General features: G+C 64.6%; 196 protein-coding genes, 1 tRNA gene, 3 pseudogenes and 1 riboswitch (2 of these 201 running past the window's edge). Of the genes and pseudogenes, 75 read left to right on the forward strand and 125 right to left on the reverse strand.

Translation table 11 applies throughout. The annotated features are described in order from the left end of the window. From PSO31014_RS07570 to ureG, 12 genes and pseudogenes are all read left to right on the forward strand, one after another. Positions 1–661, forward strand: the 3' portion of a protein-coding gene (locus PSO31014_RS07570; RefSeq protein ID WP_150551040.1) for an urease accessory protein UreD. It extends 191 nt beyond the left edge of the window; only the last 661 of its 852 coding nucleotides appear in the window; the start codon falls outside the window, past its left edge; it ends in the stop codon at positions 659–661. A gap of 413 nt (positions 662–1,074) precedes the next feature. Next, positions 1,075–1,845: a transporter substrate-binding domain-containing protein gene (locus PSO31014_RS07575; RefSeq protein ID WP_150551231.1), complete on the forward strand. Its 771-nt coding sequence runs from the start codon at positions 1,075–1,077 to the stop codon at positions 1,843–1,845. A gap of 40 nt (positions 1,846–1,885) precedes the next feature. Further along, entirely contained in the window at positions 1,886–2,572 is a 687-nt protein-coding gene (locus tag PSO31014_RS07580; protein ID WP_150551041.1) for an amino acid ABC transporter permease, read from the forward strand. Continuing rightward, positions 2,569–3,219, forward strand: coding sequence for an amino acid ABC transporter permease (locus tag PSO31014_RS07585; protein ID WP_150551042.1), 651 nt, complete (start codon positions 2,569–2,571; stop codon positions 3,217–3,219). Before PSO31014_RS07580 ends, PSO31014_RS07585 begins: the two co-directional genes overlap by 4 nt. Next, positions 3,206–3,928 (forward strand): amino acid ABC transporter ATP-binding protein, encoded by a 723-nt coding sequence (locus PSO31014_RS07590; RefSeq protein WP_150551043.1) that lies wholly within the window; start codon positions 3,206–3,208, stop codon positions 3,926–3,928. Before PSO31014_RS07585 ends, PSO31014_RS07590 begins: the two co-directional genes overlap by 14 nt. Before the next feature lie 162 nt (positions 3,929–4,090). Beyond that, positions 4,091–4,393, forward strand: a complete 303-nt coding sequence (locus PSO31014_RS07595) for an urease subunit gamma (RefSeq protein WP_150551044.1) — start codon at positions 4,091–4,093, stop codon at positions 4,391–4,393. A 233-nt stretch (positions 4,394–4,626) separates the two neighbouring features. Then, the gene (locus PSO31014_RS07600; RefSeq protein ID WP_150551045.1) at positions 4,627–5,202 is read left to right on the forward strand and encodes a HupE/UreJ family protein; all 576 of its coding nucleotides are present in this window, start codon (positions 4,627–4,629) and stop codon (positions 5,200–5,202) included. 45 nt (positions 5,203–5,247) lie between these two features. Continuing rightward, positions 5,248–5,553: an urease subunit beta gene (locus PSO31014_RS07605; RefSeq protein ID WP_150551046.1), complete on the forward strand. Its 306-nt coding sequence runs from the start codon at positions 5,248–5,250 to the stop codon at positions 5,551–5,553. Beyond that, positions 5,550–7,250, forward strand: coding sequence for an urease subunit alpha (gene ureC / locus PSO31014_RS07610; protein ID WP_017234020.1), 1,701 nt, complete (start codon positions 5,550–5,552; stop codon positions 7,248–7,250). The genes PSO31014_RS07605 and ureC overlap by 4 nt, the downstream gene beginning before the upstream one ends. A gap of 60 nt (positions 7,251–7,310) precedes the next feature. Beyond that, positions 7,311–7,949: pseudogene (ureE, locus tag PSO31014_RS07615) on the forward strand (urease accessory protein UreE); the annotation flags it as partial. 142 nt (positions 7,950–8,091) lie between these two features. Continuing rightward, positions 8,092–8,817, forward strand: coding sequence for an urease accessory protein UreF (locus PSO31014_RS07620; RefSeq protein WP_150551048.1), 726 nt, complete (start codon positions 8,092–8,094; stop codon positions 8,815–8,817). 81 nt (positions 8,818–8,898) lie between these two features. Beyond that, the gene (gene ureG, locus PSO31014_RS07625) at positions 8,899–9,537 is read left to right on the forward strand and encodes an urease accessory protein UreG (RefSeq protein WP_017234017.1); all 639 of its coding nucleotides are present in this window, start codon (positions 8,899–8,901) and stop codon (positions 9,535–9,537) included. A gap of 32 nt (positions 9,538–9,569) precedes the next feature. Here ureG and PSO31014_RS07630 read toward each other — a convergent pair whose 3' ends face one another. The 14 genes from PSO31014_RS07630 to PSO31014_RS07695 all read right to left on the reverse strand — a co-directional run bounded on the left by PSO31014_RS07630 (position 9,570) and on the right by PSO31014_RS07695 (position 22,658). Then, positions 9,570–9,872: a type II toxin-antitoxin system RelE/ParE family toxin gene (locus PSO31014_RS07630; protein ID WP_165385220.1), complete on the reverse strand. Its 303-nt coding sequence runs from the start codon at positions 9,870–9,872 to the stop codon at positions 9,570–9,572. Beyond that, the gene (locus PSO31014_RS07635; RefSeq protein ID WP_150551050.1) at positions 9,869–10,288 is read right to left on the reverse strand and encodes a hypothetical protein; all 420 of its coding nucleotides are present in this window, start codon (positions 10,286–10,288) and stop codon (positions 9,869–9,871) included. The genes PSO31014_RS07630 and PSO31014_RS07635 overlap by 4 nt, the downstream gene beginning before the upstream one ends. A gap of 147 nt (positions 10,289–10,435) precedes the next feature. After that, positions 10,436–11,401 (reverse strand): TraB/GumN family protein, encoded by a 966-nt coding sequence (locus PSO31014_RS07640; protein WP_150551051.1) that lies wholly within the window; start codon positions 11,399–11,401, stop codon positions 10,436–10,438. A gap of 32 nt (positions 11,402–11,433) precedes the next feature. Next, a complete protein-coding gene (locus PSO31014_RS07645; RefSeq protein ID WP_246176479.1) occupies positions 11,434–12,480 on the reverse strand; it encodes a peptide ABC transporter ATP-binding protein in 1,047 nt (348 codons plus the stop codon). Continuing rightward, a complete protein-coding gene (locus PSO31014_RS07650) occupies positions 12,477–13,481 on the reverse strand; it encodes an ABC transporter ATP-binding protein (protein ID WP_150551052.1) in 1,005 nt (334 codons plus the stop codon). Before PSO31014_RS07650 ends, PSO31014_RS07645 begins: the two co-directional genes overlap by 4 nt. Then, complete coding sequence (locus PSO31014_RS07655) at positions 13,478–14,398, reverse strand: ABC transporter permease subunit (RefSeq protein ID WP_150551053.1); 921 nt, start codon at positions 14,396–14,398, stop codon at positions 13,478–13,480. Before PSO31014_RS07655 ends, PSO31014_RS07650 begins: the two co-directional genes overlap by 4 nt. A 12-nt stretch (positions 14,399–14,410) precedes the next feature. After that, positions 14,411–15,415, reverse strand: coding sequence for an ABC transporter permease subunit (locus tag PSO31014_RS07660; protein WP_150551054.1), 1,005 nt, complete (start codon positions 15,413–15,415; stop codon positions 14,411–14,413). 229 nt (positions 15,416–15,644) lie between these two features. Further along, positions 15,645–17,285, reverse strand: coding sequence for an ABC transporter substrate-binding protein (locus PSO31014_RS07665; protein WP_150551055.1), 1,641 nt, complete (start codon positions 17,283–17,285; stop codon positions 15,645–15,647). A gap of 204 nt (positions 17,286–17,489) precedes the next feature. Beyond that, positions 17,490–18,320 (reverse strand): methylenetetrahydrofolate reductase [NAD(P)H], encoded by an 831-nt coding sequence (metF, locus tag PSO31014_RS07670; RefSeq protein WP_017234009.1) that lies wholly within the window; start codon positions 18,318–18,320, stop codon positions 17,490–17,492. A 26-nt stretch (positions 18,321–18,346) separates the two neighbouring features. Then, positions 18,347–19,186 carry a TlyA family RNA methyltransferase gene (locus PSO31014_RS07675; protein WP_150551056.1) on the reverse strand — a complete coding sequence of 280 codons (840 nt, stop codon included), beginning with the start codon at positions 19,184–19,186 and terminating at the stop codon, positions 18,347–18,349. Positions 19,187–19,233: 47 nt separating this feature from the next. Continuing rightward, positions 19,234–19,593 (reverse strand): phage holin family protein, encoded by a 360-nt coding sequence (locus PSO31014_RS07680; RefSeq protein ID WP_150551057.1) that lies wholly within the window; start codon positions 19,591–19,593, stop codon positions 19,234–19,236. A gap of 176 nt (positions 19,594–19,769) precedes the next feature. Then, positions 19,770–21,185 (reverse strand): adenosylhomocysteinase, encoded by a 1,416-nt coding sequence (ahcY, locus tag PSO31014_RS07685; protein WP_150551058.1) that lies wholly within the window; start codon positions 21,183–21,185, stop codon positions 19,770–19,772. Positions 21,186–21,217: 32 nt separating this feature from the next. Continuing rightward, a riboswitch (S-adenosyl-L-homocysteine riboswitch) is annotated at positions 21,218–21,343 on the reverse strand. A 117-nt stretch (positions 21,344–21,460) separates the two neighbouring features. Continuing rightward, complete coding sequence (locus PSO31014_RS07690) at positions 21,461–22,144, reverse strand: LrgB family protein (RefSeq protein WP_150551059.1); 684 nt, start codon at positions 22,142–22,144, stop codon at positions 21,461–21,463. 70 nt (positions 22,145–22,214) lie between these two features. Next, a complete protein-coding gene (locus tag PSO31014_RS07695) occupies positions 22,215–22,658 on the reverse strand; it encodes a CidA/LrgA family protein (protein WP_150551060.1) in 444 nt (147 codons plus the stop codon). Between the two features lie 196 nt (positions 22,659–22,854). On the opposite strand from PSO31014_RS07695, the gene PSO31014_RS07700 reads away from it, so the two are divergent. Both PSO31014_RS07700 and PSO31014_RS07705 read left to right on the forward strand, forming a co-directional pair. Continuing rightward, a complete protein-coding gene (locus PSO31014_RS07700) occupies positions 22,855–23,799 on the forward strand; it encodes a LysR family transcriptional regulator (protein ID WP_150551061.1) in 945 nt (314 codons plus the stop codon). A gap of 93 nt (positions 23,800–23,892) precedes the next feature. Further along, positions 23,893–24,666 carry an exodeoxyribonuclease III gene (locus tag PSO31014_RS07705; protein WP_150551062.1) on the forward strand — a complete coding sequence of 258 codons (774 nt, stop codon included), beginning with the start codon at positions 23,893–23,895 and terminating at the stop codon, positions 24,664–24,666. Between the two features lie 88 nt (positions 24,667–24,754). Here PSO31014_RS07705 and PSO31014_RS07710 read toward each other — a convergent pair whose 3' ends face one another. The 19 genes from PSO31014_RS07710 to PSO31014_RS07800 form a co-directional block, all read right to left on the reverse strand. Beyond that, the gene (locus tag PSO31014_RS07710) at positions 24,755–26,050 is read right to left on the reverse strand and encodes an AmpG family muropeptide MFS transporter (RefSeq protein WP_150551063.1); all 1,296 of its coding nucleotides are present in this window, start codon (positions 26,048–26,050) and stop codon (positions 24,755–24,757) included. 106 nt (positions 26,051–26,156) lie between these two features. Beyond that, positions 26,157–26,819 carry a methionine biosynthesis protein MetW gene (gene metW / locus PSO31014_RS07715; protein WP_246176481.1) on the reverse strand — a complete coding sequence of 221 codons (663 nt, stop codon included), beginning with the start codon at positions 26,817–26,819 and terminating at the stop codon, positions 26,157–26,159. After that, complete coding sequence (gene metX / locus PSO31014_RS07720) at positions 26,816–28,012, reverse strand: homoserine O-succinyltransferase MetX (protein ID WP_150551064.1); 1,197 nt, start codon at positions 28,010–28,012, stop codon at positions 26,816–26,818. Before metX ends, metW begins: the two co-directional genes overlap by 4 nt. 311 nt (positions 28,013–28,323) lie before the next feature. Continuing rightward, a complete protein-coding gene (slmA, locus tag PSO31014_RS07725) occupies positions 28,324–28,980 on the reverse strand; it encodes a nucleoid occlusion factor SlmA (protein ID WP_150551065.1) in 657 nt (218 codons plus the stop codon). Between the two features lie 28 nt (positions 28,981–29,008). Further along, a complete protein-coding gene (locus PSO31014_RS07730) occupies positions 29,009–29,794 on the reverse strand; it encodes an HAD-IA family hydrolase (protein WP_150551066.1) in 786 nt (261 codons plus the stop codon). Positions 29,795–30,099: 305 nt separating this feature from the next. Continuing rightward, a complete protein-coding gene (locus PSO31014_RS07735) occupies positions 30,100–31,179 on the reverse strand; it encodes a porin (RefSeq protein WP_425494857.1) in 1,080 nt (359 codons plus the stop codon). 196 nt (positions 31,180–31,375) lie between these two features. Then, entirely contained in the window at positions 31,376–31,858 is a 483-nt protein-coding gene (locus tag PSO31014_RS07740) for a nuclear transport factor 2 family protein (protein WP_150551068.1), read from the reverse strand. Further along, positions 31,855–32,610 carry an alpha/beta fold hydrolase gene (locus tag PSO31014_RS07745; RefSeq protein WP_150551069.1) on the reverse strand — a complete coding sequence of 252 codons (756 nt, stop codon included), beginning with the start codon at positions 32,608–32,610 and terminating at the stop codon, positions 31,855–31,857. Before PSO31014_RS07745 ends, PSO31014_RS07740 begins: the two co-directional genes overlap by 4 nt. Further along, on the reverse strand, positions 32,607–33,725 hold the full coding sequence (locus PSO31014_RS07750) for a 4-oxalomesaconate tautomerase (protein ID WP_150551070.1): 1,119 nt from the start codon (positions 33,723–33,725) through the stop codon (positions 32,607–32,609). Before PSO31014_RS07750 ends, PSO31014_RS07745 begins: the two co-directional genes overlap by 4 nt. 10 nt (positions 33,726–33,735) lie before the next feature. Then, positions 33,736–34,440 carry a 4-carboxy-4-hydroxy-2-oxoadipate aldolase/oxaloacetate decarboxylase gene (locus tag PSO31014_RS07755; protein ID WP_174976440.1) on the reverse strand — a complete coding sequence of 235 codons (705 nt, stop codon included), beginning with the start codon at positions 34,438–34,440 and terminating at the stop codon, positions 33,736–33,738. Then, positions 34,437–35,192 (reverse strand): PIG-L deacetylase family protein, encoded by a 756-nt coding sequence (locus tag PSO31014_RS07760; RefSeq protein ID WP_150551071.1) that lies wholly within the window; start codon positions 35,190–35,192, stop codon positions 34,437–34,439. Before PSO31014_RS07760 ends, PSO31014_RS07755 begins: the two co-directional genes overlap by 4 nt. Positions 35,193–35,227: 35 nt before the next feature. Beyond that, a complete protein-coding gene (locus PSO31014_RS07765) occupies positions 35,228–35,947 on the reverse strand; it encodes an ABC transporter ATP-binding protein (RefSeq protein WP_150551072.1) in 720 nt (239 codons plus the stop codon). Then, the gene (locus PSO31014_RS07770) at positions 35,940–36,692 is read right to left on the reverse strand and encodes an ABC transporter ATP-binding protein (protein ID WP_150551073.1); all 753 of its coding nucleotides are present in this window, start codon (positions 36,690–36,692) and stop codon (positions 35,940–35,942) included. Before PSO31014_RS07770 ends, PSO31014_RS07765 begins: the two co-directional genes overlap by 8 nt. Then, on the reverse strand, positions 36,689–37,777 hold the full coding sequence (locus PSO31014_RS07775; protein ID WP_150551074.1) for a branched-chain amino acid ABC transporter permease: 1,089 nt from the start codon (positions 37,775–37,777) through the stop codon (positions 36,689–36,691). The genes PSO31014_RS07770 and PSO31014_RS07775 overlap by 4 nt, the downstream gene beginning before the upstream one ends. A gap of 10 nt (positions 37,778–37,787) precedes the next feature. Beyond that, positions 37,788–38,660, reverse strand: coding sequence for a branched-chain amino acid ABC transporter permease (locus PSO31014_RS07780; RefSeq protein WP_150551075.1), 873 nt, complete (start codon positions 38,658–38,660; stop codon positions 37,788–37,790). Positions 38,661–38,697: 37 nt separating this feature from the next. Continuing rightward, positions 38,698–39,894, reverse strand: a complete 1,197-nt coding sequence (locus PSO31014_RS07785) for an ABC transporter substrate-binding protein (RefSeq protein WP_150551076.1) — start codon at positions 39,892–39,894, stop codon at positions 38,698–38,700. Positions 39,895–40,286: 392 nt separating this feature from the next. Then, entirely contained in the window at positions 40,287–41,627 is a 1,341-nt protein-coding gene (locus PSO31014_RS07790) for a LysR family transcriptional regulator (protein ID WP_150551077.1), read from the reverse strand. Between the two features lie 19 nt (positions 41,628–41,646). Continuing rightward, positions 41,647–42,006 (reverse strand): protocatechuate 3,4-dioxygenase, encoded by a 360-nt coding sequence (locus PSO31014_RS07795; RefSeq protein WP_150551078.1) that lies wholly within the window; start codon positions 42,004–42,006, stop codon positions 41,647–41,649. Next, on the reverse strand, positions 42,003–42,845 hold the full coding sequence (locus PSO31014_RS07800; protein ID WP_017233984.1) for a gallate dioxygenase: 843 nt from the start codon (positions 42,843–42,845) through the stop codon (positions 42,003–42,005). The genes PSO31014_RS07795 and PSO31014_RS07800 overlap by 4 nt, the downstream gene beginning before the upstream one ends. Before the next feature lie 211 nt (positions 42,846–43,056). Here PSO31014_RS07800 and PSO31014_RS07805 point away from each other — a divergent pair, with 211 nt between their 5' ends. The 3 genes from PSO31014_RS07805 to PSO31014_RS07815 all read left to right on the forward strand — a co-directional run bounded on the left by PSO31014_RS07805 (position 43,057) and on the right by PSO31014_RS07815 (position 45,824). Then, a complete protein-coding gene (locus tag PSO31014_RS07805) occupies positions 43,057–43,725 on the forward strand; it encodes a GntR family transcriptional regulator (protein ID WP_017233983.1) in 669 nt (222 codons plus the stop codon). Positions 43,726–43,809: 84 nt separating this feature from the next. After that, positions 43,810–44,883: an aromatic ring-hydroxylating oxygenase subunit alpha gene (locus PSO31014_RS07810; protein ID WP_150551079.1), complete on the forward strand. Its 1,074-nt coding sequence runs from the start codon at positions 43,810–43,812 to the stop codon at positions 44,881–44,883. Continuing rightward, a complete protein-coding gene (locus tag PSO31014_RS07815; RefSeq protein WP_150551080.1) occupies positions 44,880–45,824 on the forward strand; it encodes a PDR/VanB family oxidoreductase in 945 nt (314 codons plus the stop codon). The genes PSO31014_RS07810 and PSO31014_RS07815 overlap by 4 nt, the downstream gene beginning before the upstream one ends. A 115-nt stretch (positions 45,825–45,939) precedes the next feature. Here the strand turns inward: PSO31014_RS07815 and PSO31014_RS07820 are convergent, their stop codons facing one another. From PSO31014_RS07820 to mdlC, 3 genes are all read right to left on the reverse strand, one after another. Beyond that, entirely contained in the window at positions 45,940–47,307 is a 1,368-nt protein-coding gene (locus PSO31014_RS07820) for an MFS transporter (protein WP_150551081.1), read from the reverse strand. A gap of 94 nt (positions 47,308–47,401) precedes the next feature. Beyond that, positions 47,402–48,871 carry an aldehyde dehydrogenase gene (locus PSO31014_RS07825; RefSeq protein ID WP_150551082.1) on the reverse strand — a complete coding sequence of 490 codons (1,470 nt, stop codon included), beginning with the start codon at positions 48,869–48,871 and terminating at the stop codon, positions 47,402–47,404. 53 nt (positions 48,872–48,924) lie between these two features. Continuing rightward, complete coding sequence (gene mdlC / locus PSO31014_RS07830; protein ID WP_150551083.1) at positions 48,925–50,553, reverse strand: benzoylformate decarboxylase; 1,629 nt, start codon at positions 50,551–50,553, stop codon at positions 48,925–48,927. Between the two features lie 251 nt (positions 50,554–50,804). On the opposite strand from mdlC, the gene PSO31014_RS07835 reads away from it, so the two are divergent. Then, positions 50,805–51,710 carry a LysR family transcriptional regulator gene (locus PSO31014_RS07835; RefSeq protein ID WP_150551084.1) on the forward strand — a complete coding sequence of 302 codons (906 nt, stop codon included), beginning with the start codon at positions 50,805–50,807 and terminating at the stop codon, positions 51,708–51,710. A 15-nt stretch (positions 51,711–51,725) separates the two neighbouring features. Here the strand turns inward: PSO31014_RS07835 and PSO31014_RS07840 are convergent, their stop codons facing one another. Both PSO31014_RS07840 and argB read right to left on the reverse strand, forming a co-directional pair. Further along, entirely contained in the window at positions 51,726–52,424 is a 699-nt protein-coding gene (locus tag PSO31014_RS07840; RefSeq protein WP_150551085.1) for a Dph6-related ATP pyrophosphatase, read from the reverse strand. A 114-nt stretch (positions 52,425–52,538) separates the two neighbouring features. Beyond that, positions 52,539–53,444 (reverse strand): acetylglutamate kinase, encoded by a 906-nt coding sequence (gene argB / locus PSO31014_RS07845; RefSeq protein ID WP_150551086.1) that lies wholly within the window; start codon positions 53,442–53,444, stop codon positions 52,539–52,541. Between the two features lie 432 nt (positions 53,445–53,876). Between argB and PSO31014_RS22630 the strand changes: the two genes are divergently transcribed. Next, positions 53,877–54,215 carry a cysteine-rich CWC family protein gene (locus PSO31014_RS22630; protein ID WP_246176483.1) on the forward strand — a complete coding sequence of 113 codons (339 nt, stop codon included), beginning with the start codon at positions 53,877–53,879 and terminating at the stop codon, positions 54,213–54,215. A 173-nt stretch (positions 54,216–54,388) separates the two neighbouring features. Here PSO31014_RS22630 and PSO31014_RS07855 read toward each other — a convergent pair whose 3' ends face one another. Further along, entirely contained in the window at positions 54,389–54,913 is a 525-nt protein-coding gene (locus PSO31014_RS07855) for a copper chaperone PCu(A)C (protein ID WP_150551087.1), read from the reverse strand. A 264-nt stretch (positions 54,914–55,177) separates the two neighbouring features. Here PSO31014_RS07855 and PSO31014_RS07860 point away from each other — a divergent pair, with 264 nt between their 5' ends. Together PSO31014_RS07860 and PSO31014_RS07865 are read left to right on the forward strand one after the other, a co-directional pair. Next, on the forward strand, positions 55,178–56,446 hold the full coding sequence (locus tag PSO31014_RS07860) for an ATP-binding protein (protein ID WP_150551088.1): 1,269 nt from the start codon (positions 55,178–55,180) through the stop codon (positions 56,444–56,446). Next, positions 56,443–56,985, forward strand: a complete 543-nt coding sequence (locus PSO31014_RS07865; RefSeq protein ID WP_150551089.1) for a response regulator transcription factor — start codon at positions 56,443–56,445, stop codon at positions 56,983–56,985. The genes PSO31014_RS07860 and PSO31014_RS07865 overlap by 4 nt, the downstream gene beginning before the upstream one ends. Positions 56,986–57,059: 74 nt before the next feature. On the opposite strand, the gene hslU is transcribed toward PSO31014_RS07865, so the two are convergent. The 5 genes from hslU to PSO31014_RS07890 all read right to left on the reverse strand — a co-directional run bounded on the left by hslU (position 57,060) and on the right by PSO31014_RS07890 (position 62,156). Beyond that, on the reverse strand, positions 57,060–58,418 hold the full coding sequence (gene hslU, locus PSO31014_RS07870; RefSeq protein ID WP_150551090.1) for an ATP-dependent protease ATPase subunit HslU: 1,359 nt from the start codon (positions 58,416–58,418) through the stop codon (positions 57,060–57,062). Positions 58,419–58,525: 107 nt separating this feature from the next. Next, the gene (gene hslV / locus PSO31014_RS07875) at positions 58,526–59,077 is read right to left on the reverse strand and encodes an ATP-dependent protease subunit HslV (protein WP_150551091.1); all 552 of its coding nucleotides are present in this window, start codon (positions 59,075–59,077) and stop codon (positions 58,526–58,528) included. A 621-nt stretch (positions 59,078–59,698) separates the two neighbouring features. After that, complete coding sequence (dksA, locus tag PSO31014_RS07880) at positions 59,699–60,118, reverse strand: RNA polymerase-binding protein DksA (protein WP_130027651.1); 420 nt, start codon at positions 60,116–60,118, stop codon at positions 59,699–59,701. A 390-nt stretch (positions 60,119–60,508) separates the two neighbouring features. Further along, complete coding sequence (locus PSO31014_RS07885) at positions 60,509–61,570, reverse strand: CobW family GTP-binding protein (protein ID WP_150551092.1); 1,062 nt, start codon at positions 61,568–61,570, stop codon at positions 60,509–60,511. A 91-nt stretch (positions 61,571–61,661) separates the two neighbouring features. After that, entirely contained in the window at positions 61,662–62,156 is a 495-nt protein-coding gene (locus tag PSO31014_RS07890) for a Fur family transcriptional regulator (RefSeq protein WP_150551093.1), read from the reverse strand. Between the two features lie 148 nt (positions 62,157–62,304). On the opposite strand from PSO31014_RS07890, the gene PSO31014_RS07895 reads away from it, so the two are divergent. Next, positions 62,305–63,180, forward strand: coding sequence for a DMT family transporter (locus tag PSO31014_RS07895; RefSeq protein WP_150551094.1), 876 nt, complete (start codon positions 62,305–62,307; stop codon positions 63,178–63,180). 19 nt (positions 63,181–63,199) lie between these two features. Here PSO31014_RS07895 and PSO31014_RS07900 read toward each other — a convergent pair whose 3' ends face one another. The 5 genes from PSO31014_RS07900 to PSO31014_RS07920 form a co-directional block, all read right to left on the reverse strand. Continuing rightward, positions 63,200–64,414 (reverse strand): class I SAM-dependent rRNA methyltransferase, encoded by a 1,215-nt coding sequence (locus PSO31014_RS07900; protein ID WP_150551095.1) that lies wholly within the window; start codon positions 64,412–64,414, stop codon positions 63,200–63,202. 120 nt (positions 64,415–64,534) lie between these two features. Then, positions 64,535–65,581: a tyrosine recombinase XerC gene (xerC, locus tag PSO31014_RS07905; protein WP_150551096.1), complete on the reverse strand. Its 1,047-nt coding sequence runs from the start codon at positions 65,579–65,581 to the stop codon at positions 64,535–64,537. Positions 65,582–65,639: 58 nt separating this feature from the next. After that, complete coding sequence (locus PSO31014_RS07910; protein ID WP_150551097.1) at positions 65,640–66,308, reverse strand: DUF484 family protein; 669 nt, start codon at positions 66,306–66,308, stop codon at positions 65,640–65,642. A gap of 161 nt (positions 66,309–66,469) precedes the next feature. Continuing rightward, positions 66,470–67,321: a diaminopimelate epimerase gene (gene dapF, locus PSO31014_RS07915; protein WP_150551098.1), complete on the reverse strand. Its 852-nt coding sequence runs from the start codon at positions 67,319–67,321 to the stop codon at positions 66,470–66,472. Between the two features lie 43 nt (positions 67,322–67,364). Next, entirely contained in the window at positions 67,365–68,261 is an 897-nt protein-coding gene (locus PSO31014_RS07920) for a lipid A biosynthesis lauroyl acyltransferase (protein WP_150551099.1), read from the reverse strand. Positions 68,262–68,449: 188 nt separating this feature from the next. Here PSO31014_RS07920 and metK point away from each other — a divergent pair, with 188 nt between their 5' ends. Further along, positions 68,450–69,628: a methionine adenosyltransferase gene (metK, locus tag PSO31014_RS07925; RefSeq protein WP_017235129.1), complete on the forward strand. Its 1,179-nt coding sequence runs from the start codon at positions 68,450–68,452 to the stop codon at positions 69,626–69,628. Positions 69,629–69,756: 128 nt separating this feature from the next. On the opposite strand, the gene PSO31014_RS07930 is transcribed toward metK, so the two are convergent. Both PSO31014_RS07930 and PSO31014_RS07935 read right to left on the reverse strand, forming a co-directional pair. After that, on the reverse strand, positions 69,757–71,121 hold the full coding sequence (locus PSO31014_RS07930) for a coniferyl aldehyde dehydrogenase (protein WP_425494862.1): 1,365 nt from the start codon (positions 71,119–71,121) through the stop codon (positions 69,757–69,759). Between the two features lie 183 nt (positions 71,122–71,304). Then, complete coding sequence (locus PSO31014_RS07935) at positions 71,305–72,969, reverse strand: isovaleryl-CoA dehydrogenase (protein WP_150551101.1); 1,665 nt, start codon at positions 72,967–72,969, stop codon at positions 71,305–71,307. 289 nt (positions 72,970–73,258) lie between these two features. On the opposite strand from PSO31014_RS07935, the gene PSO31014_RS07940 reads away from it, so the two are divergent. Continuing rightward, positions 73,259–74,938, forward strand: coding sequence for a GMC family oxidoreductase (locus PSO31014_RS07940; RefSeq protein ID WP_150551102.1), 1,680 nt, complete (start codon positions 73,259–73,261; stop codon positions 74,936–74,938). On the opposite strand, the gene PSO31014_RS07945 is transcribed toward PSO31014_RS07940, so the two are convergent. The 13 genes from PSO31014_RS07945 to gatC form a co-directional block, all read right to left on the reverse strand. Beyond that, positions 74,909–75,799: a prepilin peptidase gene (locus PSO31014_RS07945; RefSeq protein WP_150551103.1), complete on the reverse strand. Its 891-nt coding sequence runs from the start codon at positions 75,797–75,799 to the stop codon at positions 74,909–74,911. The two genes, PSO31014_RS07940 and PSO31014_RS07945, sit on opposite strands and share 30 nt — an antisense overlap. A 2-nt stretch (positions 75,800–75,801) precedes the next feature. Continuing rightward, positions 75,802–76,899 (reverse strand): type II secretion system F family protein, encoded by a 1,098-nt coding sequence (locus PSO31014_RS07950; protein WP_150551104.1) that lies wholly within the window; start codon positions 76,897–76,899, stop codon positions 75,802–75,804. Positions 76,900–76,935: 36 nt separating this feature from the next. Continuing rightward, positions 76,936–78,654 carry a GspE/PulE family protein gene (locus tag PSO31014_RS07955; protein ID WP_174976441.1) on the reverse strand — a complete coding sequence of 573 codons (1,719 nt, stop codon included), beginning with the start codon at positions 78,652–78,654 and terminating at the stop codon, positions 76,936–76,938. Then, entirely contained in the window at positions 78,638–79,099 is a 462-nt protein-coding gene (locus PSO31014_RS07960; protein ID WP_150551106.1) for a hypothetical protein, read from the reverse strand. Before PSO31014_RS07960 ends, PSO31014_RS07955 begins: the two co-directional genes overlap by 17 nt. Next, on the reverse strand, positions 79,089–80,444 hold the full coding sequence (gene pilO2, locus PSO31014_RS07965) for a type 4b pilus protein PilO2 (RefSeq protein WP_150551107.1): 1,356 nt from the start codon (positions 80,442–80,444) through the stop codon (positions 79,089–79,091). The genes PSO31014_RS07960 and pilO2 overlap by 11 nt, the downstream gene beginning before the upstream one ends. Position 80,445: 1 nt before the next feature. Beyond that, the gene (locus PSO31014_RS07970) at positions 80,446–82,218 is read right to left on the reverse strand and encodes a secretin N-terminal domain-containing protein (RefSeq protein WP_150551108.1); all 1,773 of its coding nucleotides are present in this window, start codon (positions 82,216–82,218) and stop codon (positions 80,446–80,448) included. 50 nt (positions 82,219–82,268) lie between these two features. Continuing rightward, positions 82,269–82,847, reverse strand: coding sequence for a toxin co-regulated pilus biosynthesis Q family protein (locus PSO31014_RS07975; protein ID WP_150551109.1), 579 nt, complete (start codon positions 82,845–82,847; stop codon positions 82,269–82,271). A 55-nt stretch (positions 82,848–82,902) separates the two neighbouring features. Further along, positions 82,903–83,550 (reverse strand): type 4 pilus major pilin, encoded by a 648-nt coding sequence (locus PSO31014_RS07980; protein ID WP_174976442.1) that lies wholly within the window; start codon positions 83,548–83,550, stop codon positions 82,903–82,905. A gap of 490 nt (positions 83,551–84,040) precedes the next feature. Next, positions 84,041–84,847 (reverse strand): polyphosphate kinase 2 family protein, encoded by an 807-nt coding sequence (locus PSO31014_RS07985; RefSeq protein ID WP_150551111.1) that lies wholly within the window; start codon positions 84,845–84,847, stop codon positions 84,041–84,043. A gap of 127 nt (positions 84,848–84,974) precedes the next feature. Further along, positions 84,975–86,447 (reverse strand): Asp-tRNA(Asn)/Glu-tRNA(Gln) amidotransferase subunit GatB, encoded by a 1,473-nt coding sequence (gatB, locus tag PSO31014_RS07990; RefSeq protein WP_150551234.1) that lies wholly within the window; start codon positions 86,445–86,447, stop codon positions 84,975–84,977. 127 nt (positions 86,448–86,574) lie between these two features. Further along, positions 86,575–87,063, reverse strand: a complete 489-nt coding sequence (locus PSO31014_RS07995; RefSeq protein ID WP_425494858.1) for a hypothetical protein — start codon at positions 87,061–87,063, stop codon at positions 86,575–86,577. 17 nt (positions 87,064–87,080) lie between these two features. After that, entirely contained in the window at positions 87,081–88,571 is a 1,491-nt protein-coding gene (gatA, locus tag PSO31014_RS08000) for an Asp-tRNA(Asn)/Glu-tRNA(Gln) amidotransferase subunit GatA (protein WP_150551113.1), read from the reverse strand. Positions 88,572–88,693: 122 nt separating this feature from the next. Further along, complete coding sequence (gatC, locus tag PSO31014_RS08005) at positions 88,694–88,993, reverse strand: Asp-tRNA(Asn)/Glu-tRNA(Gln) amidotransferase subunit GatC (RefSeq protein WP_150551114.1); 300 nt, start codon at positions 88,991–88,993, stop codon at positions 88,694–88,696. A gap of 550 nt (positions 88,994–89,543) precedes the next feature. Here gatC and PSO31014_RS08010 point away from each other — a divergent pair. The 5 genes from PSO31014_RS08010 to rodA all read left to right on the forward strand — a co-directional run bounded on the left by PSO31014_RS08010 (position 89,544) and on the right by rodA (position 95,670). Beyond that, entirely contained in the window at positions 89,544–90,587 is a 1,044-nt protein-coding gene (locus tag PSO31014_RS08010) for a rod shape-determining protein (protein WP_010805637.1), read from the forward strand. Between the two features lie 184 nt (positions 90,588–90,771). Beyond that, a complete protein-coding gene (gene mreC, locus PSO31014_RS08015; protein ID WP_150551115.1) occupies positions 90,772–91,740 on the forward strand; it encodes a rod shape-determining protein MreC in 969 nt (322 codons plus the stop codon). 9 nt (positions 91,741–91,749) lie between these two features. Beyond that, complete coding sequence (gene mreD / locus PSO31014_RS08020; protein WP_150551116.1) at positions 91,750–92,262, forward strand: rod shape-determining protein MreD; 513 nt, start codon at positions 91,750–91,752, stop codon at positions 92,260–92,262. A 43-nt stretch (positions 92,263–92,305) separates the two neighbouring features. After that, positions 92,306–94,522, forward strand: coding sequence for a penicillin-binding protein 2 (mrdA, locus tag PSO31014_RS08025; protein ID WP_150551117.1), 2,217 nt, complete (start codon positions 92,306–92,308; stop codon positions 94,520–94,522). Then, positions 94,522–95,670 (forward strand): rod shape-determining protein RodA, encoded by a 1,149-nt coding sequence (gene rodA / locus PSO31014_RS08030; RefSeq protein WP_150551235.1) that lies wholly within the window; start codon positions 94,522–94,524, stop codon positions 95,668–95,670. Before mrdA ends, rodA begins: the two co-directional genes overlap by 1 nt. A gap of 45 nt (positions 95,671–95,715) precedes the next feature. Here rodA and PSO31014_RS08035 read toward each other — a convergent pair whose 3' ends face one another. The 15 genes and pseudogenes from PSO31014_RS08035 to def all read right to left on the reverse strand — a co-directional run bounded on the left by PSO31014_RS08035 (position 95,716) and on the right by def (position 109,670). Beyond that, positions 95,716–96,429, reverse strand: coding sequence for a tetratricopeptide repeat protein (locus tag PSO31014_RS08035; protein WP_246176487.1), 714 nt, complete (start codon positions 96,427–96,429; stop codon positions 95,716–95,718). Positions 96,430–96,599: 170 nt separating this feature from the next. Beyond that, the gene (locus PSO31014_RS08040; RefSeq protein WP_150551119.1) at positions 96,600–97,022 is read right to left on the reverse strand and encodes a DsrE family protein; all 423 of its coding nucleotides are present in this window, start codon (positions 97,020–97,022) and stop codon (positions 96,600–96,602) included. Between the two features lie 38 nt (positions 97,023–97,060). Then, on the reverse strand, positions 97,061–97,447 hold the full coding sequence (locus tag PSO31014_RS08045; RefSeq protein ID WP_150551120.1) for a hypothetical protein: 387 nt from the start codon (positions 97,445–97,447) through the stop codon (positions 97,061–97,063). A gap of 179 nt (positions 97,448–97,626) precedes the next feature. Beyond that, on the reverse strand, positions 97,627–98,067 hold the full coding sequence (gene queD / locus PSO31014_RS08050) for a 6-carboxytetrahydropterin synthase QueD (protein ID WP_425494863.1): 441 nt from the start codon (positions 98,065–98,067) through the stop codon (positions 97,627–97,629). 12 nt (positions 98,068–98,079) lie between these two features. Next, the gene (queE, locus tag PSO31014_RS08055) at positions 98,080–98,715 is read right to left on the reverse strand and encodes a 7-carboxy-7-deazaguanine synthase (protein WP_150551121.1); all 636 of its coding nucleotides are present in this window, start codon (positions 98,713–98,715) and stop codon (positions 98,080–98,082) included. Between the two features lie 22 nt (positions 98,716–98,737). After that, positions 98,738–99,469: a 7-cyano-7-deazaguanine synthase QueC gene (queC, locus tag PSO31014_RS08060; RefSeq protein WP_150551122.1), complete on the reverse strand. Its 732-nt coding sequence runs from the start codon at positions 99,467–99,469 to the stop codon at positions 98,738–98,740. Positions 99,470–99,685: 216 nt separating this feature from the next. Next, a tRNA-Phe gene (locus PSO31014_RS08065) sits at positions 99,686–99,761 on the reverse strand. A 105-nt stretch (positions 99,762–99,866) separates the two neighbouring features. Then, positions 99,867–100,607 carry a response regulator gene (locus PSO31014_RS08070; protein ID WP_150551123.1) on the reverse strand — a complete coding sequence of 247 codons (741 nt, stop codon included), beginning with the start codon at positions 100,605–100,607 and terminating at the stop codon, positions 99,867–99,869. Next, the gene (locus PSO31014_RS08075; RefSeq protein ID WP_281349081.1) at positions 100,608–102,899 is read right to left on the reverse strand and encodes a sensor histidine kinase; all 2,292 of its coding nucleotides are present in this window, start codon (positions 102,897–102,899) and stop codon (positions 100,608–100,610) included. 211 nt (positions 102,900–103,110) lie between these two features. Then, a pseudogene (locus tag PSO31014_RS08080) lies at positions 103,111–103,704 on the reverse strand (DUF4390 domain-containing protein); the annotation flags it as partial. Further along, on the reverse strand, positions 103,701–105,014 hold the full coding sequence (gene rsmB, locus PSO31014_RS08085; RefSeq protein ID WP_150551126.1) for a 16S rRNA (cytosine(967)-C(5))-methyltransferase RsmB: 1,314 nt from the start codon (positions 105,012–105,014) through the stop codon (positions 103,701–103,703). The gene rsmB and the pseudogene PSO31014_RS08080, both read right to left, overlap by 4 nt. Positions 105,015–105,188: 174 nt before the next feature. Next, a complete protein-coding gene (htpX, locus tag PSO31014_RS08090; RefSeq protein ID WP_150551127.1) occupies positions 105,189–106,049 on the reverse strand; it encodes a zinc metalloprotease HtpX in 861 nt (286 codons plus the stop codon). A gap of 211 nt (positions 106,050–106,260) precedes the next feature. Continuing rightward, positions 106,261–107,244, reverse strand: a complete 984-nt coding sequence (fmt, locus tag PSO31014_RS08095; protein ID WP_150551128.1) for a methionyl-tRNA formyltransferase — start codon at positions 107,242–107,244, stop codon at positions 106,261–106,263. Between the two features lie 30 nt (positions 107,245–107,274). Continuing rightward, positions 107,275–109,020: an ArnT family glycosyltransferase gene (locus PSO31014_RS08100; protein ID WP_150551129.1), complete on the reverse strand. Its 1,746-nt coding sequence runs from the start codon at positions 109,018–109,020 to the stop codon at positions 107,275–107,277. 146 nt (positions 109,021–109,166) lie between these two features. After that, a complete protein-coding gene (gene def, locus PSO31014_RS08105; protein ID WP_150551130.1) occupies positions 109,167–109,670 on the reverse strand; it encodes a peptide deformylase in 504 nt (167 codons plus the stop codon). A gap of 237 nt (positions 109,671–109,907) precedes the next feature. On the opposite strand from def, the gene dprA reads away from it, so the two are divergent. The 3 genes from dprA to PSO31014_RS08120 all read left to right on the forward strand — a co-directional run bounded on the left by dprA (position 109,908) and on the right by PSO31014_RS08120 (position 114,651). Beyond that, positions 109,908–111,257, forward strand: coding sequence for a DNA-processing protein DprA (dprA, locus tag PSO31014_RS08110; RefSeq protein ID WP_150551131.1), 1,350 nt, complete (start codon positions 109,908–109,910; stop codon positions 111,255–111,257). A gap of 91 nt (positions 111,258–111,348) precedes the next feature. Continuing rightward, complete coding sequence (locus tag PSO31014_RS08115; RefSeq protein ID WP_150551132.1) at positions 111,349–111,738, forward strand: thioredoxin family protein; 390 nt, start codon at positions 111,349–111,351, stop codon at positions 111,736–111,738. Positions 111,739–111,963: 225 nt separating this feature from the next. Further along, positions 111,964–114,651: a DNA topoisomerase III gene (locus tag PSO31014_RS08120; RefSeq protein ID WP_150551133.1), complete on the forward strand. Its 2,688-nt coding sequence runs from the start codon at positions 111,964–111,966 to the stop codon at positions 114,649–114,651. Positions 114,652–114,749: 98 nt separating this feature from the next. Here PSO31014_RS08120 and PSO31014_RS08125 read toward each other — a convergent pair whose 3' ends face one another. Continuing rightward, complete coding sequence (locus PSO31014_RS08125) at positions 114,750–115,718, reverse strand: LysR family transcriptional regulator (protein WP_150551134.1); 969 nt, start codon at positions 115,716–115,718, stop codon at positions 114,750–114,752. Between the two features lie 386 nt (positions 115,719–116,104). Between PSO31014_RS08125 and hemN the strand changes: the two genes are divergently transcribed. Beyond that, positions 116,105–117,646 carry an oxygen-independent coproporphyrinogen III oxidase gene (hemN, locus tag PSO31014_RS08130; protein ID WP_246176492.1) on the forward strand — a complete coding sequence of 514 codons (1,542 nt, stop codon included), beginning with the start codon at positions 116,105–116,107 and terminating at the stop codon, positions 117,644–117,646. Between the two features lie 97 nt (positions 117,647–117,743). Here hemN and PSO31014_RS08135 read toward each other — a convergent pair whose 3' ends face one another. Continuing rightward, positions 117,744–117,941: a YbdD/YjiX family protein gene (locus PSO31014_RS08135; RefSeq protein WP_150551135.1), complete on the reverse strand. Its 198-nt coding sequence runs from the start codon at positions 117,939–117,941 to the stop codon at positions 117,744–117,746. Between the two features lie 16 nt (positions 117,942–117,957). Continuing rightward, a complete protein-coding gene (locus PSO31014_RS08140) occupies positions 117,958–120,024 on the reverse strand; it encodes a carbon starvation CstA family protein (RefSeq protein ID WP_150551136.1) in 2,067 nt (688 codons plus the stop codon). A 364-nt stretch (positions 120,025–120,388) separates the two neighbouring features. Here PSO31014_RS08140 and PSO31014_RS08145 point away from each other — a divergent pair, with 364 nt between their 5' ends. Beyond that, positions 120,389–121,774, forward strand: coding sequence for a cache domain-containing protein (locus PSO31014_RS08145; protein ID WP_150551137.1), 1,386 nt, complete (start codon positions 120,389–120,391; stop codon positions 121,772–121,774). Then, a complete protein-coding gene (locus PSO31014_RS08150) occupies positions 121,771–122,403 on the forward strand; it encodes a response regulator transcription factor (RefSeq protein WP_150551138.1) in 633 nt (210 codons plus the stop codon). Before PSO31014_RS08145 ends, PSO31014_RS08150 begins: the two co-directional genes overlap by 4 nt. 75 nt (positions 122,404–122,478) lie before the next feature. Here the strand turns inward: PSO31014_RS08150 and PSO31014_RS08155 are convergent, their stop codons facing one another. Both PSO31014_RS08155 and PSO31014_RS08160 read right to left on the reverse strand, forming a co-directional pair. Beyond that, positions 122,479–122,898, reverse strand: a complete 420-nt coding sequence (locus tag PSO31014_RS08155) for a type II toxin-antitoxin system VapC family toxin (RefSeq protein ID WP_150551139.1) — start codon at positions 122,896–122,898, stop codon at positions 122,479–122,481. A gap of 18 nt (positions 122,899–122,916) precedes the next feature. After that, complete coding sequence (locus PSO31014_RS08160; RefSeq protein ID WP_150551140.1) at positions 122,917–123,084, reverse strand: DNA-binding protein; 168 nt, start codon at positions 123,082–123,084, stop codon at positions 122,917–122,919. On the opposite strand from PSO31014_RS08160, the gene PSO31014_RS08165 reads away from it, so the two are divergent. Beyond that, positions 123,083–123,355, forward strand: coding sequence for a hypothetical protein (locus PSO31014_RS08165; protein WP_150551141.1), 273 nt, complete (start codon positions 123,083–123,085; stop codon positions 123,353–123,355). The genes PSO31014_RS08160 and PSO31014_RS08165 overlap by 2 nt on opposite strands. 12 nt (positions 123,356–123,367) lie before the next feature. On the opposite strand, the gene PSO31014_RS08170 is transcribed toward PSO31014_RS08165, so the two are convergent. Further along, entirely contained in the window at positions 123,368–125,254 is a 1,887-nt protein-coding gene (locus PSO31014_RS08170) for a phosphoenolpyruvate carboxykinase (GTP) (RefSeq protein ID WP_246176497.1), read from the reverse strand. Positions 125,255–125,816: 562 nt separating this feature from the next. On the opposite strand from PSO31014_RS08170, the gene PSO31014_RS08175 reads away from it, so the two are divergent. Continuing rightward, positions 125,817–126,827 carry a D-2-hydroxyacid dehydrogenase family protein gene (locus tag PSO31014_RS08175; RefSeq protein ID WP_150551142.1) on the forward strand — a complete coding sequence of 337 codons (1,011 nt, stop codon included), beginning with the start codon at positions 125,817–125,819 and terminating at the stop codon, positions 126,825–126,827. 23 nt (positions 126,828–126,850) lie between these two features. Here the strand turns inward: PSO31014_RS08175 and PSO31014_RS08180 are convergent, their stop codons facing one another. The 3 genes from PSO31014_RS08180 to PSO31014_RS08190 all read right to left on the reverse strand — a co-directional run bounded on the left by PSO31014_RS08180 (position 126,851) and on the right by PSO31014_RS08190 (position 128,881). Further along, positions 126,851–127,699 carry a patatin-like phospholipase family protein gene (locus tag PSO31014_RS08180; protein ID WP_150551143.1) on the reverse strand — a complete coding sequence of 283 codons (849 nt, stop codon included), beginning with the start codon at positions 127,697–127,699 and terminating at the stop codon, positions 126,851–126,853. A 55-nt stretch (positions 127,700–127,754) separates the two neighbouring features. Further along, a complete protein-coding gene (locus PSO31014_RS08185) occupies positions 127,755–128,156 on the reverse strand; it encodes a PaaI family thioesterase (protein WP_130024504.1) in 402 nt (133 codons plus the stop codon). 137 nt (positions 128,157–128,293) lie between these two features. After that, positions 128,294–128,881: a hypothetical protein gene (locus tag PSO31014_RS08190; RefSeq protein WP_246176499.1), complete on the reverse strand. Its 588-nt coding sequence runs from the start codon at positions 128,879–128,881 to the stop codon at positions 128,294–128,296. A 383-nt stretch (positions 128,882–129,264) separates the two neighbouring features. Between PSO31014_RS08190 and PSO31014_RS08195 the strand changes: the two genes are divergently transcribed. After that, entirely contained in the window at positions 129,265–129,672 is a 408-nt protein-coding gene (locus PSO31014_RS08195; protein ID WP_150551145.1) for a DoxX family protein, read from the forward strand. A gap of 223 nt (positions 129,673–129,895) precedes the next feature. After that, positions 129,896–130,465 carry a Spy/CpxP family protein refolding chaperone gene (locus tag PSO31014_RS08200; RefSeq protein WP_150551146.1) on the forward strand — a complete coding sequence of 190 codons (570 nt, stop codon included), beginning with the start codon at positions 129,896–129,898 and terminating at the stop codon, positions 130,463–130,465. 57 nt (positions 130,466–130,522) lie between these two features. On the opposite strand, the gene PSO31014_RS08205 is transcribed toward PSO31014_RS08200, so the two are convergent. Together PSO31014_RS08205 and PSO31014_RS08210 are read right to left on the reverse strand one after the other, a co-directional pair. Then, positions 130,523–131,209: a Fe2+-dependent dioxygenase gene (locus PSO31014_RS08205; RefSeq protein WP_150551147.1), complete on the reverse strand. Its 687-nt coding sequence runs from the start codon at positions 131,207–131,209 to the stop codon at positions 130,523–130,525. A 15-nt stretch (positions 131,210–131,224) separates the two neighbouring features. Further along, positions 131,225–133,447: a TonB-dependent receptor gene (locus tag PSO31014_RS08210; protein ID WP_425494859.1), complete on the reverse strand. Its 2,223-nt coding sequence runs from the start codon at positions 133,445–133,447 to the stop codon at positions 131,225–131,227. Positions 133,448–133,988: 541 nt separating this feature from the next. On the opposite strand from PSO31014_RS08210, the gene PSO31014_RS08215 reads away from it, so the two are divergent. The 3 genes from PSO31014_RS08215 (at position 133,989) to PSO31014_RS08225 (ending at position 139,612) form a co-directional block, all read left to right on the forward strand. Then, positions 133,989–137,747, forward strand: coding sequence for an AfsR/SARP family transcriptional regulator (locus PSO31014_RS08215; RefSeq protein WP_150551148.1), 3,759 nt, complete (start codon positions 133,989–133,991; stop codon positions 137,745–137,747). Between the two features lie 143 nt (positions 137,748–137,890). Further along, positions 137,891–138,478, forward strand: a complete 588-nt coding sequence (locus tag PSO31014_RS08220; protein ID WP_174976443.1) for a molybdopterin-dependent oxidoreductase — start codon at positions 137,891–137,893, stop codon at positions 138,476–138,478. A gap of 63 nt (positions 138,479–138,541) precedes the next feature. After that, positions 138,542–139,612, forward strand: coding sequence for an agmatine deiminase family protein (locus PSO31014_RS08225; protein WP_150551150.1), 1,071 nt, complete (start codon positions 138,542–138,544; stop codon positions 139,610–139,612). Between the two features lie 244 nt (positions 139,613–139,856). Here PSO31014_RS08225 and PSO31014_RS08230 read toward each other — a convergent pair. Then, positions 139,857–140,699: pseudogene (locus PSO31014_RS08230) on the reverse strand (FadR/GntR family transcriptional regulator); the annotation flags it as partial. A 293-nt stretch (positions 140,700–140,992) separates the two neighbouring features. Between PSO31014_RS08230 and PSO31014_RS08235 the strand changes: the two are divergent. The 7 genes from PSO31014_RS08235 to PSO31014_RS08265 all read left to right on the forward strand — a co-directional run bounded on the left by PSO31014_RS08235 (position 140,993) and on the right by PSO31014_RS08265 (position 148,544). Then, on the forward strand, positions 140,993–142,198 hold the full coding sequence (locus tag PSO31014_RS08235) for an ABC transporter substrate-binding protein (protein WP_150551152.1): 1,206 nt from the start codon (positions 140,993–140,995) through the stop codon (positions 142,196–142,198). A gap of 152 nt (positions 142,199–142,350) precedes the next feature. After that, complete coding sequence (locus PSO31014_RS08240) at positions 142,351–143,208, forward strand: branched-chain amino acid ABC transporter permease (protein WP_150551153.1); 858 nt, start codon at positions 142,351–142,353, stop codon at positions 143,206–143,208. Continuing rightward, entirely contained in the window at positions 143,208–144,197 is a 990-nt protein-coding gene (locus PSO31014_RS08245) for a branched-chain amino acid ABC transporter permease (protein ID WP_150551239.1), read from the forward strand. Before PSO31014_RS08240 ends, PSO31014_RS08245 begins: the two co-directional genes overlap by 1 nt. Beyond that, positions 144,194–144,961, forward strand: a complete 768-nt coding sequence (locus PSO31014_RS08250) for an ABC transporter ATP-binding protein (RefSeq protein ID WP_150551154.1) — start codon at positions 144,194–144,196, stop codon at positions 144,959–144,961. The genes PSO31014_RS08245 and PSO31014_RS08250 overlap by 4 nt, the downstream gene beginning before the upstream one ends. Continuing rightward, positions 144,958–145,659, forward strand: coding sequence for an ABC transporter ATP-binding protein (locus PSO31014_RS08255; RefSeq protein ID WP_150551155.1), 702 nt, complete (start codon positions 144,958–144,960; stop codon positions 145,657–145,659). Before PSO31014_RS08250 ends, PSO31014_RS08255 begins: the two co-directional genes overlap by 4 nt. Positions 145,660–145,785: 126 nt before the next feature. Continuing rightward, positions 145,786–147,048, forward strand: coding sequence for a Zn-dependent hydrolase (locus PSO31014_RS08260; protein ID WP_150551156.1), 1,263 nt, complete (start codon positions 145,786–145,788; stop codon positions 147,046–147,048). After that, positions 147,045–148,544: a M81 family metallopeptidase gene (locus tag PSO31014_RS08265; protein WP_150551157.1), complete on the forward strand. Its 1,500-nt coding sequence runs from the start codon at positions 147,045–147,047 to the stop codon at positions 148,542–148,544. Before PSO31014_RS08260 ends, PSO31014_RS08265 begins: the two co-directional genes overlap by 4 nt. Before the next feature lie 35 nt (positions 148,545–148,579). On the opposite strand, the gene PSO31014_RS08270 is transcribed toward PSO31014_RS08265, so the two are convergent. From PSO31014_RS08270 to urtA, 8 genes are all read right to left on the reverse strand, one after another. Then, the gene (locus PSO31014_RS08270) at positions 148,580–149,608 is read right to left on the reverse strand and encodes an aliphatic amidase (protein ID WP_150551158.1); all 1,029 of its coding nucleotides are present in this window, start codon (positions 149,606–149,608) and stop codon (positions 148,580–148,582) included. A gap of 79 nt (positions 149,609–149,687) precedes the next feature. Further along, positions 149,688–150,041, reverse strand: a complete 354-nt coding sequence (locus tag PSO31014_RS08275; protein ID WP_150551159.1) for an FmdB family zinc ribbon protein — start codon at positions 150,039–150,041, stop codon at positions 149,688–149,690. A 52-nt stretch (positions 150,042–150,093) separates the two neighbouring features. After that, positions 150,094–151,332 carry a formamidase gene (gene fmdA / locus PSO31014_RS08280; protein WP_150551160.1) on the reverse strand — a complete coding sequence of 413 codons (1,239 nt, stop codon included), beginning with the start codon at positions 151,330–151,332 and terminating at the stop codon, positions 150,094–150,096. A 68-nt stretch (positions 151,333–151,400) separates the two neighbouring features. After that, positions 151,401–152,090 carry an urea ABC transporter ATP-binding subunit UrtE gene (gene urtE / locus PSO31014_RS08285; protein WP_150551161.1) on the reverse strand — a complete coding sequence of 230 codons (690 nt, stop codon included), beginning with the start codon at positions 152,088–152,090 and terminating at the stop codon, positions 151,401–151,403. 14 nt (positions 152,091–152,104) lie between these two features. Beyond that, positions 152,105–152,848, reverse strand: coding sequence for an urea ABC transporter ATP-binding protein UrtD (gene urtD, locus PSO31014_RS08290; RefSeq protein WP_150551162.1), 744 nt, complete (start codon positions 152,846–152,848; stop codon positions 152,105–152,107). Beyond that, positions 152,845–154,029, reverse strand: a complete 1,185-nt coding sequence (urtC, locus tag PSO31014_RS08295) for an urea ABC transporter permease subunit UrtC (protein WP_150551163.1) — start codon at positions 154,027–154,029, stop codon at positions 152,845–152,847. Before urtC ends, urtD begins: the two co-directional genes overlap by 4 nt. Positions 154,030–154,087: 58 nt before the next feature. Further along, positions 154,088–155,005, reverse strand: a complete 918-nt coding sequence (urtB, locus tag PSO31014_RS08300; RefSeq protein ID WP_150551164.1) for an urea ABC transporter permease subunit UrtB — start codon at positions 155,003–155,005, stop codon at positions 154,088–154,090. Between the two features lie 55 nt (positions 155,006–155,060). After that, positions 155,061–156,335 (reverse strand): urea ABC transporter substrate-binding protein, encoded by a 1,275-nt coding sequence (gene urtA, locus PSO31014_RS08305; protein ID WP_150551165.1) that lies wholly within the window; start codon positions 156,333–156,335, stop codon positions 155,061–155,063. Positions 156,336–156,532: 197 nt separating this feature from the next. Between urtA and PSO31014_RS08310 the strand changes: the two genes are divergently transcribed. Together PSO31014_RS08310 and PSO31014_RS08315 are read left to right on the forward strand one after the other, a co-directional pair. Further along, positions 156,533–159,967, forward strand: a complete 3,435-nt coding sequence (locus PSO31014_RS08310) for an ATP-binding protein (RefSeq protein ID WP_150551166.1) — start codon at positions 156,533–156,535, stop codon at positions 159,965–159,967. A gap of 49 nt (positions 159,968–160,016) precedes the next feature. Continuing rightward, a complete protein-coding gene (locus PSO31014_RS08315; protein ID WP_150551240.1) occupies positions 160,017–160,916 on the forward strand; it encodes a response regulator in 900 nt (299 codons plus the stop codon). 64 nt (positions 160,917–160,980) lie between these two features. On the opposite strand, the gene PSO31014_RS08320 is transcribed toward PSO31014_RS08315, so the two are convergent. Together PSO31014_RS08320 and PSO31014_RS08325 are read right to left on the reverse strand one after the other, a co-directional pair. Continuing rightward, positions 160,981–162,291 (reverse strand): MFS transporter, encoded by a 1,311-nt coding sequence (locus PSO31014_RS08320; protein WP_150551167.1) that lies wholly within the window; start codon positions 162,289–162,291, stop codon positions 160,981–160,983. Beyond that, positions 162,288–163,478 (reverse strand): M20 aminoacylase family protein, encoded by a 1,191-nt coding sequence (locus PSO31014_RS08325; RefSeq protein ID WP_150551168.1) that lies wholly within the window; start codon positions 163,476–163,478, stop codon positions 162,288–162,290. The genes PSO31014_RS08320 and PSO31014_RS08325 overlap by 4 nt, the downstream gene beginning before the upstream one ends. 267 nt (positions 163,479–163,745) lie before the next feature. On the opposite strand from PSO31014_RS08325, the gene PSO31014_RS08330 reads away from it, so the two are divergent. The 5 genes from PSO31014_RS08330 to PSO31014_RS08350 all read left to right on the forward strand — a co-directional run bounded on the left by PSO31014_RS08330 (position 163,746) and on the right by PSO31014_RS08350 (position 168,223). Beyond that, positions 163,746–164,666 carry a LysR family transcriptional regulator gene (locus PSO31014_RS08330; protein WP_150551169.1) on the forward strand — a complete coding sequence of 307 codons (921 nt, stop codon included), beginning with the start codon at positions 163,746–163,748 and terminating at the stop codon, positions 164,664–164,666. An 86-nt stretch (positions 164,667–164,752) separates the two neighbouring features. Continuing rightward, positions 164,753–166,138 (forward strand): TAXI family TRAP transporter solute-binding subunit, encoded by a 1,386-nt coding sequence (locus tag PSO31014_RS08335; RefSeq protein WP_150551170.1) that lies wholly within the window; start codon positions 164,753–164,755, stop codon positions 166,136–166,138. Between the two features lie 387 nt (positions 166,139–166,525). Further along, complete coding sequence (locus PSO31014_RS08340) at positions 166,526–166,975, forward strand: mobile mystery protein A (RefSeq protein WP_246176515.1); 450 nt, start codon at positions 166,526–166,528, stop codon at positions 166,973–166,975. Continuing rightward, complete coding sequence (locus PSO31014_RS08345) at positions 166,966–167,562, forward strand: mobile mystery protein B (protein ID WP_150551172.1); 597 nt, start codon at positions 166,966–166,968, stop codon at positions 167,560–167,562. The genes PSO31014_RS08340 and PSO31014_RS08345 overlap by 10 nt, the downstream gene beginning before the upstream one ends. 67 nt (positions 167,563–167,629) lie before the next feature. Then, on the forward strand, positions 167,630–168,223 hold the full coding sequence (locus PSO31014_RS08350) for a GNAT family N-acetyltransferase (RefSeq protein ID WP_150551173.1): 594 nt from the start codon (positions 167,630–167,632) through the stop codon (positions 168,221–168,223). Positions 168,224–168,236: 13 nt separating this feature from the next. Here the strand turns inward: PSO31014_RS08350 and PSO31014_RS08355 are convergent, their stop codons facing one another. From PSO31014_RS08355 to PSO31014_RS08400, 10 genes are all read right to left on the reverse strand, one after another. Further along, entirely contained in the window at positions 168,237–168,974 is a 738-nt protein-coding gene (locus tag PSO31014_RS08355) for a glutathione S-transferase (RefSeq protein ID WP_150551174.1), read from the reverse strand. A 15-nt stretch (positions 168,975–168,989) separates the two neighbouring features. Continuing rightward, on the reverse strand, positions 168,990–169,955 hold the full coding sequence (locus PSO31014_RS08360) for a diguanylate cyclase (protein ID WP_150551241.1): 966 nt from the start codon (positions 169,953–169,955) through the stop codon (positions 168,990–168,992). A 91-nt stretch (positions 169,956–170,046) separates the two neighbouring features. After that, positions 170,047–171,054, reverse strand: a complete 1,008-nt coding sequence (cheB, locus tag PSO31014_RS08365) for a chemotaxis-specific protein-glutamate methyltransferase CheB (protein WP_150551175.1) — start codon at positions 171,052–171,054, stop codon at positions 170,047–170,049. Next, positions 171,051–173,474, reverse strand: a complete 2,424-nt coding sequence (locus PSO31014_RS08370; protein ID WP_150551176.1) for a hybrid sensor histidine kinase/response regulator — start codon at positions 173,472–173,474, stop codon at positions 171,051–171,053. The genes cheB and PSO31014_RS08370 overlap by 4 nt, the downstream gene beginning before the upstream one ends. Continuing rightward, complete coding sequence (locus tag PSO31014_RS08375) at positions 173,471–174,133, reverse strand: chemotaxis protein CheW (protein ID WP_150551177.1); 663 nt, start codon at positions 174,131–174,133, stop codon at positions 173,471–173,473. The genes PSO31014_RS08370 and PSO31014_RS08375 overlap by 4 nt, the downstream gene beginning before the upstream one ends. Beyond that, positions 174,130–175,587, reverse strand: coding sequence for a CheR family methyltransferase (locus PSO31014_RS08380; protein WP_150551178.1), 1,458 nt, complete (start codon positions 175,585–175,587; stop codon positions 174,130–174,132). Before PSO31014_RS08380 ends, PSO31014_RS08375 begins: the two co-directional genes overlap by 4 nt. Then, positions 175,584–176,072 carry a chemotaxis protein CheW gene (locus PSO31014_RS08385; protein ID WP_150551179.1) on the reverse strand — a complete coding sequence of 163 codons (489 nt, stop codon included), beginning with the start codon at positions 176,070–176,072 and terminating at the stop codon, positions 175,584–175,586. The genes PSO31014_RS08380 and PSO31014_RS08385 overlap by 4 nt, the downstream gene beginning before the upstream one ends. Before the next feature lie 35 nt (positions 176,073–176,107). Continuing rightward, a complete protein-coding gene (locus PSO31014_RS08390; protein ID WP_281349080.1) occupies positions 176,108–177,781 on the reverse strand; it encodes a methyl-accepting chemotaxis protein in 1,674 nt (557 codons plus the stop codon). A gap of 155 nt (positions 177,782–177,936) precedes the next feature. Continuing rightward, on the reverse strand, positions 177,937–178,788 hold the full coding sequence (locus PSO31014_RS08395) for a beta-keto acid cleavage family enzyme (RefSeq protein ID WP_150551243.1): 852 nt from the start codon (positions 178,786–178,788) through the stop codon (positions 177,937–177,939). Next, positions 178,788–180,128, reverse strand: a complete 1,341-nt coding sequence (locus tag PSO31014_RS08400; RefSeq protein WP_150551180.1) for an aspartate aminotransferase family protein — start codon at positions 180,126–180,128, stop codon at positions 178,788–178,790. The genes PSO31014_RS08395 and PSO31014_RS08400 overlap by 1 nt, the downstream gene beginning before the upstream one ends. Before the next feature lie 265 nt (positions 180,129–180,393). Here PSO31014_RS08400 and PSO31014_RS08405 point away from each other — a divergent pair, with 265 nt between their 5' ends. Both PSO31014_RS08405 and PSO31014_RS08410 read left to right on the forward strand, forming a co-directional pair. Further along, complete coding sequence (locus PSO31014_RS08405) at positions 180,394–181,326, forward strand: MurR/RpiR family transcriptional regulator (RefSeq protein ID WP_150551244.1); 933 nt, start codon at positions 180,394–180,396, stop codon at positions 181,324–181,326. Positions 181,327–181,495: 169 nt separating this feature from the next. Further along, a complete protein-coding gene (locus PSO31014_RS08410) occupies positions 181,496–181,909 on the forward strand; it encodes an RT0821/Lpp0805 family surface protein (RefSeq protein ID WP_150551181.1) in 414 nt (137 codons plus the stop codon). A 114-nt stretch (positions 181,910–182,023) separates the two neighbouring features. Here PSO31014_RS08410 and PSO31014_RS08415 read toward each other — a convergent pair whose 3' ends face one another. Beyond that, a complete protein-coding gene (locus tag PSO31014_RS08415; protein WP_150551182.1) occupies positions 182,024–183,259 on the reverse strand; it encodes an MFS transporter in 1,236 nt (411 codons plus the stop codon). 411 nt (positions 183,260–183,670) lie between these two features. Between PSO31014_RS08415 and PSO31014_RS08420 the strand changes: the two genes are divergently transcribed. Continuing rightward, a complete protein-coding gene (locus PSO31014_RS08420; protein ID WP_150551183.1) occupies positions 183,671–185,275 on the forward strand; it encodes an EAL domain-containing protein in 1,605 nt (534 codons plus the stop codon). Between the two features lie 82 nt (positions 185,276–185,357). Here the strand turns inward: PSO31014_RS08420 and PSO31014_RS08425 are convergent, their stop codons facing one another. After that, positions 185,358–185,630 carry a hypothetical protein gene (locus PSO31014_RS08425; RefSeq protein WP_150551184.1) on the reverse strand — a complete coding sequence of 91 codons (273 nt, stop codon included), beginning with the start codon at positions 185,628–185,630 and terminating at the stop codon, positions 185,358–185,360. Positions 185,631–185,884: 254 nt separating this feature from the next. Between PSO31014_RS08425 and PSO31014_RS08430 the strand changes: the two genes are divergently transcribed. Next, positions 185,885–186,736 (forward strand): TOBE domain-containing protein, encoded by an 852-nt coding sequence (locus PSO31014_RS08430; RefSeq protein WP_150551185.1) that lies wholly within the window; start codon positions 185,885–185,887, stop codon positions 186,734–186,736. A gap of 27 nt (positions 186,737–186,763) precedes the next feature. On the opposite strand, the gene PSO31014_RS08435 is transcribed toward PSO31014_RS08430, so the two are convergent. Beyond that, a complete protein-coding gene (locus PSO31014_RS08435; protein WP_150551186.1) occupies positions 186,764–187,957 on the reverse strand; it encodes an MFS transporter in 1,194 nt (397 codons plus the stop codon). A 180-nt stretch (positions 187,958–188,137) separates the two neighbouring features. On the opposite strand from PSO31014_RS08435, the gene PSO31014_RS08440 reads away from it, so the two are divergent. Continuing rightward, complete coding sequence (locus tag PSO31014_RS08440) at positions 188,138–189,046, forward strand: LysR family transcriptional regulator (protein ID WP_150551187.1); 909 nt, start codon at positions 188,138–188,140, stop codon at positions 189,044–189,046. Positions 189,047–189,145: 99 nt separating this feature from the next. On the opposite strand, the gene PSO31014_RS08445 is transcribed toward PSO31014_RS08440, so the two are convergent. Further along, entirely contained in the window at positions 189,146–190,450 is a 1,305-nt protein-coding gene (locus PSO31014_RS08445; RefSeq protein ID WP_150551245.1) for an MFS transporter, read from the reverse strand. 279 nt (positions 190,451–190,729) lie between these two features. Between PSO31014_RS08445 and PSO31014_RS08450 the strand changes: the two genes are divergently transcribed. Continuing rightward, positions 190,730–191,623, forward strand: coding sequence for a LysR family transcriptional regulator (locus tag PSO31014_RS08450; protein WP_150551188.1), 894 nt, complete (start codon positions 190,730–190,732; stop codon positions 191,621–191,623). A gap of 49 nt (positions 191,624–191,672) precedes the next feature. Beyond that, the gene (locus tag PSO31014_RS08455; RefSeq protein ID WP_150551189.1) at positions 191,673–192,047 is read left to right on the forward strand and encodes a hypothetical protein; all 375 of its coding nucleotides are present in this window, start codon (positions 191,673–191,675) and stop codon (positions 192,045–192,047) included. A gap of 57 nt (positions 192,048–192,104) precedes the next feature. Here the strand turns inward: PSO31014_RS08455 and PSO31014_RS08460 are convergent, their stop codons facing one another. Further along, entirely contained in the window at positions 192,105–192,458 is a 354-nt protein-coding gene (locus PSO31014_RS08460) for a DUF2288 domain-containing protein (protein ID WP_150551190.1), read from the reverse strand. Between the two features lie 191 nt (positions 192,459–192,649). On the opposite strand from PSO31014_RS08460, the gene PSO31014_RS08465 reads away from it, so the two are divergent. Next, positions 192,650–193,072 carry a hypothetical protein gene (locus PSO31014_RS08465; protein WP_130024461.1) on the forward strand — a complete coding sequence of 141 codons (423 nt, stop codon included), beginning with the start codon at positions 192,650–192,652 and terminating at the stop codon, positions 193,070–193,072. A 133-nt stretch (positions 193,073–193,205) separates the two neighbouring features. Here the strand turns inward: PSO31014_RS08465 and PSO31014_RS08470 are convergent, their stop codons facing one another. The 3 genes from PSO31014_RS08470 to pepE all read right to left on the reverse strand — a co-directional run bounded on the left by PSO31014_RS08470 (position 193,206) and on the right by pepE (position 196,069). Beyond that, positions 193,206–194,120, reverse strand: coding sequence for a DMT family transporter (locus PSO31014_RS08470; RefSeq protein ID WP_150551191.1), 915 nt, complete (start codon positions 194,118–194,120; stop codon positions 193,206–193,208). A 41-nt stretch (positions 194,121–194,161) separates the two neighbouring features. Then, on the reverse strand, positions 194,162–195,124 hold the full coding sequence (locus PSO31014_RS08475) for a fatty acid desaturase family protein (protein WP_150551192.1): 963 nt from the start codon (positions 195,122–195,124) through the stop codon (positions 194,162–194,164). Positions 195,125–195,355: 231 nt separating this feature from the next. Beyond that, positions 195,356–196,069, reverse strand: coding sequence for a dipeptidase PepE (pepE, locus tag PSO31014_RS08480; protein ID WP_150551193.1), 714 nt, complete (start codon positions 196,067–196,069; stop codon positions 195,356–195,358). 462 nt (positions 196,070–196,531) lie between these two features. On the opposite strand from pepE, the gene PSO31014_RS08485 reads away from it, so the two are divergent. The 3 genes from PSO31014_RS08485 to PSO31014_RS08495 all read left to right on the forward strand — a co-directional run bounded on the left by PSO31014_RS08485 (position 196,532) and on the right by PSO31014_RS08495 (position 201,081). Then, entirely contained in the window at positions 196,532–198,712 is a 2,181-nt protein-coding gene (locus PSO31014_RS08485) for a malate synthase G (protein ID WP_150551194.1), read from the forward strand. Positions 198,713–198,807: 95 nt separating this feature from the next. After that, entirely contained in the window at positions 198,808–200,085 is a 1,278-nt protein-coding gene (locus PSO31014_RS08490) for a DUF445 domain-containing protein (RefSeq protein ID WP_150551195.1), read from the forward strand. Between the two features lie 750 nt (positions 200,086–200,835). After that, positions 200,836–201,081 carry a DUF4148 domain-containing protein gene (locus PSO31014_RS08495; protein ID WP_174976445.1) on the forward strand — a complete coding sequence of 82 codons (246 nt, stop codon included), beginning with the start codon at positions 200,836–200,838 and terminating at the stop codon, positions 201,079–201,081. Positions 201,082–201,180: 99 nt separating this feature from the next. On the opposite strand, the gene PSO31014_RS08500 is transcribed toward PSO31014_RS08495, so the two are convergent. Both PSO31014_RS08500 and psrA read right to left on the reverse strand, forming a co-directional pair. Then, on the reverse strand, positions 201,181–202,488 hold the full coding sequence (locus PSO31014_RS08500) for an MFS transporter (protein ID WP_150551197.1): 1,308 nt from the start codon (positions 202,486–202,488) through the stop codon (positions 201,181–201,183). Positions 202,489–202,688: 200 nt separating this feature from the next. Beyond that, the gene (gene psrA, locus PSO31014_RS08505) at positions 202,689–203,786 is read right to left on the reverse strand and encodes an iron-containing alcohol dehydrogenase PsrA (RefSeq protein ID WP_150551198.1); all 1,098 of its coding nucleotides are present in this window, start codon (positions 203,784–203,786) and stop codon (positions 202,689–202,691) included. 148 nt (positions 203,787–203,934) lie between these two features. Here psrA and PSO31014_RS08510 point away from each other — a divergent pair, with 148 nt between their 5' ends. Next, a complete protein-coding gene (locus PSO31014_RS08510) occupies positions 203,935–204,798 on the forward strand; it encodes a LysR substrate-binding domain-containing protein (RefSeq protein WP_150551199.1) in 864 nt (287 codons plus the stop codon). A gap of 64 nt (positions 204,799–204,862) precedes the next feature. Here the strand turns inward: PSO31014_RS08510 and PSO31014_RS08515 are convergent, their stop codons facing one another. From PSO31014_RS08515 to uvrA, 3 genes are all read right to left on the reverse strand, one after another. Then, entirely contained in the window at positions 204,863–205,714 is an 852-nt protein-coding gene (locus tag PSO31014_RS08515) for an undecaprenyl-diphosphate phosphatase (protein WP_150551200.1), read from the reverse strand. Positions 205,715–206,129: 415 nt separating this feature from the next. Further along, entirely contained in the window at positions 206,130–206,432 is a 303-nt protein-coding gene (locus PSO31014_RS08520) for a DUF4148 domain-containing protein (protein ID WP_150551201.1), read from the reverse strand. Positions 206,433–206,728: 296 nt separating this feature from the next. Further along, complete coding sequence (gene uvrA, locus PSO31014_RS08525; RefSeq protein ID WP_150551202.1) at positions 206,729–212,605, reverse strand: excinuclease ABC subunit UvrA; 5,877 nt, start codon at positions 212,603–212,605, stop codon at positions 206,729–206,731. Positions 212,606–212,877: 272 nt separating this feature from the next. Here uvrA and PSO31014_RS08530 point away from each other — a divergent pair, with 272 nt between their 5' ends. Further along, complete coding sequence (locus tag PSO31014_RS08530; RefSeq protein ID WP_246176517.1) at positions 212,878–214,545, forward strand: SH3 domain-containing C40 family peptidase; 1,668 nt, start codon at positions 212,878–212,880, stop codon at positions 214,543–214,545. Positions 214,546–214,606: 61 nt separating this feature from the next. Here PSO31014_RS08530 and PSO31014_RS08535 read toward each other — a convergent pair whose 3' ends face one another. After that, a complete protein-coding gene (locus PSO31014_RS08535) occupies positions 214,607–215,266 on the reverse strand; it encodes a TetR/AcrR family transcriptional regulator (protein ID WP_150551203.1) in 660 nt (219 codons plus the stop codon). 155 nt (positions 215,267–215,421) lie between these two features. On the opposite strand from PSO31014_RS08535, the gene PSO31014_RS08540 reads away from it, so the two are divergent. The 6 genes from PSO31014_RS08540 to PSO31014_RS08565 all read left to right on the forward strand — a co-directional run. Then, on the forward strand, positions 215,422–216,714 hold the full coding sequence (locus PSO31014_RS08540; protein WP_150551204.1) for an NAD(P)/FAD-dependent oxidoreductase: 1,293 nt from the start codon (positions 215,422–215,424) through the stop codon (positions 216,712–216,714). A gap of 134 nt (positions 216,715–216,848) precedes the next feature. Continuing rightward, positions 216,849–217,202, forward strand: coding sequence for a DUF3331 domain-containing protein (locus tag PSO31014_RS08545; protein WP_174976446.1), 354 nt, complete (start codon positions 216,849–216,851; stop codon positions 217,200–217,202). 603 nt (positions 217,203–217,805) lie between these two features. Continuing rightward, positions 217,806–219,572, forward strand: a complete 1,767-nt coding sequence (locus PSO31014_RS08550) for a ShlB/FhaC/HecB family hemolysin secretion/activation protein (protein WP_150551206.1) — start codon at positions 217,806–217,808, stop codon at positions 219,570–219,572. A gap of 114 nt (positions 219,573–219,686) precedes the next feature. Then, on the forward strand, positions 219,687–229,232 hold the full coding sequence (locus PSO31014_RS08555) for a hemagglutinin repeat-containing protein (protein ID WP_174976447.1): 9,546 nt from the start codon (positions 219,687–219,689) through the stop codon (positions 229,230–229,232). After that, the gene (locus PSO31014_RS08560) at positions 229,232–229,510 is read left to right on the forward strand and encodes a hypothetical protein (protein WP_150551208.1); all 279 of its coding nucleotides are present in this window, start codon (positions 229,232–229,234) and stop codon (positions 229,508–229,510) included. Before PSO31014_RS08555 ends, PSO31014_RS08560 begins: the two co-directional genes overlap by 1 nt. An 85-nt stretch (positions 229,511–229,595) precedes the next feature. Further along, positions 229,596–230,686, forward strand: partial view of a hemagglutinin repeat-containing protein gene (locus PSO31014_RS08565; protein ID WP_150551209.1) — the beginning only. 1,534 nt of this gene lie beyond the right edge of the window; 1,091 of the gene's 2,625 nt are visible here — the first part of the coding sequence; the start codon lies at positions 229,596–229,598; the stop codon falls past the right edge of the window.

Here is a 230,686-nt window from a genome sequence, read left to right on the forward strand (position 1 = left end):
CGGCGACACGCTGTCCATCGACGTCGATGTCGGTGACAACGCGCACGCGGTATTGACCACACCCGGGGCGACCAAATGGTACAAGTCGCAAGGCCGATTCGGGACGCAGGACATCAGCCTCACCGTGCGCGACGGCGCGAAGCTCGACTGGCTGCCGCTCGAGAACATCGTGTTCGAGCATGCGGATGCGCGCCAATGCATCACCGTGAAGCTTGGCGAGAACGCGTCCGTCATCGGCTGGGACGCCACGCTGCTCGGCCGTCAGGCGGCGGGTGAGCAGTGGACGCATGGTCAATGGCGCGCGCGCTTCGAACTGCGCGATGCGACGGATCGTCTGCTGTGGGCGGAACAGGCCGTGCTCGACGCCGACGATGCGCAACGCACCGGCACCACTGCGCTCGCGGGCTTCCCCGTCTTCGCCACGCTGTGGGCTGTCGGTGCCGCGTGTACGCGCGAGCTGGCCGAGTCGCTGGCGGCGGACCTGCCGTTCGACGACACGCTGCGCGCGGGAATCACGTGCCTGCCGGGCAACGTGCTCGTGCTGCGCGTGCTTGGTCACGACATGGAGACGGTACGGCGGTTGCTGGTCTCGCATTGGCTGAAGCTGCGGCCGCTCGTTCACGGCGTGCCCGCCGAGCCGCTGCGTCTCTGGGCGACGTGAGTCGGCCCCCGTCCCCTCACACCCACCACACGCACCACAACGGTGACGCGCGCGATGCCGCGTCATCCTCTCCGGCCCGATTTCGCACCAATACTGGGCTTCCCTCCTCCGCTTGCGCCGTTTCCCGTTGTCGTCGCCGTTGCCGTCGCCACGGCCCGTTGCGCGTGCGCGCGTCCCATCCCGTCAGTCTCATGCCCCGAAGCATTGCCGGGCACGATTCCTGCTAGATCACTGTATCGACCGGTCAGACCAGATGTGCCGGCCGCCGGAACACTCCTGTTACCGGAATGCTTCGCCCCCCGATCCCCGAGGTTGCCTCTATGCTGCCGTTCATTCGTAGTGCCTTCTCTCACGACACCATTGCCACCACGCTCGGCGCACGCGCACGGGCCCGTCGCGCTTTCGCCACGCTGATGCTGGCCGTGAGCGCCATCACCGTCTTCGCCGTGGCAGTGCCGCGCAGCGCGCATGCCGACGGACTCGACGACATCATCAAGCGTGGCACCCTGCGCGTGGCCGTGCCGCAAGACTTCCCGCCGTTCGGCTCGATCGGTGCCGACATGAAGCCGGTCGGCTACGACATCGACGCTGCCGCCTTGCTCGCCAAGGGCATGGGCGTGAAGCTGGAGCTGGTGCCGGTGACGAGCGCCAACCGCATTCCCTACCTCACGACGAACAAGGCCGACCTGGTGATCTCCAGCCTCGGCAAGAACGCCGAGCGCGAGAAGGTCATCGATTTCTCGCAAGCGTATGCGCCGTTCTACAACGGCGTGTTCGGGCCGAAGGATCTCGCGGTGTCCAAGCCTGCCGATCTGTCGGGCAAAACGGTCGGCGTGACGCGCGGTGCCGTCGAAGACCTCGAACTCTCGAAGATCGCCCCGGCCGACGTCACGATCAAGCGCTTCGAAGACAACAACGGCACGATCTCGGCGTTCCTCTCCGGGCAGGTGCAACTGGTCGCCACGGGCAACGTCGTGGCAGCGGCCATTCTCGCCAAGCACCCGCCCAAGCTGCCTGAGCCGAAGTTTCTCATCAAGAACTCGCCGTGCTTCGTCGGCCTGAACAAGAACGAGCCGCGGTTGCTCGCCAAGGTCAACGACATTCTCGCCGCCGCGAAGAAAGATGGCGCGCTGAGCAACATCTCGCAGAAGTGGCTCGGCATGCCGCTGCCGACGAATCTCTGATCTCGACGTCCCGCCCCTCGCGACTCCTCACCGGCTTCACATGCATTACGTTCTCGATTTTGCCGATCTGCGGCAATACCTGATGCTCTTCGTTCGCGGCGCCGCGCTGACGGTTGCGCTCACGGCCGTATCCACGGTCGCGGGCGTGGCCGTCGGCGCGCTGTGCGCCGTCGCCCGCGAGGAAGGCGCGGTGTGGCTCAAAGCCCTCACCGGGCTGTACGTCGAGCTGATCCGCAACACGCCGTTCATCGTGCAGCTCTTCTTCATCTTCTTCGGACTGCCGAGTCTTGGCATTCATATCGACGAGACGACCGCCGCCGTCCTCGCCATGAGTGTGAACCTCGGCGCGTACGCCACCGAGATCATTCGCGCCGGCATGCGCGCGGTGCCGCGCGGTCTTTCCGAAGCCGGACTGTCGCTCGCCATGACGCGCGGCCAGATCCTGCGTCATGTGATCTTGCCGCAGGCGTTTGCCAAGGTGTTCCCGGCGCTCGCCAGCCAGATCGTGATCGTGATGCTGGGGTCGGCCGTCGTCTCGCAGATCTCCGTGCCCGATCTGTCGTACGCCGCCAACTTCGTGCAGTCGCGCACGTTCCGGGCGTTCGAGAGCTATCTGATCGTCACCGCGGTGTACCTTGTGCTCGCGATTGCACTGCGTCGTGTGCTGATGCGCTGCGCACGGCGCCTCTTTCGCGGCACGGTCAAAGTCAAGGCAGGTGCCCGATGATCGAGTTCTCGACGTGGGACATGCTGCGTGGACTGCTGCTCGCCGCCCGCTGGACACTCGCGCTGTCGGCCATCGCCTTCGTCTGCGGCGGCGGTGTCGCCCTGATGTTGCTTGTCGTGCGCGTTGGACGCGTTGCCTGGGCAGCACGCGCCGTGGCGCTGTATATCGAAGTGTTCCAGGGCACGCCACTGCTCATGCAGTTGTTCCTGGTGTTCTTCGGCTTGCCGCTGCTCGGTCTCGACGTCTCGCCCTGGGTCGCGGCGGCCGCGTGCCTCACGCTCTACACGAGCGCCTATCTCACGGAAATCTGGCGCGGCTGCGTCGACGCGGTTCCGCACGGCCAATGGGAAGCCTCGTCGAGTCTCGCCATGCGTTACGGCGAACAACTGCGCCACGTGATCTTGCCGCAAGCGCTGCGCATTGCCATCGCGCCCACGGTCGGCTTCTCGGTGCAGGTGGTCAAGAGCACGGCGCTGGCGTCGATCATCGGTTTCGACGAACTCACCAAGACTGGCACCATGCTCACCAACGCGACGTTCCAGCCGTTCACCGTGTACGGCCTCGTCGCGCTGCTCTACTTTGCTGCCTGCTATCCGCTGTCGCTGTGGGCGCGCCATCTCGAAAGGAAACTCCATGTCGCTCATTGAAGTCAGGGGCATGCAAAAGCGCTTCGGCGAGACCCCGGTGCTCAAGGGCATCGACCTCGACGTCGAGCGCGGTCAGGTCGTGTCGATCATCGGCAAAAGCGGCTCGGGAAAGAGCACCTTGCTGCGCACGCTCAACGGCCTGGAGCGTTTCGACGCGGGCAGTGTCGCCGTCGAGGGCGTGCACGTCGGCGCGCGCGACACCGATCTGCGCGCCCTGCGTCTGAAAGTCGGCATGGTGTTCCAGCAGTACAACCTGTTTCCGCATCTGTCGGCCGGCGAAAACGTGATGCTCGCGCAGAAGGTGGTGAAGAAAACGCCTGGCGCCGAAGCGCGCGACGTTGCCCGCGTCATGCTCGATAAGGTAGGACTGGCCGACAAGTTCGACAGCTATCCATCGCAGCTCTCGGGCGGTCAACAGCAGCGTGTGGCGATTGCCCGCTCGCTCGCCATGCGTCCGGCCGTGATGCTGTGCGACGAGATCACCTCGGCGCTGGATCCCGAGTTGGTCGCCGAAGTGCTGGGGGTGCTCGAAAACCTCGCCGCCGAAGGCATGACGCTGATTCTCGTCACGCACGAGATGCGCTTCGCCCGTCACGTGTCGGACCGCGTGGTGTTCATGCATCAGGGCAAGATCTGGGAGTCCGGTGCGCCGGAAACCCTCTTCACGCAACCGTCGACCCCGGAATTGCAGCGCTTTCTCTGCCAATGACGACGCCGATGACCGACACCTGCCGCCGCGTCGTTTCGCACAGTTTTGGTGCGTGCCGCGCAGGCGGCAAAACCCAGTGGCGCGGACAAGAACGTGCGCCTATGATGTGCGGCAACGGCGACCGCCCCCGACCCTTTCGCATTGACGTTCCCCCCGTTCACGATGAAGCTCACTCCGCGCGAAAAAGACAAGTTGCTCATTTTCACCGCCGCCCTGCTCGCCGAACGTCGGCGTGCGCGCGGGCTGAAACTGAATTACCCGGAGGCCGTAGCCTTCATCAGCGCCGCCCTCATGGAAGGCGCGCGCGACGGACGCACCGTGGCCGACCTGATGCATTACGGCACCACGCTGCTTTCGCGCGACGATGTGATGGACGGCGTGCCCGAAATGATCCCGGACATTCAGGTCGAAGCCACGTTTCCGGACGGCACGAAGCTCGTCACCGTGCACCACCCGATTCCCTGAAGGGTGCACGCGCGCAATGCCGAGCGTGCGGTGATGGCCGTCATCGCCGCTCGCACTCGTTCTCCGTTGTCCTTCGCTTCGCATTCGATTCTCTGTCGTCGACAACCCCATCTTAAGGACGTCTCATGTCAGTGGCCCGCCTCCCTGTTGCCCATGATGCCCATGAAGTGACCGTCGCGTGCGCGGCGGATGCTTCCCCGGCCCGCGGTCGCACGTACCCTCGCGTCGTGCGTATGACGACTGGCCTCGCGCTGCTCGCCGCATCGAGTCTCGCGTTCGCGCACCCCGGTCATCCCGGCCATGACGCGGCCGGCAGCTTCGTTGCGGGCTTCGTGCATCCGCTCACCGGCGCCGATCACCTTTGCGCCATGATCGTGGTGGGCTTGTGGAGTGCACTCACGTCGAAACGTGTCTGGCTCGCCCCGTTGGCTTTCGTCGCCATGCTTGCCGCAGGCGGGTTGCTCGGCATGTCGTACGGCGCTGCGCTGCCGGGCGTGGAGCCGATGATTGCCGTCTCTCTACTCGTGCTGGGACTGATGCTCGCGACGCGCGCGAAGCTGCCCGGCGCAGCGGGTGCCGCCGTTGTCGGCGCATTCGCGATCTTCCATGGTGTGGCTCACGGTGCGGAATTGCCGGCCGAGGCGAGCGCCATGCATTACATGGCCGGCTTTCTGCTCGCGACCGGCGTGCTGCACAGTCTGGGCATCGTCGCCGGCGTTGCGCTGCGTCGCCGTACCGCGTGGTTGCCTCGCGTGCTCGGGGCGGGCGTGCTCGCCTACGGCGCGGCGCTGCTCGTCGCGGCGACCTGAACGCCCAAGGTTGCGCGCATCCTTCCATTCCTCCAAGAGACGCTCATGATTCCCGGAGAACTGTTGCCCGCCGCAGGTGACATCACGCTGAACGAGGGTCGCCCGACCCTGCGCGTGAGCGTTGCCAACACCGGCGATCGCCCGATCCAGATCGGCTCGCATTTTCACTTCTACGAAGTCAACGACGCGCTGCAATTCGACCGCGAAGCGACGCGCGGCTTTCGCCTGAACATTGCGTCCGGCACCGCGGTGCGCTTCGAGCCGGGGCAACAACGCACGGTCGAACTGGTCGCGCTGGCGGGGGACCGCCGCGTCTTCGGCTTCGCCGGTCGCGTGATGGGGGCGCTATGAAAATTTCACGCCGCGCCTATGCGGAAATGTTTGGCCCCACCACGGGCGACCGGCTGCGACTCGCCGACACGGAACTCATCGTCGAGATCGAGCGCGACTACACGATCTATGGCGAAGAGGTGAAGTTCGGCGGCGGCAAGGTGATTCGCGACGGCATGGGCCAATCGCAGCGCACGCGCGCCGACGTCGTGGATACCGTCATCACCAACGCCGTCATCATCGACCACTGGGGTATCGTCAAAGCCGACATCGGGCTCAAGGACGGCCGGATCTGGGGCATCGGCAAGGCGGGCAATCCGGACATCCAGCCCGGCGTGACCATTCCGCTGGGCGGCGCCACGGAAGTGATCGCCGGCGAAGGCATGATCGTCACGGCAGGCGGCATCGACTCGCACATCCACTTCATTTGCCCGCAACAAATCGACGAAGCGCTGTCGTCCGGCGTGACCACGCTGCTCGGCGGCGGCACCGGGCCGGCGACCGGCACGAACGCCACCACCTGCACGCCGGGGCCGTGGCACCTGGAGCGCATGCTGCAAGCGGCCGACGGCTGGCCGATCAACCTCGGCTTTCTCGGCAAGGGCAACGTCAGCCAGCCCGCCCCGCTGATGGAGCAGATCGAGGCCGGCGCGATCGGCCTGAAGCTGCACGAAGACTGGGGCTCCACGCCAGCGGCCATCGACGCCTGCCTGTCGGTGGCCGATGCGACCGACACGCAGGTCGCTATCCACACCGACACGCTCAACGAGGGCGGCTTCGTGGAAGCCACCGTTGCGGCCATCAAGGGCCGCACGATCCACACGTACCACACCGAGGGCGCCGGGGGCGGTCACGCACCGGACATTCTCAAAGTGTGCGGCGAGGCGAACGTGCTACCGTCGTCCACCAACCCGACGCGGCCGTATACCATCAACACGCTCGACGAGCATCTCGACATGTTGATGGTCTGCCATCACCTCGACCCGGCCATCGCGGAAGACATTGCGTTCGCCGAATCGCGCATTCGTCGCGAGACGATTGCCGCCGAAGACATTCTGCATGACCTCGGCGCACTGTCGATGATCTCGTCGGACTCGCAGGCCATGGGGCGCGTTGGCGAAGTCGTCATGCGCACATGGCAGACCGCGCACAAGATGAAGGTGCAGCGTGGCGCGCTCGGCACCGACTCGGCACAGGCCGATAACTTTCGCGTCAAACGCTACGTGGCGAAGTACACCATCAACCCGGCAATCACGCATGGCATGGCCCATGAGATCGGCTCGGTGGAGGTCGGCAAATGGGCCGACCTGGTCCTGTGGGAACCGGCGTTCTTCGGCGTGAAGCCGTCGCTGATTCTCAAGGGCGGCATGATTACGTCAGCGCTCATGGGGGACCCGAACGCGTCCATCCCGACGCCTCAGCCGGTGCACTATCGCGAAATGTTCGGCGCGCGCGCCGGGGCGCTGGCGCGCACGTCGCTCACGTTTGTGTCGCAAGCGGCGTACGATGGCGACGTGGCCGGCCGCTATGGACTGGCCAAGCGCATCGTGCCGGTGCGCAATATCCGGCAGGTGACCAAGGCCAACATGATCCACAACGACTGGCTGCCGCATATCAGCGTCGATCCCGAGACCTATCAGGTGATCGCCGACGGGCAGTTGCTGACCTGCGAGCCTGCGAGCGTGCTGCCGATGGCGCAACGTTACTTTCTATTCTGATCTATGTCGCAAGCCCCCGAATCGCCCCCCCCGGCAGATAACGCCGCCCCTTCCACGACGCTGCGCCGCGTCGAGAAACGCCTCGAGGCCGGACGCCTGGCTGCGCCGCTCATGCGGCGTGCCCCGGCGCTCGTGCTGCCGTTCGATGCGCGCAGCAAGAGCCGCCTGCGCGCCACGCTGGAGACCGGCGAAGACGTCGCCCTGTTCCTGCCGCGCGGCACCGTGCTGCGCGGCGGTGACGGGCTCGTGGCCGACGACGGTGGCCTCATTCGCGTGGAAGCCGCCCCCGAGACGGTGCTGCTCGTCACGGCCGCCACGCCGCTCGCGCTGACCCGCGCGGCATACCATCTCGGCAATCGGCATACGCCTGTCGAAGTGGGCGATGGTTATCTCAAGCTCGAATACGACCCGGTGCTGCGCGACATGTTGCTGCGACTCGACGTCGACGTAGCCGAAGCCCTGATGCCGTTCGAACCCGAAGCGGGGGCCTATGGCGGCGGACACAAGCACGGTCACGACGCGACCTTCGCCGAAGACATGGCGCTCGCTCAGCGCGTGTTCCATGAGCATCATGGACATTCTCACGACCATGACCATGACCACGGGCACGGGCACGGGCACGGGCACGGGCACGGGCACGATCATGACCATGTTCACGGCCCGGGGTGCCATCACGATCACACGTCGGGGCACGTGCATGGTCCCGATTGCACGCACGCGCACGCCCACGACGATCATCACGGCCATGCCCATGTTCACGGCCCCGATTGCGGGCACGACCATTCCCATACGCCGGACAGCACCACTGCCGGCAATGCGCCTTTCCCTGTGAGTCCGACCGATGACGGCAAGCCTGGCCAGTCCTCTCACTGAACCGGTTGCCACAGCGCCGCTGCAATCGCTCGCCGCGCTGCTGCATCTCGCCTCTCCGGCGCTGCCCATCGGCGCGTTCAGCTATTCGCAAGGGCTCGAAGCCGCAGTGGAACACGGCATCATTCACGATGCCCCGAGCGCCGAGCGCTGGATTGCCAGCCAGCTCGACGGCATATTCACGGCCGGCGAGATGGCCCTGCTCGCCAGACAGTGGCGCCACTGGCAAGCCGGCGATGTCGCGTCGATCACCCGTGTGAACGATTGGCTACTCGCCACGCGCGAGGCGGCCGAGTTGCGTGCGGAAACCGAGCAGATGGGCTGGTCGCTCACGCAACTGGCGATCTCCCTCGAATGGGGAGATCCGGTACAGCGCGAACACCTGTCCTCGCTGCGTCCGATCGCGTTGCCAACGGCCTTCGCCTTCGCGGCGCTGACGCATGGCGCTGCGCTGCTGGACACGCTCGTCGCTTACGCGTTCAGTTGGCTCGAGAATCAGGTGGCCGGCGCGCTCAAGGCCGTGCCGCTCGGACAATTGGCCGCGCAACGGGTAATCGTGGCATTGCGCCCTCGTGTGGTCGATGCCGCGCATCGAGCCGCGTCGTTGCCTGACGACCAGATCAATACGTTTTCTCCGGCGCTCGCGATTCTCGCGTCGCGTCACGAGACACAGTATTCACGCCTGTTCCGTTCGTGAGACGCGATACGTCGCGTCCTCGATTTTCGTCATTTCGCTATTTCGTCACCTCTCCTTTTTCCGCCACCTACGACATTCGCCATGACGACTTCTGCCAACGCCCGTCGTACCAAGAAGAATCCGCCGCTGCGTGTCGGCATCGGAGGCCCGGTCGGCTCCGGCAAGACCACCCTGACCGAGATGCTCTGCAAAGCCATGCGCGAGCGCTACGATCTCGTCGTCATCACCAACGACATCTATACGAAGGAAGACCAGCGCCTGCTCACGGTTGCTGGCGCGCTGGCGCCCGAGCGCATCCTTGGCGTCGAGACCGGCGGTTGCCCGCACACGGCCATCCGGGAGGATGCATCGATCAACCTCGAGGCCGTCGAGCGCATGCTCGAACGCTTTCCTGACGCCGACGTGGTGTTCATCGAATCAGGCGGCGACAACCTCGCGGCCACGTTCAGTCCCGAACTCTCGGATCTCACGATCTACGTGATCGACGTGGCCGGTGGCGAGAAGATCCCCCGCAAGGGCGGCCCCGGCATCACCAAGTCCGATCTCCTCGTCATCAACAAGACCGACCTTGCCCCCTACGTCGGCGCATCGCTGGACATCATGCGTTCGGATACGCAAAAGATGCGCGGCATGCGTCCGTTCGTCATGGGGAACATGAGAGAAGGCAAAGGCCTTCAGGAGATCATTCGTTTTATCGAGGCACGGGGGATGCTGGCTTGAGGTCATGCACGAAGCCGCCGGCCGGGGACACGTCAGTCGTGGAACGGGTAGTCCCTGGGCGGCCAGGGACGACTGACGTTGTGTAATGACAGGATGGTGACCGCGTTCTCCTTTAATCGATAGATGAGTTTGTAGCGTTTATGGGGCACCAACACCCGGGTGTTCCCCGCCCTGTGCGGACGCCCCATCGCCGGAAAACACCGCAGATGCCTAAGCGCGCGCTCCACGGACACATTCAGGTTCAAGGCTGCGCTGGGGCTGGCATTCGACAACTGGTTCCAGAGGATGACGCGTTCGCGCAGGGCATATTCCGACCAACGAATCGTCACACTCACAGCGAATCCAACAGCCTCCGGCGATATTCGGCGAACTGGGCGCTGACCACCTCATCAGGTACCGTGCGCCCGGCGTCGGCGTCCCGCAGCCCCAGGAGGATGCCCACAAACTCGTCGACGTGGATCTCGCTGGGGTCATGCGGGAACTCGAAATACGCTTCATTGAGGTCGACGGAGCATCCGGTCTTTACGACTTCGCTGGGCAGCTTGCGGCCGGCGGCCACGTCGGCAAGTCCGCGGATCGTTGCGTCGTAGAGGATCTGCGCCTCTTCTTCAACGCTGAGCGCGTAATGCTCTACGGCCTCAACTGGCTCTACGGGCTCAACTGGCTCAGACGACTCGGAAGGCGTGGAAGGAATGGCATGCACCGGCGCTTGGCGCGCGACGAGATCGGCGCTTTGATCGACAATTTGCATCGTGACTCCTGACTAGGATTTGGGCGGGGGGCCACTCACACGAGTGCGACCAAATTAATCGTCAGGGATGGGTGAAGTCAATCGGGTGGGCTTGTTTCTCGGGCGATTCCTAGCCGGATCGCCCGCCTGTCTCAGGTCCGTTTCAGACTACCGCTGCGCCACGGAAAATCCATGCTCCCGCAGCAGTTGCAGCACCCCATGCGGGCCGCCGAGATGGAGCGTGCCAACGGCGACGAAGACCGGCTTGCCCGGGTCCGCCAGAAACAGCATGCGCGCCAGAAAACGTCGATTGCGCGAGTACAGAATGCGCTCGTCGATGGCGTCGGCGAGTGCCACGTTGCGCCGCACTTGCGCCGCCTTGCCCTGAGACCAGTCGAACACCAGCTCGGCATCCCCGGCCCGCCACAGACGGTGCAACTCCTCTACCTGCGCCGTGGCGGTCTTGGGTGTGAGCACCAGCTCCTGCGCCAGCAGTTCGTTTTGCTGAGCCGACGTCAGTCCGGTGAAGGCATCCATCTGCTCCGCCAGCGATTCGAGACCGACGATGCGCCCGCGATAGATGTTCTCCAACTGGTTCTCGGTGCCGTACTCCGTTTGCAGATCGGCCCCCATCGAATCCAGCGTCTCGACGAGCAGCGCCGCCAGCCACGGGCGCATGTGACGAATCTCGGCCAGCATCGCCGGATTGCCCTTGAGACGCGCGCGCAGCTTACGCCACAGCGGCCCCGGGATCAGCCTCGGCAGACAGGCGCGTGAGCACATGCCGTACTTCTGCACGTCGTCCTGGGACATCGTCAGGTCGTCGGGCGACAACTCGAACGCCACCACCGACGACACGCGCAGCGCATCGACCACGACTTTACGAAACGGGTAGTCGTCCGGCTTGCCGACGTGCAGGGTACCCATCACGTAGATGGTCATGTCGCCCTTGCGGGCTTCGTAGAACGGGAGATTGGCGCCGGGCGGCGATTCGCCCGGCTCGGGCACGACCAGCGGCAGCGTTCGCGGCGCCACGGCTTGCGGCGTCGCGATCGACGCCGCGTCCAGCGTGATGGCGAACGTCATCAGCAGGCAACCGAGCAGCCAGCCGGCCAATGCAACGCCCCGACTCACATGCGTCGCGCGTGGTGGTCCACCCAATCTCGTCATCCCTCAATGTCTTCAACCCGATGGCACGCCACCAGACGCCCGTCGAGCTTGCGCAGTTGCGGCACTTCTTCGCGGCAACGGTCTATCGCGTACGGACAGCGCGGTGCAAACGCACACCCCGGCGGTGGCCGCAGCGGCGAGGGCAACTCGCCAGTCAGCGCCATCTTCACGCGCCGCTCGGCGGCCTTGATCGCCGGCGTCGCCGACATCAGCGCCTTGGTGTACGGATGCAGCGGATTGCCGAACACGGCGGCCTTGGGGCCGTGTTCGACCGCGCGGCCGAGATACATCACCATGACGTCGTCGGCCACATGCTCGACCACGGCGAGATTATGCGACACGAATACGTAACTCGTCGCGTATCGGTCCTGCAAATCCATGAAAAGATTCAGGATCTGTGCCTGAATTGAAACATCCAGGGCCGAAACCGGCTCGTCCGCGACCACGATGGCCGGCGACAGGATCATCGCCCGGGCAATCGCCACCCGCTGCCGCTGCCCGCCAGAGAACATGTGCGGATAACGCGCCACATGTTCCGGACGCAGCCCCACCGTGCGCATCATCGCCGCAATCGTCTCACCGCGTTCGGCACGACTCGCCGACGTATTGATGGCCAGCGGCTCGTCGAGCGCCTGCCCCACCGTCTTGCGAGGGTTGAGCGACGCATACGGGTTTTGGAACACCATCTGGATCCGCGTGCGCAGCGGCGCCAGCGCCCCCGCCGAGGCCGCCGTGGTCTCGGTCGCGTCGACCACGAGTCTGCCGGACGTCGGCGCTTCGATCAACGTCAGCACCCGCGCCAGCGTCGATTTGCCGCACCCCGACTCGCCGACCACGGCCAGCGTACGACCGGCGGCCAGCGTGAACGACACGCCGTTGAGCGCCTTGACCGTGGCCTGTGGGCGCATGAAGCCACGATTGACGGCGTAAAAGCGCGTCAAATCGTGCGCGGCCAGCACCACGCGGCTGCCGTCGCGGCCAGCCTCATGCGCGGCCGGGGCCTGCGGCACTCCCGGAGGTGTCGCGAAAACGGTTTCACTCATTGCGCTCCTCCTGTCGTCTGTTCGCCCGCTACCGCATGTGGCAGCGGCTTGAAGCATCGCACCTGGGGCGAGCCCGACGCGTTCGGCCCGACGTACGGCGTCAACGCCGGGGGCACCGTGCGGCAATGCTCGTCGGCATACGGGCAACGTGGCGAAAGCAGACAGCCCGTCGGACGATCGTCGCGCCCCGGCACCATGCCCGGCAACGTACGCAGTCGCCGCACACCCCGGTTGTGCTCGGGAATCGCTGCGAGCAACGCCTCCGTGTAGGGATGATGCGGGGCATCGAACAGCGCCGGCACCTGCTGGTTCTCGATCACCTGCCCCGCATACATGACGGCCACCCGGTGCGCGACTTCGGCCACCACGGCGAGATCATGTGAAATCAGCACGAGCGCCATGCCGTGATCCTTCTGCAACTGCAGCAGCAAGGCCATGATCTGCGCCTGGATGGTGACGTCGAGCGCCGTGGTCGGCTCGTCGGCGATGAGCAGCTTCGGGCGACAGGCAATCGCCATCGCAATCATCACCCGCTGGTTCATCCCGCCGGAGAGTTGATGCGGATAAGCGCCGACCCGGTTCGCGGCATCGGGAATTTCGACCTGCTCCAGCAACTCGACGACGCGATCGTGCAACGCACGTCCGCGCAGCCCCATGTGGCGGCGCAACACCTCGGCGATCTGATAGCCAACGGTGTAGCTCGGATTCAGGCTGGAAAGCGCGTCCTGAAAGATCATCGACACGTCGCGGCCGACGATGCCGCGCCGCTCGCGCGCCGACGCGCGCAGCAGATCGCGTCCGTCGAAGCGTACTTCGTCGGCACGTACGCGGCCGGGCGCGTCGACCAGCCCCATGAGCGCGAGCATCGTCACGCTCTTGCCCGAACCGGATTCGCCGACCACGCCAAGAATCTCACCCTGGCCGACGTCGAGGTCGATAGCCTCGACGGCGCGTGCGCCATCGAAGTCGACCGAAAGATTTCGAATGGAGAGCAGACTCATGCGATTCGCTTCAATTTGGGGTCGAGTGCATCGCGCAGGCCGTCGCCGACCAGATTGATGGCGAGCACCGAGATGACGATCGCAAGTCCCGGCAGCGTCACAATCCACCAGGCACTTTCCATGTAGTCGCGCGCGGAGGCGAGCATCGAGCCCCACTCCGCGAGCGGCGGTTGCACGCCCAGGCCGAGAAAGCCGAGCGCCGCCGCATCGAGAATGGCCACCGAAAAGCTCAGCGTTGCCTGCACGATGAGCGGTGCCGCGCAGTTCGGCAACACCGTCGAGAACATCAGGCGCAGCGTGCCCGCCCCGGCCATGCGCGAGGCAATGACATATTCGCGCTGCAACTCGCCGATCGCCGCCGCGCGCGTCAGACGCACATACGCCGGCAACGTCACGATCGCGATGGCGATGGTCGTGTTGGCGAGGCCCGGGCCGATCACGGCGACCACGGCCACGGCCAGCAACAGCGACGGCAACGCCATCATCATGTCCATCAACCGCATGATCGGCGTGTCGAGCCAGCGTGGGAAGAACGCCGCCAGCAGCCCGAGCAGAATGCCCGGAATCAGCGAGAGCACCACCGACGACAGGCCGATCCAGAACGACAGGCGTGCGCCATAGATCAAACGCGAAAGAATGTCGCGGCCGGCCTCGTCGGTCCCGAGCAGGAACTGAAGGTTGCCGCCATCGAACCAGGCGGGCGGAATCTTCACGAAGTCGCGGTATTGCTCGATGGGACTATGCGGCGCGATCCATGGCGCGAAGATCGCCGCCGCGAACATCGACAGCAGCACGATGGCCGCGGCCGTTGCACCACGGTTCGCGGTGAAGCTGCGCAGGAACTCCCGGAACAATCGCGCACGAGGCGTGGCCGTCACGGCGGCGGGGGGCGGCAGCGTAGCCGGTGTATCGCTCATGATTGACCTCCCTCAGTGCCGGATGCGCGGGTTGACGACGCCATAGAGCACGTCGACCAGCAGGTTGACCAGAATCACGCCCGTTGCGATGAGCAAAATGCCGCCCTGCACCACCGGATAGTCGCGTCGCAGAATGGCATCGATCAGCCATTTGCCGATGCCGGGCCACGAGAACACGTTCTCGGTCAGCACCGCACCGGCGAGCAGCGCGCCGACTTGCAGACCGATCACGGTGATGACCGGAATCAGCGCATTGCGCAACGCATGCACGACGATCACGCGCCACGGCGAGAGTCCCTTCGCACGCGCCGTACGGATATAGTCCTCGCGAAGCACTTCGAGCATGGCCGAGCGCGTCATGCGGGCAATCACCGCGAGCGGCACGGTGCCGAGCACGATGGTGGGCAGGACCAGATGACTCACCGCTGAACTGAACGCCCCTTCGTCGCCCGAGAGCAATGTGTCGATGAGCAGGAAGCCGGTCACGTGCGGCACGTCGTACTCCACGCCAATGCGTCCGGACACGGGTGTCCATTGCAGGTAGACGGAGAAGAACATGATGAGCAGCAGGCCCCACCAGAAAATCGGCATGGAGTAGCCCGTGAGGGCCGCGCCCATCGTGGTGTGATCGAGCATTTTTCCGCGTCGCAGCGACGCCGCCACGCCGGCGGGCAAGCCGACGGCGAGCGCGAAGATCATCGCGCACAGGGCAAGTTCGAGCGTCGCGGGAAAGCGGGCGAAGAACTCGTGAAGCACCCCCTCGTTGGTGACGATGGAGCGCCCGAGGTCGCCTTGCGCCGCGTGCTTCAGATAGACGAAATATTGCGTGGCGAGCGGCTGATCGAGACCCAGGCGCTTCATCGCCTCGGCGTGCATGACAGGGTCGAGATTTCGCTCGCCCACGAGCACTTCGATCGGATCGCCGGGAATCAGGTGAATGAGCGCGAACGCCAGGACAGTGATGCCGATGAACGTCGGGATCACCATGCCCAGTCGTCTCATGACGAATCTCAGCATAGGAGGTTTCCGTGGGGGCTTCGCGCACCGCCCGTCCCCTGTGCGGGGACGGATGGCGCTATGCCGCGTGAATCAATCATGGACGATCCTTTGTCCTGTTGCGGCAGGCAGACCCGGGCGCGGCGGCCGAGTCTGCCTGCGTGATACCGGGATGACGACGGGGGGCGACAGGTAGCGACCGACACCCGGCGTCAGCCGGATGCGGTCATCATCGCGCCCGCCGGGCGCCTTACTCCAACGATACGCCAATGAAGCTGTTGCGGCCGAACGGGCTCAGCTTGAAGCCCTTCACGTTCGTGGCCATCGGCTTGTACTGCGTGGAGTGCGCGATGGGCGAGAACGGCAATTGTTGCGCGAAGATCTCCTGTGCCTGCGTGTAGAGCTTCGTGCGCAAGGCGACGTCCGTGGTCTGGCGTGCTTGCTTGATGAGATCGTCGAACGGCTTGTAGCACCACTTCGAGAAGTTGTTGCCGTTGACTGAATCGCAGCCGAGCAACACACCGAGCCAATTGTCCGGGTCGCCGTTGTCGCCGGTCCAGCCAATGAGCAACGCGTCGTGCTCGCCCGCCTTGGCGCGCTTGATGTACTCACCCCACTCGTACGTGACGATATTGGCCTTCACGCCGATCTTCGCCCAATCGGCCTGAATCATCTCGGCCATGAGCTTGCCGTTCGGGTTATACGGACGTTGCACCGGCATGGCCCACAGCGTGATTTCCATGTTCTTCACGCCCGCCTTCTCAAGCAGCGCACGGGCTTTCTCCGGATCGTAGCCGGCCGACTTGATGTTCTTGTCGTAGGACCACTGCGTCGGCGGCATCGGCGCGCCGTTCGACAACTGACCGGCCGAGCCATAGACAGACTGGAGAATCGCCTTCTTGTTGATCGCCATGTCGAGTGCCTGGCGCACTTCCACACGATCGAGCGGCTTCTTCTGCACGTTGTACGCCACGTAGCCGAGGTTGAAGCCGACCTGGTCCGGCATCTTGAGCTTCGACGCCTTGCCCTGCGCCGCGATCTCGGCCTTGAGCGCATCGACATCGGCCGGGCGCGGGTAGGTCGTGATCTGGCATTCGTTGCGCTTGAGCTTCTGAATGCGGACGTTGGCGTCGGTCGTGATCGCGAAGATCAGCTTGCTGACCTTCGGCGGCAGACTCGTGTTCCAGTATTCCTTGTTGCCATCGAAACGCAGCGTGGCGTCTTTCGTATAGCTGCGGAAGATGAACGGCCCGGTACCGACCGGCTTGAGCGCGATATCGCGAGCGTTGTTCGCCGCGAGCAGTTTGTCGGCGTACTCCTTCGAGAGGATCGAGGCGAATGACATCGCCAGGTTCTGAAGGAACGGGGCGTCGACCTTCTTCAGCACGAAGCGCACGGTGTACGGATCAACGACCTCGATGTGGTCGATATCAGCCTGCAGACCCATGTCGACGAAATACGGAAACTCTGTCGGATAGGCTTTGCGGAACGGCATGTCGCGATCGCCCATGCGATCGAAGGTGAACTTTACATCCTCGGCATTGAAGTCGCGCGTGGGCTTGAAATATTCGGTGGTGTGGAACTTGACGCCCTTGCGCAGATGGAATGTGTAGATCTTGTTGTCCGGCGAGATGTCCCACGACGCCGCGAGTGAGGGCAACACGCCCGTCTCGCCCGGCTTGAACGCGATCAAGCGATTGTAGATGGCGTCGGCAGGATCGAAATCGGTGCCGGTGGTGAGCTGGCCCGGATCGAAGCCGGCCGGGCTGCCCTCGGAGCAGTACACGAGGGTCTTGTTCGGGATTTCGACAGCTGCGGCGGGCCGGATCACGGCCACACCGGCAAGCAACGTCGCAGCCAAAAGCAAACGCAGGGTGTGAGTCTGTTTCATAGGCTCCTCGGGATCGGATGTGATGCCCGGCAACGGTCTGTCGCCGAGCCTACCGGGGATATTACTGAAGCTTCCCCCCTGCCACAACACGCCAAATCCCTAGCAAACCGCCTATTTGTGGTGTTTTTGATTAGGAAATCACTGAATTGTGATTAAAATTGACTTCCCATCCGACCACCGTTCGGCCAACGATTTCGCGACGCGTTACAGACCGAGTCGCTGCCACATCGCCTTCGTGGCCGACGCCGCGTTGAGGGTATAGAAGTGCAATCCGGGCACGCCCTGCGCGAGCAGCCGCTCGCATAGCGCCGTCACCACATCGAGTCCGAACGCGCGGATCGAATCGCGGTCGTCGCCAAAGCCTTCGAGACGCTTGGCAATCCAGCGCGGCACTTCAGCACCGCACATCTCCGAGAAGCGCATCATCTGCGAATAGTTCGTGATCGGCATGATGCCCGGCACGATCGGCACGTCGACACCGAGACGCGATGCATCGTCGACGAAACGGAAATACGCATCCGCATTGAAGAAGTATTGCGTGATGGCCGCGTTCGCGCCGGCCTTCACCTTGTGGGCGAAATGCTCGAGGTCCAGGCGCGGCGACTTCGCCTGCGGATGGTACTCCGGGTAGGCCGCCACCTCGATGTGGAACCATTCGCCGGTTTCGGCACGAATGAACTCGACCAGCTCCGACGCGTAACGAAACTCGCCGATCTCCCCCATCCCCGACGGCAGGTCGCCGCGCAGCGCCACGATGTGGCGGATGCCGTGTTGGCGGTACGTCTGCAGAATCTCGCGGATGTTGTCCTTGGTCGAACCGACGCAAGAAAGGTGGGGCGCCGCCTCCACGCCTTCGCGTTGGATTTCGACAACCGTATCGAGCGTACCCTGCTGCGTGGAGCCGCCGGCACCGAACGTCACCGAGACAAACTTGGGGCCGAGCGGGAAGAGTTGCTGGCGCGTGGCGCGCAGCTTCTCCGCGCCCTCCGCCGTCTTGGGCGGGAAGAATTCGAAACTGAAGGAAGGTTGCGTCATGATCGTTCTTTTATCGAGAGAGTCGTTCATGCCGCGCGCGTCGCGTGCACGAAGAACTCCCGGTTGCCGTCACCGCCAGCGATAGGACTGTCGAGCCAGGCGGCTACCGTCAGTCCCAACGTCTCACAGGCGGCGCGGATTTTTGTCTCCACTTGCGCATACTGCGCGGCATCTCGCACCAGGCCGCCGCGGCCAATGTGCTCACGCCCCACTTCGAACTGCGGTTTGACCAGCATCAGCAAATCGCCGGTCGCGCCCAGCAGCGGCGCCACGGCCGGCAACACCAGTGTGAGCGAAATGAACGACACATCGCCGACGATCAGGTCAAAGCCTGCCTCGGGGACAGCCGCCATCGTCGACGCCGGTTCGCCCTGTGCGCCGCCCTCCACCGCCTGCGGCACCAGACGCGCATCGAGCGTCTCACGCGACAGATGCCGCGCGTTGATCCCTTCGAGCGACACGAGCCGCGGCTCGCTCGCCAGACGTTGATGCAGTTGCCCGTGACCGACGTCGACCCCGACCACCCGCGCCGCCCCCGCCTGCAAGAGGCAGTCGGCAAAGCCGCCGGTCGACAACCCGACGTCGAGCGCCACGCGGCCGGTGACGTCGAGCCGCGTTTGCGCCAGCGCCCCCGCCAGCTTCAACCCGCCGCGCGAAACGTAGCGGTCCTCGCCGGGCAAGCCGTCGGCGGCGGCACGTACTTCCAGATCTTCGTCGCTCGCCACGACCTCGCTGGCTTTCTTCACCGCCGTTTCGGTGCCCGCGTAATAAACACGTGCGGCATCGATCAGACGTTGCGCGGCGGTGCGCGATGCGGCCAAGCCTCGGGCGACGAGGGCTTGATCGGCACGAAGGGCTTGCGACATGACGGCAAATTTCCTGCAATACAAGGTCGACGGCGACGCGTCGACCGTTACACGTTGGTAGCGCGGTCGCCGCCGAACACCAGCGCCGACAGAATCCACGAGATCAGGCTGTACAGCAGCGAGCCGAAGAGCGCCGCCCAGAAGCCCGAGACTTCAAAGCCCTTGACGACATGCGACGCCAGCCAGAACAACAGCGCGTTGATCACGAAGATGAACAACCCGAGCGTGAGCACCGTGACTGGCAACGTCAGCACGACGAGCAACGGCCGGAGAAACGCGTTGATCAGGCCGAGCACGATCGCAACGACCAGGGCCGTCCCGATGCCCTTGAGCTGAATGCCCGACACAACGTGCGGCAAAACGAGAAGTGCGATGGCATTGATGAGCCAAATCAGCAGCAGACGCATGGCAAGCTCCGAAGAACAGGCCAGTGCGGGAGATCGGTCCCGGCACCGGCAGTGACAAAACCCAACGCGGCGGCGTACACCGCCGCCGTGCAAAACCACGGCCCGTCACCCATGCCTTGAAGCGCATTGGTGACGGTCGGTGAGACACATGATCGATCGGTAGCGATCGCTACCGATCAATAACGGTAGTGCGCCGGCTTGAACGGACCGTTCTTGTCAACGCTGATGTAGTTCGCCTGATCGTCGGTGAGCACCGTCAGTTCGGCGCCGATACGTCCCAGGTGCAGGCGCGCGACCTTCTCGTCCAAATGCTTCGGCAGCACGTACACGCTGTTCTTGTACTTGTCGCCATGCACGAACAGTTCGATCTGCGCGAGCGTCTGATTGGTGAACGAGTTGCTCATCACGAACGACGGGTGGCCCGTGGCGCAGCCCAGGTTCACGAGGCGGCCTTCCGCCAGCAGGATGATGCGCTTGCCGTCCGGGAAGATGATGTGATCGACCTGCGGCTTGATGTTTTCCCACTCGTACTTGCGGGTCGACGCCACATTGATTTCCGAATCGAAGTGACCGATGTTGCACACGATGGCCTGGTGCTTCATGGCCGCCATGTGGTCGTGATCGATCACGTGGAAGTTACCCGTGGCCGTCACGAAGATGTCGGCCTTGTCGGCGGCGTAGTCCATCGTCACCACACGGTAGCCTTCCATCGCCGCCTGCAGCGCGCAGATCGGATCGATTTCCGTGACCCACACCGTGGCGCCAAGACCGCGCAGGCTTTGCGCGCAGCCCTTGCCCACGTCGCCGTAGCCCGCCACGAGGGCGATCTTGCCGGCGATCATCACGTCGGTCGCGCGCTTGATACCGTCGACCAGCGACTCGCGGCAGCCGTACAGGTTGTCGAACTTCGACTTGGTGACCGAGTCGTTCACGTTGATGGCCGGGAACGGCAGCGTGCCGTCCTTTTCCATCTGATACAGACGGTGCACGCCCGTGGTGGTTTCTTCGGTCACGCCCTGGATCTGGGCCAGACGCTTGCTGTACCACTGCGGATCGATGGCGATGTGGCGCTTGATCGACGCATACAGCGCGACTTCTTCCTCGTTGGTCGGGTTGCCGACAACCGACAGATCCTTCTCGGCCTTGCTGCCCAGAATCAGCAGCAGCGTGGCGTCGCCGCCGTCGTCGAGAATCATGTTGGCGAACTCGCCGTTCGGCCATTCGAAGATGCGGTGGCTGTATTCCCAGTATTCGTCGAGCGACTCACCCTTGAAGGCGAACACGGGGATCCCGGCGGCGGCGATGGCGGCGGCGGCGTGATCCTGCGTCGAGAAGATGTTGCACGAGGCCCAGCGCACTTCGGCGCCGAGGGCGATCAGCGTCTCGATGAGCACGCCCGTCTGGATGGTCATGTGCAGCGAGCCGGCGATGCGCGCGCCCTTGAGCGGCTGGCTCGCCTTGAATTCGGCACGCGTGGCCACCAGACCCGGCATCTCGCTCTCGGCGATGGTCAGCTCTTTGCGGCCCCAAGCAGCCAATTTGATATCGGCAACATGGAAATCGGAGAATTTTGAATCGACTACGGCGTTCATCACGCCTCCTTTCTCTAAAAGACTAGATAGTTGGGACGTGAGCGCCGTTCTTGGGGCCCACACGCCATGCGCTCCGGAGGAAACCGGCGGCCGGCGGGGCCAATAGGAAGGATCTTGAGCCTGGCAGCACGGTGGCTGTCGCAACGCTCCTCAAGACCCCGGCATTGTAGCAAAACTGATGCGCGCCGTCGGCGCAAGGGCGACGCCTGCAGGGATATTTTTTGAAGCGCACGCGCCGCGCACGCGATGGGCGCAGCCCCCGTGCCGACCCGCCGTCAGATGGGCAGATGCGCGAGCAACGGCGCGGCAAAGACCATCACGATGCCGTTGATCATCATGACGAGACTGGCCACGACGCCCTCTTCGCTGCCGATCTGGCGCGCCTTGGCGGTGCCGAAGCCGTGGGCCCCTGCGCCGAACGGCGCGCCGCGCGCCATGCGGGTGCGCAGCGGCAGCCACGACAGCAGCGCCTCGCCGAGCAGCATGCCGATGAACCCGGTAATGATGACGAAGAGCCCCACCAGATCGCGCGAGCCGCCGACCTTGTCGGAGACCGCGAGGGCAAACGGCGTCGAGATCGACCGGGCGAGCAGGCTGCGCGCCATTTCGGGGGGCAGCTCGAACAGGCGGGCCAGCACGAAGGAGCTACCCACGGCCACGATCATTGCGACGAGCACGCCGACGATCAGTGCAAAGGCATGTCGGCGAATGATGTCGCGATGCTCGTAGATCGGCACGGCAAACGCGATCGTCGTCGGGCCGAGCAGCCACACGAGCCAGCGCGAGTCGGAGATGTACGTCGTGTACGAAATGTCGCCGCCGACCATCACGGCGATGAGCAGGACCGGCGCCAGAATGGCCGGGCCGAGCCACACCTTGCCGAAGCGCGCATAGAGGCGCTTCGACACGTAATAGAAGACGACCGTGAGAACAAGCAGCAGGAGCGCCGTATGATTCATGGCAAGACCCGGCAAGCGCCAGCAGGATTGGGCACCGCTGCGACAGCGGCGACTTGGCACACGTCACGCATCAGCGGGCATCGTGCGCGTGCGCACGGCGAACGATGGCGCGCTTGAGATGACGCTCGGCGCGGCAGGCCAGATCGACCGCCAGCGCCGTCGAGACCATCACGAGCACCGTGCCGACGCCAATCACGGCGAGCAATTGCAGGCCTTCCTGGCGCAGCAGGTCGGTGTATTGCATGACGGCCGCGACCATCGGCACGAAGAAGAGAATCATTTCTGCCAGAAACCAGTCGGCACCACGCTTGATCTTCTCCGTCTTCAGCACGCCGCTCATGAGCAGTGCCACCACGGCGAGCAGACCCAGCACGCCGCCCGGCAGCGGGAGATGAAAATGACGCGATGCAGCATCCGCCACCAGGTAGATACCGGTGAGCAGCGCGATCTGCCAAACCACGTCAACCACGCCCTTGCTACGGCGATACATACGGCTGGCAATCATCTTGGTCATGGCGGGCTCCCGGGTGTGACATCAATATGAGACCGAGTATAGGAAGCACCGCAACATAAATATAATGAATTAGAATTATCAAATCGATTCCAAATTGGAATAATTTAAGTATTAACCCTAATGGTGCGTGAGGAAGCCATGCAGGACGGGGCTTTCCGGCTGATGGCACCAATACGGTGCAAACGAGAGATCCAAAATGGAACTGCGTGCGTTGCGAGGATTTGTGGAAGTGGTGCGACAGCAGAGCTTCACGGCGGCGGCCGAGGCGCTGTTTGTCACTCAGCCGACCGTGAGCAAGATGGTCAAGGTGATGGAAGACGAGTTGGGGACGCCGCTGATGTTGCGCGAGGAGCGCGGCATGGGGCGCAGGCTTCAGTTGACCGATGCGGGACGCGTTGTCTTCGAGCGCGGGCAGGATGTGCTCGCCGCCTACGCGCGCCTGCAGCAGGAGGTGGCCGATCTCGAGACGGTGGCGCGCGGCGAATTGTCGATCGGGATTCCGCCGCTCGGCGGCGACTTGTTCATCCCGGTGATCGGCGCGTTTCATCAGCACTATCCGGATATCGAGATGAAGCTCTTCGAAACCGGTTCGCGTGCCATCGAACAGGCGTTGCTGGCCGGCGACATCGAATTGGGCGCCGTGCTGCTGCCGGTCGATCCCACGATTCTCGACGTGCTGCCCGTGTGCCATTACCCGTTGCGGTTGATTGCACCGCGCGATTCACGCTGGGAAGGCCGCGCCTCCATCGGTCTGGGCGAATTGCGCGACGAACCGTTTGTCTTTTACGGCGAGGGATTTGCCTTGTCCGAACTGGTCATCACCGCATGTCGCCGCGCGGGCTTCACGCCCAAGATTGCGGGACGCTCCAGCCAGTGGGACTTCATTGCGTCGATGGTGGACAACGGCGTCGGCATTGCCTTGCTGCCCGAGCCCTTCTGCGCGCGGCTCGACCCGAAACGCTTCGTGATCGCGAACGTGCGCGACCCCGAGATTCCGTGGGATCTGGCGATGGCGTGGCGGCGCGACTCGTATCTGTCGCACGCGGCGCGACGCTGGCTCGCGCTCGCGCGCGACCTGCTCGGCCCGGGCGGCGACGGCGAGGCCAAGGCGGCCATCGCCGGCGGCGCCCGGCGGACGTGACACCTGGCCGTCGACCGGCGACCGGCTGGCGATTGCGGTATCCTTGCCGCTGACATTTTCCCCTTGCCGCGTCAGCGCGGCGCATCGACACTCATGCGCATCATTACCGCGAATCTGAACGGCGTGCGATCGGCCGCCAAGAAGGGCTTTTTCGAGTGGTTCGGCAATCAGGACGCCGACATCCTGTGCGTGCAGGAAATCAAAGCACAGTTGCCGGACATGACGCCGGACTTCCTCACGCCCCACGACTACCAGGGCCACTTCCATTACGCGCAGAAGAAGGGCTACAGCGGCGCGGGCGTCTACGTGCGGCGCGAGCCGGACGACGTCGTCGTCGGCTGGGGCAATGCGGAGTTCGATGCCGAGGGCCGCTATGTCGAAGTGCGTTACGGCAACCTGTCGGTGATCTCGGTGTACATTCCGTCGGGTTCGAGCGGTGAGGAACGACAGACCGCCAAGTTCCGCTTCATGGCCGACTTCATGCCGCATCTGCTCGCGCTCAAGGCGGCGGGACGCGAGGTCGTCCTGTGCGGCGACGTGAACATCGCGCACAAGGAAATCGACATCAAGAACTGGAAAGGCAACCTGAAGAACTCAGGCTTCCTGCCGGAAGAGCGCGCCTGGCTCACGCAGTTGTTCGACGACCACGGCTATGTCGACGTCTTCCGCACGCTCGACCCGCGCGCCGATCAATACACGTGGTGGAGCAATCGCGGACAAGCGTATGCGAAGAACGTCGGCTGGCGCATCGACTACCAGATCGCCACGCCCGGCATCGCCGGCAAAGCCAAGACGACCTCCGTGTTTCGCGACATCAAGTTCAGCGACCACGCGCCGCTCACGGTCGACTACGATCACGCGCTGTAATCCAGACGCCCAAGGGGCCGGCACGCTCGTGCCGCGCCCGAGCCATACCGTCACAGCGAAGGCGACGAAGGGTGCCGGCCCCCTCGCGTCAGCGCGACCCGCTTGCCGCGGGCACGCCATCGCCGTCGTCATCGTCGGCTCCCCAGGGGGCGACCTTCGGCAAGAGCAGCATGCCGGGCACAGCCAGCACCGTGCAGATGAGGAAGAACGTCACCCAGCCCACGCCGTCGACGATATACCCGGTGCCCGCGTTCGCGAACGTGCGTGGCACCGACGCCAGACTCGTGAACAGCGCGAACTGCGTCGCCGTGTAACGCGGGTCGGTTGTACGGGCGATGTAGGCGGTAAACGCCGCCGTGCCCAACCCGGCCGTGAACGCTTCGAAGGCGATCACCGCGCCCAGCCCCGTGACGACCGGCCCTGCCTTCGCCAGCCACGCGAAGCCCAACACCGACACCAGTTGCAGCACGCCGAACACCCATAGCCCACGGTTGATGCCGAGTTTGATTAGCCAGACCCCGCCGATGATGCCCCCCGCCACACTCGCCCACAGGCTCGTCGCCTTGGCGACCACGCCGATCTGCGTCTTCGTGAATCCCAGATCCAGGTAGAACGACGTGGCCAGCGACGTCGCCATCGAATCGCCCAACTTGTAGAGAAAGATAAACGCTAGCACCAACAGCGCCTGTGCCCAGCCGCCGCGCGTGACGAACTCGTGAAACGGCTCGACCACCGCCTCGCGCAGCGTCTTCGGCGGCGTGCCGCGAATCGCCGGCTCCTTGACGACGAGCGTCATCACGATGCCCGGCAGCATGAACGCCGCCGTCGCGAAGAACACCTGCGACCACGGCAGATGATCGGCCATGATGAGCGCCAGCGACCCCGGCACGAGTCCCGCCACCTTGTAGGCATTCACGTGCATCGCCGTGCCGAGCCCCTGCTCGCGGTCGGACAGCAACTCGCGCCGATAGGCATCCAGGGAAATGTCCAGACTGGCGCTGAAGAACGCCAGCGCGGCCGCGAGCGCGGCAATCGTCATCAGGTCGCGCTGCGGCGAATACGTTCCCATGAGCGCCACCACACCGGCCACCAGCAGTTGCGTGACGAACATCCAGCCGCGTCGCCGTCCCGGCTTCCATCCGAACACGTTGGGCGCGAAGCGATCCATGAGCGGCGCCCACAGGAACTTCCACGTGTACGGAAACTGGATAAGGGCGAACAGGCCGATGGCCTTCAGGTCCACGTGCTCACTGCGCAGCCACGCCTGCACGAGGTTGAGCAGGATGAACAGCGGCAAGCCGGAGGTGAAACCGAGAATCACGCAGATGAACATCCGCGTGGGGTGGAAGACGCGCCCGTCGTCGGGCGGCAGCGAATCGGTCATGGAAAGGACAGTTGGGGCCAGCCGCCCGCGGTGCACGGCACCCGGCCCCCTTTGCCTTCACCCGCCAGGGGCCCGGCGCTTCGCTGCCCCGTTAGCTGCCGTCGGTTCAGGAACGCTTGACGCGATAGACCGCAAGACTACCACGCCAGTTCGCGCCCACGGACACCAGTCGCCCGTTATGCAGCACGGCCCGATCGAGAATCTGCACACCGACGTCCGGGGCCAGCGCCTCGAAGTCCTTGATGGTCAGCACACGCACGTTCGGCGTGTTATGCCACTGGAACGGCAGGCTCTTCGACACCGGCATGCGTCCCTGCAACACCGACAGCCGGTGCGGCCAGTAACCGAAATTCGGGAACGACACGATCGCTTCGCGGCCCACCCGCACGGTCTCGCGCAGGATATCCGCCGTGCGGTGAAGGGTCTGCAAGGTCTGCGACAGAATGACCGTATCGAAGCTCTGATCCTCAAAGAGCTTCAGCCCGTCTTCCATGTTTTGCTGGATGACGTTGATGCCGCGCTGCGCCGAGGCCAGCACGCCAGCGTCGTCGATCTCGACGCCGTAACCGCTCACATCGAGTTCGTCGATCAGCAGACGGAGCAACGAGCCATCGCTGCACCCGAGATCGAGCACCTGCGACGACGGTTCGATCCATCGCGCGATCACCCGGAAATCGGGCCGCTCGGCCAGCGACGCCGAAATGCGGCCGCGCGACGCCGCGAGCGCCGCCGCCTGGGCGCTGTTCACCGGTACCGTGGACTGACTCATACCCCGACCTCCTGGGCGATACGTTCGTAGTAGGCGCGCACCAGGTTGTGATAGCGCGCATCGGTGAGCAGGAAGGCGTCGTGCCCGTGCGGCGCGTCGATCTCGGCGTAGCTCACGCTACGACGCGTGTCGAGCAGCGCCTTGACGATCTCGCGCGAGCGCGCGGGCGCGAAACGCCAATCGGTCGCGAACGACACGATCAGGTACTTGGCCGTGGTGTGCGACAACGCCTTCGCCAGATCGCCCCCCACCGTGCGGGCCGGGTCGAAATAATCGAGCGCGCGCGTGATCAGCAGATATGTGTTGGCGTCGAAGTACTCGGCGAATTTGTCGCCCTGATAGCGCAGGTACGACTCCACCTCGAACTCCACGTCGAAGCTGAAGCGATAGCCCTCGTCCTGCGCTTTGCCGTCGCCCGTTACGCCGTCGCCCTTTACGCCGTCGGCCATCACCTCGGCACGGCGCAGCGCGCGGCCGAACTTGGTCGCCATGTCTTCGTCGGACAGATAGGTGATGTGGCCGATCATGCGCGCCACGCGCAGCCCGCGACGCGGCACCACGCCATGCGCATAATAGTTGCCGCCGTGGAAATCCGGATCGGAAAGGATGGCCGAGCGCGCCACTTCGTTGAAGGCGATGTTCTGCGCCGAGAGCTTCGGCGTGGAGGCGATCACCAGACAATGCCCAATGCGCTCGGGATACATGATGCTCCACGCGAGCGCCTGCATGCCGCCGAGACTGCCGCCCATTACCGCCGCGAACTTGTGGATGCCGAACGCATCGGCCACGCGCGCCTGCGCGTTGACCCAGTCTTCCACCGTCACGACAGGGAAACGGGCGCCGTAAGGTATGCCCGTGGCGGGGTCGAGGCTCATCGGCCCGGTCGAGCCGAAGCACGAGCCAAGGTTGTTCACACCGATGACGAAGAAGCGATTCGTGTCGAGCGGCTTGCCGGGCCCGACCATGTTGTCCCACCAGCCGACGTCCTTGGGATTGTCGGCGGCGATACCGGCCACGTGATGCGACGCATTGAGCGCGTGACACACCAGCACGGCATTGCTGCGATCGGCGTTCAATTCGCCGTAGGTCTCGACCATCAGGTCGTAGCCGGCGAGCGTGCTGCCGTTTTGCAGTGCCAGCGGCTCAGCGAAATGCATCCGCTGCGGCGTGACGATTCCGATTGAAGATTCCATAACTCCCTTTCCGAAACATGCCGGGGTCGGCGTCCCGGTCGACAAGGGTCGACGGACGGCGTCCTGAAGCGTTCTGTGCGGGAAAAGGGGTCGACGGAAAAACGGCGGCGTGCGCGCACGACCTCTTTAGCCGCATTTTTAATGAATGCCCTCTGCCTGGGAACCCCCTGTCAGAGTCATTCGCGCGCCCGCAAGCGAGTCACCAAATCGGCGCGCCAATCATCGCGTCAAGGCCGGTCAAACCAACGTCGGCCTCGGCGCGGGAAGCAAAAGTATAACGTAATCCGCGCCGTCGGCGCAGACCTGTGGTCTTAGCGCAGGAGCGCGGCGATCTGGGGTTCTGCCCCCTCGGCCGGCGCACGCTTGAAGCCGCTCTTGGCAAAACGGTGCCAGCGGCCGAGCACGTAGGACACGAGCAGGTTGGCGCGCGAGTTGGCATCGAACGTTTCGGGCAGCGTGCCCTGTGCGCAAGCCAAACGCAGCACCTGACGCAGCGACGCCTCGATGCGGTCGAGCAACTGGTTCATGCGCTCCTGCAATCGCTCGTGTTCGCCGACCAGCGCTTCGCCGGTCAACACGCGCGTCATGCCGGGGTTCTTCTCGGCAAACCCGAGCAGCATCAGCACGATGGCGCGGGCTTGCGTCACGCCGTCCTGGTCCTGCGCGGAGATCTGGTTGATCAGCCCGAAGATGGTCTGCTCAATGAACTCGATCAGCCCCTCGAACATCTGGGCCTTGCTCGCGAAGTGGCGATACAGCGCCGCTTCGGAGACCTCGAGACGCGCGGCGAGCGCGGCCGTGGTGATCTTTTCGCCCTTGGGCGTCTCGAGCATGGCGGCGAGGGTCTGCAACACCTGCACCCGGCGCTCACCCGGCTTGGGGCGGGTTGTCTTCACCGGCGCGGGCGCGGCCTCCAGCGCATCGGCGGCGCCATAGCCGGCACCGCTCGAAGAATTTTCCTGCTGCATCGTCTGGTCGTTATCGGTAGGAATTTGATTATCGGGCGGCTCGGGCTGCGCGTCTCGCACCGGCCCCGGTCGCAAGCCGCGCCCGTAACTCGCGCAGAGATTGTACGCGGATATCCACATAGTGTGGGCGCCCACTGCGCGGCATGGCTTTGCCAAGACTGTTGCTGGCCGGCAGGTGCCCGGTGATCCAGACCGTCTTGATACCGAAATGCCGGAGGTGCTTCAGGTGGGAGCGAGTGTCTTCGACCAGCCATGTCCGATGCGGCGCAAGCCCCTCGCGCACCAGCAACCGACGCAGCATGATCGCGTCGGGTTTGGCGCGCCAGGCCCGACGGTCCGCCATGTCCTCGATGCTCACGCAGCGCTCGAAATGCCGGCGGATGCCCAGCGCCTCGACAATCGGCAGGGCGTAATGCGCGGGCGCATTGGTCAGGAGAATTTTGCGCCCGGGCAGGCCGGCGAGCAGGCGGGCGATCCCGCGCTCGGCGCGCAACACCTCGACCAGCGGCGGCAGCTCGTGCACGCGCGCCAGAAACTCGTGCGGATCGATGGCGTGATGCTTGATGAGGCCCAGCAGCACGGCCCCATACTTCGCCGTGTAGTCGGTGCGCAGACGATTGGCGTCGTCGGGCGGCAGCCCCAGCTTCTCGACGATATAGGCCGTCATCGCGCGGTTGATACGCGGAAAGATCGCATGCGACGCGCGATGCAGCGTGTTGTCCAGATCGAACAGCCAGACCGGACCGCGCGTGCCGTGTTCGCTGCGGGCGCGGGGCGCCCGGCGTCGCCGGCTCAGAACGTGAGAAGAAGACACGAAGATAGCGGATTCATGCGAGGAGATACTGGGAGATGGTCACCACGCCCCGACAATCGCCCTTCCTGTCGCAGAACACGGTGCCGCCATGACTAGACACGATGCTAGCGCGCGAATCCCGCTTTGACAAATCCAGGGGGGCGCAGCACCGCCGCACGAGAGGATCGTCCCCCCCGGACGATCCTCTCGTGTCGAAAGCCCGCGATGCTGCGCGTTCTGGTATTGCGCTGACGTTTCGCCGACGTCTCGATGAGATCTCGATGAAAACTCGATGACGTCTTGCGCGTCGTCGCCAGCGCCGCCGATCAGAACGTGTGTTGAATGCCCAGCATCGTGCCGAACTGGTTGCCGCCCGTGGCAACCGAGCCGCCGGCGGCAATCGCCACCGCGCCGTTCTGGCTGTTCGCCACCCAGCCGACCAGGCCATACAGCGACGTGCGCTTCGAGAGCGAGTACGTTGCGCGGCCGATGAGCATCGTCGCATTGGCACGGCTCTTCAACTGGTAACGAATGGCCTGCGCGTCGAACGCCCAGGTGATCGTCGGCAGATAGGTCAGGCCAATGAAGTAGATGTCCGAGCGCAGCGAGGCGGCGTCGGCGCTCACGTTGCGGTGAATCCAGCCACCGCCCACGCGTCCCGTCGACCACTTGTAGTACGCGTTGATGACCGAGTGCGAATCGGTGTAGTGCGAGCTGGTCAGCGGTGCCGCGGCGCCGGTGTTGCCGCGCATTTGGTCGTACGACGCCGAAATACCGAAGTTCTGGTAGTCGTAGCCGATCAGGCCGGTGAACTGCTTGCAGGCCTGATAGTTGCCGGCAACGTTGCCCGCGCAGTTCGTGGCCGACGGGCCGCCCGCGGCCGATCCATCGCGCCCGAAGCTATACGTCGCACCGAGCGTCACGCCGGAGAATTTGCCCATGTAGCCGATGGCGCTGTCGCTACGTGCGTTGGCGATGTACGGATCGATGCTGGCCAGCGAAAAGATCGAAGGTCCGATGACGTCCGCGTTGCCCGTCACGTAGAACGTCATGTTGTTCTGGCGGCCGAGGAGCACCGTGCCCCAGTCGCCCGACAGACCGACGTTGGCCTGACGGCCGAACAGACGCCCGCCGTAGTTCACGTTGCCGGTCCCCGGCTGAAAGCCGCTTTCCAACGTGAAGACGGCTTTCAGGCCGCCGCCCAGATCTTCCACGCCCTTGAAACCGAAGCGCGACGGCACCTTGCCCGTGAGGGTCGGCTCGCCGATGAAGCTACCGCCCGTGGCGGCGTTGTTGTAGTAGGCGATGCCGGTATCGACGATCCCGTACAGCGTCACGTTGCTTTGTGCGTGCGCCAGGCCCGCCCCCAGCAGCAGGCCAGCGGCCAATGCATGTTTCACTTTCACTTCTGTCCCCTTGTTTTTGAAATACACAGCAACTACAGACTTCAACCTCCGGACCGTTGGCAACCTCGCCGGCCCAGTCTTTTGCAAGACGGCATGCTGGCCGCCTCGGGTACTGCCCTTGGAACCACCGCCCTGACTGCGCCCTCGGCCGGGTTCAAGTGCATGGATGGCGCGACGTGCGGTGCTGTTTTTTTCCTCACGCCTCGCGTACGAAAGTGAAACGCGCTTCGCGGCGGGCAATGCGCCAACCCTGCGCGGTCCGCACGAACGTGTCTTCGAACTCCCCCATGATCTGACGGCCCTGTGCCGGACGTCCGAATGGCCCCGGCACATCGTGTGCCGAGCCGCTCCAGAGCAGCACCGTGCTGCTGCCGATTGCGCGCGTCGGCGACGTGACATCGATCAGCACGTTGCCTACGAGATGCCGCGTGAGCCGATCCACCGGACGCTGTGCATAGGCAGCCGCGATGGCGACGGGGCCAATGAGTGTGTCGCCGTTGGGGCGCACGAGCACCCCCGTCTCGGCGAACAGCGCGGCGAGTCCCTGCGCGTCGTGCCGGTCGTTGCAGGCGACGAAGCGCATCACCAGGTCGTGGCAAGCCTGTTTGGCCAGCAGGGCGTCGAGCGATTGCGGATCGACGCCGGGCGTCAGGTCCTGATCGGCGGCATCGTTCGTCATGCGTCGCGCCCCTCGGTGGTTGCGGTGTCCGACGCGGGCCGTGCCAGCCAGGTCCGCATGGCCTGCGCCACTTCCTGCGGGCGCTCCATCGGACTCATATGGCCACTGTGTTCTATGACGTGCAGCACGCTCCCCGGGATGAGCCCCGCCATCACTTCGTGACGCGCGAGCGGGCTCCAGGTGTCCTGCCGGGCGCACAACACGAGCGTCGGACAGCGAACGCCGGCCAGCAGCGACGTTGCATCCGGTCGACCGAGCAATGCATGAATCTGCGCGGCGAACTGATCGGGGTGGCTGCGCTCGATCATGTCGAGAATCGTGTCGAACAGCGGCGTGCCGAGCTGGTCGGGATGCACCATGCCGGTCGCCCACACCTGCCCCATCGCGCGCATGCCCGCTTCCCGGGAGCGCGCGAGCAAGGCCGCACGCCCGGCGCGTTCCTTCTCAGCCGCGTCGCCGTCGGGCAGCGCCTGGTAACCGGTATCGAGCAGCGCGAGATGCGTGACGCGATGCGGTGCGCGACGCACCACCTCCAGCGCCACGCGTCCGCCCATCGAGTGCCCCGCGAGGGCGAAGCACGGCTCGGCGGTACTTGCCAGCACGTGATCGGCCATCGCGTCGATGGTGTCGAGCATGCCCCACGTGGGAACGCGGCAATCGTATTGCGACAGCCCTGCTGCAGTGGCCGCCCAGGCCACATGGTCGCAAAGCAAGCCGGGGAGCAGGAGCAACGGGGAACGTTCGGTACTCATGGTTTTGCTCCCTGCGGCCAAGCACGATTCGGTATGCACACCTCGCCGTCGAAGAGCCAGCGCGCCGTGCGCAGCAGGCCGGCGTCGGCGACGTCCGGCGCACCGTCGGCATCGACGCCGAGCGCGAGGCGCACGGTGAATTCGCCCGTCGGGTGTTCGATGGCGAGCAGCGGCGCGTCGTTGTCCGGCACCACGGCCATCTCGTGACAAACGGTTCCCGGCAGCGCGGCAGCCGTTGCCACGCTCACTGCCGCCAACACGCCGATGGACGAGTGGCAACGATGTGGGATGAAACAACGTGTCGCGAGGGCGCCACCGGCCCTCGGCGGCGCGACAAGACACATCTTGGGCACCGTGCGCGAACGCACGTCGCCAAGATGCATGCGCGGGCCGACGGCCAGTCGAATTGCCTCGATCCGGTCGCGCATCGTCTGAAACGCTGGCGCCGAGTCGAGCTGCTCGCAAGACTCCGCCCCAGTGATGCCCAGGTCCGCCGCGCGCAGGAGCACGAGCGGCATGCCGTTGTCGATGCATGTCACCGTGATGCCGTCCACGACATCCTGACGCTGTCCGGTCGGGAACAGCGCGCCGCAGGAGGAACCGGCCGTATCGCGAAACATCAACGGAATCGGAGCTGCCGTTCCCGGCACACCGTCGATGGACACGTCTCCGTCGTACTTCACCACGCCGCCCGGAGTCTGCACGGTGGCCACCGCCACCTGCCCCGTATTGAGCATGTGAATGCCGACGTCGGTCACGTCACCCGGTGCGCTCACGAGCCCCCGCTCGATCGCGAACGGCCCCACCCCGGCGAGCAGGTTGCCGCAGTTCTGTCCGTAGTCGACCCGCGCTTCGTCGACCACGACCTGGGCAAAGAGATAGTCCACGTCGGCGTCGGGCCGCGTGGCGCGCGAGACGATGGCGACCTTGCTCGTGAGCGGATTCGCACCGCCCATGCCGTCGATCTGACGTGCGTCGGGCGAGCCCATCGCCGCGAGCAGCACGGCGTCGCGCGCGGCGCCCTGCGCAGGCAAATCCTCGGCGAGGAAGTACAACCCCTTCGAGGTGCCGCCCCGCATGACGGCCGCCCGGATACGCGTTTGCGAATGCGTCACGTCGCGGTCCTCATTCGCCTTGCAGCTCGTCGAGCGAATCGACGTAGCGCAAGCCCTTCGCGGCAAGGCGTTCGCGCATCTTGTAATAATCGAGCCCCAGCGTGCCGCCCGCGAGCACACCGCGCTTGTAGGCTTCGTCGGCACCGCGTGCGGCCGCCGCCTTGGCTACGGCCCCGGCGCTCGCGAAAGGCACCACGACCACGCCGTCGTCATCCGCGACGATCACGTCGCCCGGGTTCACGATCTGATGGGCGCACACGACCGGCACGTTGACCGAGCCGAGCGTCTCCTTGACCGTGCCCTGTGACGAGATGGCCTTCGACCACACCGGAAACCGCATGTCGGTGAGCGTGCCGATGTCGCGACAGCCCGCATCGATGACGAGGCCGGCGACACCGCGCGCCTTCATCGACGTGGCGAGCAGGTCGCCGAAGTAGCCGTCGTCGCAAGGTGACGTCACGCCAACCACAACGATGTCGCCCGGCTTCGCCTGCTCCACGGCAACGTGCAGCATCCAGTTGTCCGAGGGCGGCGCGAGCACAGTGACCGCGCTGCCGGCCACCGCAGCGCCCGCGTAGATCGGACGCAGATAGGTGGCCATCAGGCCGAGGCGGCTCTGCGCTTCGTGCACCGTGGCACTGCCTGCGCTGCGCAGCACGTCGAGCGTGGCGGCATCGACGCGGGGTATCTGACGAACGACGACGCCGCGGATCATGACAGTTGCTCCGTCACGACCGGCGTGAGACGCATCAGGCCCTCCGCGTACTTGATGTCGCGCGCGGCGGCGATGCCGATGTTGCGCTTGGCCTGCACGCCGCGTTGCAACGCCACGCGCGTGTAGTAATCCCACAAGTGCTCCTGCCCCGCCATGCACTCGATGGCGGCGCGCTTTTGCTCCCACACCGGCGTGATGTCGACGAAGGTGTTCGGGATCCATTCGCACTGCTCGGTCTGATGCGGCTCGAACGCGAGCACGGCGGGAGCGCCGATGATCTTTGCGCCCGGCTTGTGGCCCTCGGCCTGCGCAATGACGCGGGCTTCCTGCGTGACGTGCATCGCGAGCGGATGATCGAAGTTGTACGGATCCTTCTCCGAGTGGCTCAGCACGAACGACGGTTGCAGCTCGCGATAGATGTCGACGAGCCGGAAGAGCGTCTCGTCGGACACGCGCATCGGGTAGTCGCCGATATCGAGGAATTCGATTTCCGCGCCGAGAATATCGGCCGCGCGCTGCGCTTCTTCGCGACGCGCGAACTTGACCTTCGCTTCGGTCATGTCCCCGCCCTTGCGCCAGAGCTTGGCCGACTCGCCACGCTCGCCGAAGGACAGGCACACGACCTTCATGCGATAGCCCTGCGCGACATGCGTGGCAATCGTGCCCGCCGCGCGCCAGACGAAGTCCGCCGAATGGGCGCTGACCACAAGGCCGGCCAATCCGCCGGTGAGGGTGTGCTGTGATGTGCTCATATGTTTGACGTCAATACGTGTTGTGCTGTGCCCGTTCAGGCACTTTCCAGGCCGACCAGCGTGCCGAGCAGTTCCGGCGATGCGGCCAGTTCGCTGCTGCGTCCCGCCCAGACCTCGCGGCCCCGGTCGAGCACCAGTGCGCGGTCCGTCAGCTCCAATCCCAGTTCCGCGTGCTGCTCCACGAGCACCACGCCCATGCCGCCGTCGGCGCGCAGCTTCCAGAACGCATCGACCAGTTGATCGACGATCACCGGTGCGAGCCCTTCGAATGGCTCGTCGAACAGCAGCACGTGCGGATTGCCGATCAACGCGCGGCCGATGGCCAGCATCTGCTGCTCGCCGCCCGAGAGTTGGTTGCCCAGGTTGCGGCGCCGCTGGTGCAGGCGCGGGAACAGGTCGTACACACGATCGAGCGTCCAGGCGTCGCCGGCCGCCGCCATCGCGGACACCTGCAGGTTTTCTTCGACGGTGAGCGACTTGAATATCTCGCGCTCCTGCGGCACCAGCGCCAACCCGGCGCGCGCTCGCTTGTACGCCGGCCACGACGAGATATCGTCATGGCGATAACGCACCACGCCGCCGTGGCGCGTGGTCAGTCCCAGCAGGCTGAGCAGCAGCGTGCTCTTGCCCACGCCGTTGCGACCGAGAATGGCGAGCGCTTCTCCCGACGCCAGACGCAGGCTCACGTCTTCGAGCACGATGGTCTCGCCGTACCCGGCGCTGAGCCCGCTGGCTTCGAGCACGATGTCAGTCATGATGGCGACGCCCCAGATAAATGTCGCGCACGCGCGGATCGCGGCGCACGTCTTCCTTCTCGCCTTCCATCAGCACGGCGCCTTCGACCAACACCGTGATGCGGCGCGCGAAACGGAAGACCAGATCCATGTCGTGTTCGATGACCATCACCGCCACGTCTTCGGGCAAGCGTTCAAGCAATTCGAACAGCTTGCGGCCCTGCCCTGACGGCACCCCGGCCACGGGTTCGTCGAGCAGCAGCACCTTGGGATCGAGCGCCAGACCGAGCGCGATTTCGACCTGACGACGTTGGCCGTAGGCCAACGCGTCGATGTGCTTGCCCGCGAGATCGAGCATGCCCAGCGCACGCAAACGCTCCGCCGCTTCCTCCACGACTGCCGGACGGCTGGCCAGCGGCTTGCCGACGCGACCGTCGAGGCCACTGCGCGCCGAGAGGGCGAGCGCAACGTTCTCGGCGACGGTGAGTGTGTCGAACAGCGTGTTGAGCTGGAACGTGCGCGCCAGCCCGAGCTTCACGCGCTTGTGCGACGGCATAGATGTCACGTCGGTGCCCCCCACGCGCACCACGCCCGCGTTCGGCTTGAGCACGCCCGTGAGCAGATTCATCAACGTGCTCTTGCCGGCGCCGTTCGGGCCGATCAACGCGTGTCGCGCGCCCACGGGCAGCGACAGGCTGACGTTGCGTGTAACGTCGAGCTGGCCGAAGCGCTTGGACAGCCCCTGAATGTCGAGTGCAGCGCTCACGGCGTGACCTCCTTGTCCGTGGTCGTCGCCTGGGTGTTGCCGATGGTGTGCGCCACGGTCGCGCTCGGGTCGCGACGCCGCGCACGGGCGACGCGGGCGGCGAGGCGATCCACCAGTCCGATCAGGCCGTCCGGCGCGAAGCGCACCACGACAATGAGCAGCACGCCGAGGGCGGCGAGCCAGTTCGTCGGGTCGATGGCGGCGATGCGATCGGACAGCACCATGAAGACGATGGCACCGAGGGCCGCGCCATAGAGGCGTCCGGTACCGCCCAAGGCGAGCATCACGAGCACGTTGGCCGACAACGTGAACGACAGCGTGTCGAGGGCGACGATGTTGTTGACCTGGGCCGAGAGCGCGCCCGCCACGCCGGCCAGGGCGGCGGCGAGGGTGTAGAGCATCAGGCGACGCAAGCCGACGCGCACACCGAGCAGCGACATACGCGTGGCGTTCTCGCGAATGCCCTTCACGGTCAGACCGAACGGCGAGTTCACGAGGAATTGCGTGAACAAATACACGACAAGCAGCACGGCGAGTGCGTAGAGATACGCCGTATGTCCATAGATATCGAACTCGAACTTGCCCAGCACCGGCGCGATGGTGTAGCCGGTCAGGCCGTCGTCGCCCATCGTGATCGACTTCGCGACGTTGCCGGCCTCATAGAGCAGCGTGGCGCACACGAGGGTGAGCATGATCTGCGTGAGCCCACTCACCCGTAGCACGACGATGCCAGTGACGAGCCCCACCAGCGCCGCTACCACGGCACCCGCCAGCAGCCCGAGCAACGGGTCGGGCGAGACGTGCAGCGCGAAGAGACCGGCCGCGTAGGCACCGCTGCCGAAGAACGCCGCGTGCCCGAGTGTCTCGATGCCGCAATAGCCCTGCACGAGATCGAGCGAAAGCGCAAAGATGATCATGATCAGCACGCTGGTGGCGAGCGCGAGATACAGATCGGCGAAGAAGTAAGTGGCAACGGCGGCGAGAAGCAACACCGCATCGAGCGCGCCGAGACGTTTGCGTCGCAGCGCGGGGACAACGTGCGCCGTGCCCGCGGCCGACGGCAGCGGATTCGTATGAGACATCATGACCCTCCGCTCAGGCGCGGCCGACCAACCCTTGCGGGCGGATCAGCAGAATGGCCAGCACGGCCAGGTAAATCATGAAAGCGCCGAGCGCTGGCACGTAATAGCGACCCAGCGTGTCGATCAGGCCGAGCAGCAGGCCTGCATAGAGCGAGCCGCGCAGACTGCCGAGACCACCGGCCGCCACGACGATCAGCACGAGCACCAGATACTTCAGACCGTAATAGGGCTCAAGCGGCAGGATCTGGCTCGACAGCGCGCCGCCCAGTCCGGACAGCCCGCATCCGATGGCAAATGTGATCGAGAACACGAGCGGCACATCGATGCCAACGCAGCGCGCCATGCGCGGGTTGTCCACGGCCGCGCGCAGCTTCGCGCCGAACGGCGTGCGCTCCAACCCCCACCAGATGCCGACGGCCACGACCGCGCTGCACACCAGGGCGAAGATGCGATAGACGGACACGGAGAATGCACCAAAGTCCCAGGTGCCGCGCAGTGCCTCGGGAATGGGAATCGACTGCAGCTCGGTCCCGGCGAGATGCTTGGCCAGCGCGCAGATGATGAACGCGAGCCCGATCGTCATGAGCAACTGCCCCAGACCGTTGGCCGTGTAGACCCAGCGATACAACGTGCGTTCGAGCACAGCACCGAGCACCATGGTGCCCGCCACCCCGACGAGCAACGCGGCGAAGAAATCGAGCCCGGCACGCTGCGTGGCCCACAAGGTGAAATACCCGCCGATCATGGCGAAGGCGGAGTGCGCGAGATTGACCACGCGCATTACGCCCAGCGTGACCGTGAGACCCACGGAGATGAGGAAAAGCAACATCCCGTAGGCCACACCGTCGATCGACAACGACAGGAAAGTGGCAAGCGATTGCGTCATGACGAATTACCGAACGAACTGAGCGACAACGCCTGCGTTACTTGGCGGCCACTTGGGGGTGGCTCACATGCCACGGCTCGACCACCGACTTGAAGGTCTCGATGGGCTTGTTGCCCAACTTTCCGTCGATGTTCTCCACCCGGCGGATATACACGTTCTGCACGATCTCACGCGTTTTCGGATCGATCGACACCGGACCCCGAGCGCTCGTCCAGGCGAACCCCTTCACGGCGGCGATCGCCTTGTCGCCGTCCTTCTTGCCATTCGTGGCCTTGATCATCTGTGCGATAACGGTCATCGAGTCGTAGGCCGACACCGAGGCAATCGACGGCAGCGCCCCCGGACCGTACTTCGCTTTGTAAGCCTTCACGAACGAGGTGTTTTCCGGCGACGTCAGGTACGGCGAATAATGCAGGGCGGTAATCGTGCCGATTGCGCTGTCGCCGATGGCCGGCAAATCGGACTCCATCGTCTCCGTCGTTGCGAAGAGCTGGATACCCGCTTTGTCGAGTTCGCGCTCCTTGAACGCCTTGACGAAGCCGGCAGACATCGGCCCCACCGGCATGAACAGGAAGAGGGCATCCGGCTTGGCGTCGCGAACACGTTGGAGATAACTCGAAAAATCGGTCGTGCCGAGCGGCACCTTCACTTCGGTGGCAATCTTGCCGCCCGCCTTCTTGAACGTCTCGCTGTAGGCATCGATCGCGTCGTAGCCTGGCGCGAAGTCGGCCACCACGATGGCCGCGTTCTTCACTCCCTTGCTGGCGGCGTACTCCACGAGCGGCACGCTCACGGCCCACTGCGTAAAGCCCGTGCGTACGAAATAGGGCGACTTGAGCGTCACGCTGGACGTGCCCGAATTGCCGATGACGAGCGGCGTCTTGGTCTGGTTCGCCACGTCGGCCATGGCCAGCACGTTCGGCGTGAACGAACCGCCGAACAGGTACTGCACCTGATCGCGCACCACCAGTTCCTGCGCGAGCTGACGCGTGCGTTGCGGATTCACGCCCCCTTCGTCACGCTCCAGGATTACGAGCGTGTCGTCGCCCACTTTGCTCTTGTGCTGCTCGAGCCACAGGTTGACACCGCGACGGTACTCCGTGCCCCACCAGGACGCCGAGCCGGAGAACAGCCCCAACATGCCGACCTTGATTTCCTCGGCACGCGCCGAGACAGCGGTGAATTGGCAAACGCTCGCAAGTGCTACCGCAAGCCACAGATGGCGCTTCATCATGGTGTCGTCTCCTCGTCGGCGTCATGCGCCGCTCCGTTTTTCGATGTGGCGCGCCGAGGGGTTGGTGCGCCTTTTCAAGGTATGGGAAACAGCTTAGGCAGCCGAACGCGGCGCGTCGAATGAAACTCCCGCGTCGAGCGTCGCGTTTTTCGTATATCCCCGAGATTTCCCTTACGTGACGGGACGCATTTCGCAATCGAGATTTCGCAGTGCGAGACGTTTTGCGTTCCCATGGTGGAACGCCCGCCGCAAAAGGCGCGGCGGGCAGGCGTCACGGGACATTTCAAGCCGAGTGATTCGGAAGGAAGAGAACGCGTCGACACATGCAAGCCATGGCGAAATCAGCGAATTTCGCCGCACTCGCGAACGGTATCGCGAGCCTGCCCCGCGTCTTACGTCGGATGCTGCATCGTCGGGGCCAGCGCGCGCAGCTCGTCGAGCAATTGCTCCGCGGCCGGGGACAGCAAACCGTCGCGCCGCGTGGCGACACCGATCGCACGACGTGCGTGCTGCAACGGCACCGGTACGACGGCCAGCTCGCCGGTGCGCAACTCCGACGTGATCTGCACCGGCGAGAGCAACGCAAGCCGGTCGCTCGATGACAATAGCCCGCGTACCACCGGTGAACTGCTCGCGTGCACCTGCGTACGCGGCAATGCCAGACCTTCCGCATGAAACACGCGCTCGAATACCCTGCGCGCGGGTGTGGAGGGCAGCGGACTCACCCAGCCATACTCGGCGAGTTCCGCGAGCGTGGGCGTGCGGCCCGACGACAGGCATGGATGATCGGCACGGGCGACCACCGACAGGTGATCCTCGAACAGCGCCTCCTGGCGAATGTCCGGCGGCACGTCGCTCGCTCGCAAGGCACCGACGATCATGTCGACGTCCGCCTGTCGCAACTGGCGAATCAGGGCTTCGTAGGTGCCGTCCACCACCGTCACGTTCAGATACGGCGACTGGTACAGCAGACTGTCGATGGCTTTGGGCAGCAGAAAGCCACTGGACAGCGGCAACGCGGCCACGATCACGGTGCCTTGCTGACGCCCCCCGAACGGCGCGAGTTCGTCTTCGGCAATCGCAAGCTCGGCCAGCGCGCGCTTGACCGGGCCGAGCAACGCCTGCGCCTCGTCGGTCAGACGCGTGCCGCGCGGCGTGCGTCGAAACAGCTTGATGCCGATCAGATCTTCGAGCTGATCGAGATTGCGCTGAATGGTCGGCTGAGAGCATTGCAGGCGGCTCGCCGCGAGCGGCCCGCTACCCAACTCCGCGACCGCGATGAAGCTCGTGAGTTGCTGCGGGGCGACGACCGCCGCGAAGCGACTTGCCGCCCGCGCGCCGCCGTCGGCCTGCGACGCCGTGGCGGCAAACGCCTCGCGATACCCGTTGGCCAACTCCGTGAGTGCACGCGAGGCGCGTACGCCCAGGCGCTGACCGGCCGCGTTCGGCGTCAGACCGCGTCCGCTGCGGTGAAACAGCGGGAAGCCCAGCGCCGACTCTATGTCGGAAATCGAGCGTGCAACGGCCGACTGCGAGAGATGCAGCATGCGCGCAGCACGCGCAACCGAATCGCACTCCAGCACGGCGACCATCGCGCGCAGGCCACGCAATTTGCGACACAGGAGCGTCGCCTCGTTGCTCTGTGGCGCGCGACTCCACGTGCCGCGCTCGTGACATGCGAGCTGAGGGGCGGCCAACGAAGTGGTCAGGCTGATGGAAGTGTCGATCGACATGCGCGGCGCCTCGTCGGACTCAGCGCAGGGTCGGCACGCGACGCGTGGCCATGAACTCGTCGAGCGTCTCGCCGCGCATGAGCGCATAGACTTCGAGGTTCGTCTTGCGCACCACACGAGCGAATTTCTCCAGCACGAAGAAGTTCACGCCATGACGCACGAGGCCAAGCCAGTCCTGCGCTTGCACCATCGCCTGTTCGTCGGCGGTCAGACCGGCGGCGGTCATCGCGGCAACGGGATCGCCGAGAAACGTCTCGCGATTGTCGGCGCGAATCATTTGCCAGAAGAAGCGATTGAGCTTGAGCGTGCGATGGCTCACGCGCAAGTCGAACGCGTACGTGCCGGTGATCGCCTCGATGCCTTCGAGCTGCGGATTCATGCGGCGTCCTCCTCGTAGAGCGCGACGGTCATGGCCGTCGTCGTCGCCAAGTAGTAGTTCAGATGCAGACGCTTGATGCGCGGGCCCAGCGCACCGCGCATCGACAGCCACATGATTTGCTCCACGCTCTCGGCACCGCCGCGCTCGACGTAATCCACATGCCTGAGTTCGGTCAGCGTCTCGGGTTGATGTTCGAGCAACGACAGGAATTCGCGATCCCATGCTTCGTCGTTGTAGCCCGCGCGTTCGCCGTGGATCTGGTGCGAGAGACCGCCCGTGCCCACCACCACCACGCGCAGATCTTCCGGATACGACTCGATGGCGCGGCGCACGGCCTGGCCGAGGCGATAGCAGCGGCGCCCCGTCGGCAACGGGTATTGCAAAACGTTGATGGCGATCGGCACGACCGTACCCGGCCAGTCCGGCTTGTGCGGCCACAGCAGCGGCAGCGGCGACGCACAACCGTGATCGATGGGTTTGTCCTGAAACACAGTGATGTCGAACTCGTCATTCACAAGCGACTCGGCAATGTGTGCCTGCAGCGCGACGTCGCCCCGAATCGGCGGCAACGGACGCAGCCCGGCCCCTTCATCGGCGATCGGAAACGAGTCGCCCACGCCGAGCGCGAACGTCGGATACATGTCGAAGAAAAATGTGGTCGCGTGGTCGTTGTAGAAGAACACCAGCACATCGGCCTGCTTCTCCGCCAGCCACTTCGCCACGGGCTCGTAGCCCTGGAACAGCGGCGCCCACGCGGGATCCTGCTGCTTGCCCTTGTCGTACGCCACGCCGATGGTCGGCACATGCGACGTACCGATCCCCCCAATGATCTTTGCCACGTGAAGTCTCCGTCTTTTGTCTTGTCATGCGTGGGCGATGCCATTCGCCCCCCCACCGTTATGCTGCGGCGAGTCTATACGGGATCCCATATGTACATAAAGCAGGGTATTTACTGATGCAATGTCTTATTATGGGATCCCATAATAAAAAAGCCGGGTCTGGAAGCCGCCAGAGTGACCGACACGAATTCCCGCCATCGAAAGGAGACGCATGCTGCATCCCACGCCCACCACAGTTCAGTTGCGCGAGATGATTCTCAAGGGTGAACTTGCGCCGGGCGAGCGTCTGGCCGAAGCCAAGCTCGCGGAGCAACTCGGTGTCTCGCGCATGCCGGTGCGGCAGGCATTGCCGGTGCTTGCCGAGGAAGGCCTGGTCGTGCGTGCCGGTCAGCGCGGCTACGCGGTGCGAGCGCATACGCGTGAGGAGAGTGTCGAGGCGCTGCATCTGCGCGGCGCGCTCGAAGGGTATGCCGCGCGTCTGCTGGCCGAAAAGGGCGCAAGCGCCGAGCTGCTCAAGCAGTTGCGCGACCTGTTGGCCGAAGGCGACGCCTTGCTCGCCGACCATACGATGACGGCCGAAGTGCAGATCGGTTACGCGTCGCTCAACGCGCGCTTTCATGACCTGCTCGTCGTCGGCGCGCAGAATCCGCTGCTTGAGGGCTTCGTCGCGCGCTGCAATCTGGTGCCTTTCGTCGCGCCGCGTACGGTGGCCTTCGGACACAAGGACCGACGCCAGTACGCCGACATCATCGCGTACGCGCATCGCCAGCATCACGCGATTGTCGAGGCGATTGCCGCCCGTCAGCCCGATCGCGCCGAGTTCATGTGCCGTGAGCACATCGTCACCCAGGAACACAGCATGGGCGCGCAGTTGCTCTGACACGCGCCCCTCGACTTCATCCCGACCATCCTCTATCGACACGAGAGCGCGCCCGTCGACGGCGCGCCAAGGAGACAAACGAACATGTTTCTGAAAAATACCTGGTACGTCGCGTGCACGCCGGACGAGTTCGCCGACAAGCCATTGGGCCGCAAGGTCTGCAACGAAGCGATGGTGTTTTTCCGTGAAGCCAACGGCAACGTCGCGGCCCTGGAAGACTTCTGTCCGCATCGCGGCGCGGCGCTGTCGCTGGGCTTCGTCAAGGACGGCCACCTCGTGTGCGGCTATCACGGCCTGACGGTCGACGGCGGCGGCAAGTGCACGAGGATGGTCGGCCAGCGCGTCGGCGGCTTCCCGAAAACGCGCGCGTATCCGTGCGTGGAGCGTTACGGCTTCGTGTGGGTCTGGCCGGGCGACGCCGCGCTCGCAAATCCCGACGAGATTCCTCACCTGGAATGGGCGGTGAGCGATCAGTGGGCATACGGCGGTGGCCTGTATCACATCAAGTGCGACTATCGACTGATGATCGACAACCTGATGGATCTGACGCACGAAACCTACGTGCACGCGACGAGCATCGGTCAGGACGAGATCGAGGAAGCCCCGCCGAAGACGACGGTCGAGGGGGATAGCGTTATCACGGCGCGTCATATGGAGAACATCAAGGCCCCGCCCTTCTGGGCGAGCGCACTGCGCGCGAACGGCCTGGACGACCAGGTGCCGTGCGACCGCTGGCAGGTGTGCCGCTTCACGCCGCCGAGTCACGTGATGATCGAAGTGGGTGTGGCGCACGCGGGTCATGGCGGTTACGACGCCCCGTCCGACAAGAAGGCGGGCAGCATCGTGGTCGACTTCATCACGCCCGAGACCGACGAATCGATCTGGTACTTCTGGGGCATGGCGCGCAACTTCAAGCCCGAGGATGCCGAACTGACCGCCGCGATCAAGCGCGGCCAGGGCGGTATCTTCGCCGAGGACCAGGAAGTGCTCGAAGCCCAGCAACGCAACCTCTCCGCGTATCCGGAGAAGAAGATCCTGAAGCTCAACATCGACGCCGGCGGCGTGCAGTCGCGCAAGGTGCTCGATCGGCTGATCGAGGCCGAACGCGCCGGGAAGGGGAACGTGGGCAGCCTGGAGAATGCGGAGAACGCGGCATGAAGGTCCGGCTCGCGAGCAAGCGCGATGTCGCCACCGACATCTGCGAATTCGAATGGGTGAGTGTCGACGGCAACCCGTTGCCGGCCTTCACCGCGGGTGCGCATATCGACGTGCATGTCGCCGACGGGCTTGTGCGGCAGTACTCGTTGTGCAATGCCCCCGGTGAGACCCATCGCTATTGCGTGGGCGTACTGCGCGACCCGGCGTCGCGCGGCGGTTCGACCGCCATGCACGCGCTCACGCCCGGCACGACGGTGGAGATCAGCGCGCCGCGCAATCACTTCCCGTTGGTGGAACACGCCACGCACAGCATCCTGCTTGCCGGAGGGATCGGCGTGACGCCGATTCTGTGCATGGCCGAAGCGTTGTGCGCTAGCGGCGCGTCGTTCGAAGTGCATTACGGTACGCGTGAACCGGCGCGCGCGGCGTTTCGCGATCGTTTCGCGCGCGACGATCTCGCAGCGAAGACGCACCTGTACTTCGACAGCGAAGGCCAGCGCGCCGATCTCGACGCGATCCTTGCGCAACCGTCTGGCGGCAAGCACCTGTATGTCTGCGGCCCGGCGGGATTCATCGACGCCGTGCTGGCGCACGCGGAAGCGGCGAAGTGGCCGGAAGGCAATGTGCATCGCGAGTACTTCGCCGCGCCGGTACCGTCGGACACGGCGGGCGACAAGGCGTTCCAGGTCAAGCTGCATTCGAGCGATCGCGTGATCGACGTGAAGGCGGGCGAGACCATTGTCGCGGCGCTCGCCGCGCACGGCGTGGAAGTGCAGATGTCGTGCGAGCAAGGCGTGTGCGGCACCTGCCTCACGCGGGTGATCGACGGTACCCCGGAGCATCGCGACGTCTACCTGACCGACGACGAGCGCGCCGCCAACGACCAGATCCTGCCGTGCTGTTCGCGCAGCCGGTCGCCCATGCTGGTGCTCGATCTGTAACGCATCATTGTCCACACCCAAAGGCATCGCCCCGCTTCGCATCGCGAGCGGGGCTGTTTTTTCATGATGGCCGGACCGCGTCGCGAGCGTCATCGGCGTCGCTACGTCGTGGGCCTCACAGCCCCCGGCCCTTCGTCTCCCGGACGAGGAACGTCGAGATCAGCGCCATCGCGGCAAGCACGAGGAAGTAGACGATGACCGGCCAGATCTGGCCATGGCTCCAGGCAAGCAGACTCGCCGCGATCATCGGTGCGAGTCCGCCCCCCAGCACGGTACCGATCTGCTTGCCGAGCGACACGCCCGAGAAGCGCACGCGCGTATCGAACAGTTCCGAGAAGAAACTGCCTTCGGGACCGAACATCATCGGGTGAATCAGGCCCGCGCCAATCACGATGGCCAGCACAACCAGCGCCGTCTCCTTGCTGCCCATCATCAGGAAGAACGGATAGATGAAGATCGCCGTGGCGGCCAGCCCCAACAGGAACATCGGACGGCGCCCCAGCTTGTCGGAGAGCATGCCGAACGTCGGGATCGTCAGCATGGCGAGCAGGTTCGCGTACAGCACGCCGTCGGCCATCATGTTGCGCGGCAAGCCGAGCGTCTTGGTGCCATACGACAGCGAGAAAATCGCCACCAGGTAAAAAAAGCTTGTCTCGGCCAGGCAGATGAAGAACGTGACGAGCGTCGGCCGCCAGTAATGCGTAAGCACTTCCACGACCGGCACTTTCGCGATGTCGCGGTGTTGCTCCGCCGCCTTGAAGCTCGGTGACTCCTCGACTTTCAGACGCACGTAGGTGCCCAGCGCCACGAGCAGCAGGCTCACGAGAAACGGCACGCGCCAGCCCCACGCGAGCAGATCCTTTTCGGGCAGACGGGTAATCAGCACGATAGCGAGCGACGCGCCAACGATCGACGTCGGCCCGGCGGCCTGGATCAGTCCGCCGAACAGGCCGCGCAAGTGCGCGGGGGCCCCCTCGACGGTCATCAGCAACCCGCCGACCGACTCGCCACCGAGCGCAAATCCCTGCACGAAGCGCAGCGTCACGAGCATGATCGGCGCCCACATGCCGACCTGATCGTAGGTCGGCAACAGACCGATCATCGTGGTGGCCACGCCCATCAGAATCAGCGTGAACAGCAGGATCGACTTGCGCCCGATGCGGTCGCCGAAGTGTCCGAATACAATGCCGCCGATCGGCCGCGCGAGGAAGCCTACGGCGAACGTGGCGAATACGGCGATCATGCCGGTCATCGCGTCGAGCTGCGGGAAGAACAGCCGGTCGAACACGATGGGCGCCAGAAAGCCGTAGACGAAGAAGTCATACCACTCGATGGCGGTACCGAAGCAACTGGCCGCCACTACGCGGCCGAAATTCGCCGTCGCGCCGGCGGTGTTCGCTTCAGCGTGATGCGCGTCGCCGGCCTGCGTGTGGCCGGACGTGGCGCCGGCAGTCGCCGGCGCAGTCTCAAACGGTTGTGACACGGTTGTCTCCTCCGGCCGTCTGTTCCGGTGTCCCGGCTGCGGCGGTATGGTGGTCCTGCATGACATCATCGGTGCGCTGGCGACTGGACGTCGCTCAGAACGGGTAATGACGCGGGGTGGTCTGCACCGTCATCCAGCGCAGATCGGTGAATTCATGAATGCCGGCTTTGCCGCCGAAACGTCCCCAGCCGCTCGACTTCACGCCGCCGAACGGCATCTGCGCTTCGTCGTGCACCGTGGGGCCATTGATGTGGCAGATGCCCGATTCGATGCGCTTGGCCACGCCCATCGCGCGGGCGATGTCGCGACTGAACACGGCGCACGACAGGCCATAGGCGTTGTCGTTGGCGCAGGCGATGGCGGCTTCGTCGTCCTTCACGCGCACAATGCCCTTGACCGGACCGAACGACTCTTCGCGATAGATCTGCATGTCCGGCGTGACGTGATCGAGCAACGTCGCAGGCATGAGCGTGGTGTCGGCACGGCCGCCGCACAGCAGCGTTGCGCCCTTTGCGAGCGCATCGTCGATCAACGCATTGCAGCGCGCGACGCTCGCCATGTCGATCACCGAGCCCAGCACAACCGGGCCGTCGCGCGGATCGCCCAGCGGCAGTGCGCGCGCCTTGGCGGCGAGCTTATCGACGAAGGCGTCGGCAATCGATTCGGCCACCACAATGCGCTCCGTCGACATGCAGATCTGGCCGGAGTTGGCGAACGCGCCGAACGCAACACCGTTCACGGCCGCGTCGAGATCGGCATCGTCGAGCACAAGACACGGCGCCTTGCCGCCCAGCTCCAGCACCGCCGGCTTGAGATGCTCGGCGCACAGCGTGGCGATGATGCGGCCAATGCGCGTCGAACCGGTGAAGTTCACGCGACGCACCGCAGGCGCGGCGATCAGCGCTTCGACGATGGCGCCCGCGTCTTTCGGTGCATTCGTGATGAAGTTCACAACGCCCGGCGGCAGACCGGCTTCGTCGAGCGCATCGGCAATCAGGCCGTGCGTGGCCGGGCACAGCTCCGAGCCCTTGAAGACGACGGTGTTGCCGCAGGCGAGCGGCAGCGCGAGCGAGCGCACGCCAAGAATCACCGGCGCGTTCCACGGCGCGATGCCAAGCACCACGCCGGCGGCCTGACGCACGCCCATCGCAAGGCTGCCCGGCACATCCGAGGGAATGATCTCGCCGGCGATCTGCGTCGTCATGGCGGCGGCTTCGCGCAGCCCCTGCGCCGCCAGATGCACGTTGAAGCCAGCCCACAGACCGGACGCGCCCGTTTCCGCCGCCATGGCCGCCTGAAACGCCTCGATCTTCGCTTCGAGCCGGTCGGCGGCCTTCATCAACAGCGCGCGCCGTTCGCCGGGACCGGTGTTCGACCAGGCGGGGAACGCGTCCCACGCGGCGCGCACCGCGGCGCGGGCGTCGTCGACCGTGGCGGCGGGGGCGCGCGAGGCCACTTCGCCGTCTAGCGGATTGCGTCGCTCGAACGTGGCGCCGTGCGTGGCGCCGACGCGCTTGCCGGCGATCAGCATCGTCAGCGCTTTGGGGTCTTGCTGGGCTTGCATGGTGTTTTGTCTCCTGGTTCGTTCATTCGTCTTGGGATGGCAAGCGCCGCGCGTCATGTCACCACAATCTCGACAAGACGCGTCTCGCCGCTCGCGAGCGCCTGCGACAGGACGTCGCGCAACTCGCCGCCCTGCGCGACGCGCTGCGCGCGCACGCCCATGCCTTCGGCCAGACGCACGAAATCCAGATCGGGCAGATCCGTCCCCTGAACCAGATCGGCGGGGCCGAAGCCGAACGACGGCGCGAAGTCCTGCAACGCAGCGTAGCGCCGATTATTCAGGATAACGAACGTGATTGGCAGCCTGGCTTGAGCTGCGCTCCACAAGCCTTGAATCGAGTACATCGCGGAGCCATCGCCAATCAGGCCGATGACGCGCCGCCCGGGATGCGCCATCGCCACCCCGACGGCCGCGGGCATCGAGTAGCCGAGACCGCCGCTGTTCATCGTGTAGAACGTGCCCGGCTGCGAGAACGGCAGGTATTGCTGCATGACAGGGCGTGCGCTCGGCGCCTCCTCGACGACGATGTCGTGCGCCGCGCGCACGCTCGCGAGCGTTTGCAGTGCGAAGGCCGTCGACATGCGCTCGCCTGCCGCGTTCGGCAGCGCCACCGGCGGCATGCTGCGCGGCGGCGGCAGCGCACGCTCGCCGGGGACCTCACGCGCGAGCAAGGCTTCGACGCCAAGTCGCACGTTGCCGACGACGGAGGCGCCGACCGGCGTCCACGCGGCCACGCCGGGATCTTCGATCAACTGGAACAGCGAAGCGCCCTCGGGCACGTGCGGCCCGGTCCCTTCCACGTGATACGTGAACGCCGGGGCGCCAATCACAAGGATCAGATCGTGACCGCCCAGCAGATCGACGATCTTCTCGCGCATCGGCGGCAGGAAGCCGGCAAACAGCCGGTGATCTTCCGGGAACGCGCAGCGCGCGGACATCGGTGCGGTGAAGACGCGCGCGTGATGCCGCTCGGCCAACGCGCGCACGGCATCGAACGCCCCGGCGCGGTCAATCGACGAGCCGACCACGAACACCGGACGCAAGCATGCGTCGAGCGCCGCCCCCAGTTGGGCAAGTGCGAGCGGATCGGGCTGCACCCGCGTGCTCACCTGACGCGGCGGCAACGCCTCGGCCGGCCGGTCCCAATCATCGACCGGAATGGAGACGAAGACCGGCCCCTTCGGTTCCTGCATGGCGATGTGATAGGCGCGGGCCAGCGCCATCGGCACGTCTTCGGCGCGCGCGGGCTCCAGACTGAACTTCACGTACGGTTGCGGCAGCTCGGTCGCACGCACCGACGCAAGGAACGGATCGAACGGGAGAATCGAGCGCGCCTGCTGTCCGGCTGTCACGATGAGCGGCGTCTGGTTCTTGTAGGCGCTAAAGATGTTGCCCATCGCGTTGCCGACACCGGCGGCCGAGTGCAGATTGACGAACGCCGCGTTGCCGCTCGCCTGCGCATAACCATCGGCCATGCCGACAACGACGGCCTCCTGCAGGCCCAGCACGTACTCGAAGTCCGGCGGGAAGTCGCGGAACAACGGCAGCTCAGTCGAACCGGGGTTGGCGAATACCTTTGTCATGCCATGGCGGCGCATCAAATCGATGACCACCTCGCGAACCGTCAGGGTCTGAGGGTCGCCGGCGCGTTGGCCGGCACGTAGTTCTCGGCTGTCTTTCATGGGGGCTGTCGTCTCCTGCCACCGTCGACGGGCAAACGCGTGACGGCGGGCGGTTGTCGTAGCTCGGGCCGCGCGATCAAGTGCGGGTCTCGGCGAGCGTTTCGACGAGTATAGGGAGTCGATATATGCACCGGAATTGCTTTTGCGTGCCAAAGTCATTACGCTTTTGCATGACTTATGCGCCGCCATGCTGCCACGTTGCCGGAGCGGCGCTCGGTCTCGTTCCGACCTCCGGAGTGCCCTCCCCCCTCATGAGCCTCAATCTCCAGCAATTGCGCGCTTTCACGACCATCGTCGAGACCGGCAGTCTCGGACGCGCAGCGACGGCGCTGCATCTCACGCAGCCCGCGCTGAGCCGCACCATCAAACGGCTCGAAGCCGATCTCGGCGCGCCGCTGTTCGAGCGTCACAGCAAGGGGATGGCGTTGACGGCGTTCGGGCAAGCGTTGCTGCCGCACGCCATGTTGCTTGAGCGCGAAGCCGAGCATGCGCGTGAAGAAATCGATGCGCTGCGCGGGCTCGCGAAAGGCACGATCAAGGTCGGCGCGGTCGGCGCCATCGCCAGCCATGTGCTGCCGCTCGCGGTCGAGCGCGTGCTCGACCGCTGGCCGAACCTGCGCGTGGAAATCATCGAAGGGGTTTGGGACCGGCTCGCCCAGGGACTGATGCGCCACGAGATCGATCTGGCGCTCTCGACCGTGGCCCCCGACACCGACGACATCGTCGCGATCTCCGACTGCCATTGGAAGGACGACAGCTATGTGGTCGCCGCGTGCGACCATCCGTTGCGCCAGCGCAAGACGCTCACATTGGCCGACACACTCGGGGAACGCTGGGCGGTTCCGCCGCGCGGCACCGCGCCATACGCGCATGTGGAAAGCGTGTTCGCCGCGCATGGGCTGGCGTTGCCGAACATTGTCGTGGAGACGCGCTCCGTCCCGGTGCTCAAGAGCATGGTCGCGCGATGCGGCTTTCTGACGTGGATGCCCGAGCCGATGTATGACGTCGAAGCGCGCGCGTGTGTGATGGACACCCTGCCGATCCCGACCGTTCACGCCACGCGCACGCTCACGGCCTTCCGCCGCCGTCAAGGGATCTTGCCAAGCCCCGCCGCCAAGCTGCTCGACGAACTGCGTCGACTGACGGCGCCCGGCTGATGCCCCGCGTGCAAGTCAGCCGCCCGCTGCCACGATCTGCGCGCGGTGGTACGGCGTGCCGCCGTACTCCTTGGGGCCGTGAATCGTCTCGACGCGCTCGATGCGCCACGGCACCGGACGCGTGAAGCGAGGGCCATCAAAGGCGAACGTGTGGAACTCGCCGTTCTCACCGCAGGCATCGACGTGCGCCGGCAGGTCGGCCAGCAGCGAGGCATCGTATTCGCGGCCAACGAATTCCGGCCCGAGGTGCCGGCCGTCCACACAGACGATCACCGCCCGATAGCCCAGCGAGATAAATTCGTGCGCGAGCATCAGGCGCCCGCGTTGCCACAGCGGCAATACGGCGGTCATGCCCGCCGCCGCGCAGACCTTCTCTTCCCAATCGCGATGTGGCTGTAAATCGATATCACCGAACAAGCCATGTGTGATGCCCTCGGCGCGCATCGCCTGCAAGCGGGCGACGAACGCCGCCTCGTACTCGCGCCAGCCGGCATGGCCGACGTCGAGCGCGATGCCGAGTGCCTCGGCCTGCGCCTGCATCAATTCACGCGGCAAACCATGCGAGCGCGAGCTGTCGCCCGTTTCGTCGAACATCGCGAGCAGACGACGCACCTCGTAGTGCGGCTCGCCGCGCGTGTCGCCAGACAATGCGTGATGCAGGGCAAGGCAGGAATCCTTGCCGCCGCTCCAGGAGAAAAAGGCAGGGGTGGGCATGGGGTCTCGCGAAGAAGGGATCACACCAAAACAAAGCGGACCCCGCAGGGTCCGCCTTCGATACTCGCGGGGCCGTGCGATGTGGCCATCGTCACCGCCCCCAACGCGCCGCACTCAGTGCGAGCGGATCATCGTGCCGAACGGCTGCTCCGTCAGGATCTCGAGCAGCACCGAATGCTCGATGCGGCCGTCGACGATGTGCACCGACTTCACACCGCTCTTCGCGGCGTCGAGTGCCGACGAGATCTTCGGCAGCATGCCGCCCGAGATCGTGCCGTCGGCGAACAGGTCGTCGATCTCTCGCGCCGACAGGTCGGTCAGCAGATTGCCGTCCTTGTCCATCACGCCCGGGATGTTGGTCATCATCACCAGCTTCTCGGCGCCCAGCACCGTGGCGAGCTTGCCGGCCACGAGGTCGGCGTTGATGTTGTACGCCTGGCCATCTTCCCCGACGCCGATCGGCGAGATCACCGGGATGAAAGCGTCGTCTTGCAGCGCACGCACCACGGCCGGATTGATCGAATCGACTTCACCGACGAAACCGATGTCGAGAAGCTCGCCGGCGTTTTCGCGGTCCGGAATCAACATCTTGCGCGCGTTGATCAAGCCGCCGTCCTTGCCGGTGAGACCCACCGCCTGGCCGCCGTACTGGTTGATCAGCATGACGATATCCTGCTGGACTTCGCCGCCGAGCACCCACTCGACCACTTCCATCGTCTCTTCGTCGGTCACGCGCATGCCCTGGATGAACGTGCCCTGCTTGCCGATCTTCTTGAGCGCCTGATCGATCTGCGGACCGCCCCCATGCACCACCACCGGGTTGATGCCCACGAGCTTGAGAAGAATGACGTCGCGCGCGAAGCCTCGCTTCAGGCGCTCTTCGGTCATTGCGTTGCCGCCGTATTTAATCACCACGGTCTTGCCGTGATATTTGCGGATGTACGGCATCGCCTCAGCCAGCACTTCGGCCTTGAGAGCAGGAGCGATGTCGTCGATGGACGACGGTTGCGGATCGGACATGGCGGGAAGGTTTTTTGCAGGTGGACCAGAAACACGCCGAATTGTACAGCCAAGAAGCCCGGGCGTGCGGGGCTTCGACGGGATTCGGAAGGGTCTGGGACTTGCGTCGGTCGATGCCCATGGCTACCCTTCGTCACATGCGGGACAGTAACCGCAAATGCGGCGATTCTCGCCCCGTCAGCGGCGCAGGGCGGCGCGTGCGTACCTCCCCTTTGGCGTTTCCGCGCACGCCCGTCAGTGACCGATTTTTACCTCGTCCCCTTTCGCCCCCGATTTGCGCGCCGCGACCGCCCGCCAGACGCCCGTCCCCGACAACGCCGACGCTGTTGCAGTTGTGCAACTCGTTTCGCCGCGCGGCGCAGGCGAGTCGATGGCAAAGCGAAGCCGACCACTCACGCACGCCACACACGGATGACAAACGAGGACTTGGCCATGACTGAAACGGCGGCGGATCAACGCACCGATGGACTCGACGGACTGAATGGGCGGGACGGAGGCACGCCGGATGCGTCACGCTGCCCGCAATGCGGTGCGGCCGTGGCGTGCGGTGCGGTGACGTCGCCCACGGAAAACCCGGGCGAGGTGCGCTGCTGGTGCCTCGACTGGCCCTATCTGCCCGCTTCGAGCCGGCTCGGCACGAACACCTGTCTATGTCCCCTCTGTCTTCGTGCGGCGCTGCTTGCTGCCGGTGTGGGGATCAACGGCACCGCCGCCGCCCGCGCGACGTCCGTCAACCCCACCAACCTCGCTACCCTTGCCAACCCAGACTGAGCCCGGCTGACGGCCCGCCCCCCCCGGGCGCGCCCGGGGGCGGCGGAGGAGAAGGAGGTCGCCCCCCCGTGAAACGGGTGCCTGCCCGGCTGACGACACCTGCCGTGCCGCGAAACATCAGCTTCTGCCGGGTACCGAGGGATTTGTTGGCCATGGCCTGAACCGCCTGTGCCTTATTGACTATGCGCGCCGTGCGCCATGCCTGCCATACCCTTCATACCGCTCATACCGCTCATGCTGGCGCCCGTAGGCCCGCCCGCCGTCAGGTCGAGCACGGGGACCTGAACCTGCTGCTCGGACATCTTGTGATCGGCGGATTCGAAGCGCAACGTGACTGGCACGGTGTCGCCCTTCTTGAGCGGCGTCTTCAGGTCGCTGAGCATGATGTGATAGCTGCCCGGCTTGAGCTGCACGGGCTGATGGGCCGGCAGCGGCAAGCCGCCCGGCAGGGCGCGCATTTTCATGAGCGTGCCTTCGAGCTTCATTTCATGCACTTCGGCGGTCGCTGCGGCGGGGGTGCTCACGCCGACGAGCGTGGTCGCCCGAGGCGCCTGCAGCGTCATGAAAATCCCGGTCGCACTCTGACCGGGCACCGTGCCGCGTGCCCACGCGTCGGAAACCGCCACCTGCCCCACCTGCGCGTAGGCCGAAGCCATGCCGAGACTCAGTGCGGCAACTGCCCATAGCTTGTGCTTCATGCTAACTCCTTATCGTTGTCGACGGAAGGCTTCCGCCGTGCATCGCATGAAAGGTCGCGCGACACCCTGCCGCGCAAGACGTGGACGTTCATTGTAGTCGCGCCCCGCCACCCGCGGGGACGCGCTGCGTGATGCCGGTCATCGGCTCCTCATGCGCTCCTCATCGACGCCCCATGTGGCTCCGATGCAGCTCCCATGCGGCAGAGTGTCGCAGCGCCCTGCGACGCGGGATAGCCCGTGACCCGGACTTGGTACACTTGTCGTATGACCCAATTCCCCATCGAGCGAGCCAACGTCGTTCAGCTCTTCTGGTTGCGCTGCCTGGCCATCGTCGGCCAGTTGGCGACGATCGGTGTCGTGCAACTCTGGCTCGGCGTGCGTCTGCCGCTCGAACCGATGCTCACCATCATCGCCCTTGAGGTCCTGTTCAACGTACTCACGTGGGTGCGCGCGCGACGCGGTATCGAGCGCGCCCGGCGCCGCACCGATCTCGACCTGATGAGCCAGTTGCTCGTCGACCTGGCCGCGCTCACAGCGCTGCTGTTCTTTTCCGGCGGCGCGACCAACCCGTTCGTCTCGCTCTTCCTGCCGGGCCTGGCGATCGCCGCCGCCGTGCTGCCATGGCGCAACGCGTCGCAACTGGCATTGCTCTCGCTGGTCGCCTATGGCGCGCTGAACTTCCAGTATGTGCCGCTCGATCTGGCGGACCCGGGCAATCTGTTGCGCCTGCATCTGGCCGGCATGTGGGTCAACTTCGTGGTCAGCGTGCTCGTGATCGCGTGGTTCGTTTCGCGGATGTCGCGGGCCTTGCGCGCGCGCGACGCGCAACTCGCCCGCGCCGAACAGCGGCTGCTGCGCGACGAGCGGATGGCCGCCCTCGGCGCCCAAGCCGCGAGCGTGGCGCACGAACTCGGCACGCCGCTCTCGACCATGGCCGTCGTCGTCGGCGAACTGCGCAGCGAGAGCCTGGGCAACGCCGCGTTGAAGCCCTTCGAGCCGGATCTGCAGACGCTCGAGCAACAGATCGCGCTGTGCAAGAGTGCCATCGGCCACGTGCAGACGCGTGCGGCGGCACCGGTGCGGCAGGTGCTGGCCGAATGGTTGCCGGCGTTCACCACGCAATGGCGCTTACGGCATCCGCAAGTCCAGTTCCAGTTGCGCGTGCCGCCGAAGTTGACCGCGCGCATCGAAGACACCGTGCAAGTTGGCCAGATCCTGACCATCCTGCTCGATAACGCCGCCTATTTCAGTCCGTCGTCGGTCACCCTCGACGTGGCGGTCACGCCGGACGACATCCGCTTCACGGTCTGCGATGAAGGCCCCGGCATGACCGCCGAGCTGCGTACCCGACTGGGCAACTCGCCCGTCATGAGTACGCATGGCGGACACGGCATGGGCCTGTATCTGGCCTTCGCCAGTGCCCAGCGTCTCGGCGGCGACATCGTCCTCACCCCCAACACGCCGCAAGGCACGCGCGCCGAGCTGCGCCTGCCGATGGCCACTTTCCTCTTCGGCTCGCGGAGTCAGACATGAACGCCTCCCACTTCCTCCTTATCGACGACGACGTCGTCTTCGCCGAAACGCTCGCCCGCGCGCTGACGCGGCGCGGCTACGACGTCCAGATCGCCGCCGACAGTGCCGCGGCGCTGCTCGCGGCGCGCACGCGCCAGTTCGACCTGATTTCGGTCGACCTCCACCTGGGCCATGACTCGGGACTGCCGCTCATTGCACCGCTACGCGCGTTGCAACCGAAATCCCGCATGCTGGTGCTCACCGGCTACGCGAGCATTGCAACGGCGGTGCAAGCCGTCAAGGATGGCGCCGACAACTATCTGGCAAAGCCGGCCAACGCCGACACCATCCTCGCCTCGCTGCGCAGCGATGCGAGCGAGACGCGCGCCGACGAAGCCATCGAAAACCCCTCGCCGCTGTCGGTCGCGCGCCTCGAATGGGAGCACATTCAACGCGTGCTCACCGAACACAACGGCAACATCTCGGCCACGGCACGCGCGCTGAACATGCATCGGCGCACGCTGCAGCGCAAACTGCTCAAGCGTCCCGTCAAGCAGTAACGCCCATCGTCAAATCGTCAAACGCAAAAAAGGCCCCGAGGGGCCTTTTTCACATTGCAGCGAACGTCACGCCATTACAGCACGTAGCGCGACAGATCTTCGTTCTGCGCGACTTCCTCGAGGAAGCGATTGACGTAGCCGGCGTCGATCGACACCACGTCATTCGCCTGCTTGCCGGCGTTGTACGAGATGTCCTCGAGCAGCTTCTCAATGACGGTGTACAGACGTCGCGCCCCGATGTTTTCCGTCTTCTCGTTGACCGAGAAAGCGATTTCCGCGAGCCGCTTGATGCCGTCCGGCGCGAAGTCGAGCGTCACGTCTTCCGTGGCGAGCAAGGCCTGATACTGCTTCACGAGGCTGGCATCCGTCTGCGTGAGGATCGCTTCGAAATCCTGAACAGACAGCGATTCGAGTTCGACGCGAATCGGGAAGCGGCCCTGCAGTTCCGGAATCAGATCGCTCGGCTTGGCCAGATGGAACGCGCCGCTCGCGATGAACAGGATGTGATCCGTCTTGATCATGCCGAACTTGGTGCTCACGGTCGTGCCTTCGACGAGCGGCAGCAGGTCGCGCTGCACGCCCTGACGCGACACGTCGCCGCCGCCCACTTCGCTGCGCGTGGCGATCTTGTCGATTTCGTCGAGGAACACGATGCCGTTCTGCTCGACGTTGCGCAAGGCCAGTTGCTTGACCTCCTCGTCATTGAGCATCTTCGACGCTTCTTCGTCCGTCAGCACCTTGAGCGCGTCCTTGATCTTGAGCTTCTGGCGCTTTTTGCGCTGGTTGCCCAGATTCGCGAACATGCCCTTGATCTGCTCGGTCATCTCTTCCATGCCCGGCGGGCCCATGATCTCCATGCCCTGCGCCGGAATTTCCACTTCCAGCTCGACTTCCTTGTCGTCGAGCTGACCTTCGCGCAGACGCTTGCGGAACGTTTGGCGCGTGGCGTTATCCTCGCTGCTGGCCTCGACCTCGTGCGACGCCGAACCGAAACGGATATCGCGCGACGACTCGCGCCCGCTCGGCAGCAACAGATCGAGAATGCGATCCTCGGCGCGATCTTCCGCCGCGGTGCGCACCTTCTTCATTTCGGCTTCGCGCGTCTGCTTGATCGCGATTTCCGCGAGATCGCGCACGATGCTGTCCACGTCACGGCCCACGTAACCGACTTCGGTGAACTTGGTCGCCTCGACCTTGATGAACGGCGCATCGGCCAGCTTGGCCAGGCGGCGCGCGATTTCGGTCTTGCCGACACCGGTCGGGCCGATCATCAGAATGTTCTTCGGCGTGATTTCCTGACGCAGGGGATCGGCCACCTGCTGACGGCGCCAGCGGTTACGCAACGCCACCGCGACGGCCTTCTTGGCCTTGTGCTGGCCGATGATGTGTTTGTCGAGTTCGGAAACGATCTCTGAGGGGGTCATATGGGTCATGACGTTCGCCAAATTAGGGGGTTCGCACAGAGGGTGACGCCCGGCCGGTCACTTGCCGACCGGCCAATCGTGCCGCGGGAGGAAGACCCGCTGCGGCACGCGCGTCGTCACTGCGCTGCCGTCGGGGGCAGCGCCTCGATGATGTGATTGCCGTTGGTGTAGATGCACATTTCGCCCGCAATCGTCAGCGCCTTCTTGACGACCTCCGCCGGCGTCAGGTCGGTGTTCTCGACCAGCGCACGGGCGGCCGCCTGGGCATACGATCCGCCCGAACCGATCGCGGCAACGCCGCCTTCCGGATCGAGCACATCGCCGTTGCCGGTGATGACCAGCGTGGTCTCGGCATCGGCGACGATCATCATCGCTTCGAGCCGGCGCAGCATGCGATCGGTACGCCAATCCTTGGCCAGTTCCACCGCCGAGCGCGTCAGATGCCCCTGGTGCTTCTGGAGCTTCGCCTCGAAACGATCGAGCAGCGAGAAAGCATCGGCCGTCGCACCCGCGAAGCCAACCATGACCTTGCCGTCGTAAATCGTGCGCACCTTGCGGGCGGTGCCCTTCATCACGATATTGCCGAGGGTGACCTGACCGTCGCCGCCAAGCGCGACCTGGTCGCCGCGCCGAACGCAGACGATGGTGGTGCCGTGATATTGCTCCATGCCTGTTCCTTTTCGGGGGGCGACGTGCGCCCCGTAACGATTGGCCCGGCCGCGCGCGCCACACAACCGTGACGACGTGCCCGACCGGGCGAGATGTCACTGTAGTTTAGGGCAATAGAAAGAATATCAAGAGGCGTCGACGGCAACACGGGCGCCCTGGTTGGCGACCTCCGGGCGATGCCGCGCAACGCGGCGTGGATCGTGAAGTTCGCGCGGCATTGCGCCCCGCGAAGCCTGTGCTGCGAGGAAATTTCTCGGACATTACCCCGTTTTTGCGACACGATCCCGCTCAGAACGTGGTGCGCAAACCGATGCAAAATGAGCGCCTGACCGGGCGGGGGCCGATGTGAAGACCGCACCCGCCGACACGATGTCCGGCGTGAGGTCGCACGAGGGCGGATTGTCGAAGCGTCCGTTGCTGCCCGTCGTCGGCTCGACGGCGAGCGTCAGCAAGCGTTGCGCGAAAGCTACAGTTCTGGAAGGAAAGGGGCAGCCGACCGGACGATGCCCAAAAAAGGCAACAAAAAAGGCATGTCGAGACGACATGCCTTTGGCAAACCGGGAGCCGACGGACCCTGTCCTGCCGCCACCGCGCGGCGTCGGGCCGGTCGTGCGATGCGATCAGTCGCCGAACAGCTTCTGACGCAGTTCGCGGCGCTCTTGCGCTTCGAGCGACAGGGTGGCGGTCGGGCGGGCGAGCAGACGCGGAACGCCGATCGGCTCTCCGGTTTCTTCGCACCAGCCATATTCGCCCGATTCGATGCGAGCGAGCGACTGTTGCACCTTCTTCAGCAGCTTGCGTTCACGATCGCGGGTACGCAGCTCAAGCGCGTGCTCCTCTTCAATCGTGGCGCGGTCGGCCGGATCCGGGACGAGAATGGTTTCCCGCAGGTTCTCGGTGGTTTGACCGGCGTTACGCAAAATGTCAGCTTGCAGGTTTTCCAGACGATCCTTGAAGAAGGCGAGTTGATCTTCATTCATGTAGTCCTTCTCGCCCATCTTCAGAATTTCGGCCTCGGTCAAAAGTCTTTTCTTGCTCATGGGTTTTTGTGGCGTCTCTTTCGGATAGTCCGGTGACGCCCCTGCAGCGAGTGGGACGTCTTGCTTACCGGCGATGCCGCGGGCGGCTTCTTGGGTTACGTTCCTACCGGACGATTTGGGCGCCCCGTGCTTGGCGGCGGCCTTTTCGCCCGTCTTCGAATTACCTGCTGGAGCCCGCTTGGCGCCCGCTTCCGACGCCGGCTCTGACCGACGCGTGGGGCCTGCGGTGGCAGTCTTGCGAGAGGCGGTAGCCATGACGGTGCTCCCCTGCCGGCCCTCCGAAGTGCCGCGTTGGTTCGCTGGCGGCAACCCCAGTGGGCACGTATTGTAACCGAATCGTTCAACAGCCCTGATTAAGGGGTTTCCCGTTGCACGGTTCGCCGGTCCCGCTCAGACCAGACAGCGCTCCAGCCCTTGCAGGATGATGTCTTTCGGCAGCTCGGCACCAATAAACACCATCTTGGTGTTCGGCGTCTCATCGGGTTGCCATTTCGCGCCCACGTCACTGCCCATCATCTGGTGAACGCCCTGGAACACGACCCGGCGGTCGATGCCACGCATGTTTAATACGCCTTTATAACGCAATAAGCGTTCGCCGTACACCTGTAGGATGCTCCCGAGGAAATCCTCCAGCTTCGCCGGATCGAAGGCTTTCTCGCTGCGGAAGACAAACGATTTGATGGCGTCGTCGTGGTGGGCATGGGCGTGACCGTGGTCGTGCCCCTCGTGCGCGCACTGGTCATGATCGTGATCGCAGTGCGAGTGATCGTGGTCATGGCCGTGATCGTGCGCGTGTTCGTCGGCGCCGAGGAATTCCGGATCAATGTCGAGCTTGTCGTTCAGGTTGAAGCCGTGAAGGTCGAAGATCTGCTTGAGCTCGGCGTGGCCGAAATCGACTTCCTGCTGCGGCGCGCGCGGATTCATGTGCGCGAGGCGGTGCTTCAGCGCGTCCAGCGCCTCGGGCGTGACCAGATCGGCCTTGGTGATGAACAGGCGATCGGCAAACCCCACCTGGCGCTGCACCACCTCGTGCTGATCGAGCTGCTGCTGGGCGTGCTTCGCGTCGACCAGCGTGATGATGGCGTCGAGCCGGTAGGTGTCGGCCACTTCGTCGTCGATGAAGAAGGTTTGCGCCACCGGGCCGGGGTTGGCCAGGCCGGTCGTCTCGATGACCACGCGGTCGAACTGAATCGCGCCCGCGTCGCGCTGGCTGTTCAGGTCGGACAGCGCCTTCACCAGGTCGCCACGGATCGTGCAGCAGATACAGCCGTTGCTCATCTGCACGATCTGCTCGGCGTTGTCGTGGACGAGAATATCGTTATCGATGTTCTCTTCACCGAATTCATTTTCGATGACGGCGATCTTCATGCCATGCGCCTCGGTCAGAATGCGCTTGAGCAGCGTGGTTTTCCCGCTGCCGAGAAAGCCGGTCAGGATGGTGACGGGGGTCATGAATGCTATGTCCTGTTGTAATGCGGCGTACCTGACGCCGGCTGAATGTCACCCACTGTACCCGAGGTAACGAAAAGCGGCTGGGGACGCGTCAGTTGGGGGCGCTCGCGCACTGCGCGCAAGTGCCGTGAATCATCAGCTCGACCTGTTCGCCCACGAAACCCTTGGGCAGGCGCTTGAGTTCGCGCTCGCTCAATTGGGGATGTTGGGGCCAATCGTCAAGACAAAAGGTCCGGTGGCAGCGTACGCAACGAAAATGTCCGTGTTGCGTATGCGGGCGCGGCGATGTCGCCCGCTGCGGGTCGACATGCTCGGCCATGACGAAGCGGAAGATACGGTCGTCGCCGGCCTGCTTGATGGCCCAGCCCTGCGCGACCAGCCAATCGAGCACGCGGTAGGCCGTTACGCGGTCGAGCGGATCGGCGTCGGTGGCCAGATCGGCCAGCACTTCCTGGTGCGTGAGCGGACGGCCCGCCTTGAGCAGCATCGCCAGCACGCGCACGCGCCCCGAGGTCACGCGGCCCGATTGCTCTTGCAAGCTCGTACGGGCGGCTTCGAGATAAGGTTGTAGTTGAATAAGGCTCATAAATCGATTTAAGCACAGCACCGCCAGCACTGCAACGGAGTTGCAAAAGTGAGCCCCTCCTGACGAGCCCCGAAGACCGCCGGCCGAGTCTGTCCGTAAGTGAATGGGCAATGCGTCATACAATTGACGCAAAAAAACACCTCTCGCCATGTCGCTTACCGCTCTCGCCCTCGTCGTCACCGCCGCATTCCTGCACGCCACCTGGAATTTCCTCGCCAAACGCATCGACACGCGCGAAGGCGGCGGCCCGCAGCTCGTCTTCCTCTATGCGCTGCTGACCGTCGTGCTGTACACCCCGCTGGCGCTGTTTTTCCTGATCGGTTCAAACGCCGGTTGGCCGAATGCGCTGGGTTGGGGCGTGATCGCCACGAGCGCCGTACTTCACTACGGCTACACGCTGGTCCTGCAACGCGGCTACCGGGTGGGCGACCTGTCGGTCGTCTATCCGCTCGCGCGCGGCACCGGGCCGTTGCTGTCGTCGCTGGGCGCCATCGTGCTGCTGGGCGAACGCCCGGGCTGGCTGGCGCTTTTCGGGATCGGGCTGGTGGTCGTCGGCGTACTGATCATCGCCGGGGGCGAGCGCCTGTTCCGGCGCGACACCATGCACGCGGGCGCGGGCTGGGGCGTGCTGACCGGCGGATTCATCGCGGCGTATACGCTGGCCGACGCCTACGCCATTCGCACCCTGCTGCTTGCACCGCTCGTCTATTACTACCTGGAGAACGTACTGCGGGTGGTGCTCTCGGCGCCGATGGCATGCTCGCGTCCAGCGCGCATGGTCATGGTCTGGCAGGCGAACTGGCGCAAGATCGTGCTGATCTCGCTCATCTCGCCGATGTCCTACTTCCTGATCCTGACGGCGCTCAAGTACGCGCCGGTGTCGCACGTCGCCCCGGCTCGGGAGATGTCGATGATGATCGCCGCGCTGTTGGGCGTGCGTCTGCTGGGAGAGGGAGAGATGCACCGCCGCGTGGGCGGTGCTGTGTTGATCGCGCTGGGCGTGGTCGCGCTGACACTGGGCTGATGCCCACGAAAGCAAGCACTTACATTCGCTGCAACCAAAGCCCCTTGAGGTATTCGCCTTCGGGGAATTGCGTGAGCATCGGGTGATCCATGCCCGCCGACAGGCGGCGCAGAATGCGGGCGTCCACACCGGCATCGACGGCCGCGCCCGCCACGATCTTCTGGAACAGATCGGCGTCGATCGCGCCTGAGCACGAGTACGTCAGCAACTGACCGCCCGGGCGCAGCAGCTTGAAGCCGGCCAGATTGATGTCCTTGTACGCCCGCGCGGCACGCTCCACGTGATGGGCCGACGGCGCGAACTTGGGCGGATCGAGCACGATCATGTCGAACAGGCGTCCCTCTTCGCGCAACGCACGCAAGGTCTTGAAGACATCGGCGTCGCGCCATTCGGCACGCGCGGCATCGAAACCGTTGAGTTCGACATTACGCGCGCCGATGGCCAATGCGTCGCCCGACGAGTCGATGGACAACACGCTCTGCGCCCCGCCCGCCAGCGCCGCCAGCGAAAAGCCACCGGTATAGCAGAAGCAATTGAGCACGTCGCGGCCCTTGGCCTGCTGCTTCACCAGCAGACGATTGTCGCGCTGATCGACGTAGAAGCCGGTCTTGTGCCCGTTGCGCACGTCGACGTAATACTTCACGCCGCACTCGTACGTCGTCAGCAAGTCGGGCGTCTGGGGCGGCTCAGCCCCCGCCAGCACGCCGGTAAGGCTCGGCAGGCCTTCGCGCTCGCGCACGGCGGCGTCGGAGCGCTCGTAGACATTGGGACAGCCGGTCGCGCCGACGAGGGCGTTCACGATCGCGTCCTTCCAGGCTTCCACGCCCGCCGCCATGAACTGGCAAACGACTTGGTCCGTCACCGGCGCGCCGGGCGCCGACTGGTAGCGGTCGACAATCAGGCCCGGCAGGCCGTCGGCCTCGCCGAAGATCAGGCGGGTCGCCCCCGTGTCGTGCACCATCTGCTCGCGATAAGCGAGGGCGGCGGTCACGCGACGCTTGAAGAATGCATGATCGACCGGCTCGTTTTCATCGAACGTCCAAACGCGTGCGCGGATGGCCGACACCGGGCTGAAGGCGGCGCGGGCGAGAAAGCGCCCGTCGGCGGCGCGCACCACGACCGTCGCGCCAGAAGCCGGCTTGCCGTCCACGCGCGCCACGGCGGTGGCGTAAATCCAGGGGTGACGGCGCAGCAAGGACTTTTCTTTGCCGGGCTTGAGGGTCAAGGTATTCATGCGGGACGGACCAACGGTTGACTACGGGGTGACGGCAAGTCATCCAGCAGACAGAGAACGTGCGGGACTTGCTAAGGAAGGACGCGATTCTACACCGAGTCGCGCCGCCCACCGCAACGCTCAGGGCTTCTTGCGCGAGCGCGGATGTGCCTGATCGTAAACCTTCGCAAGATGCTGGAAGTCGAGTTTCGTGTAGATCTGTGTCGTCGAAATATTGCTGTGCCCCAGCATCTCCTGCACGGCGCGCAGATCGCCGGACGATTGCAGGACGTGCGTGGCGAACGAGTGACGCAGCATGTGCGGGTGCACGTGTGTCGGCAGCCCGGCCGCCAGCGCGTGGCGCGACAGCCCCTGCTGCACCGCGCGCGCGCCGATGCGCTTGCCGCGCGCAGACAGGAACAGCGCATGCGGCTCAGCCGTTGCCAGTCCTGCCCGCATGTCCAGCCAACTGGCCAGCGCCTGCGCCGCTTTCTCTCCCACGGGCACGCGGCGTCGCTTGTTCCCCTTGCCGGTCACGACCACCTCGCGTTCGGGCAAATCAAGCCAACTCAGGGACCGGTAGCCATCGGCCTCGACGTAGCGATGATCGAGGCTCGTGAGTTCCGATAGGCGCAAGCCCGACGAGTACAGCAGCTCGAACATCGCCCGATTGCGCACAGCCTCGGCCGACGTGCCGGAGACGAACTCGACGAGCGCCGATGCCTGATCCGGCGACAGCGCTTTCGGCAACGGCTTGGGCTGTTTCGGCGCGCGCACGCCGTCGACGGGATTGGCTGCCAGCGAGGTGCGCTGGGCGAGCCACGCGAAGTAGCCGCGCCAGGCGGAGAGCTTGCGCGCGATGGAGCGGCCGACGAGGCCCTCGCTGTGCAACTGCATGGCGAAGCGGCGAATGTCGCCGTGCTCCAGCGATTCGAGCGAGCGGCCGCGCGCCAGACGCTGCAACTGGCGCAAGTCGCGCGTGTAGTTCTCCAGGGTGAGCTCGGCGAGCTTGCGCTCGCTGGCGAGCGACGTCAGGTAGTGACGGATGCCCGGTTCGAGCGGCGTCTCGTCGTCCGACGCCTCGGCGTGCGCCCCGGGCTTGCGCGCGCGTTCCGGCGCGGCACGCCCGGCGCGAGCCTTGGGCGTGGCCACGCTGGCAGGACGCGGCGATCGGGTCGAGGTGACCATAAGGCGTGGTGAAGGGTGCCGTGAGCGCGTCAGTCCGCCCGGGCGCCGGCGACGCGCATCAGTCGTTCGCGCGCAGCTTGCTGAGCGCCGCGCCGGCCAGTTCCCCGATCTGCGTCAGGAAGTCGGTCGCCATGCCCTCGTGAAAACGGCGGGCGTCTTCCGAGCCCATGACGAGCAGGCCGAAGACCGGTCCATCCGTCACTTGCGGGTCGCGCAGTGCGAGCAGGGCCACCGACGCCGGATCGCTCGGCGCGCCGAGCCATGTCACCGCCTCGAAACCGGTATTGGCACCGCAATAGGGGGTCGCCAGGCTCGACGCGAAGATCTTCACCTCTTCGCTCACGCTGCGGGCGAAATCGGCCGGTTGGTACGGCGCGGCCACGTTCCACACGCGAACGGCCGCGAAGGGGACGTTGAAAACGTCGCGCAGGCCGCGGGCAATCGCGTCGGGCAATGCGTGCGGATCGCGCTCGCCGAGCAGGCCGAGGTTCCAGCGATGCAGCTTGGCCGAGATGTCGTCGTTCTCGTGCCCGTAGCGCATCAGTTCGGCGAGGCGTCGCTCGATCTGCTTGGTCTTTTCGCGCTGCATCTCGATCTGGCGCTCTTGCAGCGACACGGCGCGCTGGCCGTGCGGGCTGGTGAGCCGCACGCCGGCCAACAATTCGGCATGGCGTTCGAAGAAGTCGGGATGCGCGATCAGGTATTCCGCAATATCTCGGTCGTTCATGAGTGTCCGTCTGCTGTTCGTCAACTGCCGCCAGCCGCCCTTGAGCACAAGGGTGGCGCGCGGCCGCCAGGGTCGCTAAATCAGAGTCCGTCAGAAACCAAAATCTTACTGTGCTGCTATCGGGGCCTGTCCGCGTGGGACGCCGGGACCGACATTCGGCGTCAGATCTCGATCGTCCCTTCGAAGACCGTGGTGGCCGGTCCGGTCATGATGACCGGACCGCTTGCACCGTCCCAGTCGATGGTGAGCGTGCCGCCGTGTGTTTCGATGGCCACGGGCGTGGCCAGCAGCCCGCGGCGGATGCCTGCCACTGCCGCCGCGCACGCGCCGGTGCCGCAGGCGAGCGTCTCGCCCGCACCGCGCTCGTACACGCGCAGACGCGCCTGATGCTTGTCCACCACCTGCAGAAAGCCCGCGTTCACACGGCGCGGGAAGCGCACGTGACGCTCGATCAGCGGGCCGTCGGACTCCACTGGCGCGGTATCGACGTTATCCACCACCTGCACGGCGTGCGGATTGCCCATCGAGACCACGGAAATCCACGTCGTCTTGTCGGCCACGTCGAGCGGCCAGAGCGTGTCGTCGCCCTCGCGACGGCCTGCCAGCCCGCTGGCGTCGAACGGCACATCCGACGCCGTGAGGATCGGCGCGCCCATGTCCACGCTGACCTGGCCGTCGTCGCGCATCGTGAGCGTGATCAGGCCCTGCTGCACCTCGACGCGTACCGTCCGCTTGTCGGTCAACCCCGTGTCGCGCACGAACTTGACGAAGCAGCGCGCCCCGTTGCCGCAGTGCTCCACCTCGCCGCCGTCGGCGTTGAAGATGCGATAGCGGAAATCCACGCCAGGCTGCGTCGAGCGTTCGACGAGCAGGAGCTGGTCTGCGCCGACGCCGAAATGGCGGTCGGCGAGCGCGCGCCACTGGTCGGGCGTGAAATCGATCGATTGCGAGATGCCGTCGATCACGACGAAGTCGTTGCCGGCGCCCTGCATCTTGGTGAATTTGAGCTTCATGGCGCTATTGTAGTGGAGAAGGCCGACGCGCATTCGGCGCCCGTCAATACACGCCCGGCTCGCCGGGCGGGCGCGTCTTGAAGCGCTTGTGCACCCAGTAGTACTGCTCCGGCATCTTCAGGATCTGTTCTTCGAGAAACGCGTTCATCCGGCGCGCGTCGGCGTCGGGGTCGCCGCTGGGGTAGTTTTCCCACACCGGAAAGACCTTGAGGCGGTAACCCTTGTAATTGGGCAGCACCTCGCCGATGAACGGCAGGATCTGGGCCCGGCCGACTTCGGCCAGACGGGACACGGACGTCAGCGTACAGGTGTTCACGCCGAAGAACGGCACAAACGTGGAATTTCGCGCGCCGTAGTCCATGTCGGCCGCCAACATGACCGGCTTGCCCTTTCGGAACATGCGCAGCACGTCGCGGGCACTGTCGCCGCGCGCGATCATTTCCGCGTCGAAACGACCGCGCTGCTCGCGGGCCATGGCGTCGAACGCCGGGTTCGACATCGGCGTGTAGAGCGACGCGCACGGCCGGTGCAGCGAGTAGTTGATGAACACCGAGCCTGCCTCGATGCCCACGAAGTGGAACCCGAGCAGGATCGTCGGCGGCATATTCGGGTCGAGTAGGTCGACCGCCGAGTCGAGTTCGATAAGCCGCTCCAGCTTCTTGCCGTCGGCGAACCATTGCACGCTGCGCTCCGCGTAGCTGCGAATGGCATGCACGAACGACGCCTTGGCCACGCGCTCGCGCGTCGCCTCGTCCCAATGCGGGAAACACAGCCGCAAATTGGTGTGCACAACGCGCTTTCGCGAGCTGGGAATCAGGTACAACAGGTGCCCGAGACCGGCGCCAAAGCGCGCGACCCAGCCATAGGGCAGCAGGTTGAGCCCGCGCAGCAGGCCAACGCTCAGGTAGTAGCCGAGGGATTTCTTGGGTGTGGTTGCCATGTCGCAAGCAGGATTTCTTCAGGGGCGTATAATAAGCGACATCGCCGAGTTAACTGACAACTTGCGGGGCGATTCGAATGTGCCACCCTATCGAGGCAGCGCATTCGACCAATTTTCCGCTAAAGCGTCGCCGCTTCCCCTCCGATGACGGCAACGTGAGTCGCCAAATTCGTTTAGAGGAGCCAGAAGTGGCGAACGATTATCTCTTTACTTCCGAATCGGTCTCCGAAGGTCACCCGGACAAGGTAGCCGACCAGATTTCGGATGCCGTGCTCGACGCCATCCTGAAGCAAGACAAGTACGCGCGCGTTGCCGCAGAAACCCTGTGCAACACGGGCCTCGTCGTGCTCGCGGGTGAAATCACCACGACCGCCACGGTCGACTACCAGCAAGTCGCGCGCGAGACCATTCGCCGCATCGGCTACGACAACACCGACTACGGTATCGATTACAAGGGTTGCGCGGTGCTGGTCGCCTACGACCGCCAGTCGCCGGACATCGCCCAGGGCGTGGACCGTGCGCATGACGACAACCTCGATCAGGGCGCCGGCGACCAGGGCCTGATGTTCGGCTACGCCTGCGACGAAACGCCGGAACTCATGCCGCTGCCGATCTACCTGTCGCACCGCCTGGTCGAGCGCCAGTCGCAAGTGCGCCGTGACGGTCGTCTGCCCTGGCTGCGCCCGGATGCCAAGTCGCAAGTCACCATCAAGTACGAAAACGGCCGTCCGCACAGCATCGACACCGTCGTGCTCTCGACGCAGCACCATCCGGACATCGCGCTGGAAGCCCTGCGCGAAGCCGTCATCGAAGAAGTCATCAAGCCGGTGCTGCCGGCCGACCTGATCAAGGGCGACATCAAGTTCCTGGTGAACCCGACCGGTCGTTTCGTGATCGGTGGCCCGCAGGGCGACGCCGGCCTCACGGGCCGCAAGATCATCGTCGACACGTACGGCGGTGCCGCACCGCACGGCGGGGGCGCGTTCTCGGGCAAGGACCCGTCGAAGGTCGATCGCTCGGCCGCCTACGCGGGTCGTTATGTCGCGAAGAACATCGTGGCCGCCGGTCTTGCCTCGAAGTGCGTGATCCAGGTGTCGTACGCCATCGGCGTGGCGCGACCGACGTCGGTCATGGTCAACACCTTCGGCACGGGCAAGATCAGCGATCAGCGTATCGCCGAGCTGGTCGAGAAGCACTTCGACCTGCGTCCGAAGGGCATCATCCAGATGCTCGACCTGCTGCGTCCGATCTACGAGAAGACCGCCGCCTACGGTCACTTCGGCCGTGAAGAGCCGGAATTCTCGTGGGAAGCGACCGACCGCGCCGACATCCTGCTGGCCGACGCCGGCCTGCGCGCCGTGGCCTGATCCAGTATCGCTCGCGTGGTACCCGCCGGTCTCGACCGGCGAGCGCACGACACAACCCCCGCTCGGGTCGAACCGGCGGGGGTTTTGTTTTATCGCGACGTCGGATGCCCGAGGTCAGCGCTCAGAGGTCAGCGCATCAATTGCCGGATCATCGTGGCGAACACCTTGCCATAGGGCGGGTTGAGCAGCCCAGCACCGTTCCAGCGCGCCTGCCGGAAGATCGGCTTCTCCTTGGAGAACGTTCGGAAGCCTGCTTCGCCGTGGTATCCGCCCATGCCCGACGGCCCTACGCCGCCGAACGGCAGCGCATGCTCCGCAACGTGCAGCAGTGTGTCGTTGATCGTCACGCCGCCGGAAATCGTGCCGTCGACGACACGGCCAATGCGCGTGTTGTCGGTATCGAACACATACAGCGCGAGCGGACGCGCACGCTCATTGACATAGGCGATGGCGGCGTCCAGGTCGTCGTAGGGCACCACAGGCAACAGCGGCCCGAAGATCTCCTCGCGCATCACGCGCATGCCGTCGTGCACGCCAGTGAGCACCACGGGCGGCAGCCGCCTGCGCGCTGCCTGCGCCGGGGTATCGAACAGCGCGTGCGACGTGGCGCCCTGCGCCGCCGCCTCGGCGGCAAGCCCGGACAACCGCTCGAAGTGCCGCGACGACACGATGCTCGTGTATTGCGGATTGTTCACGGCGTCGGGATACAGGCGCGCCGCCACCTGCCGCGCCGTGGCAACGAAGGCGTCGAGCTTGTCGCGCGGCACGAGCACATAGTCGGGCGCCACGCAGGTCTGACCCGCGTTGACCAGCTTGCCGAGCATGATGCGCTCCACCGCATGCTCCCAGCGCGCCCCCGGCCCGATGATGGCCGGCGACTTGCCGCCGAGTTCGAGCGTCACCGGCGTGAGGTGTTCGCTGGCCGCACGCATCACATGATGGCCGATCGACGTCGCGCCAGTGAACAGCAGATGGTCGAACGCCAGCGTCGAGAACGCGCGCGCGACCTGCGCGTCGCCAGTCACGACGGTGACCCATTCCGGCGGGAAGGTCTCGGCCACGGCGGCCGCAAAAGCGTCCGCGAAGCGCGGCGTGACCTCGGAGACCTTGATCATCACCCGATTGCCGGCGGCCAACGCGTCGGTGAGCGGACCGACGGCCAGAAACAACGGGTAATTCCACGGCACGATCACGCCGACGACACCGAGCGGCTGCGGCACGACGGCGCGTCGCGCCGGCAGCATCCACAGGTTTGCCCAGCCGCGCGACCCACGCATCCAGCGACGCGTATGCGCAAGCGCATGCTTCAGGTTGCCGTGCGACGGAAACAGTTCCAGCATGTCCGTTTCCTGCGCCGAGCGGCCGCCGAAATCCGCATCGATGGCGTTCGCGAACGCTTCACGAAACTTGTGAAGCATCGCTTGCAGCGCTTTCAGGTGACGCTTGCGCGTCGGCCAATCGACTTGCGGCGCGGCGTCGTGTGCGCGGCGCATCGCGTCGAAGCGCGGCAATAGCAACGCGCGGGCGATGTCGTCGTCGGTCGAGGTATTCCGTGCCGACGACGGTGTCGCCTCATGCAACCCGTTCAATTCATGTTGGTATCCCATGCCTTCTCCTTCCTGAGGTCGCAGGTGCCCCGTAGGTGCCGCCCAACGCCATCGATATATTGTTATCCGTTATGCGAGAAAAGCCCGGTCGAGCCAGGCGCGTTGCACTGCCACCGCGAGCGTGTCCGGCATGACGCCGTACACTCGCCCGCCCGCGTTCGAGAAACGGCTTTCGATGAAGCCATGCGCCAACTCGGTCGGCGCGTGTTCTAGCAACAGCGCTGCCTGTGCCAGCAGAACCACCTGCTGTGCAATCGCACGCGCGCGGGCCGCGTGCGTTGCCGGATCGGCCGCCAGCCAACCATGCAGCTGTGCCAGCGCCGCGCGCAGCGGCGCATGCGATCCCGTGCGTTCGCCGAGCCATCGGAACCAGTGTTGTGCGACGTCAGGCTCTCGGCTCATGGCGCGCAACACATCGAGACACATCACGTTGCCCGAGCCTTCCCAGATCGAATTGACGGGCGCCTCGCGATACAGCCGCGCCAGCGGGCCGGTCTCGACATAACCGTTGCCGCCCCACACCTCCATGCACTCACCCGCGAGTTCGAGCGCACGCTTGCACACCCAGAACTTCGCGGCAGGCAGCACAATGCGGCGCCACGCCCGGTCATGCGGCGAATCGTTGTCGGACACGCCCGCATCGAACGCCTGCGCCAGCCGCATGGCCAGCCACGTTGCCGCCTCCGACTCCAGCGCGAGGTCCGCGAGCACCGTCGTCATCAGATCCTGATCGACGAGCTTCGCCCCGAACGCCGAGCGATGGCGCGCGTGATGAATCGCCTGCACGACACCCGCGCGCATCATGGCGGCACTGCCGATCACGCAGTCGAGCCGCGTGTACGTCGCCATCTCGATGATGGTGGGAATCCCTCGCCCCGGCGCGCCGACGCGCGTGCCGTAGGCCCCCTGCAACTCGACTTCACTGCTCGCATTGGAGCGATTGCCGAGCTTGTCCTTGAGACGTTGCACTTGCACGGCATTCTTGCGTCCGTCCGGCGCATAGCGTGGCACGAAGAAGCACGACAGCGCGTCGCTGTCGGCATCGCGGGCGAGTACCAGGTGCGCGTCGCACTGCGGCGCCGAAAAGAACCATTTGTGCCCGACGAGCGAGAACGTGTCGTCACCGCAGTCGGTGGCCGTCGTGGTATTGGTGCGCACGTCGGAGCCGCCTTGTTTCTCCGTCATCCCCATGCCGATGAGGATGGCGTGCTTCTGCGCGAGCGGCACGTCGCGCGGATCATGCTGCGGCGCGAGCAACTTGTCCTTGATCGACGCGAAGCACGTCGGCTCCTTGGCGAGCACGGGAATGCTCGCGAACGTCATGGTCGTGGGGCACAACGCACCCGCCTCGTTCTGCGCGTGCAGGAAATATGCGGCCGTGCGCGCCACCATCGCGCCGTCGCGCGGATGCGCCCACGGCAACGACTGCAGTTCGGCCCCCCGCAACAAACCCATGAGCGCATGCCACGACGGATGAAACTCGACGCGATCGATGCGATTGCCTTGCGAATCGAACGATTGCAGTTCCGGCGCGTGACGATTGGCCGCCTCCGCCCACGCCTGCACCTCGGCTTCGCCCAGGCGAGCGCCCTGGCGGTGCAGCGTTGTCGCATGCCACCCCGCGCCGAAGGCCGCCACTGCGGCTTGCAGCGCGGCGTCGGTGGCGTAAAGGTTGTAGTCCGTAAGCGGCGGCACCTGATTGGTGACGTCGTGGGTCTGCCAGGCTTGCGTCATCCGTGTCTCCGTATGCCCAATTGCCGTATGTGACGGTCACGCCAAGGGGATCCTTTCATCATAGCGGCTAGGTTCGCGCGCTCCCATAAATTAGAGGATTGCTTCACATCCCCCCCGGGCGCAGGGATTGTCTGCCTACAATGAGTGCCGCTCCGAGGGGTCGCCCATGAGGTGGCGTCACGCGCAGCGCGACACGAAAGAATGGCGCACAGAACGACAAGCAGAAAGCAGCGAACAAGACGTCAAAAAAAACAGTAGATGCAGTGCCCATCCAAGGGAGGATGACAGCATGGACTACGACTACATCATTGTCGGCGGCGGCTCGGCCGGTTGTGCCTTGGCGGCGCGATTGGCCGACGGTGCGCCGGGCAGCACGATCGCGCTGATCGAAGCGGGTCCGCCCGACAACAGCTTTCTCGTGCGACTACCGCTCGGTCTTGCCGCATTGGTGCCGTTCCGGTCACGGCGCAACTATGGCTATCGCACGACGCCGCAGTCGGGGCTGGCCGGACGTCAGGGCTATCAGCCGCGCGGACGCGGTCTCGGCGGTTCGAGTTCGATCAACGCGATGATCTACACGCGCGGTCACCCGGACGATTACAACGCGTGGGCGCAGGCCGGCTGCACGGGCTGGGGATGGGACGACGTGCTGCCGTACTTCCGTCGCAACGAGAACAACGAACGCGGCGCAGACGCCTGGCACGGCACCGGCGGCCCGCTCAACGTTGCCGATCTACGCACGGTCAATCCGTTCTCGCAACACTACGTCGACGCCGCGCGCGAAGCCGGGTTTCCGGTGAGCGACGATCTCAACGGTCCGCACTACGAAGGCGCGGGCATTTATCAGGTGACGCAAAAAGACGGTCAGCGGTGGAACGCCGCACGCGCCTATCTGCAAGGAAAATCACGCGCGAATCTTCATGTCATCACCGATGCGCTGGTGCAGCGCGTTGTCTTCGAGGGCAAGCGCGCGACCGGCGTCAAAGTGCAACGGCGCGGCGCGCTGGAGACGCTGCGTGCACGCGCCGAAGTCGTGCTGAGCGCCGGGGCGTTCAATTCGCCGCAGTTGCTGATGTGTTCGGGGATTGGCCCTGCCGAACATTTGCGCTCGCATGGCGTGGAGGTACAAGTCGATGCCCCGGGTGTCGGAGAGAACTTGCAGGATCACATCGACTTCATCATCAACAAATACGTGGCGCATCGCGATCTGGTCGGCTACACGCCCGCGGGATTGTGGCATCTGCTCACACAGGGGCTGGACTATCTGCGCGATCGGCGCGGTCTGTTCGCCAGCAACGTGGCCGAGGCGGGCGGCTTTCTGAAGAGCGATCCGTCGCTGGCGCGCCCCGATTTGCAGATGCACTTTCTCGTCGGCATCTGCGACGACCACAATCGTCGCCTGCATCTGCGACGCGGCCTGTCTTTGCACGCCTGCGTCCTACATCCCAAAAGCCGCGGACGCGTGACGCTCGCCAGCGCCGACATGCGTGACGCGCCGCAAATCGACCCCGCGTTTCTGCAAGCGCAGGAAGACGTCGACACGTTGCTGCGCGCGGTACGTGTGATCCGCCGGATTCTCGCGGCGCCGTCGCTCGCGCAGTTCGGCGGCGAAGAGTTGCACAGCCGGGGCATCGAGTCGGACGAAGCGCTCACGGCGCTGATCCGTGCGCGCGCCGACACCATCTATCACCCTGTCGGCACCTGCCGCATGGGCAGCGATGTGGCGTCGGTCGTCGATGCGCAATTGCGCGTGCGCGGCGTGGAGGGTTTGCGCGTGGTCGATGCGTCGATCATGCCCACGCTCATCGGCGGCAACACCAACGCCCCATCGATGATGATCGGCGAAAAGGCCGCGGACCTGATGTTGTCCGGCGCGGGTAGATTGACGCAGCGCGTTGGATCGGCATCCGTCGACACCGCGCCGCACGCACCCGCGACGTTAGCCGCCCGGGCGCAGCCACAGATCTAGGAAAGGCTCGCCCCACAGCAGGCTCGCCACCGCGCCCAAGCATAGCCAAGGACCGAACGGCAGCGGCTCGCGCAACGCGCGGCCGCGCCACACGCCGAGGCCAGCGAAAGCGAGCGTGGCCGCCAGCGCGCCGAAGGCCAGCATCAGCGGCGTGCCGATCCAGCCCAGCCATGCGCCACACGCGGCGACGAGCTTGGCGTCGCCGCCGCCAAGTCCGTCGACACCGGTCAGCGCCCGATACGCGCCCCCCATCGTCGCCATGACGCCATACCCCAACGCAGCGCCGAGTACGGCGTCGTCGATGGGTAATGTCAGGCCCGCGACGCTGCCCAGCAAGCCGGCCCACAGCAGCGGCAACGTGAGCGCATCGGGCAACAGCCGCGTGTCGATGTCGATCAGCGAAAGCGCCAGCAACGTCGCGCCGAAGCCGCACCATGCCAGCATCGCGACGTACTGCGCCGACGGCGCGAACGTCCAGGCGAGCATCGCGAACATGATACCCACGGCCAACTCAACAAGCGGGTAGCGCAGGGAAATCCGCGCGCGGCAACATGCGCACCGGCCACGCAGGAAGACATAGCTGAGCACCGGGACATTGTGACGCGCGGCGATGCGGGTCTCGCAATGCGGGCAGCGCGACGGCGGCCACGCGAGGTTGAACTTGGGCGTGACCGGCGGCGGCTCGCCTGCCCACGTTGCGGCGTCGTGCGCCCATTGCCGCTCCAGCATGCGCGGCAGACGACACACGACGACGTTCAGAAAGCTTCCGACGAACAGCCCCAGCATCGCCATCGCCACCACCACCGCTTCGCGCGGCAGTGCCCGAAAGGCATCCCCAACGTTATCGATGAGCAGCGGCATCGTCAGAACATCGACTCCGCATACTCACCCGCCGCGTGACCGATCTGCAACATGCCGCCCACAGTGAAGATGATCGTCAGACCGACCATCGCCATCAGCACCGAGCGCAGCGCGGCGGAACGCGCCTTGACGCGCTCCGCGACTTCCTCGATGGTCATCAGGCCGATCTTGCGAATGCCGGCGTCGAAGTTGGTGCGTCCCGCGTATTCGACCAGACGATCGAAGACCTCCTCGTTGAAGATGCCGGTGTCCATCGCCTTGACCAGGCTTCGCTCGCTCTTGAGCGATGCGCGCATGCGCAGCAGGTGCGAGCGCATCCAGGGCGACGCGCCCACGAGCAACAGCGAAACGGCGTCGAACACCGACGTCTTCGCCCCCGTCAGTGCGGCGAGCGCCACGAGGAACTCGCCCGCCCGCACATCGCGATACACGGCGTACGGGCCGAAACGGTCGGCGCGTCGACGCAGCGGCCCCGCCCATCGACTCAGCGACAGCGAGATCGCCACCACGATCGCAAGCGGCACGCCATAGAGCAACGGCCACCAGTTCGCCACGAAGCCCGACAGGACATATAGCCCCTTGCCCACGAGCGGAAACCGCTCGGGCGGCATGATCTCGATCATGATCGGCATCATGCCGTAGGCCACGCCCAACTGGATCGCGGCGAGCAGCACCGACATGAAAATCGGCAGCACCACGGCCCCGGCAATCGCCGCGCGGGTTTGCTGCTGCAAGGTGACCACACGCGCGAGAAAGCGCAGCGTGCCGGCCAGGTCGCCCTTTTCCCCGGCCGAGATCACGATCAGATCTTCGTCGGGAATCGTGCCCTGCCACGACTTGCGCAGGTTCTTCGAGCTGGCGCGGTCGCGCCATATGGCATAGAGCGGCGCCATCGGATTGCGCCGCTCCTTCGCGCGCGCATATCGGCGGGAAAACAGTTCGAACGGATTGGCACCGTCCTCGATGGCGTCGGCGAAGTCGCTGTAGAACTTCGCGCGCATCTTGCGAAAATGACGCTTCGCCCGGCTCAGTCCCGGGTACGGGTCGCGCGCAGGCGACAGCTTGGCTAGCAGATGATTGACGGCTTCGAGCATAGGCATTTGAAGGGCGTTTCAAACCAGTTTCGTGACAACGACTTACACACTCGCGAGTCGGCGCGGCGGCTGCGGCGACGTGGAGCCGCCCTTCCATAGTTGGAATTTTTTGAGCTTGTAGAACGCCGCCTCGATATCCTGCGGATCGATGCGACCCTGCGCCATCTTGTAGATCGCGTGCTCCATCGCCGACTTGCCGCACATGACGGGGCTCGTGAGATCGCCATCGTGGTACGCGCGCCAGTGCCGCTGCGCTTCCCAGAATTTCGACTGCCGCAACAGATCGAGCAATTCCTCGGTCAACTCGCACACCTCCGCCACGACCGTCTGCCCGGCCGTGCCGCGGCCCTTGCAGTGCCCGCACCCCTGCCCCGCAACACAGACACGCGCGGTGTCGATGCCAAGGCCACCGATCACGCTCAACGTCATCTCGTCGAGCTTGCCGACAGCCGGCAACTTGCAGTGATCGCACAGCACTGGAATCAGCTTCTGGTACACCATCGCGGTAAGAAAATTGGGGGAGGTCACGGCGGAGACCGGCATGCCGATCTCGTCGCTGATCAGACGCGGAATGATGCCGAAGGCGCTCGACGCGTGCACGGTCGAGAGCACCTGATGCCCCGTCTCGGTCATCGATTTCGCGAACGAGCCGGTCTCGACGTCGCGAATCTCGCCGGGCATGAGCTTGTCCGGATCGCCGCGCAGCAGCACTTTTGCCGCCGCACCAAACGCCGATTCGCCGTGACCGTCTTCGGCACGCCGCTGAATCGGGATCTGCGTCACATGGGGCTGGATGTACTCGACCGGGTCTTCGATGGAGAAGAATTTCTTACCCGCGTCGCGCTCGTACATCATCATGGTGCGCAAGGTCGTCGACTTTCCCGAGCCCGTCTCGCCGGCGATGATCGTCAAGCCCGGGCTGCGATACACGGCGTTCTCCAGCACCTCGACCTGATCTTCCGAATAGCCGAGTTCTGCGAGCGTCATGACATCGTCGTCGACCGCCTCGTTGACGAGCAGACGCAGCACGACATCGACGCCGCGATTCTCCTTGATGCTCTGCAGGCGCAGTTGATACTTGCGGTTGCGCAGGTTCAGGGGAATCGAGCAGCTCTGGTGCTGATCCTCGTCGAAGTGATTGTGGCTTCGGCTGCTGGGGTCGGCGCGCGAGTTGTAGGCCGCCGACACCGCATCGAGCATCGCGTGGTAGTCGCGCGACAGGCGATCCAGCTCGCTGGTGGCGCGCAGCTTGCCGTGAATGCGCATGCGCACGCGCACATGCCGCCCCTCGCGAAACTCGAAATGAATGTCGGACGCCCGTGCGTCGATGGCGCGCTCGATGATCAGATCGAAATTCCGATAGGCGCCGGTTCGCTGCTCCTCGGTGGGTGCGCCGGCGTCGCCGTTCTGTTGCAGACGCGACTGCATGAGCAGTATCTCTTCCGTCGTACCAACGTAGACGCCTTCAAGATCGAGTCGATGCGTCGCCCGTACCGCCTGTTCGAAACGCGAGAGCAGATCGGAGCCCTGCATGCGTACGAACGTCGTGTGTTCGAGCAACACCAGGAACAGACGCGGCTTGATGGCCACGAGCACCAACGACCCGTTCTCGGCACCCGCCAGGGTGATGCCGAGATCCTGACGCCAGCCCTGCGTTTGGATGTCTTCCAGGCGAAGGTCGGCGATCGGTCGTGCGACAGCGCCGCCGCGCGCGTTGACGCGCGAAAAGGCGGCTTGAAAGCGGTCAGAAAGCGTTGCCATCGCGTCGCCCCGGTGAGCCCTGTCTTGCGTTGCTCGTGGGTGCCGGGCCCATCGCATTGGGCAACAGCAGGCGACGCGGCTTGCCGCCTCGCGCCACGTCGACGAAGTCGCTGCCGATTTTCACCACCCGCCAGTCGCCGAACCGGTCGCCGTCGCTCACGTTGTAGCCGAAGCGGCCATCGACGCGCAAATAGGCCACCGTGGTCTCGTCGACGCCGTGAATGAAGAGCAGCTCCGGCGGCACGTCGGGTGCCCCCCCCGTCGTGGGCGAACGCTCAGCCCCTTTCGCCTCGCCCTGGGCGTCCGCGGCTTCCTGCGACGACTTGAGGTGGGCACGCGCAAAGGTGTCGATTGTCTCGGCGGCACGCACGGGCACGATCGACATCGGCAACGACAGCATCGCGGCCGTCGCGACCCTTGCGGTCAAGCGAAGCTTAGTGGACATAGTAGGTTCCTTGAGCGGAGAAGACGGGTTTGGTGTCGTCGATCACGATCGTCAACTCGTGCAACGACATGTTGCCGGCGCGCATCATCAGACCCGCCACGGAATCGACGAACGCCAGATGTCCGGCCATCTTCCATTCGCCCTTGGCGATCGGCGGCGGCACATCGCTGCGTCCCGCGACCTCCGGCGGCACTTTGACGAGCGGCTGAGGCATCGAGAGCGAGATGTCCATGCCGTAGTCGCCGAGCGATTGCAGACGGGCACCCGCCGTGCGCAGGAATTGCGTGCGCGGCACCGGCGTCACACGCGCATCGCCCTCGTCGGGATCGTCTTCGTCGTCGGCCGGCGTTTGCGCGACAGCCTTGGCCGTCGCGGCGACGGCGGGCTTCGACACCGGCGCGACGGTGTCGGCGGGCGTCATGGACTCCGTCGCGTGGTCGAGGTCGACGATCTGCGCGTTCGGACGTTGCGAGAGGAGCAGATCGAATGTGCCGCCCTCCTGGCGCTGCCACTGAATCTCACAGTCCTGCGTGTTGCACGAAATGGCGGCGGGACGCCATCCGCCCGCGCTCGCCGGCAGCGCCTGAATCGTGTATTGCAGTCGACGCGCATACGACGCACCAGCCGAGAAGGGCTCAGCGGCGATGGCGCGCGCAAGCGCCTGCTTGTAGACGTCGACCGGATCGACCCGATTGGCCGCCGCGAGCTTCGCCTGCTGCATGTCGTCATACCAGGACCATCCCCACCACCCGGCGCCACCGACGAGACAGAGCGAGGCGAGCGAGAGAGCCGCGATTTTCAGTTGCCGTGCCGGCAGGGGCTTGCGCACCGCCTGCAGACACGCCTCGCGCGACGGTTCCTGATCGACCTGCTTCGCGATGTCGTCGAGCGTGAGCGCCACGTCGGCCACGCCGAAACTCAGGGGCGCCACGCCGGCAATCGTGATTTCGCCGTCGATCTCCGCGGCCCATTGTTCCAGCCGCGCGCGCACGTCGGACGCCGGCACCACCAGATCCAGTTCCGGACGGTGCTCGCGCAGCGTGATGAGGAGCGTTGCCGCGGCGTTGTCGGGGTCGGGATGCAGAAACGCGACATTCGGCGCATCGACCATCGCACCGAGCACGGCGCCCAGCGCGTATCGCTCCGGCGTGCCTTGCACCTTGATGACCGCGTCCGTTGAAAACAGGCCGACGGTGCGTGTACCGGCGCCGTCGTCGGCCACGGCGAAGTGCGATGCATCCCGGCTCCTGGCAAGCCCACGGATCTCCGTGGCTTCCTTCTGCAAGCCGATCAATGTCTCCCACTGCCCACCGACGACGAGATGGTTGGACAATATGCGCGTCATGTCACACGCCCTCTGTCAGTTCCGGCGAAATCAGGATGACGACTTCCTTGACCTGCTGACGCGCCTCCTTCGTGCCGCCTTCGTAGTTGAAGATGCCGTCGCGATCGGTTGCATCGTCCTTGCGGCGGAAGCCGCTGAGCACCAGCGTGTCGCCCGACTTGAGCGATGCCCGCTGCATGGTCTGGATCGACGCCGTGATCGGCAACTGCATGAAGGTGCCCACGCCGAGACCGTCGTCGCCGCTCCCGCGACCGCCCTCGCCCTGGCCGCCAATGCCCACCTGCACGCCATCGGTTCCGATTTTCGCGCTCACGTCCGTGCCTGAGCCCGAGCCCTCTCCGGCGCCCGCGTTGCTGCCGCTCGGCGTTTCCTTGCCCGTGCGCAGGTTGATCTTGTCGAGCTTCCTGAGGTCGGACATGTCGATTTGCACCTGCAACATCACGCTTCGGTTGTCCATGAGCGTTGGCAACAGATTCATCACGAAGCCGGTGGTCAGCACCGACTGTTCGGCGGTCACGACCGCTTGACCGCCGTAGTTGCCAGGTGTCATCTTCGTTTGCGCGACGAAACCCTGATTCTGGGTGACGGCGACCGGCGCCGGTTGATTGTTCAGCGTGACGACCGTCGTGTCGATCACCGTACTCACGCGCCCCTGCTGACTGAGCGCGCGGATGAAGGCGTTGGAGCCCTTGAATCGGCCGGTATCGATCGTTCTGAGCTGCATGCCGCCTTTGCGCGCCATGAGAGAACCGCCGGCTGCTGGGCCGGCCAGGCCCAGCGTGATACCGCTCGCCGCCTGATACACCAGATCCCAGTCGACGCCCGTGGCCGAATTTTCCTCGAGCGAGACCGAGTACACCTGCACGCGCAGCTTGACCTGACGGCCGAGTACCGCGTTCTCCGCGTCGATATAGCTCGCCACGCGTTCGATGACGTCGGCCGAGTCGCTTACGACCAGCGAACTCGTCACGACGGACGGCGTGACGCGTCCGCCCTCGGAGAGCATGTCGCTCACCGTCTTGACGAGATCCGTCCAGTAATCGAGTTCGGATTCGACGCTGACCTTCGCGTCGGCATTGAAGCTCAGATCGACGCCGCCGGCCGAGCCACCCGCCCCGCCACCGCCCGAGGCACCGCGACTGGCCTGCATTTGCGACGCCTTGCCCACCGACGCCCGATACGAAGAACTGCCGGGCATCATCTTGATCTGGAAAGTCCGCGTGACATACCGCGCGAAATGAACGACGCCGTCACGGTAGGTCCAGTGCGTTCCCGTTCGAAACGCAATGGTGTCCAACAGTCCCGACAGCGTGCCGGCGTATTGCAGCGGCACGGTCGGCTCGCCCGTGTCGGCGCAATTGAGCTGGAAGAGATTTGCCGGGCTGCCGCCATTGCCGCCACGATTCGCGGCGCGCGGTCCGCCACTCGCGGCGCACGACACGTCCGAGGCCATGCGGATGGTCAACCCGTTGCCGCGTGCCACCTGGGCCAGCACGACCGACATCGGCAACGGCGCGCCGGTCGCGAAGCGCACATTGCGCTTGAAGAAGTCCGGCAAGGCTATCGAGGCGTTGATCGGGACGGAACGTTTCGCCAGCCATGCCCCCTCAACGTGCTCGATGGCGCGAATCGGGACCGCCGCATGTGTGTCGAACGCCGATTGCGCGTTCGTCTGCACCTGAGAAACGTTGGCGTCGGTCTTGGAGAGCATGCCGGGCGTGCCGCACGCCGTCAGGAACGTAGTGGCGCACAACACGCCAAGTCGCTTACTCATGGATTACCGCTTCCGTGATGAGGGCTGCGCCGGGGGGAGCGCAACGCTTGTTATTGAGTGGCGTGAACGACGCGCAGCACGCGGTTGGCCTCGTAGACTTTCACGCGAATGGGAGCGTCGGTGTTCTGCAACGAGACCACAACCTGTTCGACGATGCCCAGGAAGTCGCCCGTGAACGTGGCCGGATACTCGATGGGGAAGTCGCGATCGATCTCCCAGGCGAGTTGCCAGCCGTGCGCCTCCAGGTAACGCTGAAGCGCCACAGAGACGCGGCCGTCGCCCGGCGACATGAGCAGTTCGAGAAGCTCGCGCACTTCGACCTGCGCAAGCGGTTCCGACGCGGCGATGGCCGGCGACGGCGATACGGCCGATACAGGCAATGCGGGCAATGCGGACGTCAAGCCCCCCTCCGGCAGCGCATCGTTCGACAGTGCCGTGTCCAGCACTCTCGCGAGCGGCGGTGGCGGCGATACGGCCGCCGCCCTGCCGGACATCAACGGTTTGTGACTGGCGAACGCGATCTGCAGATCGGACGATCGAGGCGCCTCTTGAGACCGTTCGACAGCGACAACCGTACTCGACCAGACGGTTGTCGCGACGGCAGCGGTCAGCACGCTTTTGATGTGCATGTTTTCCTCACGTCGAATTCAATGCCGAAATACCGGACGGGGTTCGATCATGGGTTCAGGAGCCGCTGATGGTGAACTCGAGCTTTGCCTTGGTCAGGTCGTTTTTCTGGCCCGCGTCGTCTCCCCCCATATTCGAGGATTGACACGCCGCCGCCAGGTTGCCCATCTCGAAGGGCTTTTTCAGATTCTTGAGATTCGTACCGTTCACGGTGACTGTCGTGAAGTTCGAGTGCAGCGTCGTCATGAACTTCTGACATTGATCGCTGGGCACATCCTCCGACGTCACCTGAACCCCGAAATTCGGCCCATCGTTGATCTTGGCCGTGATAGGTGCCATTTTCAACGTTCCGCCGAAGCGATTCAGATATTCGCCGACCGTGCCGGCCGGAGACGGGGTAATCGAGCCGAACAGACCCATCTTGTCCATATCCTGCGGGCTGGTCTTGGCCGTCAGTTGCCCGGAAAGCACGGCGTTCTGAATCGACACCACGGCCATCTGCCAGTCCTTGATCTCCTGGTTCACGCGCACGGAGTTCATCAGCCTGGGCACACCCACCATCGCCCCCGCCATGATCAGCCCCATGACCGCGACGGCGACGGACAACTCGACCAGCGTCACACCGCGCTGGCCGCGCTTGATCCACCGACCCTTCATCTTGTTTTTCATTTGCACGAGTGCGCCCTCGTTCACTTGCATGTCCATACCCCTCTTCCTGAGCAAATCGATTGGAAAAGCCGCGCGCCTTTGCGGTGACATCCGTGCGCTGCGACAGGGGCGATTTATGCCTGAACCCCCGGCACCGCGTTATCGCGTGTTGTCCGAATTTTTCGCAAATTGACAATTCCGGGGGGCAGGAAAGCCCCCATCTGCGTGCCAATTTCGATAAGACGATATCTATCGCCAAAGGACGAGCGAGCGCCTTGGAGGGAGTTCAATGCAAGGAGGGGCAAGGATCGACGCGAACGAGTGTCGCGATAAGGGTCGTCGTGGCCATCAGAATCGGCCTAACCGCAGCAAGAGTATTCCCAACGTCGCGTGCCGACGTCATCATTCAGCGGTTTCACAAGGCGCGTGGCGCGCCTGCGTACGCAGATCGGGACGGTGACGCAACGCGGCGTGGAAGACCGGACGCACAGCGGATTTCGCCGCCCGCCGCCGAAAACGCGACGCCGGACGCGTCAGCGCACCGCAGTCATTCCACCTTCATGCCCGCGAGTTCCGGTCGTGCGGGCGGGTAGGACAGATTCAGATCCGTCAGCGCCTGCACCAGCAACTCAGCCACCATCAGGTTGCGGTGACGTTTCGAGTCGGACGGCACGACGTACCACGGCGCGTGCTCCGTCGACGTGGCCGATAGCGCCGCCTCGTAAGCCTTGGTGTAATGCGGCCAGAAGCTGCGCTCCTTGAGATCGTTCAGTTCGAACTTCCAATGCTTGTTCGGATCGTCGATGCGCTCCTGCAAGCGCTTGCGCTGCTCGTCAGACGAGATATACAGGAAGCACTTGACGATGCGCGTGTGGTTGTCGGCCAGCAGACGCTCGAAGTTGTTGATGTGCGTGTAGCGTCGCTTGCACTCGTCGGCATCGATCCAGTCGTGCACGCGCGTGATGAGCACGTCTTCGTAATGGCTGCGATTGAAGATGACCAACTCGCCCGCCCCCGGCACGACGCTATGGACACGCCACAGAAAGTCGCGCGCCAGTTCCGTGGGCGTGGGCGACTTGAAATTCGCCACGCGAATGCCGAGCGGATCGACGTTCTGGAACACCGCGCGAATGGTGCTGTCCTTGCCGCTGGTGTCCATGCCCTGCAACACGAGCAGGACACGTTGCCGGCTGTTGGCGTGCAGAAGCGTCTGCAACTCGTCGAGCTTGAGCGCCAGCTCGGCCAAGCGCGCCTTGTCGTCGCCCTTGCTCTCGCCCGTAAACGGTGTGTCGGCCGGATCGTAGCCCGACAGGTCGAGCTTCTTGCCAAGCGGTACGCGGTATTTCTCGAACATCGCCAACTCCTCGTGACAGGCTTGCGGGCTAGTATCGCGCAAAAACAAAAGCGCGGCGCCAAACTGGCCACCGCGCTTTTTTACCTGAGGGATTCTCGCCGCCGCGTTGGCGGCGGGTCCTCCCGCGTCAGGCCCCGAGCTTCTTCTTGAGCAACTCGTTGACCTGGGCCGGATTGGCCTTGCCCTTGGTGGCCTTCATCGCCTGACCGACCAAGGCGTTGAACGCCTTCTCCTTGCCCGCGCGGAACTCTTCGACGGACTTGGCGTTGGCGGCCAGCACCTCGTCGATGATCTTCTCGATCGCGCCCGTGTCGGTGATCTGCTTCAGCCCCTTCGCGTCGATGAGGCGATCCGCCGCGCCCTCATCGGTGGCGCGCTCCTCCCACATCAACTGGAAGACCTCCTTGGCGATCTTGTTGGAGATCGTGTTGTCGGCGATGCGAGCGAGCAGACCCGCGAGCTGCGCGCTCGAGACCGGACTTTGCTCGATGCCGATGTCTTCGCGGTTCAGCAGGGACGACAGCTCGCCCATGATCCAGTTCGCGGCCGGCTTGGCACTCGCCTTGCCCGCCTTCGCGACCACGGCTTCGAAGTATGACGCTTGCGCTTTCGATTGGGTGAGCACAGCGGCGTCGTAGTCGGACAAGCCGTACGACTCGACGAAGCGCGCCTGCATGCCGGCGGGCAGCTCGGGCAACCCGGCACGCACGCGCTCGATCCATTCGTTATCGATCACGAGCGGCAGCAGATCCGGATCCGGGAAGTAGCGATAGTCGTGCGCGTCTTCCTTGCTGCGCATCGAACGCGTTTCCTTCTTGTCCGGATCGTACAGACGCGTTTCCTGCACCACCGTGCCGCCGTCTTCGATCAACTCGATCTGACGGCGCACCTCGTACTGGATCGCCTCTTCGAGGAAGCGGAACGAGTTCAGGTTCTTGATTTCGGCACGCGTGCCGAATGCCTTCTGACCGACCGGACGCACGGAGACGTTGGCGTCGCAGCGGAACGAGCCTTCTTGCATGTTGCCGTCGCAAATACCGAGCCACACCACCAGGCCGTGCAAGGCCTTCGCGTACGCCACGGCCTCGGCCGCGCTGCGCATGTCGGGCTCGGTCACAATCTCGAGCAGCGGCGTGCCGGCGCGGTTCAGGTCGATGCCGGTCATGCCGGCGAAGTCTTCGTGCAGCGACTTGCCCGCGTCTTCCTCAAGGTGCGCGCGCGTGAGTGTCACGACTTTTTCATACGCTTCGCGACCGGTGCGGGCATCCGCGTCGACCTGGATCTTCAGCGAGCCGCCCTGCACCACCGGGATTTCATACTGGCTGATCTGATAGCCCTTCGGCAGATCGGGATAGAAGTAATTCTTGCGCGCGAAAATGCTGCGCGGTGCAATCGTCGCCCCAATGGCCAGGCCGAATTCGATCGCGCGCTCGACAGCCCCGCGATTGAGCACCGGCAACACGCCCGGCAGCGCCAGATCCACGGGACAGGCCTGCGTGTTGGGGGCCGCGCCGAACTGCGTCGATGCGCCCGAGAAAATCTTGGAAGCGGTGGAGAGCTGTGTGTGCGTCTCCAGACCAATAACGACTTCCCATTGCATAAGGTTCACCCTGTCTCAACTTGTCGGCATGGCGCGTTCGCCCTGCCCTTGCCGCCGGTCGTCGCCGCGACGGTGACGCTCCGGCCTCTGTTCCTGCTCGCCGATGCTGGCTTGCGCTGGTTCGCGTCTACCGGCGAGTATCCGCCGCGCAAATCCCAGAGCGCGGATCGAAACTCACCGGCCAGGCGTTCTGGTAAATGCCCGGCGTGCAATACGCCTCGCAATTGGCATGACCGATGGTCACGTTGCCCGGATCCTGCCAGATGAGCAGCTTGCAGCTCCCGCTGTTCGCCCGCAGTTCGATGCTCGGACGCCACTGCGTCTGGTGGAAATCCGCCAGATTGAAGTGGCAGCTCCCGCGCTGGCCGACCCACAGACGCCAGTCGAGCGACTGCACCTGGTTGGACACCACCTTGAGCGTTGCCTGTTCGCGAAAACCGTCTTCATCCGTCTGCGAGCAGTAACCCGACAGATTGATCTCGCGGTAGGCGATCGGCGTCGGACGCCCGATCGGCAGGCTGCACGACGCGAGCGTGAGCACCGTGCCGGCGAGCGCCAGCCCCTTCGATGCCCACGCGGCGACGCGCGCCCCCTGCGGTGCGAGCGACGTTGTCAAACGTTGGCCGCGCACGATCAGACGCCCGCCGGAGCGCGCTTGTGCCAGTCGGTCGCGCGCTGGAACGCGTCGGCCACTTGCAGCAGGCGGGCTTCGTCGAAGTAGTTGCCGATCAGTTGCAGACCGACCGGACGCGCGTCGCGTCCCGCGCCGACCGGCAGGCTCATCCCCGGCAAACCGGCCAGGCTCACCGACAGCGTGTAGATGTCGGCCAGGTACATCTGCACCGGATCGGCGCTTTTCTCGCCAAGGTTCCACGCAACCGACGGCGCCACCGGACCCATGATGACGTCGCACTGCGCGAACGCATTCTGGAAGTCCTGCGCAATCAGACGGCGAATCTTCTGCGCCTGCAGGTAGTAAGCATCGTAGTAGCCGTGAGAGAGCACGTACGCGCCCACGAGAATGCGGCGTTTGACTTCGGTGCCGAAGCCTTCGGCGCGCGACTTCTTGTACATGTCGAGCAGATCGCGGTACTCGGCCGCGCGGTGGCCGTAGCGCACGCCGTCGAAACGCGACAGGTTCGACGAGGCTTCGGCCGGTGCCAGCACGTAGTACACGGGAATCGACAGTTCGGTCTTCGGCAGCGACACCGGCACGCGCACGGCGCCGAGCGTCTCGAACTCACGCAGCGCGTTGTCGATCGCTTCGCGCACGTCGGCGTCGAGGCCTTCACCGAAGTACTCGGCCGGCAAGCCGATGCGCAGACCGGCCAGCGGCTTGTCGGCCGTTGCGCCGTCGAGCGGCTTGCCCAGACCCCGCGCGAAGTCTTCGTCGGCGCGGTCCAGGCTGGTCGAGTCGCGTTCATCGAAACCCGCCATGCCGTTGAGCATCCACGCGCAATCCGCCGCGCTATGACCGAACGGGCCGCCCTGGTCGAGCGACGAGGCGAACGCGATCATGCCGTAACGCGACACGCGGCCATACGTCGGCTTGATGCCGGTCACGCCGCAGAAAGCCGCCGGCTGACGGATCGAGCCGCCGGTGTCGGTCCCGGTGGCGACCGGTGCGAGACGCGCGGCCACCGCGGCGGCCGACCCGCCCGACGAGCCGCCGGGCACGGCGCGCGTGTCCCACGGGTTCTTCACCGGGCCGTAATACGAGTTTTCGTTCGACGAGCCCATGGCGAACTCGTCCATATTGGTCTTGCCCAGCGTGACCATGCCCGCGTGCGCCAGGCGCTCGACGACGGCGGCGTCATACGGACTCACGTAGTTCTCGAGCATGCGCGAGCCAGCGGTGCTGCGCCAGCCACGCGTAACGAATACGTCCTTGTGGGCAACGGGAATGCCCAGCAACGGCCGGTTCGCGCCCTCGCCGGCGGCGATGCGTGCGTCGGCGGCACGCGCCTGCGCGAGGCTTGCCTCGGCGTCGACGTGCACGAAGGCGTTCAGGTCGGCGGCCCCGGCAATGCGGTCCAGGTAGTGCTGCGTCAGCTCGACGCTCGAGACGCGCTTGGCGTCGAGCGCGGCGCGCAAATCCTGCAAATGAATCAGATCTTGTTCCATGGTGGCTGCTGTGCGCTATCGCGCATGAAGGCATGAGGACATGCGGGGCGCCGAGGGCGCGCGGCTCTGCGTTGCACGAGCGTCCGGCGCGCCGGGCACACACATCGCGCAACGGGCCGGACTCATTCGATGACCTTCGGCACCAGATAGAGGCCGTCCTGCAAGGCGGGCGCGGGACGCTGATTGGCCTCGCGATCGACCTGCTCCGTCACCGCGTCGGTCCGCAGGCGCTGAGCAACGGCCTGAATTTGTTCGATCGGATGCGCCAGCGGGGCCACACCTTTCGTGTCGACCGACTGCATCTGCTCGACGAGCGCGAAGAAGCCGTTCAGCTCCTTTTCCATGTGAGCGGCCTCGTCATCGGCCAGCTCGAGACGCGCGAGGTGGGCGATGCGTTTGACGTCTGAGAGATTCAAAGCCATGAAGAAATCCCGAAAAAATGCGCATTGGAGAGCAGCCGGGTGCATGCCTGACGCCAATATTAGGGACAGAATGCGGAGAATGTGCGGACGGCGTTGGGCTCGTCTGCCGTTTTACTCCGTGCACCGGGCTGCGCAGGAGGGCTGGCGCGCCGTGCCACAAGGCTCCCGGCGGGCGCACCGGGGGCGTCGAATGGGGTGTCAACGTGCTCGTTTTTCCTGCAAAACCTGCGAAATTATAAGGTATCATTGCGCATTAAATTTGCGTCGGAGCGTGTTTTTGCACCCTTCGCCGCTGTCGCGCAGGTGGGCCACGGCCAGTCCGGGGGGCGCGACAGACGTTCGCGCAGTCCATTGGAAGACCCTGACGCGACGGATGGATAACGGCAGTCCCGCCTCCTGCCCGGTACCGCATTCCTCGGTTTGTCCGCACGTTTCGCGAGCCGCCGCGTGGCGTCTGGCGATTTTTTTGCGAACAGGCCGGAACCCAGATGACAGGCCGCCGTCCCAGTCACATCCATTGGGACGGCCTCACGCAGACACAGGATTTTGCATGTTCGGTTTTCTTCGAAGCTATTTCTCCAACGACCTGGCCATTGACCTGGGCACCGCCAACACGCTCATCTACATGCGCGGCAAGGGCGTCGTGCTCGACGAACCGTCGGTCGTCGCCATTCGCCAGGAAGGCGGCCCGAGCGGCAAGAAGACGATTCAAGCCGTCGGCAAGGAAGCCAAGCAAATGCTTGGCAAGGTGCCGGGCAACATCGAGGCGATTCGCCCGATGAAGGACGGCGTGATCGCCGACTTCACCGTGACCGAGCAGATGATCAAGCAGTTCATCAAGATGGCTCACGAGTCGCGTCTGTTCTCGCCGTCGCCGCGCATCATCATCTGCGTGCCGTGCGGTTCGACCCAGGTCGAGCGCCGCGCCATCAAGGAAGCCGCGCACGGTGCGGGCGCCTCGCAGGTGTACCTGATCGAAGAGCCGATGGCCGCGGCCATCGGTGCCGGCCTGCCGGTCTCGGAAGCCACGGGCTCGATGGTCGTCGACATCGGCGGCGGCACGACCGAGGTGGGCGTGATCTCGCTGGGCGGTATCGTCTACAAGGGATCGGTGCGTGTCGGTGGCGACAAGTTCGACGAAGCCATCGTCAACTACATCCGCCGCAACTACGGCATGCTGATCGGCGAACAGACCGCCGAAGCGATCAAGAAGGAAATCGGCTCGGCCTTCCCGGGTTCCGAAGTCAAGGAAATGGAAGTCAAGGGTCGCAACCTCTCGGAAGGGATTCCGCGCGCCTTCACCATTTCGAGCAACGAAATCCTCGAAGCGCTGACCGATCCGCTCAACCAGATCGTGTCGTCGGTGAAGATCGCGCTCGAACAGACGCCGCCGGAACTCGGTGCCGACATCGCCGAACGCGGCATGATGCTCACGGGCGGCGGCGCGCTGCTGCGCGATCTCGACCGTCTGCTCGCCGAAGAAACCGGCCTGCCGGTGCTGGTGGCCGAAGACCCGCTCACCTGCGTGGTGCGTGGCTCGGGCATGGCGCTCGAGCGCATGGACAAGCTCGGCAGCATCTTCTCTTACGAGTAAGCCAACGTGCGTGGTTCGTCGTCAGGCGCGGTGGGGCCATCCCTTCCCCCCCTCGCCCGACACGACTGGCCACGCAGCAAGACCATGCGCACGGAGCTTGTCATCATGCCGCGCCGTCGCACCCGACTGACACCATTCGTGCACCGCGGCACCTCGCTGCGCGTGCTCCCCTGAAGGGCCCACCATGCAGTACAGTCCGCCGCCACTGTTCAAACAGGGTCCGTCGGCGTTGGCCCGGCTGATCTGTTTCGTCGCGCTTGCCATCGGCCTGCTCGTGGTCGACTCGCACTACAACACGCTGGAACGGGTTCGGGCCGTTGTCGGCACCGCCCTGTATCCGGTGCAACGCATGATGCTTTTGCCGCGCGACGCCATTCTCGGCGTGGCGGGCTTCTTCTCGACCGAATCGCAACTCTCGGGCGAGAACCGGGCGCTTCTCGCGCAAAACCTCGAACTCTCCGTGCAGGCCCAACGCAATAACCAGTTGACCGCCGAGAACGAACATCTGCGCCAGATGCTCGCCTTGCGCGAGCGTCTGCCCGTACCGAGCATTCCCGCCGAGATCGAATACGACACGCGCGATCCGTTCACGCAGCGCGTGGTCATCGATCGCGGCACGAAGCACGGCGTGAAGCTCGGCGCCCCGGTGGTCACGGAACAGGGCCTGCTCGGTCAGGTCTCGCGCGTCTTCCTGCTGCAAAGCGAAGTCACGCTGCTTACCGACAAGGAGCAAGCCGTGCCCGTGCAGGTGACGCGCAGCGGTGTGCATAGCGTGATCTACGGCGGGCTGCGCGGCAACGTGCTCGACCTGCGCTTCATTCCGCTGTCGGCCGACGTCAAGGTCGGCGACGAAATCGCCACCAGCGGCCTGGACGGCATCTACCCCGCCGGCCTGCCCGTGGCCCGCATCACCAAGGTCGACCGCGTCTCCGACACCGCGTTCGCGCGCATTCTGTGTCAACCGGTGGCCAATCTGCGCAGCCAGCGTCAGGTGCTGGTGCTGCAATACACCACGCCGCTCGCCCTGCATCCGGACGCCGCTGCCGATCTCGCGCGCGCGTCCGATCCGTCGGCAAGCGGCGAGAAGCCCGGCCAGAAGGGCGGCACGCGCGCCGATCCGAAGCGCGCCCCGGCCACCCGCAAGGGTCATTGAGGAATCGACATGTCACGACCGCAATACATACTGCTGCCGGTCAATCCGTACTTCATCGCGCTCAGCCTCGTGGTGGCGTTCCTGGTCAACCTGATGCCGTGGGGCCACGCCCCCGCCATGCCCGACTTCGTCGCGCTGGTGTTGATGTTCTGGAACATCCACCAGCCGCGCAAGGTGGGCATGGGCGTGGCGTTCCTCGTTGGCCTGCTCATGGACGTGCACAACGCCGGCCTGCTGGGCGAGCACGCGCTCGCTTATACGTTGCTGTCTTACGGCGCTATCATGATTCACCGCCGTGTCCTGTTTTTTACGCTGCTTGGTCAGGCGCTGACGGTGCTGCCGTTGCTGATGCTCGCGCACGTGGTGCCATTCATCATTCGTCTGGCGACCGGTGCGGCGTTTCCGGGCTGGTGGCCGCTCGCGGCGGGGTTTGTCGAAGCCCTGCTCTGGCCGGTGATCAGTATCCTGTTGCTGGCGCCGCAGAAACGCGCCGTCGACCGCGACGACACGCGTCCGATCTGATGGGCCCCGTCCCCACCCGATCGCGCCACCGAGCCCTGCTTGCATGACCGAGTTCAAGAATCCCCAGCAACAACTGCAGACGTTTCATCTGCGGATCACGGCGGCTGCATTTTTCGTGCTGATCTGCTTTGGCCTGCTCGGCGTACGCTTCGTCTACCTGCAGGTCTTCCGCCATAACCAGTACGCGCTGCAGGCCGACGAAAATCGCGTCTCGCTCGCCCCGATCGTGCCCAACCGGGGCGTGATCATGGATCGCAACGGCGTGGTGCTCGCGCGCAATTATTCCGCTTACACGCTGGAAATCACGCCGTCGAAGATCGGCCGTCCGCTCGAAGATCTCATCACCGATCTGTCCGACGTGATCGAGATCACACCGCGCGACCGCGCCCGCTTCAAGAAGCTCATGGACGACAGCAAGAGCTTCGAGAGCCTGCCGATCCGCACGCGCCTGACCGACGAGGAAGTTGCGCGCTTCACTGCGCAGCGTTTCCGTTTCCCCGGCGTGGATGTGCACGCTCGGCTCTTCCGTCAGTACCCGCTGGGCGAGACCGCCGCGCACGTGATCGGCTACATCGGCCGGATCTCGCAGCGTGATCGCCAGCGTATCGAGGCGATGAGCGAAGAGAACGACAGCGACAGCGCCAAGTACGACATCCGCCGCGACGTCAACAACTACAAGGGCACCGATTACATCGGCAAGATCGGCGTCGAGCAGAGCTACGAGACGCAGCTCCACGGCATCACCGGTTTCGAGGAAATCGAAGTCACCGCCGGTGGCCGCCCGGTGCGCACGATCTCGCGCACCCCGGCCACGCCGGGCGACAACCTGGTGCTGTCGCTCGACATCAAGCTCCAGCAAGTGGCCGAGCAAGCGTTCGCCGGGCGGCGCGGCGCCGTCGTCGCCATCGAGCCGAAGACGGGCGACGTACTCGCGTTCGTGTCGGCACCGAGTTTCGATCCGAACATGTTCGTCGAAGGGATCGACCAGCAAAACTGGGACGCCCTGAACAACTCGCCCGACCGGCCGCTGCTCAATCGTCCGTTGCGCGGCACCTATCCGATCGGCTCGACGTACAAGCCGTTCATGGCGCTCGCCGCGCTCGAACTGGGCAAGCGCACCACGAGCTGGGGCTTCCAGGACACGGGCGCGTTCACACTCGGGAACCATACGTTCCGCAACGACGTTCGCAACGGCCAGGGTTGGATCGACATGTACCGTTCGATCGTGGTGTCGAACGACACGTATTACTACATGCTCGCGCACGATCTCGGCGTGAACGCCATTCACGACTTCATGGCGCCGCTCGGCTTCGGTCAGTTGACGGGTATCGACATCGAAGGCGAGGCGCGCGGCATTCTGCCGTCGACCGAATGGAAGCGCAAGGCGTACAAGACGCCCGCGCAGCAGAAGTGGTACGACGGCGAGACGGTCAGTCTGGGCATCGGGCAAGGCTACAACTCGTTCACGATCCTGCAACTTGCGCACGCGACGGCCACGCTGGCCAACAATGGCGTGGTGATGAAGCCTCACCTCGTGAAGGCCATCGAGGATCCCGTCACGCACGCCCGCCAGCTCACCGTGCCGCACGAAAGCGCACGGCTGCCCTACAAGCAGGCGAACATCGATTTCGTCAAACGCGCGATGGTCGGGGTGATCAAGGAAGGCACCGGCCGCCAGGCGTTCGCGGGCGCGCCGTACGAGGCCGGTGGGAAGACCGGCACGGCGCAGGTCTACTCGCTCGGCAAGAACGAGAAGTACAACCACAACGCCATTCCCGAATTCAAACGCGATCACGCCTTGTTCATCGCCTTCGCCCCCGCCGACGACCCGAAGATCGCCGTCGCGCTCATCGTCGAGAACGCCGGATGGGGCGCCGCACAAGCCGGTCCGGTCGCCCGTCGTCTGCTCGACTACTACCTCATCGACGAGCCGAAGGAGCGCGCCGCCGAAGCGGCGGCGTTGCAGGCGGCCGCTTCGGGGCCGGCCGCGGCGTCCGGCGCCTCGGCCGTGTCCGCAGCGGCGCCCAATGCCGCAACCGCCAGCGCTGCCGATCTGAGCGGCCGCACGACCGTGGCACGCGTTGCCCCGGTCGCGTCCAACGCGACGGCCAGCGTATCGCGTACCGCCGACGGCAAGGCTTCCGCCGCCGGCACACCGAAGCCCGCGCCGGCGCCGCTTCGTCAGCCCGCCGTGAGTCCGACCGTCGCCGACGAAGCTCGCCATCGCGCGGCCATTCGCGCGCAAGGAGGAACGCCATGATGGCGCTCGACAAACATACGTGGAAACAGCAGGTGAAGCGCCTGTTCGTGGGTTTCGACAAACCCCTGGCGCTGATCGTCTTCCTGCTGTTGTGCGTGGGACTGGTCACGCTCTACAGCGCCAGTATCGATGTGCCCGGGCGCGTGGAAGACCAGGTGCGCAACATCGTGCTGACGTTCATTCTGATGTGGCTGCTGGCGATGCTGCCCACGCAGACACTGATGAAGTTCGCGGTGCCGCTCTATACGGCCGGTATTGCGCTGCTCATTGCAGTCGCAATGTTCGGGCTGACGAAAAAAGGGGCGAAGCGCTGGCTGAACGTGGGGATGGTGATCCAGCCGTCCGAGATCATGAAGATCGCCATGCCGCTGATGCTGGCGTGGTACTTCCAGAAGCGCGAAGGCAATATTCGCTGGTTCGACTACCTGGTCGCCATGGTGTTGCTCGGCTTGCCCGTGGGGCTGATCGCCAAACAGCCGGACCTCGGCACTGGCCTGCTGGTGGCTGCCGCCGGACTTTACGTGATTTATCTGGCCGGGCTGTCCTGGAAGCTGATTCTGCCGGTACTCGTCGCGGTCGTGATCGGCATCGGCACCGTGCTCGCCGTGCAGGACAAGATTTGTCAGCCGGGGGTCGAATGGTACTTCCTGCACGACTACCAGAAGCATCGTGTGTGCACGCTGCTGGACCCGACGTCGGATCCGCTCGGCAAGGGCTTCCATACCATCCAGTCGGTCATTGCCATCGGCTCAGGCGGCACGACTGGCAAGGGCTGGCTCAAAGGAACGCAGGCCCACCTCGAGTTCATTCCCGAGAAGCACACCGACTTTATTTTCGCGGTGTTTGCCGAAGAGTTCGGGCTGATCGGCGAAGCCGTTCTGCTGGTGCTGTATTTGCTGCTGATCGCGCGCGGACTGGTGATTGCGGCCTCCGGTGCCACCTTGTTCGGGCGGCTGCTGGCGGGGTCCGTCACGATGATCTTCTTCACCTACGCCTTCGTGAACATGGGCATGGTGAGCGGCATTCTGCCGGTGGTCGGCGTTCCGCTTCCGTTCATGAGCTACGGCGGCACCGCGCTGGTGACGCTCGGCCTGGGGATCGGCATTCTGATGAGCGTGGCGCGCGAGAAGCGTCTGATGCAGAGTTGACGGTCCGGCGCGCTGCGCCGACCGGTGATTCGCGGTGACGGATGGTCACCAGCGGGCCGACGCAGGGGAGGTGGGCATCGGCACCCGATTCATCGCGTCGAGCTTGCCTTGGGCGGCCACGTCGCCCTGGGCGGCGGCCTTTTCGTACCATAGACGCGCGCGTCCGATATCCGGCGTCACGACGCCATAGCCCCGCTCGTAGTAGCTCGCCACGATGTACTGCGACGGCAGATCGCCACCGCGCGCGGCTTTCTCGTACCAACCAAACGCCGTCTTGTAATCCTTGGGGACGCCGCGCCCGATGAAATACTCGTTGGCGATGGCCGCCTGCGCCTGCACATGGCCCTGCTTCGCCGCCTTTTCGTACCAGAGATTGGCCTGGGGAATCGATTTGCCGACGACGTACCCGTCGTCGAACATCTTGCCGTAGACGTATTGCGCCTGGGTCATGCCTGCGTTCGCGGCGCGCTCGAGCCACTGCACGGCGCCGCTCGGATCGGGCGTGCCGCCCTCGCCGTTGAGCAGCATCATGGCGTAGTCGAATTGGGCGAGACGATTGCCCTGCTCGGCCGCCCGGCGAAACTCGCCGAGCGCCTGCGACTGCTGGCCCGCCTCATAGTGCTGCACGGCCTGATCGGTCAGTCCCTGGGCTGGGGCTTGCGCGGCGGCGACCGCATAGGGAATCGGCTGGCAGGCCGCGCCCACCAACGTGGCGGCAAGACCGGTGAGCAGCCGGCGCATGGCGTAAGACGTCGACATCGCGAACCTCCTGAGACAGGCTTTGGTCGTATTGTGCGCCAAATGGAAAAGACGCGCCGGGGCCCATGCCGGTTCCGGTTTCGCCGTCGTGTCGACAATCGAGATCGCATCGCCCAATGCAAAAGCCCCGGCGTCGGGCCAGGGCTTGGATGGGAGGCAAGACGTCCGACTTACGGCTTGATGTACGCGTACCCCTTCTGCTGCAAGCGCGTGAGTTCGACGACACCGGACGGCGTGAAGTCCGCGTCGAGCACAAACTGGTCCTTCTTCAGGTTGCGCTGCTTCATCGTGATTTCACACACCTCGAACTTGACGCCACGCGCATGCAACGCCGCGATCAGCGGCCCGACGGTCGCGGCATCCTTGTAACTTTCCATCAGGAAGTCGACCCCCTTCGCGTGCGCCACGACCACGATGTCGGTATCCGGCACCGTGTCGAGCTGGTTGCGAACGTTGCGCAAAGCGGCCAGCGCCTGTTGCTCGGCGTCGTTGATGTGGTACACGACCTTGTCGCGCGCGAACGCCTGTGTGGCAGGCACGGCGAGTGCCGTAAACAGGAATGCGGCCAGCAAGCCGCGCAGCAGCGTCTTCATTTGCGGAGTCTCCTATTGGTTACGTGGTGTCAGCCGCATCATAGCGCGTTGGCCCGCCCCAGGGCATCGCTCGAGCCCGGCGCGCCGGGCGTCACATCCCGCACCGAATACGGCGGCGGCCCCTCCCACCCCGCGTCGGTCTGCGTCGCGGCGTCGGAACGTCCCTCCCGCCCCTCTCGCGCCGGATCGGGCAACCGCGCATGGCCTGCGGGTCCCGAGCTCACAAAATCCGCTCGGAAATCGCCATGATCGAGCGGCGGTGCACTTGGCTGCCGCCGTGGGAGCACGGCAGCCACCGGTCGATTCGCCACTTGATCCAGGGAATGCAGATTGCCGTGCGAGTCTCGCCGCCGCATCGCGACAAGCTGCACGAAGGTCTGCACGTTCTGCGCAATCACGTCGCTGCCCGCTGAAATTCTTGTCATGCCAACTCCTGAAATGAAAAAACCCGCCAGACTCAAGATCTGGCGGGTTGGCACTTTCGGTCAGGTGGCCACCGGCCGCCGTCGAATTCGCCGGCGGAAGTGTCGAATTCGGGGCGGCGTGGGCGTCATCCCAGCGGCGGGGGCTGCATCAACGAGGATCGCGCAAGCGTCGAAGCGAATTACGCCGTGACTTCCGACCAGCAATTCGGCGTCTCGTATAAACGCAGGCGCACCAGGCGCAGGTCGCGGCCGTAATGCGCGTCAAAAACGTGGCTCAGCGTGTCGAAGGCAGCGGCCGCCAGATTCTCGACGGTCGGCACGCGATCGAAGACTACCGTCTTGTGGTCGGGCATCGTCTCGAGAAAATTGCGCACGGCCGTGTCGCCTTCGTAAACGAGGAACGCGTGGTCCCACACCGACACGAGATGCTCGTTGGCCAAGGCCTTCACGTCGGCGAAGTCCATCACCATGCCATTGTCGGATGCGCCGCTCTCGCGGCTCACTTCGCCCGCGAGCGTGATCTCGAGCACATAGCGATGCCCGTGCAAGTTACGGCACTGGCTTCGGTGGTCGGGAATGCGGTGGCCCGCATCGAATTCGAGTTTCCGGGTAATCGTAATCACGGCAACGGCTCAGGGAATATTCAGGTATTTGTGCGTCTGCATCGACAACGACCAGCGCGGATGCGCTTTGCAATAGTCGATCGCCAACTTCGTATTGGTGTCGCGCAGCGGTCCGTCCATCGGCTGGAGGTAGAAGTACTGGAAATCGAGCGCTTCGTACTCAGCCAGACGTTGGCGATCTTGCGGCACCACAACTTTCAGCTCATCGCCGCGCGTGACGATCAGCTCGGCATCGGCCTTCGGGCTCACGCACACCCAGTCGATCCCCTCGGGGATCGCTTGCGTGCCGTTGGTTTCCACCGCGATGCGGAAGCCTTCGGCGTGCAGCGCGTCGATGAGCGGCGCGTCGAGCTGGAGCAGCGGCTCACCGCCCGTGCACACGACGAACCGGTGTGCGCGGTCGCCCGCCGGCCACAACGCCGCGATCTGCGCGACGAGATCGGCCGGCGTACGGTACTTGCCGCCATTCTCGCCGTCGGTGCCGATAAAGTCGGTGTCGCAGAACTGGCAGACGGCGTCCGCGCGGTCCTCTTCGCGGCCGGTCCACAGGTTGCATCCTGCAAACCGGCAGAACACCGCCGGACGTCCGGCATTGGCGCCCTCGCCCTGCAAGGTGTAGAAGATTTCCTTTACCGCGTACGTCATGATGCTCTCGATTCTCCCAGGATCAGACCGCGCCGCGATCCTGATCGTGACCGCGTGCGCGCCATTGCTCGAAACCGCGCTGGCGCAACTGGCACGCCGGACATTCGCCGCATCCGTAGCCCCACGGATGCAGCACACTGCGCTCGCCCAGATAGCATGTGTGCGTGTCTTCGCGCACGGTCTCGACCAGCGCGTCGCCGCCCAGGTCCTGCGCCATCTGCCACGTGTCGGCCTTGTCGATCCACATCAGCGGCGTCTCGACGATAAAGCGCTGGTCCATGCCCAGATTGAGCGCGACCTGCAGCGCCTTCATGGTGTCGTCGCGGCAATCGGGGTAGCCCGAGAAGTCCGTCTCGCACATGCCGCCCACCAGCACGCGCAAACCGCGTCGATACGCAATGGTCGCACCAATCGTCAGGAACAGCAGATTCCGGCCCGGCACGAAGGTGTTCGGCAGCTGGTTCGCCGCCATCGCGATCGTGGTCTCGCGCGTCAGCGATGTCTCGCTGATCTGGCCCAGAATCGACAGGTCGATCATGTGATCGTCGCCGAGACGCGGCGCCCACTGCGCAAACCGCATTCGCAGCTTGGCCAGCACGTCGGTGCGGCATTCCAGCTCCACGCGGTGACGCTGGCCGTAATCGAAGCCCAGCGTTTCGACGCGCGCATAGCGCGACAGTGCCCACGCGAGGCAGGTGGTCGAATCCTGTCCACCGGAGAACAGGACCAGAGCGGAATCGGTGCTTGTCGTCATGATCTTGCGCTAGCAGTATCGCCCTCGCCGTCAGGGCGACGGGGGCCGGGACACGCGCTTGCGGCCGCCCCTCGGGCAGCCCGCGTGCGGGATAGGTCACGCGATTGTGAACCGCGACGCCCGGCGCGGCTATCGCCAAGGCGTGATACCCATCATCGGGCAGCGTTTTCGTTCAAACGCAAAAAGGGCTTGCGATGTGCGCAAGCCCTTCGAATTTGGTGGCCTGGGTCGGAATCGAACCAACGACACGCGGATTTTCAATCCGCTGCTCTACCAACTGAGCTACCGGGCCAAGAGAAAGCGATTATAGAGACTGCCGACGCTTCGCGCAAGCCCTTCGTTGAAAAAATCCGCTGGAAAGCGGCGTCGCAGCGCGCTCGGGCGCGCCGCACCACCGTCATGTCTTGCTCTTCGAGAGCTCCACGCCCAGTTGCTTGAGCTTGCGATACAGGTGCGTGCGCTCCAGGCCCGTTTTCTCGGCCACGCGCGTCATGCTGCCGTGCTCCTTGGCCAGATGGTAGGCGAAGTAGGCACGCTCGAACGCATCGCGCGCCTCGCGCAGCGGAACGTCGAACGAGATGTCGCCCGACATGCCGACCACCGTCCCCGCGACGCCGCCATCGAGATCGTGCGCACCGAGCGGTGCGTGATGCATCGCCGAGCCGTTCAGGCCCGCGCCGGCGTGGCGCGGTTCGCTCTCGCCGAAGACCCCCGCGTCAGGCGCATCGTCGTCTGCGGCGAATGCGCTGGGCGCGCCGCCAGACGGATCGCGTTTGCCGCGCGCGAGCCCCTGCTCCACCGCCTGCAACAGCTTCTGCAGGGCGATGGGCTTTTCGAGGAAATTGAGGGCACCGATCTTGGTTGCCTCGACGGCGGTATCGATCGTGGCGTGGCCCGACATCATGATCACGGGCATCGTCAACAACTGCTGCGCCGCCCATTCCTTGAGCAAGGTTACGCCGTCGGTATCGGGCATCCAGATATCGAGCAGCACGAGATCGGGCGTGTGCGCGGCGCGAAAGGCGCGCGCTTCCTGCGCGTTCTCCGCGACCTCCACGACATGCCCCTCGTCGCTCAGAATCTCGGAGAGCAGCTCCCGGATCCCCATTTCGTCATCCACCACCAAAATGGTTGCCATTTACGCTACCTTCGTGTGTTCTGCCGGCTTGTTGCGCGGCAGTTCCTGGTCGTCAGCCAATTGAGTAAACAAGATCGAAATCTGTGCGCCTGCACTACCTTCGCCCTCCGGTAACGACCGGTTGCGAATGTCGATGCGCGCCTGATGCTCGTCGATGATCTTCTTGACCATCGCCAGTCCGAGCCCAGTGCCCTTCGACTTCGTGGTCACGTAGGGTTCGAATGCGCGGGTCAGAATGCGCGCCGGGAAGCCCGGCCCGTTGTCCGTGATCGTCAAGCGCACTGCCGTGCGTTTCGGTTCGCCGGGATGCGTATCCGTTCCTGCGTATTCTACTGTCTTCGTTTCCACCGTGATAAGAGGCTTTTCGGTTGCGCTGACGGCATCTTGAGCATTCTGCAGCAGATTATGAATAACCTGACGCAATTGCGTCGAGTCGCCGCGTATCTCCGGCAGGTCTGCATCCAGATTCGGACGAATCGCGCCGCGCCCTTCATCCACCCCATATAACGTCAGCACCTCGCCGATCAACTCGTTGAGTTGCAGCGCATGCATGACCGCCGGCGGCAGGCGCGCGTAGTCGCGGAAATCGTCGACCATGCGCTTCATGGCCGCCACCTGGTTGACGATGGTCGTCGCGCCCCGGCGCAGCACCTCGGCATCGGCCGGCGGCAGCTTGTCGGACAATTTCATTTGCAGCCGCTCGGCGGAAAGCTGGATCGGCGTGAGCGGGTTCTTGATCTCGTGCGCCAGACGCCGCGCCACCTCGGCCCACGCGACCGAACGCTGTGCCGAAATCACATCGCTGATATCGTCGAACACCACGACGTAGCCACCGCCCGCACGCGTCGGCACGCCCGCCACCGCGACCATCGGCTCCGGCAGATGCGAGCCGCGCACGAGCAGCGTCACGGCATCGGTCTCGCCCGGCAGCGTCAGGCCGATCTGCTGCTGCCAGTGTCCACCCGGGCCGAGATCGGCGTTGGCATCGCGATCGGCGAACGCGCGACGCAGCGTCTCACCAAACTCCACCAACGCCGGAATATGCGCGGGCGAGCGGTTCAGCTCACCCTGCAAGCTCTGCTTGAAGATGCGTTCGGCGCCGGCATTGGCCGTCGTCAGGCGGAAGTCGCGATCAAAGACGAACACGCCGGCCGTCAGGCTCGACAGAATACTCTCCAAGTGCGCCTTCGAACTTTCAAGCGCCAGCCGATTGCGCTCGACCGTGGCGCGCGCGTCGGACAACTGACGCGTCATGGCATTGAACGCCTGCGTCAGGAAGCCGAGTTCGTCGTTGGTGCGCATTTCCCCTTTCGGCGACAAATCGCCTGCCGCGACTTCCTGCGTGCCGCGCGCGAGCAGGAAGAGCGGCCGCGCGAGCTGGTTGCCGAGCGCCAGCGCGAGCATCATCGCCACGAACGTGGCGAGGAACAGCGACAGCGTCAGCGTGCCGATATACATCTTGCGCAGGCCCGTGCGGCCCAGCGCCTTTTCCTGATATTCGCGATAGGCGCTCTGCACCGCCTCGGCGTTCTGCGCAAGATTGGCCGGCACCAGTTGCGTGACTTGCAGGAAACGCTCTTCGTCTTGCAACGACGACGTGTACCCGGACGGAATGCGGATCACCACCCGCCAGCGCAATTGATCCCGCGCCTGATGCTTGTCGTAGCCCTCGCTGCCGCCTTCGATGGCGGTATAGCCGCGCGACTGCGTGCGCGCCTGACGCAACATGAGCGGTGTCGGCAGATCCGGCACCAGCGCATTGAAGCTGCCAGACGCCGACGCGAGCACACGCCCGTTGCCGTCGACGATGGTGGCGTCCTGCAGGCCGAACTGGTCGCGCATGCGCAGCAGCGCGAGCGTCCCGCCCTTTTCGCCGGTCGACGCGAGGTTGTCGGCCACGAGTTGTGCTTTGGCGCTGAGGTCCGACAGACCGTTGTTCAGGATGGCGCGCCCGAGTTCGAGCCCGGAATCGAGCGCTGTCTCGACGCGCACGTCGAACCACGACTCGATGCTGCGCGAGACGAACTGCAGCGACACCAGGTAGATGATGCCGCCCGGCAGCACCCCCACCAGCGCGAAGAAGATGGCCAGCTTGGCGAGAAGTCGCGTGCCGAAGCGTCGCTCGCGCAGCCGCGCAAGAATGATCCAGACGAGCGCACCGACAATGAAGACGAAGATGATCGCCACCGCGATGTTCGCGGTGTAGAGCAGCGAATAGTAGCGATCGAAGAATTCGGTATTGGCCGATGCCAGCGCAAGCAGGCCGAACAGCCCGATGGCGACGAGCGCCATCGTGACGATCAGCGTGCGAATGACGATGCGCTTGAGCAGGCCGCCGCCGTTATTTGACACGGGCGACTCCGGGCGGCAGCGCCGCGCTGAAGGCAAGTGGCAAATGGCCCCTCAGACGGAACGCATGATTCACGGGGTCGAGCGGCGCGCTCGTCGCCACGACCGGCAGTGCCGGCACGCTGGCCGCCGGTGGCGGCGGCGGCGGCGGCGGCGCGGGCGAGAACATGAAGCGCGCCCAATCGGAGCTGAGATTCCAGTCGCGATTGTTCACCGCGTCGATCTGGAACGGCTTGGGCATCAGCGCGTTGTCGAGCCGCATGCGTACCGAGGCCTGATATTGCGTGCCCGGCTTGACGACGCCCTTCTCGATGACGCGCCAACCGCTCACGTTGCGCACCAGCGCAAGCGCCTCGCGCAACGAGCCGAAGCCAAGTTGCAATCCGCTGTTGCTGCTGTTGCCGTTGTTGCTGGAGACCCGGTACTGACGCGTGAGCGGCTGAAACCACAACCGCACACTCTGCGACGTGGTCACAACCTTCTCGTCGAACCAGTACCAGCGCGAGCGAGTCAGTTCGAAGTCGGTCGTGAAATAGAGCGAGATGCCGCGATTGACAGCGTCCTCCAGGCTGCTGTTGAGCTCGAAGGCAAAGCGCGCGTCGAGCAACCAGCCGCCCTCGGACGGTTCGAGCCGCGCTTCGCGCACCTGGATGTCATTTTCGGCACGCGCGGGCGCAGCGAAGCCGAGCGCAAAAATGCACAGCAGCAGCGGCAGCAGACTGGCCAGTAGCCGTTGGGAAAAAGTCACCGTTTCTGGAAGCGAGCGTAATAGAAGCCGTCGTGGGCGCCGCCAGGGGTCATCAGCAATTGCCCGGGAGCGCCCAATCGTACCGCATCTGTGCGAATACGTTCAAACCATTGCGCCTGCTGCTCATTTTCCGCCGGGAAGATCGAGCACGTTGCATAGATCAACTCGCCCCCCACGGCCAACGTCTCCCAGAGCGCCAGCAAAATGCGCCGCTGCTCTTCGACCAGAGCCGCAATGTCGGCCTGGCGACGCAGCCAGCGAATATCCGGATGACGCCGTACGATGCCGGACGCCGAACACGGCACGTCCGCCAGAATGCGATCGAACGGCACGCCGTCCCAGCCGCCGCCAGACCACTTCGACGGCGTGCCGGCGTCACCGATGCGCACGTCCGCACCGAGTCCCAGACGCTCGAGGTTTTCGTAGATGCGCGGCACGCGCAGGCGATCCGACTCGAGCGCCGTGACCTGCACGTCGGCCAATTCCAGCAAATGGCCGGTCTTGCCGCCCGGGGCCGCGCACGCGTCCAGCACGCGCATGCCTGCACGCGGTGACTCGCCCAGCACGAGCGGCGCGGCCAGTTGTGCCCCGGCGTCCTGAACCGACACCCATCCTTCGGCAAAACCCGGCAGACGGTCCACCGGCACGGCTTGCGCGAGCCGCAACGCGACCGGACCGATGATCTCGGCATCCATGCCCGCCGCCGCCAGGCTTGCCTGCATGGCCGCCACGCTGACGCGACGTGTGTTGACGCGCAGCGTCATCGGCCCGCGGCTGTCGCCAGCGGCAAGCAACGTCTCCCATTGATCGGGATAGCCTTCGCGCACGGTGTCGATCCACCACGCGGGGTAGTTCCAGCGGGCTTCGGGCTGCTTCGCGATCGCGGCCATCAGGGTCTCGCGCTCGCGCAGGAAGCGACGCAGTACCGCGTTGGCCAACCCCTTCGCCGCCACGGTGCGGCGCTGGACGGCAATCGCCTCCACGGCCTGGTCGACGACCGTAAATTCGGTGTACGCAGCATCCTCGGCGGCGTCTTGCAGCAACGCCAAGGCGCACAGCAGGATGTCGCGCACGCGCGCTTGCAGTGCGGGCTTGACCAGCAAGGCGAGCAACGCGCGGCTGCTGCCCAGCCGGCGCACCGCGCGGTAAGCGAGATCCTGTGCGGCGGCACGCACGGTCGGTGCGCATTGCGTGGTGGCTTGGGCCAGCGCTTGCGGCAATGCGGTGCCCTTCTGGACAGATTCGAGAGCCTGCGCGGCGCGCTGCAGCGCATAGGCCAGGGATTCGGTGGGCAGACTCGGTTGCGGCATGGGCTTTCTACAAACGAACATGCCCGCGCGACGGCGGGCATGGGAGATATCGGACGGCTGTCGGGCCACAGAATAGCAGACTGGCAATCCGCGCCCGACGGTGGTGCCTGCGCTGGCGGGCGAGGCCACGGCCGGCGAGGTCAGTCCTCACTTTTGCGCACACGGCACGCGAGGTCAGGCCGGGTACTGCCCAGTGCGCGCCATCTCCATCAGTCGGGCGACGCGTTCTTCGGTCGCCGGGTGGGTCGAGAACAGATTCGCGATCGCACCGCCGGACAGCGGGTTCATGATCATCATCTGCGCCGTGGCCGGATGCTGCTCGGCCGCCTCGAACGGAATACCTTGCGCATAACGGTGAATCTTGTCGAGCGCCATTGCCAGCGACTGCGGGTCGCCGGAGATTTCCGCGCCGCCGCGGTCCGCCTCGAATTCACGAGCACGCGAAATCGCCATCTGGATCAGGGAGGCGGCCAACGGCGCGAGAATCGCCACGGCAATGCTCGCGATCGGATTGGAGGGACGACCGTTCTCGTCGCGTCCACCGAAGAACATGGCGAAGTTGGCAAGCGCCGAAATCGCACCCGCCATCGTGGCGGAAATCGTCGAAATGAGAATGTCGCGATGCTTCACGTGCGCCAGCTCATGCGCCATCACGCCACGCAGCTCTCGATCGGAGAGCACTCGCAGAATGCCGGTCGTGGCGGCCACGGCCGCGTTCTCCGGATTGCGCCCGGTCGCGAACGCGTTGGGCGCGTCCTCGTTGATCAGGTAGACCTTCGGCATCGGCAGCCCGGCACGCTGCGACAGCTCGCGCACCATATTGTAAAACTGCGGTGCGCTCGTCTCGTCGACTTGCTGCGCGTTGTACATGCGCAGCACCATCTTGTCCGAGAACCAATACGAAAAGAAATTCATCGCCAGCGCGAACGCCAGCGCGAGCATCATGCCCTGCTTGCCGCCGATCATGCCGCCCACCACCATGAACAACGCGGTGATGGCCGCCATCAGCAGGGTGGTCTTCATCCAATTGAACATGGTGTTCTCCTCTGCAAATCTTGATGACCCGAGGAAACCACGCACTTTGCGTGTCCTCGGGCGTTAGATGGTGCCGGGCGTCAAAAATTCAACGGCAGCGGCGTCCGCCTACATACTTTTCAGACGTTCGCCGGAATTTCCCGACGATTCCACGACGTTTTACGATCTTTCCGTACGGTTTCAATGACCAGAACAGTCGAGTCGGTCGATATTACTGCGCCGGCGGGTGGCCTGCCGTGAAAACGTCACCGGGCGCCAGTGCGAACCCCGCGAGGAATTCGCGCACCGGCAGACGTTTGCCGCCCGGCTTCTGGCACTCGGTCACATGAAGCGCGCCCGCCCCACACGCGACGACGATGGCGTCGGCGCTCACTTCGAGAACGGTGCCGGGTGCAGCCCCCGGCTTGCCCGCCATGGCGCACGCGCGCCACAGCTTGACCGGGGTGTCGTGCACTGTGCCGAGCGCCCCCGGGAAAGGATCGAACGCCCGGACCTGGCGCGCCAGTCCCTCGGCGGGTTTGCGCCAGTCGAGCACCGCTTCCTGCTTGGCGATCTTTTCCGCGTAGGTCACCCCGGCGTCGGGCTGGGCAACACTCGGCAGATGCCCGTCGCGCGCGAGCTGACGCAAGGCGTCGACGATCAACTTGCCGCCAAGCGCCGCCATGCGGTCGTGCAGCGTCGCCGTGGTGTCGTCCGGGCGGATGGGCTCGGCCTCGCGCAGAATCATCGCGCCGGTGTCGAGGCCGGCGTCCATCTGCATGATAGTGATGCCGGTCTCGGCGTCGCCCGCCTCGATGGCACGATGGATCGGTGCCGCACCGCGCCAGCGCGGCAACAGCGAGCCGTGGATGTTCAAGCACCCGTATCGAGGCAGATCGAGCACTTCCTGCGGCAGGATCAGGCCGTAAGCGGCCACGACCATGACATCGGGTGCCAGCGCGCGCAGTTGTTCGATGGCGGCTGCGGCTTCCTCCGCAAACTTGCCGTTACGGCGCAGCGACGACGGCTGCGACACCGGCATGCCATGCGCCTCGGCGTACCGTTTGACCGGACTGGCATGCAGCTTCATGCCGCGACCTGCCGGACGATCCGGCTGAGTGAACACCAACTCAACAGGGAAGCCAGCGGCGTCGATGGCGGCAAGCGCGGTTTGTGCGAATTCCGGCGTACCGGCGAAGACGATGCGAAGCGACATGACGAACTTCCTTGTGCTGAACGCGATAACTTATTTGACGGCGCCGGAGGACGCAGCCACCGCCGCCGAAGGCGCCACGAAGGCGCGGAAGCGCTCATTGGTATCGCCTGCACGACCGCCCTGCCAGATCTCGCGCCATCCGTCCGGCGCGGGGATGCGGGCATTGGCCTTGTCGAGCACCAGCAGCACGCCGCAGCGCGACGCCTCTGCCAGATCCGGAAGCTGTACCGGACGCACGTCGATGAAATAGTCGAGCATGGCGCGCTCCGACTCGCCGATGTTGTACGACCCGACGCATCGGGTCGCCAATGGCGTGCCATGTGGCGCCGCATGGGCAAGCGACTCGCGCAGTCCGTCGAACGGTGTGCGATAGCTGCGAGCCTCGTTGATCCAGGGCAGCAACAGCGTGGAAAGCGTTCCCCAGACGAACATCAGCCCGGCGAAACCGAAGACCAGGGCACCGAGCTGACGGCGGTGCACGATGGCGCTCACCCACAACGCGGCGACAACAACCGCCGCGAGCACCAGTCCCGGCGAGAATGGCAGCACGTAATCGAGGGGCAGCCACTTGCCGATCGGGCCCGCGGCAACGTGTCCGTTCCCGGTCAGTTGCAGCCCCCAGCGCACCCAGAGGAACAGTCCCAGCGCGCTCATGAGCACGAGCGCCACGCCCGACCACGTCTTCTCGAGCCACGCCGGCAAGCGTGCGTTCGCCCCCAGCACCGCGATGGCCGGAAAGAGCGGCAACATATAGATGTCGCGAATGGCCGACGACGCGACGAGCGTTGCCACGAACAAACCGGCGTACAGCCAGAGCATGGCCTGCTCCGGGCAATCGATCACGTAACGCCGCACCCCGCCGCCCTGTCGCAGTTGCGCGATCAGCGCACCCAGCGCGAGCCAGCCCGCCGGGAAGGTCAGACCGATCAAGCTCGCGAGATCGCTCCCATACGTCGTGCGTTCCCCGCCGAGATGGACAAAGCCAAAGAACCGGCCGAAGTTGTTATCCCAGAACCACTCAATGAAAAGCGGCTCCGAGGCATGCCAGAACAGCGCCGGCCAGACGATCAGCCACGGCAGCGACGCCAGCACCGCCCAGGCGAGTGCGCCCGCATAGCGGCGCGTGCGATACGCCGGCACGGCGAGCACGGTCAGCGCGGTGAGCCCCAGCACACCGGGCACAAGCAAGCCCTTGCTCAGAAAGGCGATACCGGCGCCCGTGCCGAACAGCAGCCCCCACAAGCGCGGCGAGTTTTCGGCTTTGGCCAAGCGGGCCAGCGCCGCCAGCGCGAGCGCGGCGCCTGCAAGTTGCGGTATATCCGCCGTCAGTTTGTGAATGTTCTCGATGGCCCCGAAGCTGCCGACCATGAGCATGGGCGCGAGCCAGTTGAACGTGTCCGTATTGTGCGTATCCGCGGGGCCGTAGAGGCGTTGCGCCAGCCGGCCGACACAGATCACCGCAATGACCAGCCAGGCGAGCACCGCGAGCTGGGCCGCATCGAAGACCGGCAGCACACCAGACGCCAGCCGAGCGAAAAACGCCCCGGTCCAGTACATCACGGGGGGCTTCTCCACGAACGGATCGGCGGCCACGTGCGGCACGACCAGATCGTGGCCGCGAAAGAAGTTGAGCACCATGCCGACGGAATACGGCTCGTCGGCTTTCCAGGGGTCGCGGTCGAACAGGCCCGCCAGCAGGAAGGCGAACAGGAGTGCGGCGCTCAGCCAGTAGATCGTGCGGGTGCGGGAAGACGACGAAGCGATGGCGATGGACATCTCGGCAAACAGTCGGGAGTTGGCCCGACGGCGGACGTTCGATGACGCCCCGTCGCAGCGGCAGAAAGCGGGCACATGCGCCCGCGAGCGCTGCAAGTATAGAGGACTTTATCGGCCACGCCCACGCGGGGCGCCGCCGGAGCGGCTCAGGTGCGTTCGACCTGCTTTTTCATCTTTTGCTTGATACGGTTGCGCTTGAGCGGCGAGAGATACTCGACGAACACGCGGCCCTTGAGGTGATCCATCTCGTGCTGGATGCACACGGCGAGCAGGCCGTCGGCGTCCAGTTCGAACGCCTCGCCCTGCTCGTTCAGGGCACGCACGCGCACGCGGTCGGCGCGCTCGACTTCGTCGTAGATGCCGGGCACCGAGAGGCAGCCCTCTTCATAGACCTTCTGCTCGTCGCTGCGCCATGCGATCTCGGGATTGATGAACACGCGCAATTCGTCGCGCGTCTCCGAGAGATCCATCACGATAACTTGCTCGTGCACGTCGATCTGCGTGGCCGCGAGGCCGATGCCGGGGGCGTCGTACATGGTCTCGGCCATGTCCTTGACGAGCTTGCGGATCCGGTCGTCGACCTTGGCAACCGGCTTGGCCACCTTGTGCAGACGCGGATCGGGATATTGAAGAATTGTCAGTAATGCCATGATGAAAACGGGAATTCGCCGCATTGCCCTGCGAGTGGCCGTGAACGCACAATCTTGCGATGGCGGCTGCGTCGCGATGCTCGCGCCGCAGGGGATGTCCGCCTTGGCCCCCCGGTCAATGCTTACCGGATGATGAAAAATTTTAGCATAGCGCCCCTCTCGACGCTGGCGTCTGACGACGCGCGACCCGCCCGAGCCGCTTGCGCCGAGCCCTGTCCCGATGCCGGTTCTGACGTCATGTCCCGCGAAAGCGCCCTTCACGCCGACGCCACGCGCGATAGCCCTCATATCGGGGCCGACCGCGCGGAAATCAAGGACTGGCTGCGGCTGTGCCACACGCCCGGGGTGCCACCGGCTGCGGTACGGCGTCTGCTGGCGGCATTCGGGGTGCCTGAAGCGATCTTCCGTGCGTCGCGCGCCAGGCTCGCTGCCGTGCTGCCGGAGACGCTCGTGACCAGGCTGCTCGCGCCGATGTCCGCCGAGTTGACCGCGCAGATCGCCCGCACCGTCGACTGGGCCAGCCATCCCGGGTGTACGGTCGTCACGTTGTCCGAGCCGGCCTACCCGCGTGAGCTGCTGACGCTTGGCGACGCGCCCCCAATTCTGTATTGCCGCGGCGACGCCGGTCTGCCAAACCGCGCGGGGGCCATCGCGGCGGCGCTGGTCGGCAGCCGCCGCGCCACGCCGCAGGGACGTGACAATGCGCGACACTTCGCCCGCGCGCTCGGCGATGCGGGCGTGACTGTTGTGTCGGGGCTGGCGGCCGGCATCGACGCTGCCGCGCACGAAGGCGCGCTCGAGACGGCGGGCGGCACCTGTGCCGTCGTGGGCACCGGGGTCGATCTCGTCTACCCGACGCGCCATCGCGACCTGGCCGAGCGCATCGCCAAACGCGGCCTCTTGCTGTCCGCGTTTCCTGTGGGCACACCACCGCGTGCCGATCATTTCCCACGGCGCAACCGGCTGATTGCCGCGCTCGCACGGTGCACCGTGGTCGTCGAAGCCACCACGCACTCGGGTTCGCTGATCACGGCACGTCTGGCGGGCGACCTGGGTCGCGACGTGCTCGCCGTGCCGGGCTCGATCCACGCACCGCAAAGCCGCGGCTGCCACACGTTGATCCGAGACGGCGCTACGCTCGCGACGTCGCCCGAGGACGTCTTCGAAGCGTTGGGCATCGCGCCGCCCGACGCGACCACCCAGACCATCGAGACCGGCCCAATGCAAGACGGGGCAAGCGCGAGAGATGCGCGCAAAAGCGCTCACGGCAGACACGCCCGTGCATCGCGGCGCCCGCCGTCCGACGTCGGGGCGTTCGATCTTTTCAGCATTCCCGAGGCCGTGCGCGCCAGTTGCCCGCCGATGGCCCACGCCGCCATGGCAACGCCAGCCGAGGTGCCACCGGGCACGGCGGCGGTCCTGGAAGCGCTGGGGTATGATCCAGTCAGCGTGGACACCCTCTGCGGACGCTCCGGCTTGGCGATCACCACCGTGCTTGCGCATCTGAGCGTGCTTGAACTCGATGGCCGGATCGTCCGGCTGCCCGGTGGACGGTTTGCCCGTCGGACCGACCCGGGCGTACGCTAGCGAATGCCCCAGCCGCCGAGGCCGATGCCTGAAATGCGCCGGTCACGGCTACGCCCCCTCCCAATTCCGAGATACCGACATCACCGACACCATGCCCGTTTTCGATCCAGTCGCCGACCGTTCCGCGCTGGCCACCGCGCTGGCCGATGGCAACACACGTCTCGTGGCCTGTTTGTGCGCGGCGTGGTGCGGCACCTGCCGCGAGTATGCGCAGGCGTTCGAGCAATTGGCGGCCCGTCATCCGGCGTTGTGCTTCGTCTGGGTGGATATCGAGGCGCATGCGGACTGGCTCGACGATCACGACATCGAGAACTTTCCGACCCTGCTGGTTCAGGATGCCCGGCAGACAGCCGGCCAGGCCCGTTTTTTTGGCCCGGTGCTGCCCGCCATCGGCATTCTCGAGCGTATGCTCGACGCGCATGTGCTGGGCGACACGACGGTGGCCGCCCCCGCGCTGCGCGAGCACCTGCTTGCCGGATAACCCCGCCGGAGCCGGGCGGCACGCGCATCGGGCAACGCGCGGCGCCGCGTCACGGCCGTGGGGCCGTGCCTCCCGTCCCACGCTTGCCGCCGGCTTGCGACGCGCTTATGATGTGCCGCTTTCAGGCACGCCTTGTGCCCGATCCGACGGCAACGCCGGATTGGCTATATGTTATAAAGCCAACGAATGTCGCTTGGCGACGCCCCCTCACCATTACCTAACGTCATGTCAAAAGCTCTGATCATTGCCGAGAAACCGTCCGTCGCGAATGACATCGCGCGGGCGTTGGGCGGCTTTACCAAGCATGACGAGTACTTCGAGAACGACGACTACGTCGTCTCGTCGGCGGTTGGCCACCTCGTCGAAATCGGCGCGCCGGAAGACTATGAAGTCAAACGCGGCAAGTGGAGTTTCGCCAACCTTCCCGTGATTCCTCCGCATTTCGACCTCAAGCCGATCGCCAAGAGCGAGTCGCGTCTGAAGGTGCTCACCCGGCTCATCAAGCGCAAGGACGTGGACGTCCTGATCAACGCCTGTGACGCGGGACGCGAAGGGGAACTGATTTTTCGCCTGATTGCGCAACACGCGAAGGCGAAGCAGCCGGTCAGGCGGCTGTGGCTGCAGTCGATGACGCCGCAGTCGATTCGCGACGGCTTCAGTCGTCTGCGCAGCGACGACGACATGCTGCCGCTGGCCGACGCCGCGCGCAGCCGCGCCGAAGCCGACTGGCTCGTGGGCATCAACGGCACGCGCGCCATGACCGCGTTCAACAGCAAGGGCGGTGGTTTCTTCCTGACGACCGTCGGTCGCGTGCAAACGCCGACGCTGTCGATCGTGGTCGAGCGCGAAGAGAAGATTCGCAAGTTCGTGTCGCGCGACTACTGGGAAGTGCGCGCCGATTTCGTTGCCGCCTCAGGCTTCTACGAAGGCCGCTGGTTCGATCCGAGCTTCAAGCGCAACGAATTCGATCCGGAGCAGCGCGATTCGCGTCTGTGGAGCGTTGCGGCGGCCGAGTCGGTCGTGGCGGCGGTGCGCGGCAAGCAGGGCACGGTCACGGAAGAATCGAAGCCGTCGACGCAGCTCTCGCCGCTGCTGTTCGACCTGACGAGCCTGCAGCGCGAGGCCAACGGCCGCTTCGGCTTCTCTGCCAAGAACACGCTGGGCCTGGCGCAGGCGCTGTACGAAAAGCACAAGGTGCTGACGTACCCGCGTACCGACGCGCGCGCGCTGCCGGAAGACTATCTGGCCACCGTCAAGGAGACGATGGCCGTGCTCAAGGAGAGCAACAACTACCACCAGTTCGCCAACCAGATCCTGAACAAGGACTGGGTCAAGCCGAACAAGCGGATCTTCGACAACAGCAAGATCAGCGATCACTTTGCCATCATCCCGACGCTGCAGGCGCCGAAGAACCTCTCCGAGCCGGAACAAAAGCTGTACGACCTCGTCGTCAAGCGCTTCCTGGCGGTGTTCTTCCCGGCGGCCGAGTATCAGGTGACGACCCGGATCACGGAAGTGGTGGGCCATCACTTCAAGACCGAGGGCAAGGTGCTCGTCAACGCCGGCTGGCTTGCCATTTACGGCAAGGAAGCCCAGGGCGACGCCAAGGACGGCAAGGAAGAGCAACCGAACCTCGTGCCGATCGCGAAGGGTGAGAAGGTCGGCGTCGACAAGGTCGAATCGGTCGGCCTGCAAACCAAGCCTCCGGCACGATACAGCGAAGCGACCCTGCTCTCGGCAATGGAAGGTGCGGGCAAGCTCGTTGAAGAGGGCGAGTGGCGCGAGGCGATGGCGGGCAAGGGTCTGGGGACCCCGGCCACGCGGGCGGCCATCATTGAAGGGTTGCTGACGGAAAAGTATCTCGTGCGCGAAGGCCGCGAGTTGCATCCGACGGCCAAGGCCTTCCAGTTGATGACACTGCTGCGCGGGCTCGGCGTGGACGAACTCACGCTGCCCGAACTCACGGGCGAATGGGAAGCCAAGCTCTCGCAGATTGAGCGCGGCGGCCTCAAGCGTGACGAGTTCATGCACGAGATCGCACAAATGACGCAGACCATCGTCAAGCGCGCGAAGGAATACGACTCGGACACGATCCCGGGCGACTACGCCACGCTCACCACGCCGTGCCCGCATTGCGGCAGCGTGGTCAAAGAGAACTATCGGCGCTTCGCGTGCACGAACTGTAGCTTCTCGATCTCGAAGATTCCGGGCGGACGTCAGTTCGAAATCCCGGAAGTCGAAGACCTGCTCAAGAACAAGACGATCGGACCGCTATCGGGATTCCGCAGCAAGATGGGCCGTCCGTTCTCGGCCATTCTCAAGCTCTCGCCCGACGACGAGATGGGTTACAAGCTCGAGTTCGACTTCGGCCAGGACAACGGCGACGAAGACGGCGAAGCCCCCGATTTCACGGGACAGGAGCCGGTCGGCAAGTGTCCGAAGTGCGGCGGAAACGTGTTCGAGCACGGCATGCGTTATGTCTGCGAGAACGCCGTCGCCAGCCCGAAGACTTGCGACTTCACGTCGGGCAAGGTGATTCTCCAGCAGGAAATCACGCGCGAGCAGATTCACAAGCTGCTCACCGAGGGCAAGACGGATCTGCTGACGAGCTTCAAGTCGTCGCGTACGGGGCGCACGTTCAAGGCGTATCTGGCCAAGCAGAAGGACGGCACCATCGGCTTCGAATTCGAAGCGAAGGCACCGAAGAAGACGGCGGCGAAGGCGGGCGACGCCGAGGCTGACGGCAAGGCGGCCCCGGCGCGCAAGACGGCAACGAAGACCGCGGCGGCGAAGACACCGGCCAAGAAGACGGCGGCTCGGAAAACGGCGGCGAAAGCCAAACCGGCCAAGAAGGAAGCAGTGTCCGGCGCGTCGGACAACGCCGCCGTCGAGGACGAGGATCCGCCGTTCTAAGCGGATCGAGTACGGCATCGCCCGGTTGTCGCCGGGCAATGAAAACGGCCACTTCCTTGCGGGAGTGGCCGTTTTTTCATGTCGCGATGCGCGCTACCTCACACCGAAATGCCCGTGGTCGGTGCGCTCGGCGACGGGATCTTGGGGGGCACCCAGCGTTCGGCCGCCGAAATGCCTTCGTTCTGGCGGAAATACTCGACGGTGAGATCGATGAAACCGCGCGTCTTGGCCGACAGGTACTTGCGACTGGGATAGACGAGCGAGACATCGACCGGCGTTTGCGAGTAGTTGCGCATCAGCGCGACGAGATCGCCGTCGCGCACGTCGTGACCCACGAGGTATGACGGCAGGAACGCAATGCCGTGCCCCAGCAGCACCGATTGACGCAGAAGCGCCGTGTTGTTGCAGATGAACTTGTTCTGCACACGCACGCGCACTTCGCCGTCCGGGCCGGAAAACACACGGTCTTCGCTCCAGATGTCATTCGGCAGACCGAGCACACCGTGCTCGCCCAGCTCCTGCGGCGTGACAGGTTCGCCGTGCTCTGCGATATAGGCGGGCGACGCACACAACATCACGCGCGTCTCGGCGAGCACACGTGATATCAGACTTTCGCTGTTGATCATGCGCGTGAGCAGAATGCCGCAGTCGTAGCCCTCTTCCACCAGATCGACCGCGCGGTCGGTCAGCGCGAGATCGACCACGACCTTCGGGTGCAACTCCTGGTACTTCTTGATAAGCGGCGCGAGGTTGCGCAGACCGAACGACACCGGCGCAACGACCTTCAAGGTGCCTTTCGGATCACGTGAGGCGCTGGAGATGAGGGCGTCGGCCTCGTCGACTTCGTCGATGATCTGCCGGCAGCGTTCGAGATACACCTGCCCGGCACCGGTCAGCGACAGGCTGCGAGTCGTGCGGTTGAGCAGACGAACGCCAAGATGCGATTCCAGTTCGGCGACGTGCCGCGTGACCACGGCGGCCGACAGGTCCATCTGGGCAGCCGTACGGGCAAAGCTGCCGTTGTCGGCCACTTTGACGAATACGCGCATCGATTGCAGACGATCCATAGTGTTTCCAATCGTGATGTGCCGCGTCGTACTGGCAAGGACAAGCATGGGCGGGCCGGCCATTCACCGGCGCTGCGCGTATCTGCGGGCACCGGTCGGCCCCCCGCTCCGGATCGTTCCGGGGTGGGCCGTGCGTGCCGCCAAGGCTGTCGACACGGCGGGGAGACTTCAATAAGGCGCTAGCTTACCGTAGGCAGCCGAAATTTGCCTGACGTGGCAACGATTTTGGTGCATGACCGCCCTGTGACACGCGCCGCCGGGCACCGGGATCCGCGACGAATGCGGGAAATCACTCAACGTTGTGAGCCGGGTGTTTGACGCAGGTCAGGGCGCGGCGTTCTCTGCGACGCTACAGTCCAGTGTCACCTACTGTTACAGGCTGCGTCATGACTACGCTCCGCATTTCGTCGACGCCTTGCGCCAACGCCGCAGCCCCCAGCGAACCGCATGCCGGTACGCCGTGTCCCGGCTGTACGTCGCGGGCGTCGTCCGAAGGCCACGGGCAATCACGATGCGGCGCGCGTCCGGCGCCGCGAAACGCCGCGGTCCCGTCCGCGCCGATTCACTTCGATGCGCAACTGCTCGCCCGTTACGACGTGAGCGGGCCGCGCTACACCTCGTATCCGACGGCGCTGCAATTCCGCGACAACTTCGGCGCCGACGGCTATGCGCGGGCAGCCGCGCAGTCCAAGCGCACCGGCAAACCGCTCTCGCTGTACGTCCACGTACCGTTCTGCGACACGGTGTGCTTCTACTGCGCGTGCACCAAGATCGTCACGCACAATCGCGCTCACGCGCAGGCTTACGTCGAGCGCCTGCATACGGAGATCGCGCGGCAGGCGTCGCTGCTCGGCGCCGGCCGCGGGCTCGCGCAGATGCATTGGGGCGGGGGCACACCAACGTTCCTGTCGTTGGAACAGATCGCCTCGCTTGTCGAGGCCATCAGCCGCCACTTCGTGATGACGCTCGACGACAGCGCCGAGTACGCCATCGAAATTGACCCACGCAGTGCCGGCCCGGCGTCAATTCGCGCCTTGCGCGCGCTCGGGTTCAATCGTCTGTCCATCGGGGTGCAGGATTTCGATCCCCGTGTCCAGGCCGCGATTCATCGCGTGCAACCGCGCGCGCTGGTCGAAGCGACGCTCGACGCCGCGCGAAGCTGTGGTTTCCGGTCGGTCAACTTCGATCTGATCTACGGTCTGCCGTATCAAACACCCGAGTCGTTCTCGAATACGCTCGACGCCGTGATCGAGATGGCGCCGGAGCGCCTGTCGGTCTTCAGCTACGCGCATCTGCCGCAACAGTTCAAGATGCAGCGTTGCCTGCCCGACGCCCTGCCGGACGGCCCGCAAAAGCTGGCGCTGTTGCAGACGATCATTACCCGTCTGAGCGCAGCGGGCTATGTCTATATCGGCATGGATCACTTCGCGCGGCCCGACGATGAACTCGCCCGTGCGCAGGCCGCCGGCAGCCTGCATCGCAACTTCCAGGGTTACAGCACACGCGCCGATTGCGATCTGGTCGGCGTGGGCATGTCGGCCATCGGCCGCGTGGGGGACAGCTATGCGCAGAACGCCAAGACCCTGAAATCGTATTACGAAGCCATCGATGCCGGCGGACTCGCGATTGCGCGTGGCGTGCGACTCGATGAAGACGACCATATCCGGCGCGACGTCATTTCGCGCTTGATGTGCCACATGTCGCTGGACTTCGCGCCCCTCGAACGGGCTTACGCGATCGACTTCGTCAGCTATTTTTCTAGCGAGCTGGGCGAGTTGGCCGAACTGGCGGCCGATGGCCTCGTGGCCATCGACGCCCACGGCCTGCGCATCTTGCCGGCGGGACGCCTGCTGGTACGCGTCGTCGCCCAGGTCTTCGATCGCTATCGCCGCAGCGGCGCTCACTCGCGTTGCGCAAAAGTGATGTGAGCGCGGTACGGTTCGGCCCATGAAAAAACGCCCGGTGAAGTTTTCACCGGGCGTTCTCACTTTCTGGGCTGACAAGGCTAACGAGGCCGACGATGTCTCAGCAGCATCGTCCGCCGCCTTTGCCGCCGTAGCGCGCTTCCTGCCGCTCCCGGAAGAACGCCTCGTAGCTCATGACCGGCTGATCCGGGTGCGTGGCCTGCATATGCGTGACATAGGTGTCGTAGTCGGGCAGGCCGACCATCAGACGCATGGCCTGCCCCAGATACCGGCCCACCTTACCGACTTCATCGAGCATGGCGTCGCCCCCGGTCTCAGACCTGACGACCGGTCGGCATCGGCTCGAACGGCGTTTCGCGGGCCGTCGGCTTGTTGGCCTGGCGTGCCACGAGGATAGTGCGTACGCCGAAGATCGCCACGGATACGACCACGAACATGAACACGCCGGAGAGCGTTGCATCGACGTAATCGTTGAACACGATCTGCTGCATCTGCGCGACCGACTTGGCCGGCGCGAGCAACTTGCCGTCGGCGAGCGCCGCCTGATAATTCGCCGCGTGCGCCAGGAAGCCGACCTTCGGATTCGCATCGAACATCTTCTGCCACCCGGCCGTGAGCGTGCAGGCCAGCAGCCACAGCGTGGGCAGGACCGTCACCCAGGCAAAGCGCTCGCGCTTGAGCTTGTAGAGCACGCACGTCGCGAGGATCAGCGCGATCGCGGCCAGCATCTGGTTGGAGATACCAAACAGCGGCCACAGCGTATTGATGCCACCCAGCGGATCGACCACGCCCTGGTACAGGAAGTAGCCCCACGCAGCCACGCACAGGCCCGTGGCAGTCAGGTTCGCGGGCCACGAATCCGTGCGCTTGAGCGACGGCACGAATGTCCCCAGCAGATCCTGCAGCATGAAGCGGCCGGCACGCGTACCTGCATCGACCGCCGTCAGGATGAACAATGCTTCGAACAGAATCGCGAAGTGATACCAGAACGCCATCATCGCTTCGCCGCCGATCACCCGGTGCAGAATTTGCGCCATGCCGACGGCGAGCGTCGGCGCGCCACCGGCGCGCGAGATGATCGTGTTCTCGCCCACGGCGTGTGCGGTGGCGGTGAGCACTTCCGGCGTGATGGCGAAGCCCCAGCCGGAGACGACGTGCGCCACGGCTTCGGGCGTCGTACCTATCACGGCAGCCGGGCTGTTCATCGCGAAATACACGCCCGGGTCGATCACCGAGGCCGCGACCAGCGCCATGATGGCCACGAACGACTCCATCAGCATGCCGCCGTAGCCGATGAAGCGCGCGTTGAGTTCGTTATCGAGCAGCTTGGGCGTGGTGCCCGACGAGATCAACGCATGGAAGCCGGACACGGCGCCGCACGCGATCGTAATGAAGAGGAACGGGAACAACTTGCCCGACCAGACCGGGCCGCTGCCGTCGACGAACTGAGTGAGCGCGGGCATCTTCAGCTCGGGCGCGACCACCAGAATGCCGATGGCCAGCGCCATGATCGTGCCGATCTTCAGGAACGTCGACAGATAGTCGCGCGGTGCGAGCAACAGCCACACCGGCAGAACGGACGCGACGAAACCGTAGCCGATCAGCATCCACGTCAGTTGCTTGCCGTCAAACGTGAACAGCGGCGCAAAGGTGGCGCTGTCGTGCACGTTCTGGCCGAAAAAGATCGCGGCCATCAGCATCACGAAGCCGATGATCGACACTTCCCCGATGCGGCCCGGACGGATGTAGCGCGTGTAGACGCCCATGAACAGCGCGATCGGGATCGTCAGTCCGACGGTGAACGTGCCCCACGGCGAACCTGCCAGCGCCTTGACCACGATCAGCGCCAGCACGGCCAGAATGATGATCATGATGAGGAACGCGCCGAACAGCGCGATCACCCCGGGGATCATGCCGAGTTCGGACTTCACGAGATCGCCCAGCGAGCGGCCGTCGCGACGCGTGGAGATGAACAGCACCATGAAGTCCTGCACTGCACCCGCGAACACCACCCCGGCGAGAATCCACAACATGCCCGGCAAATAGCCCATCTGCGCGGCGAGCACCGGGCCGACGAGCGGCCCTGCGCCGGCAATGGCGGCGAAGTGGTGCCCGAACAGCACGTAGCGATTGGTCGGCACGTAGTCCAGGCCGTCGTTATGACGCCAGGCCGGCGTCATGCGCGAGCCGTCGAGTTGCGCGACGCGCGTCGCGATGAACTTGCTGTAGAAACGATAAGCGATCAGATACACGCAGACGGCCGCGATCACGATCCAGAGTGCGCTGACGGTTTCGCCGCGCGATAGAGCCACCGTGCCAAGCGCGCATGCGCCGACGACGGCCACCGCTGCCCAGGGCAGTTGTTGCCAGATGCGATTCATTGTCTCTCCTCGGAACTGCCTCCTTCGGCAGCAACCCGGAACGGTGCCGTTGCGGCACTGCCCCGCCTCTTGACCCGGCGCCATGACAGCGCCGTGGAACGTGGCTCACTGCGCGCGCCTCTCTTTCGGGGGTCTGCGCACAGCAAGGACCGGCGGTGCTACGCAGCGCATCGGCATGTGAACCGCCGAACTTGCGTAACACCGGCGAGACGCTGACGAGTGATACTCGGCAGCCCCGGCCACGATTCGGCGTGTAGTATTGGCGTTTGCCCGCCGCGCCACAAGCGCGAAACTACGCAGGTCCGCTACGTGCTATTACGTAGCGAAGCCCCGCGAAACGCGGCACCGCAGCTTTCCGAATGCCATGAATCTCCGACAGAAATTTTTCGTCCTGGCGCTGTTGCCGGTGGCCTTGGCGATGGTCGCCATCGCGCTGGCCGTGCGACACCAAGGCAACGAGCTTTCGCGCGCGCAGCACGACGCCGTGCAAACCACATCGCTGGCCAACAAGCGGGCGGAGCTGCTGCATTACGTGGGCCTCGCGCGCAAGGCCATCGAGCCGCTGTACGACGGCCCCGACACACCCGCCGCCCGCGCGGCCGCCCTCGCCATCCTTGCCCGCCTGGAGTTCGGCAAGGACGGCTACTTTTTCGTCTACGATCTCGAAGGCCGCAGCCTGATGCACCCGCGCCAACCCGAGCTTGTCGGCCACAATCTCTGGTCGCTCAAGGATGCGTCGGGCGCACCCACGATCCAGCGCCTGATCGCGGCGGCGCGCGCCGGCGGCGGCTACGTGCAATATCCGTGGGAAAAGCCGTCCCTGCACCAGATGGCGCCAAAGCTCGGCTACGTCGTCGCCCTGCCCCGCTGGAACTGGATGATCGGCACCGGGATTTATCTCGACGACGTCGAAGCTACGCTGCGCGCGTCGGACGAGCGCGCGCAGGCGAATATTGATCGCACGCTGATCTGGATCACCCTCATCGCCTCGACATGCCTGGCGATCGTGGCCCTGTGCGGGCTCGTCGTAAACATCACCGAACTCAAGACCGCCGATGCGAAGTTGCGCCAACTGGCACGTCAGGTGGTGGAATCGCAGGAACTCGAGCGCGCGCGCATTTCGCGCGAACTGCACGATGGCATCAGTCAATTGCTGGTGTCGGTCAAGCTGCTGCTCGAGTCGGCGTCGATGCGTCTGCCGGGCTCGCCCGCCGCCGCCAGCACTGCGCTGGGCGTGGCTATCGAGCGGTTGAACGGCACGCTCGGGGAAGTGCGACGTATTTCGCAGGCGCTGCGCCCGGCCATGCTCGACGATCTCGGCCTGGCCGCGGCCATCGACCAGCTCGCACGGGAGTTCGGCTCGCATGCGAATCTGCCTGTCGAGATGCAAGTCGAAGGCGACGCCCCCGTGCTGGACGACAACATCAAAACAATGCTCTATCGCATCGCGCAGGAGGCGCTGACCAACATCGAACGCCATGCGCACGCTTCGCGCGTTTCGATCCTGTTGATGTTCAAACCCGACGGCATTCACCTGTCGATTGCTGACGACGGCTGCGGATTCGATGTGACCGACGTACATCACAATCCTCGCCATGGCATCGGCCTGCGCAATATGCGCGAGCGGCTCGATGCCGTCGGCGGCGTTCTCGGCATTCAGTCGTGGCCGGGTCTTACCACCATCAGTGCGTGGGTGCCCCTCACGCCCGCCGCCGCGAAAGCGGCGCTTCGTACAGCCTCACGCCAATGACGCAAGCGCATCCCATTCGACTGCTCCTGATCGACGATCACCCGCTCGTGCGCGATGGACTGCGCGCACGCTTCGATGCCTCGCCCAACCTGCAGGTCGTCGGTGAGGCGGGCAATGCACAGGAAGCGCTCACGCGGGCGAAGACATCGTCGCCGGATCTGGCGCTGATGGACATCAGCATGCGCGGCACGAACGGCATTGAACTGACGGCCCGGTTTCGCGAGCAGTTCCCCCACATCGCCGTGCTGATCCTCTCGATGCATGACAACGCCGAATATGTGCGTCAGGCCGTCCGCGCCGGCGCACGCGGCTACGTGCTCAAGGACGCCCCGGCCCACGAGATCGTGACCGCCATCGAACGCGTGGCGAGCGGCGATTCGTACTACAGCGCCGCCATTGCCGCTCGCGTGGTGCAGGCCTCGACATCGCACGCCCCCATCGACTCGCTCACGCCTCGCGAACGCGAAATCCTCTCGCGTATCGCGCGCGGATTGGCGAACAAGAAAATTGCCACGGAAATGGATTTGTCGGTCCGCACCGTGGAGACGCACCGGCTCAACATCAAACGCAAGCTCGGCATCGAAGGGCAGGCGGAGTTGATCAAGTTCGCGGTGGAGAATCGACTGTAGGTCGCATGCAAGGCGAGCGTCGATCACACGGCGCGCGTGGGTCGGGTGACAGTCATGCGCTCACACCGACCGTGATCAGTGCACAAAAGGGTTGTATACCTCCACGCCGGTATTGGAAAAATCCTTCACGTTGCGCGTGACCACGACAAGCCGATGCACCAGCGCGGTGGCAGCGATCAACTTGTCGATGGGGTGCTCCTGATGAGGCACGCGCATCCGGCCCCACACGTTGCAAATCGTCTGATTGACGTCAAGGATTCGGCCGTCGAAATCGTGCTTCACCGACTCAACCCAGGACTCCACGAGCGCTGCCTGACGAATATCGTTTCGATACCGCAGCTTGCAGGCACCGCGCCGCAACTCGCCTAAGGTGAGCACCGACACGTAACGAGGCAAACCACCGGCGGCGACGTGGCGCATAAAGCGCTGCACGCCAACGTCACCGCCCCCGGACTTGCGGCATTCACTCACGATGTTGGTATCGAGCAGATACATCGGCGGCCTCGATATGCATCAATTGGCACGCTCGAAATCGCTGTCGAGCCCCACGTTGGGCATGGCAAGCAGCGCGTCTTCGAATGATCGGTAGCCCGGCCGCCGCGCCACGTTATCCAGAATCGTCAGCACTTCTTCCTCCGGGGTTCTCCCGTACATGGCCGCACGCGACCGGATCGATCGCATGAGTGGTTCGTCAATCCCTTCGATCAACATCATGTGCATCAGCGCCTCCTGGGTTTCGAATGGAAAAGTCGTTGTCCGAACAGAACAACAGGAGAAATGCTATCACCACGCCCCTTTCGAAAACCGCCAGAATCCTTGCCTGAAAAGCCTTTCGGAAGTCTCACAAGGCAACAAAAATCCCACCGAAGTTTCCCTCGGTGGGATCGTTGTGCGCGGCCCTGACTTGACCGGTGATGCCGGCATCCTGCAAGTTCAGCGCACGATCATTTGAACATCTGAAGCATCACGACTTCAGCCGACGCTCGATGTCGGTCTTCGTGTCGAGCAACGCTTGCGGCAGACGGTGATTGAACGTGTCGAACAGTTCGGTGTGGAGCTTCAACTCTTCGTGCCAAGCGGCAGAGTCCATCGAGGTCACGTCGTCGAACTGCGACGGCGTGAACGACAGACCGTTCCAGTTCAGATCCTCGTAGCGCGGCGTGATGCCGAACGCATGCTCCACCCCTTGCGCGGTGCCGTCGATACGGCCGAGCATCCATGCCAGCACGCGCATGTTCTCGCCGAAGCCCGGCCACACGAACTTGCCGTCGGCGCCCTTGCGGAACCAGTTCACGCAGTAGATCTTCGGCAACGCGGCGCCGAGCTTGTCGAGGTGCGCGCCGGTATCGAGCCAGTGCTGGAAGTAGTCGCTCATGTTGTAGCCACAGAACGGCAGCATGGCGAACGGATCGCGGCGCACCACCCCCTGCTGGCCCGCCGCTGCGGCCGTCGTCTCCGAGCCCATGGTCGCGGCCATGTACACGCCTTCGGTCCAGTCGCGCGCTTCCGTCACCAGCGGCACGGTCGTCGAGCGCCGCCCGCCGAAAATGAACGCGTCGATCGCCACACCGGCCGGGTTCTCCCAGTCGGCATCGATCGACGGACATTGCGATGCCGGTGCCGTGAACCGCGAATTCGGATGCGCCGCCTTGCGGCCCGTCTCCTTCGCGCTCTCCGGCGTCCAGTCCTTGCCCTGCCAGTCGATCAGATGCGCCGGCGGTGTGTCGGTCAGGCCTTCCCACCACACGTCGCCGTCGTCCGTCAACGCCACGTTGGTGAAGATGACGTTCTCGCCGAGCGTCGCCAGCGCGTTCGGGTTGGTCTTCTCGCTCGTACCCGGCGCCACGCCAAAGAAGCCGGCTTCCGGATTGATTGCGTACAGACGGCCATCGCGGCCCGGCTTGATCCAGGCGATGTCGTCCCCAATGGTCTCGACCTTCCAGCCGTCGAAACCCTTCGGCGGGATCAGCATGGCGAAGTTGGTCTTGCCGCAGGCCGATGGGAACGCCGCCGCCACGTGATACTTCCTGCCCTCGGGCGACGTCACGCCAAGGATCAGCATATGTTCGGCCAGCCAGCCCTCGTCGCGGCCCATCTTCGAGGCGATGCGCAGCGCGAAGCACTTCTTGCCCAGCAGCGCATTGCCGCCGTAGCCCGAGCCATAGCTCCAGATCTCGCGGGTTTCCGGAAAATGCACGATGTACTTCGTGTCGTTGCACGGCCATGCCACGTCCTGCTCACCGGCGGCGAGCGGCTTGCCCACCGTGTGCACGCACGGCACGAACTCGCCGTCGGTGCCCAGCACGTCGTACACGGCACGGCCCATGCGCGTCATGATGCGCATGTTCACGGCCACGTACGGCGTGTCGGACAATTCCACGCCGATATGGGCAATCGGCGAGCCGAGCGGGCCCATCGAGAACGGCACGACATACATCGTGCGGCCGCGCATGCAGCCCTGGAACAGGCCGTCGAGCGTCGTGCGCATTTCGCGCGGATCGACCCAGTGATTGGTCGGACCGGCGTCTTCGCGCTTTTCGCTACAGATGAACGTGCGGTCTTCCACCCGGGCGACATCCGACGGATCGGAGAGCGCGAGGAACGAGTTCGGGCGCTTGGCTGGGTTGAGCCGCTTCATCGTGCCGGCGGCCACCATCTGTTCGCACAGACGGTCGTATTCCTCCTGCGAGCCGTCGCACCAGACGACACGCTCGGGCTGGGTGATCGCCGCGATGTGCGACACCCAGTCGATCAGCTTGCGATGACGCACCCAGGTGGGCAGATCACGGGTAGCGACATTGGACGAGGAGGAGGCGTTGAGCGCACTTGCGCTCGCACTGGCTTGCGTCATGGGGGTTGTCTCCATGCAGAGTCGGGAAATCGAGGCGGACGCCGGGCGTCCGTCGTGCAGGCACCGTGGACGGCCGGGCGACCCTTCCGGTTGGGGATACCGGAAGGGCAGGATAGCCCCGGCGATCGCCGTGTGCGCAGAACCTCAACGCGCACGCAGGCACGGGCCGCACGAAGTACGAAGCGTGTTGTGTAGCTTGCGACGCACGCAAGACCACACGCGGGAAAGCAGGGGGCAACACGCGCACCGATACGTGCGCATCAGGCGTCTCGCTCACCGGGTCCGACTTGCTTTTGCGGGGTGGGTTCGATTTTTTGCCATCGTGTTGAGGCGGTTTCGCCATGGTTGCCAGGACACCTGCCATACTATGCAAAACGAGGCGTCAGCATACCACCGCGCAAATTGCTCCGGTGCTGCGTCGCAACAAGGCCTGCGCTGGGTTGCCCCGACAGACGCTGTCCCTGTCGTCGACCCGTTCGTCCGCCGGTCGCGGCGGCCTCAGACCCATGTTCCGCCCGCGCAGAACGCTCGCCGTCCTGCGCCGATCCGATTACGTTTCGCCATGAAAATTGCCATTCTCGACGACTATCAGGACGCCGTTCGCAAGCTCGACTGCTTCTCCCTGCTGGCCGGTCACGACGTCAAGGTCTTCAACAACACGGTCAAGGGCGTCGGGCAACTCGCCGCCCGCGTCGGCGAAGCGGAAGTGCTCGTCCTGGTTCGCGAGCGCACCGCCATCACCGCCCAGCTCATCGACAAACTGCCGCGTCTGCGCATCATCAGCCAGACCGGGCGTGCCGGCGCGCACATCGACATCGACGCCTGTACCGCCCGCGGCGTGGCCGTGCTCGAGGGCATCGGCTCGCCGACCGCGCCGGCCGAACTTACCTGGGCACTGATCATGGCCGCCCAGCGCCGGATTCCTCAGTATGTCTCCAGCCTCAAGCACGGCGCCTGGCAGCAGTCCGGTCTGAAATCGTCGAGCATGCCGGCGAATTTCGGGCTGGGTCAGGTGCTGCGCGGTCAGACCCTCGGCCTCTGGGGCTACGGCAAGATCGGTCGACTCGTGGCGGGCTACGGCCGCGCGTTCGGCATGGAAGTGATGGTCTGGGGCCGAGAAGGATCGCGAGAAGCGGCCGCCGCCGATGGCTTGCGCGTGGCGAACAGCAAGGAAGAACTGTTCACGCAAATCGACGTGCTGTCGTTGCACCTGCGCCTGAACGACGAGACGCGTCACCTCGTCAAACTCGACGACCTGCTGCACATGAAGCCCACGGCACTGTTCGTGAATACGAGCCGCGCGGAACTGGTCGAAGAGAATGCATTGATCACGGCACTCAATCGGGGCCGCCCCGGCATGGCCGCCATCGACGTCTTCGAGAGCGAGCCGATTCTGCAGGGCAATCCCCTGCTGCGACTGGAGAATTGCGTGTGCACGCCGCACATCGGCTACGTCGAGCGGGAGAGCTACGAGCTGTATTTCCGCGTGGCCTTCCAGAATATCGTCGATTTCCTGAACGGCGACCGCTCGCACGTCGCCAACCCGGCCGCGCTGCTCGGCTTCGGGCGCTGACATTTGCAGCGCCGGCGAGGCGCCTACGCCATCGTGTCCCGATGTCGCAGGAAAGTCTCGCCGTCCTGGCGACCCAGCGCGAAGGCCGGGCCCATCATCTCGGGGCGCGTATAATCCCAACTTGAAATCGGCACGGGCACGGACGGCTGCACGTACAAGCGGTCCTGCCCGGCGTGATGTTGCGTAAAGATCTGCGGACGCGGGTAGCGCCGCGTCACCAGCACCAGTACTTGCCCCGGCGTGGCGTCGAGCGCATCGACCGGCACATTGTCGACCATGCCGCCGTCGAGCACAGGGCGACCGTCGCGCCGCAGAATCGGCGTGAACGGCGGCGTGCATGACGATTGCAGCATCAGATCGGCCAGATCCGCCGTCGTCCGGCAATCTTGCGCGCGCACGAATTCAGGGGTGAATCCGAGCTGCCTCGCGAGCGTTGGATGCAACGTGCGACGCATGTGCTTGTCGATGTTGTACGCCACTAGCCCCGCTGCCGTCGCCATGCGTGGCCCGAGCCAGCGCGGGATGTGCGACAGGCCCACGCGAATCTCCGGCGCCGCGGCAAGTTTGTCGAGCTGGCCGTCATAGATCGCGAGCAGCGCTTGACGATAGATGCGGTAATGCGGAAATACCCGTTCACGGCGCACCAGGTTGCCCCAATAGGCGTTCTTGCGATTGCTCGCGAGCGCCTGCCGGTAGTAATCCATCACCCAGTCCGACGAGCGCATGTGCAGCATGCACGCTGTGGCCGCGCCGGCCGAAATGCCGGTGATGACGCGCGGGCGCAGCGGCATGTCGCGCGTCACGCGCTCCCAGAATCCCGCCTGCCACCAGCAACGGTTGCCGCCCCCGGCGAATACGATCTGATCGAACAATTGCCCTCCTCGGTGCTATCGCGCGAGCCACGTCGACCGCCTCGCGCCCGTGCGCTCACAGCAGCGCATAGGTCGTCGTCGCATGCACGGCCATCTTGCCCGACGCGTCGAGAATCTCGATTTCGCCGAACACCAGGTTCTTGCCGCGACGCAGAATCCGCGCAATCACGCGCAGATCGCCATCGGTCACCGGGCGCATGAACTGCGTGTTGAGCGTGACGGTCGTCATTGGCTGGAAGCCGCCAAGCGCGGCGGAGAGTGCCACCACCATCGCCGTGTCGGCCACGGCCATGAACACCTGACCGCAGATCACGCCGCCGCCATGCTTGAATGCGGCGTCGAACGGCAATCTCAGTTCGCTTTGCTCCGGACCGGTCGCTTCGATCCGCAGATTCAATTGCCGCACCCACGGCGACACGAGCCCGTCGAGCATTTTCTGCGCTTGCACCAGCTCCATCCTGAGCGTCCTCCCATTTCGTTGTGACGCCGATGATAGCCGCAAAACAGCAGCGCCACCCGGCGAAGGGTGGCGCTTGGGTCATACGCCCGGGCCATACGCCCGGATCACGCACGCGAATGACGAACAGCGGCAACTCACCCGCTCGTCTTGTCGTGACGAATCCGTCGGCTCTGATGATTTTCGCGATGCTGGACGCCGGCCTGCTCGCCTGCGCTCACATGGCCGTTCTTGCCGGCGTGCGCTTCGGTGGCATCGACATGCGCCTGTCCGCGCTCGAGGCTACCGGCCTGCTGGTTGGTCAACGTACCGGCGGCTTGTCCTTGCGCGATGCGCTTCTCCTGATTGACGTTGCGTTGCACGTCGGCCTGCATGCGCTCCGACGACGCCGATGCGGGATTCCCCACCCGGTCGTTGTGCTTGAGCTGCTCGATCGTTGCGCTCTCCTTGTTCTGGGCGCGGGCAATGCGGGCTTTCTCGGCCGCCGTGTCACCGGTGTGATCGGCGTGCGCCTGCATCCGGTCGATCTTCGCCTCGCCCTTCTCGATGCGCGACGCTTCCTTCGTCGTCAACTGACCGCTCTTGAGCCCGTTGTCGATGCGCTGCTGTTGCTTGACGTCGCGCGACGTCTCGGTCGTGGGCGTCTGGGCAAACGCCTGCGAGGCGAACAGACCGCCCAAGGCAACGGTCACGGCGCTCAGAATCACGGTTTTGCGGACGTTCATGATGGAATCCTTATTGGCTTTGCACTGCTTTGAATTGGCCTGAACACGCATGCGGTGATGCGTCTTCAGGAAACCGGCGGGGATCCGGGCCGTTGGCGGGATTGCCAGCGAATGCCCATGTCCTTAGGCGGTTTAACGGGGCAGACGAGCGCCGCGCCGACAGCGGGCGTGTAACCGGGCAGTCCGAAAAGTAACCACCTGTAATCGGCGCGCCTGTCTCGATTCGCGCCATGTCCCTGAAATCGCTGGGACACCCGCAGACAGCGCCGTAACGATTTGATACAGTGGTGCCCATTTGGCCGGCACGCGGCGCTAGCGAGCGTGCCACTCCGTACCTGTCAGCCCCCTTACGCGAACTCGCGAGTCAAGAAGGAGCCTTCCCCATGCAGAGCACCAGAGACGATCTCGGCAAACTGATCTTGCGCCTTACCCTCGGCATCCTGCTGCTGTTTCACGGCGTCAGCAAGGTCATCAACGGGATCGGCTTCATCGAGGGCATGATCACGTCGCACGGCCTGCCGAGCTTTCTCGCCTATGGCGTCTATCTTGGCGAACTGCTCGCCCCGGTCCTGCTGATTCTCGGCGTTCTCACCCGCCTGGGCGGCCTGCTCGTCGTGGCCAATATGGTGGTTGCGTTCTCGCTGGTACACCTGAACCAACTCGGCGATCTCGCGAAGACCGGCGGCTGGTCGCTCGAACTGCAAGCCTTCTATCTGTTCATGGGCGTTTGCCTGATGCTCTTCGGTGCCGGCCGCTACAGCGTGTCGGGCGGTCGCGGCGCCTGGGACTGATCGAACGACAACAGGCGTCGGGCGCGCACTGACGCACGAAGTTCATGAACGGCCCGCCCTTGTCGACACCCGGCAAGGGCGGGCCGAGTCGTTTCGGAATATTGCGAATCCCGGCGCTGGTAACGTCAGGTAATACACCGGTTGCACTTTGCAACGTGTTCGGTGCGGCGATGACTTACTCTGAAACTGCCAATTCCGGCAGTATCCACAGGGAGTCAACACCATGCGCAAACTGAAGATCGCCGCCGCGTCGGCCATCCTCGTCGCCACCTCGATGCTCGGCGTCGCTTATACCGCCAATGCCGCCGATGCCGCGGCACCGGCCACGGCACCCCATGCCGCCGCGTACCACACGCGCGGCGAGCGCGGCCCGTGGGGGCTCGGCGACATGCACAAGCTGCACGATCAATTGAAACTCAACGCGCAGCAGGAACAAGCGTGGCAGCAGGCAGTGACCACGTCGAAGCAGAATCACGACGCCATGCGCAAGAATGGCGAACAGTTCCGGCAGATGATGGCGCAGACGAAGGATCAGACGATCCTCGACCTGGCCGGCATGCGCGCCGCCCGCGAGAAGGCGTTCGACGAGAACCGTCAGCTTCGCAGCCAGACGGAGGATGCCTGGTTGAACGTGTACAACGGTCTGAACAACGACCAGAAGACGCTCGTGAGCACCACGATCAAGGCGCGCTGGGCCAAGATGAAGGCCTGGCACGACAAGGCAAGGCAACATCGCGGTCCGATGCACAAGAGCGCCCCGGCCCCGCAAGCGCCGGCCGGTCAAGCGCAGTAAGTCACATAGGTGCGAGCCCAGCGCCGCCGGGCACGATGGCCCGGCGCGCGCCGGTGCTCAGGTCTCGCTCCAGAGGCGTAGCAGGTTGTGATAACAGCCAACGAGCGAGCGCCGCGCGGTCTCGTCAGCGTCCGACGCGTTGAGACGCTGGATCGCGTTGTCCATATCGAGGAGCAGCGTGCGCTGCGTGTCGTCCCGCACGAGGCTCTGCACCCAGAAGAAGCACCCGACCCGCGTGCCTCGCGTGATCGGGTTCACGCGGTGCAGGCTGGTCGCCGGATACAGCACCATGTCGCCTGCGGCCAATTTCACCTCGTGCGCCCCGTACTGATCCTCGATCACCAATTCTCCGCCGTCGTACGCATCCGGCGACGCGAGAAAGAGCGTGGCGGAGATATCCGTGCGAATGCGCATGCCGCTGCCCGGCTGCAAACGAATCGCCCCGTCCACGTGGTGGCCGAAGTGCATGCCTTCGCCGTAGCGGTTGAACATCGGCGCGTACACCTTGTTCGGCAACGCCGCGCTGATAAACAGCGGATTGCGCTCCAGCGCACCGAGAATCACGTCGCCCAGTTCGCGAGCCACGGCCGAGCGCTCGTCGATCTGCTGGTTCTGTTTGACAGGTGCCCCCTGATAGCCCGCCGTGGCCAGGCCGTCGACCCAGGCGTCGCCCGCGTTGTCGAGCATTGCGCGAACCCAGCGCACCTGCTCGGCATTGAGGACATTCGGAATGCGTAGCAACATCGGCGTGCGTCTCCGTCAGAACCGGTAAGTGCCCGTGAGCAGCGCCGTGCGCCCGATGCCCGGCGCAGCCCGTCCGCCGTCGGACGGCACCAGGGCGTCGAAGTAGGTCTTGTTGAACACGTTGAGCAGGTTGAGGCGAATGTCGTATTTCGGCTGATGGTAAGCGATCGTGGCGTCCCAGCGCGTGTAACCGCCCACGCGAATCAGGTTCGTGTTCGCCGCATAGCGCATTGACATGTACTTCATGCCGCCGCCCACCTCCCAGTGACCGAGCGTATAGGTCGACCAGAGCGTCAGCGAATGTCGCGGCGTGTTGGCCAGCACATTGCCCTGCGTACCGTCGTTCGCCTGCACCACTTCCGAGTTCAGAAACATATAGCCGCCCATCACCTGCCAGTTTGACGTGATACGGCCCGTGGCGCTCACTTGCGCGCCGCGAATGCGCACCTTGCCCGCGTTCGTGTATTCGCCCGACGTGCCGGTCTGCGTGCGCGCATTGTCCTGCGTGACCTGGAACAGTGCAGTGTTGATCGCCAGATTGTCGTCGAACAGATTCCACTTGCTTCCAACTTCGAACGATTCGTTCGTCGCGGGCGGCAGGGCCTGCGTGTTGTTGGTGACGGTGAGCGTTTCAAGCGACGGGTTGAACGACGTGCCGTACGAGAAGTAATACGACTGTGCCTCGCTCGGCTGATAGATCACGCCCGTGCGCACGCTCGTGTAGTTGACCGTTTGCGTCGCGTAGCGCGGCGAACTGACAGTGTTCGAAAGCTGCGCCTTGAAGCGATCCCAGCGCAGGCCGCCCACGATCTTCCAGTGGCGGCTCAGCTCGACGGTATCGTTCGCGTAGAACGCGACGGTCTGTGCCGTTCCCTGCGCCAGGTTACCGGCGGTCGTCGTGACATTCGGCAGATTCGCATAGTAGGCCGTACTGTTGGCGGGAATCCAGCCGAGGAAGCCCGTCGACTGTCCGGCGCCGGTGCGCGAATACGCCTGATTTTCATATGTGTCCTGCCCGAACTCCGCGCCGGCGATCAGGGTGTGCTTGACCGGCCCGGTCGCGAATGTCTTCACGACATCGGTCTGGTTGTATAGCGACGAGTCGGTGATCTTGCGATCGTGACTCTGCAACTGCACCCAGAGCTGATCGAGCGAATACGACGGAAGGCCGGCCGTCGGACGGGCCGGCAACGACGTGAATCCCCCGGTGCCGTTGGCGACGCCCACCGCATGCGGCGATGTTTCGATGGCGTCGATGACATAGCGGCTGTACTGGGTCTGGTTCGTGATCTTGAGGCTGTCGTCGACCCTGTGCTCGATCTTGGCCGAGAGGCTCATCACGTCCTGCACCGTGCGGTCGGTCGTCAGACCGTAGAACTGTTGCTTCGAGACCGGCAGCGGACTGCCGTTGTAGCCCACGGTGCCGTAGTCCGCCATGTCGCGGTTATGTTGGACGAGCGCGGAAAGCGTGATCTGTGTGGGCGTACCGATGCCAAGCTTGAGCGTGGGCGCAACGCCCCAATCCCGATTGTTCATGACGTCGCGCGTCGTATGGATATTTTGCGCAAAGCCGTTGATCCGGAACGCAGCAGTATCCGAGAGCGGATGATTGAGGTCGAACGAGGTGCGGTATTGGTCGTTCGTGCCGAGCGTGCCCGAGAATTCGTTGAGCGGCTTGAGATTGGCCTGCTTGCTCACCTGATTGATGACGCCGCCGGTCGAACCCCGGCCGAACAGCATGGACGACGGGCCTTCGAGCACTTCGATGGCCTCGAGATCGAACGTATCGCGATAATACTGGCCCCGATCGCGGAAGCCGTCGAGATAGATGTCGGTGCGTGCCGCGAAACCGCGCAGATTGATGTTGTTGCCGATCTGCCCGCCCTCGGCGCCGCCGAGCGTAATGGCCGGCGAATTGCGCAGTGCGTCGGCGAACGACGTGGCGCCCTGCGCCTGCATGACCGCCTTGTCGATCACGGTGACCGATTGCGGGATGTCGCGGATCGCCGTGGGCACCTTGCCGCCGACGGTCGAGATGTCGCGCTGGTACTCGTCACGAATCGACGTGCCCGACACTTCGGTCTGCGGCAACGTGGTGGCCGGTGCGGCGTCTTGCGCTGTGCTCTGGGACGGCACGGCAACCGTGCTCTGTGCCAGGGTGGGCGAGGCGTAAGTGACGGCGAACGGCGTGGCGAAGAGCGTCATCATTGCCACCGTCAGAGGCTTGCGTTGCATCATGATCGATCGGTTTCGAAAGGCGTCGTGGTCGGAAAAGGGAGGGAGAACACCGACGGCGTGCGCCGAACCCAACGGTGACGCCTCATTCGCGGTGGGTTCCCTCGACATGGAGCGCGAATATAAATGAGAATGATTTACATTACAATCGATTTGCGATGGCTGACGTAAATCTCCGACAGGGGTCTCGCGCCCGGCAACACCCGAGCAGCAGGGCCGAACATCCGATTGATGGCCGCAGCGACCGCGCGGCGGGTGACTGCCGGGACGGCGCGACGCCCGCAATGACATGTGAATTCCTCGGGTATTGCCGAAGAAATCGAGACTCGTGTTTATACTTTGGGCTGCAGTACTGAAAGCATTCGGCCGGAGCCCCCCCGGAACGGCCTTGACGTTTCGCCAGATTGCCGATGCGCCGGTCCCGATGGCAGCCCATGCCGCGCGCCGGATCCGTTGGTCGGGCTCGACGACATCTTGAATTCGCCGCGCCGGTGCCACTCCCCTGGGGTGCGCGCCGGTGTTGCCTATTTGCCGTCCAGGGACAATGCAAGCCACCAGATCGCTCTACCTGCTGGGACCGATGCGGGTCGAACAAGGCAAACAAGCCTGCGCCGTGAAATACACGAAAGCGCGTGGCCTGTTGGCCTACCTCGCCCTGCAACCGGGCTTCCATACGCGCGGCGCACTCGCCGACCTGTTCTGGCCCGATGAAGATGGCCAGGGGGGCCGCGACAAGCTCAAGCGCATGCTCTTCCATCTGCGCGACACTCTCGGCGACGAACTCTTCGAATCCGACCGCCAGGTCGTGCGTCTGCGCCCCGAGACTGGCCTCTGGATCGACGCACATGTCTTCGCGAGCATGATCGAGCAGGCGAATCGCACGCTCGACGCCGTGACGGGCCTGGATCTGGCCGCGCATCTGCAACATCTCGCCGACGCCGTCGCGCTCTACCAAGGCCCGTTCCTGCACGGACTGTCGGTACGCGACACCCCCGATCTCGACCAGTGGATCGAGCTCCAACGCGACGAATATCAGCGCCGTCGCGTCTTTGGCGAGCGGCTGCTCGCCGACGGTTACGCGCGTCTGGGCGATCTCGATCAGGCACTCGCGCATGCCCGCCAGCTCGTCGCGCTCGCCCCGTTCGACGAATCGGGCTGGCACTGCCTGCTCGCGCTGCTACTGCGCGCCGGACGCCGCGACGAAGCCGAGACCGAATACCGCCGTCTGCGCGACATCCTCGACGAAGAACTCGGTGAGCTGCCCGGCGAGGCGCTCACCCAGTTGCTGGAAACGCCGCCCGCGCGCATGGAACAGCGCGCGACGGGCCCGGAGCGCCGCCAACTGACGGTCGTGGCCATCGAACTCGCGCCGAACGGCATCGACGATCCTGACCAGCTCGTGGGCACGATGCGCCCGCCGCTGGTGCAGTGCGAGACGATCCTGCGTCAGTCGTGGGGCTACACGGTGCGCACGCCGACAGGCGGCCTGCTCGGCTATTTCGGCTATCCCACCGCACTCGAAGGCGCCGGACGCCACGCCGTCGAAGCCGCCATGCGCTGCGTGCAGGCAAGCTCCGCGCGCGTCGGCATCGGTGTGGGCATTCACACCGGGCTGGTCATCAGCTCGGTGGCGGACGACAGCCCCGACACCGGCGGACGCGTCTCGCGCTCGGCCACACAGCTTGCCGACATGGCGCTCCCCGGCGAAGTGCTGATCTGCGACGCCACGCAACGTCTCATTGGCGTGGCCATCGCCACCACGTCGCACGGCAGCGTGCGCGAGCGCCACGCCCATCGCGAAATTCCGGTGTTTCGCGTCAACCCCGATCCGACGCCGGAACGCCGTTCGCGCCGTCGCGCGGCGATGCTCTTCGGCCGCGATGCCACCCTGGCGGAACTCACCGCCGCGCATACGGCCATGCGCGACGCCAACGCCGGTCACGGCGTGCTGGCACTTGTGATTGGCGAAGCCGGTATTGGCAAATCGGCGCTGGTGCGGCATTTCGTCGAGACGCGCGGCCTGCGCGCGATCGAACTGGCCTGTGCGCCGGACGGCGCCGGCACGCCGTTCCACCCGATCGCGCGCTGGCTGCGCACGCGACCGGCCGACGGCGCTGCGGAACTCCCACAACCCGCCTTGCTGGCCCATCGCCGCCTGTGCGCCCTGTTCGACAGGCACGCCGACGCCAACGTGCCGCACGCATGGAAGCAGGCAGTACTCGACGAGACGCCCGCCCTGCTCTCCGCCCTGCTGCCCGACGGCGGTGTTCTGGTGCTCGACGACGCCCACTGGGCCGATCCGTCCACGCTGGAATGGCTCGCGCTCATGGCGGAAAATCCGCCGCGCGGCCGCCTGTTGATGGTGTGCGCCCGGCCCGAATTCGAGCAACCGTGGCGTCATCACGTGGGCTTGCGTCGAATCGACCTGGCACCGCTCGATGCGGGTGCCGCCGCGTCGATCGTGCGCGCGGCGACCCCGCGCGTGGCCCTGCCCGCCGCCCTGCGCGAGCGCATCGTGCATCTGGCCGAGGGCGTGCCGCTGTTCCTGCAAGAGCTGGCGCGAGCCACGGCAGCCCAACAGGGCGCCCGCACCGCCGCCGGCGCCATGCCCATGCCCGCGAGCCTTCAGGAACTGATGATGGCGCGCATCGACGCCGCAGGCAGCGCCAAGCCGGTCGCCCACTTCGCCTCGTGCCTCGGCCCGGCATTTCAGGCCGATCTGCTCGCCGCCGCGAGCGGGCGTTCGATGGCGCTCGTCGAGCGCGCACTCGACACGCTCGTCGCCTGCGCGCTGGTGCAGCGACAGGACAACGGCCGCTACGTCTTCCGCCACGCGCTGCTGCACAAGGCCGCTTACGACGCACAGCCGCAGGAACGCCGTCAGGACGCGCACCGCCGGATCGCGCTCGCCATGCGCGAGCACGCCGCCGCCGTGCAGACCGAACCCGAAGTGCTCGCGTGGCATTTCCGTCAAGCCAACGAACCGGACGCCGCCATCGAGCACTACCGTCTCGCGGGCGAATATGCGACCGGGCGCCAGGCGTTCCGCGAAGCGTGCGCGCACTACCAGAGCGCGCTCGACGTGCTGCGTCAGACCGGCACCGGCGCCCAGACCGCGCAGCGCGAGCTGCAACTGCGCATGGCGCTCGGCGTGCCGCTCGTCTCGCTACACGGCTACGGCTCGGAGCCGGCGCGCCACAACTTCGAGACGGCCCTCGCGCTCGCGCAGCCAATGGGCGACGACGTCGCGCTGTTCCCGGTCTTCTGGGGACTGTGGCTCGGCTCAAGCTCCTGGAGCGGCTTCGAGCGCAGTATCGAACTCGCACGCAAGCTCATCCTTATCGCGGAACAGGCCGGGGCCGCACCGTTGCTCGCTCATGCGTACTACGCGCTGGGCAACAGCCTGTGCTGCCACGGCGACTTCGGCGGCGCGGTCACGGCGCTGGAAAGCAGCCTGGCCCACTACCGTCCCGAGCACGCCGACACCGGCCTCGGCGAAGACGCTCGCATCACCGCACTCTCGTTCCTCTCGTGGGCGTACTGGTTCGTCGGACGGCACGACGCCTCGCTCGCGGCCAGCGAAGAGGCGCTGGCAATGGGACGTCAGCAAGGCCGCCGCTATTCCTTCTCGTTCGCCCTGGTGTTTGCCGCGATGCTGCGACGCCTGCGTCGCGAGGTGGCCTCCGCCGAAGCACTGGCGAGCGAGGCCATCGAAGTCGCGTCGGAGACCGGCGTGGCGCTCTGGGCACTCGCCGGGCAGACGATTCGCGGCTGGGCGCTCGCTTCGCGCGGCGACGTGAGCGGCCTCGAGCGCATTACCGACAGCGTAGGACGTCTAAGCGAAATCATGGGCGGCGTCGAGGGCATCTTCTTCGGGTTGCTCGTGGAAGCGTGTGCCGGCACCGGCGACATTGCGCTCGGACTGCATGCCGCCGAGCGCGGCACCCACGTGACCGCGCGCCGCAGCGACGCCCATTGGCAAGCGGAATTCCTGCGCCAGAAAGGGAGTTTTCTGCGCGCCGGTCATCACCCCGACGACGCCGTGCGTCCATGGCTTGAGCACGCACTGGAGATTGCGCAGGCGCAGGCGTCGCCAATGCTCACCTTGCGCGCATCGGTCAGTCTGTTGCGTCTGGGCGGAGGCAACGCGCCGGGCGACGCCGAGTACGTGGCCGTGCTGCGTGGGGCGCTCGACGCACTGCAAGGCGGCGAGACCCTCGCCGACGTGCAGGAGGCGCGTGCGGTGATCGCCGACGTTTTCGCACGCCGGCCCGTCCTGCGCACCGCCCGCTACGGGAGCTGATCAGGCAACGGCAGGCGGCGTGCCCGTGACGGCCATGCGCGCACCGCGCGAATAGCCGCTATCAGGCATGCCGTATGTCCGTGCGGGGCCCGGCCGCTATATTGCGGCGACCGGTGCCCCCCGAGCCCAACCACCGAACCGACATGTCTCTCGACTCCATGCGCGCGCCCGCCGGCGCCTCGCCGGACATCCGCCCCACCGACAGCGTCGCGCCCGGCGCCTCGGTGAATGCCGTTGCCGTCGCGACCGTCGAACCCAGTGCCCCCGCTTCGCGGGTTTCGCGGGAAGTCGTTGTCTCCGGCTGCGTCAAGCGCCGTCACTCCTTCGATCTCTGCGCACTGATGCGCCTGCCGACGCAACTGACCGGGCCACTCGACGTCACCTGCCTGTCGGGCAGGACGGTGCGCAGCGCGAGCGAATTCAAAGGCGTCCGTCTGAGCGCGTTGCTCGACATCGCGCAACTGCGCCTGCCGCAGGCGCGCGACTTCACGCGCGCCTGCGTATTGGCGCAAGGCGCCGATGGCTACACCGTCATGTTCTCGTGGCATGAGCTGTACAACACGCCGGTCGGCGTGGGCGCACTCGTCGTCTATGAACGCGACGGACGGCCGCTTGGCGATGACGACGGCGGCATCGGCCTAATTTCGACGTGTGATCGTCGCGTGGCGCTACGCCAAGTACGTTCACTCGCGCGGCTCTCCGTCCAACTGGTCGATCCGCCCATGCGTTGACGCGTGCCGCAATGACCGTGAGCCCCATACACTGGTGGCACTTTTCTTACGGTAACGCGAACGATGACGCCCCCTCACCGCAACCCTGTCGCGACGGACAGCCAGTCCATCGGCCGCTGGCGCATGCCGCCCGAGTGGCATGCGCATGCCGCTTGCTGGATGGCGTGGCCGAGCCGCACGGTCATGTCGGGCGCCCGCCGGCATGAGGTCATCGTCGAGCTGGGACGCATGGCCCACGCGATCGCGCACTTCGAGCCGTTGCATGTGGCGGTCGATCCGCATCATCTCGACGAAGCGCGCCGCCTCCTGCCGGCCAACGCCACACTTCACCCGATGCCCGTCGACGATCACTGGATGCGCGACACCGGCCCGACCTTCGTGCTCGACGACGCCGGGGCGCTGCACGCACTGGGATGGAACTTCAACGGTTGGGGACAGAAGATCCGGCCGATGCCGGACGCCGATCCGAAGCTCGCGAAACGCGTCGCGCTGGCGCTCGACGTGGCCACGACGTCGATGCCGCTCGTGGCCGAGGGCGGGTCGTGGCATGTGGATGGCGAGGGCACGATGCTCGTGACGCAGACGTCGATTCTAAATCCGAATCGCAACCCGGGCCTGACCCGCCGTGAGGCGGAAGACGTGTTCCGTCACTGGCTGGGGGCGACACATGTGGTGTGGCTGCCCGGCTCGTGGCTGGACACGATCACCGACGGCCACGTCGACGGCATCGCGAGCTTCGTGCGGCCCGGCGTGTTGCTCGCCACCGGGGCCGACGATCATGACGAATGGGCGCGTGAGGCGAGGGAAAACCTGCGAGCGCTGCGCCTGGCGCGCGATGCCCGCGGACGGCATTTCGATATCGGACTGCTGCCCTGCATCGACTTCGACGCCCTGCCTGCCGCCGTCGCGGACGATCCCGACTTCGCGCCGGAGTATGTGAATTTCTATTTGCCCAACGGTGGCGTAGTGATGGCGTCGTTCGGCGATCCGGCAGCCGATGCGCAAGCACGCGACATCGTGCAGCAGGCGTTCCCCGACCGACACGTTGCGCAAGTACCGCTGCGTGGCATTGCCCGACGCGGCGGCGGCATTCACTGTTGCACGCAACAACAACCGGCCGCCGTCTCACCCTGAGTTGCCGACGCGCTCATCGAGACCGACGCCCGCCGGCGCCAGTCCGCCCCGGCCCGCCTTAACTCGACGCCGTGCGGCGTTTGCGCGCAGGCGCGGCCTTCGCCACCGAGTCGGCCTTCGTGCCCGTGGTCTTCGGCTTCGCTGACGGCTTCCCGACCGTCCCTGCGATGGGCTTCCTGGTGGCCTTCGTGGTGGGCTTCGTCGAGGGTTTCGTGGCTGACTTCGCCACGCGCTTCCCCTCGCCCGCTGGTGCACGCGGCGCGTTCGTCGCGAGCTGCGAGCGCACACGCTGCTGCATGTCGACGATATCCGAGTCGAGAATGAGACGACCGCGCAGCTTCCCGTTCATCCGTTTGATGTAAGTGCGCGCTTCCTGCATGTGAACCTGCATGAGTTCACGCACGCGTTGCGAATCTCCCGCGCGCGCCGCCTCGGTAATCCGGCGATGAATGTCGACGTTCGCCGTACCGAACTTCTCGTGTTCGCGTCGCGGCGTCTCGTTGCCGAACACAATCAGTTGGCGAATCATCTCGTTGACGAGTTCGCAGGTGAACCGCAGAAAGCTGTTGGGATTGGCCGCCGCGAGAATATCGTGGAAGTCCATATCGGCCTGACGCTGGCGCAGCAATTCGCGCCGGTCGTGCGACGCGGGACTGCAACAGGCCATGTTGTGTTCCAGCGCGTCGAAGTCGGCCTCGCTGAGATGCGGCACCGCACCGGCGGCCAGCTCCGGCTCCAGCAACTGGCGCACCGTGTAAATGTCGTCGATGCTCACTTCCTTGAAGAACAGGTAGTTCTGCATGAGCTGGAAGGTGCGATCGAGCGGCACCTCCACCACCATGCCGCCGCCCGACGGCCCGGTGCTCACCTTGATGAGACCCTGAACTTCGAGCGACTTGAGCGCTTCGCGAATGGTGCTCTTCGACACCGCGAACATCTGCTGCAATTCCACTTCGCGCGGCAGACGGTCGCCAGGCAGCAGATTGCCCTCGGTAATCAGGCGCTTGATGGCTTCGGCGACCAGATCGCCACGCTTTTGTTGTTTGATTTCCAACGGCTCTCTCACCGTTTGCGCATCTCGTGCCATAGGGCGCCTCACAAGGGTCTGTTCACGTGGCTTGCCGGCTTGTGAACGTGTTCTACCGGCGGTGCCGGATGAGAATTTTTTCCGATTGACACCCCGAAATATTATACCTACGATCAAATTCATCCTATTTATCATAATAAATATGACGGATAGGGATAAGGCCCCGGACGTTGCAAGTTGTCACTGTCAGGTCGCTGCCGCAGATCGAGTTTTTCAGGTCGGCGGCCGGTCAGCGTGTGACGCGCTGCACGTTTGCACCCCATGAACGATTGCTCCCTTCCCTGGAGACCCAATTGAATCGTCGTGAACTGTTGAAGCTTGCCGCTGCGGCGTCTCTGCCTGCCTCCTTGATCTCCGCGCGCGATGTGTTCGCGCAAACCACCGGCGCCATCCAGTTGGCGTGTCCGGTACCGATGTCGGGCCCGTTCGCGGCGAACGGCAAGTTTGCCGATCTGGGCATGAAACTCATTGTCGAGCAGTACGGCAAGGTGGTTGGCCGACCGCTCGCCTATACCACGCTCGATACCGAAGGCAAGCCCGCCACGGCGATCCGTCGCGTGCAGGAAATCGCGCAGCAGAAGGGCGCGCGATTCTTCGCGGGCGGCATTCTGTCGTCCGAAGCGCTCGCCATGGGTAAGGAAGTCGAAAAGGCCGGCGGCGTATTCATCACCACGGCCGGCGCCGACGAAATCACGGGCAAGGACTGCAACAGCGCCACGTTCCGCTGGTCGGTGCCGACCTTCGGCGCCATCGAGCAAACGGTGCGCCCGCTCATCGAATCGATGCCCAAGGCCAAGCGCTGGTACACGATCACGCCGCAATACGTGTTCGGCGAAGGCTTGCTCACGGCCGCGAAGAACGTGTTCAAGGAAAAGGGCATCGAGCACGTCGGCAACAGCTATCACTCGCTGTCGGAGAAGGAGTTCTCGGGCTATCTCACGAACGCGGTCGCCGCCAAGCCCGACGTGCTGCTGTTGTTGAACTTCGGCTCGCAATCGTCCGACACGTTGCGTCAGGCGGTGAGCTTCGGCATGAAGAACAACTGCACGATCCTGATGGCGTGGGCCTCCGGTCTGGAGCAGTTCGAGACGCTCGGCGCCGATCTGTGCGACGGGGTGTACTTCGGTGCGCAGTACTGGCACGCGGTGGCCTCGCCGCTGAACCTTGATCTCGTCAAGCGCACGCAGGCACGCTTCAAGCAGAACCCGAACTACAGCCTCGCGGGCTCGTATATCTGCACGAAGCTCATGCTCGACGGCATGATCAAGGCCGGCAGCGCCGATCCGAAGGCCGTCATCGCCGCGATGGAAGGCATGAAGTACGATGGGCTCACCGGGCCGGAAGAGATCCGCAAGGGTGACCATCAGGTGCTCAAGAACTATTATCTGCTCAAGGGCAAGGCCAAGTCGAAGATGCGCAACGCCGACGATTTCGCCGACATTGTCAGCGCCGGAAAGTCGTTCCTGCCGCTCGACAAGACTGAGTGCAAGCTGGCCTGAGCCGGTAGCGCAGCGCGCCGCCGCTGCGCGAACGCTCAAGCTGTGTCGCTCGCGGGGACGCCTGGCCGTCCCCGCAGGTGTCGTCTGTGCCGCGCGGCGAAAGCCGGACGGCGCACGGTGCTCCACGTCCACCCAAGCTCTCCGGGACGCGCATGAACGTCTATTTTCTGCAGGTCATCAACGGCGTCGGGATCGGCATGTTGTACTTCCTGCTCGCCGTCGGGTTATCCATCATCTTCGGCTTGCTGCGCTTCGTGAATTTCGCGCACGGGGCCTTCTATGTCCTCGGTGCGTACTGTTGTTACCAGGCGATGCAGTGGGGCCTGTCGTTCTGGCTCGCGCTGATCGTCTGCCCGATCGTCGTGGGCGCCCTCGCATGGATCGCCGAGAAACTGCTGCTTTCTCGCATCTACGAGAAAGCGCACGAGTTCCACATCCTCGTCACGGTCGGCCTGGCGCTCGTCGTGCAGGAACTCGTGATCATCATCTGGGGCCCGCTCGGCGATAGCGTCGCCGTGCCCGCGGCGCTCGACGGCGTGGTGATGTGGGGCAGCTTCATTTATCCGAAGTATCGGCTCTTCCTCATCGGCTTCACTGTCGTGTTCGCGGCCGTGCTCTGGTGGCTGCTCGAAGGCACGCGCCTGGGCAGTGCGGTGCGCGCGGGCAGCGAGTCGTCCGAGATGGTGTCGCTGCTCGGCATCAACGTGTTCCGCGTGTTCAGCCTTGCGTTCGCGCTCGGCGCGGGCACCGCCGCGTTGGCCGGAGTTTTGGCGGCGCCGGTGCGCGGTGTCGACCCGTTCATGGGCATCGAGGCGCTGGGCATCGCCTTCGTGGTGGTTGTGATCGGTGGCATGGGCAGTTTCGCCGGGGCGCTCGTGGGCGGCCTCGTGATCGGTATCGTGCAAAGCCTGATGAGCACGATCTGGCCCGAAGGCGCACGACTGATGATCTATGTGGCGATGGCAGCGGTGTTGCTCATGCGCCCGCACGGCCTGCTCGGGAGGGGATGATGCTGGTACGTTACCGTTTTTGGCTGCTCGCCGCCTCCGTCACGCTGATCCTGCCGGCCACGCTGTCTTCGGGCACGCTCGCGACTGAAGTGCTCGTCTACGCGCTGGCCGCGCTCGGCTGCAATCTGCTGCTCGGCTACACCGGCCTGCTCTCGTTCGGCCAAGGCATCTTCTTCGGCCTGGGTAGTTACACGCTGGGCATCCTGCTCACGCGCTGGGCGCTGCCCATGCCGCTCGCCGTCGCTGCAGCGATCGTGTTGGGCGCTGCGGTCGCGGCCATCGTCGGCAGCTTCGCGATCCGGCAGAAGGGCACCTACTTCGTGATGCTCACGCTGGCGTGCGCGCAGATGTTCTACTTCCTCGCCTACACCGCGACGGACTGGACGGGCGGCGACAATGGGCTACTGGACATCCCGCGTCATTCGCTCGCGCTGGGCGGCAAGACGCTGATCGCGCTCGAGACGCCATGGCAGTACTACACCTTCGTCGCCGTCGTCTTCCTGATCGTCTTCGCGGTGCTGTTGCGCGTGGCCGATTCCGTGTTCGGCCGCACGCTGCTGGCCATTCGCGACAACGAGGCACGCGCGGCCGCCGTCGGCTATCACGTGAAGACCTTCAAGCTCGTGGCCTTCGCCATCTCGGGTGCTGTCACGGCGTTGGCGGGTGCATTGCACGCGCTCATGACGGGCATCGCACCGCTGTCGAACATCGAGTACCACTCGAGCGAAATGATCCTCGTGATGACGGTGATCGGCGGCACGGGCAATCTTTTCGCGTCGGTTCTGGGCGCGGCGTTCTACGTGCTCGCCGCCGATTGGCTCTCCACGCTCTGGCCGCGATGGCTGCTGTTGCTCGGCCTGCTGCTCATCGCCGTGAGTCTATTCATGCATCGCGGCCTGTGGGGCGTGGGAGAATCGTTGTGGTATCGCATCACCGGCAAGCGCGGCGATCCCGATGGCAAATTGGATACGCAGGGAGACCCGACATGAGCGACGCTCTCATCGAAGCCACCGGCATTGTCAAACGCTACGGCAAGTTCACCGCGCTGCACGGCGTCGATCTGCGAGTGGCCCCCCGCACGGTGCACTCGGTCATCGGGCCGAACGGCGCGGGCAAGACCACGCTGTTTCACATGCTCACCGGCACGGTGCCGGTCTCTGGGGGGCGCATCCTGTTCGACGGTCACGACGTGACCACCGAAGCCGATTTCCGGCGTGTCCAGCGCGGTATCGCGCGTTCGTTCCAGGTGACGGCGCTCTTCCAGAACCTGTCTGTCCGAGAAAACCTGCGCCTGGCCGCGCTGGGCGTGACGCCGCGCCGTGCGCTCTCGTGCTGGCGCAAGGCCGACGGCCCGCGCGCCTGCGCGTCCGTCGTTGACGACGTACTCACGCGCCTCGCGCTCACGCGTCACGCCGGCACCGCGGCGGGTGCGCTCTCGCACGGGCAGCAACGCCGTCTCGAGGTGGGCATGGCGCTCGCGGCGCGTCCCAAGGCGATCTTCCTCGACGAGCCGACGTCGGGCATGGGCATCGACGATCTCGACGACATGAAGCAGCTCATTCGCGGCCTGCGCGACGATCACACCGTCGTGCTCATCGAGCACAACATGAACATCGTGATGGACATCTCCGACACGATCACCGTCATGCAGCAAGGGCGCGTTCTCGTCGAAGGCAAGCCGGATGCCATTCGCGCCGACGACCGCGTGCGCGCCGCCTATCTCGGCAACATGATTACCGGAGGCCGCGCATGATTCTCGACGTCGCAGGCATTCACAGCTATTACGGCAAGAGCCACATTCTGCAGGGCGTCACGCTGAACGTCGGCGACGGCGAACTCGTCACGCTGCTCGGTCGCAACGGTGCGGGCAAGTCGACCACGCTCAAGACCATCGCAGGCGTTGTACCGCCCAAGGCCGGCAGCATCTCGTTCCTGGGCAAGCCCGTCGCCGGGCAACCGGCGCACCGAATCGCCGCGCGCGGCGTGTGCTTCGTGCCCGAGCATCGCGGCATCTTCAAACTGCTCACCGTCGAGGAGAACCTCAAGCTCGGGGCGCGACGCGATTCGCCGTGGCAGCTTGCCGACATCTATCGCATCTTTCCGCGGTTGCAGGAGCGTCGCAAGAACGGTGGCGCGCAACTCTCCGGCGGCGAGCAGCAGATGCTGGCCATCGGTCGCGCGCTGATGAATCACCCGCGTCTGCTCATGCTCGACGAGCCGGTCGAAGGACTCGCCCCGGTGATCGTCGAGGAGATCGTGGCGCAGTTGAAGCTCATCAAGCAAGCGGGCGTCGCGATCCTGCTCGTCGAACAGAATCTGGAGGTCTGCACACAGCTCGCCGACCGGCATTACATCGTCGAGCAAGGCGTGATCGTGTACGGCGCGGACAACGCCGCGTTTCTCGCCGACGAGGTCGTCAAGGACCGTTATCTCGGCGTGGGCGTGGCTTGAGCCGCGCGGCCCCAGTTTCCCCCGAAGCGCGCCGCCACGCCCCCATGCGATGGGGCGAACGCGCCACTCTGCCAACGCAGGCGTCAGCGCGACCGTCGCGGCGTCTGCCCTGAAGGACTGATGAACATGGAACGTCTCGATCAACCCGCAGCCGCAGTACGCGTCGACGGTGCGCGCCTGTGGGATAGCCTCATGCAACTCGCGCAAATCGGCGCGACCGAGAAGGGTGGCGTGTGCCGCCTCGCGCTGACCGATCTCGACCGGCGGGGCCGCGATCGGTTTGTCACGTGGGCCAAGGAGATCGGCTGCACGGTGCGTGTCGACGCGATCGGCAACCTCTTTGCGCGACGCGCCGGCCGCAACGACGCGCTGCCGCCCGTCATGACCGGCAGCCACATCGACACCCAGCCGACCGGTGGCAAGTTCGACGGCAACTACGGCGTACTCGCCGGCCTCGAAGTGCTGCGCACGCTCAACGACAACGGCATCGTGACCGAGGCGCCGCTCGAAGTCGCCGTCTGGACCAACGAGGAGGGGTCGCGTTTCGTGCCCGTGATGATGGGGTCCGGTGTCTACGCCGGTGCCTTCACGCTGGATCACGCGCTCGCGCAGAAAGATCGAGAAGGTGTCAGCGTCGCCGACGCGTTGCGCGCCATCGGCTACGCCGGTTCCACGCCGGCGGTGGGTCAAGCGGGCGCGGTGGGGGCATATTTCGAAGCGCATATCGAGCAGGGCCCGGTCCTCGAAGCGCATGGGAAGACCATCGGCGTGGTGCAGGGCGCCCTCGGTCAGCGCTGGTACGACGTGACGGTCACGGGCATGGAGGCTCACGCGGGCCCCACGCCGATGGAACTGCGTCGCGACGCGTTGCTTGCCGCCGCGCAGTTGATCCAGGCGGTCAACCGCATCGCCTGCGAGCACGCACCCCACGCACGCGGCACCGTGGGCTGGGTCGATAACTATCCGAATTCGCGCAACGTGATTCCGGGCCGTGTGAAGCTCTCCGTCGATCTGCGCGCGGCCGACGACGCCACGCTCGACGCGCTCGACGCCAAGCTGCGCGCCGAGTGCGACGCGTTGCGCACGAACGGCATCGACGTCGCCATCGAGCCGGTCGTGTACTTTCCGCCGCAGCCGTTTGCGCCGGCACTGATCGACGCGATTCGCTCGGGCGCGCAAGCGCTTGGTCTGTCGTCGATGGATGCCATCAGCGGTGCGGGGCACGATGCGGTCTATCTGGCACGCGTCGCGCCAACGGCGATGATCTTCGTGCCGTGCAAGGACGGCATCAGTCACAACGAAATCGAAGATGCCGATCCGGTGCATCTCGAAGCCGGTTGCAACGTGCTGTTGCAAGCGATGTTGCAACGCGCGGGAGGTGTCGCATGAAAGTGATGATCGCGCGGATGAATCACGAGACGAATACATTCTCGCCGGTGCCCACACCGCTCGACGCCTTCGGCCCCCACGGACCGACGTATGACGAAGCGGCCTATCGCGATAACAAGGGCATGCGCACGGCAATGGCCGCGTTCATCGATCTCGCCGAGGCCGCCGGGGCGCAGATGGTGACGCCCGTCTCGGCCGCGGCCAACCCGAGCGGCCCGGTGGCGGCGAGTGCCTACGACGCCCTGTGCGACCGGATCGTGGCAGCGGCGAGCGGCGTCGATGCGATCCTGCTCGACCTGCATGGGGCGATGGTCGCGGAAAACAGCGATGACGGCGAGGGCGATCTGCTCGAACGCGTGCGCGCCGCCGCGCCCGATACACCGATTGCCGTCGCGCTCGACCTGCATGCCAACGTCACGCAAAAGATCGTCGCGAATGCCGATATCGTCGTGGGGTTCAAGACGTATCCGCACATCGACATGTACGAGACAGGCGAGCACGCCGGCCGTCTGCTCTTCGAAAGGCTCGCCGGCAAACGCCGCCCTCGCGTGGTGTGGCAACAACCGCCGTTGATGGTGCATACGCTGCGCAGCACGAGCCACGGGGGTGCGATGAAGCGTGCGCTCGACGCCGCGCGGCGTGCCGAAGCCGAAGAGGGTATTCCGGCCGTGTCGGTGTTTTCAGGCTTTTCGCTCGCGGACATCCCCGCGCCTTGTATCAGCGTCGTCGTGACAACCGGCGACGGGGAGAGCGGCGTGGCGCGTGCCCAGGCCGTCGCTGACCGTATCGCCGCGCAGATATGGGAGGCGCGCGACGAGTTCGTCTACCGCAGCGCGCCGCTCGTCGATTCGATTGCCGAAGCGAAGCGTCTGGCCGACGGCGCCGACAAGCCGGTGTTGCTGCTCGATCACAGCGACAACTGCATGTCGGGCGGCACGTGCGACACGATGGACGTGCTCGAAGCGGCGCTCGCGGCCGGGCTCACCGGTATCGGCGTGGGTCCGCTGTGTGATCCGGAAGCGGTCGCGACGTTGATCGCGGCAGGCGAGGGCGCCGAGGTGACGCTGGCCGTCGGCAACAAACGTGCGTTGACGCAATTGGGCATCGTCAAGACACCGCCGGTGCTCACCGGCATCGTGCGCAAGATCGGCGACGGCGAGTATGTCGTGAGCGGCCCGACCTACACGGGGCAGCGCTGCTACATGGGCCGCACGGTGCTGTTCGATATCGGACCGGCGCGCATCGTGGTGACGGAGCGCACGCACGAGCCATGGGACCACGGCGTGTTCACCTGCGTTGGCCTCGACCCGCGCAGCGAACGCTTCTTGTTGCTCAAGTCCCGCATGTACTGCCGTCCGGTGTTCGTACCGATCTCCGCAGGGCTGGTCGAATGCGACAGCGACGGCGTGACGAGTTCGAATTACGCGCTGTTCCCGTTCTCGCGCGTGAATCGTCCGGTGTATCCGCTGGATCGAGAGGTGAAGTTCGGCGGATGAGTCTGCGGTGGCGGGCCTTCACAGCCCGCCACCTCTCAACCTCCCCCACAAGGAATTCCGTCAATCGGGCATTCCTCAGTCCCGGGTGTCGAGCGGGTGATAGCCTCGACTTTGCGCTGTGTGCCTTCCGGGTCGGTGACCCAATCGCGGTAGAACCCGAACGGGCAATCGGCGACGCCGTTCGCGCTTTCGCCGGAATGGATCGTCCCGGTGTATCCGCGGTGAAGCAGCTTATACAGATGGTTTTGCGACTGCATATTTTTGCGCGCGTCGCGAATCGCGCTCACGGACAGTTCCGCGTATTGCACGCCCATCTCCTCCTCGCCGCACTCACCGAGTGTGCGGCCGTCGAAGCCGACGATCGCCGAGTGGCCGAAGTACGAATACACACCGTCCCAGCCCGTCGCGTTCGCGACAGCCACATACGTGTTGTTCATCCACGCCATCGCCTTCGCCACAAGCACCTGCTGATCCTTGGCCGGATACATATATCCCTGACAACGCACCACCAGCTCCGCACCGTTCATCGTGCAATCCCGCCAGATCTCCGGATAGTTTCCGTCATCGCAGATGATCAGACTGATCTTCAGCCCCTTCGGCCCCTCCGTCACGTAAGTGCGGTCGCCGGGGTACCAGCCTTCGATGGGTGTCCACGGCATAATCTTGCGGTACTTCTGCACGATCTCCCCGCGATTGTCGATCAGCACCAGCGTGTTGTAAGGCACCTTGTTCGGATGATCCTCGTGCCGCTCACCCGTGAGCGAAAACACCCCCCACACATTCGCCTTGCGACATGCCGCCGAGAAAATATCCGTCTCTTCGCCCGGCACCGTCGCTGCGGTGTCGAACATCTCCTGCCGGTCGTACATGATCCCGTGCGTCGAGTACTCGGGAAAGATCACGAGATCCATACCGGGCAACCCCTGCTTCATGCCGACGACCATGTCGGCGATCTTGCGCGCGTTCTCCAATACCTCCGCCTTCGTATGCAAACGCGGCATCTTGTAGTTGACGACCGCAACGCCCACCCCGTCGCGGCTACTCGAAATATCTCCATGTCGCATGAGTCGCTACTCCTTCAAAACTCGCGGGCCCGACGCACGGCCCAGAGACGCCGGGCCGTATCGAACCCTTCCAAAAGAATCAATGGCTGATCATCCAGGGCCGTCCCGCCGGCCGCTTCAGCCCGCCCGTTGTCGTGGACGTCTGCCCACTCGCCCCCGCCAACGACACCTTTCCGCCGGCGCAGCAACTGCACCCTGGTCGATGACGCGACGACGGCCCGTCGCCCGAATGACGCGGGGCATGTGCAGCCCGCTCGTTCGTGGCGTGCGCCGCCCGACTTGCACTTCCCATCAACGCAAGCGATGGCGCCGTCATCACGCGCGTGCCCTCACCCCCACAATCCGGGCAATGGCACGGCGTATCGCGATCCGCCATTCTCCGCATGACAGCGAACGGTCCGCACGTCGCACATTCGAAGTCATAAATCGGCATCTCCGCCTCCTGTTGTCCTATGTCGTGAGCGATGCGCGTGACGCACGCCGCGTCAGCCCCTCACCAGATCCGGCGAACACGGCATGTCGACACTGCCCGTCACATGACGAATCGGTCCGTCGGCATTCGGACGGATGTCGAAGTCGAAGATCTGCGTGGGCAACCACAACGTCGCACACGCATTCGGAATGTCGACCACGCCGCTGATATGCCCCTGCACCGGCGCGCAACCGAGCAACGAGTACGCCTGCGCCCCCGAGTAACCGAACTTCTTCAGATACTCGATGGCGTTCAGGCACGCCTGACGATAGGCGACCGCGACATCCAGATAGTGCTGCCCTCCCTGCTCGTCGACCGAGATACCCTCGAAGATCAGATAGTCGTTGTACGCCGGCGTAATGGGACTCGGCTGGAACACCGGATTGCGAATGCCGTACTTTTCCATGCCGCCTTTGATCACGTTGACACGCATGTGCACCCACCCCGCCATCTCGATGGCGCCGCAGAACGTGATCTCGCCGTCCCCCTGACTGAAGTGAAGGTCGCCCACAGACAGCCCTGCGCCGTCGACATACACCGGGAAGAAAACCTTCGAGCCGCGCGAAAGATCCTTGATGTCGCAGTTCCCGCCATGCTCGCGCGGCGGCACCGTGCGCGCGCCTTCGGCGGCCGCCTTGTTGCGCGCGTCGCCCGTCAGCTTGCCCATGTGCGCCGTCGCGGCGAACGGCGGGTTGGCAAGCGGCGGCACGCGGTCCGGCTCCGTCGCGATCAGGCCGACCTCGCGCTCGTTCCATGTCTGAAGCAACGTCGGATCCGGCAGACAGCCGATCAGTCCCGGGTGAATCAGTCCGGCGAAATTCACGCCAGGAATATGCCGCGAACTCGTGTAAAGCCCGTGGAAATCCCAGATCGACTTCTGCGCATGCGGAAAATGATCGGTCAGAAAGCCACCGCCGTTCGTCTTCGAGAAGAAGCCGTTGAAGCCCCACTGACTGTCCTGCTTCGCACCGATGTCGAGCAGATCGACGACCAGCAGATCGCCGGGCTGCGCGCCATGCACGCCCACCGGCCCCGAAAGAAAGTGCACGATCGACAGGTCGATATCGCGAACATCGTCGGCGCTGTCGTTGTTCTTGATGAAGCCACCGGTCCAGTCGTACGTCTCGAGAATGAAGTCGTCGCCGGGATTCACCCAGCACGCCATCGGAATGTCCGGATGCCAACGGTTGTGCACCTGCTCGTTTTCGTACGCGGATTGGTTCAGGTCGACCTTGATGAGAGTTTCGGCCATTGCATTCGCTCCTGGTTTCAAATGCCGGCGCCAGACACCGGCGATCAATGACGCCACGCGGCGTCGGATTACACGGAGAGGTATTCGCGTATGCGCCCGGCATCGCCGGCGTCGCGCGTGCTCTGATGAACGAAGCGCCCGCCCTCGATAACGAACAATCGGTCCGCCACGTCCATCGCGAAACTCAGCACCTGCTCGGAAACGACGACGGCGATGTTGCGCGTCGCACGGATTTGATTGAGCGCCCGGGCAATGTCCTTGATGACGGACGGCTGAATCCCCTCGGTCGGCTCGTCGAGCAGCAGCACCTTGGGATTGGTCGCGAGCGCGCGCGCAATGGCGAGCTGTTGCTGCTGTCCGCCGGAGAGATTGCCGCCCTTGCGGCGGCGCATGTCGAACAGCACGGGAAACAACGCGTAGAGATCGTCGGGAACGGACTGGCTCGCCGCATTCTCGAGCCCGGTCTGGATGTTCTCTTCGACGGTGAGCGATGCAAAGATCTGGCGACCCTGCGGAACGTAACCGATGCCCTTGGACACGCGCCGGAAGCTCTCGTCCCTCGACACGTCGACACCGCCCACACGAACGGTGCCGCGATTCGCGGGCAACATGCCGATCAACGACTTGAACAACGTTGTTTTGCCCATCCCGTTGCGGCCCATCACCGCAACGCTTTCGCCGCTGGCGACGGAAAAGCCGATGCCGTGCAGCACCTCGCTCTGGCCATAGCTGACGACAAGATCATCGACTTCCAACATGATGTGTCCTCCGATCAGTGTCCGAGATAAACTTCGATCACACGCGGGTCGGATTGCACCTTGGCCATCGGGCCTTCGGCGAGAATCATTCCCTGGTGCATCACGGTGACCTTGTGCGCGATCCGCTCAACGAAAGCCATGTCGTGCTCGATGACGATCATCGAGCGGTTGCGACAGATTCGATCGAGCAGATCAGCCGTCAGTTCGCGCTCGCGCACGCTCATGCCGGCAATCGGCTCATCCAACATCAAAAGTTCGGGATCCTGCATAAGAAGCATCCCAATTTCCAGCCACTGCTTCTGCCCATGCGACAGCAAACCGGCTTCGAGGTCGAGCGAGGCCGACAGACCGATCTCTTCGGCAACGGATCTGACACGGTCTGCAACTTCGCTATCCGTGCGGTAGAAAAGCGCGCCGAACACGCCGCGCCCACGCGGGAACGACACTTCGAGGTTCTGCGCGACGCTCAGGTTTTCGTAGATCGACGGCGTCTGAAACTTGCGACCTATACCCCTGTGCACGCGTCTGAACTCGGCCAGTCGCGTGATTTCCTCGTTGCGAAACTTGATGCTGCCCGCCGTCTCCTTCGTCTTGCCGCAGATAAGATCGAGCAGCGTTGTCTTGCCGGCGCCGTTGGGACCGATCACGACGCGCAACTCACCACGCTCCAGATACAGATTCAGCGAATCGATGGCCTTGAACCCGTCGAACGAAACGGAGAGGTCTTCTATCGCCAGAAGAAAGTCGGTGTTGCTCATGCTTTTCTCTCCCTTTCTGTCGTGCCCTCGGCGCCGAGAGAACGTCGAATTCGCGGGCGCACATGTGCCTCGAAAAGACCCGCCAGACCGTTCGGGAACGCCATCACCACGCCGATGAACATGGCCGCCATCAGATACAGCCAGAGATTGGGGAAGCTCTCGGAGAACCAGCTCTTGCCCAGATTGACGAGAATCGCGCCGTACACCGCGCCGACAAGCGACATACGTCCGCCGACCGCCGCATAAATCACCATCTCGATGGACGGCACGATGCCCACGAACGACGGCGACATGAAGCCGACCTGAAGCGTGAACATCGCGCCGCCGATCGCAGCGAGCAACGCGGCGAAGCAGAACGAGAACACCTTGAACATCGAGACGTCGTAGCCCGAGAACCGCACGCGGTCTTCCTTGTCTCGCATGGCCAGCAGCAGCGTACCGAGCTTGCCGCGCTGCACCCACCGGCACAGCAGCAACGCGACGATCAGCAACGCCGCGTTGACGAAGTAAAGAACGAGCTTCGCGTGGTCCGTGCGAATGTCCCAGCCGAGCAGCGTGCGCAGATCGGTGATGCCGTTCACCCCGCCGGTATATCCCTGTTGGCCGATGATGAGCACCGACAGAATCAGCGCCACGGCCTGCGTGATGATCGCGAAATACACACCGCCGACCCGCCGTTTGAACATTGCGTAACCGATCACGAAGGCGAGTGCCGTCGGCACGACAAGCACCGCGACAATCGAGAACGGCAGATAGTGAAACGGCTTCCACATATCCGGCAGCGCGGTAATCTGATTCCAGTCCATGAAGTCCGGAATGCCCGGGGTGGTCTGTGTACTCGTGGCCGCGGCGCTCGACGATTCGAGCTTGAGAAACATGGCCATCGCATAACCGCCAAGCCCGAAGAAGACGCCCTGCCCGAGACTGAGCACGCCGCCGTAACCCCATGCGATCACCAGTCCGATGGCGACGAATGCATACGTCAGATACTTGCCCATGAGATTCAGGCGAAACGCGTCGAGCGCGAGCGGAAACACGACGACGATGAGCACGGCCAGAATCACGATGCCCGCGTAGCCCGAAGCGTCGAAGCGCGCCAACGTTGCGCGCCAGCCGACGGGCGGGACGGGGGCCTCGGATCGGAGGGAAACGCCGCCCGCCGAGGTTTGGATGGGTTCCATGTACATCTCTCCATACAGAGGAATCGGTCGACGACCGGGACACCGGCGCACCGGTGGATCACGCGCGCCGGACCTTCGAGGCGAACAGGCCCTGCGGGCGCAGCATCAGAATGACCACCACGGTGAGGAGCGTCACCACGCGGGCAATCGAACCGGACAGGAAAAACTCGCTGATCGACTGCATCTGTGCAATGCCGAAGGCCGAGGCCACCGTACCGAGCAGGCTCGCCGCGCCGCCGAACGTCACCACCAGGAACGAATCGACGATATAGAGCGAGCCGCTGGTCGGCCCTGTCGACCCGATGGCCGTGAACGCCGCGCCGGCGACGCCGGCGATGCCGCAGCCGATTGCGAATGTCATCCGGTCGGTGCGGCGGGTATTGATGCCCGCCGCATTCGCCATCGGCCGGTTGGCGACGGTCGCACGCACACGCAGCCCCCAGCGCGAGCGGTACAGCGCCAACAACAGGCCACCCGTCATGACGAGCGCCAGCGCCATCACGAACATGCCGCTCACCGGAATGTCGAGACCGGGTGTCGGCTCCCACGACCCCGTGAGCCAGTCGGGCAGCAGCGGGCTGACTTCTTTCGGTCCGAATGTCGAACGGAACACTTGCTGCATACCCAGACTCAGGCCCCAGGTGGCGAGCAACGTGTCGAGCGGACGCCGGTACAGATGTCGGATCAGCGCCCATTCCGCCAGCCATCCCGCCCCGAAGGCGAGCACGAAGGCGGCGACGATGGCGAAGAAGAAATACACCGGCGCGAATACCGGCCAGACGTTCTGGGTGACCCACGAGAACATGTAGACGGTATAGGCGCCGATGGTCATGAATTCACCGTGCGCCATGTTGATGACGCCCATCTGCCCGAAAATCACGGCCAGTCCGAGCCCCATGAGCAGCAGAACACTGAACAGGCTCAGTCCCGCAAAGCCTTGCATCAGCGTGATATTGAGAATGTCGTTGGCGGACATCTGACGCTCCTCGCGCAACGACCGTCCGGTCGTCGCGCCTGTGCGGGTTGAGGAATTACATGTAGCCCTTCGGGAACGGATCCGGGTGGATCGGCTCCGGCGAACTCGCCACGACCTTGAACTGTCCGTCCGCCTGCCCTTCGCCGATCAGGGATCGGCTCCACAGGTGATGGTTCGGATCGACCTTCGCGTAGCCCTGGGGTGCGTTGGGCAGTTCAATGCCCGCTGACGCGGCGACGACCTTGTTCACGTCGAAGCTGCCCGCACGCTCGCACGCGGTCTTCCAGATCCAGGGGCCGAGGTAGGCCGCCTGTGTCACATCGCCGATCACCGATTTCGCCCCGTAGCGGGCCCTGAATGCGGCGACGAACTTTTTGTTGTTGTCGTTATCCAGCGACTGGAAGTACTTCATCGACGAGTAGAAGCCCGCGAAGTTTTCGCCGCCAATGCCCAGCACTTCGTCTTCCGTGACGGAAAGGGTCAGCAGGAATTGCTTCTGGGGTGTGATGCCCGCTGCCTTGAGTTGCTTGTAGAACGCCACGTTCGAGCCGCCCACCACTGTCGCGAAAATGCAGTCGGGACGCGCGAGCTTGATCTTGTTCATCAGCGAATTGAACTCGGTCGTGCCAAGCGGGTAATACTCTTCGCCGACCACCTTCGCGTGAAGATGCTGCTCGATATGACGGCGCGCGATCTTGTTCGACGTGCGCGGCCAGATGTAGTCGGAACCGATCAGGAAGAACGACTTGGCCTTCTTCGTGTTCGACGCCCAGTCGAGTGCCCACAGAATCTGCTGCGTGGCTTCCTGACCGGTGTAGAAGACGTTCTTCGACTGCTCCAGACCTTCATAGAACGTCGGGTAGTACAGCAAGCCGTTGTCCTTCTCGAACACCGGCAGCACCGCCTTGCGCGAGGCCGACGTCCAGCAACCGAAAACGGCCGCGACATGGTCGTTTTCGAGCAGCTTCTTGGATTTCTCGGCAAAAGTCGGCCAGTCGGACGCACCGTCTTCCTGAATGATGTTGATCTTGCGTCCGAGTACGCCGCCCATCGCATTGATCTGTTCGATGGCAAGACGCTCTGCCTGAATCGAGCCCGTCTCGGAGATCGCCATCGTGCCGGTTGCCGAGTGCAACTGGCCGACCGTGACCGTGGTGTCGGTCACGGCGAGACCGGTGGTGTTCACCTTGGCGGTGGGCGGCACCTGTGCGAACGACGTCCGCGGCAGGCCCAGTGCCATGAGCGGGGCTGCGGCAAGGCCGCCGAGCAGCCGTCTGCGCAACGGCGAAGCCATGCGCTCGTCATCTTCGAATCGATCATCTGCGGACATCACGTTCTCCTGATCATAGGCCCTGTGTAAGAAGCGCGGCGGGCGGGGTTCACGGGTTTGAACGCAATGTAGGGAGCCAATTTGACGATCGGAATACGTCGATTGACGTATTCCCCAGGTGGGGCGGTGGAATGTAATTTGCTTTGGGCTTTACACCCAACGCTTTTTGCACCAATCCGGATCGTCTTCACGTCTTCATGGCCAAGATGCACCAAAGTTCAGTCAGCGCGCCCAGCACTCAGCGCATCGTGAAGGTGCGGCGGGATTACAACGCCTGGGTCGGCGACGAAACGCTGGAAGACTATGCGCTGCGCTTCACCCCGCGCTCGTTTCGCCGCTGGTCGGAATTACGCGTCGCGACCACGGCGATCGGCGGCGTGTCGTTTCTGGTGCTGGAGGCCATCGGCGGTAGCCTTGTCATCAATTACGGCTTCACCAACGCGCTCTGGGCCATCGCCGCCGTCTCGATTCTGATTTTCCTGACGAGCCTGCCAATCAGCTATTACGCGGCGCGCTACGGCGTGGACATGGATCTGCTCACGCGCGGCGCCGGCTTCGGTTACATAGGCTCGACGGTGACGTCGTTCCTTTACGCCATCTTCACATTCCTGTTCTTCGCACTCGAAGCGGCCATCATGGCGCTGGCGTTACAGCTCTATTTCCATATCTCGCTGGCGCTCGCGTATGTCGTGAGTTCGCTCGTCGTGATTCCGCTGGTGATGTTCGGCATCACGCTCATCAACCGGCTGCAAAGCTGGACGCAGCCGCTGTGGATCGTGCTGTTCGTGTTGCCCTACGCCGCAGTGCTGTGGCACCACCCTGGAATGGTGCGCGAGTGGACCACGTTCGCGGGATTCGCTCCGCAAGGCCGGGCGTTCAGTCTCATTGCGTTCGGGCAGGCGTCGACGGTCGTGTTCGCGCTGATCGTGCAAATCGGCGAACAGGTGGACTATCTGCGCTTCCTGCCGCCGCTGACGACGCGCAACCGCAAGCGCTGGTGGCTCGCGCTGCTGTGCGCCGGTCCGGGCTGGATCGTACCCGGTGCGCTGAAGATGCTCGGCGGCGCCTTCCTCGCATTTGTGGCGATCCAGAACGAAGTGGGTGTCGCTCAAGCCGCGCAGCCCACGCAGATGTATCTCGTCGCCTATCACATGCTGCTCGATCCGGCAGGTCTGGCCGGTTGGGCGCTGCCGGCCATGACGCTTTTCGTCATCGTCTCGCAGCTCAAGATCAATGTGACGAACGCGTATGCGGGATCGCTGGCCTGGTCGAACTTCTTTGCACGTCTCACGCACAGTCATCCGGGGCGCGTGGTGTGGCTCGTCTTCAACGTGATGATCGCGCTGCTGCTCGTGGAGATCGGTGTCTTCGAGGTGATCGGCAAAGTGCTCTCGCTGTATGCGAATGTTGCCGTGGCCTGGATAGGCGCGCTGTGCGCCGATCTCGTCATCAACAAACCATTGGGATACAGCCCGCGTCACATCGAGTTCAAACGCGCGCATCTCTATGATGTGAATCCCGTCGGGCTGGGCGCGATGTTGCTGGGCGTCGTGGCGGCCCTCACGGCTCGGGCCGGCGCTTTCGGCGAGCTTGGCGAGGCGATGTCGATGTTCCTCGCCTTCGGGGTGGCGTTCGTCTGCGCGCCGATCATTGCCATCGCGACACACGGCAAATACTACCTCGCGCGCAAGCCGCAATCGACCGGCGACGCCAAATCGCTGCGCTGCGCGATCTGCGAGCACGCGTTCGAGCCTGAGGACACGGCCCACTGTCCGGCCTATGGCGGCACGATCTGCTCGCTTTGCTGCTCGCTGGACTCCCGTTGCCATGATCGCTGCAAGCCGCATGCGCGCTTCTCCGCGCAGGCCGATCGCGCATTGCACTCCGTGTTTCCGCGCCTGCGGCTGGGGCCCGCGGCGTTGCGGCTCATTCGCTACGCCAGCCTCGTGCTGGCCATCCTTGCCGTGTTGGCCGGCGTTCTGCTTCTGATCTGGACGCAAAGTGTGGCGTCGATCAGCGCGTCGGAAGTTGGGGTCATAGGAAGCAGCTTCCTCAAGATCTTCTTCTCGCTCGCCCTCGTGGGCTGCATCGCGGCATGGTGGTTCGTGTTGGAGCGCGAGAGCCGCCGCGTCACGGAAGAGGAATCGCAACGGCAGAACGAATTGCTGATGCAGGAAATCGAAGCGCACCAGAAGACCGACGAGGCGCTCAAGCGCGCGAGCGCGGCCGCCGAGTCGGCGAATCAGGCCAAGAGCCGTTACGTATCGGGCCTCAGTCACGAACTACGGACGCCGCTCAACAGCATCCTCGGCTACGCGCAGCTTCTGATGCAGGCGAAGGAAGAACTGTCCCCCACGCGATACAACGCGGTTCGCACCATCCATCGCAGCGGCGAGCATCTGCTCGCGCTGGTCGACGGACTGCTGGACGTCGCGCGCATCGAGGCCGGCAAGCTGCAATTGAACATCACGAAAGTGTCGCTGACCGATTTCGTGTCTCACGTGTCGTCGATGATGAGCCCCTTGGCGATGGAAAAAGCGCTCGCCTTCGATGTCCAGGCCGTCGGTCGAATTCCGGGGACGGTGAAGTGCGATCAGAAGTACCTCGGGCAGATTCTCACCAACCTGATCGGCAACGCAATTCGCTTCACGTCGGCAGGGACGGTGACGCTGCGCGTGAGTCACGCGCTGGACACGCTGAAGTTCGAGGTGATCGATACCGGACCCGGCATCGCGCCTGAGGAAATGGCGCGTCTCTTCCTGCCGTTCGAGCGCGGCGACGCCGCGCATGCGGACGATCACGGCGCGGGCCTCGGGCTGACGATCTGCCGATTGCTCACGCATGCGCTCGGCGGCAGTCTGGACGCGCACAGCGAGGTCGGGCGCGGCACGTGCTTCGTCGTGAAACTCTTCGCACCGGCAGTGAGAAGCGCACCCGATGTCTACACCGAGTTGGCGGGTATTCGCGGTTACGCCGGTTCGCGCCGCACGATTCTCGTGGTGGACGACCTGGCCGATCAGCGGGGGATCGTCGTCCAACTGCTCACACCGCTGGGCTTCGACGTGACCGAAGTCGCCAGCGGTCCCGACGCGTTGCGATGGCTCGGCACTCACACCGCCGACGCGATCATCATGGACATCTCCATGCCGTTGATGGATGGCTACGAAACCAGCCGCCTGATTCGTGAGAATCAGCTCTCGGCGGCGCCCGTCGTATTGCTCTCGGCCAACGCTTTCGCCGACGATCGCGAGCGTGCCGGCGCGTCCGGCTGCGCAGGCTATCTCGCCAAGCCGTTGCAGGTGAATCTGTTGCTCGACAAGCTCGCACAACTGCTTTCGCTGGAATGGATTGCGTCGGAACCGATGACGCCGCCCGGCCCGGCGCGGCCGCAGACATCGGCGGCGACGTCCGACGCCATCCAGCTCGCGCTGCCCGAGGCGGTCTTGCAGCGTATCCGCGAGCATCTCGACGTCGGCTATGTGCAAGGGGTCGTCGAGCAACTCGACGAGGCGCGTCGCGTCCACCCGGCGTTGTCCGCCCAGATCGATACGCTACGCGCACTTGCCGAACGCTTTCAGCTAAGGGAACTTGAAAATGAGCTTGTCCACCTGCCCCGCGCCACCGGTGCATGATGTGCCCACGGAGGCGAGCGACCCGCCGGAGTGGCTGGGAAACCGTCCCATCGTGCTGATCGTGGACGACACGCCCGACAATCTCGCCTTTCTCTCCGACACCCTGCAAGCGAACGGTTACGCCGTGCTCGTCGCGTTAAGCGGCGAGGCGGCATTGAAGTGTCTGTCGCGGGTCACGCCGGACGTCGTGCTGCTCGACGCGATGATGCCCGCGATGGACGGCTTCGAGACCTGCACGCGGATCAAACAGGACCCGCGTTACGAGCATCTTCCGGTCATCTTCATGACGTCGCTGACGGAAAGCGAGCATGTCGTGCGAGGCTTTCGCGTCGGGGGCATCGATTACGTGACGAAACCCGTGCGCCCGGAAGAGGTGTGCGCGCGCATTGGCGCGCACGTGGTGCGCTCGCGCGCGCAATCCTATGCACAGGCAGCGCTTTCGCTCGGCGCGCGCGCGGCGCTTATCGTCTCGGAGGACGGCGCGATCTGCTGGCAGAGTCCTCAGGCGGCGCGGCAGATCGCGGCCTACGGGGCGACGCACGAGGACGTCGTCAAACCGCGTTTGCCTGCACCGTTGCTGCATTGGTTCGTGGCCTGGCTGGCGCACGGCGCGCAGGCGAACGTCGTCCATGAATGCGTGCTCGAGAACGTTCGCCGTTCCGCCACGGCCGCCCCGGCCCCGAAGACCGGCGAGTGGATCGTCACGCTCACGGAAGCCGACGACACCGCTTACTGCACGGCGCTTGCCCTGCACTTCGGCCTGACCGCACGTGAAGCCGAGGTGCTCCTGTGGGTGTCGCGCGGCAAAGCCAATCGCGACATCGGGGACATCCTCGGCATGGCGCCCCGCACCGTCAACAAGCACCTCGAACACCTGTTCAGAAAGCTCCACGTGGAAACCCGCGCGACCGCCGCCGCGCTGGTCATGAAAGTCCTCGATCGGCGGTAAAGTCGGCGTCATGCAGCGAAGCTGATTGGCACCGCGTTCGCGCTGGGCTACCGACCTCGGACGCTTACTCGTCGAGCACCTTGTTGCCGGTCTCTTCAAACATCGACACGGCGATGAGCGAGATGATCACGCAGACGATCATGTACCAGGCCGGCGCCATCTTGTTGCCCGTCGCACGAATCAACCAGCCGGCCACGAGCTGCGCCGTACCGCCGAACACCGACACCGCGATGGCATACGCGCTCGACATGTAGCCCGCGCGCAGATGTTTCGGGAAGTTCTCCGGCATCAGCGCGTAAGCGGGGGCCGAACCCATCGTGTAGCAGAGCATGAGCACGATCAGCGCCGCCAGGACGACCGGCAGCGAGGGGAAGTGCGTCATGATCCAAAACGCCGGATACAGCAGCACGATGAGCGCCACGCGGCCGATGATCGTGAGCGGCTTGCGGCGCCCCATCTTGTCCGACAATGCGCCATAGATCGGGCACATCACCAGCGAGATCGTGCTGGCCGCCACGCCCGTGAGCATCGACATCTTCGGGGGCAGGCCCAGGTATTGAATGCAGTACGTCGGCATGTAATACATCATCACGTACGTCGACACCGACATGCCCATGATCGAGAAGATCGTGAGGAACCAGTTGCGCACGTACACGCCGCGCTTGGGGTCGTCGCGGCCGGCGATCGTCTTCGCCTTCGGCGGTTCTTCCTGAATGTGACGACGCAGGTAGATCCCGACCGGGGCAATCAGCGTGCCGAGCAGGAACGGAATCCGCCAGCCCCAGCTGTGCATGATGTCGTCAGAGAGCAGGAAGCCCAGGCTCGCGGCCAGGCCCGAGCCGAGCAGCGCGGCCGCCCCCTGGCTCGCCAACTGCCAGCTCGCGCGAAAGCCGCGGCGCTTCGCACCGCCCATTTCCAGCAACGTGGCCGTCGCCGCACCGAATTCGCCACCTTGCGCGAAGCCTTGCAGCAGGCGCGCCGCGACGATCAGCAACGGGGCGGCCAGACCGATCTGTGCATACGTCGGCGCGAGGCCGATGGCCGCCGAACCGAGTGCCATCAAGCCGATGGTCAATGTGAGCGCCGGCTTGCGACCGGCACGGTCCGCGTAGCGGCCCAGCACGAAACCGCCGAGCGGGCGCATCACGAAGCCCACCGCGAACACGGCGAACGCCAGCAGCGACGACGTGACGGGATCGTGGGCCGGGAAGAACTGCTTGCCGATGGTCAGCGCGAAATAGCTGTAGACCGTGAAGTCGAAGAACTCCAACAGGTTGCCGATGACGGCGGCAAACACGATCTTGCGCTGTTGCGCAGCTGTCATCGGCGACGGCTGTGCGCCGTCAAGCGTCAATGTGGAAGTGGCGATGCTCATGCGCGCTCCTTGGCAAGAAAGCGTTCGACCAGACGGGTCCAGAAGGCGGCGCCGATGGTCAGGTTGTCGTCGTTGAAATCGTACTTGGCGTTGTGCAGCATCGGCTTGCCCTCGCCGTTCCCCAGGCGAATGAAGCAGCCCGGCACCTTCTGCAGGTAGTACGCGAAGTCTTCGCTGCCCGCGATCGGCGGGAACGGCGAGATGACGTGCTCGGCCCCCACCAGCTCCTCGGCCACGCCACGGGCGAATTCGGTCTCCGCCTCGCTGTTCACGAGCACCGGATAGCCGCGGATATAGTCGATGTCGGCGCTCGCACCGTAACCTTCGGTATGCGATGTCACCAGCGCGCGAATGCGCGTCTCCAGCGTGGCACGCACGTTCGCCGAGAACGAGCGCACGCTCATCTCCAGCACGGCCTCCTCGGGAATCACGTTCGGTGCAAAACCGGCGTGGAACGTGCCGACCGTCACGACGGCGGCTTCGGTCGGGTCGACGTTGCGCGCGACCACGGTTTGCAGCGCCATCACGAGACTGCTGCCGATCATGACCGGATCGATCGCCAGATGCGGACGCGCCGCATGACCGCCACGGCCGTGGATGCGAATCTTGACGGTGTCGCACGCGGCCATCAGCGGGCCCGCGCGGAAGCCGAACGTGCCCGTGGGTACGCCCGGGTGATTGTGCAGACCGAAGATCGCCTCGCACGGGAAGCGCTCGAACAAGCCGTCTGCGATCATCTGCTCGGCACCGCTGTTCGAACCGGCTTCTTCCGCCGGCTGGAAAATCAGATGGACGGTGCCGTCGAAATTGCGCGTCTTCGCGAGTTGCTGCGCGGCGCCAAGCAGCACGGTCGTGTGGCCGTCGTGGCCGCAGGCGTGCATCTTGCCGTCGTGCACGCTGGCATAGGCCAGGCCGGTCTGCTCGTGAATCGGCAGCGCGTCCATGTCGGCGCGCACGCCCACGGTGCGGCCGCTCGTGCCTGCGGTGAGCGAGGCCACCACGCCATGACCGCCGACGTGACGTGTGACCTGATACCCCCAGCCTTCGAGCTTTTGCGCCACGTAGCGCGACGTGTCGACTTCCTCGTAGGACAGTTCGGGGTGTTGATGGATGTGGTGACGCATCTCGGCCAGCGGCGCGCGCGCCTCCAGCAAATCGCTCACTTCGCAGTAGCGAGTCTCGCTCATCGGGGGCTCCTCTCTCTTGTTGAATAACGCGGAGTATTGCACCGACGAAAATCCCCACCCATGACGCAAACCACGTCAAAATGTTGCTTTCAAGTCAACAATCGATCGCCCTGACAAAGTGTCGAGATGGCGACGCCATCGGCCAAAAGTGCTCTTTACTCAACGGCTTGACGAGATTCTCCTGGAGCTTTCGACGCGATCTGGACCGCCCCCGGCCGGTGTCGAGTCAGGCCGACGCATTCGCACGAACACAACACTGAGAAACGTATGACCTACGAGGCGTGGATCGACGACATCGGCGAGCGTCCGCTCAAATATCTTGCCGAAATTGCCGCGACGGGCGGCGTGCGCATGGCCGCCGAATCGCTCGGCGTGAATCCGTCCGTGGTCAGCCGGCAGATCGCGGCGCTCGAGCGGCGTCTGCGCTTTTCGCTGATCGAGCGCCGGGGACGCAATGTGAGCGTCACCGAGATCGGTCAGGTGCTCATCGACTACTACCGCGACGGCCAACGGCGTCAGCGCGACCTGTCGGCGCGGCTGGAGGAATACCGGCATCTGAAGCGAGGGCGCGTGGCGATCGGTGTCGGGGAAGGGTTCATCGGCCGCCTGATCGCGCAGGCGTTGCAGCGCTTTTCGATGAGCTACCCGGACATCCTCGTCGAAATTCGCTCGGGCCCGACGCCCGCCGTGCTCTCGCTCGTGCGCGACGACGTCGTGGACATTGGCTTATGCGCGCGCTCCGCCGACGATCCGGCCATGCGCATTCATCCGTTCGCCGCCAAGGCGCTGTGCGCCGTGGTCGCCCCCACCCATCGTTTCGCAACCATGGCGAGTGTTCCGCCCTCGGAGCTGGCGCACGAGCGGCTCATCTTCATGACCGAGGCCCACGGCGTGCAGCAATTCGTGCACTCGGTGCTCGACACCGTGCGCCTGAACGTAACGCCCGCCTACCGCGTCGATCTGTTCAACACCGCGCAGACGCTCGCGGCGGCCGGCCTCGGCGTGGCCTTCATGTCGGCGATCACCGCGCGGCGCGGCATCGAGCTTGGCGAGCTGGTCGCCGTGCCCATCGATCATCCGATCGCGACCGGCTTCTCCAGCCAGATGATGACGCGCGTGGGCCGGCGTCTGTCGCCCGCCGCCGATCACCTCTGGAAGCAACTTGCACAGAGCCTCGCGCATCGTTGACGAAAACGCCTCGGCCCGATCGGTCAGCATAGATGGCGTATGATCGGCCGGGTGTTGGATATGCGGGACAAGCCTGCCTGCTTTCGATGACGACCGATTCGAACTCACCCGCCCACCGGCGAATCCGTGCACGCTTCGTCGCCATTTCCTGGCGCGACCTCGCCGTATCCTTCGGCCCGGTCATCCTCCTGTCGATGGCGGCCATCTGGCTCGCCGTATGGCTCGTACGACCGGCGCCGCCGCGCACCGTGACGATCAGCGCTGGCCCCGAAGGCAGCTCCTTCTGGAATGCCGCACAACGCTACAAGACGATCCTCGCGCGTGATGGCATCACACTCGTCGTGCTCACGTCCGAAGGCTCGCGCCAGAACGTGGAGCGGCTCGCCGACGCATCGCAGAACGTCGATCTGGGGCTGGTGCAGGGGGGCGTGTCGCAAGGCCTCGACGTCGATGGCCTGGTCTCGCTCGGCAGCGTGTTCTATGCGCCAATTTCCGTGTTCTATCGTGGGGCGCGCGTCACGAAACTGTCGGACCTGACGGGCAAGCGGATCGCCATCGGGCGCGAGGGCAGTGGCGCACGCGCGCTGTCGCTCGCGCTGCTCAAGGCGAATGGCATCGAGCCGGGCGGTGCGACCCGGCTTACGGCGTACGACGGACAGGATGCCGCACAGGCGCTGATCGACGGTCGCGTCGACGCCGCCATGCTCACTGGAGACACCGCCACCGGCCCGACATTGGGCAAGCTGATCCGCACGCCCGGTGTGCGACTGATGGACTTCGCGCAGGCCGATGCCTACACGCGCCGTTTCACGTATCTGAATCAACTCACATTGCCGCGCGGCGTTTTCGACCTCGGTCGCAATCTGCCGGCACAACCGGTGCACGTCATCAGCCCGACGGTCGAACTCGTCGCGCGCGACAGCCTCCATCCGGCGCTCTCCGACCTGTTGATCGAAGCCGCGCGAGAGGTGCACGGCAAGGCCAACCTACTGCAACGCGCCGGGGAATTCCCATCGGCCCAGGTCCACGAATTCCCGATCTCCGACGACGCCGCACGCTACTACAAGTCCGGCAAGGGGTTTTTGTACCGGCATTTGCCGTTCTGGGTCGCGAGTCTCGCCGATCGCATCGTCGTGTTGCTCGTGCCGATCCTCGTCGTGCTGATTCCCGCATTCCGACTGGTGCCGTCGCTGTATAGCTGGCGCGTGAAATCGCGGTTGTACCGCTGGTACGGCGCGCTCATCGCGCTCGAACGCGAAGCGCTGGCCGACGACGCCCACACCGAATACCGGAACCTGCGCCATCGGCTCGACGCCATCGAGGCGGCCGTCAATCGGCTGAAGATCCCGCTCGCGTACGCCGACCAGTTCTATGTGCTGCGCGAGCACATTGGCTTCGTGCGGCATCGGCTCGATGTCATGAACGCGAAATCGAGCCCTGCCGGCGCCGAGGAAAGTGTGCAGGACGCTTGAGCAACTCAAAGTATTGCTTATGCGCTTCATAATCAGCACTAGCTTTTCTTATGAACGGGCAAAGCGCAGACTGTCGACAGTCCCGGGCCAGAACACCGGCCCATGAAATCGACTATCCGGAATCGCGTGAAAACTGACGCCATGTTGAGGTGCCGTAAAGCAATAACCTTTTTGCACCGGCAACAATGCGCCCCCCTCGGAGAACGCTTCTCCTTCATTTCGCAGTAGCTCACAGGCGATTAAATCAAGTCATTTTGATAGCCTATACGGCAGCATCCAGAAACATTCTGATTCACTAAAGGCTAGCGATTACTTGTAATTTGCTAGCTTATAGGCTACCGTATTTGTATTTTTCGCTAGCTTATAGGCAAGCAGATGAACTCGAGGATGAATCAACTCCGGCTCGAACAAGTCCAGAAATCGACCGAAGCGTATGCCGAATTAACGAAGCGCCGCGCGCCGCCTCGAGGCTGGTTGAAGCTCATTCGAGAATCACTAGGCCTAACTGAGCGGCAACAGGCCGAGCGCCTCGGCATCTCTGCGCCGACACTGCACAAGTCCGAGCAAGCGGAAACGGATGAACGAATCACACTCGGGCAACTGCGCAAGCTGGCAGAGGGGTTGGATTGTGAGCTGGTGTACGCCTTGGTACCCCGCAAACCACTCACGCAAGTGGTCGCGGAGCGAGCGCATGCCATCGCGCTGCAAGAGGTCGGCGGGGTCGCGCACACCATGAGTTTGGAGGACCAACGCCCGACCGCTGAACGTGTGCGCCGACAGGTTGAGCAGCGCGCGGAAGAGTTGCTTCGCGGTCGATGGTCCGCACTATGGCGATAAGTTTTGACGAACAGGAGGGGCAAACGCCTCTCGATCCTGACGAAGTCGCTGGATTGAAACCGACGCACCTGGCCACGAAGAGTGAGCTTAACGACTGGGAGCAGGAGAACATCCTGGCGGCGGCAACCTGGCTTCGCCGAACCCGCCAGCCGGACGTGCTCAGTGAAGATTTCTGCCGCACGCTGCACAAGAAGATGTTCGACAAGACTTGGGCTTGGGCCGGTACATTCCGAAAGTCCGACAAGAACATCGGATGCGATTGGACACAGGTGAGCGTCAAGCTGCGCGATCTTTTCGGCAACGTGCGTTACTGGATAGAAAACGAGGTCTTCCCGCCGGATGAAATCGCCGCGCGATTTCATCGTGAGCTGGTCTGGATTCACCCTTTTCCGAACGGAAATGGTCGACACTCACGAATGATGGCTGACGCGCTTTTGCGAGATATGAAGGCATCTCCTTTTACATGGGGCGATGGAGGCAACCTCGTCGAAGCCGACAACGCTCGCGTGCAATATTTAACCGCGTTGCGCGCTGCGGATGTCGATGACTACACGTTGCTACTCGCCTTCGTTCGCAGCACCGCTTAAGTTTAACGAGCGAATGTCATTCAAAAACGCGCTCGCTGGTAGAAATTCAACGTCCTGAACTGTTCGTATGCCGTCATCTTCCTCACATTCCTCCGCTCCCGGCGCACCGCAACGCGTCGGCGTCCAACCGGCGCGCAGCGCGTGCACGGTGCGCCCCGTGCGCGACGACGATCTGCCGGCCATCACGACGATCTACGCTCATCACGTGCGCACCGGTACGGCGTCGTTCGAGGAAGTGCCGCCCGACGAGGTCGAGATGCGCGCGCGTTGCATGAAGGTACGCGACGCCGGACTGCCGTACCTCGTTGCCGAGCGCGACGGCAACGTCCTCGGCTACGCGTATGCCACCCACTACCGGCCGCGCTCGGCCTATCGCTTCACGCTCGAAGACTCGGTCTACATCGCGGCCGATGCGACGGGCCAGGGCGTCGGGCGCGCGCTGCTGCTCGCACTCATCGCCCGCTGCGAAGGCGGCCCCTGGCGGCAATTGGTCGCGAACGTCGGCGACAGCGGCAATGCGGCCTCGCTGGCGCTGCACAAGGCATGTGGCTTCACCCAAACGGGCGTGCTTACGTCCGTCGGCTTCAAATTCGGCCGGTGGCTAGACACCGTGTTCATGCAGCGTCTGTTGAACGCCGGCGACACGACCCCGCCGGAGTGAACCGGCAGCCGATTCAAAATGGCGAGGCGCGGTCCAATGCCTTGTAGTGGCGGAAGATGCCTGTGGTGTTGAAGGGGATGCGGCGCGGCGACTTCAGGTAGGCCGCAACGCGTGGCACGCGCGCTACGGCGTCGTGCACCGCCTGACAACGCGGGAACGCCTTGGCAAATCCCGACATCGCGCGCGGAAACGCATAGTCCAGCCCGGCAATCACTTGGAACAGCGACAGATCGGCGTACGACATCGCCCCCTCGGAAAGCCAGCCGCCCGCCTGGGGATTGTTCGCCAGCACGCGCTCGAAGTACGCGAAGAATCCAGGCAGGCGGTACTCGATGAGGTCCGCCGTGCGCTTGCGCGCTTCCGTGCGCTGCTGACTGTAGTACAAGCGGCTCGCGATGGGATGATGGCCGTCGTGTACCTCGGCCACGAGATCGGCCAGTGTGAGTTGCAACTGGTTGACCCAACGACGCGCACGTGGCGACTCGCCCACCAGACCGAGCTGCGGCCCGAGATACGCGAGAATGTTCGCCGTCTGCCCGATCAATTCGTCGCCCACGCGCAGGAAAGGCGGCGCGTAGGGCGGATACTGGCAGGCAGGGTCGTCCATCGTGCGCATCAGGCCGTCCATGCCCTGCCCGGGCGCGTCGCCCTGCACGATGTCCACATACGGCGTGCCGGTGGCCTCGAAGGCGAGGCGGACAAATTCTCCGCGCCCTTGCAGGCCCGGCCAATAGAACAGCTCGAAGGTCATGTGCCCTCCTCAGGCTCAGGAAGCGCCCGGCTGCATCTCCACGCGATTCTTGCCCAGTTGCTTGGCGCGGTAGAGCGCCAGATCCGCCGATTCGATCAACGAGGTCGACGCCATGTGGGTGCGCGGCACCAACGACGCCCCGCCGATACTGACGGTGACGTGCTGGCCGTTGGCCGAGCCGATGTGCGGAATCGCCATCGCATCGATCTGCGCGCGCACCTTCTCGGCAATCAGGGCCGCACCGCTCGCCGTCGTGTTCGGCAGCACGATCACGAACTCCTCGCCGCCGAAGCGCGCGGCAAGATCGGCCGGACGCGACGCCGCATCGGCAATCGTGGTCGCGACGCGGCGCAGGACGTCGTCGCCCGCGATGTGGCCATACGTATCGTTATAGATCTTGAAATTGTCGACGTCGATCATGAGCAACGCCATCTCGCGTTGCTCGCGCAGTGCACGGCGCCATTCCGCGCTGAAGTACTCGTCGAAGTAGCGGCGGTTCGCCAGCCCCGTCAGGCCATCGGAATGCGTGAGCCGCTGCAGTTCGAGATTCGTCTCCAGCAACTGCTGCTGGCTCTCGCGCAGCGCGCGGTACGCCTCGTCGCGCTGCAGCAGGTTCATGTACGAGCGCGAGTGGTACCGAATGCGCGCGATCAGTTCGATGGGGTCGGGCAGCTTGACGAGATAGTCGTTTGCGCCCGCCGCGAACGCTTCGCGCTTGATGGTCGACTCTTCCTTCGTCGAGAGCACGATGATCGGAATGTCGCGCGTGAGCGGACTGGCACGATACTGCCGGACCAGCGACAGACCATCGGTGCCCGGCATCACGAGATCTTGCAGGATGACGGTCGGGCGCGTGGTTTCGGCCACGCGCTGCGCATCTTCCGGACTCGAACAATAATGGAAGTCGATGTTCGCTTCCCCCGCGAGTGCGCGGCGAATCGCTTCACCGACCATCGCCTGGTCGTCGACGAGCAACACCATCGCCGACGATTCGTTCAGGCTGCTTTCGGCGCCCGCCGCTTGCGTGACCGGCTTGGGGGGGCGTGGCGTTATCGTCATGTTTTACGTCCTGTCATACCGTTCCAAATAGCGCCACGAGTTGCGGCGCAATGGTCGCCAGCGGCAAGATCTGCGACGCCGCACCGGCCTCGGCCGCCGCTTTGGGCATGCCGTATACCGCGCTCGTCTCGCGATCCTGCGCGATGGTGATAAAGCCCTGCGCGCGCATGGCACCGAGCCCGGCCGCGCCGTCGCGGCCCATGCCCGTGAGCAGCACGCCCACCGCGCGCGCGCGCCAGTTGTCGGCCACGCTTTGCAGGAAGACGTCGATGGACGGGCGATATACGGCGTCCGTCGGATCGTCGGCAAATGCGCATCGGCCACTCGCATCCACGCGCAGATGGCGATTGCCGCCCGCGAGCAGCACCACGCCGGCGCTCGGACGCTCGCCCGCTCGCGCCAAGCGCACGGTGAGCGGCGTCTGCTGATCGAGCCAGTCCGCCATGCCCGGGGCAAACGCCTCGTCAACGTGCTGTACGACGACCACGCCCGCCCCGAAGTTCACCGGCAAGCGCCCCAGCAACGCCGCGAGCGCCGCAGGCCCGCCGGCGGACGCCCCAATGGCGACCAGCGCGTCGGTCCTCGCGGGCGCGCGCGGTGCGGCGCTCGGCTGCGGCAGGCGCGCGTCGGCCTGCTGGGCCGCGATGGCTTCGATCTTCGCCAGCAGCGACGATGCCGGCCGCGCCCGATCCGCACCGCCGAGCACCGGCGTGTCGACGGCATCCAGCGCACCGGCGCCCATCGCATCGAACACGAGACTCGCGTGATGTCCCACGTCCGAGGTCACAATGAGAATCGGGCAAGGCGAGCGTCGCATGATCTCACGGGTGGCCACCACGCCGTCCATCACTGGCATGACGAGATCCATCAGCACGAGGTCCGGCGGGGTGGGCGCGCACATCGACACCGCCTGTGCCCCATCGTGCGCCACCCAAGCCACGTCGAACCCCGGGCGTTGCGCGAGCGTGCGACGCAGCGCCTCGACGGCAATGCTCGAATCGTTGACGATCCCAATCCTCATTTCCCCGGCTCCCCGATGAGGTCCACCACGGCGCGCAACAACGCGTCGTCGTGAAAACTGCCTTTCGCGAGGTAATAATCGGCGCCGGCGTCGAGTCCGCGCTGTCGATCTTCCTCGCGATCCTTGTAAGACACGATCATGACCGGCAATGCTGCCGTGCGCGCGTCGCGCTTGATGAGCGTGACCAGTTCCACGCCGTCCATGCGCGGCATGTCGACGTCGGTAATCACCATATCGAACGTCTCGCTGCGCACGGCATTCCAACCATCCATACCATCGACGGCGACACGCACCTCGTAGCCTCGAGCGACCAGCAGTTTGCGTTCGAGTTCGCGCACGGTCAACGAATCGTCGACGACGAGCACGCGCTTGCTGGCACGTCCGCTCGCTTGGGCGGCGCGCACCGGCACCCGTTCGAGCGACCCCAGCTCCACCGCCTTGGCAATGGAGCGCACCAGATCGGCCGTATCGATGATGAGCAACGGGGCACCATCTTCGGTGAGCGCCCCGGCGGCAATGTTGTGTACCTTGCCGAGCCGGGTATCGAGCGGTTGCACGACGAGCATGCGCTCGCCCAGGAACTTGTCGACGGCCAGCCCGTAACGCGCGTCGCCATCGCCGAACACGACCACCGGTTGATCCCCCGCCACCGCGACCGGCGCGCTTCCGCACAGCACCTGCTGCGCGCTCACGAGTCCGATCTGCTTGCCGTCGAGCGTGAAGTGCGGACGCCCCTCAAGCACAGCGATGTGCTCTTGCGGGAGCGCCAGCGTGCGCGACAGGTTCGCGAGCGGCAACGCATACGGCTCGCCCGCGATCTCCACGAGCAGGCTGCGCACCACGGAGAGCGTGAGCGGCAATTGCAGAATGACTTTCGTGCCGCGCCCCGGCGTGTGCTCGATGCGCACGGTGCCGCGTACCGTCGCCACCATTGCCCGCACCGCGTCGAGTCCAACGCCGCGTCCGGAGACGTCCGTCACCGTATCGCGCAGCGTGAAGCCGGGCAGCATCAGGAATTCAAGCAGCTCGCTGTCGTCGAGCCGCTGCGCCGTGTCCGGCGTGGCCAGCCCGCGCGTGACCACAGCCCGCCGCACGCGTTCGAGATCGATGCCCGCACCGTCGTCCGCCACGCTCACAAGCAACAGCCCCGCGCTGTGCCGCGCGCTGAGCGTAATGACGCCCTCGGCCGGCTTGCCCGCCGCCTCGCGCTCGGCCGGGTCCTCCAACCCGTGATCGACGGCATTGCGCAGCAAATGGCCGAGCGGCGCTTCAAGCTGATCGAGGATGTCGCGGTCGACCGGCGTATGCGCGCCACGAATCTCCAGCCGCGCCGGTTTGCCGAGCGAGCGGCCCAGGTCGCGCACCATGCGCGCAAATCCGCCCAGCCGGTCGTCGAGCGGACGCATCCGGCACGCGAGCGCTTCGTCGTACAGCCGCTGCGACAGTTGCGTCGAGCGCCGGTCGAACTCGTCCAGCTCGTGGATCTGCTCGGCCAACAACTGCCCGCCGACGCCCAATGCGCGCCGCAGATCGGCCAGCGCCGCGAGCAACACCTGACGGTCTTCATCGGAGCGATCCGCCACTTGCGCAAGCGCCGAACTCACGCGGTCCAGCGCATCGCCCGCCTCATGCTGATGACGCTTGAGCCGCTGCAACGACTGCGCGAACGGCTGTGTCCAGCGCGACGCCACCAACCCCTCGCTGGAGAGTCGCAGCAGTCGGTTCAGACTGTCCGCCGACACACGCAACGCGCGCGATGCGGGGTCCGCGACGTCACTGTCTTCGGTCGTGTCGCGATTGTCGCGCACGTCGTAGGGCTCGGGCGGGCCGGGCGGGGCCGGCGACGCCGGCGCTACGTGCGCGGCGATCGTCATGGCGTCGGGCACGGGCGGTGTCGCCAACGTCGGCATACCGTAACTGGCGTAGTCGAATGCCGTGGGTTCGGCCGACGGCGTGGGCGTCGCGGAGCTCAGGGGGGCGGCGTGGGGGGGCGTCGGCACCGCATCACTCGTCAACGTGGCGAGCTGACCGGTGAACGACGTGACGAATTCGTCGATTTCCGCTTTACCCGCGCCCTGCGCCCAGTTCGGATCGCGGCCCGGCGGATGCGCCAGGCGCATCAACAGATCGACACCCTGCAGCAGGCGGTCGATGAGCGTCGCGTCGAGCAGAAGGGCGCCACGTTGTGCCGCGACGAAGGCATCTTCGAGCACATGGGCGAGCGCCACCCCGGCGTCGACGCCCACGATACGCGCCGCCCCCTTGAGCGAATGCGCGGCCCGCATGCAGGCTTCGAGCCGCGACGCGTCGGTCGGCGTGCGCTCGAGCGCCAGCAATCCGTCGCCGAGCACTTGCGCCTGCGTCTGCGTTTCCATGCGGAACAGGTCAAGCAGCGTAGCGTCGTGCAGGTCGTCGGTCATGCGAGGCTCCTGTCGAACGCCGCGCCCACACGCAACGGATCCAGCACGCCGACAATGTGCTCTCGCCAGGGCAACACGGCGACCGCCAGGCCGTCGCTCGCCCCGAGCGCGGTCGACGGGACCGCGCCAAGCGCCTGGCGGGCGGGCGTGACCGTGCCATGCACCTCCGCCACGGGAAACGCGCTCAAGTGATGACCGTGGCGCAGCGCCAGCAGGCGCGACGCACTCGTGCGCAGCGCATTCGACGGGACCGTCTCGGCGCGCGGGGTCGGTTGCACGCCGAGCAGCGCTTCCAAGGACACGCACGGTACGAGCGCGCCGCGCAGGTTGACCAATCCGAGGCAGGCGGGTTGACGGTGTCCTGGCACCGAATGCCAGCCGCACATCGGCGCCACGGATTCGACGGCCGACGCCGGTAACGCGAGCCATTCGTCGCCCAGACGGAAGAGCAACAGCGGCGCGCCGCGCGCCGCCGCCTCGCGACCCACCGCTGCACGCCACGGCGCCGGGTCAACGGGCACGACCGGCAGACGATCGAGCAGTTCGGCCGCCTGCCGATGCAACGCACCGGCGTGCGAGGGCGCTTGGGAAGCTTGCGAATTCGGGTGGCGTGCGTCGGACACCGAATCGGCCTCATGCACGAAGTCGCGATTTGTCATCGATGTCGGGTCCCGTGACGCGGCAAGTTGTCAGGCGATGCGCTCGACGCTGTCGCCTTGCGTTGGGTGGCCTCCGTGCGCTCGGCACGTTCAGCGCGTTCGAGCAGACGTCGCGCGCCGGCGGTGTCACCGCGCGCGTCGAGTTGTGCCGCGCAATGCACCAGCGCTTCGTAATGTCCCGGGTCGAGGTACAGCGCACGACGGTAATGGACGAGTGCGCCCTGGGCATCGCCGCGCGCGTCTTCGACCAAGCCGAGCAGATACTCGGCCTGCGCGTTCGCGCGATCGGTCGCAAGCACGCTGCGGCATAACGCGACGGCACGCACAAAATCGCCCGCGTCGGCCGCCACGCGCGCCTGTTCGAGTTGCGCATCGACGGCAGCGGCATTGGACACAGCGGCAGCAGCGGTAGCGGACGCAGCGGTAGCGGACGCAGCCGCAACGTTCTGCCTCGCCTGCAGCGGGGCAGGCGTGCCTGCGAGACCGGCATGGGCCACGAGCCGACCCTCGGCGCGTCGCTGCACCACGGCGTCGACGGCACTCACCGGCGGCATCGGGTTGAACGATTCTAGTGTTCCTGCCATGCGCGACACGCCGGCTGGCGGTGGCACCACGTCGCGCACCGGCCCGGCGACGCGAAACGCGAACGCCTGCACGTGTCCGGTCGACGCCAGGCCATTGCTGGTCAATGTGCCGCCTTCCGCCGGCCCGGCGAAGAGGGTTGCGCCCATGCGCATGAGGCGTTCGAGCGCGGCGATCGCCCGGCGTTGCCCGTCACGGTCGAAGTAGATCAGCACGTTGCGGAAGAACACAAAGTCGAACGTGCCCAGCCGATCGACCAGCGCCGTATCGAACAGATTGCCCGCATGCCAGCGCACCTGCGTGCTCAACGCCCCGATGACGCGGTAGCCGTCGTCATCCGGCGTGAAATAGCGCTCGCGAAACGACAGCGATTCGGGCGGGCCGCGAAACGAGTTGCGGCCGTAACGGCCCTCACGCGCGAGGGCAAGTCCTCGTTCGCTGATATCGAGTGCGTCGACGGTGAAATCGCTGGCACCGAACCCCGCGTCGAACATCGCCATGGCCATCGAGTAGGGTTCCTCACCCGTGGCACACGGCAGGCTCAACAGCCGCAGCGGCTGGCCTTCACGCACCGTGCCGCGTCGCGCGGCCCGTTCGTCGCGCGCCAATTGCGCCAGCACCGTGAACGCCTCGCGATGCCGGAAAAACCAGGTCTCGGGCACGACGACCGCTTCGATCAACGCCTGAAGCTCCTGCGGCGACTGCTGCAGCCATTGCCAGTATTGCGAATAGGCGGGCGCGTCGTGCATCTCGGGTGGGAGCGCGGCGAGCCGCGCGCGCACGGCACGCTCGATGGCATGCGCCCCGAGCGTTTGCGCGTCGAGCCCCATGGTTTCGCGCAGCAGGCGTTCGATGTCGTGGACACGGCTCATGACGACGCCTCCGGTGTCTCGGCCAACGCGTCGCGCGCGGCGTCGAAGAGCAGCGCGCGCGCCTCGTCGGTCAGCAGTTGATCGATTCGCACCCACTGCACGAGGCCGTCGTCGGTGTCGAGCACGGGGCCGAGGTAACGGCCTTCGGGCAGATCGATACCGCTCGCCTGGAACGCCGAGGCGTCGGCGCGCAACGTGTCGGTCGCACGCTCGACGCGCACCCCGAGACGGCGCGCATTGGGACCGGGCGCCGGGTAATGCACGAGCACCAGACGCGTGGATCGGCGCTCGGGCGCGCTCACCCCCGTGGCCAGCCGCGTCAGGTCGACAACGGGCACCGGCTCGCCACGATAGCTGAAGGCCCCGGCCACCCACGCCGGCGCGGCAGGCAGGTGCTTGAGCGCGAGCCACGGCAGCACCTCAGCCACCTGACTGGCTTCGATGACGTAGTGATCGGTCCCGATGGCGAAACGCAGGAACAACATGGCGAGGTCCGCGAATGACGAAGTAGCGCGTTACTTCACGCCAGCCCCACGGGCGGCAGCGTCTGCACCTTGAAGCGCGAGACACCGCTCTTGAGCCCGTTGGCGACGTGATTGAGTTCTTCGATGGCCTGACTCGATTGCTGCAGCGATTCGGCGGTCTGCTGCGCCGCCTCGGAGAGTTGCACCAGCGCCTGGTTGATCTGCTCGGCCCCGGTGGCCTGCGCCTGCATGCCTTCGTTGACGACCTGGAAGCGCGGCGAGAGCGTTTGCACCTGCGCGATGATCTGCGCGAGCTGATCGCCGACCTGACGCATCTCGTCCATGCCGCGCCGCACCTCCTCGGTAAACTTGTCCATGCCCATCACACCGGCCGACACGGCCGATTGAATCTCCTTGATCATCTGTTCGATGTCATAGGTGGCCACCGCCGTCTGATCGGCCAGCCGCCGGATCTCGGTCGCCACCACGGCAAAACCGCGTCCGTACTCGCCCGCCTTTTCGGCCTCGATGGCTGCATTGAGCGAGAGCAGGTTGGTCTGGTCGGCCACCTTCGTGATCGTGGTGACGACCTGATTGATGTTGCCCGCCTTCTCGTTGAGGATGCCAAGCTTGCCGTTGACCGACCCCGCCGCGTCCACGACGTGACGCATGGCGTCCTCCATGCGCGTGAGGCCGACGTGACCCGTGCCCGCCAGCGACGCCGCATGCTCGGCCACGCCCGCGACCTCGGTCATGGTGCGCGCCAGATCGCGCGACGTAGCGAAGATCTCACGCGAGGTCGCGCCGATTTCCGTCGTCGTCGCCGCCGTCTCCGAGGCCGTGGCTTGCTGCTGACGCGACGTGGCGGCAATCTCGGTCACCGACGTCGTCACCTGCAACGCCGACTTCTGCGCCTGCCCGACCAGCCCCGTGAGTTCATCCGTCATCCGGTTGAAGCCCGCCTCCAGCGCACCGAATTCGTCGCGCCGTTCCAGATCGAGACGCTGGGTCAGGTCGCCCGAGCGCATCACTTCCAGAATCTGCATGACACTCCCGAGCGGCACACTGATGGCGCGGAACAGCAACCAGCCGCACAGCAACGCGCACGCGAGCGCCACGACCAGCGTAATGAGCAACGTCGCCTGGGCCGCCGTCACAGACTGGCTAATATTGTGAGTCGACTCGTCGGCAAAGGTCTTGTTGGTATCGACCAGATGCTGGATCGCCGTGCGCCCGCGGCCCCACTCCGGGTAAAGCTGCTCCGACACCATCGAACGCGCCGCGGCGATCTGACCGTCGGCAACCAGCTTGACCACCTGATTGCTGACGCTGCCATACTGCTGGCGCACGCTGCGCACTTCGTCATACTGAACGCGGTCGATGCTGCGGTTGACCGTGGTGCCGTAGTCCTTGAGCCATTCGTCGATCTTGCCATTGGCGGCGCGAAGGGCGTCGAGATCGACCGCGCGGGTCTTGTCGTTGTCGTCGACGGACACGACCTGCTGAAGCACCTGGTAGCTCTCGAACCAGGCGCCGCGCAGCATCGTGCTGTAGTACAGGCCGGGCGTGGAGTCGGTCTCAACGCTGATCGCCTCCTGCTGGATGGCCATCAGCCGCGTAAAGGCGATGCCGGCCATGAGGGCCATCAAGGCGATGATCAGGCCAAAACTGGCCAGAATGCGATGTCGGATCGACCAGTGTTTCACGCCGCGCTCCCGTTCGTTGTTCATACCCGGTGCCGGGGGAGGGGCGACGCGGGCCTGTTTGAGGTTACGCCGATTCTATTACAGCGGCCCGGTCGGGCAACGTCGGTCAGACCTTGTATTTGGGTTTATTTCTGATTTGAGGCGTTGCGGGCGCCCGCGGCGGCGCCCACAACGACCATTCAGCGAGTCAGTTCGCGAAGGGCGTCGGCCGTCATGGGCACGAGCGCGAGTGGGGCCGCGGCCGCCGTCAACGCGCCGAGCGACGCCGCATTATCGGGCGAGACGCTGCCGTCCGGCAGGTAGAGATTGTTTTCGAAGCCGATCCGGGCGTGGCCCCCATGCAACACGGCCGCCAGCGCGCACTCCGCCTCGCGCGGTCCGAACGCGCACATCGCCCACGGTGTGGCCGTGGTCGCCTCGCCCAGCGCTTGTGCCCCCGTCTGCCAGGCCGCGAGAAACGGCAGCAGGTCCGACGGCGACGACAACTGCCCCTTGCTGTACCGGCCCAGTACGAACAAGACCCAATGACGGCCGGGACGGATCGCCCCGCTCGCACGCAAGCGCCAGTAGTGCGCCACGTCCTCGGTGTCGTACAGAATGTACTGCGTCGTGATCCGGGTTTGCCAGAGCCAGGCGAAGAACGCTTCGGCGGCGGGTGCATGCGCGGTGTCGGGCAGTACTTCGCGCAACGCCACCGAAATCGCTTCGGGATGCAAGGCACGCACCGTCGCGATCTGTTGCTCGGGGGTATAGCAGCCGACTGCCTCGGTCGTCACTTGCAGTACGAGTTCGTTGCCGACGGCGCGTTGCACCGCGTCGATGCCGGCCATGTAATCCGGCACCTCGAGGCTGTGCGTGCCATCGGCCTTGCGAACGTGCAGGTGGATCATTGCCGCGCCGGCATCCAGACACGCCTTCGCGCACGCGCCGAGTTCATTCGGCGTCATGGGCAGCGCACGATGATCGACGTGCGTGCGCCGGGCGCCGTTGGGCGCGACGGCCAGCGCGAAAGCGCGTGTCGTGCCGGTCATCATGCGCCTCCCGCCATCACGCCGGTGACATCGGCCACCGCCAACGCCAGCCGCTCCACGATGCGGTCGATGTCCGACGGCTGACAGATGAACGGCGGTGCGATCAACGCGTGATCGCCATGCACGCCGTCGACCGTGCCCCCCATCGGATAGATCAGCAGGCCGCGCGCCTTGGCCGCCGCCTTGAGCCGCGCGTGCGTCTTGTCGGCCGTCGGGAGTGTCTGCCTGGTCGCACGATCGGCGACGAATTCTACGCCGACAAACAGTCCCCGGCCACGCACATCGCCCACGTTCGGGTGATCGGCGAAAACCTCGCGCAGTCGCGCACGCAGTTGCTCGCCGCGCGCTTTCACGTTCTCCAGCAGATGCTCCTCGGCAATCGTGCGCTGCACGGCCAGCGCCGCCGCGCAGGCCATCGCGTGTCCCAGATACGTGTGACCGTGCTGGAAGAAGCCCGAGCCGCCGACCACGGCGTCGAAGATTTTATCGGTGCACAGCATCGCCCCGATCGGCTGATAGCCAGCGCCCAGCCCCTTGGCGATGACGAGAATGTCCGGCACCACGCCGTCTTCCTCGCAGGCGAACAGGTGGCCCGTGCGCCCCATGCCGGACATCACTTCGTCGAGCAGCAGCAGCACGCCGTACTTGTCGCACACGGCGCGAATGCGCTTGAAGTAGTCGCCCACCGGCGGCACCGCGCCCGCGGTCGCACCGACCACGGTCTCCGCGACAAATGCGATCACCCGGTCGCCGCCGAGTTCGAGGATTTTCGCTTCGAGTTCGTCAGCCAGACGCTGGACATAAGCGGCGTCCCCCTCGCCCTCGAGCCGTTCGCGATACGCGAAGCACGGCGAAACGTGGTGCGCCGGCACCAGCAGCGGCAGGAACGGCTCGCGTCGCCACGCGTTACCGCCGATGGCCAGCGCACCAAGGGTGTTGCCGTGATAGCTCTGACGGCGCGCAATGAAGTACTGACGCTGCGGCTGGCCGATCTCGACGAAGTACTGCCGCGCCAGCTTGAGCGCAGCCTCCACGCCCTCCGATCCGCCGCTGACGAAATACACGTGATTCAAATCGCCGGGCGCGCTCGCGGCCAGCGTGTCGGCCAATTGCTCGGCGACTTCCGTCGTGAAGAACGAGGTATGCGCGTAAGCCAGTTGCGCCGCCTGCTGCTGCATCGCCTCGATCACGCGCGGGTGACCGTGTCCCAAACAAGAGACCGCCGCGCCGCCGCAAGCGTCGAGATAATGCTGGCCCGTGCTGTCGATCAGCTCGATGCCCTGACCGCCGACCGCGACGGGCAAGGTCTGGCGCGGGTTGCGGTGAAACACATGAGTCATGCCTGAACCTCTGACGGAAAGATGGCGCGTCGCGTGATGACCCACCAGCCACCCACTTACGCAAACAATGGGGCTCAGTGTAGGGGCATCGCACCGGTTTTGCAACATATGTTTCACTCATTTTGTTGTCGCAACATTTTGCTCAATCGCTTGAACTCGCCCGACGCTTGCGCATTGGTCGGGCCCCCAGGGGAAAGCGCGTGCGTGGTCGGGGCATTTCATGCAACAATCGTTACATTACCTCGTCGCCGCGTTGCCATCCCCTATGCCTGAAGCCCCCGCGTTGCCGCAGACGCTCGAACAGCTCAACACCTTGCTGCGTGCGCGCTATCCCGAGCTCAGCCCGCAATTTCAGGCGGGCGCGCGTTTCTTGCTCGACCACCCGCAGCGTGTTCCGATCAGCTCCATGCGTGCGATTGCCGCCGAGGCGGGCGTGCAGCCGGCCACCTTCGTGCGGCTCGCGCAGCATCTCGGCTTCGACGGTTGGCACGGCCTGCGCGAACTGTTTCTCGAATCGATCCGGCTGGGGCCGCAGCCCTATGCGAGTCGCGCCCGTCAGGTCATTCGCGAGGGCGACGCCGCCCGCATGGTGCCCGAGATGTTTCGCGTGCAGCACAACAACCTCGACCTGACCGAAGCGGGCGCGAATGCGTCGCTGGGGGCGGCTGTCGATTTGCTCGCCAATGCGGGCACCGTGCATGTCGCCGGCTTCCGGGCGTGCTTTCCCATCGCGTTCACGTTCCAGTACGTCTATCGGCTGTTCCGGCCGACGGTGCATCTGATTCGCGGCGAAGCCGGCACGCTGGAGATGGAGTTGCGGGCGCTCTCGACACGCGATGTGGTGGTCGTCATCAGCTTCGCCCCGTATTCGAACGAAGCGCTGATCGTTGCGCGAGCGGCACGGGCGGCGGGCGCGCGTGTGCTCGCGCTCACCGACTCCACCGTCTCGCCGCTCGCCCTCGACGCCGACGTGACGGTGTTGTTCTCGCATGAGAGTCCGTCGTTCTTTCCGTCGATCACCGCCGGGATTGCCGTCGTCGAGACGCTAGTGGAAATGCTGCTCGCCCGCAAGGGACGCGGGGCGGTGCGTGCCCTGGAACTGGCCGAAGACCAGTTGCACGGCACCGGCGCTTACGTGAGCCCGACGGGAAGTGAGGGAAGCGCGGGAAGCGGCCCCCGCGTCAAACCGGACGCGTGAGCGAAGCGACGACGCCGCGCTCGAGCAGGTCGCCGATGACGCACAGGATGACGCCGTCCCCGGTTTCTTTTATGATCGATGCGCTCGCCTGCGGCGAAGGCGTCGACGCAAGACCCGACGCGGCGTTGCGCAGGATCCGTCCCCCTGTCGACACTCTCAAGGACTCCGAATGTCGCATTTCCGTCTGTCGCTTGCCCGCTCGATCGGGCTTGGCGCGGCGCTCGTCGTCGGCGCCACCATGGCCGCACCGGCGTTTGCCGCCTCCAACCTCCTCTTCATGAGCAACTCGCCGCTGGCCTATCTGCACAAGGCCGACAATGCGTCGCTCGCCAAAGCAGCCAGCAACGTGCTGTCCCATCAGCAGGACAACGAAACCGTCGACTGGAGTAACAAGGGCACCGGCAACCCCGTGGCCGTTAAAGCGCAACTCACGCCGACCAACACCCAGAAGGACGACACCCGTACCTGCCGCGACCTGATCGTGGTGCTCGGCGCAAAGGGGCAGGAAGTCACGCTCAAGCTGCCGACCTGCAAGAAGGGCGATAACGGCCAATGGGAACTGCAAAAGCGCGGCGCTCAGTAAGCATTCAGTCGTCCTCCAGACAAAAAAACCGCTGGCCCGAGATTTTCGGGACCAGCGGTTTTTTCATTGCACCACCCGTGCGCCGAGAACGGGTGAATCCTGCCGACAGCCGTCTCAGGCCGCCGCCGTCCTCTTGTGGCCTTCCACGTTGGGCAACAGGATCGTCACGATCCCGAGCAGCGGCAAAAACGCACACACGTGGTAGACGAAGTCGATGCTTGTCGAGTCGGCCAGTTGTCCCAGCACGGCGGCGCCCACGCCCCCCATCCCGAATGCGAAGCCGAAGAACAACCCCGACACGGTACCGACCTTGCCCGGAATCAACTCCTGCGCATAGACGAGAATCGCCGAGAACGCCGACGCCAGGATCAAGCCGATCACGACCGTCAGAATGCCGGTCCAGAACAGGTCCGCGTACGGCAGCATCAGCGTGAAGGGCGCGGCGCCCAGGATCGACCCCCAGATCACATACTTGCGACCGATCTTGTCGCCCAGCGGACCGCCGATCATCGTGCCTGCGGCCACGGCGAACAGGAAGACGAACAGATGCACCTGCGCGCTTTGCACCGAGACATGGAACTTGCTGATCAGATAGAACGTGAAGTAGCTGCTGATGCTGGCGAGATAGAAGTACTTCGAGAAGATCAGCACCAGCAGAATGCCGATGGCGAACATCACCTTGCCGCGCGACAGGTGGGCGTGTCCGCCCCGGCGTGCGACCGGCTTGCCCTGGCTCGCGGCGCGCTGCCCGGCGTACCAGCGACTGACGTGGAACAGCACGAAGATCGCGACGAGCGCCGCCACGGAAAACCACGCCACGCTGCCACGGCCGTACGGTGCAATGATGAGTGCGGCAAGCAGCGGGCCGAGTGACGAACCGACATTGCCGCCGACCTGGAAGAACGATTGCGCCAGGCCGTGGCGCCCACCCGAGGCCATGCGCGCCACGCGCGACGACTCGGGGTGGAATACGGACGAGCCCATGCCGACCAGCGCGGCGGCCACGAGCAGCATGCCGAAGTTCGGCGCGACAGCCAGCAACAGCAGGCCAGCCAGCGTAAAGCCCATGCCGACCGGCAGGGAATACGGCTTCGGATGCTTGTCGGTGTACAGGCCTACGACCGGCTGCAGCAACGACGCCGTGACCTGGTAGGTCAGCGTAATCAGACCGACCTGCGCGAAGCTCAGGCCGAAACTCGCCTTGAGCAGCGGATAGATGGCCAGGATCAACGACTGAATCATGTCGTTGAGCAAATGGGAGAAGCTGATCGCGGACAGCACACGGAACGCGGTGCCTTTGGCGGACGGCGAGGGGGCGCCGGGAAAGGACGTTGCAGGTTGGCTCGACATGGGAGGGGGATTTGACGTCAAAAGCTTCAGGAAATCGGCACGCTTCCGGCGGTTTTCGTGCAAATAGACCTGACTTTGGGACTTGGCCTATTTTTTGCCGGAAATCTAATATGTGAAGTGTAGAGCATGCGTAAATTGCGGTTACGCCAACTTTTGTCGCGATTCCGCCATCCGGCCCGCCGCGGTATGTCTCATCAAGACCGACAAAAGGCGCTTGCCGCTGGCCTTGAACCGCCCACCGGACATCCGCCGGGCCCTGTCGGGCATACGTCGTCCATGGCTCGTGCGGGTTTATCGGGCGTTGGAGACCGTCAGGGATTCGTGTAGAGTCGATTGACGCGTTGTGCCGTGCAACATGACGCACGCGAAGCACACGAAAGGGCCCCCTCCTTCCTTGGTTGGCAGCAGAACATGATTCAACACTCCAGAGTCGTGCAGTGGCTGGTGACCGGGCTTGTCGTGACGGTCACGCTCTTTGTCGTCCTGATCCTGGGCTGGCTGCGCGTTCATCACATGTCGCAGGCGTTCCTGCAGCAAGAAGCGCAACGACAGCGCGCGGCGCTCGAGCGCATTGTCGGGACGGCCGAAGACACCCTCAAGGGCGCCCTCCCGTGGGTCGGCCGCGCTTGCGGCGAGGTCAACAGCTCGTTGCAGGCCACGGGCACGCTCAGCCCCTACTTCCGTTCCATCTGGCTCGTCTCCCACGGGAAGATGTATTGCTCGTCGGTGATTCGCTCCGACGAGGCCATCGAAATGCCTTTGCCGGCCGAACTCGTGCCGCTGCTGACCGGCACGCCCGAAATGTTTGTCGACAGCACGCCCTATGTGCGCAACTCCCCCGCACTGGCATTGTTCATCCCGACGTCGGCCACCGACGGTGTCCTGGGCTTCATCGACAGCGTGTATCTCACCGAGTCGTTGCATAGCGTCAAGACCAACGAGCTTGCCTGGACGGCGATGACCATCGGGAAAGTGTCGCTGACGTCCGAAGGCCCGCGGCTCGAATCCGTCGGCATCGCCACCCGCGGGGCTCAGGTCACGCTCGACTCGGACCATTTCTCGACGTCGCTTGCCGGTAGCGCCACCCTGACGCGCTCATTGATCGCCACGCAGGCGCCGATCTTTCTGGCGTTCGGCGTGGTGATCTCGATTTTGCTCGGCATCCTGACGTTCCGCCATCTCGGCCCGGCCCAGTTCATGCGCCGGAAAATCGCGCTGGGCATCAAACGCAATGAGTTCAAGGTCTACTACCAGCCCGTGATGGAGTTGGCCACGGACCGCTGCGCCGGGGCGGAGGCGTTGATGCGCTGGCATCACCCCGAGGCGGGGCTTGTGCGCCCCGACGCCTTCATCCCGATCGCGGAAAGCAACGGCCTGATCATCGAACTCACCCGTTCGCTGCTGAAGCAGATCCGCAACGATGTCTCCCGAGGCGCTCTGCCGCCGGGCTTTCACATTGCCGTCAATCTTGCGGAGCGGCACTTGCGCGACACGACCATCGTGCGCGACATCGAACGTCTTTACGGTTCGCTCAACGAGACGTATCCGATGATCGCGGAAATCACCGAGCGTTATGTGATTCGCGACACGGCGGCGGCGCGCCACGTGATGGCGGAACTCCAGCGTCACGGTGTGGAAACGGCGTTGGACGACTTCGGTGCCGAAAACAACTCCATCGGCTATCTGAAGCGCTACGACTTCAATTATCTGAAGATCGACAAGGAATTCCTGCCCGTGACCGAAGACGATACGGTCACGCGCAATATCTGCGATTCCATCATCCATCTGGCCGAGCGGCTGGACATGACAATCGTGGCGGAGGGTGTCGAAAACGAGATGCAGGCGAGTTATCTGCGCGAACGCAACGTCACCTACGCCCAGGGATATCTGTTCGCGCGTCCGATCGCGTTCGACGAGTTGGTACAGTTTGCGATAGCCCACGCGGGCAGAGGCCTGGCGTCGGTGAACTCGGCATCGGCGAGCGTCGTGCCGCTCACGCCGCTCAAGGCTGGCTGAGCACAGCGTTGCCCTGGCGCGCACCGAAGCGCCCGACCGGTGACGATCATCGGGCTGGCGCTTCGGCAACGCCGCATTCAGGTCAAAAGACCAATTGCGGCATGTTGCTGCGTGGCGCGGGCATGGCAGCCGCCCGCGTACTGTCACGCATTTCGGCGCGCAGCAACCACAACCGCCGCGCGACAAAATGTCTGAAGCGCATTTCACCCGCGGAGAACGAGATTTGCATCTGATGCCGCTTGCCATTGGGCAGCGTGCGAACCAGACGATAGTATCGAGCCCCGTCAACCGTTTCCTTGATATTTCTGACGCGCATCATTTCACCCCGTTTCTGTTGTGTCAGGTGAGTAGGCACTTCGACAACCGTCGCATTCCCGGTGGACCCGCATCAGACGTCGACTTCGGCCTGACGCGCGACTCACCGGCCAGGGGGGGGCATGCGGCGAAATTCAATGTAGAGGAGCAACGTCCCCCATTCGTCCCCCAATGAAAAATCCGGCGTCGGCTTCGTTGGTGCGCGGCAACACTTCCCTGTCCGGCGTCGGTGTTCGCAGGTCCGCCGGCCCTCTACAATGCGCTGACCTGCTGAGTCCAATAGAAAACATCTTTATGGTTTCCGAACCGTCTTCAACACCTAACGGGGTTTCGCATCATGGGCTGGACGATGCGCTGCAAGTGAGCGGATCGCTCTGGGTGCATCGCGGCAATGCGTCGCTTGGCGGCCACGCCAGGATTGCGCTGCTCGAACAGATCGCCGCGCACGGGTCGATCACGGCCGCGGCGAAAGCCGCCGGCATGAGTTACAAGGCCGCATGGGATGCCGTGGATGCGATGAACCAGCTCGCCGGCGAACCGCTGGTGGCGCGCAGCACGGGCGGTCGTGGCGGTGGCGGCACCCGCCTCACCGCACGCGGTGCGAAGCTCGTGGCGGCGTTTCGGGCGGTGGAGGTCGCGCAACGGCAATTCCTTGCGCGTGTGGCGACCGATCTGGAACATTTCGACGAGCAGTGGCCCATTATCGCGCGGCTGGGACTGCAGACCAGTGCACGCAATCAGTTGCACGGCACGGTCACCGCCATTCGGCGCTGCGGCGTGAATGACGAAGTGACGCTCACGTTGCCCGGCGGTGAAGCGATCACGGCGTCGCTCACGCACCACAGCACGCAGACGCTGGGGCTGGCGACCGGCAGCGATGCCTTCGCACTCATCAAGGCGCCGTGGATCGAAATCGCGCGCGGCGCCGATCTCGCGGGTTTGGCCACCGCGAACCGGCTTTCGGGCACGGTGGACGCCATCGCCGACGACGCGGGACAGGCCGAAGTCATTCTGGCGCTGCCCGGCGGCAGCCGGCTCGCCGCCGTCATGCCGCACGACACGTTGACCGCTCGCGGGTTGACCGTGGGTGTCGGCGCGACGGCCGCGTTCGCGGCCGCCAGTGTGATTCTGGGCGTGATGGCCTGACGCGCTCGCGTCCAGCCATCACGTGGATCACAACGCGGGCGTTTCGCAGTTCGGCGCGACAAACGGCTTTGCGTCGCGACGATCCAGACGCAGGCTCAGCAGCGCCACGCCCACGCCGGCCAGCGGCGCGAGCGCGGCCACCCAGGGCACAGCCGTCAGCCCCGGACCGTGTTCGATGACGAAGCCGCCGAGCCACGCGCCGATGGCATTGCCGAGGTTGAACGCGGCGATGTTGAAGCTCGACGCCAGGCTTTCGCCCGCGCCCGAGGCCTTTTCCATCACCCACAGTTGCAGCGGCGCCACCGTCGCGAACGCTGTTGCCCCGAGCAGGGCCACGAACACGATGGCCAGCCAGTGCGAGTGCAGGGCGAACGTCATCAGCCCCAGCACCACGGAGAGCGCCAGCAGGCTGCCCAGCACTGTCGGCACCACGCGACGATCCGCCAACTTGCCGCCCAGCAGGTTGCCGACGACCAGACCGCCACCGAAGATCAACAGAATCGGTGAGACCGCGCCCTCGGCGAAACCGGTCACTTCGGTCAACAGCGGGGCGATGTACGTGAACACGCCGAACACGCCCACCCAGCCGAGCACCGTCGTGAGCAAGCCGAGCAGCACGGGACGACGTGCCAGCGCCCGCAGATCCGCCCGCCAGTCACCCGCGTCCTTGGGCGCGGCGATCTTCGGCACGAACCCGGCGATCACGAGAAACGCGAGCGCGCCGATCACCGTCACCGCCCAGAAGCTCGCGCGCCAGCCAAAATGCTGCCCCAACCAGGTACCGAAGGGCACGCCGAGAATATTGGCGACAGTCAGCCCGGTGAACATCACGGCAATGGCCGACGCACGGCGCTCGCGCGGCACGAGGCCGGTGGCGACCACCGAACCAACGCCGAAGAACGTGCCATGCGCGAACGACGTCAGCACGCGGGCGGCCATCAGAGCCCCATAGCTCGGGGCCAGCGCACAGGCGGCATTACCGATGGTGAAGATCGCCATGAGCACCAGCAGAACGGTCTTGCGCGGCCAGCGGGCCGTGACGGTGGTCATGAGCGGGGCGCCGACCACGACACCCAGGGCATAGCCGGAGATCAGCAGGCCGGCGGCCGCGATCGAGACGCCGAAATCGGCGCCGACGTTGAGCAGCAGCCCCATGATGACGAATTCCGTCACGCCAATGCCAAAGGCACCGGCGGTCAGGGCGTAGAGAGCGATAGGCACGAAAGACTCCTGTCTCGGGATTAAGGAAGGTCAGGCCACTCAGGGAATGGCGATACACCAATGTGCGGAATATAGACGCCCTCGCATTGGTGAAATAGACTGCACAAAGGAACATGAATTGTGACTTGATGTCACAATGCCCCGCATCCCCTTTCACAGGAACGCCGGAGAACACCGCCGATGGGTCGACAGGACGTCAATCGCTCAGGCGATATGGAAGTTTTCTCGCGTGTGGTCGAGCTTGGGGGCTTCTCGTCGGCGGCGCGCGCGCTGCATATGACGCCGTCCGCCGTGAGCAAGCTGATTGCGCGGCTCGAGGCGCGCCTGGGTGCCCGCTTGTTCAATCGTTCGACGCGCCGCCTGCAACTCACCCCCGAGGGCACGGCCTTTCACGAGCGCGCGCTGCGCGTGCTGGCCGACATCGAAGCCGCGGAGCGCGAAGCGGCGGCGGGGGCGGTGCCGCGCGGGCTGCTGCGGGTGAATTCCAGCGTACCGATCGGCTCGCACTATCTGCTGCCGGTCATTCCGGCGTTTCTCGCGCAATACCCCGAGATCCGTCTCGATCTGACACTCACCGACACGGTCGTCGATCTGCTGGAGCAACGCGCCGACGTCGCCGTTCGGGCCGGCCCACTGCGAGATTCCCGGCTGGTCGCTCGCCAGCTCGGCGAGAGTCGTATGCATGTGGTGGCGTCGCCGGACTATCTCGCCCGCAACGGCCCGCTCCGCACGCCGGCCGACCTGATTCACCACAACGTCATGGCCTTCAATTTCGACCGTCAGGTGCAGGGCTGGCCATTTCTCGACGGCGCCGGTGGCATCACGCGCTATCCAACGATCGGCAACATGGTCGTGAGCGACGGCGAGATCATGCGCAAGCTCGCGGTCCAGGGGCTGGGGCTGGCCCGCCATTCGCGCTACCACATCGACGACGATCTGCGCGCCGGCCGGCTGGTCTCCGTGCTCGACGATTACAACCCGGGCGACCTGGAGCCCGTGCATGCGGTGTACGTGGGGCAGGGCGGCCATTTGCCCGCACGCGTGCGGGCGTTCCTCGACTTTCTCGTGGCGAACGTGCGTCTGCCGTAGCGGGGCAAACGTGTGGCACGCGTCGAGTCCCTTTCAGGCTCATCCGCCATTTACAGACGCAACGCGTCTGGGGCCTGACGCCCAGGGCTGCTCGGGCGATCAAGCCCGCGCCAGGCCGCGATGCGACCAGACAAAGAGCGGCCATGCCAGCGCGGCACACACGAGCCCCCCGGCCCACACCAGTCCCCAGCCGCCAATCGACAGCAGCAGCGGAATCGCGAGCGGCGTGAGGAACATCGTCAGGAAGACACCGGTGTTGCCGATACCAAGCGCCGTTCCCGCACGCGACGCCCCGGCAAGCGTGGCCAACTCGGTGAACGCCACCCCATGCCAGGCCGACGCCACCACACCCCCGGCGATCAGCAGCGCGATCATCCACGGCGTGCCGTGGGCCAGCCATTCCGGGCGATGCGCGAGCGCCGTCACGAGCAGCGCGAGCAAGGCAAACACCGCCCCCACCGCCATCGCGCAAACGCGCAGATATTGCGGACGGTTGCGGCGCTTGTCGGTGAAGCGGCCGCTCCACACCCGCGTGATGGCGGCCCCCGCCTGCACGGCACCCAGCGTGAGCGAGATGGTTGCCACGCTGGCGTGCGCAACGTCATGCAGAAACACCGTGCCGAACGTGAGCACCGCGATCTGCGGCATGGCAAGTACTGCCATGCCCAGCGCCGTACTCAGCAGGCGGGCATCGCGTAACGGCGAATAGCTTGCGGCCGCGTGTGCGTTGGCGGCCATCTCCCCGCGTGCCGTTTTGCTGGCGCTCTCCTGCAGTTCCTCCGGCGGTTCGAGCAGCCACCGCCATGCCACGACCGCGGCGGCAAACGACGCCGCCGCCAACCCGGCATAGACCGCAGCGAAACCGAAGTGCTGCGCCGCGCCGGGCAACACCAGCGCGCCCACGCCGCCGCCAAGCGGCACGGCGCATTGCCGCACACTCATCGCCAGCCCCCGCTCGCGATCGTGAAACCAGCGCATGATGGCGCGCCCGCTCGACCCATTGACGCTGCCACCGAGGATGCCGATCGCCAGCATCCCCACCGCAAGCATCGGCATCGACGGGACGAAATGCGCCGTCGGCACGCCCCAGAACGCCAGGCCCACGAGCGCGAACGCCGTCACGATCAATCCGACAAGCAGCACGCGCCGGTCGCCCCAGCGGTCGGTGAGCATGCCCCACGGCAGTTCGGAGACGGCGATGCCCAGCCCGATCATGCCGAGCACGATGCCGAGATCGCTGTTGGCCAGCGCGTAGGCACTGCGCATTTGCACCGCAGTGGCGGGAATGCCGCCCATCGCAGCGGCAAAGCTGGCGTTGGCCGCCACGCCAACGCCCAGCACCTTCCAACGGTGGTTGCGGCCCAAGCTGCGGGGGACCGTCGACGCATTCGATGCAAGGGCCATCTGCGGGGCAGTGGCGGGAGCGGTACACAAACGTTCGTTCATGGGTGACAGTGCGCGGCCCGCAGGCACACGGCTCATAGGGGGGAGGGGAAGAGGGGGAATCGCGGCGTCCGGCGCGCGCCAACGTACGGTTCGGCCCCCATGAACCGCATCCTACGGATAGACATTGCATCGGAAAAGCGGGAAAATTCGATGCCGTGTATCGTGTTTTCCGGATCATCATCCAACCGAGCCGCACGCCACCCGCGCCGCCCACGCGGTGCCCTCCCGAGAACTGCCATGAACCCCCGCGCCTTCGACCTCACGCAGTTGCGCACCTTTATCGCGATCCACGACGCCGGGAGCATATCGGCGGCGGCGGAGCAGATCTTCCTGTCGCAATCGACAGTCAGCGAGCAACTTCAGAAGCTCGAAGCGCGCGCCGGCCAGCCGTTGCTCGTGCGATCGCGCAAAGGCATGCGTCCGACGCCGGCGGGCACGCGGTTGCTGACATACGCGCGACAGATCTCGGCACTGTCCGAGGCGGCGTTCGAGGATCTGCAGGGCGTGCTGCTCGACGGCGAGTTGCGCATCGCCATTACCGACTACTACCGTCCCCACGATGTCGGCCGCGTGCTCAAGCGATTCACGGGCCTTTACCCGCGCCTGCGACTGCATGTGAGCGCCATGCAAAGTGCGCAGATCGAGCGCACCGCCCTGACTGGCGAACACTTCGACGTAGGGCTGGTGTTGCGTCTGGTGAATGAGGATGTCGCCAAGGGCGCGAAAGCGCTGGGCTACCGAACGCCGGGCACGCTGGTGCGCCGCGAGCGTCTTGTATGGGCGATGTCGTCGACGCTGGCCGAGCCGCTCGGTGCGCCGCTGCCGCTGGTGACAATGCCGCCGTCATGCACGCTGCAAAGCCTCGTACTCACGGTACTGGAGCGGCACAACGTGCCCTATCGCATCTCCCACTCGGCGGCGGGCGTGGCCGGCATGCAGTTGGCGCTCGGCGCGGGGCTGGGGGTTTCGTGCCTGAATGAATCCGCACTCACCGCCGATCTCGTCGTGTGTCCACCGTCGCTTGGCCTGCCTCCGCTGCCGCGCGCGGAATTTCACCTGCTGCCCGGACGCGCCGACGAGACCGACCTGATCCGTCACGCGCGCAATGCGCTGCTGCGACTCTTCGCGTGATACCTTTGCCCCCTGATCCCGATTATGTCCGCTCATTGCGGTTGCCGTCATGCCGGAAGCCACTCCGATTCGTCTGAATTTCAACACCCGCCGCGCGCTGTTGTTCGCGCTGACGGCCGAGCGCCTGTCGGCCTTTTACGAGCATGGGCAATGGATGACCGACAAGCAGGGCGCGACGCTCGCGCAACTGTGGCTATCACGCTCGAAGCTTCAGCTACCGCTCGAAGAGCGGCGTCTGCTCTCGACGTTGAGCGACGATTTCGCGCGCGAACTGGCCGGCACGCTCTCGCGCGAAGCCGGCCTGTATACGGCGCATGAAATGACGGAATCGCTCGACGCGGACTATGCGTTTGCGTCGGCGGTGGCGCAGAATCTGCTGGAGGACTGCACGCGGCGCCTCATCGAGGCGGGAATTACGGAGTAATCGCCGGGTAGCGAACTGGAGGCGTCGACGGGGTTTATCAGCGCGCGCGTCACGCCATCACGCAACGATGCCGCGTTCCTGTACGAGCACCCAGGGGGCGACGACAACGGCCCAAAGTTCCGGCATGCGTGCGGAGAAATCGGTGGCTTGCTCGGCTTGCATGCGCTGCACCAAGGCCGACGATAGCCATTGAGACACGGTGGCCTTATCGTCGTTGGCCACCGCCTCGGCGACCGACACGAGGTCGACGCCGGGCGCCACGTACAGCAGCACACCGCGCGCGAAGAACGATTCCAGATCCTTCCAGTCGATCTTGGCGGTTTCACCGAGCAGACGCAGATACACGTCGCTGGCGCCTGGCGCGGCGGCTTGGGAAGCTTGAACTGATTGGGCGGGTTTGGGCGAATCCATGACAACGGGCTCCAGATTGCGCGGGTCGACGACAACGACTGCGCCGGCGAAGCGTAAATAACGAAAACCCGCATTGTAATGCGCCCCGGCATGCGCGACGGTGGTAGCATCGGAACCCCACGTAGCGCACCGGTGTCGCAGCGACATGGCACGACTGCCGCGTGGTGGCTAACGTTTTACCGAGGAACCGCATGTCCAAACAAAAAACCGATCCCAAGCTGGAACAAGCGCTGACGCGCGGCGATCTCGCCATGCGCCAGATCAACTCCGCCCGTGCGACCGCGCTGCTGCGCGCCCTTGGCGAGATGATCGTGGCAGCCTCGGCAACGATCGGCGTCGAAGCGGTGGTCGACGTGCCCAACGGCGACAAGGTCTACGACCCGGAAGATGGTGTGTGGCCGCAGGCGCTCATGCTGTCGTTCGACGGCCCCATCGAAGAGGCCGACGAAGAAGAGTTGCGCACCGTGCGGTTGAGCGCTGAAAAGTATCCGGAAACCTTCGAGGTGGTGTGGCACCGCGCCGATGGCAAGATGGGTCGCCATGAAGCGCGTCCGCTCGCGATGGTCGCCTTCCTGACCGATGTCGAAGTACCTTGGCTCGACGACGAAGCCTGATCCCGAATCGATCCTGACACTGTCGCTGTCGCCGACGGTACGAGGGGGCGGCATCGCCGCTGTCGCTTGTGCCGCATGCCGGTAAGCCGCCGCCCGAGGCCCACGCCTGGGCGGCGGTTTCGTTTGTGCAGGGCTACGCGTCGTAGCGTGCCGACGTTGCGTCATCCCCCGGTCGATCCCAGACGGCAATCACGAGTCCGATGGCGATGAAGCCTGCGCCGAGCATGCCTTCCTGACTCAGCCGGTCGCCAAAGAGCGCGAATCCGAACAGCGTCGCGAACAGGGGGTCGCTGGTCTCGATGATCTGCACTTTGCTGGCCTGACCGCTTTCCACCGCCCGAGTGGTGAAATAGAAGCCCCCGATCGTTGGAAGCAACACGAGCGCGCATAGCGTTATCCAGGCCACGCCGCTGGGCATGGCGAATCCCTCGCGCATCAGGGGTATCGACAGAAACGCGCTGCCGAACCCGAACAGCCAGACGAGCTGCGGCAGTCCCGACCCGATCCTGAACCACTTGGCGAGGAAGATGAACAGCGCATAGCCGCATCCTCCGGCCAGCGCCAGGGCGATGCCCGCCGTGCTGCCGTCGATGCCGCTTTCGAACAGCCCCATCACACCGACGCCAAGGACGATTGCCAGAAAGGCGGCCGCCTTACGACGCGTTGTCGTCTCCCCGAGAAACCGCCCGGACAGCGCGAGCGTAGCGCCGCCCGCCGCATACGTGAGGAACGAGACGAGCGGAATCGATGCGTGCGAGAACGCCGTGGTCTCGAAGTAGTAAAGGCTGAAAATGCCGAGAAACGCGAGACATGCGAACTGAGGCCAGCGACGGGCCAGCCGAACGGTCTGCGTGCCGAGATCGTGACGACAGGCACAGAGCAGCGACACCACGACGAAAGCACCGAAGCATTTCCAGAAGGCGATCAACGCGGGCGTAGCCCCTTGATCGAATCCGGTTCGCGTCAACACGCCGATCGTGCCGTTCAGAGCGGCGGCGACCAGCGCGCAGATCTCCGGCCCGTAGGCTGTGCGATTAAATACGCTCATTTCCCGATTTCAACTTAATAGATAGGCAATAAGCGACGCACTCATGGCCTTTGAGGTGCTCTGACGAAGTCGACAAAGGTCACGCGGCCGCTTTGATCCGACGAGAAGATTCCTCCCCACTTGTCATCCCATTCGGAAAACGCGTTGTCTGCTCGAAGAATCCGGGTGGCGGCAGCGAGATTCCAATGTGGGATCCCAGGCAACAGATGATGCGTAAGATGAAATGAATCGCCGTGCATCCCGATGAAGAAGCGTTCAACCCAGCACGAATAGCGGTTTCGTGCACCGAAGCACCACTCACTTGATGCGTCCATGAACGGGTAATGCTCGGACAATTCGCTGAACCAGCCAATTACTGGAAAAACCAGGATCAGCGGAATCCACCAAAAGAACATAAGGTTCGCCAGCCATCCCTGCGAATAGGCAATCACGGCAATCGACGCATGAAAGGCAAGAATCAACCAGGATTCGTTTGAGCGCACGGAAAAAGACAGGCGACTCAGAATCAGGGACTTGATATAGCGGAGCGTGAACCGGCCATATATCGCGCTCAGTATGAATCGCCGGAAGAAGTCTGGGCCTCGTTGGGTCTCATATATCCCTGCGCCCAGCAGTTCCCGATAATCGGGATCGTGATTGGCGTCGCCGAGGCGGGAGTGATGCAAAATTACGTGGGATTGCCGATAGGCAAACATGGATTGCATGATTGGCCAACCGCAGAATACTCGGCTCACAACGCGATTCAATACCTTGGATCTGAACAGCGTCCCGTGCGCCCCATCATGGAAAAGACTTGCTAATGCACGCTGTCTAGCCCCGATGATCAGAACTGACAACGGATACAGCAGCGGCTGCACCTCTAATGACAGCAGGCAGCCAACAAGAATCCAACCGTAATCAGAAACGATAGAAACCAGCCCTCGATGGTTGTTTCGCTCGCACAATGCCTTGATGCGGCTCTTTTGATCTCCAGTAAGTGCGAGACTCGCGTATTTCCGTACCATGTTCCCCCTCCGCCAAACGTTCCGGTGACGGAAGGGGACATCCCCTTTCTCCGTCAACCCTCATCACGCTCCGAGGGGGAAGCGCGCACCAAGTTTGATTTCGCATTCTGCCAGTGGAAATACACCTGCAGAATGCAGTTGGGTGCGAAAAGTCAGATTTCGGAATTTTCGGATATTCAATCCGCCCCGAAGCCAGCCATCATCTGCGCGATGGCTCGATGCCCGCGCGTATCAGATCGACGCCAGCGCAAACGTGCGGCCCGTCGCGAGCTTGTCCACGACACCGCCCTGCTTGAAATGCAACGCGTCGAATTCACCGAGCACTGTGGCGTTCTCGCCCTGCACATGCAGCGCCGTACCCTCTGGAATGGCAACGACGCGCTCGTCCGGATTGATCGCCAGGTACTCGGCCAGACGCTCCTCGCGCGATTCGCCGTTGTGCCCCGTCGGCTTCCCACTGATGAAATGCGGATTGACCTGGAACGGAATCAGGTTGAGCGCTTTGAGCGTCGGCGGCTCGACGATCGGCATGTCGTTGGTCGTGCGAATGGTCGGGCACACCACGTTCGCCCCGGCGCTCCAGCCCACATAAGGCATTCCGGCATTCACGCGCTCGCGCAGCAGGCCCACGACGCCCGCGTTGTACAGGCGATCGAGCAGCACGAACGTATTGCCCCCGCCCACCACGACGGCCTGCGCCTGCTCGACGGCGGCGCGCGGATCCTTGTGGTGATGGATCGACTCGAGGGCATAGCCGAGCCGCTCGAACGTCGGCTTCACGCGCGCTTCATACTCGTCGTAACTGTAGGTGATGCCCCCCGCGTACGGCACGAACAACACGCGTTTCGCACGATCCCTGAGCACCGCATGCAGCTGATCGTCGGCATGTGCCAGAAACGCCTGGTTGCCCTTGCGGGAACTGCTCATCATCAAGATCTGTTTCACGACTCATGCCTCCAGGGCAGACGTTTTCGGGGGAATGGCTCGACGCGGACGCATCGCGCAAATTCAATGCAAACGGTGAGTGTACCCGCCGCCTCGACGGACGCATGACGCCCCTCGACCCGCGTAGCGCGCATCGCGCCATCGAGCCCCCTCATTTCTCATAAAGTGAAATGCCATACCGAATGCTGCAACCGCACCTCGCTCCTCCGACATCGGGCGCAAAACCCCGTGGCATCGATGTCATACGCAAATCCTTATGCCGCCTATAAGCGACGGCGGTATCACGACGCGAAATCCCGGGTTTCCGAGTGACCGGAGAAGGATTACACTCAGGGTCTTATATAAGACTGCCCCTTATCGTCAACCACCCCGGCCAGCGTTCACACGTTAACGTGTGAGTGTCGCGGCGAGGTCGTCGGACGAAATCGCGTCAACCTGGTTTTCAAACTCGAGTACAGCATCATGACTTCCACTTCCCAGCGTGGCGGCCTGACGGTCGCAGACAATCTGATCGCGTTCATCGAAAAGGAAGCCCTGCCGGGCACCGGTGTCGATGTCGATGCGTTCTGGAAAGGCTTCGACGCCATCGTTCATGACCTCGGCCCGAAGAATCGCGCCTTGCTCGCCGAACGCGACCGCCTGCAAGGCGAACTCGACACCTGGCACCGTGCCAACCCGGGTCCCATCGCCGACGCCGCAGCCTATCGCGCGTTCCTCGAAAAGATCGGTTACCTGTTGCCCGCGCCTGCCAGCGTGCAGGCCACCACGGCCAACGTCGACCATGAAATTGCCGAGCAGGCCGGTCCGCAGCTCGTGGTGCCGCTCTCCAACGCCCGCTACGCCCTGAACGCCGCCAACGCGCGCTGGGGCAGCCTGTACGACGCGCTCTACGGCACCGACGCCATCCCCGAAACGGACGGCGCAGAAAAAGGTGCCGGCTACAACCCGAAGCGCGGCGAACGCGTGATCGCCTTCGCACGCGGCTTCCTCGACCAGGCCGCCCCGCTGGCCGACGGCTCGCACAAGGACGCCACCGGCTATCGTGTCGAGAACGGCAAGCTCATCGTCACGACCAAGACCGGCGAGACGGGCCTGGCGACGCCGGCCCTGTTCATCGGCTATCAAGGCGACGCGGCAGCGCCGACGGCCGTGCTGCTCAAGCACCACGGCCTGCACTTCGAGATCCAGTTCGACGCCAGCCACCCGATCGGCAAGACCGACGCGGCGCATATCAAGGACGTGCTGGTCGAAGCCGCCGTCACGACCATCATCGACTGTGAAGACTCGGTCGCCGCCGTGGACGCCGACGACAAGGTCGACCTCTATCGCAACTGGCTCGGCCTGATGCAAGGCACGCTGACGGAAGCCGTGGAGAAGGGCGGCAAGACGTTCACGCGCCGTCTGAACGCCGACCGCGAATACGTCGGCGCCAACGGCCAGCCGGTGACGCTGCACGGCCGCTCGCTGCTGTTCATCCGTAACGTCGGTCACCTGATGACCAACCCGGCGATCACCGATCGCGAAGGCCGCGAGATTCCGGAAGGCATTCTCGACGGCGTGGTCACCGTGCTCGCCTCGCTGCATGACCGCAAGCATCGACTGAACTCGCGCACCGGCTCGATCTACATCGTCAAGCCGAAGATGCACGGCCCGGCCGAAGTGGCCTTCGCCGACGAACTGTTTGGCCGCATCGAAGCGCTGTGCGACCTGCCGCGCAACACGCTCAAGATGGGCATCATGGACGAAGAGCGTCGCACGAGTGTGAACCTCTCGGCCTGTATCGCCGCCGCCGCGGCGCGCGTTGCATTCATCAACACGGGCTTCCTCGATCGCACGGGCGACGAGATGCACACCGCGATGGAAGCCGGTCCGATGATGCGCAAGGGCGACATGAAGTCGTCGGCGTGGATCACGGCCTACGAGAAGAGCAACGTGCTCGTGGGTCTGGCCGCCGGCCTGCGCGGCCGCGCGCAGATCGGCAAGGGTATGTGGGCCATGCCGGATCTGATGCAAGCCATGCTCGAGCAGAAAATCGCACATCCGAAGGCCGGGGCGAACACCGCCTGGGTGCCGTCGCCGACCGCCGCCACGCTGCACGCCCTGCACTATCACATGGTCGACGTGCAGGCCGTCCAGCAGGAACTCGAGAAGATCGACTACGCGAAGGAACGCGACACGTTGCTCACGGGCCTGCTGACGGTGCCGGTCGTGGCGAAGGCCGAATGGTCCGCCGACGAAATCCGCAAGGAGATCGAGAACAACGCGCAGGGCATTCTGGGCTACGTCGTGCGTTGGATCGACCAGGGCGTGGGTTGCTCGAAGGTGCCCGACATCAACGACATCGGCCTGATGGAAGACCGCGCCACGCTGCGCATTTCGAGCCAGCATCTGGCGAACTGGCTGCGTCACGGCGTCATCACGCGCGCACAGGTCGAAGAGACCCTGAAGCGCATGGCCGCCGTGGTCGACAAGCAGAACGCGGGCGACGCGCACTATCGTCCGATGGCGCCGAACTTCGACGACTCGCTGGCGTTCCAGGCCGCGAGTGCTCTGGTGTTCGAAGGGCTGACTCAGCCCAGCGGCTACACCGAGCCGCTGCTGCACAAGTACCGTCTCGAGCTGAAGGCGAAGCAACGCGGGTAATCGCACGGCGATAAGTCGATCGGTTCGCGACTTATCATTGGACGCCCGACGGGGTAACCTGTCGGGCGTCTTTGTATTTTAGGAGCCGGCTGCGCATGGACCCCGCCATCGCCCTGCAACGCGCCGAGCGTCGCGCCCTTTGGTTTCTGCTGGCCGCGCTGGTGATCTTTGTCGCCACACTCTTCATGCCCGAGCACTTCGTTACGGGCTGGATCCGGGCGGCGGCCGAAGCCGCGATGGTCGGCGGACTGGCGGACTGGTTCGCGGTCGAAGCCCTGTTCCGGCGCATTCCGATCCCAGGGCTCGCGCGGCACACGAATATCCTGATTCGCAAGAAAGACGCCCTCGGCGACGGTCTCGCCCGCTTCGTGCGCGAGAAATTTCTCGACACCCCCTCGGTCGTTCGGCTCATCCGGCAACAGAACCCGGCGGATGCCGTCACGCACTGGCTTGGCTCGTACGAAAACACGCGTCAGTTGAGCGCGGTGCTGGTGAAAGTGGCCAGCGGGGTGCTCGACGTGATGGACGAGCGCAACGTGCAGGCCTTTATCCGCCGTGCGCTCGACACGATGATCGACCGGATCGACCTGTCGCAATCGGCGGCCGCCATTCTCGACACGCTCACGCGCGACGGCCGTCATCAGGCGCTGCTCGACGAGACACTCGACTACCTCGTCGAACTCCTCAATGAGCCGCAGACGCGCGAATTCATTTCAGCGCGCATCGTCGACTGGCTCAAGAGCGATCATCCGAAAAAGGAAAAGGTGCTGCCATCGGAGTGGATCGGCAACAAGGGCTCCGACATGATTTCGGCGGCCGTCACGCGCCTGCTGGCGCAAATGGAAGCAGACGAATCGCATCAATTGCGTCAGGCGTTCGATCGCGCGGTGGCGGGGCTGATCGAGCGACTCAAGCATGACGCCGACTTTCAGGCGAAGCTCGACGCTTTCAAGACCCAGTTGAAAGGCGACACCGCGTTGAACGCGTATGTCGGCGGGCTGTGGAACGAATGGCGAAGCTGGGTGAAGCGTGACCTCGCACGCGACGACTCGGTGATCGGCGCCAAGATCACCGGCGCGGCCGCGTGGATGGCTCAGGAACTGGCGCGAAGCGACTCGCTGCGCAAAGCGCTCGACGCACAATTGCTGGATGCGGCCGAGCGCATGGCACCGGGCTTTGCCGACTTCGTGACGGAGCACATTCGCGCAACGGTACACGGCTGGAACGCCGAGCACCTGTCACAGCAAATCCGCCTGAGCGTCGGGCAGGACCTGCAGTACATCCGCATCAACGGCACCCTCGTCGGTGGACTGATCGGCGCCGTGCTCTATTTGATTGCCCAGGCACCGGCGCTGCTTTCGCGCGGCCACTGACGGGCATCGGCGTCGGACCGGGTGGCACACCTGCACCGCTCTACCGGACCGGATCTGCCGCAACCCCCTTTTGCTGCGTTGCGCCGACCGTTGCACGAATATCAGCCAATCCTAGGGAAAACCCGTGGTTTTTTCGCAACGCAGCGGCGTCGGCACCTCGTGGATCGTCAGATTCGCAAAAATCATTGAAAATCAATTACTTAATTCCAACAAAAGCGACGAATGCCACCGCTCTGACGCGTGCCGCGCCACGAATTAGAGGGAAATGTCGCGGCGCGCAACAACTTGTTTGATCGGATGGGGTTTATCGCGAAGTGCGACAGCAGTAGAGTGACAACATGATGAAGTCAGTCGACGTCGTGGCTCGCAGGGTGCACCGCACCGCGGACGACGCCGGCTCGTACAGGAGCATTACCATGGCTGCCCTCGGTTCTTTCCTTCTGCTGGCGAGTGCCTCGCTGCTCACCGCGTCGTATCTGCGCAGCCGTGCCGCGCGTGCGCGCCGTCAGCAAGCGCGCGTGACGCGTCGCTGAACGCTTCGACACGCAATGATACTGCGCGCATGACTGCAGCGCGTACTGCTCGGGTTCCTTGTCTTGCACAATGAATCCCGCTTGTCGACGTTTGATTATTTCATTTTCCGCAATTCTCCCTTCTCCGGGAGCGCGTTTTTCTCCTTGCTGCGTGCGCGTAGATTGGCGTCAATGACGGCGCCCATGTTGGACGTCTCGCCAGACAGGAGAAATGACAATGAAGTCCATTCTGATCGCTTCGGCCTTCGCTGCCGCGCTGTTGAGCGCAGGTGCCGCGAGCGCCGCCGAGAATGCCCAATCGGCTGCCCAACCGCAGCAACCCCAGACGCGAGCGCAAGTTCAAGTGCAAACGCAGGCCCAGCCGGGTGCCGTGGCAGCCACCACGCAAACGACGACCGTCGCCCCAGCCTATGAAGTCCCGGGCCGCGTGAATCGCGCCGGTTCGATCTACTTCGGTCAGTAAGCCGCGCAAAAAATCGGCAAGCCGGGGCGTCATCGCTCGGCCTGCCGGATTCCCGATGCTTCGGGCACCCCACACGCATCTCCGTCCCGCCGTTCCCCCTCAGTAGGTCCGCTTCATCGCTGCCGCGCACGCGGCGGACAGGCATCCCACTGCCAGCACATACACGGCGATCCACCACGGTTTGTGCCCCCCGTATTCGAGCAGCGTCGCCGCCACCAGTGGTGTGATCGAGCTGGAAACGATTCCTGACACTTGATACACGACCGAGATGCCCGTGTAGCGAACCCGCGTGTCGAACAGTTCGCAGAACATCGACGCCTCGGGACCATAGACGAACGCATAGACGACCCCCAGCGGCACAATCACCGCGAGCGACACCCACCAGACGCTCGTCGCATAGTGCATCACCGCCAATGCCGGTATCGCCGACACGCCACAGGCCAACGCGCCCCAACCGAACACTCGACGGCGTCCCACGCGATCCGACAGCTTCGCGGCATACGGAATCGTGACGATCAACACCATGGCCGCGAGCGTGACCGCCAGCAGGATCGGCGTCTTCGGAAAGTGCAGCGTGCCAACGAGATACGAGATGGCGAACACCGCATAGACGTTGAACACCACGCCGTCGATATAACGCGCGCCCCAGCCCAGCAGCACGTTGCGCCGGTAATCGCGCGCAATCTCGGAAAGCGGCACATGCGCGACGCGCTGACTGTCTTTGATACGCGCGAACTCGGGCGTCTCGAGCACGCGCAGCCGGATGAACATGCCCACCGCCACGAGCACCACGCTGAGCATGAACGCCAGACGCCAGCCCCATGCCATGAACTGTGCATCGGTCAGTGTCGACGAGAGCAACGCGACCACACCGGTCGACAGGCACAACCCCACGGCGAGCCCGATCTGCGGATACGCCGCGAACCGCCCGCGCCGGTCGCGCGGCGCGTACTCAAACGCCATGAGCACCGCGCCGCCCCATTCGCCCCCCAGGCCAATGCCCTGCAACAGACGCAGGAACAGCAGAATCAGCGGGGCGGCCATGCCAATGCTGTCGTAGGTCGGCACCAGTCCGATCAGGAACGTGGACACCCCCATGATGGAGAGCGTGACGATGAGCAATGGCTTGCGTCCCAACCGATCGCCGAAATGACCGAAGAGGATGCCCCCGATCGGCCGCGTGGCGAATCCCACCGCGTAGACCGTGTAGGCAAGCGCGGTGGCAATGAAGGCGTCGCCGCTGGGAAAGAAGAGCTTGTTGAAGACGAGGCCTGTCACGGTGCCGTACAGGAAGAAGTCATACCATTCGACGGTCGTGCCGATCAGGCTGGCCAGCGCGACCGTGCGCACCGCTTTTTCGGCGGAGACGGCATCGCTGCCGCCCACGCCCGTGAGAACCTGTTCCATTGCGCCTCCTGTTGATGCGCCGCGCCGTGGCGGCGCGCTGCGACGCGCCGGTTTGCGCCGGGCGTCTGTCTCCTGGATGTCTCGGTGCCGCCTTTGGATCACGCGGCTATGTTTTGATGATGCGGATTACGGGGACTGCGGGTAAGACGCGAAAACACGCATGCGCGCGAACGCATACGACCGTGGCGGCCACCTGACGATCAGGCGGTGGCGCCGATGAAATTGCGTCCGCGCGGGCCGTCGAGCGCGGCGGCGATCATCGCATTCGATTCAGGCTCGGACACGCCATAGGCCGAAAACTCGGTCGCCACGCCCAAACCGTTGAGAAACGCGGTGAGCTTGTCGGGGGCGCGGCCAATGTCGCCGTCGAACACCTGCGCCAGCACCGCGTCGCGATCGGCACGGCGGCCTATCGCCAGACGCATCACCGCCGGCAAGGTGAACGAGCACGCGATGCCGTGAGGTAGGCCATGACGAATCGTCATGTCGTACGAAATCGAATGCGCCAACGCGGTCTTCGTGTTGGAGAACGCCATGCCCGCCTGCAGCGCGGCGAGTGCCGCCTGAGCGCGCAACGCCTCGTTGTCCAGCGACACCATCAGCTGCGGCAACACGCGCATCATGTCGCGCGCCGCCGTCACGGCGAAGGTGTCGGAAATCGGATTGGCGTTAACGTTCCAGATCGCCTCGAGCGCATGCGAGAGGGCGTCGAGACCGCTTTGCAGAGTGACCGCCGGCGGCAGTGAGCGCGTCAGGCGCGGATCGACAATCGCCGCCTCCGGCCACGTCTCGGTCAAATGCAGCGAGTACTTTTTGTGCTTCACATGACGATCCCACAGCGTGGCCCACGGGGTGACTTCGCTGCCGGTGCCGGCCGTCGTCGGAACGGTGATGAGCCGCTTGGTCCGCGATGGCCGGAAGACGCCCCCCGCATCAAGCGCATCGACGAGCGTCGCAAAGCGATCGTCCTCGCCCGCGACCATCAACAGCTTGGCCGTGTCGAGCGTGCTGCCGCCGCCCAGCGCCACGATCACCTCGCACTGGCCGTACCGCCGCCAGAAATCGCTGTACATCGGGGCAAGTTCGCGCACATCCGGGTTCGGGCTGACACGATCGATCGTCCCCGCCAGCCGTTGCCCGAGCAGCGCTTCGACTTGCCCCGTCATGCCGAGCGCCCGCGCTTCGGGCATGGTGACGAGCACAGCCCGCCGCTCGCCGACCAATTCGGGCAACTGAGCAAGGGCACCCGCACCGAAGCGAACGTCGACCGGATTATGGAAACGTGAACATGCAGTCATGGTGAGGAGGTGCCGCTGCGCCCGCGGGCGCCGCGATCGATTGACGAAGATTGAGCTGGATTATGGTGAGGACCGTCCTATACTTCCAATTCACAATTTTTCGTCGATGTATTGGTAAAACCTATACCTCGTCACGGGAGCGTCATCGATGCGGATTACCCAACTGCGCTCGTTCCATGCGGTGGCGCACCACGGCAGCGTGACGCGCGCGGCCCAGGCGCTGCATGTGAGCCAGCCCACGATGACCACGCAGATTCGTGCGCTGGAGGAGACTTACGGCGTCGAACTGTTCTACCGGCACGGCCGTGGACTGACGCTCACGCCGACCGGAAAATCGTTATATGCGGTGAGCCTGCGCATCTTCTCCGACGAAGCCGAAGCGCTTGGTCTGCTCAAGGAGCATGGCGAGCTGCGCACCGGCGAATTACGCCTGGGCGCTGTCGGACCGCATCACGCGATGGAGATCGTGGCGGCGTTCCAGCCGCGTTACCCCGGCATTCGCATTTCCATGCGGCCGGGCAACTCCGAAGAAATGATCGAGAGCCTGCTGGCCTACCGCACGGACTTGGCGGTGCTCGCGCGCTATCACGACGACGCGCGTCTGCATGCCGTGCCCTATCGCACGCATCCGGTCGTGCTGTTGGTGCCGCGCGCGCACCGGTTCGCCAAGCGACGCAGCGTGCCGCTCGCGGCGCTGGCGGACGAGCCGATGCTCATGCGCGAGCCGGGATCGACCACGCGTCACGCGCTCGAAGCGGCGTTGCAAGCGGCGGGGGTGACACCGAGCGTGGCGATGGAGATCGGCAGCCGCGAAGCGATTCGCGAGGCCGTCATTCTGGGACTGGGAATCGCTGCGGTGTCGGCGCGTGAGCATACGCCCGACGCGCGACTTGCCACCGTATCGATCAGCGACGCACGCGTGGAGACGACAACGGTCGTTGTGTGCCTGGCGCAGCGGCGAGCGTCGCGGGCGATTGCCGCGTTTCTGGAGGTCGTGGCGGGACTGGTGTGACGCCCGTGGGCATGGCATGGGCAGCGCCTGGCACGCCGCCCACGCAAGACGTCACCTGACCGGATTACAGATATTGGCTCGCCGCCAGCACGACGCCCGAGGCCACGAGGCAGTAGATGCCGAACAGATACCAGCGGCCGTGTTCGAGCCAGCGCGACAACCAGCGCAGCGCTACCAGACCGGCGAGGAAGCTGAACACCATGCCGACGAGACTCGGCGTGAGCACCGTCATGTAGTGGCCGGAGAACGATTGCGCGCCGCCCGACTTGTACAGGCGGTACGCCTCCTTGGCAATCACCGGCGGCGTGAGCACCACGGCCAGCGCGAAGCTGAATTCCTCGACACGGATTTTATCGAGCCCGCGCATCATCCCCGTCGAGATGGTCGATCCCGAGCGCGAGAAACCACGGAACGGCAGACACAAACCCTGTACCGCGCCGATCCAGGCCGAGTCGGCACCGCGCAACGGGCGATCGCCCATCGGCGGACGCTTGCTGCCCGAGATCAGAATCAGGATGCCCGCCATCGCGAGGCCGCCGGAGATGATGTACAGATTGCCGAACAAGTGCTCGATCTCGGCGTGTTCGGAGCCACGCATCAAGACCTTCTCGATAAACAGCATCAAGGCCAGCCCGATCACGCCCGTGAAGCCCGTCGCGATGACGACTTGCTTCGCGTTATGCACGAAGTCGTGCTTCGACGAGAAATAGCGCTCGCGCCACGACTTCCAGAAATAGACGATGACGGCGAGCATCGTGCCGGTGTGCAGCATGACGAGCAACAACGTCATGGCGGGCGCCGACGGGTCGAGACCCATCAGCTTCTCGGCCATGATGACGTGTGCCGAACTCGACACGGGAAGCAACTCCGCCACGCCCTGCACAATCGCGAGCACGAGCACTTGCAGATAATCCATGCGAAATCCTTGTGAAATGGGCAAGGAGCCTACGCCGGATGCATGACATTTCTGTGACGGTCACATGACGGCGGCGCCGGTTCCCTGCCCACCACCGGCTGCCGCGCATGATACTCCAACAGACGTGTCACGAAGTGAGCAAGTGAGCCGTGTACGACGGGTACCTTGGGTCAATGCGGAGCGACTTGCCCACCGGAAATCCACAGCTTGGTCACAGGTGCACCACAGCTTACCCACAGGGTTATCGACAGATTTGTCCACAGGGTGCGACGCATCGCAAAGGGGGGCGCACAAAACAAAATCGGCCACGCGAGGTGGCCGATTTGTTATCGGAGGCAGCGACCCGGAGTCGCGACGCGCCGCACAGGCGCTGGCTCACGGGAGGTGCCACCCGTACTGCGATGGGTGACGCGAATCAGCTACCGAAGTACGTGCTGCCGGCAAGGGCGAGGTTGATGATCGACGCCGGGGTCGCGGCTACCGCTGCAGCGCCCGAGTTGGCGATCGACTTCGGATAAACCGAATCGTGTTGCTGCAGCAGACCGGCTTGCTGGGCTTGCGCCAGTTCCTGACCGACCTGAGCACGGGTCAGCATGCTGGTTTGCGGCACCCACGAGAATTCCGACGGGCCGTCGAAGGCATCGCTGGCAAAGGCCGAACCGGCCGACACGGCCAACATTGCGGAAACCAGGGCTGAGGTAATAAGAGCGCGCTTCATGATGTTTTCTCCTGTCTGTTTGAGTCGCGGCGATGTTCAATTCATCGTCGACAATTGCAGTCTATTGGCATCGACAATTGCAATAAAGATGATATTTGTCCATTTGTAATTTCTATTTCAGAAATAATTAGCGCGACACGTCCCGCATCGAGCCTCGACGTCCATGCGAGCCGGCGCTCACGACGGCTGGACGGCGGCTGAGCGTCATGACGACGGAAGGGGAATGTCTGCCCGCAGAGACGGGAACCGAGCGAGACGTACGTCGCTCGATTCCCGCCTGTGGCGTATTGAGTGCGCTAGTGACCGAGGACCGGCTTGAGCGCGATGCCGGTATGGCTCGCCGCGACGTGCGTCAGCGCGTCGGGTGACATCGCGGCGACGACCATCCCGCCGTTCTTGCCACCCTCCGGGCCCATATCGACGATCCAGTCGGCTTCGGCAATCACATCGAGGTTGTGCTCGATGACGACGACGGTATGCCCGCCATTCACCAGCCGATGGAGCACATGAATCAGACGCGCCACGTCCGCCATGTGAAGACCGACCGTGGGCTCGTCGAGCACATACAGCGTGTGCGGCGTCTTTTGTCCGCGACGCGTGATGTCGTCGCGCACCTTGGTCAACTCCGTCACGAGCTTGATGCGCTGTGCCTCGCCCCCGGACAACGTCGGCGACGGCTGCCCCAGCGTGAGATAGCCGAGACCGACGTCCTGCATCAGTTGCAGCGGATGCGCGATGCTCGGCATCGACGCGAAGAACTCAACGGCTTCGTCCACTTCCATCGTCAGCACGTCGCCGATGCTCTTGCCGCGCCACGTCACGGCCAGCGTCTCGGCGTTGAACCGCTGACCGTGACAGACGTCGCACAGCACCTTCACGTCGGAGAGGAAGCTCATGCCGATGGTGCGCACGCCCTGCCCCTCGCACGCCGGACAACGGCCTTCGCCGGTGTTGAACGAGAAGCGCGACGCCGCATAGCCTCGGGCGCGGGCTTCGAGCGTATCGGCAAACAAGCGTCGAATCGTGTCCCAGAAGCCGATATATGTGGCCGGGCAAGAGCGCGGTGTCTTGCCGATGGGCGTCTGATCGACTTCGAGCACGCGATCGATCGCCTCCCAGCCGGTCACCGACGCGCAACCATGCCACGCGTGCACCACAGGACCGCGTGGCACCGCCGGTGCCGCCGACGTCGCACGCGGCTTGCCGTCTGCCTTAACCGCGTGACGCACCGTGCCCTTGCGGGCACGTCGCTCGGCGGGTGACGACAGCACCGAACGCCCCACCGCGTCGAGCAGGTTCGTCATCAGCACGTCGCGCGCGAGCGTCGATTTGCCCGACCCCGACACGCCGGTAATGGCCGTGAGTCGCGCCAACGGCAACGACGCCGTCACGTCCTTCAGGTTGTGGAGCGTGGCGCCATGCACCGTCAGCCAATTCGACGGCACCACCTCGACACCCCTGGCGGGCGCCACGACCTCGCGGCGCGGATGAATCGGGTGCTGCAACGGATTTGCCAGGAACTTGCCGGTCAGCGACTCGGGGTGCGAGGCCAGATCGGCGACGCTGCCCTGCGCGACCAGCGTGCCACCACGTTTGCCCGCCCCGGGACCGATGTCGATGATGTGATCGGCGCGGCGAATCGTGTCTTCGTCGTGCTCGACCACGACCAGCGTGTTGCCCTGGTCGCCCAGTTTGCGCAACGCGCCGAGCAGAATGCCGTTGTCGCGCGGGTGCAGGCCGATCGTCGGCTCGTCGAGCACATAGCAAACACCTTGCAGATTGCTGCCGAGTTGCGCCGCAAGCCGAATGCGCTGCGACTCGCCGCCCGAGAGCGTCGGCGCCGCGCGATCGAGCGTGAGGTAGCCGAGCCCGACTTCCTCGAGAAACGCCAGGCGCCCCTGAATCTCACTGATCAGATCGCGCGCGATGCTCGCCTCGCGACCGCGCAATTCAAGGCCTTCGATCCACTCGCGCACATCGGTCACGGTCCACTGCGCAACGCCGGAGATGGCGTGCTCGTCGAACGTCACCGCGCGCGCGACGGTATTGAGCCGCGCCCCGTGACAATCCGGACACGGCTGATCGCCCACGCCCTCCGGCTCCTGCTCCTCCGACGGCAACGAATGCTCGCGCCCCCGGTTGTCCTGATTGAGCACGGTGTCGTCGAACGCTTCGCGCTGCTCGCGCGTGAGCGCCAGGCCCGTACCCACGCAGGTTTGACACCAACCATGCTTGCTGTTGAACGAAAACATGCGCGGATCGAGATCGGGATAACTCGTGCCGCACACGGGGCATGCGCGCTTGACCGAGAACACCTCGATCTGGCCCACGCCTTCGCCCGGTTGCTCGCGGCCCATCGCGTCTCCGAGACCGTCGAGCGGCGCGAGCAGGTGCATCACGCCCTTGCCTTGCTCAAGCGCCGCTGCCAGCAACGTGCGCAGCAAACCTTCGGTCTCGGGTGTGACAATCACGTCGCCCACCGGCAGTTCGATGGTGTGCTCGCGGAATCGATCGAGCTTCGGCCACGGGTCGACCGGCAGGAACACGCCATCGACACGCAGATGCGAATGCCCGCGCGCCTTGGCCCACTTCGCGAGATCGGTGTAGATCCCCTTGCGCCCCACGACCAGCGGCGCGAGCAACCCCACATGCTGGCCGCGCCGATCGCGCATCAGTTGCGCGACGATGGAATCGGGGCTTTGCGCCGTAACGGGCGAACCGTCGTGAATGCAGTGCTGAATGCCTAGCTTGACGTACAGCAGACGCAAGAAGTGCCAGACTTCGGTTGTGGTCGCCACCGTACTCTTGCGTCCACCGCGCGAGAGGCGCTGCTCGATGGCGACCGTCGGCGGAATGCCGTACACGGCATCCACTTCCGGGCGCCCCGCCGGTTGCACGATGGACCGCGCATAGGCGTTGAGCGATTCGAGATAACGGCGCTGCCCTTCGTTGAAGAGGATGTCGAACGCGAGCGTCGACTTGCCCGACCCCGAGACACCGGTAATCACACTGAACTTGCCGCGCGGAATGGCGACGTCGAGCGCTTTCAGATTGTGCTCTCGGGCGTTGACGATACGAATGTCGTTGCCGCCGGCCGGCTTGCGCTGCGTGCGTGCCGCGCGCAAGGCCGTTTGCAGCGGCATGCCCGGATCGCCATCGGCGCTGGCCACCGCCGCTGATCGGCCGGGCGCCACGATATTGCGTTCATAGTCGGCCAGGGCGCGCCCGGTGTGCGACCCCTCGCACGCCACCACCTGCGCGAGCGTACCCGCGCACAGCACTTCGCCGCCGCCCTCGCCGCCTTCCGGCCCGAGGTCGATGATCCAGTCGGCCGCGCGCACCACATCGAGATTGTGTTCGATGACGAGCAGCGAGCTGCCGCCGTCGAGCAGCTTGGCGAACGCACGCATGAGCTTGGCAATGTCGTCGAAGTGCAGCCCTGTTGTCGGTTCGTCGAAAATGAAGAGCCGGCCGCGATGCGCCACCTTCTGTCCGCTCGCCGTCTTCTTCTGCGCCGCTTCCGCCAGGAAACCCGCGAGCTTCAGGCGCTGGGCTTCGCCGCCGGAGAGCGTGGGCACCGGCTGACCGAGCTTGACGTATTCGAGCCCCACGTCGACGATCGGCTGCAAGACGCGCAACACGTCGCGATCCGACGAGAACAACTTCACCGCCTCGTTGACGGTCAGCTCGAGCACGTCCGACACGCTCAACTCGCGCATCGCTTCACCGGGCACGGCGCGTTGAATCTTCACGTCGAGCACTTCGGCGCGATAGCGCTTGCCGTCGCAGTCGGGGCAACGCAGATACACGTCGCTCAGGAACTGCATCTCCACGTGTTCGAAGCCCGAGCCGCCGCATGTCGGGCAGCGCCCGTTGCCGGAATTGAAGCTGAAGGTACTGGCGTTGTAGCCCCGTTGCAGCGCTGCTGGCACGGCTGCGAACAGTTTGCGAATCTCGTCGAACGCGCCGACATAGCTCGCCGGGTTCGAGCGTGCCGTCTTGCCGATGGGTGACTGATCGACGAACACCACGCCCGACAATTGTTCGGCGCCGATGAGTTCGTCGTGGGCCCCCGGGGCTTCGGTCGGGTCGCCGAAGTGACGCGCCAGCGCCGGGTTGAGCACATCCTGTACCAGCGTCGATTTGCCGGACCCGGACACGCCGGTCACGCACACGAGTCGCCCGAGCGGAATCTCGACGCTGACCTGTTTGAGGTTGTGTTCGCGCACGCCGGTCAGCGTGAGGCGCGGCGTCGCGGCGTCGACCGGGCGCGCGCGCCAGTTCGACGCGTTCGCCACGTGCTTGCGTCCGCCCAGGTAGCTGCCGGTCAGCGTATCGGCATGGCGCACGTCATCGGGTGTGCCGTCGAAGACGATCTGTCCGCCGCGCTCTCCCGGCCCCGGCCCCATGTCGATCAGGCGGTCGGCGGCCAGCATCACCGCCGGATCGTGCTCGACCACCACCAGCGTATTACCCGCGTCACGCAGGCGATGCATGGCGGCGACGATGCGGTCCATATCGCGCGGATGCAGGCCGATACTCGGCTCGTCGAGCACGAAGAGCGTATTGACGAGCGACGTGCCGAGCGCCGTCGTCAGATTGATACGCTGTACTTCGCCGCCCGAGAGCGTACGGCTCTGACGGTCGAGCGTGAGGTAGCCGATGCCGACGTCGCACAGATACTTCAGCCGCGTGCCGACCTCTTCCTGCAACAGCTTGAGGGCGTCGTCGAGCAGGCTCGACGGCAACGTGAGCGAATCGAAGAACTGACGCACACGCGAAATCGGCATGAGCATCAGGTCGTGCATGGTGAGGCCGGGCAGCGCTTCGAGCGACTCGCGCGACCACGCCACGCCACGCGGCATGACGCGCTGGGCGGGCGGCAGAACCGCGTCGGCGTTCTCCTTCGAGCCGAGCCGCCAAAGCAGGCCCTCCGTCTTCAGGCGGGCGCCGCCACAGGTCTCGCACGTGGTGTAGCTGCGGTACTTCGAGAGCAGCACGCGAATGTGCATCTTGTACGCCTTCGACTCCAGATAGCCGAAGAAGCGCCGGATGCCGTACCACTGCTTGTTCCACTCGCCTTTCCAGTCGGGATCGCCTTCAATGACCCACTCGCGATGCTCGGGCGAGAGTTTCGACCAGGGCGTATCGCGCGGAATGCTCGCCTTGCCGGCGTACTCGAGCAGGTCGTCCTGGATCTCTTTCCACGCGGGCGTCTGAATGGTCTTGATCGCGCCGCCACGCAGCGTCTTGCGCTCGTCCGGGATCACCAGACCGAGGTCGACACCGATCACGCGGCCGAACCCGCGACAGGCTTCGCAGGCACCATAGGCCGAGTTGAACGAGAAGAGCGCCGGTTGCGGATCGGCGTAGTGCAGGTCGCTGTCGGGGCAGTGCAGATCCTGCGAATAGCGCCAGATGTCGGGCTCACCTTCGTCGGCCAGCACGTAGACATTCACCCGTCCGCGCCCGCGCTTGAGCGACGCCTCGATGGCTTCCATCGCGCGCGCCTTCTCGGTGTTCTGCAAGCGGAACCGGTCGGCGACGACATCGAGCACCTTGCGCGCGCCGTCAGCCGATGCGACTTCGCGTTCGGCCTGCACGCGCGTGTAGCCCGATGCCGAGAGCCACTGTTCGACCTCGTCGGCGGTGACACTGCCCGGCAACTCGACAGGGAACGTAACGACCAGACGCGGATCGCCCGGCGCGGTGCGCGCCATCAGATCGGCGTAGATCGTCTCGGGGGTGTCGTGTCGCACCGGCTGTGCCGTCTCGCGATCGAACAGCGCCGCCGCGCGGGCGAACAGCAGCTTGAGGTGGTCGTTGAGTTCGGTCATCGTGCCGACCGTCGAGCGCGAGCTGCGCACGGGGTTGGTCTGATCGATGGCGATGGCCGGCGGCACGCCTTCCACATGATCGACCTGCGGACGATCCATGCGGTCGAGGAACTGGCGGGCGTAGGCACTGAAGGTTTCGACGTAGCGGCGCTGGCCTTCGGCAAACAGCGTGTCGAAGACCAGGCTCGACTTGCCGGAACCGGACGGACCGGTCACGACAGTCATTTCACCGGTCTGGAGATCGACGTCGAGATTCTTGAGGTTGTGCTGGCGGGCACCACGAATACGAATGGCGTGGTTGGACGACGGGTCGGGTTTCGAGGATGAGGTATCCACTGGATCAGGGCCGCTTGGTTGACAATGAACAGCGTGACGTCTGACAGCGCGCGTGCGCGCCTCGGGGGAACTACTGTATCAGGCCGATGCGACAGTCGCTGACAGCATCCACGCGTCGCTCGGCTTGACGTGATTGTACTGTATATTTGTACAGCACTCACGCCACACCCGAAGGCGCAGCAGCGTCTCGTTGCATGCCTTGTCGCGCGCTTCAATTTCGCGCCTGTGTCGATGGAGTAGCATGACGGCATCCGGACTCTTTTTCGCACAACATGGGTGCCCTCCTTGCGGCGCGCGGCGTCATCGTGCGTGCCACGTCTTCCGTCGCGCATGTCATGCACATCGCGCGGCGCAACGCCTCGAACGCCCCGCAGCGCCCCGTTACCCGCCTTGCCGGCCTCACGTCGCTGCTGCCGCTCGTCGTGCTCGCGGCGTGCGCAGGCGCGCCGCAACCGCCCACGGCGTCTCAGCCGGCGGCGGCTGGCACGGCGATGCGCTACAACATCGGCCGCTTCCCCATCGAGCATTACGATCAGAACGTCGATCATTGGATCCGGCCCGATGCGCCCGGCTACGATCGGCCGCTGCTCTCCGCGCAGGAGCAAACGCGTCGGTTCGAGGCCTTCCGCGCGCGCTACTTCGGCACCTCGCCGCGCGACCCCTCGCCGTGGAACGGTACGTGGCTGTCGACATCGCTGCTCAACGCCGCCGGTGCCCAGCAGATCGCGGATTCGCAAGCGCGGCGCGCCAGACGTTTCGATAACGGCGTGCCCGGCGTTGCCAAGACCTATGGCGAGAACTTCCATGCGCACACGTCGTCGTGGATCCGCGCCATCGAAGCCAACATGGCGCTGGCCCAACTCGACGCCGATCAGGCCGGTGGGCAATACGATCCGCGCCGTCGCGGCGTCACTGTCGATAACGCGCTGGTACGGCAGCTCCCCACGCACGACCCGGCCTTCTACGATTTTCATCAGGCGGGCGAAGGCTATCCGTTCGATGCCCTGCAGGACTCCGCACTGCGGCCCGGCACGCCGGTCTATACGCTCGCCCGCAGCGCCGACGGCGCGTGGCTGCTCGTCTATTCGCCGGATCTGATCGGCTGGGTCGATGCGCGCACCGTAGCCGCGGTCGATGAGCATTTCATCGCCACGTGGCGTGACGCGGCACAGCGCCGCCTCGGCGCCATCGTGCGCACCGACGTGGCCTTGGCCGACACGCCGCCCGGCGCGACCGCGCCCATCTACCGAACGTTTGCACCGATCGGCACCGTGCTGCCTGTGATGCTGCGCGACGGGCAACAGGTCGCGATGTTCCCCGTGGCCGATCTTCGGCGTCAGGCACACATTCGCACGACCCCGCTCGACGCCTCGACGCTGGTGCCGATGCCATGGACAATCACGCCGCGCCATATGGCGCAGGTGATGAAGCAACTGATTGGGCGTCCGTACGGGTGGGGCAACACGCTGTTCTACAACGACTGCTCGGCCGAGACGCGCAGCCTCTTCGCCCCGTTCGGCGTGTGGCTGCCGCGCCATTCGTCGGATCAGTTACGGGCGGGCGTACGCACCGATCTGCGCGCCGCCGATATCGACACAAGGTTGCGCACGCTGGCCGAGCGCGGCCGCCCGCTGATGACGCTCATCCACATCAATGGGCACATCATGCTGTACCTGGGCAATGCGCAGCGCGACGGCGAAAGCGTGCCGATGACCTATCAGAACGTGTGGGGCCTGTCGCCGGCAGATAACAGTCGTCGCAATGTCATCGGTGGCTCGGTGATCCTGCCGTTGCTCAAGACCTACCCGGAAGATCCCGAGGCTCGCTCGCTCGCGGGCAAGTCGTTGTTTGAGATCAGCGTGATCGGCAGCGAGACCTCGGCAAACGGGGATGCCACGCGCGTACCGAGCACGGATACGCCGGAGGAGATGCCGCAGTAAAGCGCTGGCCGGCCGGTGCCGCAAGCCTATAAGACGCTTGCGCACCGCCTGCGCCGGCGAATCACTGCCGAATCAGCGCCATGGCGCAGTCGAGCACGGTGCGCTTGAGATCGGCCATGCCTTCGGGCGGCAGGAACGGTCCCATCATGTGGCGATACGACACTGTCTTGCTGATGGCCGACGTCAGCATGAAAAACATCACGTCGGCGTCCTGCCCCGGGCGCTTCTGCGCTTCGAGCCAGTCGGCCACGAGCGGCACCATCGCATCGCGATACGGACGCACCAGTCGCTGCATGATGATGTCGAGCCGCTCGCCTTCCTCGGTCGCGGCCGTCGAAAAGAACATACCGATGTCCGGATTCTCGAAAACGACTTCCACGAACACGCGTACCGCCTGCTCGATACGCTCGGCAGGTTCCAGCGGCGCGTGCCGCAGCGCCAGCGTCTGCTCGATCATCGAGCGCGTGAGCGTCGCGATCTGATCGACGACCGCGACCCACAGGGCCTCCTTCGAGCCGAAGTGGTGCGAGATCAGGGCGGCGTCGACCCCGGACGCCTCCGCGATCTGCCGCACGCTGCTCGCATAGAAACCGCGCTGCGCAAAGATACGCCGCGCGTTGAGCAACAACGCGTCGGCCCCATGCGAGCAGTTGCACGTGGGACGCCCACGTGTGCGTTTGCGGGGCGGTTCAGCTTGCGAGACGGCTTTGTTCGGAGTCATTGAGCGATGGGTGGGTCGAGTTCGCGACAGCAATGCGCCAAGTCTACCCGACCCGAACGCCGCTGCCTGCCCAGGCAATTGCCATTTGACACGCCGGGGCCACGCTCGCTATTATGCGCTTATTCATCACTTGTTGAATTTGGCATTTCCCCCAAATGTCTCGTGCAAACCGAATCGTGATTGTCGGTGGCGGTATCGCCGGCCTGAAGCTGGCAACGCGGCTGGGCCGCACGCTCGGGCTTGCCGGCACGACGCACGTGACGCTGGTCGACAGTCATCCCACCCATCTTTGGAAGCCGATGCTGCACACCGTGGCGGCAGGCACGCGCGACGTCACTCATACACAGGTGACGTATCTTGCCCACGCGTGCGGCAACGGCTTTACGTATCAGGCGGGGCGCATGTGCGGGCTGGATAGAACGCGCCGAGAGATTGTGCTTGGGGAGATGGACGCGCCCGACGGCTCGCGCTTGTTGGGCGAGCGTCGTGTGCCATACGACGCGCTCGTGCTGGCGCTCGGCTCGCAGGCCGACGATGCGTGTCTGCCCGGTGTGCGCGACGTCTGCCATTTCATCGACAGTCAGCCGCAGGCCGAGGCATTTCAAGCGGCGTTGCGATGTGAAGCGCTGCGCAGCGCCGTGAACGACGACGCGCTGCGTGTCGTGATCGCCGGTGGCGGCGCCACGGGCGTGGAACTCGCGGCGGAGCTGAGCCGCACGTTCGCGCTGGCGGCCGGCTATGGTGATCCGCGCATTGGCGAGCGGCTGAAGCTCACGCTCGTCGAGAGCGGCCCGCGTGTGCTTGGGGCGTTTCCGCCGGAGGTGTCCGAGTCGACGCAGGCGGGGCTGGAGCGCCTGGGCTTTCGCGTGCTGACGGACACCCGCATCGTGTGCGCCGACCGTGACGGTTTCTATCGTGACGACGGTCAGTTGATTCCCGGCGACCTGCTCGTGTGGGCGGCCGGCGTGAAAGCGCCCGACGTCTTGCAGGGCATTGGCGGGCTCTTGACCAACGATGCCAACCAGATCGTGGTGCGCCCGACGTTGCAGACGGCGCAAGACGAGCGAATCTTTGCGCTTGGCGACTGTGCGTCGCTCGTGCCCGCGAAGGGCGAGTGCCCGTTGCCGCCGACGGCCCAGGTCGCCACGCAGCAGGCGGCGCATCTGGGCCGACATCTTGGCGCGTGGTTTGAGGGACGCGCGATTCCGCCGTTCGTCTATCGCGATCCTGGCGCGTCGATCTCGCTTTCCGGCTACAACGCGTTTGGCGCCCTTGGGCGATTCGGCTTTTTCAAAGGTGGCATCGTGCGCGGACGCTTCGCGCAGTGGAGCCACGCCATGTTGTATCGGCGCCATCAGCATGCGCTGCACGGGTTCGCCCGCGCGACGGTGCTGTTGGGCGCGGAAAAACTCGGCGGCCTTCGCGGGCCGCGCACCCGGCTGGCCTGACCATGCGAAGCGACCGAACTCACTGCCCCAAACGAAGCGGTACCCACCGCGATGCCTGCACATCCCCGACATCCGCGACGTCCGCGACGTCACGGACTTCGCGCACGTCGCGCGCCGCGCCGCGCGATCAAGGCGTGTGGCAACACACCGTGGCGATGCTCGATGCCGAACCGGTCGTGTGCCGGCCCGTCATTCCGTACACGCGCCGCGCGCCCATCGTGCGTGTGCTGGAGATCTCCAGCGAACTGACAATCACCGTGTCGTGGAACGATGCCACCGGCGGCAATTATGGGGCGCAGATCTGGCGCATTCGCCGGGCGAATCACCCTGGCGTTTGCGCGTTGACGGGCGAGACGATCGACGTGGGCGACTTCGTCTATCGGCCGCTGTTCGGCGATGTGCCGCCGCTCAATGTCGACGCGATGATATTGGCCGAGCCCATTCGTGCCATGCGCGAATCCAGCAGCCGGGAACTCGAACCGGCATAACTCCGCGACTGACAACCCCGTACGGATCGGCCGCCGGGGTATTTGGCGCGAAGTCCGCCCGCGCCTCAAACACGGTGCGCGCACACGCCACGAGCCCGACGCTCGATCCTTGATTCGTCGCGGTCGACAATCATCCTGTCCCGTTGAACGACGCTCCGCACTCAGCGGAGCTTCGCCGCCCGGCGAAGCGCACAACGCCGTTTGCCCCTCCTTTCCGCGCGCCCCCCCCTCATTCCGCCCTTCGTCAGCCGAACGTCGCTGCCACCGCAGCCTTTCGGGCGACGTTGACGACCGACGCGTTCTGACGTCGCGCCCGACGCATCCAGACTCGAAAATTTCCGACCAGAACAAGAAGTCTGTTTGTGACTTAACCCTTAGTCTTGCTAACGTTTTTCGTTGAACCACCGCCGCACTACCGCGGTGAAGTCCAACGTCTCAATGCCCCCCTCGTCACGTTCAGTGACATCCCACTCCGGCATCGCCGTTATCTCCCCACGCTGCGTAGGTCGATTACGCGTTGGCACGAGTGGCTGCCGTTGATGACGATCCACGCGTCGACCGTAATTCGCTCAATCCGCACTTTGAAATCGCTGCAAAGCCCTGATGCCGATCACCCAAACGAAAGCCGTGCTGCTGGCCTGTTCGCTGTTCGCGATGACGGCGCAGGCGCAGCAAACGTCCGCACCCACCCCCGCCGACACGGCGGCCGCCGCTCGAACAGGCGTCGAGCAAGACCAGTTGATCCAACAACAGCGAGAGGCACAACGACGCGAGGCGGCGGTCAACGCGCCATCCGTACGCTCAACGCGTGACGATGCGCCTGTCTGGCCCGCGCTACCCAACGAGACCCCATGCTTTCGGATCGACACATTCGTCTTTGAATTCCCGACGACATCGCAAGAGACCCTCGGGGCAACCGCTGCCGAGACGCGGTCGCTGGGCCGATTTACGTTCGCCCAGGATTGGGTCGGGCACTATGCCGGCGCCTGCATAGGCAAGCAGGGATTGGACGCGCTTGTCAAAGGCCTGCAAAAGGTCGTCTTAAGTCGCGGCTACCTCACGACGCGCGTGCTGCTGCCTGAACAGGACCTCGCGAGCGGTACGCTCCGATTCGCGTTGATCCCCGGCGCCATCCGTCGAGTGCGCTTTGCCGATCCGGCACTGCGGGGCACATGGAAGAGCGCCTTCCCGACGCGTGACGGCGAGTTGCTGGATCTGCGTGATCTCGAGCAGGGTCTCGAGCAGATGAAGCGCGTGTCGAATCAGGACGTCTCGATGCAGATCGTGCCGGCCGATCCGCCGGGCCAGAGCGACGTCGTGCTCGATGTAACGCGCACCAAGCCGTGGACCGTCGTGGCGTCCGTGGACAACGCCGGGTCGCGTGCGACGGGTCAACTGCAAGGCAGCCTCTCGGCCGGTGTGTACAACCCGCTCGGCCTGAACGACATCTTCAATGTCGGGGTGACACAGGATCTGCTGTTCAAAGACCACGATCTCGGCTCGCGTGGCTGGCATGGGAGCTACGCGATTCCGTGGGGCTACTGGAGCGCAACGCTCGCGGCCTACACCAGCCGCTACTACCAGCGAATTGCGGGCATCAACGAGACGTTCATCGCAAGCGGCAACTCGAAGACGCTCGACGCCACGCTCAGCCGCGTGCTCTCCCGCAGCCAGAACCACGTGTTTGGGACCCAACTTCGGCTGTCGCGCCAGTTCGGTCAGAGTTTCATCGAAGACATCGAGATCTCGCAGCAGCGGCGTAACAACACCATCGTCGAGTGGGGCCTGACGGATCGTCACTATTTCGGTGCCGCGCAACTCGATGCGGCGCTTGCGTACCGGCAAGGAATCGGCGGGCTCGGTGCGCAGGATGACCTTCTCGCGGCGTCGGGAGGCCCGACTTATCGCTATCGCATGGCCGTGCTCGACGCGAACCTCGCCGTCGGCTTCGCCGTGGCGCAGCAGCCGGTTCGCTACGTGACGACCTTCCACGGCCAATACACGGGCAACACGCTTTACTACATCGACAACCTTTCCATCGGCAGCCGCTACACCGTGCGGGGCTTCGACGGCGAGACGATGCTCTCGGCCGCGCGCGGATTCTATTGGCGCAACGAGCTTCAGGTGCCGCTCGGTCAGACCGGACAGTCCGTGTACGCGGGACTCGATTACGGCCGGGTCTGGGGACCGCAACCCGTCGCGCAAGACGGCACACAGCTCGTCGGCGCCGTCATCGGTCTCAAGGGAAGCGTTGCCACCCGCTTTGGCGGCTACGGCTACGACGTGTTCCTGGGCACACCGATCTACAAGCCATCCAGTTTTCCCACAGCGCAAGTCACGGTCGGATTTCAACTGACCGCTCAACTTTGAGGCGTCCAGCACATCGGGGTGGCCAGCCCCTCCGCATTGCGATGACGGCATCCGCATTCCATGACCGCCTGGCGGATCCCCGCCGCGGCATCTCTCTTCAGGTCGTTCACGAAAATGAATAAGAACCTCTTCCGATTGGTGTACAGCCGGCCACGGGGCATGCTGGTGGCGGTAGCTGAAACGGTCAGCGCGGGCGGGAAGGCAGATGCCGGTCAGACGCGCCGACGTGATGCCACGCGGCACGCTTCGCGGCGCCTTGCGTGCTTCTCGCTGTTTCCGATGCGATGCGTGGCCTTTGCCACCCTCATGACGCTGGGGGCGGTGCCCGTGCGGGTGCAAGCGCAAGTGACAGGGGCGGGTGAACGGGCCCCCTCCGTCGTGCAGGCCCCGAACGGTCTCCCGCAAATCGACATCAACACGCCCAGCGCGGCGGGCGTGTCTCAGAACACCTATTCCCAGTTCGATGTGCCGCGCGGCGGTGCGATCCTGAACAACGCGTCCGTAATGACGCAGACGCAGCAGGCCGGGATGATCAACGGCAACCCGAATCTCGGCCCCGGCCAGTCCGCGAGGATTATTCTGAATCAGGTCAACAGCACCGCGCCGAGCCAGCTAAGAGGCTTTCTAGAGGTCGCGGGCAGCCGGGCCGAAGTCATCGTCGCGAACGGTTCGGGGATCGTGGTCGATGGCGGCGGCTTCATCAATACCACGCGCGGCATTCTTACGACCGGCACACCGATACTCGATGCCAACGGAGGGCTGCGCGGCTTTCAGGTGACGGGTGGCAGCATTGCCGTTCAGGGCGCGGGGCTGAATGCGAGCAACGTTGACCAAGTCGATCTGATCGCCCGCGCGGTGCAGGCCAATGCCGCGATCTACGGCAACGCGATGAACGTCATCACCGGCACGAACCAGGTCGATCACGACACGCTTTCGGCGAGCGCCATCAGCAGCACTGGCGCCTCCCCGGGGGTCTCGATCGACGTCAGCGCACTCGGTGGCATGTACGCCAACCGAATCACGCTGGTGGGGACGGAAAAGGGCGTCGGTGTGTCGAATGCGGGCGAGATCGCCGCGCAAGCCGGCGACCTCACGCTCACCAGCGCTGGACAGCTCGTGCAGTCCGGCAAGCTAAGCGCCAGCGGGAACGTGGGGATCGACGTGGGCAGCGTTGCCAACAGCGGCACGATCTACGCCAAACAGAGCACGACCGTCCGCGCGGCGGACACCGTCACGAACGATGGCACGCTGGCGGCACAACGAGATCTGTCCGTCATGGCGAGCCACCTGACATCGACCGGCACGCTGGGCGCCGGCGTGAACGGCGACGGCTCGGTCGGCAGCGGCGGCGACCTGTCGGTAGCCGCATCGGCTCAGCTCGATGTGGGCGGCCTTAGCGTGGCGGGCGGCAACGCGATGTTCACGGGCGGCGGGCTCAATCTCGCGGGCAGCGAAACGTCCGCAAACGGCGACCTGACGTTGATAGCCAGCATCGGCGATCTGAACCTCGCTGGCGCGACCACGCGCGCAGCGGGACACGTGACGGCACAGGTCGTCGGTGCGCTGATCAACGACGACGGCACGCTCGCGGGGGTTCAAGGCGTGACGCTCGACGCGGCCCGGCTGTCCAATGTGGCGGGCAAGATTGCGTCACAAGCCATGCTCATTGCGCGGACCTCAGGGCAGTTGACGAACCTGGGCGGCGAAATCGTTTCGGCGGGTGCCATGCAATTGCGTGGCGGCGCCATCGCAAACGACCGTGGCACCCTGCAGAGCGGCGCTGCGCTGTCCCTTGTGGGGGATTCGCTGGACAATACGGCGGGCCGCATCACCTCCCTGAATGGCGATGGTCTGACGGTCACGGTCACCGGTGCGCTCACGAACGCGATCGGCACGACCGCCACTGGTTCGCAGGGCGGTGTGATCGGCGGCAATGGTGCTGTCACGCTCGCGGCGGAGCGGGTTGCGAACCACGGCACGGTGAGTGCACAAACAGACCTGCAAGTCGGCACCGGGTCGCTCGATAACAGCGATGGCACGCTACAAGCGGCGGGGAATGCGACGATCGACGCCGGCGCGCAACTGACCAACCACCGCGGCAATATCGTCGCGGGTCAGGCGGCGTCGGTGAGTGCGGCCACACTCGACAACAGTGCCGGGGCCCTGCAGGCGATGCAACTGTCGCTGGGTGCCACCAATCTCGTCAATCACGCGGGCACGATCACCCAGACGGGTACCACGTCGATGCGCGTCGCCGTCCTGGGCCTGCTCGACAATTCGGCGGGCGGCACGCTGCAGACGAATAGCGCGGATCTCACGTTGGCGCCGTCCACGCTCGATAACCACGGCGGCACGATCACGCACGCGGGCGCCGGCACGCTCACGATGAATGTCGGGAACGGAACCGGCACGCTCTCGAATACGGGCGGCAAGATCACCAGCAACGGTCAGGTCATCGCGCTGGCGGGGAGCCTGGACAATGCAACGGGGCTGATCACGGGGCAGACCGGGCTCACGGCAACGCTTGGCGGCGCGGTCGATAATGCAAACGGCAAGCTGCTGTCGAACACCGATCTGACGCTCACGAGCGACACGCTGGCGAACGATGACGGCGAGATTGGTGCAGGCGCGAACGAAACGATCCGCACCGGTTCACTGACGAACAAGGGCGGCGCCATTGTGGCGCCGAACCTGAGTTTGACGACGAACGCCACGCTGAACAACAGCGGCGGCAACGTGAAGGCGAACCAGTTGGCGTTGTCCGCGGCCGACCTTCTGAATCACGGGGGGACGATCACGCATTACGGTGCCTCGCCGATGACCATCGACGTCAGGCATACGCTCGACAACTCGGCGGGCGGCACGATCCAGAGTCACGCCCAGGACCTGACGCTTGCGCCAGCCCTTCTCAACAACAGCGGCGGCAAGATCCTTGCGGCCGGAACGGGACGGCTGACGATCGCTCCGGGCAACGGTGCGGGGACGCTGTTGAACGCGCGCGGCGAGATCATTGCGGGTGGACAACTGGCGCTGAACGTCGGCAGCCTGGACAACTCCGAGGGCATGCTTGCCGCAAGGGGCAACGCCACGGCGAAAGTGTCGGGTGACGTGAACAACACACAAGGGGTCGTGCGCTCGCTGGCGTCCCTGTCCGTTATCGGCGGAGGCGCCCTCGACAACACGAACGGTCGGATCCAGTCGGGAACCGACGGCGACGACAGCACCCTCGCGGTGCAGGTCGCGTCCATCGACAACACTCGCGGTCTCATCGGCAATCTTGGCACGGGCGACGCGACGATTCAGGGCGGCACGCGGGTCGTCAACGGCGCCGGCGCGATCACGGGCAATGGTCGTGTGGCCCTCGGGGCCTCGACTATCTCGAACACGTTGGGCGGACAACTGAGCGGCGCGACCGTCTCGATCGATGCCGACACGCTCGATAACACGGGTGGCGGCATCGGCAACCTGGCCGGTTCGCGCGGCGACGTGGCCATCAAGACGGTTGGGGCGCTCACGAATACCCGCGGCCAGATCGGTGCGACGAACGACCTGAACGTGACGGCGGCAACGCTTGCGGGCGGCGGCGCCTACGGTGCGGCCCACGATGTAGCGGTGAACGTCGACGGCGACTTCGCGATGACGCCAGCGCTGAAGTTGGCTGCGGGGCATGAACTTGCGATTACGCTGCCCGGCACGTTCACGAACGACACACGGGTCGAAGCGGTCGAGAACCTGAACATCACGGCGGGGGATATTGCCAACAGCGGCACGATGATGGCCGGTGGCACGCTCACAACGCACTCGAACACGTTGCAAAACACGGGCACCCTGGTGGGCGGCGATGTGTCGCTCAATGCGACATCGCGACTATCGAACGTCGGTCCAACGGCGCTCATTGGCGCGACAAACAGCGAGGGGACGCTCGAACTGCTCGCGCCGATCATCGAGAACCGCGACGACACGACGGCCACCGATACGCAGGCGACCGCTGCCATTTTTGGTCTTGGCCGGGTTGTCCTCGCCGGGGGCAAGGACGCGAGCGGCAACTACACCAACGCGCAACTGATCCGCAACCAATCGGCCCTGATCCAGTCCACACGCGATATGGCGCTGCACGCCAATCAGGTCACGAATACGCGGCGACAAATGCAGACGTCGGGCTTCACGTCGTCGGTCTCTGCGGATCTACTTGCGAGCTTGGGCATCAGCCTGAGCGGACGTACCGGGAAAATCAATACGCGAGATCCCAACGCGATTGGCGGCGCGTACCCCGAACCTCCCGGGAGTGGGAGATGGAACAGCGACTATATCTACACCAGCTATACCGGCGTGGCGGAAGCCAACACCGTGACGTCGATCAGCCCGAAGGCGCAAATCATCTCCGGCGCCAACCTGAATGCCTCGTCAGTCGATCTGTTTCAGAACTATTGGAGTGCGGTCTCGGCGGCGGGCGACATCGCCGCCCCCGTAACGCTGGACCAAAATAGCTGGAAAGGCCAGAACGCCCCGGTCATACGCGTCACCTACTCGGGGCACTATCACTACGACAACTACGACAAGAGCATCCGCGACTGGCAATTGCCGTTCGGCGACGCCAATTACCCGACGTATCGTCCGACGGGTTGGAATCGCTCCCCCGCAGATATCCGTACGTACACCTCGCCCGCCTACGAATCGACCTTTGTCGCAAACGGCAAGTTGACCGGCTCGGGCGTGAGCATCGACAACACGGCGGGCAATGCAGGCGTGCCATCGATCGGCCTCGTACCCGGCCAGTCGGTGACGGACGTGACCATCGGCGTTGTTGGCGGCAACGCTAATGGAACAAGGATCGACGGAACATCGATTCAGACGAGTGTTGTGCAGTTCGATCCGATCATTGCACGTGCCACGGCCGTCAGCGTCATCGCCAACCTGACGATCCCGCAGGGCGGTCTGTTCCGCCCGGCCACGGCGCCGGACGCGGCGTACCTCATCGAATCGAACCCGGCCTTCACTGACGCCAAGCGCTTCATTTCGAGCGACTACTATTTCCGGCAGATAGGGGTCAATCTGCAGACGACGGCAAAGCGTCTGGGGGACGGCATGTACGAGCAGCAGTTGGTGCGGGACCAGATCACGGCGCTCACTGGCAAGGCGGTCCTCGGTCCCTTTACCGACATCGAGTCGATGTATCAGGCGTTGATGACGTCGGGTGCGGAACTCGCGAAGTCGCTGAACCTTTCGCCGGGCATGAGCCTGTCGGCGGCGCAGGTCGCAGCACTGACCAGCAATGTGGTGATCATGCAGACCCAGATCTTGGACGGACAAACCGTGCTGGTGCCAGTGGTCTATCTGGCGAAAACGAGTCAACAGCCAATGAACGGCCCGCTAATCGCTGCGGGTGACATCGACCTGAAAGACACGCAGACGCTCACCAACAGCGGCACGGTACAGGCAGATCGCACCCTCACGGTTGGCGGCAAGTCCATCGACAACGCGTTCGGGTCGCTGCAGAGCGGCAGCCTGATGACGTTGACGACAGCGGGCGACATCGACATGAGTTCCGCCACGGTGAATGCCGGAAGTCTGGCACTCATGGCCGGCGGCGATCTTCTGCTGAACACGACGACGAACACACTCAGGCAGGACGGCGACGCGGGAGCCACACGCGTCACGACGACGCTCGGCCCCGTTGCGAATCTGAACGTGACGGGCAACGCCGCGATCGCTACGGGAGGCAACTTCGAGCAGAACGCGGGCAACTTGAACGTGGGCGGGAATCTCGGTATGGCCATTGGTGGCAACTGGGATCTTGGCGCGGTGCAGACGGGCGAGCGGAAGTCGGTGTCGATCGGCAGCGGCGTGTCGGATACCGATCTGAACTCGAAGACAGGCAGCACAGTGACGGTGGGAGGCGTGGCGCAGATTGGGGTCGGCGGTGATCTGACCGCGACCGGCGCCAACCTGAACCTGAAGGGAGGCGGCGTACTGGCGGCGAAGGGCGACGTGACGCTGCAGGCGTCGGTAGCAACCTCCACCTTCCACAGCAGCGGTGCGGACAGCGCCAGTCGCGGCACCGATGCGGAAGCACTGCGTACGTCGGACGACACGGTGATCGGCACTACGCTGCAAAGCGGCGACAGCCTTACGGTTGTCTCCGGCAAAGATATCAACGTGCTCGGCAGCGGTATCGCGCTCGAGAAGGGAACGGCGACGTTGGTGGCGGCGGGCGACGTGAATATCGGTGAGGTCACCGAGACGCATGAGTTCCACAGCCGCCAGGAAGACAGTAGCGGTGGATTCTTGAGTAGTACGACAACGGTGAGCATGACCGACACGAAAAACACTGTCGCCAACGGCAGCGTGATCTCCGCAGACAGCGTGGCGGTGGCAGCGGGCAAAGACATGAGCGTACGGGGGAGCACGATTGTCGGCACCAAAGACGTTGCCCTCCAGGCCGGTCACGATCTGCGCGTCGAATCGACGGAGAACGTGAGCGAGAGCCGCACGTTCCGTGAGGAGAAGCGATCGGGGTTCGGTTCGTCCGGAGGGGTGGGCATCTCATACGGGAAGAACGAGCAGCGCGACCGCACCAATGACAGCAGCGTGACGCAGACGGGAAGTCTTGTCGGCAGCGTGAACGGTAACGTCGGCATGGTGGCGGGCAACGACCTTCTGGTGCGAGGTAGCGACATCGTCGCGGGTGGGAATGTGGCGGGTATCGGGAAAAACGTCACCGTCGAGTCGGCAGTCAATCGCCAGCATCATGACGAGACGCACGAGACCAAGAGCTCGGGCTTCACGTTGGCGGTCAAGGCACCGGTGATCGATGCGGTGCAGAACGTTGCGAATCAGACACGTGCTGCCGCCGACTCCGGCGGCGATGCGCGCGTTTCGGCCTTGCGAGGTTATGCGGCGGCCAGCGGCGGCGTTGGTGCAATGGGCCAAGCCAAGGGCGCGCTCGATGCGCTCGCCAACGGCGGCAAGCCTGAGGCGAAGGTTGAATTGAGTTGGGGGTCGTCGAGCAGCACGTCGACGGCTTCGTCTGACAGCGCGCAAAACGTGTCGAGCAACGTCACAGCCGGAGGCACTGCGGCGTTCATCGCGACCGGGGACGCGGCGTCGGGGAAAGGCAGCGTCAACATCATCGGATCGAACATCGATGCGAAGGACGTTCTCCTGCAAGCCAACAATCAAGTCAACCTGAGTCATAGCACCGACACCGAGTCGTCGCGCAGCGAGAACGAGTCGAAGAGCGGCAGCGTAGGCGTGTCTTACGGCACGAGCGGATGGGGCGTATCGGCGTCGCTCTCAAAGTCGAACGGCGATGCCAACTCGGATTCCAAATTCCAAAACAACACGCATATCAACGCGAGCCAGACGGCGGTGATCGCGAGCGGTGGCGACACGAACATCGTCGGCGCGAACGTGAATGCCGACAAGGTCATTGCTCGCGTGGGTGGAGATCTGAACATCGCAAGCGTGCAGGATACGAGCGAGAGTTCGGCGCATCAACAGAGTGTGGGCGGCGGCATGAATCTAAGCATGGGAGGTGCGTCGGGAAGCGCGAACTATATGCGCGGAAATGCGAGCGGCAACTATGCGGGCGTAGAGGAGCAATCCGGAATCCAGGCGGGCGGCGGTGGGTTCGACGTCGGCGTGATGGGTAACACCGATCTGAAGGGTGCCTACATTGCGAGCACGGCGGATCCGTCAAAGAACCGACTGACGACAGCCACGTTGACGTTCTCCGACATTGAGAACCATTCGGAATACAGCGCTAACAGTTTTGGTGTCGGTGGTGGGGCCACCGTTGGTAATGGCGGCGCGAATGAGCGTACGACGGGCAATAGTTCCGGCAAGAACACAGGTGGGATTTCTCCGATGTTGCCGCAAATGGAGAGCGGCAGCGAGCGGGCCACAACGCGCACTGGCGTAAGCGAAGGCACGATCACGCTGACCGACGAGGCGAATCAGACGCAGGATCTGGCGAGTTTGAATCGCGATACTACTGACTTGAATGGGACGGTCACTCGCACGCCTGATTTACAGGATCTGCTCAACGACCAGTCGCGTCTGATGCAGGCAGCAACGGCAGCGGGTGAGGCCGTGGCGCGCGACATCGGGACTTATGCGGATAAGAAAGCCGATGAGGCGCGAAAGCTGGCGGAGAAGACCGACGACCCGGCGTTGAAGGCGCAGTACTTACAGGAAGCGAAAGACTGGTCCGACGGCGGTGACTATCGCGCAACGATGCACGCGGCCGGTGGGGCAATCGTGGCGGGTCTCGGGGGAGGCAATGCGCTTGGCGGCGCGTTTGGTGCAGGGCTGACGTCGAAGCTTGGCGGGGCGCTGAATGAGCTGAGTAATGAAATCAAGAATGCCAGTCCGACAGGCAACGCCGATATCGATCAGGCATTGGCCCAGATTGTGGTCACGGGAATGGGAACTGCGGTAGGCGCGGTGGCGGGCGGGACTTCGGGGGCGTTTACTGGGTTCAATACTGATCGGTTTAATCGGCAGTTGCATCCGACAGAGGAGCAGAAACTCAAGCAACTGCAGCAAGGCAAATCGCCCGAGGAGCAATACAGGTTGGCCGCGGCGAGTTGTGCGTTGGTTCGCTGCGCCGACGGTGTCCCAGATGGGGATCCGAGCAAGTCCGTTTTGCATCAGTTGCAGATGGACGGGGCGGAGTTCACGGCAGAGCAGAATACGTTGAAGCGGGCTGGTGCCTTTGATGGATATACCACAATAGATAGCCTGAACGACAACTTCGATCGTTTCCAGATCAGCAATCGCGCTGTCGGCGCGGTGCAAGGCGTGATGGGTGCTGCCACTGCCGTCGCCGCCATTGGCGCTGGCTGCTCAAGCGTTGTAGCGTGCGGCGCAGGAGCAATGATTGCTGGCACGAGCCTTGATTACTCAAAGGCTGGTATTACGCAACTTGTCCATGGAGATTCTGTACACACGTACGGAGAGCGTGCACTTCAGAGCTTGGGCTTAGATTCTCAGTCAGCAGCGTTGACCTATGTCGCGTTGAGTTTGGGCGGAGCGGCCACAGCTTCTATCATACAAACGCAAGCGGGAAAGCAGGTGGCAGCGTTTAACGAAGCGGCTCGCCTGACTTATACAACCGAAAAATTCGGAACCCAAGGTCTTCAGCTGTCCGCCGCCGTGATGCAAACGCCACAAGCGCAGGCGATATTGAACGTTTATATTGCTGCGGGATTGAAACAAGATGACGCGATACGATATACGAGAAACTTGATCAGCTCTGGAACGACATTGCCAACGAATTTCGACGTTGCAGCCAACACTGAATTGATAAAGATTGTTCCAAAGGGAATGTATTCTGGCGACGTAATAACCAAAACCTCACCGTACTTTATGACGCGATCGGAGTACGAATCATTATCGAAATTGCCGGCTGACCAGATTGCGGCGAGACTTGGACTGCCTGCTGAGCAGGCTATTCGTGGCTCGCAGTTGGGGTTCGACGTGTACTCGATGTCGCCTCTACCGGAAACGAAGCCGGCGGCATTTTCGAGCCAAGTCGCCCCCGTTCAGCAGGGGGCTTATTCAGCTCCGGGCGGTGCGCAACAGATACTCGTGCCTAACCGCACACAATGGACAGATCCAAATGCGAATAGGATCGGCGAGATAAAGGGGCTGCACTAATGGACCAAGTTAAATTAAGAGAATACGCGGAACTGCTGAATGCTGAAATTCAAGCAAACCTCGGCAAGAATGCGGACGTAGACTGGTTATCTAACTACCCGCCGTTACTCGAAGCAATTGCAGACGCGCGTACGGGCCGGATCGATCGACCTCGCGATCTCGGCTTAGCCAGGTGGGAAATGGAGTCGAGCATCCAAGAGATTAGAAGTGTGTCGCACCGATTGGCGCAATTTGAACTTTTGCTTGAAGGGCTGCCAATCGTAGGGGATGGTGACTAAGATGAATCGCCTCGATTTCTGGGAGGCCAGTTGATTTAAGTTAAGACGGGCCGATGCACATGAGACGAAACCTTCGGGCTTCACTTTGGCGGTCAAGGCACCGGTGATCGATGCGGCGCAGAACGTCGCGAATCGGACGCGCGCTGCCGCCGACTCCGGCGGCGATGCGCGCGTTTCGGCCTTGCGAGGTTATGCGGCGGCCAGCGGCGCCGTTGGTGCAATGGGCCAAGCCAAGGGCGCGCTCGATGCGCTCGCCAACGGCGGCAAGCCTGAGGCGAAGGTTGAGTTGAGTTGGGGGTCGTCGAGCAGCAAGTCGACGGCTTCGTCCGACAGCGCGCAAAACGTGTCGAGCAACATCAAGGCGGGAGGCACGGCGGCGTTCATCGCGACCGGGGACGCGGCGTCGGGGAAAGGCAACGTCAATATCATCGGCTCGAACATCGATGCGAAGGACGTTCTCCTGCAAGCCAACAATCAAGTCAACCTGAGTCATAGCACCGACACCGAGACGTCGCGTAGCGATAACGAATCGAAGAGCGGCAGTATCGGGGTGTCTTACGGCACGAGCGGATGGGGCGTGTCGGCGTCGCTCTCAAAGTCGAACGGCGATGCCAACTCGGATTCCAAATTCCAAAACAACACGCATATCAACGCGAGCCAGACTGCGGTGATCGCGAGCGGTGGCGACACGAACATCGTCGGCGCGAACGTGAATGCCGACAAGGTCATTGCTCGCGTGGGTGGGGATCTGAACATCGCCAGCGTGCAGGATACGAGCGAGAGTTCCGCGCATCAGCAGAGCATGGGCGGTGGGCTGAGCGTCAGTATGGGGGGCGCATCCGGCAGCCTCAGTTTCTCCCGTGGAAACGCGAGCGGCAACTATGCGGGCGTGGAGGAGCAATCCGGAATTCAGGCGGGCGGCGGTGGGTTTGACGTCGGCGTGATGGGTAACACCGATCTGAAGGGTGCCTACATTGCAAGCACGGCCGATCCGTCAAAGAATCAACTGACGACAGCCACGTTGACGTTCTCCGACATTGAGAACCATTCGGAATACAGCGCCAATAGTTTTGGTGTCGGTGGTGGCGCCACCATTGGTAATGGCGGCGCGAATGAGCGTACGACGGGCAATAGCTCCGGCAAGAACACGGGTGGGATTTCTCCGATGTTGCCGCA

This window comes from Pandoraea soli (genome assembly GCF_902459595.1).
GTDB lineage: Bacteria > Pseudomonadota > Gammaproteobacteria > Burkholderiales > Burkholderiaceae > Pandoraea > Pandoraea cepalis.

Excerpts from the sequence above, each read along its gene's own strand:
- PSO31014_RS07575 (WP_150551231.1), top strand. The coding sequence starts at position 1,075 with ATGCTGGCCGTGAGCGCCATCACCGTCTTCGCCGTGGCAGTGCCGCGC.
- PSO31014_RS07580 (WP_150551041.1), top strand. The coding sequence starts at position 1,886 with ATGCATTACGTTCTCGATTTTGCCGATCTGCGGCAATACCTGATGCTC.
- PSO31014_RS07585 (WP_150551042.1), top strand. The coding sequence starts at position 2,569 with ATGATCGAGTTCTCGACGTGGGACATGCTGCGTGGACTGCTGCTCGCC.
- PSO31014_RS07590 (WP_150551043.1), top strand. The coding sequence starts at position 3,206 with ATGTCGCTCATTGAAGTCAGGGGCATGCAAAAGCGCTTCGGCGAGACC.
- PSO31014_RS07595 (WP_150551044.1), top strand. The coding sequence starts at position 4,091 with ATGAAGCTCACTCCGCGCGAAAAAGACAAGTTGCTCATTTTCACCGCC.
- PSO31014_RS07600 (WP_150551045.1), top strand. The coding sequence starts at position 4,627 with ATGACGACTGGCCTCGCGCTGCTCGCCGCATCGAGTCTCGCGTTCGCG.
- PSO31014_RS07605 (WP_150551046.1), top strand. The coding sequence starts at position 5,248 with ATGATTCCCGGAGAACTGTTGCCCGCCGCAGGTGACATCACGCTGAAC.
- ureC (WP_017234020.1), top strand. The coding sequence starts at position 5,550 with ATGAAAATTTCACGCCGCGCCTATGCGGAAATGTTTGGCCCCACCACG.
- PSO31014_RS07620 (WP_150551048.1), top strand. The coding sequence starts at position 8,092 with ATGACGGCAAGCCTGGCCAGTCCTCTCACTGAACCGGTTGCCACAGCG.
- ureG (WP_017234017.1), top strand. The coding sequence starts at position 8,899 with ATGACGACTTCTGCCAACGCCCGTCGTACCAAGAAGAATCCGCCGCTG.
- PSO31014_RS07635 (WP_150551050.1), bottom strand. The coding sequence starts at position 10,288 with ATGCAAATTGTCGATCAAAGCGCCGATCTCGTCGCGCGCCAAGCGCCG.
- PSO31014_RS07645 (WP_246176479.1), bottom strand. The coding sequence starts at position 12,480 with ATGAGTGAAACCGTTTTCGCGACACCTCCGGGAGTGCCGCAGGCCCCG.
- PSO31014_RS07650 (WP_150551052.1), bottom strand. The coding sequence starts at position 13,481 with ATGAGTCTGCTCTCCATTCGAAATCTTTCGGTCGACTTCGATGGCGCA.
- PSO31014_RS07655 (WP_150551053.1), bottom strand. The coding sequence starts at position 14,398 with ATGAGCGATACACCGGCTACGCTGCCGCCCCCCGCCGCCGTGACGGCC.
- PSO31014_RS07660 (WP_150551054.1), bottom strand. The coding sequence starts at position 15,415 with ATGCTGAGATTCGTCATGAGACGACTGGGCATGGTGATCCCGACGTTC.
- PSO31014_RS07665 (WP_150551055.1), bottom strand. The coding sequence starts at position 17,285 with ATGAAACAGACTCACACCCTGCGTTTGCTTTTGGCTGCGACGTTGCTT.
- metF (WP_017234009.1), bottom strand. The coding sequence starts at position 18,320 with ATGACGCAACCTTCCTTCAGTTTCGAATTCTTCCCGCCCAAGACGGCG.
- PSO31014_RS07675 (WP_150551056.1), bottom strand. The coding sequence starts at position 19,186 with ATGTCGCAAGCCCTTCGTGCCGATCAAGCCCTCGTCGCCCGAGGCTTG.
- PSO31014_RS07680 (WP_150551057.1), bottom strand. The coding sequence starts at position 19,593 with ATGCGTCTGCTGCTGATTTGGCTCATCAATGCCATCGCACTTCTCGTT.
- ahcY (WP_150551058.1), bottom strand. The coding sequence starts at position 21,185 with ATGAACGCCGTAGTCGATTCAAAATTCTCCGATTTCCATGTTGCCGAT.
- PSO31014_RS07690 (WP_150551059.1), bottom strand. The coding sequence starts at position 22,144 with ATGAATCATACGGCGCTCCTGCTGCTTGTTCTCACGGTCGTCTTCTAT.
- PSO31014_RS07695 (WP_150551060.1), bottom strand. The coding sequence starts at position 22,658 with ATGACCAAGATGATTGCCAGCCGTATGTATCGCCGTAGCAAGGGCGTG.
- PSO31014_RS07700 (WP_150551061.1), top strand. The coding sequence starts at position 22,855 with ATGGAACTGCGTGCGTTGCGAGGATTTGTGGAAGTGGTGCGACAGCAG.
- PSO31014_RS07705 (WP_150551062.1), top strand. The coding sequence starts at position 23,893 with ATGCGCATCATTACCGCGAATCTGAACGGCGTGCGATCGGCCGCCAAG.
- PSO31014_RS07710 (WP_150551063.1), bottom strand. The coding sequence starts at position 26,050 with ATGACCGATTCGCTGCCGCCCGACGACGGGCGCGTCTTCCACCCCACG.
- metW (WP_246176481.1), bottom strand. The coding sequence starts at position 26,819 with ATGAGTCAGTCCACGGTACCGGTGAACAGCGCCCAGGCGGCGGCGCTC.
- metX (WP_150551064.1), bottom strand. The coding sequence starts at position 28,012 with ATGGAATCTTCAATCGGAATCGTCACGCCGCAGCGGATGCATTTCGCT.
- slmA (WP_150551065.1), bottom strand. The coding sequence starts at position 28,980 with ATGCAGCAGGAAAATTCTTCGAGCGGTGCCGGCTATGGCGCCGCCGAT.
- PSO31014_RS07740 (WP_150551068.1), bottom strand. The coding sequence starts at position 31,858 with ATGACGAACGATGCCGCCGATCAGGACCTGACGCCCGGCGTCGATCCG.
- PSO31014_RS07745 (WP_150551069.1), bottom strand. The coding sequence starts at position 32,610 with ATGAGTACCGAACGTTCCCCGTTGCTCCTGCTCCCCGGCTTGCTTTGC.
- PSO31014_RS07755 (WP_174976440.1), bottom strand. The coding sequence starts at position 34,440 with ATGATCCGCGGCGTCGTCGTTCGTCAGATACCCCGCGTCGATGCCGCC.
- PSO31014_RS07760 (WP_150551071.1), bottom strand. The coding sequence starts at position 35,192 with ATGAGCACATCACAGCACACCCTCACCGGCGGATTGGCCGGCCTTGTG.
- PSO31014_RS07765 (WP_150551072.1), bottom strand. The coding sequence starts at position 35,947 with ATGACTGACATCGTGCTCGAAGCCAGCGGGCTCAGCGCCGGGTACGGC.
- PSO31014_RS07775 (WP_150551074.1), bottom strand. The coding sequence starts at position 37,777 with ATGATGTCTCATACGAATCCGCTGCCGTCGGCCGCGGGCACGGCGCAC.
- PSO31014_RS07780 (WP_150551075.1), bottom strand. The coding sequence starts at position 38,660 with ATGACGCAATCGCTTGCCACTTTCCTGTCGTTGTCGATCGACGGTGTG.
- PSO31014_RS07785 (WP_150551076.1), bottom strand. The coding sequence starts at position 39,894 with ATGATGAAGCGCCATCTGTGGCTTGCGGTAGCACTTGCGAGCGTTTGC.
- PSO31014_RS07790 (WP_150551077.1), bottom strand. The coding sequence starts at position 41,627 with ATGTCGATCGACACTTCCATCAGCCTGACCACTTCGTTGGCCGCCCCT.
- PSO31014_RS07795 (WP_150551078.1), bottom strand. The coding sequence starts at position 42,006 with ATGAATCCGCAGCTCGAAGGCATCGAGGCGATCACCGGCACGTACGCG.
- PSO31014_RS07805 (WP_017233983.1), top strand. The coding sequence starts at position 43,057 with ATGCTGCATCCCACGCCCACCACAGTTCAGTTGCGCGAGATGATTCTC.
- PSO31014_RS07810 (WP_150551079.1), top strand. The coding sequence starts at position 43,810 with ATGTTTCTGAAAAATACCTGGTACGTCGCGTGCACGCCGGACGAGTTC.
- PSO31014_RS07815 (WP_150551080.1), top strand. The coding sequence starts at position 44,880 with ATGAAGGTCCGGCTCGCGAGCAAGCGCGATGTCGCCACCGACATCTGC.
- PSO31014_RS07825 (WP_150551082.1), bottom strand. The coding sequence starts at position 48,871 with ATGCAAGCCCAGCAAGACCCCAAAGCGCTGACGATGCTGATCGCCGGC.
- mdlC (WP_150551083.1), bottom strand. The coding sequence starts at position 50,553 with ATGAAAGACAGCCGAGAACTACGTGCCGGCCAACGCGCCGGCGACCCT.
- PSO31014_RS07835 (WP_150551084.1), top strand. The coding sequence starts at position 50,805 with ATGAGCCTCAATCTCCAGCAATTGCGCGCTTTCACGACCATCGTCGAG.
- PSO31014_RS07840 (WP_150551085.1), bottom strand. The coding sequence starts at position 52,424 with ATGCCCACCCCTGCCTTTTTCTCCTGGAGCGGCGGCAAGGATTCCTGC.
- argB (WP_150551086.1), bottom strand. The coding sequence starts at position 53,444 with ATGTCCGATCCGCAACCGTCGTCCATCGACGACATCGCTCCTGCTCTC.
- PSO31014_RS22630 (WP_246176483.1), top strand. The coding sequence starts at position 53,877 with ATGACTGAAACGGCGGCGGATCAACGCACCGATGGACTCGACGGACTG.
- PSO31014_RS07855 (WP_150551087.1), bottom strand. The coding sequence starts at position 54,913 with ATGAAGCACAAGCTATGGGCAGTTGCCGCACTGAGTCTCGGCATGGCT.
- PSO31014_RS07860 (WP_150551088.1), top strand. The coding sequence starts at position 55,178 with ATGACCCAATTCCCCATCGAGCGAGCCAACGTCGTTCAGCTCTTCTGG.
- PSO31014_RS07865 (WP_150551089.1), top strand. The coding sequence starts at position 56,443 with ATGAACGCCTCCCACTTCCTCCTTATCGACGACGACGTCGTCTTCGCC.
- hslU (WP_150551090.1), bottom strand. The coding sequence starts at position 58,418 with ATGACCCATATGACCCCCTCAGAGATCGTTTCCGAACTCGACAAACAC.
- hslV (WP_150551091.1), bottom strand. The coding sequence starts at position 59,077 with ATGGAGCAATATCACGGCACCACCATCGTCTGCGTTCGGCGCGGCGAC.
- dksA (WP_130027651.1), bottom strand. The coding sequence starts at position 60,118 with ATGAGCAAGAAAAGACTTTTGACCGAGGCCGAAATTCTGAAGATGGGC.
- PSO31014_RS07885 (WP_150551092.1), bottom strand. The coding sequence starts at position 61,570 with ATGACCCCCGTCACCATCCTGACCGGCTTTCTCGGCAGCGGGAAAACC.
- PSO31014_RS07890 (WP_150551093.1), bottom strand. The coding sequence starts at position 62,156 with ATGAGCCTTATTCAACTACAACCTTATCTCGAAGCCGCCCGTACGAGC.
- PSO31014_RS07895 (WP_150551094.1), top strand. The coding sequence starts at position 62,305 with ATGTCGCTTACCGCTCTCGCCCTCGTCGTCACCGCCGCATTCCTGCAC.
- PSO31014_RS07900 (WP_150551095.1), bottom strand. The coding sequence starts at position 64,414 with ATGAATACCTTGACCCTCAAGCCCGGCAAAGAAAAGTCCTTGCTGCGC.
- xerC (WP_150551096.1), bottom strand. The coding sequence starts at position 65,581 with ATGGTCACCTCGACCCGATCGCCGCGTCCTGCCAGCGTGGCCACGCCC.
- PSO31014_RS07910 (WP_150551097.1), bottom strand. The coding sequence starts at position 66,308 with ATGAACGACCGAGATATTGCGGAATACCTGATCGCGCATCCCGACTTC.
- dapF (WP_150551098.1), bottom strand. The coding sequence starts at position 67,321 with ATGAAGCTCAAATTCACCAAGATGCAGGGCGCCGGCAACGACTTCGTC.
- PSO31014_RS07920 (WP_150551099.1), bottom strand. The coding sequence starts at position 68,261 with ATGGCAACCACACCCAAGAAATCCCTCGGCTACTACCTGAGCGTTGGC.
- PSO31014_RS07930 (WP_425494862.1), bottom strand. The coding sequence starts at position 71,121 with ATGCGCCGCGCACACGACGCCGCGCCGCAAGTCGATTGGCCGACGCGC.
- PSO31014_RS07935 (WP_150551101.1), bottom strand. The coding sequence starts at position 72,969 with ATGACGCAAGCCTGGCAGACCCACGACGTCACCAATCAGGTGCCGCCG.
- PSO31014_RS07940 (WP_150551102.1), top strand. The coding sequence starts at position 73,259 with ATGGACTACGACTACATCATTGTCGGCGGCGGCTCGGCCGGTTGTGCC.
- PSO31014_RS07945 (WP_150551103.1), bottom strand. The coding sequence starts at position 75,799 with ATGCCGCTGCTCATCGATAACGTTGGGGATGCCTTTCGGGCACTGCCG.
- PSO31014_RS07950 (WP_150551104.1), bottom strand. The coding sequence starts at position 76,899 with ATGCCTATGCTCGAAGCCGTCAATCATCTGCTAGCCAAGCTGTCGCCT.
- PSO31014_RS07955 (WP_174976441.1), bottom strand. The coding sequence starts at position 78,654 with ATGGCAACGCTTTCTGACCGCTTTCAAGCCGCCTTTTCGCGCGTCAAC.
- PSO31014_RS07960 (WP_150551106.1), bottom strand. The coding sequence starts at position 79,099 with ATGTCCACTAAGCTTCGCTTGACCGCAAGGGTCGCGACGGCCGCGATG.
- pilO2 (WP_150551107.1), bottom strand. The coding sequence starts at position 80,444 with ATGACGCGCATATTGTCCAACCATCTCGTCGTCGGTGGGCAGTGGGAG.
- PSO31014_RS07970 (WP_150551108.1), bottom strand. The coding sequence starts at position 82,218 with ATGAGTAAGCGACTTGGCGTGTTGTGCGCCACTACGTTCCTGACGGCG.
- PSO31014_RS07975 (WP_150551109.1), bottom strand. The coding sequence starts at position 82,847 with ATGCACATCAAAAGCGTGCTGACCGCTGCCGTCGCGACAACCGTCTGG.
- PSO31014_RS07980 (WP_174976442.1), bottom strand. The coding sequence starts at position 83,550 with ATGGACATGCAAGTGAACGAGGGCGCACTCGTGCAAATGAAAAACAAG.
- PSO31014_RS07985 (WP_150551111.1), bottom strand. The coding sequence starts at position 84,847 with ATGTTCGAGAAATACCGCGTACCGCTTGGCAAGAAGCTCGACCTGTCG.
- gatB (WP_150551234.1), bottom strand. The coding sequence starts at position 86,447 with ATGCAATGGGAAGTCGTTATTGGTCTGGAGACGCACACACAGCTCTCC.
- gatA (WP_150551113.1), bottom strand. The coding sequence starts at position 88,571 with ATGGAACAAGATCTGATTCATTTGCAGGATTTGCGCGCCGCGCTCGAC.
- gatC (WP_150551114.1), bottom strand. The coding sequence starts at position 88,993 with ATGGCTTTGAATCTCTCAGACGTCAAACGCATCGCCCACCTCGCGCGT.
- PSO31014_RS08010 (WP_010805637.1), top strand. The coding sequence starts at position 89,544 with ATGTTCGGTTTTCTTCGAAGCTATTTCTCCAACGACCTGGCCATTGAC.
- mreC (WP_150551115.1), top strand. The coding sequence starts at position 90,772 with ATGCAGTACAGTCCGCCGCCACTGTTCAAACAGGGTCCGTCGGCGTTG.
- mreD (WP_150551116.1), top strand. The coding sequence starts at position 91,750 with ATGTCACGACCGCAATACATACTGCTGCCGGTCAATCCGTACTTCATC.
- mrdA (WP_150551117.1), top strand. The coding sequence starts at position 92,306 with ATGACCGAGTTCAAGAATCCCCAGCAACAACTGCAGACGTTTCATCTG.
- rodA (WP_150551235.1), top strand. The coding sequence starts at position 94,522 with ATGGCGCTCGACAAACATACGTGGAAACAGCAGGTGAAGCGCCTGTTC.
- PSO31014_RS08035 (WP_246176487.1), bottom strand. The coding sequence starts at position 96,429 with ATGTCGACGTCTTACGCCATGCGCCGGCTGCTCACCGGTCTTGCCGCC.
- PSO31014_RS08040 (WP_150551119.1), bottom strand. The coding sequence starts at position 97,022 with ATGAAGACGCTGCTGCGCGGCTTGCTGGCCGCATTCCTGTTTACGGCA.
- PSO31014_RS08045 (WP_150551120.1), bottom strand. The coding sequence starts at position 97,447 with ATGACAAGAATTTCAGCGGGCAGCGACGTGATTGCGCAGAACGTGCAG.
- queE (WP_150551121.1), bottom strand. The coding sequence starts at position 98,715 with ATGACGTACGCGGTAAAGGAAATCTTCTACACCTTGCAGGGCGAGGGC.
- queC (WP_150551122.1), bottom strand. The coding sequence starts at position 99,469 with ATGACGACAAGCACCGATTCCGCTCTGGTCCTGTTCTCCGGTGGACAG.
- PSO31014_RS08070 (WP_150551123.1), bottom strand. The coding sequence starts at position 100,607 with ATGGCAACCATTTTGGTGGTGGATGACGAAATGGGGATCCGGGAGCTG.
- PSO31014_RS08075 (WP_281349081.1), bottom strand. The coding sequence starts at position 102,899 with ATGGCGCTCGTCGCCATCGGGCTGTTCGGCCTGCTTGCGCTGGCATCG.
- rsmB (WP_150551126.1), bottom strand. The coding sequence starts at position 105,014 with ATGCCGCAACCGAGTCTGCCCACCGAATCCCTGGCCTATGCGCTGCAG.
- htpX (WP_150551127.1), bottom strand. The coding sequence starts at position 106,049 with ATGTTCAATTGGATGAAGACCACCCTGCTGATGGCGGCCATCACCGCG.
- fmt (WP_150551128.1), bottom strand. The coding sequence starts at position 107,244 with ATGTCGCTTCGCATCGTCTTCGCCGGTACGCCGGAATTCGCACAAACC.
- PSO31014_RS08100 (WP_150551129.1), bottom strand. The coding sequence starts at position 109,020 with ATGTCCATCGCCATCGCTTCGTCGTCTTCCCGCACCCGCACGATCTAC.
- def (WP_150551130.1), bottom strand. The coding sequence starts at position 109,670 with ATGGCATTACTGACAATTCTTCAATATCCCGATCCGCGTCTGCACAAG.
- dprA (WP_150551131.1), top strand. The coding sequence starts at position 109,908 with ATGTCCCGCGAAAGCGCCCTTCACGCCGACGCCACGCGCGATAGCCCT.
- PSO31014_RS08115 (WP_150551132.1), top strand. The coding sequence starts at position 111,349 with ATGCCCGTTTTCGATCCAGTCGCCGACCGTTCCGCGCTGGCCACCGCG.
- PSO31014_RS08120 (WP_150551133.1), top strand. The coding sequence starts at position 111,964 with ATGTCAAAAGCTCTGATCATTGCCGAGAAACCGTCCGTCGCGAATGAC.
- PSO31014_RS08125 (WP_150551134.1), bottom strand. The coding sequence starts at position 115,718 with ATGGATCGTCTGCAATCGATGCGCGTATTCGTCAAAGTGGCCGACAAC.
- hemN (WP_246176492.1), top strand. The coding sequence starts at position 116,105 with ATGACTACGCTCCGCATTTCGTCGACGCCTTGCGCCAACGCCGCAGCC.
- PSO31014_RS08135 (WP_150551135.1), bottom strand. The coding sequence starts at position 117,941 with ATGCTCGATGAAGTCGGTAAGGTGGGCCGGTATCTGGGGCAGGCCATG.
- PSO31014_RS08140 (WP_150551136.1), bottom strand. The coding sequence starts at position 120,024 with ATGAATCGCATCTGGCAACAACTGCCCTGGGCAGCGGTGGCCGTCGTC.
- PSO31014_RS08145 (WP_150551137.1), top strand. The coding sequence starts at position 120,389 with ATGAATCTCCGACAGAAATTTTTCGTCCTGGCGCTGTTGCCGGTGGCC.
- PSO31014_RS08150 (WP_150551138.1), top strand. The coding sequence starts at position 121,771 with ATGACGCAAGCGCATCCCATTCGACTGCTCCTGATCGACGATCACCCG.
- PSO31014_RS08155 (WP_150551139.1), bottom strand. The coding sequence starts at position 122,898 with ATGTATCTGCTCGATACCAACATCGTGAGTGAATGCCGCAAGTCCGGG.
- PSO31014_RS08165 (WP_150551141.1), top strand. The coding sequence starts at position 123,083 with ATGAGTGGTTCGTCAATCCCTTCGATCAACATCATGTGCATCAGCGCC.
- PSO31014_RS08160 (WP_150551140.1), bottom strand. The coding sequence starts at position 123,084 with ATGCGATCGATCCGGTCGCGTGCGGCCATGTACGGGAGAACCCCGGAG.
- PSO31014_RS08170 (WP_246176497.1), bottom strand. The coding sequence starts at position 125,254 with ATGACGCAAGCCAGTGCGAGCGCAAGTGCGCTCAACGCCTCCTCCTCG.
- PSO31014_RS08175 (WP_150551142.1), top strand. The coding sequence starts at position 125,817 with ATGAAAATTGCCATTCTCGACGACTATCAGGACGCCGTTCGCAAGCTC.
- PSO31014_RS08185 (WP_130024504.1), bottom strand. The coding sequence starts at position 128,156 with ATGGAGCTGGTGCAAGCGCAGAAAATGCTCGACGGGCTCGTGTCGCCG.
- PSO31014_RS08190 (WP_246176499.1), bottom strand. The coding sequence starts at position 128,881 with ATGAACGTCCGCAAAACCGTGATTCTGAGCGCCGTGACCGTTGCCTTG.
- PSO31014_RS08195 (WP_150551145.1), top strand. The coding sequence starts at position 129,265 with ATGCAGAGCACCAGAGACGATCTCGGCAAACTGATCTTGCGCCTTACC.
- PSO31014_RS08200 (WP_150551146.1), top strand. The coding sequence starts at position 129,896 with ATGCGCAAACTGAAGATCGCCGCCGCGTCGGCCATCCTCGTCGCCACC.
- PSO31014_RS08205 (WP_150551147.1), bottom strand. The coding sequence starts at position 131,209 with ATGTTGCTACGCATTCCGAATGTCCTCAATGCCGAGCAGGTGCGCTGG.
- PSO31014_RS08210 (WP_425494859.1), bottom strand. The coding sequence starts at position 133,447 with ATGATGCAACGCAAGCCTCTGACGGTGGCAATGATGACGCTCTTCGCC.
- PSO31014_RS08215 (WP_150551148.1), top strand. The coding sequence starts at position 133,989 with ATGCAAGCCACCAGATCGCTCTACCTGCTGGGACCGATGCGGGTCGAA.
- PSO31014_RS08220 (WP_174976443.1), top strand. The coding sequence starts at position 137,891 with ATGTCTCTCGACTCCATGCGCGCGCCCGCCGGCGCCTCGCCGGACATC.
- PSO31014_RS08225 (WP_150551150.1), top strand. The coding sequence starts at position 138,542 with ATGACGCCCCCTCACCGCAACCCTGTCGCGACGGACAGCCAGTCCATC.
- PSO31014_RS08240 (WP_150551153.1), top strand. The coding sequence starts at position 142,351 with ATGAACGTCTATTTTCTGCAGGTCATCAACGGCGTCGGGATCGGCATG.
- PSO31014_RS08245 (WP_150551239.1), top strand. The coding sequence starts at position 143,208 with ATGCTGGTACGTTACCGTTTTTGGCTGCTCGCCGCCTCCGTCACGCTG.
- PSO31014_RS08250 (WP_150551154.1), top strand. The coding sequence starts at position 144,194 with ATGAGCGACGCTCTCATCGAAGCCACCGGCATTGTCAAACGCTACGGC.
- PSO31014_RS08255 (WP_150551155.1), top strand. The coding sequence starts at position 144,958 with ATGATTCTCGACGTCGCAGGCATTCACAGCTATTACGGCAAGAGCCAC.
- PSO31014_RS08260 (WP_150551156.1), top strand. The coding sequence starts at position 145,786 with ATGGAACGTCTCGATCAACCCGCAGCCGCAGTACGCGTCGACGGTGCG.
- PSO31014_RS08265 (WP_150551157.1), top strand. The coding sequence starts at position 147,045 with ATGAAAGTGATGATCGCGCGGATGAATCACGAGACGAATACATTCTCG.
- PSO31014_RS08270 (WP_150551158.1), bottom strand. The coding sequence starts at position 149,608 with ATGCGACATGGAGATATTTCGAGTAGCCGCGACGGGGTGGGCGTTGCG.
- PSO31014_RS08275 (WP_150551159.1), bottom strand. The coding sequence starts at position 150,041 with ATGCCGATTTATGACTTCGAATGTGCGACGTGCGGACCGTTCGCTGTC.
- fmdA (WP_150551160.1), bottom strand. The coding sequence starts at position 151,332 with ATGGCCGAAACTCTCATCAAGGTCGACCTGAACCAATCCGCGTACGAA.
- urtE (WP_150551161.1), bottom strand. The coding sequence starts at position 152,090 with ATGTTGGAAGTCGATGATCTTGTCGTCAGCTATGGCCAGAGCGAGGTG.
- urtD (WP_150551162.1), bottom strand. The coding sequence starts at position 152,848 with ATGAGCAACACCGACTTTCTTCTGGCGATAGAAGACCTCTCCGTTTCG.
- urtC (WP_150551163.1), bottom strand. The coding sequence starts at position 154,029 with ATGGAACCCATCCAAACCTCGGCGGGCGGCGTTTCCCTCCGATCCGAG.
- urtB (WP_150551164.1), bottom strand. The coding sequence starts at position 155,005 with ATGTCCGCCAACGACATTCTCAATATCACGCTGATGCAAGGCTTTGCG.
- urtA (WP_150551165.1), bottom strand. The coding sequence starts at position 156,335 with ATGTCCGCAGATGATCGATTCGAAGATGACGAGCGCATGGCTTCGCCG.
- PSO31014_RS08310 (WP_150551166.1), top strand. The coding sequence starts at position 156,533 with ATGGCCAAGATGCACCAAAGTTCAGTCAGCGCGCCCAGCACTCAGCGC.
- PSO31014_RS08320 (WP_150551167.1), bottom strand. The coding sequence starts at position 162,291 with ATGAGCATCGCCACTTCCACATTGACGCTTGACGGCGCACAGCCGTCG.
- PSO31014_RS08325 (WP_150551168.1), bottom strand. The coding sequence starts at position 163,478 with ATGAGCGAGACTCGCTACTGCGAAGTGAGCGATTTGCTGGAGGCGCGC.
- PSO31014_RS08330 (WP_150551169.1), top strand. The coding sequence starts at position 163,746 with ATGACCTACGAGGCGTGGATCGACGACATCGGCGAGCGTCCGCTCAAA.
- PSO31014_RS08335 (WP_150551170.1), top strand. The coding sequence starts at position 164,753 with ATGACGACCGATTCGAACTCACCCGCCCACCGGCGAATCCGTGCACGC.
- PSO31014_RS08340 (WP_246176515.1), top strand. The coding sequence starts at position 166,526 with ATGAATCAACTCCGGCTCGAACAAGTCCAGAAATCGACCGAAGCGTAT.
- PSO31014_RS08345 (WP_150551172.1), top strand. The coding sequence starts at position 166,966 with ATGGCGATAAGTTTTGACGAACAGGAGGGGCAAACGCCTCTCGATCCT.
- PSO31014_RS08350 (WP_150551173.1), top strand. The coding sequence starts at position 167,630 with ATGCCGTCATCTTCCTCACATTCCTCCGCTCCCGGCGCACCGCAACGC.
- PSO31014_RS08355 (WP_150551174.1), bottom strand. The coding sequence starts at position 168,974 with ATGACCTTCGAGCTGTTCTATTGGCCGGGCCTGCAAGGGCGCGGAGAA.
- PSO31014_RS08360 (WP_150551241.1), bottom strand. The coding sequence starts at position 169,955 with ATGGTGTTGCTCGTCGACGACCAGGCGATGGTCGGTGAAGCGATTCGC.
- cheB (WP_150551175.1), bottom strand. The coding sequence starts at position 171,054 with ATGAGGATTGGGATCGTCAACGATTCGAGCATTGCCGTCGAGGCGCTG.
- PSO31014_RS08370 (WP_150551176.1), bottom strand. The coding sequence starts at position 173,474 with ATGACCGACGACCTGCACGACGCTACGCTGCTTGACCTGTTCCGCATG.
- PSO31014_RS08375 (WP_150551177.1), bottom strand. The coding sequence starts at position 174,133 with ATGACAAATCGCGACTTCGTGCATGAGGCCGATTCGGTGTCCGACGCA.
- PSO31014_RS08380 (WP_150551178.1), bottom strand. The coding sequence starts at position 175,587 with ATGAGCCGTGTCCACGACATCGAACGCCTGCTGCGCGAAACCATGGGG.
- PSO31014_RS08385 (WP_150551179.1), bottom strand. The coding sequence starts at position 176,072 with ATGTTGTTCCTGCGTTTCGCCATCGGGACCGATCACTACGTCATCGAA.
- PSO31014_RS08390 (WP_281349080.1), bottom strand. The coding sequence starts at position 177,781 with ATGAACAACGAACGGGAGCGCGGCGTGAAACACTGGTCGATCCGACAT.
- PSO31014_RS08395 (WP_150551243.1), bottom strand. The coding sequence starts at position 178,788 with ATGACCGGCACGACACGCGCTTTCGCGCTGGCCGTCGCGCCCAACGGC.
- PSO31014_RS08400 (WP_150551180.1), bottom strand. The coding sequence starts at position 180,128 with ATGACTCATGTGTTTCACCGCAACCCGCGCCAGACCTTGCCCGTCGCG.
- PSO31014_RS08405 (WP_150551244.1), top strand. The coding sequence starts at position 180,394 with ATGCCTGAAGCCCCCGCGTTGCCGCAGACGCTCGAACAGCTCAACACC.
- PSO31014_RS08410 (WP_150551181.1), top strand. The coding sequence starts at position 181,496 with ATGTCGCATTTCCGTCTGTCGCTTGCCCGCTCGATCGGGCTTGGCGCG.
- PSO31014_RS08415 (WP_150551182.1), bottom strand. The coding sequence starts at position 183,259 with ATGTCGAGCCAACCTGCAACGTCCTTTCCCGGCGCCCCCTCGCCGTCC.
- PSO31014_RS08420 (WP_150551183.1), top strand. The coding sequence starts at position 183,671 with ATGATTCAACACTCCAGAGTCGTGCAGTGGCTGGTGACCGGGCTTGTC.
- PSO31014_RS08430 (WP_150551185.1), top strand. The coding sequence starts at position 185,885 with ATGGTTTCCGAACCGTCTTCAACACCTAACGGGGTTTCGCATCATGGG.
- PSO31014_RS08440 (WP_150551187.1), top strand. The coding sequence starts at position 188,138 with ATGGGTCGACAGGACGTCAATCGCTCAGGCGATATGGAAGTTTTCTCG.
- PSO31014_RS08445 (WP_150551245.1), bottom strand. The coding sequence starts at position 190,450 with ATGGCCCTTGCATCGAATGCGTCGACGGTCCCCCGCAGCTTGGGCCGC.
- PSO31014_RS08450 (WP_150551188.1), top strand. The coding sequence starts at position 190,730 with ATGAACCCCCGCGCCTTCGACCTCACGCAGTTGCGCACCTTTATCGCG.
- PSO31014_RS08455 (WP_150551189.1), top strand. The coding sequence starts at position 191,673 with ATGCCGGAAGCCACTCCGATTCGTCTGAATTTCAACACCCGCCGCGCG.
- PSO31014_RS08460 (WP_150551190.1), bottom strand. The coding sequence starts at position 192,458 with ATGGATTCGCCCAAACCCGCCCAATCAGTTCAAGCTTCCCAAGCCGCC.
- PSO31014_RS08465 (WP_130024461.1), top strand. The coding sequence starts at position 192,650 with ATGTCCAAACAAAAAACCGATCCCAAGCTGGAACAAGCGCTGACGCGC.
- PSO31014_RS08470 (WP_150551191.1), bottom strand. The coding sequence starts at position 194,120 with ATGAGCGTATTTAATCGCACAGCCTACGGGCCGGAGATCTGCGCGCTG.
- PSO31014_RS08475 (WP_150551192.1), bottom strand. The coding sequence starts at position 195,124 with ATGGTACGGAAATACGCGAGTCTCGCACTTACTGGAGATCAAAAGAGC.
- PSO31014_RS08485 (WP_150551194.1), top strand. The coding sequence starts at position 196,532 with ATGACTTCCACTTCCCAGCGTGGCGGCCTGACGGTCGCAGACAATCTG.
- PSO31014_RS08490 (WP_150551195.1), top strand. The coding sequence starts at position 198,808 with ATGGACCCCGCCATCGCCCTGCAACGCGCCGAGCGTCGCGCCCTTTGG.
- PSO31014_RS08495 (WP_174976445.1), top strand. The coding sequence starts at position 200,836 with ATGAAGTCCATTCTGATCGCTTCGGCCTTCGCTGCCGCGCTGTTGAGC.
- PSO31014_RS08500 (WP_150551197.1), bottom strand. The coding sequence starts at position 202,488 with ATGGAACAGGTTCTCACGGGCGTGGGCGGCAGCGATGCCGTCTCCGCC.
- psrA (WP_150551198.1), bottom strand. The coding sequence starts at position 203,786 with ATGACTGCATGTTCACGTTTCCATAATCCGGTCGACGTTCGCTTCGGT.
- PSO31014_RS08510 (WP_150551199.1), top strand. The coding sequence starts at position 203,935 with ATGCGGATTACCCAACTGCGCTCGTTCCATGCGGTGGCGCACCACGGC.
- PSO31014_RS08515 (WP_150551200.1), bottom strand. The coding sequence starts at position 205,714 with ATGGATTATCTGCAAGTGCTCGTGCTCGCGATTGTGCAGGGCGTGGCG.
- PSO31014_RS08520 (WP_150551201.1), bottom strand. The coding sequence starts at position 206,432 with ATGAAGCGCGCTCTTATTACCTCAGCCCTGGTTTCCGCAATGTTGGCC.
- PSO31014_RS08530 (WP_246176517.1), top strand. The coding sequence starts at position 212,878 with ATGGGTGCCCTCCTTGCGGCGCGCGGCGTCATCGTGCGTGCCACGTCT.
- PSO31014_RS08535 (WP_150551203.1), bottom strand. The coding sequence starts at position 215,266 with ATGACTCCGAACAAAGCCGTCTCGCAAGCTGAACCGCCCCGCAAACGC.
- PSO31014_RS08540 (WP_150551204.1), top strand. The coding sequence starts at position 215,422 with ATGTCTCGTGCAAACCGAATCGTGATTGTCGGTGGCGGTATCGCCGGC.
- PSO31014_RS08550 (WP_150551206.1), top strand. The coding sequence starts at position 217,806 with ATGCCGATCACCCAAACGAAAGCCGTGCTGCTGGCCTGTTCGCTGTTC.
- PSO31014_RS08555 (WP_174976447.1), top strand. The coding sequence starts at position 219,687 with ATGAATAAGAACCTCTTCCGATTGGTGTACAGCCGGCCACGGGGCATG.
- PSO31014_RS08560 (WP_150551208.1), top strand. The coding sequence starts at position 229,232 with ATGGACCAAGTTAAATTAAGAGAATACGCGGAACTGCTGAATGCTGAA.